Raw genomic sequence first — 222795 nt, forward strand, 5'->3', positions numbered from 1 at the left:
GCACCCCGGCCGCGGGGCCGGTCACCCCCACGGAGCAGGGCTCCGTCCCGCCGCCGGCCGTCGCCCGGACCGCCGCGTCACAGCCGGCAGAGCCCGCCGCCCGGCCCGCACGCAGCGGGCTGCCGCCGGTGCCGCCGCTGCCGGGCCGGCCGTCCACCCCGCTGTTCCCGCCGCTGGCCGACCAGCCCGGCTACCGGCACTCCCGGCCGATCGCCCCCCTGCCCCCCATCCCTGGGCGCGACGTCCCGCTGTCCGGCGCCACCCGGCTGGCCCCGCCCGGGCCACGGGCGCGGCGAGCCGCCCGGCGCGCGGCGCGCAGCCCCGGCCGCCGGCGGCTGATCCGGGCCGCGCTCGGCCTGCTGGTGGTGGTGGGCGTCGTCGTCGCCTACCACCTCGGCCTCTACTTCTACGTGGACCAGAGCATCCAGCGGGCCGAGGCCCTCGCCTCGCAGGGTCCGGAGGTGCTGGCGCCGCGGTTGCAGGAGGGCGCGGCCACCTATCTCGTCGTCGGCACCGGGTTGCCCGGCGCCGAGGGCCCCGCCGGGGTCGCCACGCTGCTGGCCCACGTCTCCCCGGACGAGCAGCGCGCCGTCCTGGTGAGCATCCCGCCGACGGCGCTGGTCGACACCCCCGCCTGCGTGGGCTCCGACGGCGAGCTGCGCGAGCCCGCGACGGAGGCCTTCGCCACCTCGCTCCTCGACGGCGGGCCCGCCTGCATGGTCCGGGCCGTGCAGCAGGTCTCCGGGCTGCGGGTCGACCACTACCTGGGCGTGGACCTCACCCGGCTGCCGGACATGGTCGACGCGCTCGGCGGCGTCGCCATGTGCCTTCCGCAGCCGACCCCCGCGGTGGCCGCCTCGGCGCAGCCGCTGCCGGCCGGTGGCAGCCAGGTGTCCGGCGAGCAGGCGTCGGCGTTCCTCACCCCGGGCGACGCCGGCTCCGACGTCACCGGCGCCGCGGTGGCCGAGCGCGCGCAGCTGCTGCTCACCGCGACCCTGCGGACGGCGATGTCCTGGGGCACCCTCGGCAACCCCGTGACCCTCACCCAGTTCCTCATGCGCGCGTCCGGGGGGCTCACCGTGGACGAGGACACCAACCTCGGCGACCTCCGCACGCTGGCCGGCACGCTGGGTGACCTCACCGGCGACGCCGTCCAGCGGACCGGGCTGCCGGTGTCGCAGGTCGGGTACGTGCCGGCCGGCACCGACCAGGCGTACGTGCTGCTCGACTCCGGCGCCACCCGCTCGCTGTTCGACGCCGTCATCGACGAAGGCGGGCTGCCACCGGAGCTGACCGCGCAGGCCCAGGCCGACGCCGCCGCCCCGGCCCCGCCCACCGCGGAGGCCCAGGCCGAGCAGCCGGCGCCCGCGCCTGCCGAGCAGCCGCTGACCGTCCTCCCCGCCGACGTCACCGTCGACGTCCTCAACGGCACCGCCACCAGCGGCCTGGCCGCCACCGTCGCCGACCTCCTGCGCGGGCAGGGCTTCGGGGTGGGCACGGTCGGCAACGAGCAGGGCACCGTGAACCAGACCGTCGTCCGGTACGGGCCCGGAGCCGAGGAACGGGCCCGCACGGTCGCCGCCGCCGTCCCCGGCTCGGCGCTGCAGGCCAGCGACACGATCGGCGACGCCGTCCAGCTGGTGATCGGCCCGGGCTACTCGACCGTCGTCCCCGTGACCGTGCCGCCGCCCGGTGCCGCCGCCGAGCCGGCCTCGGAAGCCGCCGCCGAGCCGGCCCCGGAAGCCGCCGCCGTCGCCCCCCCGACCGAGCCCGCCTCCAGCTCCACGCCCGTCAGCTGCGGCTGACCCGGTCCTGACACCCGGCGGCACAGCGGACGCGGGAGGGGCCGCCGCGGTGCGGCGACCCCTCCCGGTGTGCGGTCGGGCTCAGCCGAAGCGGCCGGAGATGTAGTCCTCGGTCGCCTTCTGGTCGGGGTTGCTGAAGATCTTCTCGGTCGGGTTGAACTCGATCAGCCGGCCCGGCTGGCCGACGCCGTTGAGGTTGAAGAAGCCGGTCTGCTCGCTGACCCGCGCGGCCTGCTGCATGTTGTGCGTGACGATCACGATGGTGAACCGTTCCTTCAACTCGGTCATCAGGTCCTCGATCGCCAGCGTGGAGATCGGGTCCAGGGCCGAGCACGGCTCGTCCATCAGCAACACGTCCGGCTCGACGGCGATGGCCCGGGCGATGCACAGCCGCTGTTGCTGACCGCCGGACAGGCTCGACCCCGGACGGTCGAGGCGGTCCTTCACCTCGTTCCAGAGGTTGGCGCCCTTGAGGGAGCGCTCGACGAGGTCGTCGAGGTCGGCCTTCTTCATCTTCCGGCTGTTGAGCCGCACCCCCGCGGCGACGTTGTCGTAGATCGACATCGTCGGGAACGGGTTGGGCCGCTGGAACACCATGCCGATCTGCCGGCGGACGTCGACGGGGTCGGCGTCCGCGCCGTAGAGGTCCTGGCCGTCCATGACGACCTTCCCCTCGACGCGGGCGCCCGGGATGACCTCGTGCATCCGGTTCAGCGAGCGCAGGAACGTCGACTTCCCGCAGCCCGACGGCCCGATCAGCGCGGTGATGCTGCGCGGCTCGATGGAGACGTTGACGCCCTCGACGGCGAGGAAGTTGCCGTAGTAGATGTTGAGGTCGGAGACGTCGATGCGCTTGGCCACGCTGTGGTCCCTTCGTTGGTCGGTGCTGACCCGGTCAGCGGCCGGTCTTGGGGGCGAAGAAGCGACTGATCAGGCGGGCGACCACGTTGAGGCCCATGACCAGCATGATGAGGAGCAGCGCCGCCGTCCAGGCGCGGTCGATGGCGTACTCCGGGGGGACGCCCGGCTGCGTGAGCTGGTAGTAGGCGTAGACCGGGAGGCTGGCCATCCGGGAGTCGAACGGGTCGAGGTTGGTCCCGTTCGTGATGCCGACGGTGATGAGCAGGGGCGCGGTCTCGCCGACGACGCGGGCGATGGCCAGCGTCACGCCGGTGCCCAGGCCGGCGATGGCCGTCGGGATGACGACCTTGACGATCGTCCGCCACTTCGGGACGCCGAGGGCGTAGGCGGCCTCGCGGAGCTCGTTGGGGACGAGCTTGAGGACCTCCTCGGCCGAGCGGACGACGACCGGGATCATCAGCACCGACAGGGCGACCGCGCCCATGATGCCCAGCCGGATGCCGGGGCCGAAGAACAGCGCGAACAGCGCGTAGGCGAACAGGCCGGCCACGATCGACGGGATGCCGGTCATGACGTCGACCAGGAAGGTGATCGACCGCTTGAGCCGGCCGCGGCCGTACTCGACGAGGTAGATGGCGGTCATCAGCCCGATCGGCACCGAGATCAGCGTCGTGAGGAGGGTGATGATCAGCGTGCCCATGATCGCGTGGTAGGCCCCGCCGCCCTCGCCGACGATGCCGACGAGGGAGGAGCCGAAGAACTCCCCGTCCAGCCGCTCGATGCCGCGGCCGACGACCGTCCACACCAGGGCGACCAGGGGCACCACCGCGATGCCGAAGGCGCTCACGACCAGGCAGGTCACCAGGCGGTCGGTCGCCTTGCGGCGGCCCTCGACGACCCGGGACACGACGTAGGCGGCGACCGTGCCGAGGACGACTGTGTAGATGACGACCAGCGCGATGTTGAACTCACCGAGCAGCTCGAGCAGGACGGCCACAAGGGCCGCGGCGAGGAAGGCGGCGACCGACGCCCACTGCGGGAGCCGGCGCCGGGACCGCCCCGCTGTGGCGTCGTCCGCCGACGCGCCGGTCGAGGTGGGGCTCGTCTGGAGGCTCATCAGTTGGCTCCGGAGAAGTCGGCCCGGCGGTTGACGATCCAGCGGGCGAGCATGTTGACGGCCAGGGTGATCACGAACAGCGCCAGTCCGCTGGCGATCAGGGTGTTCACGTCGATCCCGCTGGACTCCGGGAACTCGAGTGCGATGTTGGCGGCGACCGTCGAGGGGTTCCCGCTGCTGATCAGGTTGAACGTGATGCCACCGGAGACGGAGAGGACCAGTGCCACGGCCATCGTCTCGCCGAGGGCCCGGCCGAGACCGAGCATCGCCCCGCCGATGATCCCCGACTTGCCGTAGGGGAGGACGGCCATCTTGACCATCTCCCAGCGGGTGGCCCCCAGCGCCAGCGCCGCCTCCTTGTGCAGCGTGGGCACCTGGAGGAAGACCTCGCGGGAGATCGCGCTGATGATCGGCAGGATCATGATGGCCAGGACCAGGCCGGCGGTGAGCATCGTGCGGCCGGTGGAGGACGTCGGACCGGCGAACAGCGGGATGAATCCGAAGTTGTCCTCCAGCCACTGGTAGAAGGGCACCAGCTTCGGCGCGAGCCAGGCGATGCCCCAGAAGCCGTAGACGATGCTCGGGATCGCGGCCAGCAGGTCGACGACGTACCCCAGCCCCTGGGCCAGCCGGCGCGGGGCGTAGTGGGTGATGAAGAGGGCGATGGCCACCGCCAGCGGGGTGGCCACGACGAGGGCGATCACCGCGGACAGCAGGGTGCCGAAGACGAGGGGGAGGACGTAGCCGGCCAGGCCCTCGCCGCCGGGGATGTCGTCACTGGGGGCGCTGAGCGCGGGCAGCGCCTCGGCGATCAGGAACGCCGCGACACCGGCGAGGATGACGAGGATCAGGATGCCGGCGCCCTTGGCGCTACCGGCGAAGATGCGGTCGCCCGGCCGGCGGACCGGCTTGGCGGCGCCGGGCTCGGTCGGGGTCCTGGTGGCGGTCACCGATGCTCCGTGGGGTGTGGGCGGGGCTGGGTCCTGCGGTGCGGTCGCCCGTCGCCGGGCGGGGCGACGGCCCGGGCGCCGTCTCGGCGTCCCGGGCCGTCACCCGTGCGGCTGGGGTCAGCCGGCGGTGATGGCGTCGACCGCACCCTGGGCCTGCTCGCGCAGGGCGTCGGAGATGGGGGCGGAACCGGCGGCCTCGGCCGCCGCCTGCTGACCCTCCTCGCTGATCACGTAGCCCATGAAGTCCTTGACCAGGTCGGCCTTCTCCTGGTCGTCGTACTGGATGCAGCCGATGTGGTAGCTGACCAGCACGATCGGGTAGTTGCCCGACTCGGTGGTGTCCCGGGCCAGCTCGATGGCGAAGTCGTACTGCCCGCGGCCCGGGAGGGTCTCGGAGTTCTCGACGACGGCGGCTGCGGCCTCCGCAGTCGGCGTCACGAACTCCTCGCCGACGCCGATGCTGGCGACGCCGAGGTCGCCGGCCTGGGACAGGTCGGCGTAGCCGATGGTGCCGTTGCCGCCACCGACCGCGCTGACGACGCCCGAGGTGCCCTGCGCGGCCTCACCACCGGCGACCGGCCAGTCACCGCTCGGCTCGTGCGGCCACGCCTCACCGGCGGCGGCGGACAGGTACTCGGTGAGGTTCTCGGTGGTGCCGGACTCGTCGGACCGGTTGACCGGGGTGATCGCCTGGTCGGGGAGGGTCACGCCGGGGTTGTCGGCGGCGATGGCCGGGTCGTTCCAGGTGGTGATCTGCTGGTTGAAGATGCCGGCCACCGTCTCGGGCGCGAGGTTCAGCTGGTCGACCCCCTCGAGGTTGTAGACCACCGCGATGGGGGCGATGTAGTTCGGCAGCTCGAAGATCTCGCCGCCGGCGCAGCGCTCCTGCGCCTGGGTGAGTTCCTCCTCGTCCAGCGCCGCGTCGGACCCGGCGAAGTCGGTGCCGCCGGCCAGGAACTGCTCGCGGCCACCGCCGGAGCCCACCGGGTCGTAGTTGACGGTCACGCCGGACTGCACGCCGGAGTACCCGGCGATGAAGCCCTGCATCGCCGCCTGCATGGCGCTGGAGCCGGCGCCCACCAGGGTTCCGCTCAGCTCCGCGGAGCCGCCGCCGGTGCTGCCGCTGTCGCTCGCGTTCCCCTCGTTGGAGGCGCCACACGCGGCGAGCGCGAGGGTGCCGGCGAGCGCCGTCGAGAGAGCGACGGCGCGCGACCTGGTGCTGAGCTTCAACACTGTGCCTTTCGACGTGTGCCCGGGCTTCGACGCCGGGCAGCAGGGAACCAACGGGAACCGACGCTAGGCAGCCGAGGTGGACGCATCCGGGTTGCTCGGTGAACGCGAGGTGAACGCCGATGGAGACTTGGTCGACGGGGTGAGAACCACGTCACGTCGAGCAGGTGAACGGGCGCGCGGCGACTCGCGGCCGTGGCCGTACCGGTACTAGAGGGCGCGGCGCCAGGAGACGTCGACGGCGTGCCGGGTGAAGCCGCTGCGCTCGTAGAGCGTCACCGCGGCGGTGTTGTCCTCGTCGACGTAGAGGAGGACCTGGCCCAGCCCGCGGGCGCGCAGGTGCGCCAGCCCGAGGTCGGTGAGCGCGCGGCCCAGGCCCAGTCCCTGGGCGTCGGGGTCGATGCCGAGGACGTAGACCTCGCCCACCGCCTCCGGCCCCTCGTCGCCGGGCGGGTGCACCTTGGTCCAGTGCGAGCCGAGCAGCGTGCCGCGGTCGTCCCGGTCCCCGCGCCAGGCCAGGAAGAACCCGGCGGGGTCGAACCACGGCTCGGCCTCGCGCAGGCGCAGGTCCTCGCGCGTCCAGCTGCCCTGCTCGGGGTGGCTGGCGAAGGCGCGGGCGTTGACCCGCAGCCACGCGCCCTCGTCGTGGCCGGGCCGGAAGGTGTGCACCCGCACGCCGTCGGGGAGGGCCGGCCGCGGGTCGGGGTCGACGCCGGCGAGGTCGCGACGCATCTGCAGCAGCACCCGGGCCCGGGTGTAGCCGCGACCGGTGGCCAGCTCCGCCGAGCCGGGGAGGTCGCCGTGCGCCCAGACCCGCAGGGGGCGGTCGCCGGCCAGCTCCTCCAGGCGGGTCAGCAGGCAGCGGCCCACCCCCTGGCGGCGGGCACCGGGCGCGACGACGAACTCGGCCTCGGCGTCACCGGTCCCGTCCCCGCCCTCGAACCGCGCGTAGCCGGCCAGCTCGCCGTCCGGCGTCCGGGCCAGCACGTCGCGTCCACCGGCGGGGCCGCCGTGCTGCAGCCGCAGCTCGGCGTCCTCCGACAGGGGACGGACGCCGTCGGCCGCCGTGGCGGCGCGCAGCAGGGCGAGCACGGCGGGCACGTCGGCCGCAGCCAGGCGCGGGACGTCCCGGACGGGGAGGGGAGCGGACAGGGCGGCCTCAGACCAGCTCGGTGTCGGACTCGGTGCGGGCCGCGGCGGCGGTCGCGTCGGCGACCTGCTGGTCCAGCTTGTAGCCCACGTTCCGGACGGTGCCGATCAGCGCCTCGTGCTCGGTGCCGAGCTTGGCCCGCAGCCGCCGCACGTGGACGTCGACCGTGCGGGTGCCGCCGAAGTAGTCGTAGCCCCAGATCTCCTGCAGCAGCTGGGCGCGGGAGAAGACCCGGCCCGGGTGCTGGGCGAGGTACTTGAGGAGCTCGAACTCCTTGTAGGTGAGGTCGAGCGGCCGGCCGCGCAGCTTGGCCGAGTAGCTGTGCTCGTCGATGACCAGCTCGCCGGCCTGGGTGACGCCGCCCTCGGGGCCGTCGGCCGGGGTGGCGGCGGCCAGCCGGCGGGCGGTCGCCCACTTCAGGCGGGCATCGACCTCGGCGGGGCCGGCGGTGTCGAGGAGGACGTCGTCGACGCCCCAGTCGGCCGACAGCGCGACCAGGCCGCCCTCCGACAGCACCGCCACCAGCGCCGAGGCGACGCCGGTCGAGGAGAGCAGCCCGCAGAGCGTGCGGGCCTGGATCAGGTCGTGGCGGGCGTCGACCAGCACGACGTCACCGGAGTCTCCGTCGAGCAGGCTGGACAGCTCGGGGGCGACCACGCGCACCTGGTGGCCCAGCAGCCCGAGGGCGGGCAGCACCTCGGTCGTGGCCTGGCGCGCGGCGGTCATGAGCACGAGTCGCATGTCGTCTCCTCAGGGGAGCCGGGGACGGGGTCGTCCGGGGGCCCACGACGACGCTGTCGAGAGAGAGACAGCAGGATAACCGACGTGTTGCCGATCCGGTCCGTCGTTCCCGAACTGCAACGCGTGACGGTCCGTGGGAGGTCCGTGGGCGGCGGATCGGCGACCGCGTGGGTCGTCCCGGGCTCGGGACACGCCGGAGGCCCCACCGGCCCGCTCGTCGAGCGGATCGGCCGCTGGGCGTCTGCGACGATCAACGGGTGACAGCCGCCACCCTGCGCACCGGGTTCTCGGCCCGGGGGCAGCACCTGCCCGCGGCCGCGGCGGTCGCCGCCGGCGCCGCGCTGCTCGTGCTGCTCGGTGAGTACGCGGGGACGCCGGGCCGGCTGGCCGCCGTCGCCGTCCTGCAGGTCGCGCTGGTGGCGGCCTGGGTGCCGGCGACCGGCATCGAGGGGCGGGCCGGTGCCCCGGCCCTCGGCCTGGCCGCGGCCGCCGGCGCCGACCTGCTGGTGGTGCTGCCGGAGCGGCCCGAGCTCGGCTCCCTGCTGGCCGTGCCGGGGCTGGGTTTCCTCGCGGCGGTGCTGCACCAGATGCTGCGCCGGGCGCCGCGACGGCAGGTCGTCGGCTCGCTGGCGGGGGTCGTCCTCCTGCTGTGCGCGGTGACCGCGCTGGCGGTGCTGGTGCTCCTCGACCCGGACGGGCCGGACGCCGCCGCGGCGACGACGGCGCTGCTGGTGGTCGGCGTCACCCTGGTGGCGGGCCACCTGGTCGACCTCGTGCTCCCGCGGCCGGCGATCGCTGCCGGGGTGCCCAGTGGCGTCGTCGGCCTGGTGGTGTCGGTGCTCGCCGGCGCCGCGGTCGTGCTGGCCCGGCACGGCACGGGTGAGCTGGCCGACGTCCTCCCGGTGCTGCTCTTCGGGCTGGCGCTGGCCGGGGTGGCCGCGCTGGTGGGCCTGGCCGCGGGGTACGTGGTGGCCGAGGGGCCGCGGACGGCGTGGGCCGTGCCGCTGGTGCAGGCGGTCCTGCCGTTCGCCGCCTGCGCGCCGGTCGCCTTCTCCCTGGTCCTGCAGAACGCCCTCTGAGAGGCGGTCGGCCGTGCGCGCGCTGGTGGTGGTGCTGCTCCTGCTCCTCGGCCTGGCGGCGGTCGCCGACCGCGTCGGCGTGGGGATCGCCGAGGACCGGGTGGGGGAGGCGATCGCCGAACGCGGGCAGCTGGCCGGACAGCCCGTGGTCGACATCGCGGGTTTCCCGTTCCTCACGCAGGCGGTGGGCGGGCGGTACGACGACGTGCGGATCGCCCTGACCGCGGCCGACCTCGGCCAGCCGGAGGGCACCCGGGCCGCCGTCCGGCTGCGCGGGGTGGAGGTGCCGTTGTCCGCCGTCCTGTCCGGGTCGGTGCAGGAGGTGCCGGTGGAGCGGATCGACGGGACGGCGACGCTGTCCTACGCGCTGCTGTCCGAGCAGTTGCCCCCGGGCACCACCCTCGCGCGGGAGGGCGACGGGCTGCGGATCGAGAGCACCGTGCAGCTGGCCGGCCTCACCCTGCCGCTCACCGCCACGGGCACCGTGACCCTCGACGGCGACGACGTCGTGGTCGACGTCTCCGAGGCCTCCGGCGCGGGCGTGGAGGTGCCGAGCTGGCTCGTGGCGCAGGCCACCGACCTGCTGGAGCTGCGCTATCCCGTCCCCCAACTGCCCTTCGGCCTCCGGGTCACCGGCGTGAGCCCCGGCGAGGACGGCGTGGACGTCGCGGTCGAGGCGACCGACACCGTGCTGCGCGGCTGACCCCCGGGAACACGTCCCGGACCGGTCGGGTTGGGTCAGGGGATGGACGCGACCGGGGACATCGCGGGCTGGGTGCCGGCCGCCGTCCTGGACGGCCTGGGTGTGCGCCCGCAGGACGCCGACCTGACCGTCGTCCAGTTCTCCACGGCGTTCTGCGGCCCCTGCCGGGCGACCCGGGCGCGGTTGCGGCAGATGGCCACCACCCGGCCGGGGCTGGCCGCGGTCGACGTGGACGCCGAGAGCCACCTCGACGCCGTCCGGGCACTGGACGTCCGGGTCACCCCGACGCTGCTGTTCCTGGCCCCCGACGGACGCCTGCTCCGCCGGCTGGACCGCGCTCCCCGGCCCGGCGAGCTCGCCGCGCTGGTGGCGGCGCAGCTGCCCGCCGGCCGAGGCGCCGGGGAGGGCAGTGGCGTGTGATCGGTTACCCTCACGCCGTGGGCATCCTGCTGACCTCGCGCCGCACAGTCGACCTGTGCCGCGTCGGCAGCTGCCTGTGTCCGGCCCCCTGAGGGCGAGCCTGCCTCGTCCAGACGCGCTCCGACCGCCGTCCGGGAGCACTGCCGCACGAGCCCCGCGCACCCGGTCCCCCGGACCGGAGCCGGCCCGGGGCGCACCCCCGCACGTGAGTCCACCGCGGGTCCGATCCGGCGCCCGCATCCCGTCCGACCCGCACACCCCGACCACCAGGGAGGAACACCCCCCATGAGCCGCAACGACGTGCTCGTCTCCGTCGACTGGGCCCAGGAGCACCTCGGCCAGCCCGGTCTCGTCTTCGTCGAGGTCGACGAGGACACCAGCGCCTACGACGGCGGCCACCTCGAGGGCGCCGTGAAGCTGGACTGGAAGAAGGACCTCCAGGACCCGCTGCGCCGCGACTTCGTCGACAGGGCCGCGTTCGAGGCGCTGCTGTCCTCCCGCGGCATCGGCAACGACGACACCGTGGTCCTCTACGGCGGCAACAACAACTGGTTCGCCGCCTACGCGTACTGGTACTTCAAGCTCTACGGCCACGAGTCGGTCAAGCTCATGGACGGCGGCCGCAAGAAGTGGGAGCTCGACGGCCGCCCGCTGTCGAAGGACCCGGTCGAGCGCCCCGCCACCCAGTACGTGGCCAAGGACCCCGACCTGTCGATCCGCGCCTTCCGCGACGAGGTCGTCGCCTCGATCGGCTCGAAGAACCTCATCGACGTCCGCTCGCCCGACGAGTTCTCCGGCAAGATCCTCGCCCCCGCCCACCTCCCGCAGGAGATGGCGCAGAAGGGCGGCCACGTGCCCACGGCGATGAACATCCCGTGGAGCAAGGCGGCCAACGAGGACGGCACGTTCAAGTCCGACGAGGAGCTGGCCAAGCTCTACGACGAGCAGGGCTTCGACGAGAGCAAGGCCACCATCGCCTACTGCCGCATCGGCGAGCGCTCCAGCCACACCTGGTTCGTGCTGCGTGAGCTGCTCGGCAAGTCCGACGTGAAGAACTACGACGGCAGCTGGGTCGAGTACGGCTCGCTGGTCGGCGTCCCGATCGAGAAGTGAGCTGACATGTGCGGAGCCCCGAAGCAGGGCGGTGGCCTGGCCGGCATCGACCTGAGCACCCAGACGGTCATCCAGGGCTCGGTCTGGCACGACGGCGCGCCCGTCGCAGGCGCCTACGTGCGGCTGCTCGACGCGACCGACGAGTTCACCGCCGAGGTCGTGACCAGCCCCGAAGGCGAGTTCCGGTTCTTCGCCGCGCCCGGTGAGTGGAAGCTCCGCTCGCTCGCGCCGGTCGGCAGGGGCGAGCGCGTGCTCACCGCCGAGGTCGGCCTGAACGAGACCACCGTCGCCATCGCCTGAGGAAGGACCCCGTCCGCCCACCTTCGCAGGCTCAGGGCGGGGCCACACGGCAGCGCCCCTCTCGCTCGTGCGAGAGGGGCGCTCTCGCGTGCTCAGGCCAGCCCGGGTGGCAGGCGGTTGGGTCCGGCCTCCGGTGGGCGGGGCCGGTCCTCCGGGTAGACGCGGACGGCGACCAGCGCGACGTCGTCCGCGCCGTCCGCGGGGAGCACCCGGGCCAGGAGCGTGTCGCACAGCTCCTCCAGCGGCACCCGGCCGAGGTCCCGCAACGCCTCCCGCAGGGTGGCCAGCCCCTCGTCGAGGTCGGCGTCGCGGCGCTCCACGAGCCCGTCGGTGACCAGCAGCAGGGTGGCGCCGTCGTCGAGCTCGGCGGTGTGGTCGGTGCGGGGTGCGTCGGGGTCGACCCCGAGCATGAGGTCGGGCCGCGTCTCCAGCAGCGTGGTGGTGCCGTCCGGGGCGAGCAGCACCGGCGGCAGGTGCCCGGCGTTGCTCCACCGCAGCACGCGGGGGCCGGCGACGGGCACGTCCGGACGGCGCTCGATCCGGGCGAGCACCACGGTGGCCAGGTTGCTGACCGCCAGCCCGCGGGCGGCGTGCTCGGCCCGGGTGAGCGTGGCCGAGGGCGGCTCGTCGTTGTCGTAGGCCAGTGCCCGCAGCAGCCCGCGCAGCTGTCCCATCGCCGCGGCGGCGGTGCTGTCGTGGCCGACGACGTCCCCGATGACGAGCATCGTCGCGCCGTCGGGCTGGAGGAACGCGTCGTACCAGTCGCCGCCGACCTGGGCCTCGTGGGCGGCCGGCCGGTAGCGCACGGCGATGTGCAGGTGGTCCGGCTCCGGCGGCGGGGTCAGGAGCGCCTGCTGCAGGCGGTCGGACAGGGCCCGCTGGGCGGCGGCCGCCTCGGCCAGGCGCTGCAGCTCGGCGGCCTGCCGCTGCGCGGCCAGCCGGTCGGTGAGGTCGCGGAAGGAGACGACGACGCCGGTCACGGCGCCGTCCTCCACCGTGGGGACGGCGATGAGCTCCACGGGGACGGGCGTGCCGTCGGCGCGCCAGAACACCTCGTCGTCGCTGGCCATCGTCCGTCCGGTGCGGAGCGCCCGCCACACCGGGCACTCCGCCTTGGGGTACGGCGACCCGTCGGGCCGGACGGCGTGCAGCAGCTCGTGCTGGTCGAGGCCGAGCTGCTCGTCCGCGGGGTGGCCGGTCATCCGCGCCGCGGCCGGGTTGACGAACTCCACCCGCCCGTCGGCGTCGAGGCCGTAGATGCCGTCGGCGACGTTGGCCAGCACCCGCTCGTAGCGGGCGACGGTGCGCGAGAGCCGGCTCTCGACCGCCTGCAGGCGCACCTCCCCGGTGTCGGGGCCGACCCGCCGATGCTCCTCGATGACGCTGCCCTCCGGTGTCCTGCCTCGTCCGACCGGCGTCCCAGCCTGCCGCATCGGTCCGGGCGGCCGCGCGGGCACCCGCTGCCCCGGGGCCGACGGGCGGGTCAGCGCACGGGCTGGTCCCCGGCCGCTCGGTGGCGGGCGTGCCAGCCGGCCGCCAGCGCGACGGCGACGGCGAGCGCGCTGCCCCCGCCCCAGGTGGCGCCGACGAAGGCCGCCGACCCAGGGCTCGGCGCGGTCAGGGCCGCGGCGCCCCCGGTGGCGACGCCGACCACGACCAGCAGTGCCCAGACCCAGCGCGCTGCGGGCCGGGCGGCCGCGGGGCGCGCGGGGGTCCGTCGCCACCACCGGGCCAGCCACGCGAGCAGCACCAGCCCGCCGACCAGTCCGCCGAGGTACTGCAGCCACCGGTAGCCCGGCAGCAGCCCCCACTGATCGGCCAGCACGGGCAGGAGGGTGGGACCCCAGCGGCGCGCGTGGGTGAACTCGTCCCAGAGGACGTGCGTGGCCGCACCGACGGCCAGCGCCAGCAGCGTCCAGACCACCGCCGGGACCGTCGCGGTCCGCGGCCGCAGACCCAGCCGGAGGCCGGTCAGCCGCGCCCGCACGGCGCTGGGGGCGCAGGCGACGGCGGGCGGCGCGAGCAGCCCGTGCCACACGGTCCAGGCCAGCGCCCCCAGCGCGACGTCGACGGTGACGACGGCGAGCGCGGTGTGGGTCGGCACCGGCACCGGCACGGGCAGGTAGAAGGGCAGGTCCGGCGACATGCTGCCGATGACCAGCGCCGAGGCCGGCAGGGGGGTGCGCAGGAACGGCAGCACCGCCGCTGCGTGGCTGGGGGTGAAGGGCACGTCAGAGGCCGACCAGGCCGGCCAGCTCGGCCATCGCCGCGTCGAAGTAGCGGTCGGCGTCCTCGACCGACCCGACGAGGTGCCCGAACAGCTCGAAGCTGATCGTCCCGTAGAGCGAACTCCAGGCCAGCAGCGCCCGCAGCCGGACGGCGTCGTCCAGGGCGGGGTGTCCCCCGCCGAGCACCGCCGCGGTCTCGTCGCTGATCAGGGACCGGTCGCGCGGGACGCCGGTGACCGCGGGCAGGGCGCCGCTGCGGGCGGCGTCCCCCAGGACGCGTCCGAGGACGACGCCGACGCGGGCGGCGGCCGGCACCGTGTCCCGTGGAGCCGCGTAGCCGGGCACCGGTGAGCCGTAGAGCAGGGCGTACTCGTGCGGGTGGGCGCGGGCCCAGCCGCGGACGGCGCGGCAGACCGCCACCCACCGCTCGCGCGGTGCGGCGGTGGGGTCGTCGGCGGCCTCGGCGGCGGCACCGAGTGCGTCGTAGCCGTCGATGATCAGCCGGGTCAGCAGGTCGTCGCGGCTGGGGAAGTAGCGGTAGAGCGCTGAGGAGGCCATGCCCAGCTCCCGGGCCACCGCCCGCAGGGACAGCGCCGCGGCCCCCACCTCGGCCAGCTGCCGGCGCGCGGCGGCGGTGATCTCCGCGGTCAGCTCGGCGCGGACGCGCTCCCGGGCGGTGGGTGGCATGCGCGCATCCTCCCGTGACGAGAGCAGTGACCGCAACTGTGAGCACTGCTCTTGACCGGGATGGGGATGGAGTGCGAGCGTTGTCCCGGACCGAGAGCGCCGCTCTCGCCCAGGAGGAGGAGGGAACCACGTGGCACTGCACGTGATCGTGGGCAAGGGCCCGGTGGGGACGACGACCGCGGAGCTGCTGGCCGCGCAGGGTCAGCGGGTGCGGGTGCTCTCCCGCAGCGGCGGCACCTCGACCGACGCGGTGGAGCACCGAGCCGTCGACGCGAGCGACGCCGACGCCCTCGCCGAGGCCGCCCGGGGCGCCGCTGCCCTCTACAACGCCGTCAACCCCGCCTACCACCGGTGGGCCACCGACTGGCCGCCGGTCGCCGCCGCCCTGCTGTCGGCTGCGGAGCGCACCGGCGCGGTGCTGGTGACGATGTCCAACCTCTACGTCTACGGCCGGCCCGAGAACCCGATGAGCCCGGACAGCCCGCTGGCCGCCACCGACGTCAAGGGCCGCGTGCGGATCGCGATGTGGCAGGAGGCGCTGGCCGCGCACGAGGCCGGCCGCATCCGGATGACCGAGGCGCGGGCCGCCGACTACGTCGGTCCCCAGGTGCCGGCCGCGCGCTCGCACCTGGTCCGCCAGTTGCCCACGCTGCGCCGCGGCCGGCGTGCCTGGGTGATCGGCGACCCCGACGCGCCGCGCAGCTGGGCGTACCTGCCCGACGTCGCCGCCACCCTGGCCACCCTGGGCACCGACGAGCGGGCGCTGGGGCGGGCGTGGCACGTGCCGAGCGCACCGCCGCGCTCACAGCGGCAGGCCCTCGGCGACCTGGCCGCGGCGATGTCCTCGCCCGCGTCCCCGGTACCTCCGGCGCGGGTGAGCGGCATCCCGTGGCCGGTGCTGCGCGGGATCGGGCTGGTCTCGCCGATGATGCGCGAGATCGTCGACATCCGGCACCAGTTCGACCAGGAGTACGTGATCGACGCGACGGCGACGACGGCCACGTTCGGGCTGACCGCGACGCCGTGGCCCGAGGTGGTGGCCGCGACGGCCGTGGCGGTCCCGGCGACCGCCTGAGCCGGGCGCCGGGCGGCGTCCTACGGTGGAGCCCATGGTCTCTGCCTGGGTCCTCGTCGCCCTGGCGTCGCTCGCCGCGCTCAGCTGCGGGTACGGCGCCGTCCGGCTCGCCCGGCGCCCCACGGGAGCGCGTCGATGAACGAGCTCGCGAGCTCGTCCGTGACCACGGCAGCGCCGCGGACGCGGCCGAGCGCCGGCGAGGAGGACTCGTGAACGGCGACACCGAGCTGCCGGTGCCCGACACCGTCGACGTCCGTTCCGGCCCGGAGGTCTCCGAGGGGCTGCTCGGGGTGCTGCCGCTGCTCGGCGAGTGGCACGGCGAGGGGCAGGCCGCCGGTGCCGGCGGCGACCACCGGTTCGGCCAGTGGATCCGCTTCAGCCACGACGGCCGCGGCTTCCTGGCCTACGAGTCCCGCACCTGGCGGCTCACCGACGACGGGCAGATCGTGGGCCCGGACGTGCGGGAGTCCGGCTTCTGGCGGCCCCGCGGCGGGGACGACGTCGAGCTGCTCGTGGCCAGCCCCGACGGGCTGGTGGAGATCTACGTCGGCCGGGCGCGGACGACGACCAGCTGGGAGCTGACCAGCGACGTCGTCGCCCGGACGCCGGACGCGCCGGACGTCGCCCGCGCCGTCCGGCTCTACGGCATCGTCGAGGGTGCGCTCATGTACGCCGTTGACCGGGCCGGGAGCGACGCGCCGCTGCGCCCCACCATGTCCGCCCGCCTGGAACGGATCCGATGAGCGACGCCAGCACTCCCCGCCAGGTCGCCGACCGGTACGTCGACGCGGTCTGCGACCTGGACCCTCTCGTCGCCACCTCGCTGGGCGCCCGCCCCGGCGACGACCGGCTGCCCGACCCGAGCCCCCCGGGACTCGAGGCCGAGGCGCAGCTGGCCCGCGACACCCTCACCGAGCTCGACCGCGTCCTGGCCGCCGACCCCGCGCTGGCCGACGACCCGATCGAGCGGAACTGCGCCCGGCTGCTGCGTGAGCGGCTCGGTGCCGAGCTCGCCGTCCACGAGGCCGGCGAGGGCCTGCGCGCCCTGTCGAACCTGTTCAGCCCGGTGCACTCGATCCGGCAGGTCTTCCTGCTCATGCCCTCGGCCGCCGAGGACGACTGGGCGGTCATCGCCCGCCGGATGGCGCGGGTGCCCGAGGCCTACCGGGGCTTCCGGGCGTCGCTGGAGGAGGGTGCCCGCCGCGGGCTGTTCGTCGCGCCCCGCCAGGTGTCCACCGTCGTCGGGCAGCTGGACGAGTGGCTGACCGGCCCCTTCTTCGCCGGCTTCGCCGCAGGCGGCCCCGACGCCCTGCGCGCGGAGCTGGAGACGTCGGCGCGCGCCGCCGACGAGGCGGTCGCGGAGATCCGGGACTTCCTCCGCGACACCTATGCACCCCAGGCCGAGGGGACGCCGGACGCCGTCGGTCGCGACCGCTACGCCCTGCACGCCCGCCGCTGGACCGGCTCAGACCTCGGCGCCGGCGACGGCCTGGAGGAGGCCTACGCCTGGGGCTGGGCCGAGCACGGGCGCATCCTCGCCGAGCAGCGCGCCGCGGCTCAGGCGGTCGTCCCGGGCGGCACCCCGATGGAGGCGATGCGCTGGCTGGAGGTCCACGGCCCGGCCGTGGACGGCGTCGAGGCCATCCGCGAGCGGCTCCAGGCGATGATGGACGAGGCCATCGAGGCGATGGACGGCGAGCACTTCGAGCTCGCGGAGCCGGTGCGCCGCGTCGAGGCGATGATCGCGCCCCCCGGCACTGCCGCCGCTCCGTACTACACGCGCCCCGCGCAGGACTTCTCCCGCCCCGGCCGCACCTGGCTGCCGACGCTGGGCCGCGAGCGGTTCCCGCTGTGGGACCTCACCTCGATCTGGTACCACGAGGGCGTCCCCGGCCACCACCTCCAGCTGGCCCAGTGGGCGTACGTGTCCGGGCAGCTGTCGACGTACCAGACCTCGCTGGGCTCCGTGGGCGCCAACGTGGAGGGCTGGGCGCTCTACGCCGAGCGGCTCATGGACGAGCTCGGCTACTTCACCGACCCCGGCACCCGGCTCGGCTACCTCGACGCCCAGCAGCTGCGCGCCATGCGGGTCGTCGTCGACATCGGCATGCACCTGCGGCTGCCGGTCCCCGACGACGCCGAGGGGGTGCTGGCCGGGCACCGGGGGCGGCCGTGGACGCCGGAACTCGGCCGCGCCTTCTTCGGCGAGCACAGCGGGAGCAGCACCGCCTTCCTCGACAGCGAGCTGATCCGCTACCTGGGCATCCCGGGGCAGGCGATCAGTTACAAGCTGGGGGAGCGGGCGTGGCTGGAGGGCCGCGCCGCCGCCCTCCGCGCGCGGGGGGCGGACTTCGACCTCAAGACCTGGCACATGGCCGCGCTGTCACAGGGGTCGCTGGGGCTCGACGACCTCGCCGCGGAGCTCGCCGTTCTGTAGCCCGCGCACGTCCCGAGGGGCAGAAATGGCCATGTCTGCCCCTCGGTGGTCAGTCGGGGGCGTCGACGGGCAGCGGGTTGACCGTGTCGGCGTCCCAGGTGACGCGCTGGTTCGGGGACACCTCGGCCACCTCGAGGCCCTCGGCGGCGACCACGTCGGCGATGCAGGCCTGGCTGCCGCCGACGTAGGTGGCGACCAGGTCGATGTCGGTGGCGACGAACCACGCCCGGTCGGCCGGCCACCACAGGTTCGCGCTCTGCTCGGCCGGCTCGGGCGCCAGGTTCGCGGCGGCGAGCCCGATCGGCCCCCGCAGCAGCCAGTGCTCGCGCCCGGGCAGGTCGAGCGTCGGCCGGTCGGCGACGGCGTAGCCGAAGCCGGACCAGACGCCGAACCAGCAGTCCTCCGGCGTCGTGGTGTGCCGGGCCAGGACGTCGGCCAGCCGGGTGGCGACGGCCACGGGCAGGTGCCCCATGGCGGGTGCGCCGTCCCACAGCGGGGACTGGTCGGCCTCGGTGAGGAACTCCATCGCGCCGGTGATCGAGCCCCACTCCATGGCCGGGTGGGCGACGGTGCGGTTGGCCGCGGCGACCTCGGTCCAGGAGACGTCGACGTCGTGCAGGCCGGCGTAGCGCGCCGCGGGGTGGAAGACGCGGGCGTAGGCGGCGAAGACCGGCGGCACCAGCCCCCCGACGACGTGCTCGGAGGAGGGACCGACGGCCTCGGCGACCCAGGTGCCGGCGGAGACGTCGCTCTCGGAGCCGGCCCTCCCATCCGCCCAGCCGGCGAACTGCACCTGACTCCCCCCGGAGAACGGACAACCCCCGGGCTGCTCCGCGGCGCTGGACCCCGCCGGAGCGGGGGAGCTGCACGCGGGCCGACTGGACAACGGTCGGCGGCCCGGGGGTCGGGTGACTGTCCGGTTCTCGCTCGCCGCCGTACGACGGACGGGCGATCTGCCGTCGCTCAGACTGTCGTCTGAACGGGCGGCCCATCTGGACGGCGGCTAGCGGACAGCCACCTCACGAGTCCGATAAGCATGCAAGTTACGGACCACCTCCTCTCTCGTGTACCTCGACGGTACGTCGCGCCGGAGGGGGCGGCAACGTCGTTTCTCAGCTCTCAGCGGAACCGCCTGCCGTGCGCCCCGGCCCCGGTCCACGGTGCTCGGCGTCGTCGTCGACGGTCCGGACCTGGTAGACGTCGGGGATGCCGTCGGCGTCGTGGTCGACCCGCTCCTCCTCGTACATGCGCCGGTAGCGGCGGTTCCTGAGCCGGAGGACGACGGCGGCCAGGGCCGCCGCCACGATCGTGCCGGTGAGGATGCCCACCTTGGCGTGGTCGTAGGTCGAGGACCCCAGCCCGAAGGCCAGTTCGGTGATGAGCAGCGACACGGTGAACCCGATGCCGCCGAGCAGCGCCAGGCCGACGACGTCCGGCCAGCCCAGGTTCTCGTCCAGCTCGGCGCGGGTGAACCGGGACACCAGCCAGGTCGCCGCGGTGATGCCGATCGCCTTGCCGGCCACGAGACCGACGGCGATGCCGACGGCCACGCTGTCGGTGACGGAGGCGGTCAGGCCGGAGAGCCCGCCGACGGCCACCCCCGCGGAGAAGAAGGCGAACACCGGGACGGCCACCCCGGCCGACAGCGGGCGCAGCCGGTGCTCGAGGTGCTCGGCCAGCCCCGGGCCGGCGTCCGGCCCGCCGGCGGCCGCGCTGCGCACGACGGGGACGGTGAAGGCCAGCAGCACGCCCGCGACGGTGGCGTGGACGCCGGACTCGTGCACCAGCACCCACGTCCCGGCGGCCAGGGGCAGCAGCAGCCACCACGAACGGATCCGCTTCTGCACGAGCAGCCCGAACAGGGCCAGCGGGACCAGCGCCAACAGGAGCGGGACCACCGAGAAGTCGTCGGTGTAGAAGATCGCGATGACCACGATCGCCAGCAGGTCGTCGACCACGGCGAGGGTGAGCAGGAACGTCCGCAGCGCGCTGGGCAGGTGGGTGCTGATCACCGCCAGGACGGCGAGGGCGAAGGCGATGTCGGTGGCAGAGGGGATGGCCCAGCCGCGCAGGGCGCCGTCGTCCCGGCCGAGGTTGAACAGCACGAAGAACAGCGCCGGCACGGCCATGCCGCCCACGGCGGCGGCCACCGGCAGCGCGGCCCGGCGCGGGTCGCGCAGGTCACCGGCGACGAACTCCCGCTTGAGTTCCAGCCCGGCCACGAAGAAGAAGATGGCCAGCAGCCCGTCGGCGGCCCACGTGCCCAGGGTGAGGTCCAGGTGCAGGGACGCCGGGCCGACCCGGGTGTCGCGCAGCGCCTCGTAGCTGTCCGCCCAGGGGGAGTTGGCCCAGACCAGGGCGACCGCGGCGGCGGCGAGCAGCAGCGCGCCGCCGACGGTCTCCCGGCGGAGCACCGCGGCGACGCGGCTGGCCTCGGTCCAGGAGCCGCGGCCGAACAGGCGGGTGGGTGTGGTCACGGGTGGCTCCAGGGGGAGGGGTCGGGTGAGACGCCGCCGACCAGACTTCCCGGCACACCAGGGCTGGACACTACCGGTCCCGGCGGCGCGGGCTCGGCGCGACCGCTGCTCCGTACAGTGGGGAGCGTGAGTCCCCGCCCGGCCGTCCCCACCCGCAGGCGCCGGTGAGGCTCGCTGAACTGGCCGGGCGCCGGGTCGGCGTCTGGGGCCACGGGCGCGAGGGTCGCGCCGCCGTCCGTGCCGCGCTGGCGTCCGGCGCGGCGGGCGTCGTCGTCGTCGACGCCGCCCCCCCGGACCCCGCGCAGCTGCCGCCCGGGGTCGAGGGCGGCGCGGACGTCGCCGCCCTGACCGGCTGCGACGTCGTCGTCCGCTCGCCGGGCATCAGCCCCTACCGCGAGGAGGCGCGGGCCCTGGCCGCGCGCACCACCGTCACCTCCGGCACCGGGCTGGCGCTCGCCGAGTTCGGCGCCCGGGGCGTGCCGACCCTCTGCGTCACCGGCACCAAGGGCAAGAGCACCACCAGCGCGCTCGCCGCGGCGGTGCTGGCCGCGGCCGGCCGGCCCGCCGTGCACGCGGGCAACATCGGCACCCCGCTGCTCGACGTCCTGCTGGACGGCGCCGTCGGCGACGGGACGTCGCTGGTCGTGGAGGTCTCCAGCTACCAGGCCGCGGCCGTCGACGACTTCGCCGGCTGGGGCGCGATCACCTCGCTGGCGCCCGAGCACCTCGACTGGCACGGCGGCGTCGAGGCCTACTACCGCGACAAGCTGCACGTCTTCGCCGGGTGCGCCCCGGGGTCGGTCGTCGTCGGTCCCCAGGCCCGCACGATCGCCGAGCGGTACCTCGAGCCGTCGCTGCTGGTCGACCCGGGCGACGTCGTCCCCGCGGCCGAGGCGGCCGGGTTCCGGCCCGAGCACCTGCCGGGCGTGCACAACGTCGCCAATGTGCACGTCGCGCTCGCCGCCTGCGTCCGGATGGGCGTGGACCTCACCGCGACGGGGGACGCCGTGCGCGCCGCGGTGGGCGGGTTCCGGGCTCTGCCGCACCGGCTGGCCCCGGTCGCCACCCGGGACGGCGTCACGTTCGTCGACGACACGCTGAGCACCACCCCGGTCTCGGTGCTGGCTGCGCTGGAGGCGTTCGCCGCGCGGCCGGTCACCCTCATCGCCGGCGGCCAGGACCGCGGCCTGGACTACACCGAGCTGGCCCGCGCCGTCGTCGCGCGGGAGGGCGCGGTGCGGGTGGTGACCGTGCCCGACACCGGCGCGCGGCTGGCCGCCGACGTCCGGGCGGCGGCCGCCGACCGCCGGGTCGAGCCCCCGGTGATCGAGACGACGGGCCTGCCCGAGGCCGTCGTCGAGGCGGTGCGGGCGACGCCGTCCGGCGGCGTGGTGCTGCTGTCGCCGGGCGCCCCCAGCTACAACCGCTACCGGAACTACGAGGAGTTGGCGCGGACCTATGAGCAGATCCTCCGGGACGCCGGTGCGCGAGCCGTCTGACGACAGCCGCGGGAGCATCGCAGCGAGGAACGAGCGAGGAGCGGACCGCGACGCGGAGTCGGACCGGGGAGCATCGTCTGACCCGTTCGTCGTCGCCGAGCGCTCGCTGGACCTCACCACCGGCGAGGCGGCGTTCACCTACCGGCTCGGCGACGACGAGTTCACCGAGCGGCTGGTGCTGGACACCGAGCACGTCGCCGGCGTCGACCTCGCCCGGCTGGACGCCGCGCTGGACCTGGTCCACCTGGTCATGGGCACCAGCTACTACAAGCTGCGCGCGCCCGGCCGGGTGACGGTGACCCGGCCGCTGACCGCCGCGCAGCTCGCGGTCGCCGAGGCCGCCTACACGCACGGTCTCGGCGAGTTCGCCGCCGTCAACCGGCTGCCGGTGCCACACGCGGTGCAGTTCGACGTCGAGCTGCGTCCCGCCGACCCGCCGCCCGCGGACGCCGCCGCCGGTGGCGCGCTGCTGCCGGTGGGCGGCGGCAAGGACTCCGCGCTGGCGCTCGTGGTCGTCACCCCGGCGACGGCGCTGGCGATCAACCCGACCGGCGCCCAGCGCGACGTCACCGCCGCCGCGGGGGTGCCGCTGATCGGCGTCCGCCGGCGGCTGGACCCGCTGCTGGCCGAGCGCACGAGGGCCGGTGGCCTGAACGGGCACGTGCCGGTGACCGCGATCAACTCGGCGATCTCCACGCTGGTCGCCGTCCTGGGCGGCTTCGGGCCGGTGGTCTTCGCCAACGAGCGCTCCGCCGACGAGGAGACCCTCGAGGTCGACGGAGCGCGGGTGAACCACCAGTACTCGAAGTCCTACGAGTTCGAGCGGCTGTTCGCCGCGGCCGCCGCCGAGCTCGACGTGGGGTACTTCAGCCTCACCCGGCAGCTGTCGGAGCTCGCGACGGTCGCCGCGGTGGCCGCCCTGCCCGGGCTGCGCGAGGAGATCCTCAGCTGCAACCGCTCCTACACCCAGGAGCACCTGGGTGGGCGGGCCACCCAGCGGTGGTGCCTGCACTGCGACAAGTGCCTGTTCACCTTCCTGTGCTTCGCGGTCTTCCTCACCCCCGAGGAGGCGGTCGCCATGTTCGGGGGCAACCCGCTGGAGGACACCTCCCTCGCCGACGGCTTCCGCGTGCTGTGGGCCACCGAGAAGCCCTTCGACTGCGTGGGCGAGCGGGCCGAGAGCGCGGCGGCGATGGCGCACCTGGCGCGGAGCACGGCCTGGGGCGGCTTCCCCGTGGTGCGGGCGCTGGGGGAGGAGGCGGCCTCGTTCGCGGCGGTGACCGGCGCGACGGTCGCCGGCTTCCTCGAGCCGCACGGGCCGCACGCCGTCCCCCCGGCGTACCTGGAGTCGCTGCAGCGGGTGCTGGCGGAGGCCCGCCCGCCGGTCCGGTGAGGGACCGCCTGGTCGCCATCGAGCAGGCGGTGCTGCGGCCGGGTGCCCGCGACGTCACCGCCCTGGGCGCCGCGGTCCGCGGCCAGCTGGGGCGGCTGGCCGCCGACCTCGCCACGGCCGGGGCGGCCGGCAGCCGGGTCGGTCTGGTCACCGGCGTGCACATCGCCTGGGCGCCGGCGCCCGCGGCGGAGACCGACGGGCCGGTCGGCACCGCCGTCCTGGCCGCGGCGCTGGCCCGGATCGGCGCGGACCCGGTGGTGGTCACCGACGACCCCTGCGCCGACGTGACCCGCGCCTGCCTGGACGTCCTGGGTGCCGGGCGGCTCGCGGTCGTCCCGCTCGGTGCCGACGACGCCGTCGCCGCCCGGGTCGGGGCGCTGGACCTGTCGCACCTGGTCGCCGTCGAGCGGCTGGGCCCCAACGCCGAGGGGCGGGTCATGACCATGCGGGCGGTGGACATCACGGCGTCCACCGCGCCGCTGCACGCGGCCTTCGCGCTGCCCGGCCTGGTCACCGGCGCGGTCGGGGACGGCGGCAACGAGATCGGCATGGGCAACGTGCCGGCCGCCGTGGTCGCGGCCGAGGTGGCGCACGGCGAGCGGATCGCCTGCCGGGTGCCGGTGGGTGCGCTGGTGGCCGCCGGGACGTCGAACTGGGGGTGCTCGGCGCTGGTGGCCGCGCTCGCCGTCCTGGTGCCCGGGCACGGCGCGGCGCTGCGGGCGCTGCTGGACCCCGCCGTCGACGCCGCCGTGCTCGACGCGGCCACCGCGGCCGGGGCGGTCGACGGCGTCACCGGGGCGCCGGGGGCGTCGGTGGACGGCGTGCCGGTGCCCGCCTACGCCGACCTGCTGGCCGAACTCCGGGATCTCGCCCGGGCCTAGGCTCACAGGCGTGGCCGACTCGTCCCGCACGGAGCTCGCCGCCCCCCTGGCCGAACGCCTGCGGGCGCGCGGCCTCCGGCTGACCACCCAGCGCCAGCGGGTGCTGACCGCGGTGGCCTCGCTCGAGCACGCCACGCCGGAGGCGATCAGCGCCCGGCTGCGCGAGGAGGCCGGCCCGGACGGCGCCGCCCCCGACACCTCGACGGTGTACCGCGCCCTCGAGCTGCTCGAGCGGCTCGGACTGGTCTGGCACACCCATCTCGGCAAAGGCGCGCCGGTGTACCACGCCGCCGAGCACCCGCACCTGCACGTCGTCTGCCAGGGCTGCGGCGCGATCGTCTCCGCCGACCCCGCGCTGCTCGACAGCGCCGCGGAACGTCTGGCCGCCGACCTGGGTTTCCAGCTGGACGTGGGGCACGTCGCGCTGTCCGGGACGTGCCGCGCCTGCCGTGAACGCGCTGGAACGGAGCACTCATGACCACCTCACCCCTCCTCTCGCGCCCGGGCGCCGTCGCCGTGGAGGACGGATCCGTCCCGGCGCACTACGGCGACCCCCTGCGGGAGCAGCGCGCGCTGGCCGAGGGCGCCGGCCTGGTCGACCGCAGCGACCGGGACGTGCTGGCCGTCCCCGGCGCCGACCGGCTCACCTGGTTGCACAGCCTGACCACCCAGCACCTCGAGCGGCTGGCCGACGGCACCGGCGCGGAGGCGCTGCTGCTCTCGCCGAACGGGCACGTCGAGCACCACCTCGTCCTCGCCGACCTCGCCGGCACCACCTGGGTCGACGTCGAGCCGCGGTCCGGGGAGCAGCTGCACACCTTCCTCGACCGGATGCGCTTCATGCTGCGCGTGGAGCCGGCCCTGGTCACCGCCGAGTGGGCGCTGCTGTCGCTGGTCGGGCCCCGCGGGGCCGACGTGCTGGCCGCCGCCGGCCTGCCGGTGCCGACGGAGCCGTACGCGGTGCTCGCCGTGGACGGCGGCGGCTGGGCGCGCCGCATGCCTCCGATCGGGGACGGCGCCGACGTCGTCGACCTGCTGGTCGCGCGCTCGGAGCTGGCCGCCCGGGCCGAGGCGCTGCTCGCGGCGGGGGCGACGCCGGCCGGGCGGGACGCCCACGAGGCGCTGCGGGTGGAGGCCCGCCGCCCGCGCTCCGGTGTCGACACCGACCACCGCACCATCCCCAACGAGACCGGCTGGCTGAGCAGCGCCGTCCACCTGGACAAGGGCTGCTACCGCGGTCAGGAGACCGTGGCCCGGGTGCACAACCTCGGCCGCCCGCCGCGGCGGCTGGTGCTCCTGCACCTCGACGGGCTCAGCGAGGAGCTGCCCGCCCCCGGGACGCCGGTGCTGAGCGGGACCCGCGAGGTGGGCCGCGCCGGCACCGTCGTCCGGCACCACGAGCTCGGCGTCATCGCCCTGGCGCTGGTCAAGCAGTCGGTGACGGCGGACGCCGAGCTGACCGTGGGTGGCGCGCGGGCGGCGATCGACCCGGACGACGCGCAGGCGGAGCTCGACGACGCGCGCGCCGCGGCCCGCGACCGGGTGCGGGCGGTCCGGTCTGCCACCATCCAACGGTGAGCTCCGGCACCCTGATCACGGTCGCCCCGACGGGGGCGGAGTCGGCGAAGGCCGACGTCCCGGCACTGCCGGTGACCGTCGAGGAGGTCGCGGCCACCGCGCGGGACTGCCAGGCCCTGGGCGCCGCGGTCGTCCACCTGCACGTCCGCGACGCCGAGACGCGGCCGACGCTGGACCTCGGGCGGGTCCGCGAGGTGGTCGCCGCGGTCCGGGAGTCGACCGACCTCGTCGTGCAGCTGTCCACCGGCGGGGCGGTGACCGACCCGTTCGACGCGCGCCTGGCCGTCCTCGACGCCGAGCCGGACGCCGCGTCGCTGTCGCTGGGCACGGTCAACTTCGGCCGCGACGTCTTCAGCAACCCGTGGGACCTCATCGTGGAGCTGCACACGCGGATGCAGCAGCGGGGGATCGTGCCCGAGTACGAGGTGTTCGACCTCGGGCACCTGGCCACCCTGGCCCGGCTCCTGGACCGGTACGGCCCACCGCACGGCGGACACGTGCACGTCGACCTCGTCATGGGTGTCCCCGGCGGGATGCCCGGGACGACGCAGGCGCTGGCCGCCTGCCTGCCGCACCTGCCGCCGGGGGCGACGTTCGCCGCGACCGGCGTGGGGCGGACCTCGCTGCCGGTGATGCTGGCCGCGCTGTCGGCCGGCGGTCACCTGCGGGTCGGCATGGAGGACACCCTGACCTACGCGCCGGGAGAGCCGGTGCGCGACAACGCGCAGCTGGTGGCCCGCGCCGCCGGCCTCGCCCGGATCGCCCAGCGCCCGCCCATGACCATCGAGGACGCCCGAGCCCTGCTCGGCATCACCACCACCGTGGAGGCCGCCCCGTGACCCCCGAACCGACGCCCGCCGGCGGCGCCGCCGTCGACGCGCTGCTCGACCCCGGCTTCCTCGAGGCCGCCGTGCAGCGGCCGATGGCCGACGTACGCGCGTTGCGTCGCAAGGCCGAGCAGGAGGAGGTCAACCTCTCCTACACCCGCCGCCTGCTGCAGGGCCGGCTGGACATCGTGCGCCGCGAGCTGCAGCGCCGCGCCGAGCACGACGGCCGGTCGCTGGTCGACCTGCTGCCGGAGATCCTCGCGGAGAAGGGCCGCGGCCCCGCGCACGGCCTGGGCCGGCACCAGACCGTGCAGCCGGCCGCGCCCGAGGAGTACGAGTCCTGGGTGAACGGGCTGACCCGCGGCATCGACCTGTCCACGGTCCCCGAGCTGAGCGACGCCGACCTGGAGACGGCCGCCCGCGCGCTGGCCGCGGCCGAGACGTCGTTGTCGGAGCGCCGGCGCGGCGTGCAGCAGGTGATGGACGGGCTGGCCGCGGAGCTGGGCCGCCGCTACCAGAACGGCGAGGCCGACGTCGCCGCGCTCCTCGCCGACGAGGCCCGCCACTGAACGAGGACCGCTCGTCCCCCCACGCTCGGCGCGGGGCCCGGGAGCGTGACCGTTCCAGCACGTCGCCATGGCCGGAGAACCCGGTGCTCGTGGAGGTGTGGCGCTCGGGGTTCCTCGAGTCGGTGCACCGCGGGGCGGTCGTCGTCGTCGGCCCGGACGGCGACGTGCTGGCGTCTGCCGGCGACGTCGAGCGGCCGGTCCTCCCCCGGTCGGCGAACAAGCCGGTGCAGGCCACCGCGCTGCTGGCCGCCGGCTGGGCGCCCCGCTCCGGGGAGGAACTCGCCATCGGGGCCGGCTCGCACTCCGGGGAGGACGGGCACCGGGAGCTCGCGGCGGCGGTGCTGGCTGCGGCCGGCCTGGGGCCCGACGACCTCGGCTGCCCGCCCGCGCTGCCCCAGCACGAACCCACCCGCGCGGGCTGGCTCGCGACCGGGCGGGAACCGGAGCGGCTGGCCATGAACTGCTCCGGCAAGCACGCCGCGATGCTCGCGGCCTGCGTGGCGGCCGGCTGGCCGACCCAGGGCTACCTGGACCGCGGGCACCCGCTGCAGCGGGCGATCGAGGCGCGGCTCGGCGAGGCCGCCGGGACGCCGGTCAGCGCCGTCGTCGTCGACGGCTGTGGCGCACCGCAGCACGCGCTGCCGCTGACCGGGCTGGCTCGAGCGGTGTCCTCGCTGGTGGAGGCGCCGCCGGGCAGCCGGGAGCGGGCGGTGGCCGACGCGATGCGGACCCACCCGTGGTTCGTCGCCGGCACCGGACGCGAGGACACCGACCTGATGCGCGCCGTGGACGGGCTCCTGGTCAAGGGCGGTGCCGACGGCGTGCACGTGGCCGCGGTGCCCGGCCGGGGCGCGGTCGCGCTGAAGCTGGACGACGGCGGCGAGCGGGGTCGCACCCCGGCCCTGTGCGCGGGCCTGCGCCGGCTCGGCGTCCCGGCGGAGCGCCTGGGCCCGTGGTCGCTGCTCCCCGTGTCCGGCGGGGACGGCGTGGTCGGCGAGGTGTGCTCGGCCGTGACGTTCGGGAGTTGAGCCGGACCGTCGGACTGTGAGACGTGTCACGCCCTGGTGCTTGCTGTACCGCTTGCAAGAGCTAGCACCTGTGGCTAGCGTTGCTGGTGTGCAGAAGCCCGGTGAGTTCGTCCGCGAGCAGGTGACCACCGTCCGCGAGAAGGTGGACCAGCTCGCGGGCAGCGTCGCGGAGACGGTGGCCGCCGAGCGGTCCAAGGTCTCGGCGACCAGCTCGCAGGTGGGCGACTTCATCCGGGAGCAGCGCAGCGCCGCGCGGGTGTCCCTGCGGGAACTCGCCCGCAGCGCGGGGGTGAGCAACCCCTACCTCTCCCAGGTGGAGCGGGGCCTGCGCAAGCCGTCGGCGGAGATCCTCGCCGCCATCGCCAAGGGCCTGAAGATCTCGGCCGAGACGCTGTACGAGCAGGCCGGGATCCTCGACCGCCGCGCCGGCAACCCCGACACCGTGGCCGCGATCCGCAACGACGAGTCGCTGTCCGAGCGGCACAAGGCCGTCCTGCTCGAGCTCTACGAGACCTACGTCCGTGAGCACGCCGCGACCCCGCCCGCTGCACCGACCACAGCTCCCCACACCACCCCCAGCCCCTCGAAGGAGTCCGCATGAGCACCACCGAGACCCTCAAGAAGGTCGGCGAGACCGTCGTCGTCCAGAACAAGACCGTCCTGCTGGCCGCCGTCGGCGCCGGTGACCTGGCCGTCGAGCGCGCCCGCGCCGTCGTCGGGACGCTGCGCTCGCGCGCCGAGGCCCTGCCGGGCGAGGCCCAGGTCCAGGCCGACCTGGCCGCCAAGGAGGCCCGCACCCGCGCCGAGGAGGCCGCCGGCCGCGCCCGTGACGCCGTGCAGTCCGCCCGCACGTCGGCCCAGCACGTGGCCGCCGCCGTCCGCCCCGAGTCGGTCAAGAGCACCGTGACCGACCTGGTCAGCACCGCCCGCACCCAGGCGGTCGCCACCCTCGAGTCCCTCGCGGTCCGCGGTGGCGAGGTCGTCGAGGAGCTGCGTCGCCAGCCGACCTTCCGCAAGGTCGTCTTCCGTGCCGAGCGCGCCGTGGACGTGGTCGAGGACCGTCTCGAGGACGTCCTCGAGGAGACCGCCGAGACCGTCGCCGAGGCCTCCAACGAGGTCACCTCGGTGGCCCAGAAGGCCGCGGCGAAGACCGCCAAGGTCGTCGACGCCGCCGAGGAGAAGACGGCCCAGGCCGCCGACACCGCCAAGGCCACCATCGCCGAGGCCGACGTCACCGAGCCGGCCAAGCCCGTCAAGAAGAGCTCGGCCGCGCGCAAGAGCACCCCGGCGAAGGCCTCGGTCCGCGTCAGCCGCGCTCGCACTGCGAAGCGGACCGACCCGACCGTGGTGCCGGCCAAGAGCGACAGCTGAGAGAGGGTCCCCTGCTCCCCGCAGGGGACCGATGACAGGACAGGGCCCCGGAGCGCACCGCGCTCCGGGGCCCTGTGCCGTGCCGGGGCGGAACCGTGACGCCGTGCCCCCGACGGGTGGTGGCGTGACCGGGGCGCCGCGCGCACCCCGGGTTGCGGCGCTCCTGCGGGTACCCTCCGAGCATGCTGTCCTTCGACGGGGTCATCTACCTGGGCCTGTACTACGGCGCCCTGGTGTTGACCGCGTACGCCCTCGTCGACGCGCTGATCCGGCCGGCGGCCGGCTACGTCGCGGCGGGCAAGCTGACGAAGCCCGCCTGGGCGGCGATCACCGGGCTCGCGGTGCTCGTCGTCTTCTGGCAGGGCCCGATGAGCTTCCTGGGCTTGCCGGCGATCATCGCCGCGATCGTCTACCTGGTCGACGTCCGGCCCGCCGTCCGCGGCCTGCGCCGCGGCGGCAGCAGCTGGTGACGACGGGTCAGTAGCCGCGGTCCGCGGGGATGACGATCCACAGCACCAGGTAGGCGATGAACTGCGGCCCGGGCAGGATGCAGGAGAGCACGAACGCCAGGCGCAGCCCGGAGGTCGACAGGCCGTAGCGCCGGGCGATGCCTGAGCAGACCCCTGCGATCACCTTGTTCCGGGTGTCGCGACGCAGCGGGGGGCGGACGGGCGAGGTCATGCGCCCGACCCTACGGTCCAGACGTGCTGCTGCGGGCCGTTCTCGGTGACATCACCCAGGCCGACGTCGACGTCGTCGTGAACGCGGCCAACCCCGGCCTGCTCGGCGGTGGCGGCGTCGACGGCGCGATCCACGCGGCCGGTGGTCCGCAGATCCTGGCGGAGTGCCGGGCGCTGAAGGCGCGGCTGCCCGACGGCAGGCTGCCCCGCGGCCGAGCCGTGGCGACGACGGCCGGCCGGCTCCCCGCCCGCTGGGTCGTGCACACCGCCGGGCCGATCTGGTCGGCGACGCAGGACCGGTCGGCCGTCCTGCGCTCCTGCTACACCGAGAGCCTGCGGGTCGCCGACGGCCTGGGCGCGCACTCGGTGGCCTTCCCCGCCATCTCGGCGGGCGTGTACGGCTGGCCGCTGGAGGACGCCGCCGTCCAGGCGGTCGCGGGGGTGCGCGCCACGGCGGTCGAGCACGTCCAGGAAGTGCGGTTCGTGCTGTTCGGCGACGCCGCGCTGGCGGCGTTCGAGGCCGCGCTCAGCGACTGAACACCCCTTCCGGGGGCTCGGGGGAGGCGACGGCGTCGGCGTCGTGGACCGGCTGGGCCCGCCCGGCGAACCGGTCGAGGTCGGCGCCCTCGACCACCCGGCTGGGCATGGGGTCCGAGGCGCAGCGGCGTACCAGCGCGGGGGCCGGCAGCTCGGCGTCCGAGGCCACCGCCACCAGGTTGCCGAAACGGCGGCCGCGCAGCGTGCCCGGCTCGGCCAGCAGGCACACGTGCGCGAAGACGGCGCGCAGCGTCGCGACCTGGACGCGGGCGAAGCGCAGCGGCGGGCCGTCGGCGACGTTGACCGCGTACACCCCACCGGGGCGCAGCACCCGCCGCGCCTGCTGGGCGTACTCCACGCTGGTCAGGTGGGCAGGGGTCCGGGCCCCGGCGAAGACGTCACTGACGACCACGTCGGCGCTCCCCGCCGGCAGGGCCTCCAGCCCGGCGCGGGCGTCCGCGGCGCGGACCCGGATCCGCGCGCCGCGGGGGAGCGGGAGGTGGGCGCGCACCAGGTCGGTGAGCGGCTGGTCCAGCTCCACCACCCGCTGCCGGGAGCCGGGGCGGGTCACCGCGACGTACCGGGGCAGGGTGAGCGCCCCGCCCCCCAGGTGGACGACGTCGATCGGCGCGCCCTCGTCGGCGGCCAGGTCCAGGACGTGGCCGATCCGGCGCACGTACTCGAACTCCAGGTGTCCGGGGTCGGCGAGGTCGACGTGCGACTGCGGCGTCCCGTCGACCATGAGCACCCACGAGCCGTCGCGGTCGGCGTCCCCGAGCAGCTCGGCGGTGCCGCCGTCCACCGGCGTGGGGCCTGGGGGGACGACCTCGGGAACGGGACGCCGGCTCATCGGCCGCGCAGCAGGGACTCGGCCGCCGGGTCCCCGGTGACGGCGACCTCGGCCGGGCGGCCCCACAGCCGGCGCAGCAGCGCACCGGCGGGTGCCTCGAGCCGGGCGTCGGCGGGGGCGCCGGTGGCGCCGGTGGCTGCGTCGCCGTCGCGGACCTCGACCGCGCCGTCGGTGAGGCGCACAAGCCACGCGCGTCCGGTGTCGGTGCTGCGCACGGCGACGCTCGCCGTGGCGGTGCGCAGCGGCTCGGTGTGCGCCCAGCGGGGGACGACGACCCGCAGCACCTCGTCGACGCCGTCCTCGGCCAGCTCGGCCTCGACGGCGGTGACCGGGACGCCGGCGGCGACCTCGAGGTCCATCCGGTGGACGGCGAGCTCGTGTGCCTGCCGGCGTGCCCACGACGCGGCGGCCTTGGGTGCTGCCGGGCTCATGTGCCAGCACGGGGAGTCCCCGGGCGTGCCGCGCAGCGCGTGCACCAGGTCGGTCAGCCCGGCGGCGTACCAGTCGAGCAGGCCGTCGTCCGGTGGCCGGGGCGGCGGCGGGGGCGGCTCGGTGGTGCCCGCCTGCACGATGGCCGTCGCCCAGCGGTGCACGGCGCCGAGGTGCCCGACGAGGTCGCGGACCGTCCAGGCGGGTACCCACGGCACGGGTGTGTCCAGGTGCGCCGCCGTCAGCCCGGCCTCGACCTCCTGGACGAGGACGCCGAACCGCTCGCCCTCCTCGACGACGGCCTCGATGCAGCGCAGCCGCAGGGGCTCACCGACCAGGGACGTCACGCCGTCCATGGTGCCGGACCGCCCGCCTCAGGCCGGCGTGCCCTCCGCCAGGGTGGCGGCGACCAGGGCGTTCGCGTGCCCGTGCCCCATCCCGTGCTCGGACTTCAGCCACCCGACGAGCTCCATGTGTTTCGTCAGCGGCGAGGCCCTGATCAGCTCCTGCCACTCCGCGATCGGCCGCCCGTACTTCGCCTCGATCGACGGGAAGTAGCTGGCCGGGCCCGTGACTGCGTCTGCCATGCCCGCATCCTGGCGCATCCCGGGGACGGTTCCGGGCGGGCTCAGGCCGGGGCGACGGCCGACCAGCGCACGGTGACCTCACCGTGCCGCCACCGCCGCGACGAGCCGACGAACGGCCAGCCCTGGTCGGCCAGCGCCTGCACGGCCGCGGTCCAGCGCTGGCGCGGGCCGAAGGTGGACAGCCCGGCGGCGGTGGCCCAGGCGCCGTCGAGGGCGCGCAGGAACTCGTGGACCGGCTGCCCCGGGACGTTGTGGTGGATCAGCGCCTTGGGCAGCCGCTCGGCGAGGTCGGAGGGCCGGTCCAGGTCCGCCACCCGGGCCGACAGCGTGAGGGTGAGCGGCCCGTCGGCGTCCAGGGCGACCCAGGCGGCGCGGCGTCCCCACTCGTCGCAGGTCCCCTCCACCAGCAGCCCGCCCGGCCCGAGCGCGGCGCACGTGGTCTCCCAGGCTCGGGCGGCGGACTCCTCGTCGTACTGGCGCAGCACGTTGAACGCCCGGACCAGCACCGGCTGCAGCCCGGCCAGCTCGAAGCCGCCGAGGCGGAAGTCCACCCGCGGCGGGTCGCGGTCGGCGGCGACGGCGGCGACCCGCGCCGGGTCGATCTCCAGGCCGACGACCTCCAGACCGTGCACCTCCGGTCCCAGCCGGTCGGCCATCTCCAGCGTGGTGACGGCGGACGAGCCGTAGCCGAGGTCGACGACGAGCGGGCGGGCGGCGTCGCGCAGCCGAGGGAGCTGGGTGGCCAGCAGCCAGCGGTCGACGCGGCGCAGCCGGTTGGCGTTCGTGGTGCCCCGCGTCGGCAGGCCGAGAGCCCGGGCGCGGCCGGCGGCGAGGCGCGGGTTGGCCTTCCTGGGGGTGAGGACGGCCCGGCGCTTGTGGTCACCGCCTCCCGCCTCGCTCACCGGTCCAGAGCGTAGACCCGGTTAGCGTGGAGCCGTGCAGGTCCGACGGAACGCCCGCCTCGCGGAGCTGACGACGCTGGCGGTGGGCGGCCCCGCCGAGCGGCTCGTCGAGGTCACCGATGCCGGCGAGCTGGTCGCCGCCGTCCGCGAGGCCGACACGGCCGGCCGGCCCCTGCTGCTGCTCGGCGGTGGCTCGAACCTGATCGCCCCCGACGAGGGCTGGCCCGGCGACGTCGTCGCCATCCGCAGCCGCGGGGTCCAGCGCGACGGGTCGCAGCTGCTCGTCCAGGCGGGGGAGCCGTGGGACGACCTGGTCGCGTACACCGTCGAGCAGCAACTGGCGGGCGTGGAGGCGTTGTCGGGCATCCCCGGCTCGACCGGTGCCACGCCCGTGCAGAACGTCGGTGCGTACGGCCAGGAGGTCGCGCAGGTCATCACCGCGGTGCGCGCGTACGACCGGGCCGACGGCGTCGAGAGGGTGCTGACGCCCGCGGAGTGCGGGTTCGCCTACCGCGACAGCCGGCTCAAGCGCGAGCCCGGCCGGTTCGTCGTCCTCGAGGTCTCCTTCCAGCTGGCGCCCGGGGAGCTGTCCCGGCCGGTCGGCTACGCCGAGCTGGCCCGCCGGCTGGGTGTCGAGCTGGGGACGCCGGCCCCGCTGGCCGACGTGCGTGCCGCGGTGCTGGAGCTCCGCCGCGGCAAGGGGATGGTCTGGGACCCGGCCGACCCCGACAGCCGCAGCGCCGGTTCGTTCTTCACCAACCCGATCGTGCCTGTGGCGCAGTCCGTCGAGGGCTGCCCGAGCTGGCCGGCCGGCGACGGGCACGTGAAGCTCAGCGCCGCCTGGCTGGTGCAGCACGCCGGCTTCGGCCGCGGCACCCGCCAGGGCCGGGTCGGGACGTCGTCCCGCCACAGCCTGGCCCTGACGACGTCGGACGGTGCCACCGCCGCCGAGCTGCTGGCCTTCGCCGACACGGTGGTCGCCGCCGTCGCGGAGCGCTTCGGCGTGACCCTCGAGCGGGAGCCGACGACGCCCTCGCCCGACCCGGTGCTGCTCACCCGCCGTTGACCATCGGGGAGGTCACGGGGCAGGTCGTGAGGTCGCAGGCAGATCGGGAGGTCGGCGGGAGGCGCTCCGGTCAGATCTCCTCGCGGAAGACCTTGTGCTGGGCCGCCTGGGCGCGGGGGCGGACGACCAGCAGGTCGACGTTGACGTGGTGCGGCCGGGTCAGGGCCCAGGCGATGCAGTCGGCGACGTCCTCGGCGACCAACGGCTCGCGCACCCCCCGGTAGACCGCCTCGGCCTTGTCCCGGTCGCCGACCCGGTTGAGCGTGAACTCCTCGGTCCTGACCATCCCCGGTGCGATCTCGACCACCCGCACCGGCTGGTCGTACAGCTCCAGCCGCAGCGTCTCGGCCAGCGTGTGCACCGCGTGCTTGGCCGCCGTGTAGGACGCCCCGCCCTCGTAGGAGATCAGCCCCGCGGTGGAGCCCGTGAACAGCAGGTCGCCGGCCCCGGAGGCGATCAGCGCGGGCAGCAGCGCCTTGGTCAGGCGGACGGTGCCGAGCACGTTGACCTCGTAGGTGCGCTGCCACGAGTCCAGGTCGGCCTCGGCGACGGGGGCGGCGTCGAAGGCCCCGCCGGCGTTGTTGACCAGCACGTCCACGCGAGCGAGGGAGCCGGCGAACTCCTCGACCGACGCCGGGTCGGTGAGGTCCAGGGGCAGCGCCCGCGCGCCGATCTCCCCGGCCAGTGCGGTCAGCCGGTCCATCCGCCGCGCGCCGAGGACGACGTCGAAGCCCTCGGCGGCCAACCGGCGTGCGGTGGCCGCCCCGATGCCGCTGGAGGCGCCGGTGACGACGGCGGTGCGGCCCCGGCCGGGCAGGTCGGCGGGAGTGGAGGGAGACTGGGCGGAGGGGCCGGGCATGAACCCCATCCTGGCGCTGTTGCAGGATGGAGAGTCGAGCGGGTGCCTCCGGCGCCCCCACGTGCAGAGTCGAGCGGGTGCCGTCCGGCGCCCCCAGCCGAGGCGGGAGGTCGGACGTGGCCGCTCGCCGCCGTTCCCGGTCGGCCGTGCCCCGGCGGGTGGCGACCCTGTCGGTGCACACCAGTCCGCTGGACCAGCCCGGTGCCGGTGACGCCGGCGGCATGAACGTCTACGTCGTCGAGGTCTCCCGCCGGCTGGCTGCCCGCGGCATCGAGGTCGACGTCTTCACCCGCGCCACCTCCAGCGACCTGCCACCGGTGGTCGAGATGAGCCCCGGCGTGACCGTGCGGCACGTCAGCGCCGGCCCGTTCGAGGGCCTGGGCAAGGAGGAGCTGCCGAGCCAGCTGTGCGCCTTCACCGCTGCCGTGCTGCGCGAGGAGGCGCAGCACGAGCCCGGTCACTACGACGTCGTCCACTCCCACTACTGGCTGTCGGGCCAGGTGGGCTGGCTGGCCCGCGACCGGTGGAGCGTCCCGCTCATCCACACCGCGCACACCCTCGCCAAGGTGAAGAACGCCGCCCTCGCCGCCGGCGACCGGCCGGAGCCGCGGGGCCGCGTGATCGGTGAGGAGCAGGTGGTGGCCGAGGCCGACCGGCTGATCGCCAACACCGAGGACGAGGCCCGCCAGCTCGTCGACCACTACGCCGCCGACCCGCGCCGCACCCTCGTCGTCCCGCCCGGAGTCGACCTCGACCGGTTCACGCCCGGCGACCGGACGGCGGCCCGCCGGGCGCTCGGCATCGCCGACGACGCCGTGGTGCTGCTGTTCGTCGGCCGGATCCAACCGCTCAAGGCGCCCGACCTGCTGCTCGAGGCCGCCGCGCGGATGCTCGCCGAGGACCCGGCGCTGCGCGACCGGCTCCAGGTGCACGTGATCGGCGCGCCCAGCGGGTCGGGCCTGGAGGCCCCGCAGCAGCTGGAACAGCTCGCCGTCGAGCTGGGCATCGCCGACCTCGTGCGCTTCCTCCCGCCTCAGCACGCCGAGCAGCTGGCCCGGCACTACCGCGCCGCCGACGTCGCCGTCGTGCCGAGCCACAACGAGTCCTTCGGGCTGGTCGCGCTCGAGGCGCAGGCGTGCGGCACCCCGGTCGTCGCCGCCGCCGTCGGGGGCCTGCGGACGGCGGTCCGCGACGGGGTCTCCGGTGTGCTCGTCGGGGGCCGCGACCCGGCCGACTACGCCGCCGCGATCCGCGCCGTCCTCACCCGCCGGGAGCTGCTGTCCGCCGGTGCCCGCCGTCACGCGGCCGCCTTCTCCTGGGAGCGCACCGTCGACTCGCTGGTGGCGGCCTACACCGCCGCGGCCGAGGAGATGGCGGCCGCCGCGCGGCAGGCCGTCGCCGCCCCGGTGCTGCGCGCGGCCCGCGGCCTGGGGGCGGTGCGGGCGCTCGGCGCCCAGGTGGCCCGATGAGCACCGGGGAGCTCGACGCGGTGATCGAGCAGACGCTGCGGGACGCGGAGCTGGCGCACGAGCACCCCGCACCCGGCCGCTGGCTGGTCGACCTGCCGGGGACCAAGAAGCTCAAGACCGTCTGCGGGCTGATCGTCGGCGAGCACGCCCTGCGGGTGGAGGCCTTCGTCTGCCGCCAGCCCGACGAGAACCGCGAGCAGCTGTGGACCTACCTGCTGCAGCACAACGCCCGCATGTACGGGGTCGCCTACTCCATCGACAGCGTCGGTGACGTCTACCTCACCGGCCGGCTGCCGCACGCGGCGGTCACCCCCGAGGAGCTCGACCGCATCCTGGGCGCGGTGCTGAGCTACGCCGACGACCACTTCAACACCATGCTGGAGATCGGCTTCGGCACGTCGATCCGGCGCGAGTGGGAGTGGCGGGTCAAGCGCGGTGAGTCGCTGCGCAACCTCGAGGCGTTCGCCGACTTCGCCGACCCGACCCGGAGGTCGCGCCCCGCGGACGCCGGGGCGTGACGACCACCGACCGGGTGCCGGCCGCGACCGCGGAGCGGCCCGGCTACGCCCGCCGGTGGTGGGTGCTGGCCACCATGACGGTCTGCCTGCTCGTGGTGATCATGGGCAACACGACGCTCAACGTCGCGATCCCGACGCTGCAGCGGGAGCTCGGCGCCACCCAGGGCCAGCTGCAGTGGGCGATCGACGCCTACATCCTGGTCTTCGCCGGCCTGCTGTTCTCGTGGGGCGTGCTCGGCGACCGGATCGGCCGCCGGAAGGTCCTGGTGCTGGGGCTGTCGATCTACACCGCCGCCTCGCTGCTGGGCGCGTTCAGCGACAGCCCGGTGGAGCTGATCGTGTGGCGGGCGGTCATGGGCATCGGCGGGGCGGCGGTGCAGCCGGCCACCCTCGCGGTCATCACCAACGTCTTCCCGCCCGGCGAGCGGGGCCGGGCCATCGGCATCTGGGCCGGGGTGGCCGGCCTCGCGGTCGCCGGCGGCCCGCTCGCCAGCGGCGCGGTGCTGGAGCACTTCTGGTGGGGCGCGATCTTCCTGATCGCCGTCCCGGTCGCCGTCCTCGGCATCGTCGCCACGGTGCTCGTCGTCCCGGAGTCCCGGGACCCAGCACCGGGGCGGCTGGACGTGCCCGGTGTGCTGCTGTCGATCGCGGCGCTGGTGGGCCTGGTCTACGGGATCATCCACGGCGGTTCGGGGGCGGGCTGGACGTCGCCCAGCGTCCTCGTGCCGCTGCTCGGCGGCCTGGTGCTGCTCGTCGTCTTCGTGCTGCTGCAGCGGCGGTCCAGCCACCCTGCCCTGGACGTCTCGCTCTTCCGCAACCCGGCCTTCTCCGCGGCCGCGGCGGCGCTCGGGCTGAACTTCTTCGCCCTCATGGGCGCGACGTTCTACCTCGTCTACTACCTGCAGGGCGTGCGCGGCGACGGGCCGCTGGCCAGTGGTGCCGCGCTGATCCCCATGGCCCTGGGCATGGGGATCACGGCGCCGGTGGCCTCGCGGATCGCCGAGCGGCTCGGCGCGAAGCTCGTCGTGGCCACCGGCTTCGTGCTCATCACGACCGCCGTCCTCGGGTTCCAGCTGCTCGACGGCGGTTCGCCGCTGTGGCTGCTGCTCACGATCCTGTCGGTGCAGGGCCTGGGCATGGGTGCGGTCATGGCGCCGACCACCGAGTCGATCATGTCCGTCGTCCCCCGGCACAAGGCGGGCGCGGGCGCGGCGGTGAACAACTCGGTGCGCCAGGTCGGCGGTGCCCTGGGGGTGGCCATCCTCGGCTCGCTGCTGGCGGCCTCGTACGCGGCCCATCTGGGGGATGCCGTCGACGGTCTGCCGCCGGACGCCCGGGCGGAGGCGAGCACCTCGATCGTGGCCACCCTGGAGGCGGTGGCGGCCGCCCGCGCCGGTGGCGACGCCGACGTCGCGGCGGCCGCGGGGAGCGTCGTGGGCCCTGCCCAGGACGCCTTCGTCTCGGCCATGCACCTCACCGCGGTGGGCACCGCGGGGGCCACGCTGGTCGCCGCCGTCGTCGTCCTCGCCTGGCTGCCCGGCCGCCGCCGTCCCGCCGGTCAGGACGCGGTACCGACCCACCAGTAGGTCGTCGACGTGCGCGGCCGGTCGTCGCGGAACCGGCGCATCGCCTCGGCCACCTCCGGCTCGCGGTCGACCGGCAGGCACAGCCGGCGGCGGGTGAAGGCCAGGACGACGTCCGCCGGGGCGTCCTGCCACGGGTCCGGCCGCGGCTCGGTCGCGGACTCGGCGGCGATCCCCAGCTCGGCGAGCACCGCGCCGAATTGCGCCGCCGACGGTCCGGCGGGGCGGTCCTGACCGTGGAAGTGCCGCCACAGCGCGCCCATCGACGTCCACGGGTGGACGTCCCCGAGTTCGACCACGACCCGGCGTCGGGCGTGCGCGGTCAGCGCGGCCACGAACGCCTCGACGTCGGGGACGTTGTAGGCGACGTCCGCGGCGACGACGACGTCGGCGGGCGGGACCTCCTCGGCGACGTCGGGCCAGCGGCCGCACCAGGTCCGCACCGGGGTGCTCCCGGCCGCCGCGCGGTAGCGCTCCAGCATCTCTTCGGAGGAGTCGACCGCCAGCAACTCGGGCGCCCCGACGGGGATGCTCGCCGCGCCGCCTCCGCAACCGACGTCGAGCACGCTGGACGGCGCCACCTCCCGCGCGGCGTCGACGGTGCGGCCGGGACGGCGGTCGCTGCCGAACAGCCCGGGCGGGAAGCCGTACGGCGACTCGGGGGCGGCGGCGAGGACAGCCGGGTCGATGGCCCACGCGGCCAGCTCGTCACGCCAGCGCTGCACAGCGGTCATGCCGTGATCCTGCCCGGACCGGTCCCGGTGCCCGCCGGCAGCCGTTAGCGTGACGCCGGTGCAGGAGGGACCCACGCAGGAGCGCTTCGTCCGGGCGCTCGTGGGCGTGGTGGCCGCCTCCGCGTTGGCCTATCCGATCCTGCTGTGCGCCGTGGAGCTCGCGCTGGCCCAGCTGCTCGTCGTCGACGTCCCCGCGGTGGTGCTGTGGCTGACCGTGGCGGTGGCCTGCAGCGTCGCCGTCGTCGCGGCGCTGCGCTGGGGGGTGGCCAGACCGGTCCGCAGCCCGTGGTTGCTCACCGGCCTGGTGCCGCCCGCGGTCTTCGAGCTGTGGGTCGTGTGGCCGCTGCTCACCGGTTGAAGGACCCCGTCCTCCTCATCCCTCGCACGCTCGGGACGAGCCTCTGGACGGGGCCGACGACGAGCCGCACCGGATCGGGCAGGATGGCCGCGTGACGAGGACACCCCCCGGGACGCTGCTGCTGCTCCGCCACGGCGAGAGCGAGTGGAACAAGGCCAACCTGTTCACCGGCTGGGTGGACGTGCCGCTGTCGGACAAGGGCCGCATCGAGGCCGCCCGCGGCGGGGAGCTGCTCGCCCAGCACGGGCTGCTGCCGGAGGTCGCGCACACCTCCGTGCTCAAGCGGGCCATCAGCACCGCCGAGCTGGCGCTGGCCGCCGCCGACCGGCAGTGGATCCCGGTCAAGCGCTCGTGGCGGCTCAACGAGCGGCACTACGGCGCGCTGCAGGGCAAGGACAAGGCCGCCACGCTCGCGGAGTACGGCGAGGAGCAGTTCACCGTGTGGCGCCGCTCGTACAGCACTCCGCCGCCGCCCATCGAGCCCGGCAGTGAGTACGCCCAGGACGACGACCCGCGCTACGCGATGCTGCCGCCGGAGGTGCGCCCGGCCACCGAGTGCCTGGCCGACGTCGTCGTGCGGATGCTGCCCTACTGGTACGACGCGATCGTGCCGGACCTGCGTGCCGGCCTCACCGTGCTCGTCGCCGCGCACGGCAACAGTCTCCGGGCGCTGGTGAAGCACCTGGACGGGATGGGGGAGGACGAGGTCGTCGGCCTCAACATCCCGACCGGCGTCCCCCTGCGCTACGACCTCGACGACGAGCTGCGCCCGGTCAAGCCCGGTGGTGAGTACCTGGATCCCGAGGCCGCCGCCGCCGCGATCGAGGCGGTCAAGAACCAGGGGAAGCGCTGACGAGCCGGCCCCGGAGGGGGCGGCGAGGAAGCGCTGGACGGGACCCTTCCCACGGTGGGGAAGGGTCCCGTCGACGTCCGGGACTGCAGGAGCCGGGTACGGCACCCGGCTGGGTGGACCGGTCGCGGGGGCCCGGAGGGGCCTCCCGACCGGGACACGGGCAGCGGCTCCGCGCCGCGGGGGACGGCACCTGGCCGCGGTGTCGTCCGGAGGACGACGGTGTCACCGCGGTGTCGTCCGGAGGACGACAGGTCGCTCAGCCGGCGGCGTTGATCCGGTGCTCGCCGGTCACCAGGTAGACCACCCGGCGGGCGACGCTCACCGCGTGGTCGGCGAACCGCTCGTAGTAGCGGCCGAGCAGGGTGATGTCGATGGCGGTCTCGACGCCGTGCGGCCAGTCCTCGGAGAGCACCTCGCGGAACAGCTGGCGGTGCAGTCGGTCCATCGCGTCGTCGTCCTCCTCCAGCTCGAGGGCGGCCTCGACGTCCTGCTTGGCGATGACCGTGCCGGCCTTGGTGACCAGGCTCTCGGCGACGTGGCCGGCCTCGAGGAACACCGGCCGCACCTCCTGGGGCACCGCCGAGTCGGGGAAGCGCATCCGCGCCACCTTGGCGACGTGTTCGGCGAGGTCGCCCATGCGCTCGAAGTCGCTGGCGATGCGCATGGCCGTGATGACCGTGCGCAGCTCGGTCGCCACCGGGGCCTGGCGGGCCAGCAGCGTGAAACAGCGCTGCTCGATGCTCTCGCGGGTGGCGTCGAGCTGGTCGTCGGCGGCGATCACCAGGTCGGCGAGGGTGACGTCGGCGTCGAGCAGTGCGGTGGTCGCCTTGGACAGCTGGGACCCCACCGAGTTCGCCATGTCCACCAGGCAGCCGCGGATGTCGTCGAGCTCCTCGCGGTAGTTGTCGCGCACCGTCTTCCTCCTCGTCGGCCGAGTGGCCGTGTCTGCAGCACCGGGCTCCGGATCCTCGACGTCCCGGTGCGTCTGTCCTGAGCGTAGGTCCGGAACCGTGCCGGTTCCCGGCCCCGCGGGTGAACGAGCGGGCACGGGAACGTGAACAGTGCCGGTACGGCCTGGTGCCGCCACTCCGACGGGGGATGCCGGGGGGTCGCAGCCGCCTAGCATCGGCGGGGAGAGCGGGCTCGCGAGGTGCGGCCGCGTGCGGCGGCGAGGAGGAAGCGTGAGTCCCACGGTCGCCCTCGTGGTCGGCCTCGTCGTCGGCGGTGCCCTCGTCGCCACCGTCCTGCTGCGCTACAACCGGCCGGACTTCGACCGCTCGCCCCCGCCGGCGGCGCCGCCGCTGTCGGAGGCCATCCTGGCCCGCCGGCTGATCGACCTCATGGACCCCGCGGTCGTGTTCCTGGACGCCGACGACGTGGTGGTCCTGGCCAACCCGCCGGCGCGGGCCCTGGGTGTCGTGCGGGGCACGCGACTGCTGGTCCCCGAGCTGCTGGAGCTGGCCAAGGACGTCCGGAGCGGCAGGCGCCGCCGGCTCGACGTGGACCTCCCGGGGGAGCTGGTCGGCGGGGGGCCGCGGCAGGTCGGCGTGCACGGCATCCGGCTGGAGACCGGTGCACTCCCGGGGCCGGTCGCCCTCGTGCTGATGGACGTCACGGAGGCGCGCCGGGTGGAGGTGGTCCGGCGCGACTTCGTGGCCAACGTCGGCCACGAGCTGAAGACGCCGGTCGGTGCGCTGCGCCTGCTGGCCGAGGCCGTGGAGGACGCCGCCGACGACCCCGAGACGGTGCGCCGGTTCTCCGCGCGCATGACCCACGAGGCCGAGCGGCTCTCGCGGCTGGTCCGCGAGCTGATCGACCTGTCCCGCCTGCAGGGCGGTGAGCCGCTGCCCGAGCTGGTCCCGGTTGAGGTGGACCGCGTCGTCGCCGAGGCGGTGGACCGCACCGGCCTCGCCGCGTCGGCCAAGCAGATCACCATCGCCTCCGGCGGGCAGCACGGTCTGGTGGTCCGCGGCGTCGAGTCGCAGCTGGCGACCGCGGTGACCAACCTGCTGGCCAACGCCGTCGCCTACAGCCCGGAGGGGACCCGAATCGCGGTCGGCGCCCGCGGTCGCTCCGGCTTCGCGGAGATCACCGTGACCGACAGCGGCATCGGCATCCCGCGGGAAGACCGGTCGCGGGTCTTCGAGCGGTTCTACCGCGTGGACCAGTCGCGGGCCTCGACCACCGGCGGCACCGGCCTCGGCCTGGCCATCGTCAAGCACGTGGCCAGCAACCACGGCGGCTCGGTGAGCGTGTGGAGCGAGGAGGGCCTGGGCTCCACGTTCACGCTGCGGGTCCCGCTGGCCGCGCAGGTGGACGTCGAGGCGTCGTCCGCCGCCGCTGGTGCCCGTGCGCTGCCTCCGCGGGGCGGCTCTCCCGCGCTCGATCCTGCCGGCGCATCCGCCGGTTCCGAACCCACCGGCGACGCGGTCGCCGGCCCCGAGCCCGGCGGCGACGTGGTCGCCGGTGACGCCCCGAAGGGACGGACATGACCCGAGTGCTGGTGGTGGAGGACGAGGAGTCCTTCTCCGACGCGCTGTCCTACATGCTGCGGCGGGAGGGCTACGACGCGGTCGTGGCGCCCAGCGGGCCCGAGGCGCTGGCCGAGTTCGACCGCGGGGGCGCGGACATCGTGCTGCTCGACCTCATGCTCCCCGGCCTGCCCGGCACCGAGGTGTGCCGCTCGCTGCGCGCCCGCAGCAACGTGCCGATCATCATGCTGACCGCCAAGGACTCCGAGGTGGACAAGGTCGTGGGGCTGGAGCTCGGCGCCGACGACTACGTCACCAAGCCGTACTCCGCCCGCGAGCTGGTCGCCCGGATCCGGGCCGTGCTGCGCCGCCACGGCGACGCCGAGGCCCCGGCCGACGGTGCGCTGGAAGCCGGGCCGGTGCGCATGGACGTCGAGCGGCACGTCGTCTCCGTGGACGGCGAGCCGGTCGCGCTGCCGCTGAAGGAGTTCGACCTGCTCGAGCTGCTGCTGCGCAACGCGGGCCGGGTGCTCACCCGCGTGCAGCTCATCGACCGGGTGTGGGGCTCGGACTACGTGGGTGACACCAAGACCCTCGACGTCCACGTGAAGCGGCTGCGGGCCAAGATCGAGCCCGACCCCGCCAACCCGAAGTACCTGGTCACCGTCCGAGGGCTCGGCTACAAGTTCGAGGCCTGAGGGCGGGGCCGGGCGGGGTCACTGACCCCGGCCGGTCTCCTCCTGCAGCTCGTCGATCTTGCGGGATGCGTCGGCCTTGGTGATGTCCTCCGGGACCTCTTCACCGGCCTCGCGGGCGAGCGTCCCGAGGTAGCTCTTCTGCGCTCCGGTGGCCGGCTCGTCGCCGGTGACCCAGTCCGACGGGTCCTTCTCGGTGGTGCGTTCGGTGTGCACGTTCGATTCGCTCATGTGTTCGAGCGTAGGGCCGCGCGCGTCGACCCGCAGGTCGAGCGGCGCGGCCCCGGCCGGTCAGGCGGTCGCCAGCTCGGGCGCCGGGACGGGGGCGGCCGGCGCAGCGGCCCGCTGCTCGCGGAGGGCGTCCCAGCGGCGGCCGGTGCGGTAGACGTGCACCGCCCCGCACGCGGGGCACTCGACGTGCAGTGCGATGTGGGTGAGGTGGTTGACCACCGAGCGGATGCGCTGGTCCGCGACCAGCTCGTCGGTGTTCGTGACGGGGCAGGTGATGAGCAACATGGGATGAGCGTGCTCCCGGCCACACCCGCGCACGAGTGGCAGGACTGACCGCAATCGCAAGTTCTCTGCCATCATGTGGGCATGACAGCCAGTGGGCGTCCCCTCGTCGTCAGCACCGTCGTCGCCGACGGTCTGGTGGGCAGCTTCGGCCTCGGCGTGGCCGCGGAGGTGTTCGGCTACGACCGCACCGCCATGGGTCTGCCCCGCTTCGACTTCGGCCTGGTCACCGAGCAGCCGGGCGTCGTCCGTACCGACACCGGCATCCCGATCACCGTCGAGCACGGCCTCGAGCGGCTCGCGCAGTCGGACATCGTGACGATCACCGCCTGGGAGCTGTTCAGCCGCGTGCCCACGCCGCAACTGCTCGACGCGTTCCGCACCGCACACGCCAACGGCGCGCTGATCGTCAGCCAGTGCACGGGCGCCTTCGTGCTGGCCGAGGCCGGTCTGCTGGACGGTCAGCGGGCCACGACGCACTGGAAGTACGCCGGCGAGCTCGCCGCGCGGTACCCGGCGGTGCGGGTCGACCCGATGGTGCTCTACGTCGACAACGGCTCGATCATCACCGGGGCCGGCACCGCCGCCGGGGTGGACACCCTGCTGCACGTCGTCCGCCGGGAGTGGGGTGCCGCCGCGGCCAACGCGCTGGCCCGCGAGATGGTCGTCCCGCCGCACCGCGACGGCGGGCAGGCGCAGTTCATCGACGCCCCGGTGCCCGACTGCGAGGACGACCTGCTCGGCGCCGTCCTCGAGTGGGCCGCGGCGCACCTGGCCGACGACATCAGCGTCGACCTGCTGGCCCGGCGGGCGCTGATGAGCCCGCGCAGCTTCGCCCGCCGGTTCAAGGCCACCACCGGGACGACGCCGCACGCCTGGCTGCTCGGCCAGCGGCTGGCCGCCGCCGAGGAGTTGCTGGAGAACAGCGACGCCCCGGTCGAGGAGATCGCCCGGCTGGTCGGCTTCGGCACCGCCGCGGGGCTGCGCGAGCAGTTCACCCGCCGCCGCGGGGTCTCGCCGCGGGCCTACCGGCAGACGTTCCGGGCCGCGACCCTCGTGGGGGACGACCGCGCCGCCTGACGAGGCAGCCTGGGCGCCGAGGACGTGGCGCGCCCTCAGGTGCCGGGGATGGGGCGGGCGATGCCGACCAGCGAGTCCAGGCGGGCGGCGTTCGCCGGCGCCAGCGGGTTGCGGACCACCTCGGTCAGCGCGAACCCCGCCCGGGCCAGCAGCAGCGCGTGCGTGCGCGGCGTGAAGTGCCAGATGTGCTCGGTCGGCTTGAGCGTCCACCACCGGGTGCCCAGCAACCGCGCCGGCAGCGACGAGTAGTACGGCGTGGAGAACAGGACGACGCCGTCGTCGGCGACCAGCGAGCGCGCCGTCCGCCAGAAGGCCAGCGGGTCGGGCACGTGCTCGACGGTGTCCCAGGCGCACACCACGTCGAAGCCCGGCGTCAGCGGGGCGTCCTCCACCTGACCGCAGAAGACGTCGAGCCCCAGCGTGTCGCGGGCGTGCCCGGCGCCGGTGCGGGACAGCTCCACGCCCGACGTCTTCCAGCCCGCCGCCCGCGCCGCGGCCAGGAACAGGCCGTAGCCCGCGCCCACCTCCAGGAGCCGCCCGCCGGCCGGTGCGCCGCCGTGCTCCCGCTCGATCAGCCGCAGCCGCCCCGCGGTCCAGGTGCGCTGCAGCAGCATGGCGGGGGAGAACCGGCCGCCACCGGCCTCGGCGGCGTCGCCGTCGGAGGGCGCACTGCCGGAGGCGGTGCTGCCCGAGAGGGCGCTGCTGGAGAGGGCGTTGCCGTAGACGCCGCCCTCGAAGTAGCCGACGTCGTCGTAGAGCCGCTGCAGCGCCTCGGGACGCAGCCGTGGGCTGATGAACACCAGCGCGCACTGCGGGCAGCGGACCACGCCGAACGGGGCGACGTCGTGCACCAGCGTGCCCGGGAGGCCGCACAGGCAGCAGACGACGTCCTCGGTGTCCTCCGCGGTCCACACTGCCGGCGCACTCACGTGGTCAGCCTACGGAGCCCTCGGCCGGGCCCGGGGACGCGGGAGCGGTCGCGCCGACGGGCGGGTCGGCCGCGCCGGAGGCCGGCGGGTAGCGCAGCGCGAGGAGCGTGGTGATCCGCCGCCGGACCACCGGGGACACCAGGCTCCCGTCGGCGTCGGGCTCCAGCAGATCGCCGGGGACGACGACGTAGCGGTCCGGCGCGGCGTCGGCCTGGGCGAGGAAGGCCCGGCGCACCGCCACCGGGTCCGCGCCGGCGGGGGCGGCCGTGACCGGGGCGTCCACGACCACGGTGAGGTCGGGCAGCAGGCCGCGGGTGACCCACAGCGACGTGCGGAAGATCCGGTCGCCGTCGAGCCCCTGCCCGGCGCCGTGGAAGGCGATCGAGGTGTCCACGTAGTGGGTGTTCACGACGACCTCGTTGCGCTCCAGCGCCGGGCGGATCACCGTCGCGACGTGCTGGGCGCGGTCCGCGGCCGCCAGCAGCGCCGCCGTGTGCGCCCCGACCGGCCGGCCGTCGTCGTCGGTGGCCGGCTCGGCCGGAGGGAAGCCGGTGCCGCTGCCCGGGGCCGGCGGGAACAGCACCCCACGGACCTGCCGGCCGAGGGCGGTGTCGCTCGGCTCGGAGGTCACCAGGACGGGGCAGCCGCACTCGCGCAGCACCCCGGCGAGGTCCTCGGCGTAGCGGTGGGTGAGGGCGCGGTCGGCGCCCTCGACGACGACGAACAGCCCGACGCTGCTGGCCGACGCCGAGAGGAGGTCCGACCGGCCCCACAGCAGCCGGAGCACGTCGCGGACGCGGGTGCGCGAGCGGCCGGGAGCGACCTGGCGGGTGGCGTAGGCGCTCACCCCGAGGGCGAGGAACCCGCCGATCATCAGCGTGAGCCCGGGGCCGGTGACGGTCAGGACCAGGTCGCCGAACTGGATGTCGTGGCTGCCCAGCAGGCCGGCCAGGCCGGGGCCGACGGCGACGGCCAGCAGCAGGACGATCCGCACCGAGGAGATGACGAAGGCGAAGACCCGGCCGCGCAGCCGGTCCTCCACCTCGAAGCCGATCAGCGTGTAGCCGATGATCCAGCTGACGCCGGCGAACAGCCCGACGAGGAACGCCGCCCCGGTGGCCAGGACGAAGTCCCGCAGCAGCGACATCGCCAGCAGGGCCAGCCCGGCCAGGCCGATCGCGTGCGAGAAGACGCTGCGCCGCGGCACTGTCGGCAGGATGCGCGGCCCGACGAGCATCCCGATCGCCAGGCCGGTGAAGACCACGCCGAACACGACGCCGTAGCCGGCCGTGCCGGCCTCCAGGGTCGCGACGTAGAGTTGGGCGACGCCGATGGTGAGCCCGCCGGCGCCGAACGCGCCGATCACGCCCACGTACAGCGCCCGCATCAGCGGTTGCCCGCGGAGGAACGCCACCCCCTCGACCACGAGGGAGAAGACGTTGCGCTGCCCGCCGTCCCGGTCGACCGCCGTCGGTGGGATGAGCCGCCGGGAGAGCAGCACGGTCATGGCGCTGAGCCCGAACGTGGCGGCGTTGAACACCAGGGCGACGACGATGGCCGTCCGCGCCTCGCTGCCCGAACCGTCGGAGAACACCCGGGTGGCGGTGGACAGCAGCGCGAACACCAGCGCGGCGACCGGGACGGCGCCGTAGACGGAGAACAGCGACACCTGGTTGGCCACGGCCAGCCGCTCACGCGGGACGATCGCCACCCACATGGCCTGCTTGGCCGGGTTGGTGAACAGCCCGACCGCCTCGACCAGGAACTGGGCGATGTAGAGCCAGGTCAGCTGGTAGCTGACCGCGATCGACAGGTACAGCGACATGGCCAGCAGCTCGCCGATGACGACCGTCGTCCGGCGGTCCAGCCGGTCCGCGAGGGCCCCGGCCAGCGGGCCCAGCACGAGGTCGGGCAGCAGGCGGGTGAGGATCACGCCAGAGATCGCCGCACCCTGGACGGCCAGCGACTCCTCCCGGGTGAGCTGCTGGGCCATCGCGGTCGTCGCCAGCAGCCCGAGCCAGTCGCCGAGGCTGGAGATGGTGATGGCCGCCCACAGGCGGCGGAAGACCGGGATGCGGACCAGCGCGAGGAAGGCGTTGTCCGGGCGGGCGTCGTCCACTCGCGCGTCCCGCGCGCGGTCCCCGGCTGCGGGAGGGCCCGCCGCCGCGCGCTCCTCGATCACTGTCCCCGCCGTCCGCTCGTCCGTCCGTTCCGGAGAAGGGTAGTGGCGGGAGGCCACAGGTCAGGCCTGCCGCACCCCGGACGGGTGGTCCGGCTCGGGGCGGCGCCGGTGCAGGACGACCGGTCGCGGGCCGCGGTGCGCCGGCGGGCTCGCCGGGTGCGGGGCGAGCAGCCCCTGGTCCAGCCGGGCCTCGGTGAGCCGGCGCAGCTCCTCGTAGGCGGGCCCGCCCAACAGTGCGGTGAGCTCCGCGGCGTAGGTCAGCACCAGGGGTTCGGGGGAGACGTGCGCGGCGGGGGAACCGGTGCACCACCAGTGCAGGTCGTGCCCGCCAGGGCCCCATCCACGCCGGTCGAACTCGCCGATGCTGGACACCAGCACCGTCGTCCCGTCCGGCCGCTCCACCTGCTCCTGCTCGCGGCGCACCGGCAGCTGCCAGCAGACGTCCGGCTTGGTGAGCAGCGGGTGCAGGTCCTCCCGCAGCGCCATGCGGTGCAGCGCGCAGCCGGTGCCGCCCGGGAAGCCCGGCCGGTTGAGGAAGACGCAGGCGCCGTCCACCCGCCGGGTGCGCAGCGAGCGGACCCCGCCTTCGGCGTCGTCGTCGGCGGAGTCCTCCTCGGTCCAGGCGCCGCGGCCGACCGGGGCCAGCTGCCAGTCCTCGTCGGTGAGGTCGGCGACGGCGGCGGTCACCCGCGCCAGGTCGTCCTCGTCGGTGAAGAAGGCGCCGTGGCTGCAGCACCCGTCGTCGGGCCGGCCCTCGACCACGCCGGCGCAGCCGCGGCCGAACACGCACGTCCAGGCGGAGGACAGCCAGGTCAGGTCTGCACGGACGACGTGGCCGGGGTCGGCTGGATCGGGGAACTCGACCCACTCCCGGGCGAAGTCCAGCGGTACCTCGGGGGGGACGTCCTGCACCTGGTCGAGCGTAGGCGTCCGCCGTCGTGCGAGCGTGTTCGCGTGGTGACCCCCGACCCGGCCGTCGACGAGTACGTCGACCAGGTGACCGGGCCCCGCCGGCCTGCCGTCCTGTTGCTGCGCGACCTCTGCCGCACCCACCTCGAGGGCTTCACCGAGGGCATGCGGTACGGGATGCCGGCGTACTGGCGCGAGGGCGTCGACACCGGCGGGATCGCCTTCGCGGCGCAGCAGCAGTACCTCTCCCTCTACGTCCTGCGCACCGACGTCGTGGCCGCGCACCGCGACCGCCTCGCCGGGCTGAGCGTCGGCAAGGGGTGCATCCGGTACCGGCGGCCGGAGGATCTCGACGCCGAGGTGGTGCGCTCGATGCTGGAGATGACGGCCACCTCGGAGGGGCCCGGCTGCTGACCGGATCGGCCCGACGTGGCCGCGACCGGCAGACTGACCCCATGCGGCTCGGGGTGCTGGACGTCGGATCGAACACCGTGCACCTCCTCGTGGTCGACGCGCACAGGGGCGCGCACCCCACGCCCATGCACGACGACCGGGCGGTGCTGCGCCTGGCCGAGCACGTCGGCCCGGACGACGTCCTCTCCACGGAGGGCGAGAAGGCGCTGGTCGAGGCCGTCCGCCGGGCCTGCGACCAGGCCGCGGAGCAGGGCTGCGAGGAGCTGCTGGCGCTGGTCACCTCCGCGATCCGTGAGGCGCGCAACGGGCTGGAGGTGCTCGAGCGGGTCCGGCAGCGGACCGGCGTCGAGCTGCAGGTGACCAGCGGCGAGGAGGAGGCCCGGCTGACCTTCCTCGCCGTCCGCCGGTGGTTCGGCTGGAGCGCGGGGCGGCTGCTGGTGCTCGACATCGGGGGCGGCTCGCTGGAGCTGGCCAGCGGCGTCGACGAGGACCCCGACGTCGCGCTCTCCCTGCCCCTCGGGGCCGGCCGGATGACCCGCCACCACCTCCCCGACGCCCTGCGGGGCGGCCGGCCCGACCTCGCCGCCCTGGAGCGGCTGGACGCGTACGCAACCGACCTGCTCGCGCCGGCCGCGAAGGAGCTGCTGGCCGGTGGCCCGCCGGACCTCGTCGCGGCGACCAGCAAGACCTTCCGCACCCTGGCCCGGCTGACCGGCGCCGCGCCCTACTCCGCCGGTCTGCAGGTGCCCCGCCAGCTCACCCAGGACGGCCTGGGCCAGCTCATCGGCTTCGTGTCGCGCATCGAGTCCTCCGCGCTGGCCGAGCTGCGCGGCGTGTCGCCCGACCGCGCCCACCAGGTCCCCGCGGGTGCCGTCGTGGCGCGCGCCGCGATGCGGGAGCTGGACGTACCGTCCGTCCGGATCTGCCCGTGGGCCCTGCGGGAGGGCGTCATCCTGCGGCGACTGGACTGGTTGGGGGAAGAGCAGTGACCACCTCCCCTGGGGAGCGGGGCGCACCCCGCCGGGACCCGGAGACGGGGGGCCGGCCGCTCGCCGACATCCTCCGGGAGGCCGGGGTGGAGTCCCCGGCGCGCGGCCGCCGGCGCCGGGACGACGAGCACGACACCGGCGTGCGCCAGCGGGGGAGTGGCGGGGAGCCCGGGGCCGACACCGGTCGGGTGGGCGAGCGTGCCCCCTTCGGGCGTCGCGCCGTCGACCGGACCGGCGACCTCCCCCGGCCGAGCCCCACGCCCACGTCCGACCGCCGGCGGGCCCGGCCGGAGCCGTCCACCGCCGCCATCCCGGGCCTGCGGCCCTCGCAGAAGCCGGGCGTTCCGGGGGCGACCACGTCCGCCACCGGCTCGCTCCGGGCCCAGCGGCCGGCCGACGCGGGCCCCTCCACGGGGCCGATCCCCGTCGTCCGGTCCGACGACGACGCCCCACTGGTCGACGAGCCGCTCGGCCCGCGGGAGGGGGCTCTGGCGTGGTTGCGCTTCGCCGGCGAGCTCGTCGTCGCGCTCGCCGCCGGCGTCGGCATCTACTTCCTCTTCACCGTGCTGTGGGAGCTGCTGCCGTACCTGGCCGTGGTGCTCGCCCCGCTCGCCGTCGCCGCGCTCGTCGCCGGGGTCGGGGCGTGGCGGCAGCGGCAGGACAAGGAGCCGGCCGGCTTCCGGCTGGTCGGCGTCCTCGTGTTCGCGGCGACGGTGCTGACCATCGCGCCGGCAGCCGGCCTGCTCGCCGGCACCTGAGGGCGGCCTCCTCACCGGGACAGGGAGTCCTCGTCAGCCCTCGTCGTCCTCCTCGGGGCCGGCCGCGAACTGCTCGACCATCGCAGCGGTGAACGCGTCGAGGTCGTCGGGCTTGCGGCTGGTCACCAGGTTCCCGTCGACGACGACCTCCTCGTCGACCCACTTCGCGCCGGCGTTGCGCAGGTCGGTCTGCAGCGACGGCCACGAGGTCATCCGGCGACCGCGGACGACGTCGGCCTCGGCCAGCACCCAGGGGGCGTGGCAGATCGCCGCGACCGGCTTGCCGGCCTCGAAGAAGGCCTTCACGAAGGCGACGGCGTCGGCGTCGGCGCGGATGAAGTCGCCGTTGACGACCCCGCCGGGCAGCACCAGCGCCGCGTAGTCGTCGGGATCGGCGGAGCTCACGTCGAGGTCGACCTGCTTGGTGCCGGCCTTGTCGATGTGGTCGTAGGCGGTGATCTGTCCGGTCTCCAGGGACACCAGTTCCGGTTCGGCGCCGGCCTCCTCCAGCGCCTGCCACGGCCGCTCGAGCTCGACCTGCTCCACGCCGTCGGTCGCGAGGACCGCCACCCTCATCCCGTCCAGTTCTCCTGACATGCGGCCGCCGCTACCCCGGCCCCGACGACGGCACACGCCCCCGCACTACGTTCGGCACGTGCGCACGCAGACCCCGTTCCCGGTGCGCCGGCTGCTAGCCCGCCGCCCCGGAGTGCCGGCCGGGGCCGCCCGCCGGGGCGACGACCCGCTGACGACGGCGGCCGGCCTGGTGGCGGCGGGCTTTCCCGTCGCGCTCGAACACCGGCCCGCCGCGGGCTCCGCCGATCCCGCCGGGGAGTTCCGCGGGCTCGTCTCGCGGGTCGCCGGCGCCGGCCTGGCGCCGCGCTGCGAGCTCACCGTCCCCGTGACCGCGCTCGGTACCGCGGAGGCAGCCGCGGTCGCGCGGGCCGCCGCCGACGCCGGACTCGGCGTGGCCCTGGACGGGGACTCCGCGCGGGTCGACGCCCTCGCTGCCGCCCTGCCCGCGCCGGTCGTCGTGGTGCGAGCGGACCGACCCGGCGCCGAGGAGCGGTGCCGCGTCCACGCCGGCGGCCGGGTGCGGCTGGGCGGCGGCCGGGGCGCCGCGGCGGACCTGGCCTTCGTGCGCTGCCTGAACGTCCTGATGGCGGGGTCCGGGCACCCCGCGGTCGCCACCACCGACGCGCGGCTGGTCGCCATCGCCGGCGAGCGGGCCGCCTGGAACGAGCGAACACCGGACAGCTGGGAGTACGTCATGCCGTGGAGAGTCCGCACCGAGCAGCAGCGCCGGCTGGTCGCCGGCGGGTACCGGGTGCGGGTCGCCGTCCCCTCGGGGGAGGGCGCCGCGACCGCGGCGCTGCGCCGCCTGGCGGGTCCGCGATGAGCGCGACCCGGCGTGAGGGGCTGGCGATCATCGGAGGCGGCAAGATCGGGGAGGCCCTGCTGTCGGGCCTGGTCCGCCGCAGCGGGTCCGACGGCATCGTGGTCTGCGAGCGCAGCCCCGAGCGGGCCGCCGAGCTGACCGAGCGCTACGGCGTGCCGGCTCTCGGGCTCACCGAGGCGGCGGCCCGGTCCCGGGTGCTCCTGCTGGCGGTCAAGCCGCAGGACATCGGCACCCTGCTCGGCCTGCTGGGCGGTGCGGTCGACCCCGGGCACCTCGTCGTCTCCGTCGCCGCGGGCGTCCCGACGTCCACCATCGAGGCGGCGCTGCCGGAGGGTGTCCCCGTCGTCCGGGTCATGCCCAACACCCCGGCACTGGTGGACGAGGGCATGTGTGTGCTCTCGGCCGGCGCGCACGCCGACGAGGCCCACCTGGACGAGGCGGAGGCGCTGCTGGCCGCCGTCGGGCGGGTGCGCCGCGTGCCGGAGAGCCAGCAGGACGCCGTGACGGCGCTGTCGGGCAGCGGTCCGGCCTACTTCTTCTATCTGGTCGAGGCGATGATCGACGCCGGCATCCTGCTCGGCCTGCCCCGGACCCTGGCCGCGGACCTCATCGTGCAGACCGCGCTGGGCTCGGCGGTGATGCTGCGCGACTCCGGGGAGCACCCGGTGCAGCTGCGTGAGGCGGTCACCAGTCCCGGGGGGACGACGATCGCGGCGATCCGCGAGCTGGAGCGGCACGGCGTCCGTGCGGCGCTCATCGCGGCGATCGAGGCGGCGCACGACCGGTCAGTGGAGCTCGGCCGGATGCAGGACCGGTGACCTTAGCGCCTCAGGACGGCGACATGTCGACGTTCCGTGACTGGACGGCGACGTGTCGTCCACGACGCGCCCAGACGCATGTCGACGTACTGACATAGGTGTAGTTCTGCCCAGGACGGACCGGTCCGCATGTTCGTTTCTTCCATCGCTTCTGTCACGCCTGTCCCCCTACGCTCTGTATCAGCACGTGCGTGTCCCGTAGTCGGTGGGGAAGCCGGCGCCCGACGCGTGCTAGGTCCGGAGATGAAGTCATGACCATGCCCCAGCGCACCGCCACTGCCACCGCCTACGCCCGTCCCGGCGTCCCGGCCCCGCGTCAGGTCGGCCGTCCGATGGCTGCGACGATGGCCCGCCCGATCGCCCCGGCCCACCCGGCCGCCATGCCCGTCGGCCGCCCGGCCGTCCCCGCGCCCCGCGCCTCGGTCACCTTCCTGACCGTCGCCGAGGTCGCCAGCATGATGCGGGTCTCCAAGATGACCGTGTACCGCCTCGTGCACGCCGGCGAGCTCGCCGCCGTCCGTGTCGGCCGCTCGTTCCGCGTGCCGGAGCGCGCCGTGCAGGACTACCTGCGCGACGCCTACACCGACATCGCCTGAGCGGGGACCCCGTCCTCCCCCCTTCGCAGGCTCAGGGTGGGACCCGGGACGGGTCGCCCTGTCCTGCAGGGAGGCCGACCCACCCCGCAGGAGTGGGGCTCCACGCCGGCTCCGTTCCCGCGGCAGCGTCGCCGCGGGGGCGCCGGGTAGGCTCGGACGCCGAGCGACGCCGGACCGATGTGGATCCGGGCCGTCGCACTCGAGCTGATCACCTCGCACGGCGCCCGACGGGACCCCGGTCCCTCCTGGACGCCGCGCGGCGACGACACCAGGAGCACAGGGCATGGGTTCGGTCATCAAGAAGCGCCGCAAGCGGATGGCGAAGAAGAAGCACCGCAAGCTGCTGAAGAAGACCCGCGTCCAGCGACGCAACAAGAAGTGAGCTGACGCTCGTGCCGCCCGCGGTCGTCCTGGTCACCGGTGTGAGTCGGTGGCTCGGCGGTGCGCTGGCGGCCGAGCTCGCTCGCGACCGCTTCATCGAGCGGGTGATCGGGGTGGACACCGTCCCCCCGTCGCCGGAGGTGCTCCGGCGCCTCGGCCGCACCGAGTTCGTGCGCGCCGACATCCGCAACCCGCTGATCGGCAAGGTCATCGCGACCGCCTCGGTGGACACGGTCGTGCACATGAACATCAGCTCCACGCCGGCCGGTTCCGGCGGGCGTGGGCCCATGAAGGAGCTCAACGTCATCGGGACGATGCAGCTCCTGGCCGCCTGCCAGCGGGCGCCGTCGGTCCGCCGGTTCGTGCTGAAGTCGACCAGCGCCGTCTACGGCGCCTCCTCCCGTGACCCCGCCGTCTTCACCGAGGCCATGCAGGCCCGGCGGGTCCCCTCGGGCGGCTTCGCCAAGGACAGCCTCGACATCGAGGGCTACGTCCGGTCCTTCGCCCGCCGCCGTCCCGACGTCGGCGTGGCCGCCCTGCGGTTCACCAACTTCATCGGGCCGCGCATCGACTCCCTGCTCACACACTTCCTGCGGATGCCCCTGGTGCCCACGGCCCTCGGCTACGACGCCCGGGTCCAGTTGCTGCACGAGGACGACGCCCTGGCGGTGCTCGCGCAGGCGACCACCGGTGACTTCTCCGGCACGGTCAACGTCGGCGGGGAGGGCACCCTCCTGCTGTCGCAGGTCATCCGCCGGCTGGGCCGGCTGCAGGTCCCGCTGCCCTCGCCCACGCTGGGCTCGGTGGGGCGCCTCACCCGCCGGTTCGGGTTCGTCGACTACTCCCCGGAGCAGATGCGCTTCCTCAACTTCGGCCGGGTGGTCGACACGACGGTCCTGCGCGACGAGTTCGGCTACACCCCCCTCTACACGACCGCCGAGGCGCTGGCCGACTACGCGAGCACCGTGCCCCCGGTCGTCCCCCCGGATCTCGTCGGCAGCGTGACGTCGCGGGCCCAGGCCGTGGTGGACCGGGTGGGGGCCACGGTCGCCTCGGTCGGGCAGCGGCTGCGCCCGGTGCCGGCGGCCCCCGACCTGCGGGCGGTGCGCGATGCCTGAGGCCCGGGTCATCCCCCTGCGGCCCGAGGACGACGAACCGCGCGTGCCGCGGCCGCCGTCCCCGAGCTGGGAGGAGCAGGTCACCGGTGGCCTGGAGTTCCTCCGGCGCCGGCTGACCGGCGACTACGAGACGGACGAGTTCGGCTTCGACCCCGACCTCACCGACCACGTGCTGCTCCCGCTGCTGCGCCCGCTCTTCTCACGCTGGTTCCGGGTGGAGACCCACGGCGTGGAGAACGTGCCCGGCTCCGGCGGCGGGCTCGTGGTGGCGAACCACTCGGGGACGCTGCCGGTCGACGCGCTGATGACGACGGTCGCCCTGCACGACGACCACCCGGAGCAGCGCCGGCTGCGGCTGCTCGGCGCCGACCTCGTGTTCGAGATGCCGTTCGTCGGCACCGTGTCCCGCAAGATGGGCACCACCCTGGCCTGCAACGAGGACGCCGAGCGGCTGCTCACCGGCGGCGAGCTCGTCGGGGTGTTCCCCGAGGGCTTCAAGGGGATCGGCAAGCCGTTCCGCGAGCGGTACACCCTGCAACGGTTCGGTCGGGGTGGTTTCGTCACGGCGGCACTGCGCACCGGGGCGCCGATCATCCCGTGCGCCATCGTGGGCGCCGAGGAGACCTACCCGATGCTCGGCAACGCCAAGACCATCGCCCGGCTCCTCGGCCTGCCGTACTTCCCGATCACGCCGACCTTCCCGGTGCTCGGCCCGCTGGGGCTGGTGCCGCTCCCGTCGAAGTGGCTGATCGCGTTCGGCGAGCCGATCGAGACGGCGTCCTTCGGTCCGGCGGCCGCCGAGGACCCGATGCTGGTGTTCAACCTGACCGACCAGGTGCGCGAGACCATCCAGCAGTCGATCTACCAGCTGCTGCTGCAGCGCAAGTCCGTCTTCGGCTGAGGGAGGACCCTCGTCCCCCCACGCCTCGCCAGTTCGGCGCGGGCCCCTGACGAGGGCCGTTGCAGCGCGTCACCAGGGCCAGCGGTTGCGGCGGCGGAGGGCCACCGCGCCTCCCACGAGGCCACCGGAGACGGCGGCGGCGGCCACCGTCGGGACGCCGATCTTGGCGGCCTTGCGCCCGGTCCGGAAGTCGCGGATGGCCCAGCCCCGGGAGCGGGCGACGGCGCGCAGCTCGGTGTCGGGGTTCACCGCGACCGCCGTCCCCACGAGGGTCAGCATCGGCAGGTCGTTGGAGCTGTCGCTGTAGGCGGTGCAGCGGGACAGGTCCAGCCCCTCCCGCTCGGCCAGTGCCCGCACCGCCTCGGCCTTGGCCTCGCCGTGCATGAGCTCCCCGACCAGCCGGCCGGTGTACCGGCCGTCGACGACCTCGGCCACGGTGCCCAGGGCGCCGGTGAGGCCCAGCCGGTGGGCGATGATGCGGGCCAGCTCGACCGGGGTGGCGGTGACCAGCCAGACGCGCTGGCCGGCGTCGAGGTGCTTCTGGGCCAGCACCCGCGTGCCGGCCCAGATCCGGTCGGCCATGAGCTCGTCGTAGATCTCCTCGCTGACCGCCACGATCTCGTCGACCGGGCGGTCGGCGACGAACGCCAGCGCGTTCTCCCGGATGGTGTGCATGTCGTCGGCGCTCTCGTTGCCGGCGACCCGGAACTTGGCCTGCTGCCACACGAACAGCGCGAGGTCCCGCGCCCGGAAGTACTTGCGGGCGGCCAGTCCGCGGGCGAACCAGAACAGGGACGCGCCCATCATCATCGTGTTGTCGACGTCGAAGAACGCGGCGGTGGTGAGGTCGGGGACGACGGCCGGGGCCGGCGCGACCTCGGCGGCCGCGGCCGACGCGGCACCGGCGACGTGCGCGCGGGTCTCCTCGTCGGGCAGCTCGCCCGCCCTCCGCGCGCGGCGGCCACGGAAGGGGAGTCCCGGCACGACGACCTCCCTGTCGACCCGGCGCGGCCGGCGCGGGACCGGGCTGCGGGGTGGTGGACCTGCTCCGGAACCCTAACCAGGCCGTCGGTGGGCCGCCGTCGCGGGTTCAGCAGACGAGGAACGGGATGCAGCTCGACAGCGGGGTGTCGACCAGTGGCGGCGGAGGCGTCCGCAACGGTCGCGGCACGGCCGGGGTCGGTACCGCGGGGGCCGGTGGGGCGCCACCGGCGCGGCCGGGTGCGGGGACGGCCGAGGGGGGCTCCGCGGGCCGCGGCGGCGCGCCGCCGGGCGGCGTGGCCGGGCCCGGGACGCCGGTGCCGGCCGGTTTCTCGGGTACGGCTGGCACCGGGGCGGGTATCGCGGGGGTCGGGGACGCCGGGGTGCCGGGGGCCGCGCTCGGTGGCGGGCTCGGGGGTGCCGGGGCTGGGGCCGGCGCCGGGGCCGCGGGCGGCGGGGCGCCGACGTCGGTCGGGCAGGGGGCCGGCACGGGGCCGAGGACGTCGGCGCCGGCGGTCGCGGGCCCGCCCGGGCACGCGAGGGCGACCCGGAGGCCGGCGGCGCGGGCGGTCACCGCGGCCAGCAGGTCCGTGGACTCCTGCGCGGCTCCGGTGGTGCCGGCCGGCAGCTCCGGCCGCAGCGCCGCCAGCCCGGCGTCCTGGTCCGCGGCCCAGCCGGCCAGCTCGTCCAGCGGGGCGGCGTCCGTGGCGGTGACCGCCGAGGTGGCCAGCAGGGCGGCGCCCTCCGCCGTCTGCACGTCCATCGTGTCCAGCAGCGTGACGACGACGTCGGCCGGCTCGGCGCCGTCGAGCGCGTCGATCTCGGCCAGCCGGGTGGTGGCGAACTCCAGCAGGGTGAGGCCGCGGTCGTCCCCGGCCAGGGCGAGCCGGCCCTGCTCGGTGCCGCGCTTGACACCGTAGAGGACGTCGCCCGGGCCGGCGCCGGTGGCGAGGGCGACCAGGGCGCCCAGGGTCGTCACGGTGAGGGCGGCACCGGCCAGGCCGGCCGTGAGCCGGGCGCGCCAGGGCCCGGCGGGCCGGTCGGCGCGGGCCGCCAGCAGCCGGCGCAGCCGGGTCGGCGGCGGTTGAGGGGAGCGCACGGCCGCCATGGCCACCAGCCGGTCGCGGGTGGCGGCCCGGAACGCGGGGTCGGGCGTGTCGTCGAGGTCTCCGGCCAGCGCGTGCAGGCAGGCGACGACGACGTCCTCCCGGTCCCGGACGGCGGCACGCCGGGAGGCCGCGGGCGCGGCGTCGTCGTGCGTTCTCACCTGGGACCTCCGGACGAACGAGGACGCCGCCGGACACGGCGCATCCACTCCGGCAACGACATCGGCGGGCGCGCCGGTACGGGGTACCGGTACGACGAGGGCGTGGCGTTCATCGCAGGCCCTCGGGCAGCAGGCGGGCCAGGCGGCGCACCGCGCGGTGCTGCAGGGCCTTGATCGCGCCGTCCTTCTTGCCCATGACCGCCGCGGTCTCCGACACCGACAGCCCCTGGAGGAACCGCAGCGAGATGCACTCCTGTTGCTCGCCGCCGAGCTGCCGGACGCACGACAGCAGCTGCTCGTTGGTCAGCTGTTGGACGACGGCGTCCTCGGGGCCGTCGGTGGCGCGGTCGGCGTCGCGCATGTCGGCGGTGGTGACCTCGAGCCGGTAGCGGCTGCTCTTCACGTGGTCGAGCACGAGGTTCCGGGCGATGGTGACCAGCCAGGCGCCGACGTCGCGGCCCTGGTAGGTCAGCGAGTCGATCCGCCGGAGGGCCCGCACGAAGGTCTCGCTGGTGAGGTCCTCGGCCGCGGCCCGGTCGCCGACCCGGTGGTACAGGTAGCGGAAGACCATCGCCACGTAGTGGTCGTAGAGCTGCCCGAAGGCCTCGGCGTCCCCCTGCTGGGCCCGGCGGACCAGCTCCCAGACGTCGAGTGGCGGGGCGACCTGTCCGGGCTCGCCGGGGGGCGCCGTCATCTCCTCGAGCGGTGGTGCCGCACGCGGGTGCGGGGTGGGGCGGGGCCGCGGGCCAGCCGGGGTGGCGGCGGGTGGCCGCTGGTCCACCGGGTGCGGTCGGGGCATGCGGGCGCTCGTCCTCCTCGTCGGCCCGCTGAGCCCTCCGGCTCCGGGGAGACGCGCCCAGCCGGTCGCGGCGGCGCGCGGTGCTGCGGTGCAGCGCCCATGGTGACAACATCGCTGCAGCCCGTCCACGCCACCCCGGTCACGCGCCGTGTCGTGGCCCTTCCTGCGGGTGGCCATGACCGCTCCACCGGAGGAGATGTGCATGACCGACGTCGGGACGTCGCTGTCCTCGCTCGTGCGGGCGGCGGCCCGCGCGCGTCCGGGGGCACCGGCGGTGGTCGCGGGCGAGGAGCGGCTGACGTGGGGCGAGCTGGACGCGGAGGTCGACCGGGCGGCCGCCGGGTACGCCGCCCGGGGGCTGGCAGCGGGGGAGCGGGTGGCCGTGCAGCTGCCCAACGGCGTGGACTGGCTGCGGGCCGCGCTGGGCGCGCTGCGGGCCGGGCTGGTGGTGGTCCCGGTGAACACCGCCTACACCGACGCGGAGCTGGAGTACGTGCTCACCGACTCCGCCGCGGCGCTGCTGGTCGCCACCGCCGGACGGACGCCGCTGGCCGGGGTCCCCGTCGTGGCGGGCCCGCCGGCCGGGGACGGGCCGGGGCCGGCTGGAGCCGAGGGGGACGGGCGGGATCCGGACACGGCGCCGGCCTTCCTGGCCTACACCAGCGGCACGACCGGCCGCCCGCGTGGCGCGATGCTGTCGGCGGCCGCGCTGCGGGCCAACCAGGAGCAGTGCCTGGCGATGCAGCCGACGCCGGTGCGCCCTGACGACCGGGTGCTCCTGGTGCTGCCGCTGTTCCACGTCTACGGCCTCAACGCCGGGTTCGGGCTGGTCGCGGCGACCGGCGCCTGCGCGGTGCTGATGGAGGCGTTCGACCCGGTGGGGGCGCTGGCGCTGATGGCCCGCGAGCAGGTCACCGCGGTCCCGGGCGCGCCGCCGATGTACCAGGCGTGGCTGGCCGCGGCCGACTCCGCGGGTTCCGACGCCGACCTGCGCCGCGCCTTCGCCGCCGTCCGGATGGCCTCCTGCGGCGCCGCCCCGCTGCCCGCGGGTGTCTGGACGGCGATGCGGGAGCGGGCCGCGGTGACCGTCTGGGAGGGGTACGGGCTGACCGAGGCCTGCCCGGTGGTGGCCAGCACCCTGGCGACCGGGCGGGCCAAGCCGGCCTGCATCGGCGGACCGATCCCGGGCGTGGAGCTGCAGCTGCGCGACACCGCCCTGCACGAGCCGGACGCGGACGGTCCCGGCCGTGGGGACCTCACCGAGGACGGCCCCGGGGAGATCTGGGTGCGTGGGCCCAACCTGTTCTCCGGGTACTGGCCCGACGGGGCCGACGGGCCCGACGCCGACGGCTGGCTGGCCACGGGGGATCTCGCCTACGCCGACGAGGACGGCGACCTGCACCTGGTCGACCGGCGCAGCGACCTCATCCTGGTCAGCGGGTTCAACGTCTACCCCGCGGAGGTGGAACGGGTGCTCGATGCCCACCCGGCGGTCGCCGAGAGCGCCGTCATCGGGGTCCCGGACCCGCGCACCGGTGCTGCCGTGCGGGCGGTGGTGGCGCTGCGGCCCGGGCAGCGGCTCACCTTCGAGGAGCTGCGCGACCACGCCGCGGCGTCCCTGGCGCGCTACAAGGTGCCCACGTCGGTCCAGGTCCTGGCGACGCTGCCGCACTCGCTCACCGGCAAGGTGAGCCGGGCCCGGCTGCGTGAACTCGGTCTCACCGAGCCGCGGCCGGCGGGAACGGAGGCCGGCGATGAGTGAGCCGGCCCGTCTGCAGCTGATCACCCGCCAGGGCTGTCACCTGTGCGCGAACGCGGCCACCACGCTGGAGCAGATCGCCGCGGAGGCGGGGCTGACCACCACGGCGGTCGACGTGGACGCCGACCCGGACCTGCAGGCCGAGTACGGCGACCGGGTGCCGGTGGTGCTGCTGGACGGTCGCGAGCACTCGTACTTCACCGTCGACGTGCCCCGGCTGCGCCGCGACCTCGGGTTGGCCTGACGACAGCCGCGGGAGCATCGCAGCGAGCTCTGCGAGCGAGGAGCGGACCGGGGCGCGGAGTCGGGCAGGTGGGCACGGCCTGACGACAGCCGCGGGCCTGTCGGGGTCACCCGGGCGGGTCGATCCGGGAGCCGCCGGGTATGGTCTCGACCACAGCAGGCCCCGTATGCGCTGGGCAGTGGCCGTTCCGGGCCCCCAGCGACTTTGTTCCTGCGTTCACAAGCGGTTACCGTGGCTGTCGCCGGGCGGCAACCCGCCCGCGTCCCCGATGTCGATCGACCGCATCCGGCACCCGCCGGACGGACGGGCGCGACTGCTGTGGAGTAGAGGCCCGTGTCCCACCAGCGGCCCCGGATCCCGGAGGCCACCGTCGCTCGCCTCGCCGTCTACCTGAGGGTCCTCACCGGCCTGGCGGACGGCGGTCGCAGCAACGTCTCCTCGGGAGAGCTGGCCTCCGCGGCCGGCGTCAACCCCGCCGGCCTGCGCAAGGACCTCTCCCACCTGGGTCCCTGCGGCGTCCGCGGTGTGGGCTACGAGGTGGCCACCCTGCGCGACCGCATCGCCGGGGTGCTCGGTGTCGAACGATCCCGGGCCTGCGTCCTCGTCGGGATCGGCAACCTCGGCGCGGCACTGGCCGACTACGCCGGCTTCGGCAGCCGCGGGTTCCGGTTCATCGGCCTGTTCGACGCCGACCCGGCCCGGGTGGGCGTGGCGGTCGGCGGGCAGGCGGTCCGTCCCATGGAGCAGCTCGACGAGGTGGTCGCCGCGACGGCGGCCACCATCGGGGTCATCGCGACACCGGCCGAGGTCGCCCAGTCGGTCTGCGACCGGCTGACCGCAGCCGGGGTGAGGAGCATCTTGAACTTCGCACCGGTGGCACTGTCCGCGCCCGCAGGGGTCGACGTCCGTCAGGTCGACCTGTCCGTCGAGCTGCAGGTCCTCGCCTTCCTCGGCCAGCAACGGGCGGCCGCACCCGTGGAGGTGCTGGCATGAGTCTGCTGGCGGTCGGCGTCAGCCACCAGAATGCACCCGTCGCCCTGCTCGAGCAGTTCGCGATGGGCACCGACGACACCGTCAAGGCGCTGCACGAGCTGGTCGGGACCGACCACGTCAGCGAGGCGATCGTGCTCGCCACCTGCAACCGGGTCGAGGTCTTCGCCGAGGTCGAGCGCTTCCACGGCGGTGTCACCGAGGTGAGCCGGGTGCTCGCCCGGCAGGCGGGGGCCACGGTCGAGGAGCTCTCGCCGTACGTGACCGTGCACTACGAGGAGCAGGCCGTCACCCACCTGTTCACGGTGGCCGCCGGGCTGGACTCGATGGTCGTGGGCGAGACCCAGGTGCTCGGTCAGCTGCGCAACGCCTACGCCCTCGCCCGCGAGGAGGGCACGGTCGGCCGCGCGCTGCACCCGGTGGCCCAGCGGGCGCTGCGGGTCGGCAAGCGGGTGCACTCCGAGACCGGCATCGACCGGGCCGGGGCCTCGCTGGTGTCGGTCTCCCTCGACCGCGCCGAGGACCGCATCGGCCCGCTGGCCGGCCGCCCGGTGCTGGTCGTCGGTGCCGGCTCGATGGGCGCGCTGGCCGCGACCACGCTGGCCCGCCGCGGTGCGTCGGTCACCGTCAGCAGCCGCACCCCCGAGCACGCCCAGCGGCTGGCCACCGCCGTCGAGGGGCGCGCAGCGGAGCTGTCCGCGCTGCCCGAGGAGCTCGCCGCCGCCGACGTGCTGGTCACCTGCACCGGCGCACGCGGCCTGGTGGTCGTCACCGACGTCGTCGCCGCGGCGATGGCCGGCCGGCAGCACCGGCCGCTGGTCGTCATCGACCTCGCCCTGCCGCGCGACGTCGACCCCGGCGTCGCGGCGCTGCCCGGCGTGCACGTCGTCGACCTCGCCCTCCTGCAGGGCGAGCGGACGGCCGGCGGCGGGCACGCCGCGAGCCCGGTCGCGGCCGACGACGTCGCCGCGGCGCACGCCCTCATCGAGGCCGAGACCGCGCTGCTGCGCGCCGAGCGGCAGGCCGCGGCGGTCGCCCCCACCGTCTCCGCCCTCCGCAGCCAGGCCGCCGAGGTCGTCGACGCCGAGCTGCTGCGGCTGTCCAGCCGGCTGCCGGGCCTCGACGCCCGCGCCCGCCACGAGGTGGCCCGCACGGTGCGCCGCGTCGTGGACAAGCTGCTGCACGAGCCGACGGTCCGGGTCAAGGAGCTGGCCAGCGCCCCCGGGGGCGTGGACTACGCCGACGCACTGCGCGCCCTGTTCGGCCTCGGCATCGACGCCGAGGTGGGCCCGGAGCGGACCAACCTGGCCGAGGCGGTCACCGTCGACCCCGACGAGCTCGGGTCCGGGGGCATGTCGTGACCGACCTCGCGAGGTCCGCAGAGGCCGCGGCGACGGCGGGGATGACCCCGCTGCGGCTGGGCACCCGGGCCAGCCGGCTGGCGACCACCCAGTCCCAGACCGTCGCCGACGCGATCACCGCGGCCAGCGGCGTCCCCGTCGAGCTGGTGCACATCAGCACCGAGGGGGACCGCTCCTCGGCGGCGATCTCGCAGCTCGGCGGCACGGGCGTCTTCGTCGCCGCGATCCGCCAGGCGCTGCTCGAGGGCGCGGTCGACATCGCCGTCCACAGCTTCAAGGACCTCCCCACGACGCCCGAGCCGGGTCTGGTGGTGGCCGCCGTCCCGACGCGGGAGGACCCCCGCGACGCGCTGGTCGCCCGCGACGGCCACACGCTCGGCGAGCTGCCGTCCGGCTCGCGGGTCGGCACCGGCGCGCCCCGCCGCGTCGCCCAGCTGCGGGCGTTGGGGCTCGGCCTGGAGATCGTGCCGATCCGGGGCAACGTCGACACCCGGATCGGGAGGGTCCTGGGCGGCGACGGAGCGCAGGGTGATCTGGACGCCGTCGTGCTGGCCCGCGCCGGGCTGACCCGGCTGGGCCGGCTGGCGGCGATCACCGAGACCCTCGACCCGCTGCAGGTGCTCCCCGCTCCGGCGCAGGGCGCGCTGGCCGTGGAGTGCCGGGCCGACGACGTCCGCACCAGAGAGCTGCTCGCCGCCCTCGACGACGCCGCCACCCGGGCCTGCGTGGTCGCCGAGCGCACGACCCTGGCCGCGCTCGAGGCCGGCTGCAGCGCGCCGGTCGCGGCCTACGCGGAACTGGCCGAGGGCGAGGACGGCCCCGAGCTGTTCCTCCGCGCCTCGGTGACCGCGCTCGACGGCAGCGACGGCGTCCGCGACTCGATCTCCGGGCCGCCGGCCGACGCCGAGCGGCTCGGCCGCGAGCTCGCCGCCGAGCTCATCGACCGCGGCGCCGCCGAGCTCATGGCGGCCTCGAGGTGAGCGAGCTCGCGAGGTCTGGCGGCCTCGGGGTGAGCGAGCTCGCGAGGCCACCCCGACGACCCAGCACCCCCACCCCGGCCGGGCAGCCCACCCCGGCCTCACCGACCCCCGCACACCAGCCCTCACGGGCCAGGAACAGGAGCACGCGATGACGCGCTTCCGCAAGCAGAACGGGACGGCCGGCAAGGTCGTCTTCGTCGGCGCCGGACCGGGCGATCCCGGGATGCTCACCGCCCGGGCGACCGCGGCGCTGCGCGAGGCCGACACGGTCCTCGTCGACACCGACGTCCCGCCGGCCATCCACGACGCCGTCCGCGAGGCGCGCCCCGAGCTGGAGCTGACCCCCGCGGTCGGCGAGCCGGCCGAGGTGGCCAAGGCCGCCGTGGCCGCGGCCAAGGCGGGCGGCACCGTCGTCCGCCTGGTCGCCGGCGACCCCTTCACCAGCGACGCCGTGGTCAAGGAGGTGCTGGCCGTGGGCCGCACCTCCGTCGGCTTCGACGTCGTGCCCGGCGTCGCCCCCGTGACCGCGGTGCCGGCATTCGCCGGTGTCGCCCTCGGCGGCACCGCCCTGACCGCCGACCTCCGCGGCGGCGAGGCGGACCTCGCGGCGCTCGCCGCCGCCGCCAAGGGCCTGGACGCGCCGCTGGTGCTGTCGGGCAACGCCGAGGAGCTGCCCGACGCCGCCGCGCGGCTGGTCGAGGGCGGCCTGTCCGGCTCGACCCCCGTCGTGGTCACCACCGGTGGCTCGGGCACCGGCCAGAAGAGCGTTGTCGGCAAGCTCTCCGCCGTCGCGGAGAAGACCGCCGGCCTGGACGCCGTCACCGGCCCGGTCGTGGCCACGGTCGGCTCGGCCGTCGACAAGCGGGGCAAGCTCTCGTGGTGGGAGAGCCGGCCGCTGTTCGGCTGGCGGGTGCTGGTGCCGCGCACCAAGGACCAGGCCGGCGACATGAGCGACCGGCTGCGGGCCTACGGCGCCGTCCCGGTCGAGGTCCCGACGATCGCCGTCGAGCCGCCCCGCAGCCCCGCGCAGATGGACCGCGCCATCAAGGGCCTGGTCACCGGCCGCTACGGCTGGATCGTGTTCACCTCCGTGAACGCGGTGAAGGCGGTGCGGGAGAAGTTCGCCGAGCTCGGCCTCGACGCCCGCGCGTTCGCCGGCGTCAAGGTGGCCTGCGTCGGTGAGCAGACCGCCGAGGCCGTCCGTGACTTCGGCATCGTGCCCGAGCTGCTGCCCACCGGGCCGCAGTCCAGCGAGGGCCTGCTGGCCGACTTCCCCGAGTACGACGACGTCCTCGACCCGATCGACCGGGTGCTGCTGCCCCGCGCCGACATCGCCACCGAGACCCTCGCAGCCGGCCTCAAGGAGCGCGGCTGGGAGATCGACGACGTCACCGCCTATCGGACCGTCCGGGCCGCCCCGCCGGCCGCCGCGGTGCGCGAGGCGATCAAGGGCGGCGGCTTCGACGCGGTGTGCTTCACCTCGTCGAGCACGGTGCGCAACCTGGTCGGCATCGCCGGGAAGCCGCACGCCAAGACCGTCGTCGCGGTGATCGGTCCGCACACGGCCGAGACGGCGCAGGAGTTCGGTCTGCGGGTCGACGTCCAGCCGGAGACCGCCGCCGTCGCGCCGCTGGTCGACGCGCTGGCCGAGTACGCCGAGTCCCTCCGCGAGGCGGAGGACGGGGGCGAGAAGTGAGTGCCGGGTTCGCGCGCGGGCGTCGGCTGCGGTCGACGCCCGCCCTGCGGCGGCTGACCGCGCAGACGCGGCTGTCCCCGGCGGACCTCGTGCTGCCGGTCTTCGTCAAGCAGGACATCGCCGAGCCGGTGCCGATCAGCTCGATGCCCGGCGTCGTCCAGCACACCCTGGACTCGCTGCGCAAGGCCGCCCACGAGGCGGCCGAGGCCGGCATCTCCGGGCTGATGCTGTTCGGCATCCCGTCGGAGAAGGACCCGGTGGGCTCGCAGGCCGACGCCGCCGACGGGATCGTCAACGTCGCGCTGCAGCAGCTGCGGGCCGACCTCGGCGACGAGCTGGTGCTCATGGCCGACCTCTGCCTGTGCGAGTACACCGACCACGGGCACTGCGGCATCGTGACGCCGGCCAGGGGTGGGGTCCGGGGGCAGGGCGGGGGACTCGTCGTCGACAACGACCCGACCCTGGACCGCTACGCGGCGGTGGCGATCGCCCAGGCCCAGGCCGGCGCCCACCTGGTCGCCCCCAGCGGGATGATGGACGGGCAGGTCGCGGCGATCCGCGCCGGGCTGGACAGCGCCGCGTTCACCGAGGTGCCGATCCTGGCCTACGCCGCGAAGTACGCCTCGGGCTTCTACGGGCCCTTCCGCGAGGCCGCCGAGGGCGCGCCGCAGTTCGGCGACCGCTCGACCTACCAGATGGACCCGCCGAACGTGGACGAGGCGCTGCGCGAGGTGGCGCAGGACCTCGCCGAGGGTGCCGACGCGGTCATGGTCAAGCCCGCGCTGCCCTACCTGGACATCGTCGCGCGGGTGGCCGACTCCGTCGACGTCCCGGTCAGCGCGTACCAGGTCAGCGGCGAGTACGCGATGGTCGAGGCGGCCGCCGCCAACGGCTGGGTGGACCGGCAGCGGGCTGTCCTGGAGACGCTCACCGCCATCCGCCGGGCCGGTGCCGGCACCGTGCTGACCTACTGGGCGGTGGAAGCGGCCCGCTGGCTGCGCTGATGGGCCCGGCGGGGGGCGGCTACGCCGAGCCCGGGGCCTCCTGGCGGCCGTTCTGGCTGGTCGCCGGGGCTCTCGGGCTCCTCGTCGTCGGGGACCAGCTCCTGCCGGCCCTGGCCGTGCCCTCGCCGGTCTGGGCGCTGGTGCTGCTCGCCGTCCTGGGGGTGGTGGGGGCCGGGGTGCTCTCGGCCCGCCGCGCCTGGGGCGTCCGGGTCGACGCCGAGGGCGCCGACCCCGCGCTCACCGTCGGTCGCGAGCGCGTCCTGCTGGCCGACGTCGACGCCGCCCACCTGCGCGCGGTCGGCGCCGGGACGGCGGGGGTGGACGCCGGCGCCCCGGTGCTGGGCGGCGGCTGGTCGGTGCCGCGCGGGCGGGCCGGGCTGCCGCTGCGGCTCGCCGACGGGCGCACCGTGCTCGTGCCCACCCGCGACCCGGGCGCGCTCACCACCGCACTGCTCACCGCCGTCCGGGACACCCCGGAGGGGCACACAGGGACGAAGGGGACACTGGGCTCGTGACCTCGCTGGACTCCACGCCGTACCACTACGAGGCCCCCACGTCGGCCGGCCTGTTCGCCCGCGGTCAGCGGGTCACCCCCGGCGGGGTGAACAGCCCGGTGCGCGCCTTCCGCGCCGTCGGCGGCACCCCGCGGTTCATGACGCAGGGCGCCGGGGCGTACCTCACCGACGCCGACGGGCGGCGGTACGTCGACCTGGTCGCCTCCTGGGGCCCGCTGCTGCTCGGCCACGCCCACCCGGCGGTCGTGGAGGCGGTCATCGCCGCCGCGCGCCGCGGCCTGACCTTCGGCGCCCCCACCGAGGGCGAGCTGGAGCTGGCCGAGGAGATCATCGCCCGGGTCGCGCCGGTGGAGCAGGTCCGGCTGGTCAACTCCGGCACCGAGGCGGTGCTCTCGGCGGTCCGGCTGGCCCGAGGCGTCACCGGCCGCCCGCTGGTGGTCAAGTTCGCCGGCTGCTACCACGGGCACGTCGACGCGCTGCTGGCCTCGGCCGGCTCGGGCGTGGCCACCCTCGGCCTGCCCGACACCCCCGGCGTCACCACCGGCGCGGCTGCCGACACCGTCGTCGTGCCCTACAACGACGTCGCCGCGGTCGAGGCCGTGTTCGCCGAGCGGGGCGACCGGATCGCCGCCGTCATCACCGAGGCGGCGGTGGGCAACATGGGCGTCGTCCCGCCGCTGGACGGGTTCAACGCCGAGCTGCGCCGGATCACCGCCGCGCACGGCGCGCTGCTGATCGTCGACGAGGTCATGACCGGCTTCCGGGTCTCCCGGTCGGGCTGGTACGGCCTGGACCCGGTCGACGCCGACCTGTTCACCTTCGGGAAGGTCATGGGCGGCGGGCTGCCCGCCGCCGCGTTCGGTGGCCGCGCCGACCTCATGCAGCACCTGGCCCCGGCCGGCCCGGTCTACCAGGCGGGCACGCTGTCGGGGAACCCGGTGGCCGTCGCCGCCGGCCTGGCCACGCTGCGCCACTGCACCCGCGAGGTCTACGCCCGCTGCGACGAGGTGGCCGGGATCCTGCGCGGAGCGGCCAGCGCGGCCCTGTTCTCCGCCGGCGTCCCGCACCGGGTGCAGCAGGCCGGCTCGATGTTCTCGGTGTTCTTCGTCCCCGACGGGCGGCAGGTCCGCGACTACGACGACGCCCGCTCCCAGGACGCCGCCCGCTACACCGCCTTCTTCCACACCATGCTGGCCCGCGGCGTGTACCTGCCGCCGTCGGCGTTCGAGGCGTGGTTCGTCAACGCGGCCCTGGACGACGAGGCCGTCGAGCGGGTGCTGGAGGCGCTGCCCGCCGCCGCCCGCGCCGCCGCCGCGGTGGAGCCCGGCACGGCGCCGGCCGCCGAGGACCCGGCCGGGGTCAGCACCTGATGGCCTCGTCCCAGGGGCAGACCACCGTCGTCCACCTGCTGCGCCACGGGGAGGTCTTCAACCCCGAGAAGCTCCTCTACGGCCGGCTGCCCGGCTACCGGCTGTCCGAGACCGGCGAGGCCATGGCCCAGGCGGCCGCGGAGTGGTTCGCCGCCCGGCAGCCGATCACCCACCTCGTCTCCAGCCCGCTCGAGCGCGCCCAGCAGACCGCCGCGCCGATCGCCGCGGCCCTCGACCTGCCGGTGACGATCGACGAGCGGCTCATCGAGGCGGGCAACGCCTTCGAGGGGCTGCGGGTCGGCGTCGGGGACGGCGCCCTGCGCCGGCCCCAGCACTGGTGGAAGCTGCGCAACCCGTTCCGGCCCTCGTGGGGCGAGCCCTACGTGGAGATCGCCGCCCGCATGGTCGCCGCGGTGGAGGCCGCGCGCGACGCCGCCCGCGGGTCGGCCGCGGTCTGCGTCAGCCACCAGCTGCCCGTCTGGACGCTGCGCCTGCACCTGGAGGGACGCCGCTACGTGCACGACCCGCGGCGCCGGCAGTGCGGCCTGGCCAGCGTCACCTCGCTGACCTACGACGGGGACCGCTTCGTGGGGCTCTCCTACGCCGAGCCCGCCGGCGCCACCGACCCCGACGCGGTGCCCGGGGCATGAGGTACTCCCTCCGTGGACGCCCCGCCGGCGCTCCGCGTCCCCGCGGGCGGCTGCTCGGCGTGCTGCTGGGCGCGGTGGTGCTCGCGGGCTGCTCCACCGGCTCCTCCGCGGTCGACGTGAACAACGGCGGACAGTTCCGGTTCGTCGCCGGCACCCCGGCAGGGGAGGTCATCCCGGAGGCCGAGCGCGCCGCCGCACCCGACTTCTCCGGCACCCTCCTCGGCGGTGGCGACTTCACCTCCACCGAGCTGGCCGGGGACGTCGCGGTGCTCAACTTCTGGGGCTCGTGGTGCCCACCCTGCCGGGTGGAGACGCCGCAGTTCCAGGAGGTCTACGCCGACGTCCGCGACCGGGGCGTCGCGTTCCTCGGGCTGAACGTCAAGGAGACCAGCGAGCAGTTCGCGCAGGCGTTCGTCGACAGCGAGGGCATCGAGTTCCCGTCGCTCTACGACCCGCGCGGCGAGGTGGCGCTGGCGTTCCGGGACTACCCGGCCAACGCCATCCCGTCGACCATCGTGCTCGACCGCGACGGCCGGGTGGCCGCCGTCTACACCGGTGAGGTCGCCCAGGAGGACCTGCGGGCCGTGCTCGACCTGCTGCTGGGGGAGGAGGGCTGATGGGGGAGACCCTCGGCGGTCTGGTCACCGACGGCCCGCTGCTCGTCGCCGCCGCCGTCGCCGCCCTGGTCGGGCTGGTCAGCTTCGCCTCGCCCTGCGTCCTGCCGCTGGTGCCCGGGTACCTGTCCTACGTCACCGGCCTGGCCGGGGTGGGAGCACCCAGCCCCTCGCGATCACGGCGCCGCGACCGGCCTGCGGGCTCCGCCGGTGGTCAGGGCGCCATGGTCGCGGAGGACGTGGCGGTCGACGTGGCGGTCGACGACCGCGCTCCCCGCGGCCGGATGGTGCTGGGCGCGCTGCTGTTCGTGCTCGGCTTCACCGCAGTCTTCGTCGCGTTCGGTGCGGCGTTCGGCGGCCTGGGCCGGCTGCTGCTGCAGCACGCCGACGTGCTCACCCGCGTCTTCGGCGTCGTCACCATCGTCATGGGGCTGGCCTTCCTCGGCTGGCTGCCGTTCCTCCAGCGCACCGCCCGCCTGTCGGCCCGCCCGGTCGCCGGGCTGGCCGGTGCGCCGCTGCTGGGCATCGTCTTCGGCCTCGGCTGGACGCCGTGCCTCGGGCCGACGCTCGCCGCGGTGAACTCCCTCGCCTACGTCGAGGCGACCGCCGGCCGCGGCGCGTTCCTCGGCATCGCGTACTGCCTCGGCCTCGGGGTCCCGTTCGTGCTGGTCGCCCTCGGCGCCCGCTGGGCCCTCGGGGCGACGTCCTTCCTGCGCCGGCACGCGCGCACCGTCACCCGGGTCGGGGGCGCGCTGCTGGTGGTGGTCGGCGTCCTGCTGGTCACCGGGGCGTGGACGGAGATGATGGGCTGGCTGCGGTCGTGGCTGGCGACCACCGGCTTCGGGGAGTCGGCCCTGTGAGTGCCACGACGACGACGGGGGAGCGAGCAGCGCCGCCGGCTGGGGGCACCTCCCGCGTGCGGGGGCCGGCGAGCGAGGAACGGAACGAGCCCGGAGGCCGACCATGAGCACCGTGGCCCCGCCGCGGCCCGATGCGGCGCCGCAGCCGCCCGCCCGCCCCTCGCTCGGCCGGCGCGTGCTCGACCTGTGGCTGCGCTGGTGGCGCCGGCTCACCGCCATGCGGACGGCGATCATCCTGCTGCTCCTGCTGGCGCTGGCCGCGATCCCCGGGTCGTTGCTGCCGCAGCGCTCGCTCAGCCAGAACAACGTCACCCAGTACTTCGCCGACCACCCCGCCCTCGCGCCGTGGCTGGACCGGCTCTACCTGTTCGACGTCTTCAGCTCGCCGTGGTTCGCCGCGGTCTACCTGTTGCTGTTCGTCTCGCTGATCGGCTGCGTCGTCCCGCGGCTGGTCGAGCACGTCCGCGCGCTGCGCGCCGCCCCGCCCCCGGCCCCGCGCCGGCTGCTGCGGCTGCCCGACTCCGCGGAGCTGACCACCCCCCTGGCCGGGCCGGCCGCGCTCGACGTCGTCGAGGAGGAGCTGCGCGTCCAGCGGTTCCGCGTGGTCCGCCGGGAGCCCGGAGCCGGCCCCGCCGACTCCGCCGGGTCCAGCGGCATGGAGCTGTCGGCGGAGAAGGGCTTCTGGAAGGAGACCGGGAACATCCTGTTCCACCTCTCCCTGGTCGCCCTGCTGCTCGGCCTGGCCGGCGGCAAGCTCTGGGGCTACGAGGGCAGCATCCTGGTCACCGAGGGCCAGGGGTTCTGCAACTCCTTCCAGCAGTACGACACCTACTCCTCCGGCCCACTGGTCGAGGGCGCCGACCTCACCCCGCTGTGCGTGGACCTCGAGGACTTCCGCGCCGAGTACGAGGAGGACCTCACGGCCTCCTCCTACACCGCCGACATCACGTACGGCGCGCCCGGCGAGGACGGCCGGTCCACGACGATCGGCGTCAACGACCCGCTGCGCGTCGACGGCGACCGGGTCTACGTGACCGGCCACGGCTACAGCCCGCGGTTCACCGTCGCCCTCCCCGACGGCCGGGTCTTCGAGGGCGTCTCGGCGCCGTTCCTGCCCGCGGACCAGGCGACGATGGCCAGCCAGGGCGCGCTCAAGCTGCCCGACCTGGGCGCCGGCACCGACGACCAGCTCGCTCTCGAGGGGTTCTTCGCCCCGACCGGCGTGCTGCAGGGCGGCATCCTGACCTCGATCGACCCCCGGCCGCTGAGCCCCCAGGTGGCGATCATCGCCTACCGGGGCTACCTGGGGCTGGACTCGGGGCTGCCGCAGTCGGTGTACTCGCTGGACCAGAGCCAGGTCGAGCGCGGCCGGCTCGCCGAGGCCGGCCGCGCCAACCTCGCCGTCGGCGAGTCCCTCACCCTCGACGACGGCACCGCCATCACCTTCGACGGCTACGCCCAGTTCGCCGCGCTGCAGTTCTCCCACGACCCCGGGCAGGTGTGGGTGCTGGTGTCGGCCATCAGCCTGCTGCTCGGCCTGCTCGCCCTGCTGCTGCTCCGCCGGGAGCGCTTCTTCGCCCGCGTCGGCCCCGACCCGGGCAGCGGCGGTACCGTGCTCACGGTCGGCTCGCTGACCCGCGGCGGTGGCGAGAGCGCCGCCCGCTTCGCCGAGCTCACCGACCGGCTGCGCACCGCGCTCGACGCCCGTTCCACCCAGCCCCCCGCCCCGTCGTCCGTCGGGGCCGCACCGGAACCGGAGGCTCCCCCGCGTGACCGTTGACCAGTCGCTGGCCGACCTGTCGGACACCCTGTTCTCCATCGCCGTCGCGCTCTACTCGGTGGCCGTCGTCGCCTTCTCCGCGCAGCTGGCCTTCGGCCGCCGCCCCGCCGCCCGCCAGCTGGTCGGCGCCGGCGCCGGCGGGGGGACCGGGGACGGCGTGGCCCCGGTCGAGACGCCGTCCACCGCGCGCTGGGGCCTGATCGGGCTCGGCGTCACCGTCCTCGGCGCACTGGTGCACACCGGGGTCCTGCTCACCCGCGGGCTCGCCGCCGGGCGGCTGCCCTGGGGCAACATGTACGAGTTCGCCACCGCCGTCGTCCTCGTGGGCGTGGTCGCGTTCCTCGTGCTCGCCGTCCGGACCCCCGCGGTGCGCGACATCGGCGCCTTCGTGCTGGCTCCGGTCGTGCTGAGCCTCGTCGCGATCGGGCTGTTCCTGTACGCGGAGGCCGGTCCGCTGGTCGCCGCGCTGCGGTCGAGTTGGCTCGCCGTCCACGTCAGCACCGCGATCATCGGGTTCGGCATCTTCTTCGTCAGCGGGATCGCCAGCGTCCTGTACCTCCTGCGCGTCCGGCACGACGCCCGTGGGGACGACGCCGGCAGCTCGGTGCTCTCGCGGCTGCCCGGCGCGGCGACGCTGGACCGGATCGCGCACCGCACCGCCGTCTTCGGCTTCCCGATCTGGACCTTCGCGGTCATCGCCGGGGCCATCTGGGCCGAGAGCGCCTGGGGCCGCTTCTGGGGCTGGGACCCGAAGGAGACCTGGGCGTTCATCGCCTGGGTCGTGTACGCCGGCTACCTGCACGCCCGGACGACGGCCGGCTGGCGGGGCCGCCCTTCGGCGTGGGTCAACGTGATCGGGCTGGTCGTGATGGTGTTCAACCTGCTCTACGTGAACATGGTCTCCACCGGCCTGCACAGCTACGCCGGGGTCAGCTGAGGCCGGTCAGGTCCCTCCTCGGGAGGACACGTTCGCCGCTCCGGTGCCCGGCAGCGTGACGCGGCCCACCGGCGCGTGCTTCCATGCGCGCATGACGCTGAACTCGGCGGTCCGCCGTGGGTAGGCACTCCGCCGCCGACGACGCCGTGGTGCACCCCGTCGTCGCGGCGGCACTGGCGCGGCGGCCCGCGGGCCTGCCGGCCGCCCGGCACGGGGACCTGCGCGCCGACTCGACGGAGAGCGAACTGGGCTGGCCCGGCGAGTCGACGACGCACGAGGGCCTGGGCTGGCCCGGTGGCATGTCGGCCGAGCCGGCCCGTCAGGCCGGCGGGGCGGCGGAGCAGCCGGCCCGCCCGCGCGGCTGGCGGCGGTTCTTCCGAGCCGCCTGAGGTCCGAGCCGCCTGAGGAAGGCCCTCTGCCCCCCGCCGGCTCGCGGCGGGACCCTGCAGCGGGCCGCCCGTCCTCCTCGCCCCTCGCAGGCTCGGGACGGGACCGGCGCCGCCGCGCTGCTAGGCCGGGGAGCCGTCGTCCCGGCGGGTGCGGCGCTCGAGCTCGCGCAGGAACTCCGGGTCGTCGTCGGGAGCCAGCGGCGGGCCGCTGCGGGTCGGCCGCGGACGCGGCCGCATCGCGGGGCGCCCACCCCCACCTGGGCCGCTCTGCGCACTCGAGCGCATGACGAGGACCGTCACGGCGACCACCAGGACCAGCACCACCAGGAACGCCATGACGATCTCCCCCTCCACCGAGTCCAGCCCGACTGCCACCCACAGTACGTCCGCGGCGATACTCGACCGCGGCAGTGGAGCGCCGCACGAGGGGAGAGCGCCATCGACGCCGTCGACCGGCAGCTGATCGACCTGCTCAGCGCCAACGGGCGGGCCAGCTACGCCGAGCTCGCCCGCCAGGTGGGCCTGTCCGCACCGGCCGTGCACGAGCGCGTCGGCAAGCTGGAGGCCGCGGGGGTGGTCCTCGGGTACCGGGCGGTCGTCGACCCCGGGGCCGTGGGTCTGGACGTCACGGCGCTGATCAGCGTCATCGAGAGCGACTCGGTCGACGACACCGGCATCGAGGAGGCGCTGCGCGCCATGCCCGAGGTCGAGGACTGCTGGCGGGTCGCCGGTGCCGAGGGCTACGTGCTGAAGATCCGCGTGACGGACATCCCGGCACTGGAGGCCACCATCAGTGCGTTGAACAGGATCCGGGGCGTCGCACGCACCCGGACGACCGTCGTCCTGAGTACCAAGTGGGAGGGCCGCCATGGCCGAGAACGCTGAACCGACGGTGCCGGGGGCGCCGACGGGTGGGCCGGCGGCGCCGCCGAGGATCGTGCCCTGGCTGGTCGTCTACACCGTCGGCCGGTTGGCCATCGCCGCGGCCCTGGTGCTGCTGCTGTGGTGGGTCGGCCTGGACCTCTGGTCCGGCGCGCTCTTCGGCCTGCTGCTGTCGATGCCGGTGTCCTACCTGCTGCTGCGCCCGTCGCGGGAGCGGCTGACCGAGGGGCTGGCCGCGCGCAGCCTGGCCCGCAAGCAGGCCAAGCGGGACGTCGACGCCCGGCTCGCCGGCGACGAGAGCTGACCGAGCCCCGCGACGACGGTCCCGATCACCCACTGCGCCGTGCCGTCGGCGGCGACCAGGTCGTCCCGGACAGGGCCGAACCGGCCGCCGAGCAGGCCCGCGGGCACGGCGGCAGGGTGGGGACAGGGGGCCTCAGCCGCTGAGCGCGAGACCGGCGCCCAGCAGGACGCCGGTGACCAGGGTGAGCCGGCCGGTGCCGCCGAGGGCGCCGATGAGCGCCGGCCCGCGCCCACCGGAGAGCACCGTGCGCACCGGCGGCACGGCCAGCGGGACGGCGAGCAGCCCGAGCAGCGCCCACGGCCGGACGACCCCGATCGCCGCCACGACGGCGAAGGCCACCGCCGGCAGCGCCGCGAACGCGATGCGGGTGCCGCGCTCGCCCATCAGCACGGCCAGCGTCCGCTTGCCGACGGCGGCGTCGCCCTCGATGTCGCGCAGGTTGTTGACGACCAGCAGCGCCACGATCAGCAGACCGACCGGCACCGACGCCGCGACGGCCAGCGCCTCCACCGAGCGGGTCTGCGCGAACGTCGTCCCGACGACGGCGACCGGACCGAAGAAGACGAAGACGAACACCTCCCCGAGCGCCCGGTAGCCGTAGGGGATCGGCCCGCCGGTGTAGGTCCAGGCCGCGACGATGCAGACCGCGCCGACCACGACCAGCCACCAGCTCGACAGCGCCGCCAGCGCCAGCCCGGCCACCCCGGCGACGGCGAAGGACAGCGCCGCCGCGAGGAGGACCTGCCGCGGGGTGGCCGCTCCCGAGCCGACCAGCCGCATCGGCCCCACCCGCACGGTGTCGGTGCCGCGGGTCCCGTCGGAGTAGTCGTTGGCGTAGTTGACCGCCACCTGCAGGGCCAGCGCCACGACCAGTGCCAGGAGCGCCGGGCCGAGCCGGAAGCCGTCCAGGGCCGCGGCGACACCGGAGCCGACCAACACGGGGGACACGGCGGCGGGCAGGGTGCGCGGGCGGGCACCGGCCAGCCACTGGACGGGGGTGGCCATCGGGTCAGTGCCTCTCGTCGGCCGCCGGCGCGGCGGTGATCCGGGCGGCGAGGCCGCGGCGGTCGGGCTTGCCGGTGTGCAGGGTCGGGACCGCGGCGATGCGGTGCAGTTCCCGCGGCGCGGCGGGCCCGCCGAGCCGCTCGCGCACCCACGGCCGCAACACGTCCAGGTCCGGCTCGGCCCCGGGCACCGGGACGACGGCGGCGACCACGCGCTGGCCCCACTCCTCGTCGTGCCGGCCGAACACCACCGCGTCGGCGACGGCGGGGTGCTCGCGCAGCACGGCCTCCACCGCCTGGGGTGCCACGTTCACCCCTCCGGTGATCACGACGTCGTCCAGCCGGCCGTGCACGGTGAGCCGCCCGTCGGGGCCGAGCGAGCCGGCGTCCCGGGTGCGGAACCAGCCGTCGGCGAAGGCCGCCGCGGTCCCCTCGGGGTCCAGCCGGTAGCCGAGCGCGAGCACGGGCCCGGCGAGCTCGACCCCTCCCTCGGTCACCCGTACCCGCACGCCGTCCAGCGGTCGTCCGTCGTACACGCAGCCGCCCGCCGTCTCGGTCATGCCGTAGCTCGTGGCGACGGTGACCCCCTCGTCCCGGGCCCGCGCCAGCAGCGCCGGGTCGGTGGCCGCGCCGCCCACCAGCACCGCGTCCAGGGCGCGCAGCCCGCCGGCCTCGGCCTCGAGGAACCGGCGCAGCTGGGTGGGCACCATCGCCGCGTACCGCCGGCCGGGGGGCATGCGGGCGACCGCGGCCGCCAGCCCCTCGCCGCGGGCCGGCACCGTCGGCTCGGTGCGCGCGACGACCGACCGGCACAGCACCTGCAGCCCGGCGACCGACGACACCGGGAGGACCAGCAGCCACGCCCCGGGACCGCCCAGCCGCCGCATCGTCGCCTCGGCCGAGGCCACGACGGCCGAGGCCGGCAGCAGCACGCCGCGGCCGCCCCCGGTCGAGCCGGAGGTGACGACGACGAGGTCCGCGCCCGGCTCCAGGGGCTCCTGCGGGCGCAGCAGCGTGCGCGCGGCGTCCACCGCGGCCGGCGGCCCGGCGGGCAGCACCGCCAGCGGAGCGGTGCCCTCGAGCGCGGCGCGCAGGTGCGGCAGCAGCGCCCGGGGGTCGGCGGGCGCGGACACGAGGGTCAGGTGCCGGGCCACGAGGCACCAGCGTAAGGACCCTCCTGTCCCCCGTGGAGGATCCCCTCGCCCCCCGCCCCTCGCCGGCTCGCGGCGGGACCCTGGAAGGGGCCGTCAGGGCTGGCAGCGGGGCCCTGCAGGAGGGCCGGATTACGCTGCTCGTGTGGAGGTCGCGGCGGAGATCGACGCCGTGCGGGTCTGGTCGGTGCCGATGCGCACCCGCTTCCGCGGCGTCGACGTCCGCGACGGCGTCCTGGTGCGCGGCCCGGCCGGGTGGGGCGAGTTCTCGCCCTTCTGGGACTACGACGTCGCCGAGAGCCGGCGCTGGTGGGCCGCGGCCGTCGAGTCCGCGGTCGAGGGCTGGCCGGCGCCGCTGCGGGACACCGTGCCGGTCAACGTGACGGTGCCGGCGGTCGACGCCGAGCGGGCGCACGCGATCGTCGCGGCATCGGGCTGCCGCACCGCGAAGGTCAAGGTGGCCGAGCCCGGGCAGACGGCGGCCGACGATCTCGCGCGGGTGGAGGCGGTCCGCGACGCCCTGGGTCCGGACGGCGCGGTTCGCGTCGACGCCAACGCGGCCTGGGACGTCGACACCGCGGTGCGCCGCATCCGCGACCTGGACCGCGTCTGCCTGGAGTACGTCGAGCAGCCCTGCGCCACCCTTGCGGAGCTCGCCGCGCTGCGGCGGCGCACCGACGTCCGCGTGGCCGCCGACGAGGTCGTGCGCCGCGCCGCCGACCCGCTGCGGGTGGACCTGCGCGAGGCCTGCGACGTGGTCGTCCTCAAGGTGCAGCCGCTCGGCGGGGTCCGGGCGGCGCTGCGGGTGGCCGAGGCGCAGGACCTGCCGTGCGTGGTGTCCTCGGCCCTGGAGTCCTCGGTGGGCATCGCCGCCGGGGTCGCGCTGGCGGCGGCACTGCCCGAGCTCCCGTTCGCCTGCGGCCTGGCCACCGTCGCGCTGTTCACCGACGACGTCACCAGCACACCGCTGCTCCCGGTGGACGGCGCGCTGCCGGTCACGCGCCCCGAACCCGACCGGGTCGACGCCGTCGCCGCCGACCCGCTCACCCAGGCCCGCTGGGGCGCCCGGCTGGCCGCCGTGGTGACCGCGTGAACCCCTCCACCGCCTGCGCGCGGGTGCTCGTCGACGAGCTGGTCCGTGGCGGCGTCACCGACGCGGTGCTCTCACCCGGCTCCCGCTCGGCGCCGGTCGCGCTGGCGCTGTTCGAGGCCGAGCGGGCCGGCCGGCTGACCCTGCACGTGCGCATCGACGAGCGCACGGCGTCCTTCCTCGCCCTCGGCCTGGCCAGGGCGTCGGGGCGGCCGGTGCCGGTGCTCACGACATCCGGCACGGCGACGGCGCACCTGCACGCCGCGGTCCTCGAGGCCGACGCCGCCGGTGTGCCGCTGCTGGCGCTCACCGCCGACCGGCCACCGGAGCTGCGCGACACCGGCGCCAACCAGACGATCGCCCAGCCGGGGCTGTACGGCGGCGCGGTGCGCGCGGCGGTCGACGCCGGCGTGCCCGAGGCGGGACGGGAGGCGGCGCAGAACCGGTACTGGCGCTCGCTGGTGGCCAAGGCCCTGCTGGTGGCCCGCGGGACGCTGTCCGGCGACCCGGGCCCGGTGCACCTCAACCTGCCGTTCCGCGAGCCGCTGCTGCCCGACGACGCCGCCCCCGCCGTGCTCCCCGAGCCGTGGGCCGGCCGCCCGGACGGCGCGCCGTGGACGGCGGGGGCCGCTGCGTGCCCAGCCCCGGTCCGCGACGCCGGACCGGCCCGGACGCTCGTCGTGGTCGGCGACGCGCCCGCCGCGCTGGGCCGAGCCGCCGCCGCGCTCGCCGACACGCGGGGGTGGCCGGTGCTCGCCGAGCCGTCCAGCGGTGCCTGGGCGGCGTCGCTGCGCGGTGGTGCGCTGCTGCTCGGCGTCCCGGACTGGCTGGCCGCGCACCGCCCCGAGCGGGTGCTGGTGGTCGGGCGCCCCACGCTCTCGCGGCCGGTGTCGGCGCTGCTGGCCGATCCCGCCGTCCGGGTCGAGACGGTCGCCGCCGCCCCCCGCTGGGCCGACGCCGGCCGGTCGACCGCGGCCGTCGGGGTGCTGCCGGCCGGTGGGGCCCCGGCCGACCCCGCGTGGCGGGCGGACTGGGCGGCCGCCGCCGCGCGGCTGGGGACGGCGGTCGACGGGCTGCTGGACGCCGTCGAGGGGCTGACCGCCGCCCGGCTGGCCCGCGACCTGGTCGCCGGGCTGCCCGACGGGGCGCTGCTGGTCCTGGGGTCGTCGACGCCCGTGCGCGACGTCGACCGGCTCGCCGTCCCGCGGGCGGGGCTGACCGTGCTCGCCAACCGGGGGGTCGCCGGCATCGACGGCACGGTGTCCACCGCCGTCGGCGCCGCGCTGGTGCACCAGCGGGCCGGTGCGGGCCCGGCTGTCGCGCTCCTCGGCGACCTCACGTTCCTGCACGACCTGCAGGGCCTGCTCGGGGGTGACGGGGAGCCGCGACCGGACCTCACCCTCGTCGTGCCCGACAACGACGGCGGCGGCATCTTCGCCCAGCTGGAGCCCGGGCAGCCGCGGTACGAGGCCGGCTACCGGCGGGTGTTCGGCACCCCGCACGGTCGCGACCTGGTCGCCGTCGCCGAGGCGCTGGGCTGGCCCGCCGTCCGGGTCGAGCGCCCCGCTGACCTCGCCGCCGCGGTCGCCGCCGGTGGGCCGCGGGTGGTCGTCGTCCGCACCGGGCAGCGGGTCGAGGCCGACCTGGCCCGGGACCTGCGCGGCGTCGCGACCGAGGTCCTGACCGGCGCGCGCGGGGGCCGAGGAGGCGCCGGTTGAGTGGTTGATCGTCCGGGCAGGGGTGCGGCACGGCGGGCGGGGTGGCCGGCAGCCCCGTACGCCCAGGCCCGGCAGTCGAGAACCACGGCTGCCGGGCCGCCTGGGTGGCCGAGGGGATGCCGACGGAGCAGGCTGGAAGTCCCCTTCCGCCTCCAGGAGGAGCCTGCGATGGTGAGCCCCGAGCCCCAGACCGGCCGCGAGTTCTGGCGTGACATCAAGCCGATCGAGAACGTCTTCCGCAGAGACGCCGCTCCCGAGATCTTCCTGCCCGACACGCTCGACGACGACGAGCGGTACTTCATCCCGCTGTCGGACACCGTCGGCTCCCGCCCGCTGTGGATCTCGCTGACCCAGAACCGGTGGGCCGATGTCCTGTGGGCGAGGCAGGCCGGGCTGGTGAACCGGCACTACCACCCGCACCAGGTGTTCGGTTACACGCTGTCGGGGAAGTGGAGCTACCTGGAGCACGACTGGGTCGCCACCAAGGGCACCTTCGTCTACGAGACGCCGGGAGAGGCCCACACCCTGGTCGCGCACGAGTCCGACGAACCGATGCGGGTGCACTTCAACGTGACCGGCCCGCTCATCTGGCTCGACGAGGACGGCCAGCCCAACGGCACCTTCGACGCCTACGACTACCTCGAGCTCGCCCGCGAGCACTACGAGCGTGTCGGCCTGGGCGCCGAGGCGGTGGAGCGGCTGCTGCGCTAGCTCTCCAGGGCCGCCTGGAACGCGGCGAACTTGGCCTGCGTCTCGGCGAGCTCCGCGGCCGGGTCGGAGCCGGCGACGATCCCGCAGCCGGCGAACAGCCGGGCGGTCGCCGGGTCGTCGTCGGACAACTGGGCGCAGCGCAGCGCCAGGCCGAACTCGCCGTCACCGCGGGCGTCGAGCCAGCCCACCGGCCCGGCGTAGCGGCCGCGGTCCATCCCCTCCAGCTCCCCGATGAGGGTGGCGGCCTCCGCCGTCGGGGTCCCGCAGACCGCAGCGGTGGGGTGCACCGCGCCGACCAGCTCCAGCAGCCCGACCCGGCCGTGGGCTCCGCCCCGGGCCTGGACGCCGGTGACGTCGGTGGCCAGGTGCCGGACGTTGGCCAGCGTCAGCAGCGCCGGCTCCTCCGGCACGGTGAGGCCGCTGCAGTAGGGCTCGAGGGCCCGCACCAGCGAGTCGACGGCGAGCGCGTGCTCGCCGCGGTCCTTCGCCGAGCCGAGCAGGGCCGCGGCCAGCCGGTCGTCGTCCGCGCCGGCTCCGCGTGGCGCGGTGCCGGCCAGCACGCGGGAGGAGAGGGTGCGTCCGGTGCGGCGCAGCAGCAGCTCCGGCGTCGCACCGAGCAGGCCGTCGACGGCGAAGGTCCAGCAGTCGGGGAAGCGCGCGGCCAGCCGGACCAGGAGGGACCGGGGGTCGAGCGGGGCGTCCGCGGTGACCAGCAGGTCGCGGGCGAGCACCACCTTCTCCAGGTCGCCCGCGGTGATGCGCGCGACGGCCGCCGCGACCGTCGCGCACCACGACGCCGGGTCCAGCGCGCCGTCGGCGTAGCGCAGCCGGCCCAGCGGGGCGGGCAGCGCCGCCGGCGCCGAGGTCAGCACGTCGACGGGGTCGCCGCCGCCGGCGGTGGTCAGCCACGCGACGCCGTCCCGCCGGCCGACGACCACCTCGGGGACGACGAACACCGACGTCCCGGCGGCCGGGTCGAAGGCGATGCTGGCGAAGGCCACGGGCCCGGAGCCCGGCACACCGATCGGGTCGTCGACGTCGAGGCCGGCGTTGAACTCCTCCCACCAGGCGGCCGCCTCCGCGAGGGCGGTGGGACCGGAGACCTCCAACCGCGCGGCCTCGCCCCAGCCGACCAGCCCCTCGCCGCGGCGGACCCACGACAGGGCAGCGGCCGCGGGTAGCAGGTCGAGCAGGGCGGGGACGTCGTCCAGCGGCGTCGTCGAGACGACAGGGGTGACCGCGTCCCGGGAGGTCACGGCAGCCGCGGTCACGGACCAAGACTAGGCAGCCCGGTAGCGTCGGTGCCGTGGGAGACCGGCGAGAGGACGCACACACCGCCGGGTTGCGCGCCGGCCTCGACAAGCAGCCGGCCGACGTCGCCGCCATGTTCGACCGGGTCGCTCGACGCTACGACGTCACGAACACCGTCCTGTCCGGGGGCCTGGACGCCTCCTGGCGACGGGCCACGCGGGAGGCCCTCGGTGCCCGCCCCGGCCAGACCGTGCTCGACGTCGCCGCGGGGACGGCCGTCTCCACGGTGGAGCTGGCCGGCGGGGGCGTGCACGCCATCGCCTGCGACTTCTCCCAGGGCATGCTGCGGGCGGGGGCGTCCCGGCCGGTGCCCAAGGTGGCCGGTGACGCGATGGCCCTGCCGCTGGCCGACGAGAGCGTCGACGGCGTGGTCATCTCCTTCGGCCTGCGCAACGTCGCCGACCCCGACGCCGCGCTGCGCGAGTTCTCCCGGGTCACCCGCCCCGGTGGCAGGCTGGTGGTCTGCGAGTTCTCCAGCCCCACCTGGTCGCCGTTCCGCACCGTCTACACCGAGTACCTGATGCGCGCGCTGCCGCGGATCGCCCGCGCCGTCAGCAGCAACCCCGACGCGTACGTGTACCTCGCCGAGTCCATCCGGGCCTGGCCCGACCAGCCGGCGCTGGCCGCGCGGCTGCAGGCGGCCGGCTGGGCCGACGTCGCCTGGCGGGACCTCACCGGCGGCATCGTCGCGCTGCACCGCGGCCGCAAGCCCCACGCCTGAGGAAGGCTCTGCCGCCTCCAGAGGATTCAGCCCGCTCCTCGAGCGGATCCAGCCCCGCCCCGCCGCGAGCCTGCGAGTGGGGGGTGCAGCGGGGTCCTCTCCGTGCGCCTCGCGGGAGGCGGCTTGTCAGCAAGGTCACACCTCGGCCTAGAGTGGTGACCGACGGACTTTGTGAAGCAATTCACAAAGTCACGAGCTCCAGGGGAGGGTCGAGGTGGGCGACGGCGACCGGCAGGCCGACGTGGTGGTCGTCGGCGCGGGTCCCGCGGGCTCCTCGGCGGCCTGGCACCTGGCCCGCGCCGGCCGGGACGTCGTTGTGCTCGAGAAGGCCCGGTTCCCCCGGGAGAAGGTCTGCGGCGACGGCCTGACCCCGCGCGGGGTGCAGGCGCTGGCCGACATGGGCGTGGACACCGCCGGGTGGGTCCGGCACCGGGGGCTGCGCGTCACCGGCGGCGGCCGGGTCGTCGAGGTCGACTGGCCGACGCTGGACCGCTGGCCCTCCCACAGCCTCGTGCGCAACCGCCGTGACCTCGACGCCCAGCTGGCCGCGCACGCCGAGGCGGCCGGTGCGCGGGTGGTCCAGGAGGTGACCGTCACCGGCCCGCTGCTCGACGAGGCCGGCCGCGTCGCCGGCGTGCGCGCCGAGCAGGGCCTGGGCAGGGAGCCGGTGGCCTGGCGGGCGCCGCTCGTCGTCTCTGCTGAGGGGCTGTCCGGGCGGCTGGGCAAGGCCCTGGGGCTCGTCCGCCGCGAGGACCGGCCGCTCGGCGTCGCCGTCCGCCGGTACGTCCGCTCCCCGCGGACCGACGACGCCTATCTCGACATCTCCTTCGACCTCTCGGCGTCCGGGCCCAGCGCGGACTCCATGCCCGGCTACGGCTGGGCCTTCGGCATGGGCGACGGCACGAGCAACGTCGGGTACGGGCTGCTCGACCGCCGCCGCGGCACGGGGGCCGAGCCGCGCGCCGTGCTGCGCGAGTGGCTGGCGACGCTCCCGCCGGAGTGGCAGTTCGGGGAGGAGCACGCGGTGACCCCGCTGCGCGGCGCCGGCCTCCCCATGGCGCTGCACCGGCGGCCGGCCTACACCCGCGGGCTGCTGCTGACCGGGGACGCCGCCGGCACGATCAACCCGTTCAACGGCGAGGGCATCAGCTACGCGCTGGAGACCGGCGCCATGGCCGCCGAGGCCGCGACCGAGGGCCTGGCCCGGCCGGAGGGCCCGGCCCGTGAGGGGGCGCTGCGCCGGTACCCGGCCCGGCTGCGCGAGGAGTACGGCCGCCACCACCGGCTGGGCCTGGCCTTCCTCGCGCTGCTCGACCGCCCCGAGCTGGTGCGCTTCGCCACCGCGCACGGCCTCGGGCGGCCGGCGATGGTCAACGCGGCGCTGCGGCTGATGGGCAACCTCTCCGACGGCCGGGACGGCGACCGCTTCGACCGCGTCGTCGCCGTCCTCACCCGACTCGCCCCGGCGGTCTGACCGATGACCGCCATCACGCCCCGCCGTCATGCCGACACGTCGTGTCCACGATCACCCCTTGCCATGACCGTGATCTCGATCACCGTAGGGTGCCGCTGATGCTCTCGACCTACGTCCCGATCGTCGGGCTGTTCGCGCTGGCCGCGGCGTTCGCGCTGTTCTCGGTCACGGTCGCGCCGTTCGTCGGGCCACGCCGCCACAACCAGGCCAAGCTCGCCGCCTACGAGTGCGGCATCGAGCCGGTGGACCAGCCGCTCACCGGCGGCCGGTTCCCGGTCAAGTACTACCTCGTCGCGATGTTGTTCATCGTCTTCGACATCGAGATCGTCTTCCTCTACCCCTGGGCCGTGGCCAACGACGCGCTCGGCGTCTTCGGGCTGGTCGAGATGGTCGTGTTCATCGGCACCGTCTTCATCGCGTACGCCTACGTCTGGCGCCGCGGCGGGCTCGACTGGGACTGACAGGAGCAAGCCATGGGACTCGAGGAGAAGCTGCCGAGCGGCGTCCTGCTGACCACGGTGGAGAAGCTGGTCAACTGGACCCGCAAGTCATCGCTGTGGCCGGCGACGTTCGGCCTGGCCTGCTGCGCGATCGAGATGATGGCCACCGGCGCCGGCCGCTACGACCTGGCCCGCTTCGGTATGGAGGTCTTCCGCGCCTCACCCCGGCAGGCGGACCTCATGATCGTGGCCGGGCGGGTCAGCCAGAAGATGGCGCCGGTCCTGCGGCAGATCTACGACCAGATGCCGGAGCCGCGCTGGGTGCTGGCGATGGGCGTGTGCGCCAGCTCCGGCGGGATGTTCAACAACTACGCGATCGTGCAGGGCGTCGACCACATCGTGCCCGTGGACATGTACCTGCCCGGGTGCCCGCCGCGGCCGGAGATGCTCACCGACGCCATCCTCAAGCTGCACTACAAGATCATGAACGAGCCGCTCGGCCCGAAGCGGGCGCGGCAGCTGGCCGAGGCCCGCGCCGACGGCACGGCACCGGACCCGCTGGTCGAGATGCCGTCGACGGTGCGCGTGGACAAGGCCGCCCGCGAGGCCTACGAGCGGGCCGCCGCCGAACGGCGCACCGGGCAGTTCGCCATCGAGCAGCGGGGCGGCAACGCCGTCCTGCTGCCGGAGCCCTCGGTCCGGAGCCCCCGATGAGGGCCGCGAACACGACCGGCGAGCGAGCATCGCCGCGGGCTGGGGGCACCTCCCGCTCGCGGGGGACAGCGACCGAGGAGCGGAACGAACTCGGAGTGGAGCCATGAGCGACGACGGCGGCGTGCCGGCCCGGCCGGGCAGCGGCGAGGCCGGCTACGGCGAGAGCGCGGCACCCAGCGGCGGCTTCCGCAAGGGCGCGTTCGGCGTCTCCGGCAGCGGCGACACCTCCGGCTTCGGCGGGCTGGTGCGCATCGAGCCCGGCGGCGCGGTGGCGCTGCACTCGACCGACCGTCCCTACGGCGGCTACTTCGACGAGGTCACCGACGCGCTCATCGAGGCGGTCGGCCAGGCGACCTACGACGCCGCCGTGCAGCGGGTGCTGGTCGACCGCGGCGAGATCACCTACTTCGTGACCCGCGAGCACCTGCTCACGTTGGTGCAGGCCCTCCGGGACGACGAGGCGCTGCGCTTCGAGCTGTGCAGCAGCGTCTCCGGGGTCGACTACCTCGACAGCGGCGGCCCCGCGGCGACCTCCGACCGTCCCCGGCTGCACGTCGTCTACCACCTGACGTCGATGACCTACCGGCGGCGCATCCGGCTGGAGGTCGCGGTGACCGCCGAGGACCCGCACGTCCCGTCGGTCGTCCCCCTCTACCCGACGGCGGACTGGCACGAGCGGGAGACGTGGGACATGTTCGGCGTGGTCTTCGACGGCCACCCGGCGCTGACCCGGATCCTCATGCCCGACGACTGGGACGGCCATCCCCAGCGCAAGGACTACCCGCTCGGCGGCGTCCCGGTCGAGTACCACGACGCCACCATCCCGCCCCCCGACACCCGCAGGGCCTACCGATGAGGGGCCGACGATGAGCACCACGTACGACCCCTATGCCGGCTCGCGGGAGACCACCGAGGGCCGCGTCTACACCGTCACCGGCGGCGACTGGGACCAGACCCTCGGCACCGAGGCGTACGGCGAGGAGCGCCTCGTCGTCAACATGGGCCCGCAGCACCCCTCCACGCACGGCGTGCTGCGGCTGGTGCTCGATCTCGAGGGCGAGACGGTCACCAAGGCGCGGGTGGTCATCGGCTACCTGCACACCGGGATCGAGAAGAACACCGAGTACCGCAACTGGGTCCAGGGCACGACCTTCGTGACGCGGATGGACTACCTGTCCCCGCTGTTCAACGAGGCCGGCTACTCCATGTCCGTCGAGAAGCTGCTCGGCATCGAGGTCCCGCAGCGCGCACAGACCATCCGCGTGCTGGTGATGGAGCTCAACCGGATCGCCTCGCACCTGGTCGCGCTGGCCACCTTCGGCATGGAGATGGGCGCGCTCACCGGCATGACCAACGGCTTCCGGGAGCGGGAGCTGGTCCTCGACCTGCTCGAGGAGATCACCGGCCTGCGGATGAACCACGCCTACATCCGCCCCGGCGGCCTGGCGCAGGACCTCCCCGAGGGCGTGGTCGAGCACATCCGCGAGTTCCTGGAGTTCATGCCGGCGCGGGTGGCCGACTTCCACAAGCTGCTCACCGGCCAGCCGATCTGGCAGGCCCGCCTCAAGGACGCCGGCTACCTCGACGTCACCGGCTGCGTGGCGCTCGGCGTCACCGGCCCGGTCCTGCGCGCCGCCGGGCTGCCGTGGGACCTCCGCAAGGTGGAGCCCTACCTGGGCTACGAGACGTACGACTTCGAGGTGCCGACCACCGACACCTGCGACGCGTGGGGCCGCTACCTGGTCCGCATGGCCGAGATCACCGAGTCGATGAAGATCGTCGAGCAGGCGCTCGACCGCCTGGAGCCCGGGCCGGTCATGGTGCAGGACAAGAAGATCGCCTGGCCCGCGCAGCTGTCCCTCGGGCCCGACGGCATGGGCAACTCCCTCGAGCACGTCAAGCACATCATGGGCCAGTCGATGGAGGCCCTGATCCACCACTTCAAACTGGTCACCGAGGGGTTCCGGGTGCCGGCCGGTCAGGTCTACGTGCCGCTCGAGTCCCCCCGCGGCGAGCTCGGTTACCACGTGGTCAGCGACGGCGGCACCCGGCCGTGGCGGGTCCACGTGCGTGACCCCAGCTTCGTGAACCTGCAGGCCACGGCGGCGATGAGCGAGGGCGGCATGATCGCCGACGTCATCGCCGCGATCGCCTCGCTCGACCCGGTGATGGGAGGTGTCGACCGATGAGCGCACTCCCAGGGAGTGCCGAGGGGACGGCGGTCACCGGGCTCGACTCGAGCCCGGTCGACGCGAGCCCCGAGACGCTGGCGGAGCTGCCGCCGTTGACCGAGCAGACCCGGCTCGAAGCGCGGGAGATCATCGCCCGCTACCCGCAGCCGCGGTCGGCTCTGCTGCCGATGCTGCACCTGGTGCAGAGCTACCAGGGCTACGTCTCACCCGAGGGCGTGGCGCTGTGCGCGGAGGAGCTCGGCCTCACCAAGGCCGAGGTCGGCGCGGTCGCGACCTTCTACACGATGTACAAGCGGCGTCCCACCGGCCGGCACCTCGTCAGCGTCTGCACCAACACGCTGTGCAGCGTGCTCGGCGGGCAGCGGATCTTCGACGCGCTCGCCGCGGACCTCGGCGTCCACCACGACGAGACCGCTCCCGACGGCTCGATCACCCTCGAGCACGCCGAGTGCCTGGCCGCCTGCGACTACGCGCCGGTGGTGACCGTCGACTACGAGTTCTACGACCAGCAGGACGTCGACAGCGCCCGGACGCTCGTCGCGGCCCTGCGGCGCGGGGAGAAGCCGCATCCCACCCGCGGCGCCCCGCTCACCGACTTCCGCGGCGTCTCGCGCCAGCTGGCCGGGTTCGACCAGTACGGCGACGAGGCCACCCGGCGCGCCGCCATCGACGCCGAGGGCGCGATCGAGCCGACGCTGGCCGGCCTGCGGCTGGCCGCCGAGCGCGGCGAGGCCGCCCCGCCGATGCCCGGGCCCGGGCCCGGGCAGCCGTCCGCCGACACCGGCGAGCCGCGCGAGACCGTGCGGCCCTCCGGCCGCACCGGGGAGACGCCGGGGGAGGAGGCCGCCGACGCCCGCGTCGCCGCCGCCGACACCCCGGCCGAGCGGGCCGGCGCCGAGCAGACCCATCCCGACAAGGGAGCCGAGTACGGGCAGCCGCGGGGCCGGCAGCGGGCCGGCACCGAGAACCCGCCGGCCACCGAGCCCGCCACCGGCACCACGCCTCCCACCTCGCCCAGCCCGAATCCACCGCGAGCCCAGAACCAGGAGGCCTGACCGTGCCTCTCGCCCCCGTGCTGACGTCCCGCTGGGCCGAGCCGCAGTCCTGGCGGCTGTCCACCTACGAGCGGCTCGACGGCTACACCGCCCTGCGCACCGCACTGGGCATGAGCCCGGACGAGCTGGTCTCGCTGGTCAAGGACTCCGGCCTGCGCGGCCGCGGCGGCGCCGGCTTCCCGACCGGCATGAAGTGGAGCTTCATCCCGCAGCCCAAGCCGGGGGAGACGCGGACCGGGCCGGCCGCGATGCCCAAGTACCTCGTGGTCAACGCCGACGAGGGGGAGCCTGGCACCTGCAAGGACCTCCCGCTGATGATGGCCGACCCGCACTCGCTCATCGAGGGCGTGGTGATCGCGGCGTACGCGATCCGCTCGGAGCTGGCGGTCATCTACGTCCGTGGGGAGGCGGTGCACGCCCACCGCCGGCTGGTCGACGCCGTCCGGGAGGCCTACGCCGCCGGCTACCTGGGCACCGACATCCTGGGCTCGGGCTACGACCTCGAGCTGGTCGTGCACGCCGGTGCGGGCGCCTACATCTGCGGCGAGGAGACCGCGCTGCTGGACTCCCTGGAGGGCTACCGGGGCCAGCCGCGGCTCAAGCCCCCGTTCCCCGCAGTCGCCGGCCTCTACGGCGCCCCCACGGTGATCAACAACGTGGAGACCCTGGCCAGCGTGCCGTTCGTCGTCCGGGGTGGTTCGGACTGGTTCAAGGAGTTCGGCCCGGAGAAGTCCCCGGGTCCGAAGATCTACTCCCTGTCGGGTCGCGTCGTCCGCCCCGGCCAGTACGAGGCGCCCATGGGGACGACGATGCGCGAGCTGCTGGAGATGGCCGGCGGCGTCCGCCCCGGGCACCAGCTGAAGTTCTGGACGCCGGGCGGCTCCTCGACGCCGTACTTCACCCCCGAGCACCTCGACGTCCCGCTGGACTTCGACTCGGTGGCGGCCGCGGGCTCCATGCTCGGGACCACGGCGCTCATGGTCTTCGACGAGACCGACTCGATCGTCGAGGCCACCCTGCGGTTCACCGAGTTCTACGCCCACGAGAGCTGCGGCAAGTGCACCCCGTGCCGGGAGGGCACCTACTGGCTGGTCCAGATCCTCGACCGGCTCGTCCACGGCCGGGGGACGGCGGCCGACCTCGACCTGCTGACCGACACCTGCGACAACATCCTGGGCCGCTCGTTCTGCGCCCTGGGTGACGGCGCCACGAGCTGCATCTCCAGCTCGCTGAAGTACTTCCGCGACGACTACGTCGCGCTGCTGCCGCCGGAGGAACAGGCCCGCCTGGGCCGCAGCCTCCGGCTCGAGCCCGTAGGAGTGGCCTCGTGACCGAGTTCGCAGGGTCGCGCAGAGACACAGCACGCCACGGCACTGGCCCGACGAGCGCCAGTGAGGAGGACCAGTGACGACCCCTCAGCCGGCCGCGGCCGCCGTCCCGGCGGTACCCGGCCCGCACACGCCCCCCGACGCCGTGCACTGCGTCATCGACGGGTTCGACGTCGCGGTGCCCAAGGGGACGTTGATCATCCGAGCCGCCGAGCAGATCGGCGTCCAGATCCCGCGGTTCTGCGACCACCCGCTGCTGGAGCCCGTCGGTGCCTGCCGGCAGTGCCTCGTGGAGGTGGAGGGCCAGCGCAAGCCGGTGGCCTCCTGCACCATGCCGGTCACCGACGGGATGGTGGTGAAGACCCAGCTCACCAGCCCGGTCGCCGACAAGGCGCAGCAGGGCACGATGGAGCTGCTGCTCATCAACCACCCGCTGGACTGCCCGGTCTGCGACAAGGGTGGCGAGTGCCCCCTGCAGAACCAGGCGATGAGCAACGGCCGCGCCGAGAGCCGGTTCGTCGACGTCAAGCGGACCTACCCCAAGCCCCTGCCCATCAGCAGCGAGGTCCTGCTCGACCGGGAGCGCTGCGTCCTCTGCGCCCGGTGCACCCGGTTCTCCCAGCAGGTCGCCGGCGACCCGTTCATCGAGCTGTTCGAGCGGGGCGCCCTGGAGCAGGTGGCGATCTACGAGGACGAGCCGTTCTCCTCCTACTTCTCCGGCAACACCACCCAGATCTGCCCGGTCGGCGCGCTCACCAGCGCCCAGTACCGGTTCCGCTCCCGCCCGTTCGACCTGCGCAGCGAGCCCAGCGTCTGCGAGCACTGCGCATCCGGCTGCGCCCAGCGCACCGACTACCGCCGCGGGAAGGTGCTGCGCCGACTGGCCGGGGAGGACCCGGCGGTCAACGAGGAGTGGAACTGCGACAAGGGCCGCTGGGCCTTCCGCTACGCCACCGCCAACGAGCGGCTCACCACCCCGCTGGTCCGGCGGGACGGCGTGCTGCAGCCGGCGTCCTGGCCCGAGGCGTGGGCCGCGGCAGCCGAGGGGCTGCGCGCCGCGCGCGAGGCCGGCGGCGTCGGCGTCCTGCCCGGTGGGCGGCTGACGGTCGAGGACGCCTACGCCTACGCCAAGTTCGCCCGCGTCGCGCTCGGCACCAACGACGTCGACGCCCGCGCCCGAGCGCACTCGGCCGAGGAGTTGGCCTTCCTCGCCGCACACGTCGCCGGCACGGGTCCGTTCAACGGGGCGGTCACCTACGCCGACCTCACCGACGCCTCCGCGGTCCTGCTCGCCGGCTTCGAGCCCGAGGAGGAGTCGCCGATCGTCTTCCTGCGGTTGCGCCGGGCCGTGCGCACCCGGCAGCTGCCGGTCTTCGACCTCGCCCCCTTCGTCACCCGCGCCGCCGAGAAGCTGCAGGCCACGGTGCTCACCACGCTGCCCGGCACCGAGGCCCGCTCGCTGGCCGCGCTCGCCGAGGGCACCTGGGGTGGTCCCGCGGTGGAGGCGCTGCGGCGGCCGGGCGCCGTCGTCCTGGCCGGTGAGCGGCTGGCCGAGGTGCCCGGCGCGTTCTCCGCGCTGGCCGCCCTCGCCCGGGCGACCGGCGTCCGCGTGGCCTGGGTGCCGCGGCGGGCCGGGGAGCGCGGCGCGGTGGAGGCCGGCGCGCTGCCGACCCTGCTCCCTGGCGGCCGTCCGGTCTCCGATGCCGGCGCCCGCGCCCAGGTCGCCGCCGCCTGGGGCGTCGCCGAGCTGCCCGCCACCCCGGGCCGGGACACCACCGGCATCCTCGCGGCGGTCACCCACGGAGACCTCGCGGGCCTGCTGGTCGGCGGCGTCGACGTCGCCGACCTGCCCGACCCACGGCTGGCCGCGGCTGCCCTCGCCGACGCGCAGTTCGTGGTCAGTCTGGAGATGTTCCCGAGCGCGGTGACCGAGCACGCCGACGTCGTCCTGCCGGTGGCGGCGGCTCCCGAGAAGGCCGGCGGCTACCTGGACTGGGAGGGGCGGCTGCGTCCCTTCGACGCCACCCTGCACGGCACCGGACAGCTGCCCGACGGCCGGGTGCTGCAGGGCCTGGCCGACGAGCTGGACGTCGACCTGCGGCTGCCCGCTCCCGAGGTGGCTCGCGCCGAGCTGGCCGCCCTGGGCGTCGTCGCCGAGCGGCCGGACGTCGTCGGCCTGGACGTCACGCCGCCGGACGACCCGCCGCTGGCCGAGGACGAGGCGGTGCTCGCCTCGTGGCGGCAGCTGCTCGACGTCGGCACCCTGCAGCGCGACGAGCCGGAGCTCGCCGGCACCGCGCGCCCGCCGGTCGCCCGCCTCGGCAAGGACGCCGCCCGGCGGCTGGGTCTGGCCGACGGCGACCGCGTGACCGTGTGCGGTGCGATGGGGGATGTCAGCCTGCCGGTGCAGGTCACCGAGATGCCCGACCAGGTGGTCTGGCTGCCGATGCGCGCACCGGGCAGCGAGGTCCGGACCCGGCTCGGTACCCCGCCCGGTGGCGTCGTCCGGCTCGTGGCCGGGGGTGCACAGTGACCCTCCCCGGGCTGGACGTGCTGGCCGCGCCCGACCAGCCGACGCTGGAGGACTTCGGCAGCGACGTCTGGTGGATCGTCCTCATCAAGATCGTCGGTGTCTTCGCCGCCCTCGTGCTGCTGACCCTGTTCGCGATCGTCTTCGAGCGCAAGGTCGTCGCGCGGATGCAGCAGCGGATCGGCCCCAACCGGGTGGGCCCCCGTGGCTACCTGCAGAGCCTCGCCGACGGGCTGAAGCTGGCGTTCAAGGAAGACATCATGCCGGCGCTCGCGGACAAGCCGGTCTACTTCCTGGCCCCGGTCATCGCCGCGATCCCGGCGTTCCTCGCGTTCTCGGTCATCCCGCTCGGCCCGACGGTGAGCATCTTCGGCGAGCGGACGCCGCTGCAGCTCACCGACGCCCCCATCGGCGTGCTGGTCGTGCTCGCCTGCTCGGCGATGGGCGTCTACGGCATCGTGCTGGCCGGCTGGGCGTCCGGCTCCACCTACCCGCTGCTGGGCAGCCTGCGCAGCGCCGCGCAGATGGTCAGCTACGAGATCGCGATGGGACTGTCGATCGTCGCGGTCTTCCTCTACGCGGGCTCGATGTCGACGTCGGAGATCGTCGCGGCGCAGGCCGACGGCAACCCGGTCTCCTTCTTCGGCCTGGAGTTCACCGGACCCAGCTGGTACGCGGTCCTGCTGCCGGTCTCCTTCGTCATCTACGCCATCGCGGTGGTCGGCGAGACCAACCGCGCGCCGTTCGACCTCCCCGAGGCCGAGAGCGAGCTGGTCGGCGGGTTCCACACCGAGTACTCGTCGCTGAAGTTCGCGCTGTTCTTCCTCGCCGAGTACATCAACATGGTCACCGTCTCGGCCCTGGCCGCGACCCTGTTCCTCGGCGGCTGGCGGGCCCCGTGGCCGATCTCGATCTGGGACGGCGCCAACACCGGCTGGTGGCCGCTGCTGTGGTTCTTCCTCAAGGTCGTCGTCGCGCTGTTCGTGTTCATCTGGCTACGCGGCACGCTGCCCCGCCTCCGCTACGACCAGTTCATGCGGTTCGGCTGGAAGGTGCTGGTGCCGACGGCGCTGGTCTGGATCCTCGCCGTCGCCACCATGCGCACCGTCGCCCGTGAGGCCGACCTCTCCACCGGCCAGGTGGCCCTGTTCGTCGGCGTCCCGATCGCCCTGCTCGTGCTCGCCGGGCTGCTGGTCGCCAGCCGGGCGGCGAACCGGGAGACCCGGATCGCCGCGACCAAGGCCGCGGCCGGCTCGATCCACCCGACCGACGCCGAGCCGGAGGTCCTGCCGCCGGCTGGGCCGCGCCGCCGGTCGGCCCAGCGCCCCGGGCCGAGCCGCGCCGAGGGCGGCTTCCCGATCCCGCCCATGGACCTGAAGGTGCCGCCGTCGCCGCGCCTTCGCGGCCGGGAGCCCGTCCCCGCCGGTGGCGTGGTCAGCACCGGACGACGCGGCGCCGCCACCAGCCAGGAGGACGACGATGTCTGACCGCAACCCGCCCGCCGAGGGCGAGGAGAAGGGGCTGGCGCAGGCCTCCCGCGGCGAGCTCGCCCGCCGCGATCGCGACGCCGGTCCCGTCAAGCGGTCCAGCTGGCTGCCCGGCCCCGGGCAGGGCTTCGGGGTCACCTTCGCGCAGATCTTCCGCAAGGTGACCACCGAGGAGTACCCCGAGGTCCCGAAGGTGACCAAGCCGCGCTACCACGGCCGGCACGTGCTCAACCGGCACCCGGACGGGCTGGAGAAGTGCGTCGGCTGTGAGCTGTGCGCCTGGGCCTGCCCCGCCGACGCCATCTACGTGGAGGGCGGCGACAACACCGAGGACGCGCGCTACTCACCCGGTGAGCGGTACGGGCGGATCTACCAGATCAACTACCTGCGCTGCATCTTCTGCGGGCTGTGCATCGAGGCCTGCCCGACCCGCTCGCTGACCATGAGCAACGACTTCGAGCTCGCCGACGACAACCGCCGCGACCTCATCTACACCAAGGAGCAGCTGATGGCCCCCCTGCTGCCCGGCATGGAGGCCCCGCCGCACCCCATGCGCCTCGGGGACGACGAGAAGGACTACTACGTGCGGACGCCGGACCCCACCTCGCCGGCCGAGCCCGTCGCGGAGGAGCGGACGTGACCGAGCTCGCGAGGTCACGCAGGGACACAGCAACGCGGGGCACAGACCCGACGAGCGCCAGCGAGGAGGAGCGGTGAACCCGGACGTCGTCATCGGCACCGGCGAGGCCGTCGTCTTCTGGGTGCTCGGGCCGATCGCCCTCGCCGGGGCCCTCGGCATGGTGCTGTCCCGCAACGCCGTCCACTCGGCCCTGTGGCTGGTCAACACGATGCTGGCGTTGGGCGTCTTCTACGTCGTCCAGGAGGCGCCGTTCCTCGGCGCGGTGCAGATCATCGTCTACACCGGCGCGATCATGATCCTCTTCCTGTTCGTCCTCATGCTCGTCGGCCGGGACTCCTCCGACTCGGTGGTCGAGACCCTCCGCGGGCAGCGGGTGGCCGCGATCCTGCTGGGCATCGGCTTCGCCGGGCTGGTCGGCGCGGGCGTCGCCCGGGCCACCCAGGACCTCCCGGTCACCGGGCTGGCGGCGGTGCAGGGCGGGGAGAACAGCAACATCGAGGCGATCGCCGCGCTCATCTTCACCCGCTACCTGCTGGCCTTCGAGGTGACCAGCGCGCTGCTGATCACCGCCGCGGTCGGCGCCATGGTGCTGGCCCACATCGAGCGCGAGCCCGGCACCCGGCCCACCCAGAAGGAGCTCTCCCGCGCCCGGTTCCTCACCGACCGGCCGCAGACCCTGCCCGGCCCCGGCGTGTACGCCCGGGCCAACTCGGTCGCCGCACCGGCCCTGCTCCCCGACGGCCGGGTCGCCGAGGACAGCTTCGCCACCGGGATCGACCCCCAGGAGGTCGACCAGATGCCGCGTCCCACCGGCCGGGCCGAGCTGGGCAGCCCCGACGCGGCGCTCGGCACCCTGGACCCGGCACCCAGCGACATCCCGGGGGGACGGGACAGGTGAGCGAGCGGGCGAGCTCACCGATGAGCACAGCAGCGCCGCGAACGCGGCCGACGAGCGCCAGCGAGGAGGACTCGTGAGCCTGACCCACTACCTGGTGCTCGCGGCGATCCTGTTCACCATCGGCGCGGTCGGCGTCCTCGTGCGGCGCAACGCCATCGTCGTCTTCATGTGCATCGAGCTGATGCTCAACTCGGTGAACCTGACGCTGGTCACCTTCGCCCGGGCCAGCGGCACCCTCGACGGCCAGATCATGGCGTTCTTCGTCATGGTCGTCGCCGCCGCGGAGGTCGTCGTCGGCCTCGCGATCATCATGTCGATCTACCGGACCCGCCGGTCGGCGTCGGTCGACGACGCCAACCTGCTCAAGTACTGAGAACGGGGATCCGGGGATGGACACCGTGCCCGCCGACGGGCTGCTCGCCGCCTCCTGGCTGCTGATCGCGCTGCCGCTGGCCGGCGCCGCCGTGCTGCTGCTCGGCGGCCGGCGCACCGACCGCTGGGGCCACCTGCTCGGCACGGGCACGGTGGTCGCCGCCTTCGTGCTCGGCCTGCTCTGCACGTTCGCCCTCGACGGGCGGCAGGTGGACGTCGACCTGTTCACCTTCGCCGCCACCGGCTCGCTCGACGTGCAGGCCGGGCTGCTGTACGACCCGCTGTCGGCGGTGTTCGTCCTGCTGATCACCGGCGTGGGCGCGCTGATCCACGTCTACTCGATCGGCTACATGGCGCACGACCCGCGGCGCCGCCGGTTCTTCGCCTACCTCAACCTCTTCATCGCGGCGATGCTGCTGCTGGTCCTCGCCGACAACTTCGTGGCCCTCTACGTGGGCTGGGAGGGCGTGGGCCTGGCCTCCTACCTGCTCATCGCCTTCTGGCACGAGCGCCCGTCGGCGGCGACCGCCGCGAAGAAGGCGTTCATCATGAACCGGGTCGGTGACGTCGGGCTGGCGCTGGCCATCTTCGTGATGTTCGCCCAGCTCGGCACGGTCACCTTCGAGGGCGTCTTCGGGTCGGTCGGCGTGCTCGCCGGCGGCACGGTCACCGCGATCGGCCTGCTGCTGCTCCTGGGCGCCTGCGGCAAGTCCGGCCAGTTCCCGCTGCAGGCGTGGCTCCCCGACGCGATGGAGGGCCCGACCCCGGTCTCGGCGCTCATCCACGCCGCGACGATGGTCACCGCCGGCGTGTACCTCATCGCCCGCAGCGCCCCGATCTACGACCAGACACCGACTGCGCGTGCCGTCGTCCTGGCCGTCGGCGCGGTCACGCTGATGATCGGGGCGATCGCCGGCTGCGCCCAGGACGACATCAAGAAGGTGCTGGCCTACTCCACGGTCAGCCAGATCGGCTACATGTTCCTGGCCGTCGGCCTCGGCCCGGCCGGCTACGTGGCGGCGCTGGCGCACCTGCTCACCCACGGTTTCTTCAAGGCCGGGCTGTTCCTCGGCGCCGGCTCGGTCATGCACGCCATGAACGACTCGGTGGACATGCGCCGCTACGGCGGGCTGGCCTCGAAGATGAAGGTCACCTTCGTGACCTTCGGGCTGGGCTACCTGGCGCTGATCGGCTTCCCGTTCCTGTCCGGCTTCTACAGCAAGGACGCGATCATCGAGGCCGCGTTCGACCGGGGCGACGGCTGGGGCTACGTGCTGGGCGCGGTCGCCATCCTCGCCGCCGGGCTGACCGCCTTCTACATGACCCGGCTGATGCTCCTGACCTTCGGCGGTCGCCCGAGGTGGGAGGACGGCGTCCACCCGCACGAGTCGCCGTCGGTCATGACCGTGCCGATGATCGTGCTCGCCGTCGGGTCGGTGCTCGCCGGCTTCCTGCTGGTCGTCGCCTTCCCGCTCGAGGAGTGGCTGGCGCCGGTGTTCGGGGAACCGGAGGGGGCCGAGCACGTGGTCGCTCCGCTGGTGGTCAGCGTGCTGGTGACCCTCGTGATGGTGCTCGGCGCCGGCACGGCCTGGCTGTTCGTCGGCCGCCGCGAGGTGCCGCTGACCGCGCCGGTGCGGGTGTCGCCGGTGGTCCGTGCCGCCCGCCGCGCGCTGTACGCCGACACGGTCAACGAGTCCCTGTTCATGCGGCCGGGGCAGTGGCTGACCCGCGCGCTGGTGTTCGTCGACAACCGCGGGGTGGACGGCGCGGTGAACGGGCTGGCCGCCACGCTGGGTGGCTCGTCGTCGCGGCTGGGCCGTGCCCAGACCGGTTTCGTCCGCTCCTACGCCCTCTCGATGCTCGGCGGCGCCGTCGTCGTCGCCGGGGCGCTGCTGGCGGTGACGGCCGGATGAGCAGGCCGACTTCGGATCGAGAGGCGCTGTCGTGAACGACTTCCCGTTCCTGCTCACCATGATCGCCGTCCCGGCGGTGGGCGCCGCGGTGGTCGCCGCGCTGCCCCGGGGCCGCGACGTCCTGGCCAAGCAGGTCGCCCTCGGCGTGAGCGCGCTGGTGTTCCTGCTCGCCGTGCTGGCGACGATCGCGTTCGACGCCGGTGGCGACCGGTTCCAGCTGACCACCTCGGTGTCCTGGATCCCGGACTTCGGCGTCGACTTCGCCCTCGGCGTCGACGGCATCGCGCTGGTGATGCTGCTGCTCATCGGCGTCCTCGTGCCGGTGGTCGTCGTCGCCTCGTGGCGCGACACCCCGCCCGCCAACCGGTCGATGAGCACCTTCTTCGCCTGGCTGCTGCTGCTCGAGGCGATGATGGTCGGCGTCTTCGCCGCGACCGACGTCTTCCTCTTCTACGTCTTCTTCGAGGCGATGCTCGTCCCGATGTACTTCCTGATCGGCAGCTTCGGCGGACCGCGACGGCAGTACGCGGCGGTCAAGTTCTTCCTCTACAGCCTGGTCGGCGGCCTGGTCATGCTCGCCGCCGTCATCGGCCTGTACGTGGTGAGCAGCAGCGAGCTGGGGGAGGGCACCTTCGCCTTCGACGCGCTGCGCCAGATCGAGATCGACCCGGGCGTGCAGAAGCTGCTCTTCCTCGGGTTCTTCGTCGCCTTCGCGATCAAGGCGCCGCTGGTGCCGTTCCACACCTGGCTGCCCGACTCCGGTGCCGAGGCACCCATCGGCGGCGCGGTGCTGCTCGTCGGCGTCCTGGACAAGGTCGGCACCTTCGGCTTCATCCGCTACTGCCTGCCGCTGTTCCCCGACGCCTCCCGCGACCTCGCGCCGTTCGTGCTGGTGCTCGCCGTCGCCGGCATCCTCTACGCGGCCCTGCTGGCGATGGGACAGTCCGACCTCAAGCGCTGGGTGTCCTACACGTCGATCGCGCACTTCGGTTACATCGCGCTGGGCATCTTCGCCTTCACCACGGAGGCCGGCACCGGAGCGGTGCTGTACATGGTCAACCACGGCATCGCGACCGGACTGCTGTTCCTCATCGTCGGCATGCTGATCGCCCGCGGCGGCTCCCGGCAGATCGCCGACTACGGGGGGATCGCCGCGCAGGCCCCCAAGCTGGCCGGCGCGTTCCTCATCGCCTGCCTGGCCGCGCTCGCGCTGCCCGGCACCAACAGCTTCGTCAGCGAACTGCTCGTCCTGATCGGGTCGTTCCCGTCCGTGCCGGTGTTCACGATCCTGGCGACGGCCGGGATCATCCTGGCCGCGCTGTACTCGCTGCTGGTCTACCAGCGCACGATGCACGGCCCGCCGCGTGGCGTGCTGCTGGAGGCCGGCACCGGGCCCACCCCCGCCGAGCCGGTCGGCGGCAGCGGCACGGCCACCGTGACCGCGCCGGCGCCCGCGGCGGCGCGGCTGCGGGTGCGGGACCTGTCCCGGCGGGAGCTGGCCGTCGCCGGGCCGATGGTCGCGCTGATCATCGCGCTGGGCGTCTACCCGCAGCCGCTCATCGACCTCATCGAGCCGGCCGTCGCCGCCACGATGAGCGACATCGGAGCCGACCCCGCCGGCGTGCAGCCGGCCACCGACACCGAGGGGACCGACTGATGCTCAGCGCGGCGGACGCGATCACGGCCCCGAGCCTGTCCCTGGGCGCCCTGGCGCCGCTGCTGGTCGTCTTCGGCGCCGCCTGCATCGGTGTCCTCGTGGAGGCCTTCGGCCCGCGGGAGCGCCGGCACGCGGTCCAGGTGGCCGTGGCGCTGGTCGGCACGGTCGGCGGCCTGGTCACCACCCTCCTCCTGGTCGGCGAACGGCAGGTCACCGCGGGCGGAGCGCTCGCCGTCGACGGCGCCTCGGTCTTCCTGATGGCCACCATCGCCGGGCTCGGGGCGCTGTCGGTCCTGCTGTTCGCCGAGCGCTCGCTGGACCCGGCGCGTTCGGCGTTCGTCGCCGCCGCCGCGGTGCCCGCCGGCAGCCCGCGCGACCGCGAACTGCTGACCGCCCACCGGGTGCAGACCGAGGTCTACCCCCTGGCGACCTTCGCCATCGGCGGCATGATGCTGTTCGTCGCGGCCAACGACCTGCTCATCATGTTCGTCGCGCTCGAGGTGCTCAGCCTCCCGCTGTACCTGATCAGCGGCCTGGCCCGGCGCCGGCGGTTGCTGTCGCAGGAGGCGGCGGTCAAGTACTTCCTCCTGGGCTCCTTCGCCTCGGCGTTCTTCCTCTACGGACTGGCGCTGGTCTACGGCGCCACCGGCAGCGTCCGGCTCGCCGACATCCGCACCGCGTCCGCCGCCGGCGGCACCGACGTGCTGCTGGTGCTCGGGCTGGGCCTGCTGTTCGTCGGCCTCATGTTCAAGGCCAGCGTCGCGCCGTTCCACGCCTGGACACCGGACGTGTACCAGGGTGCGCCGACGCCGGTCACCGCCTTCATGGCCGCCTGCACCAAGGTCGCCGCCTTCGGGGCCATCCTGCGGCTGCTCTACGTGGCCTTCGGCACCAGCGAGTGGACCTGGCGGCCGCTGGTGTACGGCATCGCCATCGTCTCCATGGTGGTCGGGGCGGTCCTCGGCCTCACCCAGACCGACATCAAGCGGATGCTCGCCTACTCCTCCATCGCGCACGCCGGCTTCCTGCTCACCGGCGTCATCGGCTACGGCGGCGGCGCGGACGGGCAGGGCACCGGGCTCGGCGGCACGATGTTCTACCTGCTGGCCTACGGGCTCACCACCCTCGGCGCCTTCGCCGTCGTCACCCTCCTCCGCGACGGTGACGGCGAGGCCACCCACCTGTCGAAGTGGGCGGGGCTGGCCCGGCGGTCGCCGCTGACCGCGGCCGTCATGGGCCTGTTCCTGCTCGCGCTCGCCGGCATCCCGCTCACCAGCGGCTTCACCGGCAAGTTCGCCGTCTTCCGGCCGGCCATCGACGACGGCGCGTGGCCGCTGGTGGTGGTGGCGCTGCTGGCCAGTGCGGTGGCGGCGTTCTTCTACCTGCGGGTGCTCGTGCTCATGTACTTCAGCGAGCCCGCCGCGGACGGGCCCACGGTCGGCGTGCCGGGTCTGCCCACGACGATCGTGCTCGCGGTGACCGTCACCGCCACCGTCGTGCTGGGCGTCGTCCCCGGGGCGGTGCTCGACCTCGCCGAGCAGGCGGCTAGATTCGTCGGTTGATGACCGGAGCCAGCGCCGCCGTCGACGGGGACACCCCGGCCGAGACCTGGCAGCGGATCTCGACCCCTGCCTCGACGATCGGGCCGTGGCTGCCCGAGGGGGACCTCGGCGTCCGCCTCGCCGACGGCCTGGCACGGGTGGAGGCGACGCTGCTGGAGGCCGTGGACAGTGACCACGACTTCGTCTCCCAGGCCGCCGGGCACCTCGTCGCCGCGGGCGGCAAGCGGTTCCGGCCCCTGCTGGCGCTGCTCGCCGCCGAGCTGGGCGACCCACACGCCCCGGGGGTCACCGAGGCCGCCGTCGTCTGCGAGCTCACCCACCTGGCCACGCTGTACCACGACGACGTCATGGACGAGGCCGCCGTCCGGCGTGGGGCGCCGAGTGCCAACAGCCGGTGGTCCAACAGCATCGCCATCCTCACCGGCGACTTCCTCTTCGCCCGGGCCTCCGACCTGCTCGCCGACCTCGGTCCGGAGGCGGTGCGCATCCAGGCCCGCACCTTCGAGCGGCTGGTCACCGGCCAGATCCTGGAGACCGTCGGCCCCCGTCCCGGCGCCGACCCGGTCGCCCACCACCTGCAGGTGCTGGCGGACAAGACCGGCTCGCTGGTCGCGACCTCGGCGCGGTTCGGTGCCTCCTTCGCCGGGGTGGGGGAGGAACTGGTGGCCGCGCTGACCGCCTTCGCCGAGGAGGTCGGGGTGGCCTTCCAGCTCTCCGACGACCTGCTCGACATCGTCAGCCGGGACGGCGCCTCCGGGAAGTCGCCGGGTACCGACCTGCGCGAGGGCATCGTCACGCTCCCCGCGCTGTTCGCGCTGGCCGGCGAGGACCCCGCCGAGCAGCGGCTGCGGGAGCTGGTCGCCCGTCCGCTCCCCGACGACGGCGAGCACGCCGAGGCGCTGGGTCTGCTGCGGTCGTCGGCGTCCCTGGACCGGGCCACCGGCGTCCTGCGCGAGTACGCCGACCGGGCACGCGCCCGCCTCGCGGCGGTCCCCGAGGGGCCGGTCCGGGAGGCGCTCGCCGCGCTGTGCGAGTACGTCGTCACGCGCACAAGCTGAGCGGGGACGGCATGCTGGGCGGGTGCGCGCCCGCCTGACCTGCCTGATCGCCGCCGTGGCACTGCTGGGTGCCTGCAGTGGCGACGGCGAGGTCTCACCCCCCGGGGCCACGCGGACGCCGTCGTCGGGCATCGTCGCCCCCACGACGACGACCGCGCCGCCGGCCGTGGCCCCCGCCCTCGACGTCGCGGTGCTGGCCGACGACCTCGACCACCCCTGGGACGTCGCCCAGGCGCCCGACGGCACCCTCCTCGTCGACGAGCGCGGTGGCGGCCTCACCGCCGTCCTCCCCGACGGCACGGTGCAGGACGTCGCGGCCGACTTCGGCGACCTCTTCGCGACGGGGGAGACCGGTCTCATGGGCCTGGTGCTCGACCCGGCGTTCCAGCAGAACCGGCGCTTCTACACCTGCCAGGGGCGGCAGGACGGCGGAGGCCGCTCGATCGCCGTGGTCGCCTGGACCGTCGACCCGGCGTGGCGCACGGCCACCCGCGTCGCCGACCCGCTGCTGGGGGGCATCCCGGTCAACGAGCGCTCGGGTCGGCACGGGGGCTGCCGGCTGCGCTTCGACCCCACCGGCGCGATGCTCGTGGGCACCGGGGACAACGCCGTGTCGGAGAACCCGCAGGACCTCGGCACCCTCGCCGGCAAGGTGCTCCGCATCGACGCCGCCACCGGCGCGCCCGCGGCCGGCAACCCGTTCGCTGATCGCTCCGGCGTCGCCGCGTACCTGTGGACCTACGGGCACCGCAACGTGCAGGGGCTGGCGGTGCGCCCCGGGGGCGGCGAGGTCTTCGCCGCCGAGCAGGGCACCGCCGTGGACGACGAGGTGACCCTGCTGGAGTCCGGCGGCAACGGTGGTTACCGGCCGGGGCCCGGCTACGACGAGCGGGTGCCGATGACCGACCCCGCGCTGCCCGACGTCCTGCCGGCCACCTGGGCCTCGGGGGACCCCACCATCGCCACGTGCGGCGTCACCTTCCTCGAGGGCAGCCAGTGGCAGGCCTACGAGGGGCTGCTCCTCATCGGCGTCCTCAAGGACCGCGGGGTGCTGGCGCTGCGCGTGGCCGACGACGGCGCGCTGCTCGAGCAGTTCCGGCTGCCGGAGCTGGAGGGCCGGTACGGGCGCATCCGCACCGTTCAGCAGGGCGTCGACGGCGCCCTGTACGTCACCACGGACAACGGTGACGACGCAGACCAGCTACTGCGGGTCACGCCCCGCCCCTGAGCTACCACGGAACTGCGGGATTTTTCTTTGCGGTCTTGTGACGGAACTCCCCGTCTCGGAAGGGTCGCGGGGGTCCGAAGAGACGGCCGCACCGCCGCGGCCCATGTGGAGGGGGATCTCCCATGCAGCACCGTTCACGCCTGCTTCTCGTCGTACCGGCCGCTACGGCGCTGGTCTTCACCGGCATCTCGCCCGCCCTGGCGGGTGGTGGCGACGGCCACCACGACGACGACGCCTGGGCCAAGGTCGTCGACATCAACGACGAGGCCGAACTCGGGGACGACGGCGACGAGCTCGACGTCACGTTCACGTACGAGTGCGACGACGACGATGACGAGTACGACATCAGCGCCGACGTGACCGCCAAGAACCGCCACGAGGACATCCGCTACGAGGGGGACAAGGCCCTCGACTGCAACGGCGAGGAGAACGAGATCACCGTCACGCTGGAGAAGAAGGACGAGGCCGCCGAGGAGGGTGACTGGGTCAAGGTGACGGTGACCATCAACGACGACGACGACGAGCTCGCCGAAGAGTCCGAGTGGGTCGAGGTCGTCGATGACGACAACGGCGACGACAAGGACAACGGCGACGACGACAAGGACGACGACAAGGGCAAGGGCCACTGACCCCACTGGAGGTCCCCGGCACTGAGGCCGGGAGGCACGGAGGGCGCCCGGGAACGACTCGTTCCCGGGCGCCCTTCGGCGTCGTCAGGCCTGGCTCAGGCGGAGACGGTCCAGGTGTCGCTGCCGGCCAGGATCGCGTCCAGGTCGCCAGGCGACGTCGTCCGGGCGTCCTTGATCTGGTCGGCCATCATCCGGTCGTAGGTCGGCTTCTGCACCGCGCGGAACACGCCCATGGGGGTGTACCGGAGGTCCTGGCTGGCCAGCCGGGACAGCGCGAAGGCATAGGACGGGTCCTGCCGGGTGACGTCGTGGACGACGATGTCGGCCGCGTCCACCTGGTTGGTCTCGGCGATGCGCAGCCCGCCGAACTCGTCCCGGACCACACACGAGGCGCCGTCGGGGCCGAAGACCAGCGGCTTGCCGTGCTCCAGGGGGATCGACCACTGCGTGCCGGTGGTCGGGTCCTTGAGCAGGTCGAAGGCGCCGTCGTTGAAGATGTTGCAGTTCTGGTAGATCTCCACCAGCGAGGTGCCCTGGTGCTCGGCGGCCTGCCGCAGCACCTCGGTGAGGCCCTTGCGGTCGGAGTCCATCGCGCGGCCCACGAAGGTGGCGTCGGCGCCGAGCGCCAGCGACACCGGGTTGAACGGGTGGTCCAGCGAGCCCATCGGGGTGGACTTGGTGATCTTGCCGACCTCGCTGGTGGGCGAGTACTGACCCTTGGTGAGCCCGTAGATCCGGTTGTTGAACAGCAGGATCGTCAGGTTCACGTTGCGGCGCAGCGTGTGGATCAGGTGGTTGCCGCCGATCGACAGCGCGTCGCCGTCCCCGGTGACCACCCAGACCGACAGGTCCGGGCGCGAGGCGGCCAGGCCGGTGGCGATCGCCGGCGCGCGGCCGTGGATCGAGTGCATCCCGTAGGTGTTCATGTAGTACGGGAAACGCGAGGAGCACCCGATGCCGGAGACGATGACCATGTCCTCGCGGGCGATGCCGAGGCTGGGCAGGAAGCTCTGGACCGCGTTGAGGATGACGTAGTCACCGCACCCGGGGCACCAGCGCACCTCCTGGTCGGTCTTCATGTCCTTGGCCTTGAGGACGGTCTGCTTCTCGCCCTGGGTGGCGACCGAGGCCGCGATCGCGTCGGCGATCGGGCCTTCGGCGGGCATGCCGAGGTCGACGGTGGTCATTCCGCTCCTCCGGTGGGGTCGGCGGCGAGCGGGGCGCCGCTGGTGGAGTCGATGACGTCCTGGATCACCGCGGCGAGCTCGGCGGCCCGGAAGGGCAGCCCGCGCACCTGCGTGTGGCTCTGGACGTCGACGAGGTACTTGGCGCGCAGCAGCAGGGCCAGCTGGCCGAGGTTCATCTCGGGGCAGACGACGCGGTCGTAGCGGCGCAGGACGTCGCCGAGGTCGGCCGGCATCGGGTTGAGGTGGCGCAGGTGGATCTGCGCGACCGACCGCCCGGAACGCCGGATCCGCCGGCAGGCGGCGCCGATCGGGCCGTAGGTGGAGCCCCAGCCGATGACGGCGATGCGGGCGTCGCCGTCGGGGTCGTCGACCTCGGTGAGCGGCAGGGTCGCCGCGATGCCGTCGACCTTGGCCTGCCGGAGGCGGGTCATGAGGTCGTGGTTGGCCGGGTCGTAGGAGATGTTGCCGGTCTTGTCGGCCTTCTCCAGACCGCCGATGCGGTGCTGCATGCCGGAGGTGCCGGGGATCGCCCACGGGCGGGCGAGGGTCTCCGGGTCGCGCAGGTAGGGCAGGAACTCGCCGTCCTCGCCGTTGGGCTCGGTCGCGAACTCCACCCGCAGGTCCGGCAGCGACTCGACGTCCGGGATCGCCCACGGCTCGGCGCCGTTGGCCAGGTAGCCGTCGGACAGCAGGATCACCGGCGTGCGGTAGGTCAGCGCGATCCGCACGGCCTCGATCGCGGCGTCGAAGCAGTCGCCGGGGGAGCGGGGTGCGATGACCGGCAGTGGAGCCTCGCCGTTGCGGCCGAACATGGCCTGCAGCAGGTCGGACTGCTCGGTCTTGGTCGGCAGGCCCGTGGACGGGCCACCGCGCTGGACGTCGATGACGAGCAGGGGCAGCTCGGTCATCACCGCCAGCCCGATGGCCTCGGACTTCAGCGAGATGCCCGGGCCGGACGTCGTCGTGACGCCGAGCGCGCCGCCGAAGGACGCGCCGATCGCCGAGGCGACACCGGCGATCTCGTCCTCGGCCTGGAACGTGCGGACGCCGAACGCCTTGTGCCGGGACAGCTCGTGGAGGATGTCCGACGCCGGGGTGATCGGGTAGGCGCCGAGGAAGACCGGCAGCCCCGAGCGCTGACCGGCCGCCACGATGCCGAGGGCCAGCGCCTGGTTGCCGGAGATGTTGCGGTAGCGGCCCGGCGCCATCGGGGCGGGCTTGATCTCGTAGGAGACCGCGAAGGCCTCCGTCGTCTCGCCGTAGTTGTAGCCGGCGCGGAAGGCGGCGATGTTGGCCGCGGCGATCTCGGGCTTGCGGCGGAACTGGCGTTCCAGGAAGCGGACCGTGCCCTCGGTGGGCCGGTGGTACATCCAGCTCAGCAGGCCGAGGGTGAACATGTTCTTCGAGCGCTCGGCCTCCTTCTTGCCGAGGCCGGAGTCGGCGAGCGCCTCGAGGGTCATGCTGGTCAGCGGCACGCTGACGGTCTGCCAGCCGTCGAGGGAGCCGTCCTCGACCGGGTTGGTGGCGTAACCGACCTTGGCCAGGTTGCGCGGGGTGAACTCGTCGGAGTCGACGATGAGCAGCCCGCCGCCGGGCAGGTCGGCGAGGTTGGCCTTGAGCGCGGCCGGGTTCATGGCGACCAGCACGTCGGGGGCGTCGCCCGGCGTCATGATGTCGTGGTCGGCGAAGTGCAGCTGGAAGGAGCTGACGCCCGGGAGGGTCCCCGTTGGCGCGCGGATCTCGGCGGGGAAGTTGGGCAGCGTCGAGAGGTCGTTGCCGAACGACGCCGTCTCGCTCGTGAACCGGTTGCCGGTCAGCTGCATGCCGTCACCGGAGTCCCCGGCCAGGCGGATGACGACCCGGTCGAGCTCGACGACGCTCTTCACGAGGCCGCCGGGAGCCGAGCTGCCCGCCGTGGCGGTGAGGGGCGGGTTGGTCGCAGTCATCAGTGGTGTACCTCCACCGGCCGAGATTACGTGGCTGAGTTCTCGCGGGCCCGTGACGCGAGCCACAGTCGCACCTGCCGGGCGGCCCGGCACCAGTGTGCGCAACCTCTGCGCGCGGGAGGGCATTCCGTGAGCGCGGTCGCACGCCATCGCCAGGCAGGAGGGACGGGTCACGGGGGGAACGACGCCCCCCGGTGACCCGTTGGTGGGGTCGTGCAGCGCTGGAGCAACGGACTGAAGACCGCGGTGCTCCTCGGTCTCATGGGTGGGCTGATCCTGGCCGCCGGCGCGCTGATCGGCGGCCGGAGCGGCTTGCTGATCGCCCTGGTGATCGCCCTCGCGGTGAACGGCTACGCCTACGTCAACAGCGACAAGCTCGCCCTGCGCGCCATGCGGGCCTTCCCGGTGACCGAGACCCAGGCCCCGGCGCTGTACGCGATCGTCCGTGAGCTGGCCACCGAGGCCCGCCAGCCGATGCCCCGCCTGTACGTGAGCCCCACCGACCAGCCCAACGCCTTCGCGACCGGGCGCAACCCGCGCAATGCGGCCGTCTGCGTCACCCAGGGGATCCTGGAGCTGCTCGACCGGCGGCAGTTGCGCGCGGTGCTCGCCCACGAGCTCTCCCACGTCTACAACCGCGACATCCTGATCAGTTCGGTCGCCGGCGCGATGGCGACGGTGATCACCTACCTCGCGCACATGGCGATGTTCGCGTCCCTGTTCGGCGGCCGGTCCGACGACGACCGGGGCGGTGGGAACGCCCTCGGCAGCCTCCTCCTGGTGTTCCTCGGTCCGCTCGCCGCGGGCCTGGTGCAGATGGCGGTCAGCCGGAGCCGGGAGTACCAGGCCGACGCCTCCGGGGCGGCGCTGTCGCGGGACCCGCTGGCCCTCGCTGACGCGCTGCGCCGCATCGAGCGGGGAGCGACCGCCCGCCCGTTGCCGCAGGAGGACCGCCTGGTGACCCAGAGCCACCTCATGATCGCGAACCCGTTCCGGGGGCAGGGGCTGGCCACGCTGTTCGCCACCCACCCGCCCATGCCGCAACGGATCGCCCGGTTGGAGCAGATGGCCCGGGAGCTCGAGTGAGGCGCCCGTCCAGTGGCTCTCCCCCGTGAGCTCACGGGGTGAGCCCCTGGACGGGCGCGGGCTCGGCGGTGGCCGCCGACTGGACTCCGGGTGCCCGACTGCTCGCGGTGACCGGTGCGCTGCCCTGTGGCACGGGACCCCACGACGTGCTCGACCGGGTGCGGCGCGCTGAAGCCGAATGGCACCGTCGTCGTCTCGGAGCTGCCCTACCCGGACTCGCCGCAGGCTCATCGCGAACACCCGGTCTACAAGATGTTGGCAGGAGTGCAGCTGCACGAGGCGCTCGTCGGCTGCGGCATGATCACGCAGGGTGAACTCGCCGACCTGTTGACGGGCGCCCGGTTCGCCGGTGTGCGGGTGGCTCAGCAGTCCGCGCCGACGCGCCTGGTCATGCTGGGCGAGAAGCCGAGCTGACCTCGGCCCGACCTGTCGATCGAGCCTCCCCGCCGATGCGGTGCCTCGCTCCCTGATGCGGCGGCGTACACCGGCGGCTGGACCCGACGGTCAGCGGGCCGGCGGCCACGAGGACCGCGTCCCGCCTCCCCCGGAGCGACTCTGCCGACGGCCGGGCAGTGGCCGACTCGACACGGCCGACGCCCGCACGCGCCCCGGTCGGCGACCCGATGGCCATCGAGCTGGCCGCTTCTGCGGAACCAGTGCGGGCCGAGGCGCGTGACGACGCGCTGGCCTGCGGCCTCGTCTCCGGTCAGCGGTAGTTGTCGAACTGCAGGGCGACGTCGAGGTCCTTGCTCTTCAGCAGCTGCTGCACCGCCTGCAGGTCGTCCCGCTTCTTGCCGCTGACCCGCAGCTGGTCACCCTGGATCTGGGCCTGGACGCCCTTGGGGCCCTCGTCGCGGATGATCTTCGCGATCTGCTTGGCCTTGTCCGACTCGATGCCCTGCTTGATGCGGGCGGAGATCCGGTACGACTTCCCCGAGGACTGCGGCTCGTCGGCATCCAGGGACTTCAGCGAGATGCCCCGCTTGACGAGCTTGTCCTTGAAGACGTCGAGCGCGGCGGTGACGCGCTCCTCGGTGTCGGCGCTGAGGGTCACGCCCTCCTCGCCGGCCCAGGCGATCGAGGCGTTCGTGCCGCGGAAGTCGAACCGCTGGGCGAGCTCCTTGGCCGCCTGGTTGAGCGCGTTGTCGACCTCCTGGCGGTCGACCTTGCTCACCACGTCGAAGGACGAGTCGGCCATCTGGGTACTCCTCTCGGTGCGTCACCCGGTCCGCAGGGGCCCGGGGGGACACCGGACGGACCGGGTGACGGCGTCTTGTACGCTCTCTCCCCGTACCACCACGGCGGGTTGCCCGAGTGGCCAATGGGAGCGGACTGTAAATCCGTCGGCTTAGCCTACGAAGGTTCGAATCCTTCACCCGCCACAGGTACGAGGAGGGCCCCGACCTCAGCTGAGGTCGGGGCCCTCTGCCGTTCCCGGCCCTCAGGGCAGTGTCGGGGCCCGGGCGCTGGCGACCGCGGTGCGCTCGAGCGGCTGCCCGCCCAGGAACAGCCAGCCGAAGGCGATCTCCACGTGTCGCGTGCAGGTCACCGTGACCTCCGCACCGTCGGTCTCGGCGGCCCAGGCGTCCAGCCGGGTGTCGCCGTCGGCGAGCTGGTCGACGATCGCCGCACCCGCGCCCGCGCGGGTCAGTGGCAGCGTCTCGCCGACCCCGATGGCGTACAGGGTGGCCTCGTCGGTCGCGTTCGCCGCGGCCAGGGCCGCGCCGTCGCACACCGCCTGCACCTCCTGCTGCTCGAGGAAGGCATCGGAGGCGGCGACCGCGCCGAAGGCCATCAGTGCGGCGACCAGCCAGCACACCAGCACCAGGGGCAGCGTCGAGCCGCGCTCGGAACTCCGGTCGTCCTGTCGCACGCCGGCAGCGTAGAGAGCCCGCCCCCTCGTCCCCTGCCTGTGGGCCGACCTGTGGACAGCTGTGGACGGCCGCGTCGGTGCGCCGGTGGAGGCGCTGGTGCCCTGTGGATTGCGTCGGTCGTGCCGCATGGGATCCCGGCTGTACCGTCCGCATCACCCGTCCCGGCGATCACGCGAATGGGTGACGGTCAGGTACGTCGGATCACTCTGTGTGACGGCATGACGGTTCGTCACACCGTCGTGATCTTCCGTGCTTGTCCCGATCGGGTGACGGGCAGCAATGTCTCGGGCGCGGTCCGTACCGAACGACGCTCTGCCCCCGCGCCTGGGTGACTGCCGCACGGTCGAGCAGTTCTTCATGCCTGAGGAGGCGTCATGAACACGCAGCGTGGGTCGAAGTGGAGCCGGGGTTCCAAGTGGAGCCGGGGGTCGAAGTGGAGCCGGGGCTCCAAGTGGAGCCGTTGACGCTCCGGTAGCGGTGTGCCAGGGCAGCCGGCCTCGCCCCAGAGCCGGCTGCCCCCTTCGGGTTGGGTCCGTTCCCGGGCGTGTGTCCCGCTGTTAGCCTCGGCGCGCTCTCCTCCCCTCCCAGAATCCGGGTGACGTTGGCCAGTCCCGAGGCGCACGTGCCGTTGCCGCGCTCCGCTGCGCCCCTGCACCCGTGGGTCATCGCGACAGCCGGGGTCCTGCTCGCCCTCATCACGGCCGTCCTCGTGTTCCCGGGGACGAGCACGTCGCTGGAGCCCCTGCCGTTCCTGGTCGTGACCGCCGCGTTCTTCGTCACCGAGACCGTGTCGCTGCACGTGGAGTTCCGGCGCCAGACCTGGTCCTGGTCGGTGAGCGAGCTCGCCCTCACCATCGCGCTGGTCGAGGTGGGCGGGATCTGGGCCGCGGTGGCCCGCGCGCTCGGCCTCGGGCTCAGCCTCGCCGTCCAGCGCTACGCCCCGGCCAAGGCCGTGTTCAACATGGCGGTGGCCATCGTCGAGGTCGCCGTCGCCGTCGTCGTCCTGCAGGCGCTGCCCTTCGACGGGATCGACGACCCGATCAGCTGGCTCTACCTCCTCGTCGCCGTCTTCGCCGCCGACGTCGTCGGCACACCCCTCGTGGTCGGTGCCATCCGGCTAAGCGGGGGCAACCCCAGTCGCCGGCTGTGGCAGGAGCTCCTGCTGCCGATCGCCGTCGTCGGGCCCTTCGCCGTGTCCGTCGCGGTCGTCGCGATGATGCTGACCCGGCAGACCGGCTGGGCGGCGGTGCTCATCGTGCCCGCGGCCGTGGCCGTCATCGTCCTGTTCCGGCGGTTCGCGAGGGTGGCCGGCGAGGGGCACCGACTGCAGCGCGTGTACGAGTTCGCCCGCCGCGTCGAGCAGGTCGGGTCCGACGAGGACGGCACCCTGCGCATCGTCGAGGCGGTCAAGGAGCTGCTCAACGCCGACCGCGTCGCCCTGTGGCTGCCGCCCTACCTCGACGAGGAGCCCCGGCTGGTGGTCGCCACCGAGGACGGGCGCGCCTGGTACGACGGGCCCGGTGACCCGGACGACCTCATCCGGCGGCGGGCGACGGACGGCTCCGTCGACGGGCCGGTCCTGGTGTCGCTCGCCCGCGCGACGGAGGCCGAGGCCGCAGCCCTGGCCCGCCGGGACGCCGAGGACCTGCTGGCCGCCCCCGTGGCCACCGCCGCGGGGGAGCCGGGGTACCTCGAGATCTGCGACCGGCGCAGCGACGCCCTCTCCTTCGCCGACGGTGACCGGTCCGCGCTGGACTCGATGCTCACCCACATCAACGCCGCGATCCGGCAGCAGCAGCTGCTCAGCCAGATCCGCTACGACGCCGACCACGACCGCCTCACCGGCCTGCCCAACCGGCAGCGGCTGGCCGTGGAGATCGACCAGCTGCTGGGCGCCGACCCGGTCGCCGGCCGCGCCGGGCTGATCCTCGCCGCGCTCGACAACTACACCGAGGTCACCGACACCCTCGGGCACGCGGCCAGCGACGAGCTGCTGCTCGTGACCGCCGGCCTGCTGCGCGAGCACGCGCCGCCGCAGGCGCTCGTGGCCCGGATGGAGGGCGAGCAGTTCGCCGTCCTGCTGCCCGGCCTGTCGCTGGCGGCCACCGAGCGCGCCGCGCGGCGGCTGCGGGAGGCCACCTCCACCCGTGCCCGGGTGGCCGGTCTCGACCTGGAGGTGACGCTGTCCATCGGCGTCGCCGCCGCCCCGGTCCACGGCACCGACGCCGGCACGCTCATGCAGCGGGCGGACGTCGCCCTGCTGGCCGGCGCCGGCTCCAGCGGCGTGGCCAGCTATCACCCGGTGCTCGACCAGCAGAGCCTGCGCCGCCTGCAGCTGGGCACCGAGCTGGAGTCGGCGATGGTCGAGGGCCAGATCAGCGTGGTGTTCCAGCCGATCATCGACGCCCGGACCTCCGACATCGTCTCGGTGGAGACGCTGGTCCGCTGGGCGCACCCGCGCTACGGCGCCATCGCGCCCGACGACTTCATCCACCTCGCCGAGCAGATCGGCCGCATCGGCCCGCTCACCGACCACGTCCTGGACCTGGCCCTGGCCCGCTGCCGCAAGTGGCTGGACCAGGACATCGCGCTGTCGGTCGCGGTGAACCTCTCCGCCCGCTGTCTCGGCGAGCCCGACCTGGTCGACCGTGTCCGGCGCGCGCTGCGGCGGCACGGCGTCCCGGGGGAGCTGCTCACCCTGGAGCTCACCGAGGGCAGCGTCGTCGACGACTCCGTCCGCAGCAGCACCGTCCTCGCCGACCTGCACGCCCTGGGGCTGCGACTGTCGATGGACGACTTCGGCACGGGCTACTCGTCGTTGTCCCAGCTGCGGCAGCTGCCGATCGACGAGGTGAAGATCGACAAGTCCTTCGTGCTGGGGATGTCCACCAGCCAGGGAGAGTCCTTCATCGCCCGCTCGATCATCGAGCTGGCGCACAACCTGGGCCTGCGGGTCGTCGCCGAGGGTGTCGAGGACGAGCTGACCCGCAACCTCCTGGCCGAGATGGGCTGCGACAAGCTGCAGGGCTTCCTGGTCAGCCGGCCGCTGCCCGACGACCGGCTGGAGAGCTGGATCCTGGCCCGCACCGGCGTCCGCTCGGCGATCCCCGGGACGCCGCACCGGCGGCTGTTCGTCCGCACCTGACGCCCCCCGGGACCCCCTGCGACGGACCCCGGCAGGCGTCAGGTACAGTTCTCCACGGCTTCGGCCACCGCCCCTTTAGCTCAGTCGGCAGAGCGTCTCCATGGTAAGGAGAAGGTCTACGGTTCGATTCCGTAAAGGGGCTCCGACCAACCGGTCCTGTCGCGAGACCGGGCCGCACGGTCCTCCCGGCGGTGTAGCTCAGCCAGGCAGAGCAAGCGGCTCATAATCGCTGTGTCACCGGTTCAAATCCGGTCACCGCTACTCTCGACGGACCCCGCATCCCGGGGTCCGTCGTCGTGTGGGCGTCGTTCACACGCCGGGCCCGGCAGGCCCGTCCGACAAGGCTAGGAGACACTCCCGTGGCAGCCACCGACATCCGTCCGAAGATCACCCTGGCGTGCCAGGAGTGCAAGAACCGCAACTACATCACCCGCAAGAACCGGCGGAACGACCCGGACCGGCTCGAGCTGAAGAAGTACTGCCCGAAGGACCGCAAGCACACGATTCACCGTGAGACGCGCTGACGCGGTCTCTGCCACCGCAGAGACGCGCTGACGCGGTCCCTGCCACCGCAGAGACACGCTGACCTGACGGTCCACGCAGGAGGGCGGGAGCATGGCGCTTGATCCGACACTGGTCGGGCGCAGCTACCCGCCCTCTGCCGTCTACGAGGTCGGCCGCGAGAAGATCGCCGAGTTCGCCGCCGCCATCGGCGAGTCGAGCCCGGTGCACCGCGACGCCGACGCCGCCCGCGCCGCCGGCCACCCCGACGTCATCGCCCCGCCCACCTTCGCCATCGTGCTGACGCTCTCGGCAGCCGGTGTCGTCGTGGAGGACCCGGACGTCGACCTCGACTACGGCCGTGTCGTGCACGGCGAGCAGCGGTTCACCCACCACCGCGCCATCCGCGCCGGGGACCGTCTCATCGCCACGCCCACCATCGAGGCCGTGCGCAGCGTCGCGGGCAACGACCTGCTCACCACGCGGGTCGACGTCGCCACCGAGGACGGCGAGCCGGTCTGCTCGGCGACGTCCATGCTCGTCGCGAGGGGGGCGGGATGACAGCCACCGTGCGGGCCGCCGACGTCGCGGTCGGGACCGAGCTCCCCGAGCAGACCCACCGCGTCACCCGGGCCGACCTGGTCCGCTACGCCGGCGCCTCCGGGGACTTCAACCCCATCCACTGGAACGACCGGGTGGCCACCGAGGTCGGCCTGCCCGGGGTCATCGCCCACGGGATGCTCACCATGGCCCTGGCCGCCCGCGCCGTCACCGCCTGGATCGGGGACCCGGGCGCGCTCGTCGAGTACCACGTCCGGTTCGGCCGTCCGGTCGTCGTGCCCGACGACGACACCGGCGCGGAGGTCGTCGTCCGCGGCAAGGTGGGCGCGCTGGACGACGACGGCCGGGCCCGCATCGACCTCACCGTCACCAGCGGCGGCGAGAAGGTCCTCTCCCTGGCCCGCGCAACCGTCCGCCTGGCGTGACCGCCCGGCGTCGCGCCGTCCTGGCTGTCGCGGCGCTGCTGCTCGTGCCCGGCTGCGGGACGTCCTTCGCCGACACCGTCGCCGCCGAGGCGCGGGCGTCCGCGGACGCCGGTCGCGGGGTCCCGCCGGGAGACCCGGCCGAGGGCGACTGTGCCGAGCGGGCCGCCCCGGACCCGGACCGGCCCCGGGTCGGCCTCGACTTCCGTCTCGACGACGACCTGCGCACCGTGACGGGCACCGAGACCGTCGTCTTCACCGCGGACCGGGCGACGGTTGAACTGGTCTTCCGGCTCGTGCCCAACGCCCCCGGCGCGGCCGCGGAGGGCAACCGCCTCACCGTGGACGCCGTCCGGGGCGAGGACGTCGCCGGCAGCGGCTACGAGGACGGGCAGGCCGACGGCCCCGGCGGGCTCTACGTCATCCGCCTGGAGCGGGAGCTCGAGGCCGGCGACGAGACCCAGGTGGCGCTGGACTTCACGCTGCTGCTGGGGAGCGGCGGCTTCGAGCGGGTCGGCACGGCCGAGGGCGTGTCCTGGTGGGCCAGTGGTGCGCCGCTGCTCGCCCGGGAGCCGGGTGTCGGCTGGGCGCGGGACCCGTTCGTCGGCATCCTCGGCGAGACGGCCACCAGCCCGGTGGCCGACACCCACATCCGGGTCTCCGCACCGGCGGCGCTCACCGTGCTGATGACCGGCGACCAGGACGAGCCCTCGGCCGTCCGGGACGGCCGGCGCACCTGGACCGCCACCGAACCGGTGGCCCGAGACGTGAGCGTCGCGGTGGGGGAGTTCGCCACCGCCACCACGACCACCCCGGGCGGCGTCCGGGTGACCACCGGCGTGCTGCCCGACGCGGGGATGCCCGCGGACGGGCTGGCCGACTGGACGGTCGAGGCGATCGGCGACCTGGCGGAGCGGTTCGGCGCCTTCCCCTACCGCACGCTGACCGTGCCGCTGCTGCCCGACCGCGGCGGCGGGATCGAGTACCCGAGCTCCATCCTCCTGGCCGGCGCGGACCAGCTGGTCCTGCTGCACGAGGTGGCGCACATGTGGTTCTACGGGATGGTCGGCGACTCCCAGTTCCGCGACCCGTGGCTCGACGAGGCGTTCGCCAGCTACGCCGAGTCGGTGGGCTTCCCGCCCGGCGACGTGGCGCAGCAGCTGGCGCTGCCCGGGGACGTCGGTGCCGCCATGGACCAGTTCTCGGAGTCCGGACAGTACTTCGAGCAGGTCTACGGCAAGGGTGCCGCCGCCCTGCTCACCGCCCGTGACGCCGCCGGCCCCCGGGCCTTCGACGCCGCCGTCCGTTGCTACGTCGACGCCAACGCCTGGACGATCGCCACCCCCGACGACGTCGCCCGGGCGCTGGCCGACCTGCCCGCGGCGCTGGACGTGCTCGTCGACGCCGGCGCCCTGCGGCCCGAGGACCTGCCCGGCTGAGACCCCCTGCGCGATCCCGCCGCGGCCCCGCTCAGCCCGCCTGGCCGAGCAGACGCTGCATGCGGCTGACGCCCTCGACGAGGTCGTCGTCCCCGAGCGCGTAGGACATCCGCAGGTAGCCGGGGGTGCCGAACGCCTCCCCCGGGACGACGGCGACCTCGGCCTCCTCGAGGATGATCTCGGCCAGCTCGACGCTGTTGCTCGCCGTCCGGCCGGCGATCTCGCGCCCGAGCAGCGCCTTCACCGACGGGTAGACGTAGAAGGCGCCCTGTGGCTCGGGGCAGGCGACCCCCGGGATCTCGCGCAGCATCGAGACGATCGTCCGGCGGCGGCGGTCGAAGGCCGCCTTCATCGTCCCCACGGCGGACAGGTCGCCGGTCAGTGCGGCGATGGCGGCCGCCTGCGACACGTTGGCCACGTTGGACGTGGCGTGCGACTGCAGGTTGGTGGCGGCCTTGACGACGTCCGCCGGACCGACGATCCAGCCCACCCGCCAGCCGGTCATGGCGTAGGTCTTGGCCACGCCGTTGACGACGACGCACGTGTCGGCGAGCTCGGGGACCAGCACGGGCATGGACGGCGCGGTCGCCCCGTCGTAGGTGAGGTGCTCGTAGATCTCGTCGGTGAGCACCCAGATCCCGTTGTCCACCGCCCAGCGCCCGATCTCCTCGACCACCTCCGGCGGGTACACCGCCCCGGTCGGGTTGGACGGGGAGCAGAACAGCAGCACCTTGGTGCGCGGCGTCCGCGCCGCCTCCAGCTGCGCCACCGAGACGAGGTAGCCGCTCTCCTCGTCGGCGACGACCGGCACCGGGACGCCGCCGGCCAGCGCGATGGCCTCCGGGTAGGTCGTCCAGTACGGGGCGGGCAGCAGCACCTCGTCGCCCGGGTCGAGCATCGTGGCGAAGGCCTCGTAGACCGCCTGCTTGCCGCCGTTGGTGACCAGGACGTTGGCCGGGGTCACCTGCAGGCCGGAGTCGCGCGCGGTCTTCGCGACGATCGCCTCCTTGAGGGCCGGCAGCCCGCCCGCCGGGGTGTACCGGTGCATCGCCGGCTGCGAGCACGCGGCGACCGCGGCCGCGACGACGTAGTCCGGCGTCGGGAAGTCCGGCTCGCCCGCGCCGAAGCCGATCACCGGCTTGCCGGCGGCCTTGAGCGCCTTTGCCTTGGCGTCGACCGCGAGCGTCGCCGACTCGGCGATCGCGGCGATGCGGCGGGAGATGCGCCGCTGGACGGGCGGCAGCTCGGTGGACGGGGCAGCGGGCTCCGAGGAGGAGACGGCGGTCATGTGCTCATCGTGTCAAAGCGCGGCGTCCGGGGTCGCCCCCGATCCCGGTTGCCGCGGGCGCAGCCGCACGTGCGCGACCGAGGGGGAGGGCGCGTACTCCACGCACGTCCAGCCGCTGAGGGCGTCGCCGAGGTCGTCGAACAGCCGCTCGCCCCCGCCCAGCAGCACGGGGACGACGGCCACGTGCAGCTCGTCGACCAGTCCCGCGCGCAGGTACTGGCGCACCGTGGCCATCCCACCACCGAGGCGCACGGCCCGCCCAGCGGCGGCATCCCGGGCGCGGGCCAGGGCGGCCTCGATGCCGTCGGTGACGAAGTGGAAGGTGGTGCCCCCGGCCATCTCCAGCGACGGGCGCGGGTGGTGGGTCAGCACGAACACGTCGTGGTGGAACGGCGGGTCCTCGCCCCACCACCCGCGCCAGGACGCGTCCGGCCACGGGCCGCGGACCGGGCCGAACATGTTGCGTCCCATGATCGTCGCGCCCACGCCGTCCACCCCCGCCGCCACGAACCGCTCGTCGACAGGGGTGCGGTCCCCGAAGATCCACTCGTGCAGCAGCTCGCCGCCGACGCCGAGGGGGTTCTCGGTGGTCTGGTCCGGGCCGGCGCCGTAGCCGTCCAGCGACACGGACAGGTTGTGCACTCGCAGCTCGGTCATGCTGGGGAGGACCGCCCGCCGGCGCCGGACTCATCGCCCGCGACGCCCCGGTCCGGAGCAGGTTGGCTGCCGGTCCCGGCGGTCCCGTACACTCGCTGTCCTGGGGCAGTTGACCCCGCCACCGGCGTGCCCCGGATCCCCCTACGGGGCTCGGAGCCCGGCTGTGGTGGGTAGGCGGTCCCGGACGGCTCCGTCCCGGGTCCCACCCCGAGTCCGCGAAGGGTGGGAGGAGGGGGTCCCCAAAGGGGTGTAGCTCAATTGGCAGAGCAGCGGTCTCCAAAACCGCAGGCTGCAGGTTCAAGTCCTGTCACCCCTGCCCGTGCCGCCGGCTCCGCGCCGGCGACGTGCACGACCAGTACGACACCCGACCGACGGCCCGAGAGCAGCGGCCACCACCACGAGGCGAGCGAGGCCCAGTGAGCGACGAGAAGCCGGGACGCGAGGACGACCCTCGCGCCGCCTCCGACGCCGAGCTGACCGACGAACAGCTCGACCGCGAGGCTCCGGGGGTCGACGACGCCACCGAGCTCGAAGCCGCCGAGGACGAGCTGGCCGCCGAGGCCCAGGCCGACGAGGACAAGGTCGTCGCCACGCCGGCGCGGCGCCGTGGTGGCCGGATCACCGCCGGCGACGACGACGAGGACGACGAGTCGACTGCGCGGACCCGGCGTGCGGCTCGCGAGCGGGCCTCCACCCGGCCCGCCGGCCGGGCCACCGAGGGGGCCGGCACGCGGTCCCGGGCGGCCGCGGAGCGGGCGCGCGCGGAGGAGATCCGGCAGAAGCGCAGCATCGGCCGGTTCCTGCGCGAGGTCGTCGCCGAGCTGCGCAAGGTCATCTGGCCGGGCCGGCGCGAGCTGATCACCTACACGACCGTCGTCATCGTCTTCGTGGCCTTCATGGTCGCGCTGGTCGCCGGCCTGGACCTCCTCTTCGCCAAGGGCGTGCTCGCCGTCTTCGGCTGAGCCCACCCGCGCCTGCACCACCGACAAGGAAGAGATCCCCGTGACCGACCCCCGCGAGCCCTTCGACACCGACAGCGCCGTCGAGGCCATCGACCTCGACGACGCCCGCTTCGACGTCCGTGGCAGTGCGGACCTGGAGACCGGTGCGGGCGAGACCGGCGCCGCCGAGGGCTCCACCGACACCGCCGACCAGGACGCCCTGACCGGTGTGGCCGACGCGACCCCCGAGGTCGAGGACGGCGACGTCGACAGCCTGGTCAGCGACCCGCTGACCGCCCCTGCGGCCGACTCCGACGTCGCGGAGGCCGACGAGGACGAGGACCCGGTCGAGGCGCTGCGCAAGGCCCTGCGGATCGCCCCCGGCGACTGGTACGTCGTGCACTCCTACGCCGGCTACGAGAACAAGGTGAAGACCAACCTCGAGTCCCGCATCCAGTCGCTGGACATGGAGGACTTCATCTACCAGATCGAGGTGCCCACCGAGGAGGTCACCGAGATCAAGAACGGCAAGCGCACCCAGGTCAACCGCAAGGTGTTCCCCGGGTACCTGCTGGTGCGCATGGAGCTCAACGACGAGTCCTGGGGCGCGGTGCGCAACACCCCGGGCGTGACCGGCTTCGTGGGCGCCACCTCGCGGCCCTCGCCGCTCACCCTGGACGAGGTCGTCAAGATCCTCGCCCCGGCCACCACCCAGCCGGCCGCCAAGGCGACCGAGACGACGACCACGGCCGCCGCCGCGCCGACCGCCGTGGTGGACTTCGAGGTCGGCGAGTCGGTCACGGTCATGGACGGGCCGTTCGCCACGCTCCCCGCCACGATCAACGAGATCAACGCCGAGCAGCAGAAGCTGCAGGTGCTCGTCTCGATCTTCGGCCGGGAGACGCCGGTCGAGCTCTCGTTCAACCAGGTCCAGAAGATCTGAAGGAGGTCCCTGTCGCCCCCCACCGCTCGCACGCTCGCGGTGGGACCCGGCGGCAGGGCCGTTCCATCCCGTCACGAAGAAGGAAGTCATGCCCCCCAGGAAGCGGTTGACCGCGGTCATCAAGCTCCAGATCAACGCCGGTGCGGCCACCCCCGCCCCGCCCGTCGGTCCGGCGCTCGGCCAGCACGGCGTCAACATCATGGAGTTCTGCAAGGCCTACAACGCCGCCACGGAGTCGCAGCGCGGCAACGTGGTCCCGGTCGAGATCTCCGTCTACGAGGACCGCTCGTTCACCTTCGTCACCAAGACCCCTCCGGCGGCGCGCATGCTGCTCAAGGCGGCCGGCGTGGAGAAGGGCTCCGGCGAGCCGCACAAGACCAAGGTCGCCACCGTGACGCGTGACCAGGTCCGCGAGATCGCCCAGACCAAGATGGCCGACCTCAACGCCAACTCCCTCGACGAGGCCGAGAAGATCATCGCCGGCACCGCCCGGTCGATGGGCATCACCGTCCAGTAAGAGGGATGCGCCGCCGGTCCGGCGGCGTTGCACCACCGGGTCCGGCACGGACCCGTACAGCACTCGTGGGAGGGCCTGCGCCAGGCCCGCGCACCACGCGACTCCCGGCCGCGCGCCGGGGGAGAGGACCCACCCATGGCGAAGCACGGCAAGAAGTTCCGCGAGGCGGCCGCGAAGGTCGACCGCGAGACCCTGTACTCCCCGCTGCAGGCGGCGACCCTGGCCAAGGAGACGTCGCCGACGTCCTACGACGCCACCGTCGAGGTCGCCATGCGCCTGGGCGTGGACCCCCGCAAGGCCGACCAGATGGTCCGCGGCACGGTCAACCTGCCCCACGGCACCGGCAAGACCGCCCGCGTCATCGTCTTCGCGACCGGCGACAAGGCCGCCGAGGCCGAGGCCGCCGGCGCTGACGTCGTCGGCTCCGACGACCTGATCGAGCGCATCCAGGGCGGCTTCCTGGACTTCGACGCGGCGATCGCGACCCCTGACCAGATGGCCAAGGTCGGCCGGATCGCCCGCATCCTCGGCCCCCGTGGCCTGATGCCGAACCCGAAGACCGGCACCGTGACCCCCGACGTCACCAAGGCCGTCAACGACATCAAGGGCGGGAAGATCAACTTCCGCGTCGACAAGCAGGCCAACCTGCACCTGGTCATCGGCAAGACGTCCTTCGACGAGACCAAGCTGGTGGAGAACTACGCCGCGGCGCTCGACGAGGTCCTCCGGGCGAAGCCCTCGGCCGCCAAGGGCCGGTACCTCAAGAAGGTCACCGTCTCCACGACCATGGGCCCGGGCATCCCGGTCGACCCGAACCGCACCCGCAACCTCACGGTGGACGAGCCCACCACCTGAGAGGGGACCCCGTCGTCCCCACCCCGCGCAGGCCCGGGGTGGGCCCCTGGACGGGACCGGGCCGCTCCAGCACGTCGCCAGGGGCCTCGCAGCGCACGTCGCTGCGGGGCCCTCGGCGTCCCTGCGTGACGACGGCGACAGCGGCGCCCCCGCGGCATGGCGTATGCTCATCGGCGTTCCCCCCAAGACCGCAGGTCGTCGCACGTCCGCGTGCGATCGAAGGTCCCGCAGATGCCGGGCGGCCCGCGCAGGAGGACGGTTCGATCGTCGGGCGCCCTGCGCCCGCCCCTCGCCCCGTGCGCCCTGCGCCGGGGCGTTCCTCGTCTCCGGGGCCGTTGATCGCCCGTCGTCGCGCACCGGCCGGTGGTCGCCCGACAGACGAGAGGAGGCCCATGCCCACGCAGGCGAAGGCCGTGGTGATCGACGAGATCACCCAGCGGTTCCAGTCGTCCAGCGCGGCGGTGCTCACCGAGTACCGCGGGCTGACCGTGGCCCAGCTGACCCAGCTGCGCCGATCCCTCGGTGAGGGCAGCAGCTACGCCGTCGTCAAGAACACCCTGACGAAGCGGGCCGCGGAGCAGGTCGGTTTCGCCGACCTCGCCCCGCTGCTCAACGGGCCCACCGCGATCGCCTTCATCGAGGGCGACCCGGTGAACGCGGCCAAGGCCATCCGTGACTTCGCGCGCGCCAACCCGCTGCTCGTCGTCAAGGGTGGTGTGGTCGAGGGCCGCACGGTCGGCGCCGCCGAGGTCACCGCCCTCGCCGACGTCGAGCCCCGTGAGGTGCTCCTGGCCAAGCTGGCCGGCGCGATGAAGGGCAACCTCAGCAAGGCCGCGGGCCTGTTCCAGGCCCCGCTGTCGCAGGTCGCCCGTCTGGCCGCCGCGCTGCAGGAGAAGAAGCCCGCCGAGGACGCTCCTGCCGCGGCCGACCAGGCCGCCGACGCGACTGCTGCTGACACCACCGACACGGCCGCCCAGGCCACCGATGACACCGCTGTCGCCGCGGACGCCGCGGCCAGCACCGACTGACCCAGAAGGAGAGATCATGGCCAAGCTGTCCACCACGGAGCTGCTCGACGCGTTCAAGGAGATGACGCTGCTCGAGCTGTCCGACTTCGTGAAGCAGTTCGAGGAGACCTTCGAGGTCACCGCTGCTGCCCCCGTCGCCGTCGCGGCCGCCCCGGCCGCCGGTGGTGGCGACGGCGGTGCCCCCGCCGCCGAGGAGCAGGACGAGTTCGACGTCATCCTCGAGAGCGCCGGCGACAAGAAGATCCAGGTCATCAAGGAGGTGCGCGGCCTGACCTCGCTCGGCCTCAAGGAGGCCAAGGACCTGGTCGACGGCGCGCCGAAGCCGGTCCTGGAGAAGGTCGCCAAGGACGCTGCCGAGAAGGCCAAGGCCGCCCTCGAGGGCGCGGGCGCCACCGTCACCGTCAAGTGACCCGGTGTCCGGCGGAGTCGCCGCCGGGCAGGTCACGCGGCGCGTGACCCCCTCCCCGGCCTGACCCGGGGGAGCACCACCTCGCACGACCCGCAGGGGCCGTCCTCCACCAGGGGGGCGGCCCCTCCGGCGTCCCCGGGGCCGGTGCCGTCGCGCCCGCGCCGCGGGCCGCGGCCCGCGCGATCACCGCCACGGTCCCCGGCGTGGCTGTACCCACCGAGTCGCCGGGCTGGCATCATGGCCGTGTCGTCGAGGCGCGGCCCGCACCCGCCGGGACGGCTGCTCCTTCCCGGGGTGTGTGCCTGGTCGCTACCGGCCCCCCGACGTGGACAGCCTGCCCGGGAAGGGGTAGGGTTCTCTGTTGCGCTGCCCCCTGACTGCTCACCCGCCGAGACGGGTCACGTGGGGTGCCCGGGGGAACCCTCCCCGGGCGCCCGCCGACCCTCCGTTCCGGCCGTTCAGCAGCCCAGACGGACAGCCCCGCCATTACCGACGACGACCCAGGACGACCCAGCACCCACCGCCCGCACGTCGTGAGGTCCTTGGAAGGACGCATCTTGGCAGGCTCTCGCCCCACCAGCATCTCCGCCAGCACCACCGAGTCAGGTTCCACCCAGCACACCCCGCAGAACCCGCAGACCGGCCCCCGCACCGGCGAGGCCGACCAGCAGAAGATCCCCGGCGCGCCGCTGCGCGTGTCGTTCGCGAAGATCTCCGAGCCGCTCGCGGTGCCGGACCTGCTGGCCCTGCAGACCGCCTCCTTCGACTGGCTGGTCGGGAGCCCCGAGTGGCGGGCGACCCTCCCGCCCGAGGAGCAGGCCGACGCCGTCGGCGGCCTGGCCGAGATCCTCGAGGAGATCTCCCCGATCGAGGACTTCAGCGGTTCCATGTCGCTGTCCTTCTCCAACCCGCGCTTCGAGGACGTCAAGGCGTCCCTCGAGGAGTGCAAGGACAAGGACATGACGTACGCGGCGCCGCTGTTCGTCACCGCCGAGTTCATGAACAACACCACCGGCGAGATCAAGAGCCAGACGGTGTTCATGGGCGACTTCCCCATCATGACGAACAAGGGCACGTTCGTCATCAACGGGACCGAGCGCGTCGTCGTCTCCCAGCTGGTCCGCAGCCCGGGCGTCTACTTCGACAAGAGCCTGGACAAGACGTCGGACAAGGACGTCTTCAGCGCCAAGGTGATCCCCAGCCGCGGGGCGTGGCTGGAGTTCGACGTCGACAAGCGCGACACCGTCGGCGTCCGGATCGACCGCAAGCGCCGCCAGCCGGTCACCGTGCTGCTCAAGGCCCTCGGCTGGGCCGAGGACCGCATCCGCGAGCACTTCCAGTGGTCGCCCACCGTCCTGGCCACCCTGGAGAAGGACCACATCGCCGGGCAGGACGAGGCGCTGCTCGACATCTACCGCAAGCTGCGGCCGGGCGAGCCGCCGACGCGTGAGTCCGCGCAGGCGCTGCTGGAGAACCTGTTCTTCAACCCGAAGCGCTACGACCTGGCGAAGGTCGGCCGGTACAAGGTCAACAAGAAGCTCGGCGTCGAGGTCCCGCAGACCACGCTGACGCTGACCGAGGACGACATCGTCGCCACCATCGAGTACGTCGTGCGTCTGCACGCCGGCGAGCCCGACCACGGCGTCGACGACATCGACCACTTCGGCAACCGTCGGCTGCGCACCGTCGGCGAGCTGATCCAGAACCAGATCCGGGTCGGCCTCTCCCGCATGGAGCGCGTGGTCCGCGAGCGGATGACGACGCAGGACGTCGAGGCGATCACGCCGCAGACCCTGATCAACATCCGGCCGGTCGTCGCCTCCATCAAGGAGTTCTTCGGCACCAGCCAGCTGTCCCAGTTCATGGACCAGACCAACCCGCTCGCGGGCCTGACCCACAAGCGCCGCCTGTCGGCACTGGGTCCGGGCGGTCTGTCGCGTGAGCGGGCCGGCATGGAGGTCCGCGACGTGCACCCGAGCCACTACGGCCGGATGTGCCCGATCGAGACGCCGGAAGGCCCGAACATCGGCCTGATCGGCTCGCTGTCCTCGTTCGGCCGGGTCAACGCCTTCGGCTTCATCGAGACGCCGTACCGCAAGGTCGTCAACGGCACGGTCACCAACCAGATCGACTACCTGACCGCCGACGAGGAGGACCGCTTCGTCGTCGCCCAGGCCAACTCGCCGCTGGACGCCAACGGCCGGTTCGCCGAGGACCAGGTCCTGGTCCGCACCAAGGGCGGCGAGACCACCGACCTCGCGCCCGAGAACGTCGACTACATGGACGTCTCGCCGCGGCAGATGACCTCGGTCGCGACGGCGATGATCCCGTTCCTCGAGCACGACGACGCCAACCGCGCGCTCATGGGCGCCAACATGCAGCGTCAGGCCGTCCCGCTGCTGCGCAGCGAGGCGCCGCTGGTCGGCACCGGCATGGAGCTGCGTGCCGCCGTCGACGCCGGCGACGTCGTCGTGGCCGAGAAGGCCGGTGTGGTGGAGGACTCCACCGCCGACTACGTCACGATCATGGCCGACGACGGCACCCGGCAGACCTACCGGCTGCTGAAGTTCCGCCGCTCCAACCAGGGCACCTCGATCAACCAGACCCCCGTCGTCGACGAGGGGCAGCGGGTCGAGGTCGGTCAGGTCATCGCCGACGGCCCGTGCACCGACCAGGGTGAGATGGCGCTGGGCAAGAACCTGCTCGTCGCCTTCATGCCGTGGGAGGGCCACAACTACGAGGACGCGATCATCCTGTCGCAGCGCCTCGTGCAGGACGATGTCCTGTCCTCTATCCACATCGAGGAGTTCGAGGTCGACGCGCGCGACACCAAGCTCGGTGCCGAGGAGATCACCCGGGATATCCCGAACGTCTCCGAGGAGGTCCTCGCCGACCTCGACGAGCGCGGCATCATCCGCATCGGTGCCGAGGTCGTCCCCGGCGACATCCTCGTCGGCAAGGTCACGCCCAAGGGCGAGACCGAGCTGACCCCCGAGGAGCGGCTGCTGCGGGCGATCTTCGGTGAGAAGGCCCGCGAGGTCCGCGACACCAGCCTCAAGGTCAAGCACGGTGAGTCCGGCAAGGTCATCGGCGTCCGCGTGTTCTCGCGCGAGGACGGCGACGAGCTGCCCGCCGGCGTCAACGAGCTGATCCGGGTCTACGTCGCCCAGATGCGCAAGATCTCCGACGGTGACAAGCTCGCCGGCCGCCACGGCAACAAGGGCGTCATCGCGAAGATCCTGCCCCAGGAGGACATGCCGTTCCTCGAGGACGGCACCCCGGTGGACATCGTCCTCAACCCGCTGGGCGTCCCCGGCCGCATGAACGTCGGCCAGGTCCTGGAGACCCACCTCGGGTGGGTCGCCAAGTCCGGCTGGCAGGTGGAGGGCGACCCGGAGTGGGCGGCCAACCTGCCCCAGGGGGCCCGCGCGGCCGAGCCGGGCACCCGGACCGCGACGCCGGTGTTCGACGGTGCGCGCGAGGAGGAGATCGTCGGGCTGCTCGGCTCGACCATCCCGAACCGCGACGGCGAGCGGATGGTGGCTCCGACCGGCAAGGCGCGGCTGTTCGACGGCCGCTCCGGCGAGCCGTTCCCGGAGCCGATCTCGGTGGGCTACGTCTACATCCTGAAGCTGCTGCACCTGGTCGACGACAAGATCCACGCCCGTTCGACCGGCCCGTACTCGATGATCACGCAGCAGCCGCTGGGTGGTAAGGCGCAGTTCGGTGGTCAGCGCTTCGGTGAGATGGAGTGCTGGGCGATGCAGGCCTACGGCGCGGCGTACGCGTTGCAGGAGCTGCTCACCATCAAGTCCGACGACATCCTGGGCCGCGTCAAGGTCTACGAGGCCATCGTCAAGGGCGAGAACATCCCCGAGCCGGGCATCCCGGAGTCGTTCAAGGTGTTGCTCAAGGAGCTGCAGTCGCTCTGCCTCAACGTCGAGGTCCTCTCCGGTGACGGGCAGGCGATCGAGCTGCGCGACACCGACGACGAGGTCTTCCGGGCCGCGGAGGAGCTGGGCATCGACCTGTCCCGCCGCGAGCCGTCGTCCGTCGAAGACGTGTGAGAAAGGACCCCCTCCGGGATCCCCTTCGCAAGCTCAGGGGATCCCGGAGGGGGCCTTCCAGCCAAGACATCGGATAAGAGTCCAGTAACGAGCCCCGGAAAGGGGTCATCACTTTGCTCGACGTCAACTTCTTCGACGAGCTCCGCATCGGTCTGGCCACCGGCGACGACATCCGCCAGTGGAGCCACGGTGAGGTGAAGAAGCCCGAGACCATCAACTACCGGACGCTGCGTCCGGAGAAGGACGGTCTCTTCTGCGAGAAGATCTTCGGTCCCACCCGGGACTGGGAGTGCTACTGCGGTAAGTACAAGCGGGTCCGGTTCAAGGGCATCATCTGCGAGCGCTGCGGCGTCGAGGTGACCCGGGCCAAGGTCCGCCGCGAGCGGATGGGCCACATCGAGCTGGCCGCTCCGGTCACCCACATCTGGTTCTTCAAGGGCGTCCCCTCGCGCCTGGGCTACCTGCTCGACCTCGCGCCCAAGGACCTCGAGAAGATCATCTACTTCGCCGCCTACCTGATCACCTCGGTCGACGACGAGGCGCGCCACCGCGACCTCCCGACCATCGAGGCCGAGATCAGCGCGGAGAAGCACAACCTCGAGGGCCGCCGCGACGCCGACGTCGAGGCCCGCCAGCAGAAGCTGGAGGCCGACCTCGCCGAGCTCGAGGCCGAGGGCGCCAAGTCCGACGTCCGGCGCAAGGTGCGGGAGGGCGGCGAGCGCGAGATGCGCCAGCTGCGCGACCGCGCCCAGCGGGAGATCGACCGCCTCGAGGAGGTGCTCGACACCTTCCGCAAGCTCGAGGTCAAACAGCTCATCGCCGATGAGGGCCTCTACCGCGAGCTGCGCGACCGCTTCGGTGAGTACTTCGAGGGCGGCATGGGTGCCGCGGCGCTGCAGAAGCTGCTCGCCGACTTCGACCTCGACGCCGAGGCCGCCTCGCTGCGCGAGACCATCCGCAGCGGCAAGGGCCAGCGCAAGCTGCGGGCCCTCAAGCGGCTGAAGGTCGTCGCGGCGTTCCAGCAGACCCGCAACTCGCCCATGGGCATGGTGCTGGACTGCGTCCCGGTCATCCCGCCGGACCTGCGCCCGATGGTGCAGCTCGACGGTGGCCGCTTCGCCACCAGTGACATGAACGACCTCTACCGCCGGGTGATCAACCGGAACAACCGCCTCAAGCGGCTGCTCGACCTGGGCGCGCCGGAGATCATCGTCAACAACGAGAAGCGGATGCTCCAGGAGTCCGTGGACGCGCTGTTCGACAACGGCCGTCGCGGCCGGCCGGTCACCGGCCCGGGCAACCGTCCCCTGAAGTCCCTGAGCGACCTGCTCAAGGGCAAGCAGGGCCGGTTCCGCCAGAACCTGCTCGGCAAGCGCGTCGACTACTCCGGCCGTTCGGTCATCGTCGTCGGCCCGCAGCTGAAGCTGCACCAGTGCGGTCTGCCCAAGCAGATGGCGCTGGAGCTGTTCAAGCCCTTCGTCATGAAGCGGCTGGTGGACCTCAACCACGCGCAGAACATCAAGTCCGCCAAGCGCATGGTCGAGCGCGCCCGCCCCGTCGTGTGGGACGTGCTCGAGGAGGTCATCACCGAGCACCCGGTGCTGCTGAACCGCGCGCCGACCCTGCACCGCCTGGGCATCCAGGCCTTCGAGCCGCAGCTGGTCGAGGGCAAGGCCATCCAGATCCACCCGCTGGTGTGCACCGCGTTCAACGCGGACTTCGACGGCGACCAGATGGCGGTGCACCTGCCGCTGTCGGCCGAGGCGCAGGCCGAGGCCCGCATCCTCATGCTGTCCAGCAACAACATCCTGAGCCCGGCCGACGGTCGTCCGATCACCGCGCCGACCCAGGACATGGTGCTGGGCCTCTACCACCTGACGACCCTCACCGGGTCGGTGGAGCTGGCCGAGGGCGAGCTGCCCAAGTCGTACTCGACGACCGCCGAGGCGGTCATGGCCTACGACAAGGGTGCGCTCGGCCTGCAGGAGCGGGTGCTCATCCGCCTCGACGAGGTCTTCGGCGTCGACAACGGCCCCAACGAGCCGTGGGTCGCCCCGGAGGGCTGGGAGCCCGGTCAGTCGGCGCTCGTCTCCACCAGCCTGGGCCGCGTGCTGTTCAACGAGGCCCTGCCCGAGGACTACCGCTTCGTCAACTACCAGGTGCCGAAGAAGGAGCTCGGGGCGATCGTCAACGACCTCGCCGAGCGTTACCCCAAGGTGCAGGTCGCGGCGACGCTGGACGCCCTCAAGTCCGCCGGGTTCCACTGGGCCACCCGCGCGGGGATCACGATCGCCATCGACGACGTGGTCACCCCGCCGGCCAAGCAGGAGATCCTGGACCGGCACGAGGCCGAGGCGCGGCAGATCGAGAAGCAGTACGAGCGCGGTGTCATCACCGACGCCGAGCGTCGCGGCGAGCTGATCGAGATCTGGACCCGCGCGCGGGCCGAGGTCAGCCAGGCGATGGTGGACAACTTCCCGACCACCAACCCGGTCTGGGTCATGGTCAACTCGGGCGCCCGAGGCAACATGATGCAGATCAGCCAGATCGCCGGTATGCGCGGCCTGGTCGCCAACCCGAAGGGCGAGATCATCCCGCGGCCGATCAAGGCCAACTTCCGGGAGGGCCTGTCGGTGCTGGAGTACTTCATCTCCACGCACGGTGCCCGCAAGGGCCTGGCCGACACTGCGCTGCGTACCGCCGACTCCGGGTACCTCACCCGCCGGCTGGTCGACGTCTCCCAGGACGTCATCATCCGCGAGGAGGACTGCGGCACCGAGCGCGGCGTGATCATGCCGATCGGCACCGTGGTGAACGGCCAGCTGACCCGCGACGCGCACGTCGAGACCAGCGTGTACGCCCGTGCGCTGGCCGCCGACGTGGTCGCCGAGGACGGGACCGTCGTCGCCCAGGCGAACTCCGATCTGGGTGACGTGCTGATCCAGACGCTGATCGACGCCGGTGTCGCCGAGGTCAAGGTCCGCTGCGTCCTGACCTGCGAGTCGCTGCTCGGCACCTGCGCCACCTGCTACGGCCGGTCGCTGGCGACCGGAAAGCTGGTGGACGTCGGCGAGGCGGTCGGCATCATCGCCGCCCAGTCGATCGGTGAGCCCGGCACGCAGCTGACGATGCGCACCTTCCACACCGGTGGTGTCGCGGGTGAGGACATCACCCACGGTCTGCCCCGTGTCGTGGAGCTCTTCGAGGCCCGCGTCCCCAAGGGCAAGGCGCCGATCGCCGAGCTGGCCGGCACCGTCCGCATCGAGGACGGCGAGCAGTTCCGGAAGCTCACGATCACCCCGGACGACGGCTCCGACGAGGTCGTCTACGACAAGCTGTCGCGCCGGTCGCGGCTGCGGGTCGAGGACGGCGGCCACGTCGAGGTCGGCGAGCAGCTCACCGAGGGTGCGGTCGACCCGCACGAGGTGCTGCGGATCATGGGCCCGCGCGAGGTGCAGCTGCACCTGGTCCGCGAGGTCCAGGAGGTCTACCGCAGCCAGGGTGTGTCGATCCACGACAAGCACATCGAGGTGATCATCCGGCAGATGCTGAAGCGGGTGACCATCATCGACTCGGGCGCGACGGAGTTCCTGCCCGGGGCGCTGGTCGAGCGGACGCTGTTCGAGACCGAGAACCGTCGGGTCGTCGCCGAGGGTGGCGAGCCGGCCTCGGCCCGCCCGGTGCTCATGGGCATCACCAAGGCCTCGCTCGCGACCGAGTCCTGGCTGTCGGCCGCCTCCTTCCAGGAGACGACCAAGGTGCTCACCGACGCCGCGATCCAGGGGAAGAGCGACAGCCTGCTCGGCCTCAAGGAGAACGTGATCATCGGGAAGCTCATCCCGGCCGGTACCGGCATCAGCCGCTACCGGAACATCACGGTCGAGCCGACCGAGGAGGCCCGCGCCGCGGTGTACACCATGGCCGGGTACGACGACGGGCAGTACTACAGCCCGGATGTCTTCGGTCAGGGCACCGGCGAGGCCGTGCGCCTCGAGGAGTACGACTGGCGGGGCTGATCTCCGGTAGTGCATGACAGGGCCCCGCGGACCGTCAGGTCCGCGGGGCCCTGTCGTGTCACGTGACCGAGCCATGATCAGGCGGGGCGCCAGCCCTCATCAGGCGGCTGAGGGCGTCCGTCGAGGGCACGTGACGGAACCCGGCTGCTCCCTCAGGGCAGGGTGCTCAGCGGTCCGTGATGCGGCGCATCGTCTCCACCGTGCGGAGCCGGCTCTCCCGGCTGTCGTCGAGGGGCTGCAGCATCAGGGTGGTCACCCCGGCCTCGCGGAAGGCGGCGACGCGCTCGGCCACGTACGACTCCGGTCCGATCAGAGAGGTGGCGCGGACCAGCTCCTCGGGCACCGCCGCCGCGGCCTCGTCCTTCTTGCCGTCGAGGTACAGGTCCTGGATGGTCCGGGCCTCGTCCTCGTAGCCGTAGCGCCGGGCGAGGTCGTTGTAGAAGTTCTTGCCGCGGGCGCCCATCCCGCCGATGTAGAGCGCGAGTGACGGCCGCACGAGGTCGAGCATGCCCTCGGCGTCGTCCCCGATCGCCACGGGCACACCGGTCACCACCTGCAGCTCGCCCAGCGCGGCGTCGCGCTTGGCCCTACCCGTGGCCAGGGACTGGCCCCACACCGACGCCGCCTTCTCCGGCACGAAGAAGATCGGCTCCCACGCCTCGGCGATCTCGGCAGCCAGCTCGACGTTCTTGGGGCCGAGGGCGGCGAGCAGCACGGGGATGCGTTCGCGAACCGGCGTGTTGATCAGCTTCAGCGGCTTGCCGAGACCGGTGCCCTGCTCGGGCGGGAGCGGGATGGTGTACTTCGGCCCCTCGTGCGCCAGCCGCTCACGGCGCCACACCTGCCGGCAGATCTCCACGATCTCGCGGGTGCGCTGCAGCGGAGCGTCGTAGGGGACGCCGTGCCAGCCCTCGATGACCTGCGGGCCGGAGGCGCCCAGCCCGAGGGTGAAGCGGCCACCGGAGACGAAGTCCAGCCCGGCCGCCGTCATCGCGGTCAGCGCCGGCGTGCGGCTGTAGATGGGGAAGATGCCGCTCATGAGCTCGAGTCGCTCGGTGACCGCGGCCAGGTAGCCGAGCTGGCTCACCGCGTCGAAGGTGTAGACCTCCGCCACCATCGCCAGGTCGAGGCCGGCGGACTCGAGGTCACGGATCTCCGCGGCGGTCTCGCGGAACCCCCCGCTGTAGCTGGCCTGGATGCCGATGCGCACGTGCACTCCTCAGGTCGGCGGCACCCCGGTGGCGCCGGCACGACCGTATCGGCACGTACGGCCCCCTCCAGGGCCCCGGCCCGGGTCCGGCCCCGAGCCTGCGAGGGGGACGGGGTCCTCCCACGAGGGTCGGGGAGGCGGGGTGTTCCTTCAGAGGGCGCGGACCACCCCGACGACCTCGGTGACCACGCGGACGCCGTCGACGTCCCCTGGGACGCGGCTGGCCACACCCGGGTCCGCGAGGTCGACCTTCACCACGTAGCCGCTGTCACGCCGGGCGAGCCCGACGCCGACCACGCCCGGGACGGTGGCCAGCCGGGCGCTGAGGGCGCTCTTGGCGGCTCGGGCGGAGGCGCGGTCAGTCATGCTACCCATGGTGCCCCCGAACCCCCGAACACGACAGCCCCTGACCGGTCGTACGGCGGCGGCCCACAGGCAGGGTCCCGCATCGAACCGGCGCGTGGCGGGGCAGGGGCCTCCTTCTACGAGGCGACCCATTGCAGTTCGAGCAGTTCCAGGACCGTGCTCAGCGGGTTGGCGAACGTGACACCGCCGCCGTTGCGGCCCCCGGTCTCGCTGCCCGCGAAGAGCAGGCCCAGCGGTGCGCGGTCCGAGCTGCGCCAGATGACCGAGCCGCTGTCCCCGCCGTCGCTGAAGCTGCCGCTGAGCCCCTCGATCTCCACCTGGTCGTCGAAGACGTGCACGCCTCGGTCGTACTGCACGCTCACGCCGTCCACCTCCACGGCGGTGATCCGGCCGATGGTGTGCGCCGTCGTGCGGCCCACCTTCTCGACCTGCTCGTCCGGGTCGACGTCGTCCATCGCGGGCACCTCGCCCTCCAGCGGGCCGCCGGGGAGCCGGCCGGGTTCGACGGGGACCTCGGGGTCCAGCGCGGCGACCGCGGCGTCGACGAGGTTGGCCCGACCGTCCTCGCGGAACCGGACGAAGGCGGCGAGGGTGGCGACCCGGTCGGCGTCGCGGCCGCCGTCCGCCGGCCCGGGCTGGAGGACCGCGTCCCCGACGGCGGCCGAGTCCGTGGCCGCGAGGACGTGGTTGTTCGACAGCAGGCCGAGCCGGCCGTCCACGCGCACGAAGCCGCCCAGCGTGCCAGCGCTGACTGTCGAGTGGGCCACCGACAGCCCAGGGTGCAGCGGCCGGGTGCGGCGCTGGAGCTCGCCCGGGGTGGGGGAGGACAGCGCCCGCACCGCGCCGATCACCCGGACGTCCACCTCCTCCAGCACGGCGTCGTCCAGGCCGTTGAGCAGGAGGTCGGCGTCGTCCTTGGCGGTGACGCGGATGGCCAGGTGGGCCCGGCCGGGGCCGATGGGTGCCAGGCCGAGCGCCGGGCGGGCCCAACCGGCCAGGGCGCTGGCGCTGACCGGACCTGCCTCGGCCAGGCGAGCCGACAGATGGGCCTTGAGCTCGCGGGCGAGGTCGACGTGCACGGGATCCTCCGGTGGCGTTCGGTGGGCGTCCTGCCACCGACGGTAGGGCCGGGGTACGACAGTCGCGCGTCGGTCGCCATCGGCCCAGCCGGGGTGGGTGTCGGAGCGTGCGGAGCACCTCTCCGACGCGGCGTGACCGGTACAGTCGCGCCACCGCCGGGCCGCCGGTCGGGTCCGTCCGCCGCGGGAACACCCCCGGTCGGTGCGGCGTTCACCCTGCCGTACGACCCCGGCGGGTGGGCTGACCCACCGCCTGTCGACATGTGGCGGACCCGGCTTTGACCGCGTCCGAGCACGCGGGTATCGTGGTCAGCCGTGCCCAGGGTGCCCTGGGCCTGCTCCCGTTCGCGGTGCGCCTGCCGGTAGGTGGTGGCGCCGAGTCGCGGGGGGCGACCGATCCGGTTCCAAACGCCGGCCGGTCCTGGGAAGGGCGACACGCCCGACCGCGGGGACCGGTGGTGGACCACGGCCGGCACCGGGTACGACCCCAGCAGGACCGGCACCCAGGCACAGCAGAGCACCGTCCACAAGCACGACCCAGCGCAGGTAGGAGATCCAGGCCACCCATGCCCACGATCAACCAGCTGGTCCGCAAGGGCCGCGAGGACAAGGTCGAGAAGACCAAGACCCCGGCGCTGAAGGGCTCCCCTCAGCGTCGTGGCGTGTGCACCCGCGTGTACACGACGACGCCGAAGAAGCCCAACTCGGCGCTGCGCAAGGTCGCTCGCGTGCGTCTCACGAGTGGCATCGAGGTGACCGCCTACATCCCGGGCGTCGGCCACAACCTGCAGGAGCACTCGATGGTGCTCGTGCGCGGCGGCCGCGTGAAGGACCTCCCCGGCGTGCGTTACAAGATCATCCGCGGCTCGCTCGACACCCAGGGTGTCCGCAACCGCAAGCAGGCTCGCAGCCGGTACGGCGCGAAGAAGGAGAAGAGCTGACATGCCGCGCAAGGGCCCTGCACCGCGCCGCCCCCTGGTCGCCGACCCGGTGTACCAGTCGCCGCTGGTGACCCAGCTGGTGAACAAGGTTCTCGTCGACGGCAAGCGCTCGGTCGCCGAGTCGATCGTCTACGGCGCCCTCGAGGGCTGCCGGACGAAGACCGACACCGACCCGGTCGTCACGCTCAAGCGGGCGCTGGACAACGTCAAGCCCGCCCTCGAGGTCCGCAGCCGCCGCGTCGGTGGTGCGACCTACCAGGTCCCGGTCGAGGTCCGTGCCTCACGGAGCACCACGCTGGGCCTGCGCTGGCTGATCCAGTACAGCCGCGCTCGTCGTGAGAAGACGATGACCGAGCGCCTGATGAACGAGCTCCTCGACGCCAGCAACGGCCTCGGTGCCGCGGTGAAGCGCCGCGAGGACACGCACAAGATGGCCGAGTCGAACAAGGCCTTCGCGCACTACCGCTGGTAAGTGCGACCGCGGCTGGCTCCGCCAGCCCCCGCGGCCGGCGGGTAGTCCGGGCCACCCCCTGGACACCGCACGCGGACTGCGAACCAAAGAGGAGACGAGACAGATGGCCGACAGCCAGGCCCAGCTCGCCAAGACCCGCAACATCGGGATCATGGCGCACATCGACGCCGGCAAGACCACGACGACCGAGCGCATCCTCTTCTACACCGGTATCAACTACAAGATCGGTGAGGTCCACGACGGCGCGGCCACGATGGACTGGATGGAGCAGGAGCAGGAGCGCGGCATCACCATCACGTCCGCCGCGACGAAGTGCTCCTGGAACGGTCACGACATCAACATCATCGACACCCCGGGGCACGTCGACTTCACCGTCGAGGTGGAGCGGTCTCTGCGGGTGCTCGACGGTGCCGTCGCCGTCTACGACGGGGTCGCCGGCGTCGAGCCGCAGACCGAGCAGGTGTGGCGGCAGGCCGAGAAGTACGGCGTCCCGCGCATGTGCTTCGTCAACAAGCTCGACCGCACCGGCGCGGACTTCTTCCGCTGCGTCGACATGATGGTCGAGCGGCTCGCTGCCAACCCGCTGGTCCTGCAGCTGCCGATCGGTGCCGAGGCCGACTTCATCGGCGTCGTCGACCTGGTCCAGATGCGTGCGCTCACCTGGCGTGGCGAGACGCAGATGGGTGAGGACTACGCGGTCGAGGAGATCCCCGCCGAGCTCGCCGACCAGGCCGCCGAGTACCGCGAGAAGCTGCTCGAGGGCATCGCCGACTTCGACGACGAGCTCATGGAGGCCTACCTCGGTGGGGAGGAGATCTCCGTCGAGCGCCTGAAGGCCGCGATCCGCAAGGCGACCATCGCCGCGCAGGTCAACCCGGTCCTCACCGGCACGGCGTTCAAGAACAAGGGCATCCAGCCCCTGCTCGACGCGGTCACCGACTACCTGCCCAGCCCGCTGGACATCGAGGCGATCGTCGGCACCGCGCTGGACGGCGAGACCGAGGTCCTGCGGCACGCCGACGAGAGCGAGCCGTTCTCCGCGCTGGCCTTCAAGATCCAGACCGACCAGCACCTCGGCAAGCTGACCTACATCCGGGTCTACTCCGGCAAGATCAACTCCGGGTCCCCGGTGCTCAACAGCACCAAGGACCGCAAGGAGCGGATCGGCAAGATCTACCAGATGCACGCCAACAAGCGCGAGGAGCGCGAGGGTGTGGGTGCCGGTCAGATCGTCGCCGTCGTCGGCCTGAAGCAGACCACCACGGGTGACACGCTCAGCGACCCGCAGAAGCCGGTCATCCTGGAGTCGATGACGTTCCCGGCGCCGGTCATCTCGGTCGCGATCGAGCCGAAGACCAAGAGCGACCAGGAGAAGCTCGGCACGGCCATCCAGAAGCTGGCCGAGGAGGACCCGACCTTCCAGGTCCGCCTCGACGAGGAGACCGGTCAGACGGTCATCTCCGGCATGGGCGAGCTCCACCTGGAGATCCTCGTCGACCGCATGCGGCGCGAGTTCAAGGTCGAGGCCAACGTCGGCAAGCCGCAGGTGGCCTACCGCGAGACGATCCGCAAGAGGGTCGAGAAGTACGACTACACCCACAAGAAGCAGACCGGTGGGTCCGGTCAGTTCGCGAAGGTGCAGGTCACCCTCGAGCCGCTCGAGGTGAGTGGCGACGGCCCGACCTACGAGTTCGAGAACGCCGTCACCGGTGGTCGCATCCCGCGGGAGTACATCCCGTCGGTGGACCAGGGGATCCAGGACGCCATGCAGTACGGGGTCCTCGCCGGCTACCCGCTGGTCGGCGTCAAGGCGATCCTGGTCGACGGCCAGTACCACGAGGTCGACTCCTCGGAGATGGCCTTCAAGATCGCCGGCTCGATGGTCTTCAAGGAGGCCGCACGCAAGGCCAGCCCGGCCCTGCTCGAGCCGCTCATGGCCGTCGAGGTCGTCACCCCCGAGGACTACATGGGTGACGTCATCGGCGACCTGAACTCCCGGCGCGGCACCATCCAGGCGATGGAGGAGCGCTCCGGCGCCCGTGTCGTCCGGGCCCTGGTCCCGCTCTCGGAGATGTTCGGCTACGTGGGCGACCTGCGCAGCCGCACCCAGGGGCGGGCGAGCTACACCATGGTGTTCGACTCGTACGCCGAGGTCCCGCAGAACGTCGCCAAGGAGATCATCGCCAAGGCGACCGGCGAGTGACCTGCCGGGTGGGGGTACACCCCGCCCGGCCCCCCAGCCAGCCCACCCCAGAGTTCGCGCACGACTGCGACACCACGAGGAGAGGAACCCAGTGGCCAAGGCCAAGTTCGAGCGGACCAAGCCGCACGTCAACATCGGCACCATCGGGCACATCGACCACGGCAAGACCACGCTGACCGCGGCGATCACCAAGGTGCTGCACGACAAGTACCCGGACCTCAACGAGGCGTCCGCCTTCGACTCGATCGACAAGGCGCCCGAGGAGAAGGCCCGTGGCATCACGATCTCGATCGCGCACGTCGAGTACCAGACCGAGAGCCGGCACTACGCGCACGTCGACTGCCCCGGTCACGCCGACTACATCAAGAACATGATCACCGGTGCGGCGCAGATGGACGGCGCCATCCTGGTGGTCGCGGCGACCGACGGTCCGATGCCGCAGACCAAGGAGCACGTCCTCCTGGCCCGTCAGGTCGGCGTCCCCTACATCGTCGTGGCGCTCAACAAGGCCGACATGGTCGACGACGAGGAGATCCTCGAGCTCGTCGAGCTCGAGGTGCGCGAGCTGCTCAGCGAGTACGAGTTCCCGGGCGACGACGTCCCCGTGGTCCGCGTCTCGGCGCTGAAGGCCCTCGAGGGCGACGCCGAGTGGGGCAACAAGCTCATGGAGCTCATGGACGCGGTCGACTCCGCGATCCCCGAGCCGCTGCGTGAGATCGACAAGCCCTTCCTCATGCCCGTCGAGGACGTCTTCACCATCACCGGCCGCGGCACCGTCGTGACCGGTCGTGTGGAGCGTGGCATCGTCAAGGTGTCCGAGGAGATCGAGATCGTCGGCATCCGTCCGAGCTCGACCAAGACGACCGTCACCGGCGTCGAGATGTTCCGCAAGCTGCTCGACCAGGGCCAGGCCGGCGACAACGTCGGGCTGCTGCTGCGCGGCATCAAGCGCGAGGACGTCGAGCGCGGCCAGGTCGTGGTGAAGCCGGGTTCCATCACCCCGCACACCAACTTCGAGGCCTCGGTCTTCATCCTCTCGAAGGACGAGGGCGGCCGTCACACGCCGTTCTTCAACAACTACCGTCCCCAGTTCTACTTCCGGACGACGGACGTGACGGGTGTGGTGACCCTGCCCGCCGGCACCGAGATGGTCATGCCGGGCGACAACACCGACATGACGGTCGAGCTGATCCAGCCGATCGCCATGGAGGAGGGCCTGAAGTTCGCCATCCGTGAGGGTGGCCGGACGGTCGGCGCTGGTCGCGTCACCAAGATCATCAAGTAACACCCCGGACGGGCGGCGGCCGACTGCGGCCGCCGCCCGTTCCTGGGCGGGGAACCGCCCATCCCGCTGGGGCCTGACCGGATCACGGTTCGGACCACCCGGCGTTCCCAGCTAGTACAGACACCGATCGGCAGGAGCAGAAGACAGCGATGGCGGGACAGAAGATCCGCATCCGGCTGAAGGCCTACGACCACGAGGCGATCGACGCCTCGGCGCGGCGCATCGTCGAGACGGTGACCAAGACCGGTGCGCGCGTCGTCGGCCCGGTGCCGCTGCCGACGGAGAAGAACGTGTACTGCGTCATCCGGTCCCCGCACAAGTACAAGGACTCGCGGGAGCACTTCGAGATGCGTACGCACAAGCGGCTCATCGACATCCTCGACCCGACGCCGAAGACGGTCGACGCGCTCATGCGCATCGACCTGCCGGCTTCGGTCGACGTCAACATCCAGTAAGGGCAGTCAGCAGACATGGCGAGCACATTCCGTGGTCTCCTCGGCGAGAAGCTGGGCATGACCCAGGTCTTCGACGAGAACAACCGCATCGTGCCGGTGACCGTCGTCAAGGCGGGTCCGTGTGTGGTGACCCAGGTGCGCACCCCCGAGGTCGACGGCTACTCCGCCGTCCAGCTCGGATTCGGTGAGATCGACCCGCGCAAGGTGAACAGGCCCGAGGGTGGGCACTTCGCCAAGGCGGGCGTCACGCCGCGCCGGCACCTGGTGGAACTGCGCACCGCGGACGCCTCGAGCTACACGGTCGGCCAGGAGCTGACCGCCGAGGTCCTCGACGGCGTCGCGAAGGTCGACGTCATCGGCACCAGCAAGGGCAAGGGCACCGCCGGCGTCATGAAGCGTCACGGCTTCAAGGGCCTCGGCGCGGCGCACGGCACCCAGCGCAAGCACCGGTCGCCCGGTTCCATCGGCGGGGCCTCGACCCCCGGCCGCGTCTTCAAGGGCCTGCGCATGGCCGGCCGCATGGGCGCGGTGAAGACGACGACCCTGTCGCTCAACGTGCACAAGGTGGACGCCGAGCGCGGGCTGCTGCTGATCAAGGGCGCGATCCCGGGCCCGAAGGGCGGGCTCGTGCTCGTCCGGTCGGCCGTCAAGGGCGGCCCCGTGGGGAGTGACAACCAGTGACCCAGTCCACCGAGACCCGGACCGACCGTGAGGTCGACGTCCGGACCCCGGCGGGGGAGACCGCCGGCAGCGTGACGCTGCCCGGTGAGCTCTTCGACGCGTCGGCCAACGTCTCGCTCATGCACCAGGTCGTGGTGGCCCAGCTGGCCGCCGCTCGCCAGGGCACGCACGCGACCAAGACCCGCGGTCAGGTCAGCGGCGGTGGCGCCAAGCCGTACCGGCAGAAGGGCACCGGCCGCGCCCGCCAGGGCTCGACCCGCGCTCCGCAGTTCGAGGGCGGTGGCACCGTCCACGGGCCGCAGCCCCGCGACTACACCCAACGGACCCCCAAGAAGATGAAGGCCGCCGCCCTCCGCGGTGCCCTCTCCGACCGGGCCCGTGAGAACCGCGTGCACGTGGTGAGCACCTTCGTCGACGGGGACGCCCCGAAGACGAAGGCCGCGCTGGCCACCCTCGAGGCGATCACCTCCGCCAAGCGGGTCCTGGTCGTCCTCGACCACGACGACGTCCTCAACTGGGTGAGCCTGCGCAACGTGCCGCAGGTGCACCTGATCGAGGCCGGGCAGCTCAACACCTACGACGTGCTGGTCTCCGACGAGGTGGTCTTCACCGAGACCGCCCTCGCCGAGTTCGTGGCCGGTCCGACGTCCGGCAAGCGCCGTGGGGTGGAGAAGCCCGACCTCACGACGCCCGACGTCCCCGGCGCCATCCCGTCGATCCAGCCGGCCCAGGGCACCACCGACCTGGACCTCGACAGCGACACCACCGAGGAGAAGCCGGCGAGCGAGCTCGCGAGCTCGCCCGAGGGCACAGCAGCGCCGCTCACGCGGCCGACGAGCGCCAGCGAGGAGACCAAGTGAGCGTCCGCGACCCCCGGGACGTCCTGCTGTCCCCGGTCATCTCGGAGAAGAGCTACGGGCTGCTGGACGACAACCAGTACACGTTCATCGTGCTGCCCGAGGCCAACAAGACGCAGATCAAGATCGCGGTCGAGCAGATCTTCAACGTGAAGGTGCTCGGCGTGAACACGATCAACCGCCAGGGCAAGCGCAAGCGGGCCAAGGGTGGGATGGGCAAGCGGAAGGACACCAAGCGCGCCATCGTGTCCCTCGCCCCCGGCGACCGCATCGAGATCTTCGGTGGTCCCGGCGCCTGAGCGCCGGGACCGTTCGGACCAGAGATAGAGGACTGAGTCAGCAATGGCTATCCGCAAGTACAAGCCGACGACGCCGGGCCGCCGCGGCTCCAGCGTCGCCGACTTCGCCGAGGTCACCCGCGACCATCCCGAGAAGTCGCTGGTCCGACCGCTGCACGGTCGCGGCGGGCGCAACGTCCACGGGAAGGTCACGGCGCGACACCAGGGCGGCGGGCACAAGCGTGCCTACCGGGTGATCGACTTCCGCCGGGCCGACAAGGACGGCGTGCCGGCCAAGGTCGCGCACATCGAGTACGACCCCAACCGCACCTCGCGCATCGCGCTGCTGCACTTCGCCGACGGCGAGAAGCGGTACATCATCGCGCCGGCCCGCCTGAAGCAGGGTGACACGGTGGAGTGCGGCCCCGCGGCCGACATCAAGCCGGGCAACAACCTGCCGCTGCGGAACATCCCGGTGGGCACCGTGGTTCATGCCATCGAGCTCCGTCCCGGTGGCGGCGCGAAGATCGCCCGCTCGGCCGGTACCAGCGTCCAGCTGGTCGCCCGTGAGGGCCGTCTCGCGCAGCTGCGCATGCCGTCGGGCGAGATCCGCAACGTCGACGTCCGCTGCCGCGCGACCGTCGGCGAGGTGGGCAACGCCGAGCAGTCGAACATCAACTGGGGCAAGGCCGGCCGCATGCGGTGGAAGGGCAAGCGCCCGACCGTCCGTGGTGTCGCCATGAACCCGGTGGACCACCCGCACGGCGGTGGTGAGGGCAAGACCTCCGGTGGTCGCCACCCGGTGAACCCGAAGGGCAAGCCGGAGGGCCGGACGCGCAAGCGGAAGGCCAGTGACGCCCTGATCGTGCGCCGCCGGCGCACCAACAAGAAGCGCTGAGCGGGTAGAGGAGTCCGACAGACATGCCACGCAGCCTGAAGAAGGGCCCGTTCGTCGACGATCACCTGCTCAAGAAGGTGGACGCGCAGAACGACAAGGGCACCAAGACCGTCATCCGCACCTGGTCGCGTCGCTCGACGATCATCCCCGACATGCTCGGGCACACGATCGCCGTGCACGACGGCCGCAAGCACGTCCCGGTCTTCGTGACCGAGGCGATGGTCGGGCACAAGCTCGGCGAGTTCGCGCCCACGCGCACCTTCCGTGGGCACATCAAGGACGACCGCCGGTCCCGGCGCGGCTGACCAGGTAGAGAGAGATTCCAATGACTTCCCAGGTGGGACAGGAGACGCCGGTCGCCCGGGCCACGGCCCGGTTCGTCCGCGTCACCCCCATGAAGGCACGCCGGGTGGTGGACCTCATCCGCTACCTGCCGACCGACGAGGCCCTGGCGCTGCTGCGGTTCGCCCCGCAGGCCGCCAGTGAGCCGGTGCTCAAGGTGGTGGCCAGCGCCGTCGCGAACGCCGAGCACAACCTGCGGCTGGACCCGGCCGCCCTGGTCGTGAGCGCCGCGTACGTCGACGAGGGCCCGACGCTCAAGCGGATCCGTCCGCGGGCGCAGGGCCGTGCGTTCCGCATCAACAAGCGGACCTCGCACATCACCGTCGAGGTCGCGGAGGTGACCGCCAGCGACGAGCTCGCCGGCAAGTCGCGCACCGCTCGCCGCCGTACCGGCCAGTCCGGCCCGGCCACCCAGCAGCAGAAGAGCAACACGAGGGGAGGGACCCGCTAGTGGGTCAGAAGGTCAACCCGCACGGGTTCCGGCTCGGCATCACCACCGACTACAAGTCCCGGTGGTACGCCGACAAGCTCTACAAGGACTACGTCAAGGAAGACGTCGCCATCCGCAAGCTCATGTCCAAGGGCATGGAGCGGGCCGGCATCTCCAAGGTCGAGATCGAGCGCACCCGTGACCGGGTCCGCGTCGACATCCACACCGCCCGGCCGGGCATCGTCATCGGCCGTCGCGGTGCGGAGGCCGACCGCATCCGCGGCGAGCTCGAGAAGCTCACCGGCAAGCAGGTGCAGCTGAACATCCTCGAGGTGAAGAACCCCGAGTCGGACGCGCAGCTGGTCGCCCAGGGCGTCGCCGAGCAGCTCTCCAGCCGGGTGAGCTTCCGTCGCGCCATGCGCAAGGCCATGCAGTCGGCCCAGCGCAGCCCGCAGGTCAAGGGCATCCGAGTGCAGTGCTCCGGGCGCCTCGGCGGCACCGAGATGAGCCGGTCGGAGTTCTACCGCGAGGGTCGCGTGCCGCTGCACACGCTCCGCGCGAACATCGACTACGGCATCTACGAGGCCCGCACCACCTTCGGCCGCATCGGCGTGAAGGTGTGGATCTACAAGGGCGACGTCAGCGGCTCGCGTGCCGAGCGTGAGGCCCTCGAGGCCCTCGCCGCCCGTCAGCAGCGCCGCGAGCGCGCCCAGCGTCCGCAGCGCCGGTCCGGGTCCTCCGGCACCACCGCCGGTGGCACCGAGGCCGGCCGCGCAGCGGCCGAGTCGACGACCGGGCCGGCCGTGGACACCACCGACGCCGTCGTGGCACAGACCTCCGGCGAGATCGCGCCGGAGCAGACCGTCGCCGAGGCGGCCGGCCCCGAGGCCACCGCTGCCGCGGAGACGACGGCCACCGAGAACACGGAGGGCTGACACGTGCTGATCCCACGGCGCGTCAAGCACCGCAAGCAGCACCACCCGAGCCGTTCGGGTCGTGCCAAGGGCGGCACCGAGATCAACTTCGGTGAGTACGCCATCCAGGCCCTCGAGCCGGCGTACGTGACCAACCGGCAGATCGAGTCCGCTCGTATCGCCATGACCCGGCACATCCGTCGTGGCGGGAAGGTCTGGATCTCCATCTACCCGGACCGCCCCCTCACCAAGAAGCCCGCCGAGACCCGCATGGGTTCCGGTAAGGGCTCGCCCGAGTGGTGGGTCGCCAACGTCAAGCCGGGCCGGATCATGTTCGAGCTGTCCGGTGTCGCCGAGCCCGTGGCCCGCGAGGCCATGCGCCGCGCGATCCACAAGCTGCCGATGAAGTGCCGTTTCATCACTCGTGAAGGAGAGGCGTGATGGCCGCCGGTCTGACCGCTCCCGAGCTGCGCGAGCTCTCTGCTGACGAGCTCGCCTCGCGGCTGCGCGAGTCGAAGGAAGAACTGTTCAACCTGCGGTTCCAGGTGGCCACCGGTCAGCTGGACAACAACAGGCGGCTGCAGACCGTCCGCCGCGACATCGCCCGGATCTACACGATCATGCGCGAGCGCGAGCTGGGTCTCTCGGTCGCCCCGAACGAGGGTGTGGCATGAGCGAGACGCAGACGACTGCGACCGGCCCCGGCCTCCCCGGCCGCGGCTACCGCAAGGTCCGCGAGGGCCTCGTGGTCAGCGACAAGATGGACAAGACGATCGTCGTCGAGGTCGAGGACCGCGTGAAGCACGGCCTCTACGGCAAGGTCATCCGTCGCACCAGCAAGCTGAAGGCCCACGACGAGCAGGAGGTCGCCGGCATCGGCGACCGCGTGCAGATCATGGAGACCCGGCCGACGTCGGCCACCAAGCGGTGGCGGCTGGTCGAGGTCGTCGAGAAGGCCAAGTAGGTCCTGCGGGGCCCGGGCGGGCCTCGTGAGACGTGGCCCTCCGGGGCTGGTCCAGGAGCAGGTACTCTGGACGACTGGCGCGCCCCACGGGTGCGCGCCCATCCCGGTACTCGTGCTCGGACGCACCGGCGGCAGAACGCTGCCGGTGCGTCCGCACGTGGGTATCGGACAGCCGGTTCACCGTTCCGGCCCGGCTGTCACCACTGAGATTTGGGAGTAGGACGTGATCCAGCAGGAGTCGCGACTGCGGGTCGCCGACAACACCGGTGCAAAGGAGATCCTCTGCATCCGGGTGCTCGGCGGATCCGGGCGACGCTACGCGGGCATCGGCGACATCATCGTCGCCACCGTGAAGGACGCGCTGCCGGGTGCCGGCGTCAAGCGGGGCGACGTGGTCAAGGCCGTCGTCGTCCGCACGGTCAAGGAGCGTCGTCGTCCGGACGGCTCCTACATCCGCTTCGACGAGAACGCCGCGGTCATCATCCGCGACAGCGGCGACCCGCGCGGTACGCGCATCTTCGGCCCGGTCGGCCGCGAGCTGCGTGACAAGCGCTTCATGCGGATCATCTCGCTCGCCCCGGAGGTGCTGTGATCATGGCGGACAAGACGCCGTCGATGAAGGTGAAGAAGGGCGACACCGTCGTCGTGCTGTCCGGCAAGGACAAGGGCGCCAAGGGCCGGGTCATCGCTGCCTACCCGAAGCTGCAGAAGGTCCTCGTCGAGGGCGTGGGCCGGGTCAAGAAGCACACCCGGATCAGCTCCAACCAGCGTGGTGCCCAGTCGGGCGGGATCGTCACGCAGGAGGCTCCCATCCACGTGAGCAACGTGATGGTGATCGACTCCGAGGACAAGCCGACCCGGGTCGGTTACCGCAAGGACGAGGAAGGCCGCAGCATCCGGGTCTCGCGGCGCACCGGTAAGGACCTCTGACGGCCATGAGCGCACCCACCCGTGAGCTGCCCCGCATGCTCGCCCACTACCGCGAGCAGATCGCCCCGGCGCTGCAGTCGGAGTTCAACTACGACAACGTCATGCAGATCCCGCGGCTGACGAAGATCGTCGTCAACATGGGCGTCGGCGAGGCGACCCGTGACGCGAAGCTGATGGACGGCGCGGTCCGTGACCTCACCGCCATCACCGGCCAGAAGCCGGCCGTCGTCCGCGCCCGCAAGTCCATCGCGCAGTTCAAGCTCCGCGAGGGCATGCCGATCGGCGCGAAGGTCACCCTGCGCGGTGACCGCATGTGGGAGTTCCTGGACCGGCTGCTGTCGCTGGCCCTGCCCCGCATCCGTGACTTCCGCGGGCTCAACTCGCAGCAGTTCGACGGTCACGGCAACTACACGTTCGGCCTGACCGAGCAGTCGATGTTCCGCGAGATCGACGTCGACAAGATCGACCGTCCCCGCGGTATGGACATCACGCTGGTCACCACCGCCACGAACGACGAGGAGGGTCGCGAGCTCCTCCGCCTGCTGGGCTTCCCGTTCGCCGGCTCGCCCGTCGTGACCACCACCCGCTGAGCCGGGGCGAGGAGACACTCAGATGGCCAAGAAGGCGCTGATCAACAAGGCGGCCCGCAAGCCGAAGTTCGCGGTCCGCGGGTACACCCGCTGCCAGCGGTGCGGTCGCCCGCACTCGGTGTTCCGCAAGTTCGGCCTGTGCCGGATCTGCCTCCGGGAGATGGCCCACGCGGGCGAGCTCCCGGGCGTGCGCAAGTCCAGCTGGTGAAGTAAGAGGACCCCGTCCTCCCCACCCTCCGCAAGCTCAGGGTGGGACCCGGGACGGGGCCATACGGTGGCCCTGCAGCGGGGCCGCTCCAGCACGTCACCAATCGAGCACCACCGATCGCCGAGAGGCCCACGCGTACAGCGTGAGGAACCGCGGCGAGAGAGGCACCACACCCCATGACGATGACCGACCCGATCGCGGACATGCTCACGCGGATCCGGAACGCCAACCAGGCGTACCACGACTCCACGACCATGCCGTCGTCGAAGTTGAAGACGCACATCGCCGAGATCCTCCAGCAGGAGGGCTACATCGCCGGCTGGACCGTCAACGAGGTCGAGAAGGACGGCACCACCCGCAAGGAGCTGGTCGTCGACCTCAAGTACGGCCCCAACCGTGAGCGGAGCATCGCCGGCGTCCGGCGCGTCTCCAAGCCCGGTCTGCGGGTGTACGCCAAGTCCACCGCACTGCCCAAGGTGCTCGGCGGCCTCGGGGTGGCCATCATCTCCACCTCGACCGGGCTGCTCACCGACCGGCAGGCGAACAAGAAGGGCGTGGGTGGGGAAGTCCTCGCCTACGTCTGGTAAGGGAGCGAGCAGATGTCACGGATCGGACGACTCCCGATTCCCGTGCCCGGTGGCGTGGACGTCGCGGTCGACGGTCGGACGGTCAGCGTGAAGGGCCCCAAGGGCTCGCTGACCCACACCGTCGCAGCGCCCATCACCGTCGAGCGCGGCGAGGACGGCACGCTGAGCGTGCAGCGCCCCAACGACGAGCGGGAGAGCCGGGCCCTGCACGGGCTGTCGCGCACCCTGATCGCCAACATGATCACCGGCGTGACCGAGGGGTACACCAAGACCCTCGAGATCGTCGGCGTCGGTTACCGCGTCGCGGCCAAGGGCTCGGACCTCGAGTTCGCCCTCGGGTACAGCCACCCGGTGCCGGTGAAGGCCCCGGAGGGCATCACCTTCACCGTCGAGTCCCCGACCCGCCTGCGGGTGACCGGCATCGACAAGCAGCAGGTGGGCCAGGTCGCGGCCAACATCCGCAAGCTGCGCCGCCCCGACCCGTACAAGGGCAAGGGCGTGCGCTACCAGGGTGAGGTCGTCAAGCGCAAGGTCGGGAAGACGGGTAAGTGATGGCACAGACCGAGAAGGCGGCCGCTCGGGTGCACAAGCCCGTCGGCACCGACATCAGCACCGCACGGCGGGTCTCCCGCCTGCGCCGGCACAACCGGCTGCGCAAGCGGGTCTCGGGCACGCCGGAGCGTCCGCGCCTGGTGGTCCACCGCAGCTCGCGGCACATCCACGTCCAGGTGGTCGACGACACCGTCGGCCGTACCCTGGTCAGCGCCTCGACGCTGGACCCGAGCCTGCGCGCCGCCGAGGGGGACAAGTCCACCCTGGCCCGCCAGGTGGGGGCCCTCGTCGCCGAGCGTGCCAAGGCCGCCGGGATCGCGGCGGTCGTCTTCGACCGCGGCGGCAACCGGTACCACGGCCGCATCGCGGCGCTGGCGGACGGCGCCCGCGAGGGCGGGCTGGACTTCTGATGAGCTACACCGCGAACGAGCAGATCGAGAGGGACGTCTGATGCCAGGACCACAGCGACGCGGCGGCGGCGCCGGCGGCGGTAACGACCGCCGCGACCGTCGTGACGGCGGGCGGGGGCCCGGCGGCGCGCCTGCCGAGAAGAGCAACTTCATCGAGCGCGTGGTGGCCATCAACCGCGTGTCCAAGGTCGTCAAGGGTGGTCGGCGCTTCAGCTTCACCGCCCTGGTGATCGTGGGCGACGGTGACGGCACCGTGGGCGTCGGCTACGGCAAGGCCAAGGAGGTGCCCGCGGCGATCGCCAAGGGCGTCGAGGAGGCCAAGAAGCACTTCTACAAGGTGCCCCGCATCGCCAGCACCATCCCGCACCCGGTGCAGGGTGAGGCGGCGGCCGGTGTGGTGCTGCTCAAGCCGGCCAGCCCCGGTACCGGTGTCATCGCCGGCGGCCCGGTGCGCGCCGTGCTCGAGTGCGCCGGCATCCACGACGTGCTGTCCAAGAGCCTCGGGTCCTCCAACCCGATCAACATCGTGCACGCGACGATGCAGGCGCTGAAGGACCTCGTCCGTCCCGAGGAGATCGCGGCGCGCCGCGGCCTGCCCCTGGAGGACGTCGCCCCGGCGGCCATGCTCCGTGCACGTGCGGGCCAGGGGGTCTGACATGGCGCAGCTCAAGGTCACCCAGGTCAAGTCCGCGATCGGGACCAAGCCGAACCAGCGTCAGACGCTGCGCTCGCTCGGCCTCAAGAGGATCAACGACTCGGTCGTGCAGGAGGACCGTCCCGAGATCCGCGGGATGGTCGCGACGGTGCCGCACCTGGTCGCCGTCGAAGAGATCAGCTGAACCGCGGCTGAGTAGGGACATCTCATGACTCTCAAGGTCCACCACCTGCGTCCGGCCCCGGGCGCCCACACCGCCAAGACCCGCGTGGGTCGCGGTGAGGGCTCCAAGGGCAAGACCGCGGGCCGCGGCACCAAGGGCACCGGCGCGCGGGGCAACACCTCCGCGCGGTTCGAGGGCGGACAGACGCCGCTGCACATGCGGCTGCCCAAGCTCTCGGGCTTCAAGAACCCGAACAAGGTCGTCTTCCAGGTCGTCAACCTCGACCGGATCGCGGCGCTGTTCCCCCAGGGCGGTTCGGTCAACCCCGACACCCTCGCCGACGCCGGCGCCGTGCGCCGCGGCCAGCCGGTGAAGGTGCTGGGCACCGGCGACCTGGGCGGGGTAGAGGTGCACGTGCACGCGCACGCGTTCTCGTCGTCCGCCGCTGAGAAGATCAGCGCGGCCGGGGGCAGCACCACCCGCATCTGAGCGCTGATGACCCCCGGGGCGCGTCTCTCCGCGAGACGCACCCCGGGGGTCGTCTGCTGCCCGGCCCGGACGCGCCCGCGCCGGGTCACCGACGGGGCGGACGGCGCGCGGCGCCCGTGTGGACGGGCCCTCGGCCGGATCCGCCCCTCCCGTTGCTAACCTCATCCGACCGAGTAGGGGAGGGCACGTGCTGCAGGCGTTCGCCGCGGCGTTCCGGACGCCAGACCTCCGGCGCAAGCTGCTGTTCTCCCTGGCGATCATCGCCGTGTACCGGCTGGGCGCCCAGATACCGGGGCCCGGGGTCTCCGTGGCGGCGATCAACAGCTGCCTGGAGGCCGCGCAGGCCTCCGACCAGCGGGACCTCTACTCCCTGGTCAACCTCTTCTCCGGCGGCGCGCTGCTGAGGCTGTCGATCTTCGCGCTCGGGATCATGCCGTACATCACGGCGAGCATCATCGTGCAGCTGCTGGTCGTGGTCATCCCGCGGTTCGAGCAGCTGAAGAAGGAAGGGCAGTCGGGTCAGGCCAAGCTGACCCAGTACACCCGCTACCTGACCATCGCCCTCGCGGTCCTGCAGAGCACCGGTGTCATCGCCCTGGCCCGCAGCGGTCAGCTGTTCCCGAACTGCTCGCAGGACATCATCCCGTCGGACTCCATCTGGACGACGGTGGTCCTGGTCGTCGCGATGACCGCCGGCACCGCCGTCATCATGTGGCTGGGTGAACTGCTGACGGAGAAGGGGATCGGCAACGGCATGTCCGTGCTGATCTTCACCTCCATCGCGGCCCGCATCCCGGCCGAGGGTGGGCAGATCCTGCAGACCCGCGGTGGCTTCGTGTTCGCGCTGGTGTGCCTGCTGGCCGTCGTGATCATCACCTCGGTGGTGTACGTGGAGCAGGCGCAGCGCCGGATCCCCGTCCAGTACGCCAAGCGCATGGTCGGCCGCCGCATGTACGGCGGGACGTCGACCTACCTGCCGCTGAAGGTGAACCAGGCCGGCGTCATCCCGGTCATCTTCGCCTCGTCGCTGCTCTACCTGCCGCAGCTGATCACCCAGCTGCAGGGTGACGAGACCGGCCCGGTCCGGCGGTTCTTCGAGAACTACGTCATCGACCAGAGCAGCCCGGTCCACATCGCCGTGTACTTCGGCCTCATCGTGTTCTTCACGTACTTCTACGTGTCGATCACGTTCAACCCGGAGGAGCGGGCCGAGGACATGAAGCGCTACGGCGGCTTCATCCCCGGCATCCGCCCCGGTCGCCCGACCGCGGAGTACCTGCAGTACGTGCTCTCCCGGATCACCCTCCCCGGGTCGATCTACCTGGGCCTGGTGGCAGTGTTGCCCAACCTGTTCCTCTCCATCACGCAGGAGGGACAGAACCAGAACTTCCCGTTCGGCGGGACCGCGGTGTTGATCATGGTGGGAGTGGGGTTGGAGACGGTGAAGCAGATCGAGACGCAACTCAACCAGCGCAACTACGAAGGGTTCCTGAAGTAGTGCGCGTCGTGCTGCTCGGCCCTCCGGGCGCGGGCAAGGGCACCCAGGCGCAGGTCATCGCCGGCCGGCTCGGTGTGCCGGCCATCTCCACGGGCGACATCTTCCGGGCCAACGTCAGCGGGCAGACCGAGCTCGGCCTCAAGGCCAAGGTCTACATGGACGCCGGCGACCTGGTGCCCGACGAGGTCACCGTGGCCATGGTCAAGGACCGGTTGGCCGAGCCCGACGCCAAGGGCGGGTTCCTGCTCGACGGTTTCCCGCGCACCATCCCGCAGGCCGAGCAGCTGCGCGCCTCCCTGCAGGACCTGGGGCACGGCCTGGACCGGGTGCTCGAGCTGGTCGTCGAGGAGGAGGAGCTGGTGCGCCGGCTCTCCGGCCGGCGGATGCTGGTCGACGGCGAGTGGGTGCAGCGCGAGGACGACAGGCCCGAGACGGTGCGGCACCGCCTGAAGGTCTACCGGGAACAGACCGAGCCGCTGTCGGGGTTCTACGAGGCCGAGGGGCTGCTCACGCGCATCGACGCCATCGGCGCGGTCGACGAGGTCACCGAGCGGGCGCTGCGCGCGCTCGGGTGGCCCGACGGCGGAGGGCAGCCGGACGCGACGACCGGGCAGCCCAGCGCAGGCTGAGGGGCGGCGGCGCACATGACGGCCGCCGGACTCCTCGGCCGGCTGCCGCTGCTGGCGAAGTGGAGTGGACGGATGATCCAGATCAAGACCCCGCACGAGATCGAGCTCATGCGTGCCTCCGGGCTGGTCACGGCGGGTGCCCTGAAGGCCGTCCGGGCGGCCGTGCGGCCGGGCGTCAGCACCAAGGAGCTCGACGCCGTCGCCGAGGACCACATCCGGTCCCAGGGCGCGGTGCCCAACTTCCTGGGCTACCACGGCTTCACCGGCACCATCTGCGCGTCGATCAACGACGAGATCGTCCACGGCATCCCGAACGCCGAGCGCCGGCTGGCCGAGGGGGACAACATCTCCATTGACTGCGGCGCCATCCTCGCCGGCTGGCACAGTGACTCCGCGATCACGGTGACGGTGGGGGAGCCCTCGACGGAGGACGCCGCGCTGCTCGAGGTCACGGAGCGGTCGATGTGGGCTGGCCTGGCGAAGGCCGTCGCCGGGGGCCGGCTGACCGACATCAGTCACGCCGTCGAGGAGTCGATCACCGCCGAGCAACACCCCTACGGCATCGTCGACCACTACGGCGGGCACGGGATCGGGACCGAGATGCACCAGGACCCGCACGTGCTGAACTACGGCCGGGCCGGTCGCGGCCCCAAGCTCGTCCCCGGGTTGGTGCTGGCGATCGAGCCGATGGTGACGGTGGGCGACCCCGCAACCGTCGAGCTCGAGGACGGCTGGACCGTGGTGACCAAGGACGGCTCGCGGGCCGCCCACTTCGAGCACACCGTCGCCATCACGCCCGAGGGCCCGTGGGTCCTCACCGCGGAGGACGGCGGCGTGGCGGGTCTGGCCCCCTTCGGGATCACGCCCCGCACCTGATGGAGGACCCCGTCCTCCGCCGGCTCCGGACGGGGCCGCTCGCCGGGAATGCGCGAGCGGTGGGGGTCAGGGACCCTGCTCCCACCCTGGCGGATCACACCGGCCCGGGTTGGAGCGGCACGCCGAGGCGGGGTAGAGTGTCCGTTGGCGTTCGCGCCGTCTTGTCGTCGTGCTGTGGCCGCATGACGCAGGGCGCCCTCGCGAGGACGTCTGCACCATCTGTTCTGCAAACAAGCCGAGCGTGACCGCCGGGATCCGGCGTGGCCGCGCGAGGACCACCAGCACCACCGAGTACGGGAGGCCGTGTAGGGCATGGCGAAGAAGGACGGGGCCATCGAGGTCGAGGGTCGCGTCGTCGAGCCGCTGCCCAACGCGATGTTCCGGGTCGAGTTGCAGAACGGGCACCGGGTGCTCGCCCACATCAGCGGCAAGATGCGACAGCACTACATCCGCATCCTGCCCGAGGACCGCGTGGTCGTGGAGCTCTCGCCCTACGACCTGACCCGCGGTCGCATCGTCTACCGGTACAAGTAACCGCCGCTCCGCGCCGCCCCGACCCGGGCCCGGCGCGTTCGGCACACGATCGACAGGAATGAGGGGCGGCACCGGTGAAGGTCCAGCCGTCGGTGAAGAAGATCTGCGACAAGTGCAAGGTGATCCGCCGGCACGGCCGGGTCATGGTCATCTGCGACAACGCCCGCCACAAGCAGCGGCAGGGCTGAGGGAGTACCTGGACATGGCACGACTGGCCGGCGTCGACCTCCCCCGCGAGAAGCGGATGGAGATCGCGCTCACCTACATCTACGGCATCGGCAAGGCCCACGCGAAGGAGACCCTGGCCGCGACGGGCGTCAGCCCCGACCTGCGCGCCAAGGACCTCAGCGACGAGGACCTGCTGAAGCTGCGTGACTACATCGACGAGCACTTCCGCGTCGAGGGTGACCTGCGCCGCGAGGTGGCGTCCGACATCCGCCGCAAGGTGGAGATCGGCTGCTACCAGGGGCTGCGTCACCGTCGCGGGCTGCCCGTCCACGGTCAGCGCACCCGCACCAACGCGCGCTCGAGCAAGGGCCCGCGCAAGACCATCGCCGGCAAGAAGAAGGCCGGCAAGAAGTAAGCCGCTGTGTGCGCCGCCGTGGCGACCCGTGAGGGCGGGAACGACGGCGCGCAGCGTGCTCATCTGGCCACTGAACTGAAGGAAACCGGAGAGACATGCCTCCCAGGGCTCGTACTGCGGCTGGTGCCAAGAAGGTCCGCCGCAAGGAGAAGAAGAACGTCGCCCACGGCGCCGCGCACATCAAGAGCACGTTCAACAACACGATCGTGTCGATCACCGACCCGACCGGCAACGTGATCAGCTGGGCCTCCGCCGGCCACGTCGGCTTCAAGGGCTCGCGCAAGTCCACGCCGTTCGCGGCGCAGATGGCTGCCGAGAACGCCGCGCGCAAGGCGCAGGAGCACGGCATGCGCAAGGTCGACGTCTTCGTCAAGGGCCCCGGCTCCGGTCGCGAGACGGCCATCCGGTCCCTGCAGGCCACGGGTCTCGAGGTCGGCCAGATCCAGGACGTGACGCCGCAGCCGCACAACGGCTGCCGCCCCAAGAAGCGCCGCCGGGTCTGACCGGCCACTGACGAGACGAACGAGGAGTACCTGACGTGGCCCGTTACACCGGAGCCGACTGCCGCATGTGCCGGCGCGAGAAGATGAAGCTGTTCCTCAAGGGCAGCAAGTGCGAGTCCCCGAAGTGCCCGATCGAGATCCGGCCGTACCCGCCGGGCGAGCACGGCCGGGGCCGCAGCAAGGACAGCGAGTACCTGCTGCAGCTGCGCGAGAAGCAGAAGGCCCGCCGCATCTACGGCGTGCTGGAGAAGCAGTTCCGCGGCTACTACGAAGAGGCCAACAAGAAGTCGGGCAAGACCGGTGAGGTCCTGCTGCAGATCCTCGAGTCGCGCCTGGACAACGTGGTCTACCGGGCCGGCTTCGCCGAGTCCCGCGACATGGCCCGCCAGCTGGTGCGCCACGGCCACATCCGGGTGAACGGCCGCAAGGTCGACATCCCGTCCTACCGGGTGAGCTCCAACGACATCATCGAGGTCGCCGAGAAGTCGCGGCGGATGCTGCCCTTCGAGGTCGCCCAGGCCCGCGCCGGTGAGCGCCCCGTGCCGCCGTGGCTGGAGGTCATCAGCTCCCAGCTGCGCGTGCTCGTGCACAGCGTCCCGGCCCGCCAGGTGATCGACACCCCGGTCCAGGAGCAGCTGATCGTCGAGCTCTACTCCAAGTAAGAGCTCGCCGCCCGGTGCGGGGGTCACGACCCCCGCACCGGGTACCGGCCCCGACGGGCGGACGGATGTCCACCGGGGCCTGCACCACCCCCCTCACGGCGTCATATGGCGGGCGCCGGAGGACCCAGAGGAGAACACCCCCATGCTCATCGCACAGCGCCCGACGCTGACCGAGGAGACCATCTCCGAGCAGCGCTCGCGGTTCGTCATCGAGCCGCTCGAGCCCGGCTTCGGCTACACCCTCGGCAACTCCCTGCGCCGCACCCTCCTGTCCTCGATCCCCGGCGCTGCTGTCACCAGCATCCGGATCGAGGGCACCCTGCACGAGTTCACCACCGTGCCGGGCGTCAAGGAGGACGTCACCGAGATCATCCTGAACCTCAAGGGCCTGGTCGTCAGCTCCGACTCCGACGAGCCGGTGACCATGTACCTGCGCAAGCAGGGTCCCGGTGAGGTGACCGCCGCCGACATCGCGCCCCCGGCCGGTGTCGAGGTGCACAACCCCGAGCTGCACATCGCCACCCTCAACGGCAAGGGCCGGCTCGAGATCGAGCTCGTCGTCGAGCGTGGCCGCGGCTACGTGCCGGCGCCGCAGAACAAGCAGCCCGGCCAGGAGATCGGCCGGATCCCGGTCGACTCCATCTACTCGCCGGTGCTGAAGGTGACCTACGCCGTCGAGGCGACCCGTGTCGAGCAGCGGACGGACTTCGACCGCCTCGTCGTGGACGTCGAGACCAAGCCGTCGATCGCCCCGCGGGACGCCATCGCCAGCGCCGGCTCGACGCTGGTGGAGCTGTTCGGCCTGCTGCGCGAGCTGAACATCGACGCCGAGGGCATCGAGGTCGGCCCGAGCCCGGCCGAGGCCGCCGACATCGCGAACTTCTCGATGCCGATCGAGGACATGGACCTCACCGTCCGGTCCTACAACTGCCTCAAGCGCGAGGGCGTGCACACCGTCGGTGAGCTCGTCACCCGCTCCGAGGCCGACCTGCTCGACATCCGCAACTTCGGGGCCAAGTCGATCGACGAGGTCAAGATGAAGCTCGCGGCCATGGGCCTGGCGCTCAAGGACAGCCCGCCCGGGTTCATCCCCACCTCGGTGGAGAGCTACGACGAGGGCTACGAGACCGACGCCTACCAGCAGCACGGCGAGTACGCGGAGGTCGAGTACAGCGACGGGTCCTACCAGGAGACCGAGCAGCTCTGAGCTGCGCAGCTGTCCGGGCCGGACGGCGGGGCGACCCGCCGTCCGGCACCGCTGTCCGGGCAGCCACACTGAAGCGACGACAGCACCACGGATGATGCAGCCCGGCACCGACCGCCCGGCCGCCTGAGGAAGGACCGACATGCCCACCCCCACCAAGGGCCCCCGTCTCGGCGGGTCCCCCTCGCACGAGCGGCTGATGCTGGCCAACCTGGCCACGTCGCTGTTCGAGCACGGGCGGATCACCACCACCGAGACCAAGGCCAAGCGGCTCCGCCCGCTGGCCGAGAAGCTGGTCACCTTCGCCAAGCGCGGTGACCTGCACGCCCGTCGTCAGGTCATGACGACCATCCGGGACAAGGACGTCGTCCACACCCTCTTCGCGGAGATCGGGCCTCGCTACCAGAACCGTCCCGGTGGCTACACCCGCATCACCAAGGTCGGGCCGCGCAAGGGTGACAACGCCCCCATGGCGGTCATCGAGCTGGTCGAGGCGCTGACCGTGGGCCAGGAGGCCGTCGGCGAGGCCGAGCGCGCCCGCGGCACCCGGTTCGCCACCGGTGCCGGTGCCGCCGCTGCCTCCGGTGAGGTCACCGCCGACGCCCTCGATGCCGCTGACGTCGAGGCCGCCGAGACCACGGCGACCGACGAGGTCGTCACCACCGGCGACGCCGAGGCCACCACGGACGACGCCGACGCCGAGCCCGTGGCCGCTGACGCCCAGTCCCCGGGCGACGCCGAGGGCACGGACGGCGCGCGGTGACTGACCGGGCGAACCCGGGCGAGGGCGGCAACGCCGGCGCCGCCGGGGTGCCCGCCGGTGGCGGTGACCAGGGCGCGACGTCCGTGGGCGAGACCACCGGCCCCGGCGGGGACACCTCCCCGGCCGTCACCGAGGGTCGCGTCGACCCCGAGGCGCAGGAGATCGTCACCGACGTCTACAACCCGGACGGCGAGCGGCAGGACGACGGCGACGTCACCCCCGAGCCGATCGCGGAGAACGGCGTGGTTGTCGAGGGCGACAACGTGTCGGCCGAGCTGGCCGAGGCCGCTGCCGCCGAGGTGAACGCCGCGGAGCTGGGCGATGCTGCCACCGCCAGCCAGCAGGCGCCCGGCGGCGAAGCCGAGCTCGACCCCCAGTGATCCGCTGAGCACCCCTCCCCGGGGTGCTGGAGCCCGCACCGTGCACGACGTCGACGAGCCCGCCACCGTCCCCGGTGGCGGGCTCGTCCGTCTCCGGCTCCGGATCGCCTACGACGGCACCGCGCTGCACGGCTGGGCCCGGCAACCCGCCCAGCGCACCGTGCAGGGTGACCTGGAGGCGGCCCTGCAGACCGTGCTGCGGTGCCCCGTCGAGCTGACCGTGGCGGGCCGCACCGATGCCGGCGTCCACGCGACTGGTCAAGTCGCACACACCGACGTCCCCCGCGAGGCGTGGGACGCGCAGCGAGACCGGCTGGTGCGCCGGCTGCGCGGGGTCCTCCCGCTCGACATCGCCGTGCCCGCGGTCGGCGAGGCGCCGGACGACTTCGACGCGCGCTTCGGTGCGCTGCGCCGGCACTACGTCTACCGGCTCGCCGACGCCGATTCCGGGCCGCCGCCGCTGCGCCGTGCCGACACCGTGGGCTGGCCGCGACGGCTGGACGTCGACGCCATGCACCTGGCGGCCGGCCTGCTCCTGGGCGAGCACGACTTCGCCGCGTACTGCCGCCGGCGTGAGGGGGCGACGACCATCCGCACCCTGCTGGGACTGTCGGTGGAGCGGAACGGCGACCTGGTCCGCGTCCGGGCGTCGGCGGACGCCTTCTGCCACTCGATGGTCCGCAGCCTGGTCGGCGCCCTGCTGGCGGTGGGGGAGGGGCGGCGGCCACCCGAGTGGCCGGCCGGGCTGCTGCCTCGCACGGAGCGGGCGAGCGAGGTGCTCGTGGCCCCGGCCGGTGGACTCACCCTCGTCGCGGTGGACTACCCGCCGGACGCGGAACTGGCCGCCCGGGCCCAGGTCACCCGCGCCCGCCGCGACTGAGGGCGGCTCCCGGCGCGGGCAGGGCCCTCTCAGGGCAGTGCGGCCACCGCCTCGGCGATCGGCGTCGGTCCGCTGACCAGCTCGACCACGACGCCGTCCTTCGCGTCGTCGAGGAAGGCCAGCAGGACCGCAGCGACGTCGTCCCGCGGCACCTCGCCGTACTCCACCCCGTGCTCGAGGGTGACCCGGCCGGTGCCGGGGTCGTCGGTCAGTCGCCCCGGCCGCAGGACCACCGTGTCGAGGGCCGGTCGCGGCAGGATGGCGTCCTCAGCGGCCAGCTTGGCCTGCAGGTAGGTCGCGAAGACCGGGTCCATGCCCCGCGGTGTGCCCGCGCGGGCCTGCTCCACCCCCATCGAGGAGACCAGCAGGTAGCGGCGCACGCCGGCCCGCTCGGCGGCCTCCGCGAGCAGCACCGCCGCCCCCCGGTCGACGGTGTGCTTGCGGGCCGCGCCGCTGCCCGGTCCGGCGCCCGCGGCGAAGACGACCGCGTCGGCCCCCGTGAGCACACCGGCCACGTCGTCGACGGTGGCCTGCTCGAGGTCGAGCACGACCGGCTCGACCCCGTCGTCCCGCAGGTCGTCCTGGTGACCGGGGTTGCGGATGATCCCGACCACGGTGTCGCCGCGGCCGGACAGCAGGCGGCCGAGACGGCGGGCGATCTGCCCGTGGGCCCCGGCGATGACGATGCGCATGCCCCCGGGCCTACCCCGGGCGCCGCCGGCGCACCCGGGCGGCCTGAGCGGCCTGGACGGCGGCCGCCCGGGCCCGGGCCAGGTCGGCCGGGGTGTCGCAGTCGGTCCAGGGCGGCGGCCGGCCGGGCGTGACCGGAGGGTGCAGCCGGCGCACGGCCAGCGGAGCGAGGACCTTGCGCACGGAGGTCGGGCCGGAGACGTCGGCCACGGCGGAGCGCAGGGCGGCGGTGCGCCACACGCCCAGCAACAGCTGGTCCCGGTCGGTGTCGTCGACGACCAGGACGCCGTCGCCGGTGAGCCGCTCCCGCATCGCCCGGATCAGTCCCGGGGTCAGGAACGGCAGGTCGCCGGCGAGGAGGGCGACCACCTCGGTCGGCACGACGGTCAGGCCGGCGCGCATGGCCGCCACGGGGCCGCCACGGGGCGGTTCCTCACGGACGACGACGACGCCCGGTGGCACCGGTTGCGGCGGCCCCACGACCACGCGCGGGTCGGCGTCGGGGACCGCCGCCAGCACCGCGACGAGCAGCGACCGGCCGCCGACGTCGAGCTGCGGCTTGGGCTGCCCGCCCATCCGCGCCGCCCGGCCGCCGGCGAGGACGACGGCGGCGTACGGCGGCAGCGTGGGCACACCGCGAACCGTAGGGGTCGGGCGTGGGTACCGTCGCCTGCCGTGGGACGAGTCACGAGCCGGACGCCGGTGCTGCGCATCCGCGGCTCGACGCAGAGCACCCGCCCGGACACCGTGGCGGCCGAGGAGCCGCTGGAGATCCGCCTGTCGGGGACGCCGCTGGCGGTCACGATGCGCACGCCCGGGCACGACTTCGACCTGGTGCACGGCTTCCTGCTGACCGAGGGGGTCATCGACGGCGGCGACGACGTCCTCGGGTTGCGCTACTGCGACTCCGTGGACGCCGACGGGCGCAACACCTACAACGTCGTCGACGTCGACCTCGCGCCCGGCGTGGAGCCGCCCGACACCGCGCTGGACCGGAACTTCTACACCTCCAGCTCCTGCGGGGTGTGCGGCAAGGCGAGCATCGACGCGATCCGCACCAGGACCCGGCACGACGTCGCGTCCGACGGCACCCGCCTGGAGCTGGCGACGCTGCTGGCGCTGCCCGACCGGCTGCGCGCGGCCCAGCAGGTGTTCGACAAGACGGGTGGTCTGCACGCCGCCGGCCTGTTCACCGCCGAGGGGGAGCTGGTCGCCCTGCGCGAGGACGTCGGCCGGCACAACGCCGTCGACAAGGTCGTCGGCGACGCGGTGCGGGAGGGGCGGCTGCCGCTGGCGGGACACGTGCTCCTGGTCAGCGGGCGGGCGAGCTTCGAGCTGACCCAGAAGGCCGCGATGGCCGGCATCCCGGTGCTGGCCGCGGTGTCGGCGCCGTCGTCCCTGGCCGTGGAGCTGGCAGCCGACGTCGGGATCACCCTCGTCGGGTTCCTCCGCGGCGAGGGCTGCAACGTCTACTCGAGGCCGGAACGCCTCGTGCTCCCGGAGTGAGTCGAGGAGACGGCGCGTGGCCGGGTGCCCGATCGGGGCGGGGGTCCCGGATCGGGGCACGGGGTGGGCTCAGCGCGGGTCGGGGACGGCACCCGGCCGCCGTGTCGTCCGGTGGGACGACCGGTAGGACGACGAGGTGCTGAGTGGTGTGCTCAGTGGTCGCCGCCGCGCAGCTGCGACACCACGTGCGGCAGCAGCGGGCCGAGCACGGCCAGCCCGTCGCGCACCCCGCCGGTGGAGCCGGGCAGGTTGACGATCAGGCTCCGCCCGGCGGTGCCGGCCAGCCCGCGGGAGAGGACCGCGGTGGGCACCGTCGGCTCGCCGTGGCGGCGCACCGCCTCGGCGATGCCCGGTGCCTCCCGCTCGAGGACGGCGCGGGTCGCCTCGGGGGTGACGTCGGTGGGGGAGAGCCCGGTGCCGCCGGTGGTGAGGACGACGTCGGCGCCGGAGGCCACCGCCTCACGCAGCACCACCTCGAGCTCGGCGACGTCGTCGGGGCGCACGTGCGGGCCCTCCACGACGAACCCCAGCGTCCGCAGGCCCTCGGCCAGCGCCTCCCCGCTGCGGTCGGGGTAGACGCCGGCCGCGGCGCGGTTGGACGCGGTGACGACGACGGCGCGAGCGCCCTCCGGGAGCTCGCTCATCTCCGCCACTCGCCGCTCTTGCCGCCGGACTTGGCCAGCAGCCGGACGTCGGTGATCGTGGCCCGCGGGTCGACCGCCTTCACCATGTCGATCACGGTGAGCCCGGCGACGGCGACGGAGGTGAGCGCCTCCATCTCCACGCCGGTGCGGTCGGCGGTGCGGGCGGTCGCGGTGATCTCCACGGCGTCGTCGGCGACGGTCACGTCGACGGTGACGCCGTGCAGCGCGATGGGGTGACAGAGCGGCACGAGGTCCGGCGTCCGCTTGGCCCCGGCGATGCCGGCGATCCGCGCGACGGCGACGGCGTCGCCCTTGGGCACGCCCTCGCCGCGCAGCAGCGCGACGACCTCGGAGCTGACCAGGACCCGGCCGGCAGCGGTGGCCTCGCGGGCGGTGACCGGCTTGGCGGAGACGTCGACCATGCGGGCGGCGCCGGCCGCGTCGACGTGGGTCAGGCGCGGCGACCCCGGCAGCGGCGTCGCCTCGCCGGCCTCCCGGGTCGGGTTGTCGACCGTCGGGTCGATGCTCGCGGGGTCACCGGTCACTGGAGGGCTCCTTCGATCAGCACGACGTCCACCTGGGCGCCGGCGGGCAGTTCGGTGACGTCCTCGGGGACGACGACCAGGCAGTTGGCGCGGGCCAGGTGGGCGACGAGGTGCGACCCGGGCCCGCCGACCTGGGACACCCGGCCGGCGTCGTAGCGGCCGCGGAGGAACTGGCGGCGGCCGGCCGGCGAGCGCAGCGGCGCGGTGAGGGTCGCCGGCGCGCGCAGCCGGCCGGGGGCCGCGTGGCCCAGCGCCCGGCGCAGCGCCGGGCGCACGAACACCTCGAAGGAGACGAACGAGCTGACCGGGTTGCCGGGCAGCGTCACGACGGGGACGCCGTCGACGGTGCCCGCGCCCTGGGGGCCGCCGGGCTGCATCGCGACCTTGACGAACTCGACGGTGCCCAGCTCGCGGAACGCGTCCTTGACCACCTCGTAGGCGCCGGCGCTCACGCCGCCGCTGGTGACGAGCAGGTCGGCCGTGGCCAGCTCCGCCCGGACGGTGGTGAGGAACTGCTCGACGTCGTCGGGGACGAAGTGCAACCGCCGCGCCGTCCCGCCGGCGTCCTCGACGGCGGCGACGAGCAGCGCGGAGTTGGACTCGTAGATCTGGCCCGGCAGCAACGGTGCGCCGGGCTCGACCAGCTCGCTGCCCGTGGACAGCACGAGCACCCGGGGGCGCCGGCGCACCGGCAGGGTGCGGGCGCCCACCGCGGCGGCCAGGCCGAGCTGGGCGGCACCGAGCGGGGTGCCCGCGGTGAGCGCGACGGCGCCGGCGGCGATGTCCTCGCCGGCGGCGCGCAGGTGGGTGCCGGCCGCGGGTGCGTCCCGGATCTCGACCACCTCGGTGCCGCCGTCGGTCAGCTCCACCGGGACGACGACGTCCGCGCCCTCGGGCAGTGGCGCGCCGGTCATGATCCGCTGCACGGTGCCCACGGCCAGGGGCCGGACGTCGGTGCGCCCGGCGGGGACGTCGTCGGCCACCGGCAGCCGGACGGGGGTCGCGGTCACCTCCGACCACCGCGCGGCGTAGCCGTCCATCGCGGAGTTGTCGAAGCCGGGCAGCGCGACCCGCGCCGTCACGTCGCGGGCGAGCACGCGGTTGTGCGCGGCGCCGAGCTCCACCTCCTCCTCGGGCAGGGCGGGCAGCAGCGCCGCGACGACCGCCTGGTGTTCCTCGACCGTGCGCACGGGGCACATCCTGTCCGATCGCAGCCGGACGCACCCGGGAGGGAGCCGCAGGGCCGGCGGGGGACTCCTACGGCAGCCCGGGGGGTCGGCCAGCCGGACCCCCGCTAGGGTCGAGGGCCAGTCGCGAGTCGGAGGGCACACGTGGGCGAGATCGACCGGATGCTGGCGGCCAACTCGGAGTGGGCCCAGCGGTTCCCCGGCTCCAAGGACGTGCGTCCGGTGCGGCGCGTCGCCGTGGTGGCCTGCATGGACTCCCGGATGCCGCTGTTCCAGATGCTGGGTCTGGAGGTCGGCGACGCGCACGTGATCCGCAACGCCGGCGGCGTGATCACCGAGGACGTCATCCGTTCGCTGACCGTCTCCCAGCATGTACTGGGCACTCGCGAGATCCTCCTCGTGCACCACACCGAGTGCGGTCTGCAGGCCACGGACGACAACTCCTTCGCCGACCTCGTCGAGCGGGCCACCGGACGTCGCCCACCGTGGGCGGTGCGTGCCTTCCGCGACGCCGACGACGACGTCCGCGAGTCGATGCGCCTGATCCAGGAGAGTCCCTACCTGGTCTCGCGCGAGGTGAGGGGCACCGTCTACGACGTCGCGTCCGGCAAGCTGCACGAGGTGAGCTGAGCGGCCTCCGTCCCGGCCCGGCGACGAGGATCTGCCGGCTGGTATCGTGACCGGCTGGCGCTCGGGCCGGCTGGTGTCCGCGCGCGCTGCACCGTCTCCCGTGTTCGGTGAGGCGATCCCACCAGCCGATCCGACGACGACGGAGGACGCGAGCGCATGCGCACGTACACCCCCAAGCCCGGCGAGGTCAGCCGGGCCTGGCACGTCATCGACGCCACTGACGTGGTGCTCGGTCGACTCGCCAGCCAGACCGCGATCCTGCTCCGCGGCAAGCACAAGCCCCAGTACGCCCCGCACGTGGACGTCGGCGACTTCGTCGTCATCGTCAACGCCGGCAAGGTGGCGCTGACCGGCTCCAAGCGCGACACGAAGGTCGCCTACCGGCACTCCGGGTACCCGGGCGGCCTCAAGACGATCCCGGTCGGCGACCAGCTGCGCACGCACCCCGACCGCGTCATCGAGCGCGCGATCAAGGGGATGCTGCCGCACAACAGCCTGGGCCGTCAGATGCTCAAGAAGCTGAAGGTGTACGCCGGGCCGGAGCACCCGCACGCCGCGCAGCAGCCCCAGACCTACGAGATCAAGCAGGTGGCCCAGTGACCAGCGCCCTGACCGTGACCGACGCCGAGGGGCGTCCGGTGCAGACCGTCGGCCGGCGCAAGGAGGCCATCGTCCGCGTCCGGCTGCTGCCGGGCTCCGGCCAGTTCCGCCTCAACGGCCGCACCATCGAGGACTACTTCCCGAACAAGGTGCACCAGCAGCTCATCCGTGAGCCGTTCGTGATCCTCGAGAAGGCCGAGCAGTACGACGTCGTCGGCATCCTCCGCGGTGGCGGCGTCAGCGGTCAGGCCGGCGCGCTGCGCCTGGCGATCGCCCGCGCCCTCATCGAGGTCGAGCCGGACGACCGCCCGGCACTGAAGAAGGCCGGCTTCCTGACTCGCGACGCCCGCGTCACCGAGCGCAAGAAGTACGGCCTCAAGAAGGCCCGCAAGGCGCCTCAGTACTCGAAGCGCTGACCGGTACGCCCGTGGGTCGCCTGTTCGGGACCGACGGCGTCCGGGGTCGGGCCAACGCCGACCTCACGCCGGAGTTGGCTCTCGCGGTGGCACGTGCCGCCGCCGGCGTGCTCGCCGACCGCGACGGGACCTCGCGTCCCGTCGCGGTCGTCGGCCGCGACCCCCGCGCCAGTGGGGAGATGCTCGAGGCCGCCGTCGTGGCGGGCCTCGCCAGTGCCGGTGCGGAGGTGCTGCGGGCCGGGGTGCTGCCCACCCCGGCGATCGCGCACCTGACCGCGTCCACCGGCGCGGACCTCGGCGTGATGATCTCCGCCAGCCACAACCCGATGCCCGACAACGGCATCAAGTTGTTCAGCCGCGGTGGCCACAAACTGCCCGACGCCGTCGAGGCGGCGATCGAGCAGGCCGTCACCGCCGGCGACACGACCGGCCACCGCCCCACCGGGGCCGGGGTCGGCCGCGTCCGCGACCTCGCCGGCGCCGGCGACACCTACATCGAGCACCTGCTCTCGACGGTGCTCCAGCCGCTGTCGGGCCTGACGCTCGTCGTCGACTGCGCGCACGGCGCCGCGGCGACCGTCGCGCCCGAGGTCTACCGCCGGGCCGGCGCCACCGTCCACGTCATCGGCGGCGAGCCGGACGGCTGGAACATCAACGACGGCATCGGCTCCACCCATCTGGGTCCGCTGACCGAGGCGGTCCGCGCCCACGGGGCCGACCTCGGCATCGCCCACGACGGCGACGCCGACCGCTGCCTCGCGGTCACGGCAACCGGTGAGGTCGTCGACGGCGACGCGATCCTCGCCGTCTGCGCCCTCGCCCTCAAGGAGCGCGGCCAGCTGGCCGGCGACACCGTCGTGGCGACCGTCATGAGCAACCTGGGCTTCCACCACACGATGCGTGCGGCCGGGATCGCGGTGCACACCACCGCGGTCGGCGACCGCTACGTGCTGGAGGCGCTGCGCGACCGCGAGCTCAGCCTCGGCGGGGAGCAGAGCGGGCACCTGGTCTTCCTGGACCACGCCACCACCGGCGACGGTCTGCTCACCGGCCTGTCGCTGCTGTCCCGCATGGCCGCCACGGGGTCCCCCCTGGCCGAGCTGGCGTCCGTGGTGCAGCGGCTGCCCCAGACCCTGGTCAACGTCCCGGTCCGGGACCGGCTGGCGGTCGTCGAGAGCGAGGAGGTCGCCGACGCGGTCAACGCCTGCGAGGCCGAGCTCGGCGACGACGGCCGAGTGCTGCTGCGCCCGTCGGGCACCGAGCAGCTGGTCCGCGTGATGGTGGAGGCCCCCACCCAGGAGCAGGCCGACGCCATCGCCGCCCGGCTGGCCGAGATCGTCGCCTCCTGTAGCTGACGGCCGCGGGCCGTGACCGGGCCGCGCTGCGCAGCGAGGCGTCCGCCGGGAGCGGTGACCCCGTGGTCGGGACCACGCGAGTGAGGCGAGCATCTCCTCACCGATACGGGTGCACAGTGGCCGACGGGGACGGGGCGGTCCGGTTCCGCCGGTACCCTCGGCACAATGTGCGGCATCGTGGGATACGTCGGCCCGCAGAACGCCCTGGACGTCGTCCTGGAGGGTCTGCGCCGTCTCGAGTACCGGGGTTACGACTCGGCGGGGGTCGCCGTCCTCGCTGAGGGCGGGATGGCGACGGCGAAGAAGGCCGGGAAGCTGGCCAACCTGGAGAAGGCCCTCGTCGAGGAGCCGCTGCCCGCTGCCACCATCGGCATCGGGCACACCCGGTGGGCCACGCACGGCGGCCCGACCGACCGCAACGCCCATCCCCACCTGTCGGCCGACGGCAAGGTGGCCCTGGTCCACAACGGCATCATCGAGAACTTCGCCGCCCTGCGCGCCGAGTGCGAGACCGCCGGCGTCGAGTTCACCTCCGAGACCGACACCGAGGTCGCCGCCCACCTGCTGGCGTCGGCCTACGCCGAGACCCCCGAGGGCCCCGGCCGCCTGGCCGAGGCGATGCGGGCGGTGAGCAACCGGCTGGAGGGCGCCTTCACCCTGGTCGCCTCGCACGCCGACGAGCCCGACACGCTGGTCGCCTCCCGCCGCAACAGCCCGCTGGTGGTGGGCCTGGGAGAAACAGTCGACGGTACTGCTGAGTACTTCCTGGGCTCCGACGTCGCCGCGTTCATCGCGCACACCCGCGAGGCCCGCGAGCTCGGGCAGGACCAGGTCGTCGAGATCGACCGCACCCGCGGGCTCACCGTCACCGACTTCGCCGGCACCGTCGTCGAGCCGACCGCCTACACGGTGGACTGGGACGCCGCCGCCGCCGAGAAGGGCGGCCACGCCTGGTTCATGCTCAAGGAGATCGCCGAGCAGCCGCAGGCGGTCGCCGACACCCTGCTCGGCCGGCTCGGCGACGACGGCGGTCTGGTCCTCGACGAGGTCCGGCTGTCCGACCAGGACCTGCGCGACATCGACAAGGTCTTCGTCGTCTCCTGTGGTACCTCGTACCACGCGGGGCTGATCGCCAAGTACGCGATCGAGCACTGGACCCGCATCCCGGTCGAGGTCGAGGTCGCCAGCGAGTTCCGCTACCGCGACCCGGTGCTGGACCGCTCGACGCTCGTCGTCGTCATCAGCCAGTCCGGCGAGACGATGGACACCCTCATGGCGCTGCGCCACGCCAAGGACCAGAAGGCTCGCGTGCTGGCCATCTGCAACGTCAACGGCTCGACGATCCCGCGCGAGTCCGACGCCGTCCTCTACACGCACGCCGGGCCGGAGATCGCCGTCGCCTCGACGAAGAGCTTCCTGGCGCAGATCGTCGCCTGCTACCTGGTCGGGCTGTTCCTGGCCCAGGTGCGCGGCGTCAAGTACGACGACGAGGTCGCCGCCATCGTGGAGGACCTGCGCCGGCTGCCGGAGGCGGTCAGCGAGGTGCTGCTCCAGATGGAGCCGGTGCGCGAGCTCGGCCGCTCCCTGGCCGGCGCGGACACGATCCTGTTCCTGGGCCGCCACGTCGCATACCCGGTGGCGCTGGAGGGCGCGCTCAAGCTCAAGGAGCTCGCCTACATCCACGCCGAGGGCTTCGCGGCCGGGGAGCTCAAGCACGGGCCGATCGCGCTGATCGACCAGGGGACGCCGGTGGTCGTCGTCGTCCCCTCGCCGCGGGCCCGCGAGTCGGTGCACGGCAAGGTGGTCTCCAACATCCAGGAGGTCCGCGCCCGCGGTGCGCGCACGATCGTGATCGCCGAGGAGGGCGACGAGGACGTCGTCCCCTACGCCGACCACATCATCCGCGTGCCCCGGACGCCGACGCTCATGGCGCCGATCGTGACGACGGTGCCGTTGCAGGTGCTGGCCTGCGAGATCGCCGACACCCGCGGGTACGACGTCGACCAGCCGCGCAACTTGGCCAAGAGCGTCACCGTCGAATAGGAGGACCCGGCTGCCCCCACGACACGCTCCGCGCGCCGCGGGTCCCTGCAGCCGCGCCGTTCCATCACGTCACCGGGCAGACTGACCGGGTGATCATCGGGGTCGGGATCGACGTCGTGCCCGTGGAGCGGTTCGCCGAGTCGCTGACCCGCACACCCGGGCTGCGCAACCGGCTGTTCACCGCGGCCGAGCAGAGCACGCCGTCCGGCGCGCCGCGGACCGGGGAGTCGTTGGCCGCCCGCTTCGCCGCCAAGGAGGCCCTGGCCAAGGCCCTCGGCGCGCCCGGCGACCTGCGCTGGCACGACGCCGAGGTCACCGTCGGCGAGCACGGCCGGCCGCACCTGGAGGTCCGCGGCAGCGTGGCCGGGCGGGCCGCCCAGCTGGGCGTGAGCTCCTGGCACGTGTCGCTGAGCCACGACGGCGGCATCGCCTCGGCCGTGGTGGTCGCGGAGGGCTTCCACCGCGGGGGCGACTCGTGACCGGGCTCACGTGGCGAGGCGGCCTCGTGATCGGTCTGTACACCGCCGACGAGGTGCGAGCGGCGGAGGCGCCGCTGCTGGCCGCCACCCGCGAGGGCGTGCTGATGCAGCGGGCGGCCACCGGCCTGGCGACGGCCTGCCTGGGGCTGCTGGGCCGCGCGCACGGTGCCCGGGTCACCGCGCTCGTGGGCGCCGGCAACAACGGCGGGGACGCGCTGTTCGCCGGGGCGCAGCTGGCCCGGCGCGGCGCCCGGGTGATCGCCGTCCTGCTGGACGCCGAGCGCGCGCACCCGGCCGGCCTGGCGGCGCTGCGGGCCGCCGGTGGCCGGGTCACCGGTCCGGAGGGGGCCACCGGACTGGACCGGGCGGAGCTGGTCCTCGACGGGATCGTCGGCATCGGCGGCGCCGGCGCGCTGCGGCCCGCGGCCGCGGCACTGGTCGAGCGGGCGGTGGCCGGACCGGGGCTCCTGGTCGCGGTCGACGTCCCCAGCGGGGTGGACGCGAGCACCGGCGCCGTCACCGGGGCCGCCGTCCCGGCCCAGCACACCGTCACCTTCGGCGCGGTCAAGGCCGGGCTGGTGGTGGGGGAGGGGCGCCGCCACGCCGGCGTCGTCCACCTGGTGGACATCGGCCTGGGCGCGCACCTGCCGGCGCCGTCGGTCCGGCAGCTCACCGACGCCGACGCGGCCGCCCGCATCCGGCCGCCGGCCGCGGAGGACGACAAGTACTCCCAGGGCGTGGTCGGCATCGTCGCGGGCTCCGCGGCCTACCCGGGCGCCGGCGTCCTGTGCACCGGGGCGGCGCTGCGGACCCGGCCGGGACTGGTCCGCTACGCCGGGACGGCGGCCGACGGCGTACGGGCCGCCTGGCCCGAGGTGATCGTCACCGCCGGCCGGCCCGCCGAGGCCGGGCGGGTGCAGGCGTGGGTCGTGGGCCCGGGCATGGGCACCGACGACGACGCCCGCGGCGTCCTGGCCGAGGTGCTGGCGACGGACCTGCCGGTGCTGGTCGACGCCGACGCCCTGACGATGGCCGCGCAGCAGCCCGAGCTCGTGCGGGGCCGCGGCGCGCCCACGGTGCTGACCCCGCACGACCGGGAGTTCGCCCGGTTCGGGTACGAGGTGGGTCCGGACCGGATCGGGGCCGCCCGCCGGCTGGCCGTCGACCTGGGCGCCGTCGTCCTGCTCAAGGGCGAGGCCACCGTCGTCGCCGCGCCCGACGGGAGCGCGTTCGTCAACGGCACCGGCACCCCGTGGCTCGCCACGGCCGGCACCGGCGACGTGCTCTCCGGCATCGGCGGGGCGCTGCTGGCCACGGGCCTGCCCGCGGTCGAGGCGGCCGCGGTCGCGGCGCACGTGCACGGACGCGCCGGGCAGGTGGCCGCCGAGGCGGGGCCGCTGGTCGCCGGCGACCTGGTCCGCCGGCTGCCCGCGACGCTGGCCCGCCTGCACCGGTCGCCCCGCGGCGGCCTGGGAGACTCGGGGGCGTGACGAACGGAGCCCGTGCGGAAGTCGTCGTCGACCTCGATGTGATCGCCGCCAACACCGCGGTGCTGCGCGAGCGGGTCGGCCGGCCGCTGATGGCGGTGGTCAAGGCCGACGGCTACGGGCACGGCCTGGTCCCCGCCGCGCGGGCGGCGCTCGCCGGTGGCGCCGACGCGCTCGGCGTGGCGGTCCTGGAGGAGGCCCTGGCGCTGCGTGCCGCCGGCGTCGACGCGCCCGTGCTGGCCTGGCTCAACGGCCCCGGGGAGGACTTCGTGGCCGCGCTCCGAGCCGACGTCGAGGTCTCGGTCAACGCCGTCTGGGGGCTGGCGGAGGTCGTGGCCGCCGCCCGGGCCACGGGCCGCACCGCCCGCCTGCACCTGAAGGTCGACACCGGGCTGTCCCGGGGTGGGGCGACTCCGGAGCAGTGGCCCGACCTCGTGGCCGCCGCCGCGCGTGCGCAGGCCGACGGCGACGTCGAGGTCGTGGGGCTGTGGAGCCACCTGGCCTACGCCGACGCGCCGACGCACCCGACGATCGGGTTGCAGGTGGGCGTGTTCGAGCAGGCCGTGGCCGTGGCCCGGGACGCCGGCCTCACCGACGCCCGGCGGCACCTGGCCAACTCCGCGGCGACCGTGGCGCTGCCGGACACCTGGTTCGACATGGTCCGCCCCGGTGTCGCCCTCTACGGGTTGGACCCGCTGGGCGGCGACCCGGCCGCGCACGGGCTGCGCCCGGCGATGACCGTGCAGGCGCGGGTGATGCTCACCAAGCGGGTGCCCGGCGGTGTCGGCGTCTCCTACGGGCACACCTACTCGCCGCCGGCGGAGACCACCCTGGCCGTGGTGCCGGTGGGCTACGCCGACGGCGTGCCCCGGGCCGGCGGCAACCGGGCGCCGGTGCTGGCCGGTGGCCGGCAGCGGACGATCGCCGGGCGGGTGTGCATGGACCAGTTCGTGCTGGACGTCGGCGACGACCCGGTGGCCCCTGGCGACCCGGTCGTCCTCTGGGGCCCGGGCGTGGACGGCGAGCCGACCGCGCAGCAGTGGGCGGACGCGGTCGAGACCATCCACTACGAGCTGGTCGCCCGGATCGGCGGCCGGTTCGTGCGCCGCCACGTCGGCTCGGCGGGGGCTGTCTGATGGCGGCGAAGCACCCCGTCCGGAAGCACCCGGGGAAGGGCCACCCGGCCAGGCGTTCCCCGGTCGCGGGGCTGGCCACCCACCGCGCGGGCGTCGTGGGCGCGGTGCTCGGGCTGGCCGCGGCCGGCACCGCCGTCGGGGTCGCCGTCAGCCGGGCCGCGACGCGGCGGGTCGTCGCCGAGCGACTGGGCTCCGCCGCTGGCCTGCTCCCGGGGCGCACGGACGCCGAGCTGCGCGAGGACGACCCGCTCGGTGCCGAGTCCCGGCCGGCGGACCGCACCGCGCTGGTGCAGGCCGACGACGGCGTGCTGCTGCACGTCGAGGAGGTCGGTCCCGCCGACGCGCCGCTGACGCTGGTCTTCGTGCACGGCTACACGCTGTCGATGGCGTCGTGGACGTTCCAGCGGCGGTCGCTGGCCGCCGAGCTGGCCACCGCCAACGGTTCGCGGCCGAAGGCGCGGCTGGTCTTCTACGACCAGCGCGGCCACGGCGCCTCCGGGCGGGGTGCGCCCGAGAACTCCACGATGGAGCAGCTGGGTCGCGACCTCGCGCGGGTCCTCCAGACGCGGGTGCCGCGCGGCCCCGTGGTGCTGGTCGGGCACTCGATGGGCGGCATGACCGTCATGGCCCTGGCGGCCCTGCGACCGGAGCTCTTCGGCGACCGGGTCGTCGCCGCGGCGCTGGTGAGCACCTCGTCGGGCAACCTCGCCGACCTCGACTTCGGCCTGCCCGAGCTGCTCACCCGCGTCCGCGCGGCGGTGTTCCCCGTCGCGGCGTTCACGATGCGCCGGCGTCCGGCCCTCGCCGAGCGCACCCGCAAGCTGGCCGCCGACCTGATCTCGCACGTGACGTGGTCGCTGTCGTTCGGCTCACGCGACGTCGACCCGGCCCTGGGGCGCTACGTCGACTCGATGATCGCCGGCACGCCGGTCGAGGTGATCGCGGAGTTCTACCCGGCGCTGGCCGGCCTGGACGAGACGGCGTCCCTGGAGCCGTTGCGGTCCGTCCCGACCCTGGTGCTCACCGGAGACCGGGACAAGCTCATCCCCAGCGAGCACAGCGACCTGATCGTGGAGCGGTTGGCGGACGCTGAGTACGTGGTCGTGCCCGGGGCCGGGCACATGGTGCTGCTGGAGAGGCCGGACGAGGTGACCGGGGCGCTGTCGGCGCTGCTGCGCCGGGTGGTCGCCGAGCAGCCGGCCGTGTCGGGCCGATGAGCCGACCCCGTCCGCCCCGGTTCGACGCCGCCGCCGAGGAGGTGGCCCGGGTGGCCGCCGCCGCGCCGGACTGGGAGTCGCTGGCGGCCGCCGCGCGGCCCTGCGTCGCCTGCCCGGAGCTGGCCGCCACCCGCGAGCACGTCGTGGTCGGCGACATCCCGGTCGGCGGGCGCCCCCGGCTCGCCCTGGTCGGTGAGGCGCCGGGCGCGCAGGAGGACGCGACCGGCCGGCCGTTCGTCGGGCGGTCCGGCGCGCTGCTCGACGAGCTGCTCGCCGAGGCCGGGCTGGACCGCGCGCAGGCCGCCGTGCTCAACGTGGTGAAGTGCCGCCCGCCGGGCAACCGGACGCCGAAGGCGCCGGAGGTGGCCCGCTGCAGCGGCTGGCTGCGCCGCCAGCTGGCGCTGCTGGACCCGCCGGTGGTCGTGGCGCTGGGCCTGTCGTCGGCCAAGTGGTTCCTCGGGCCCCGCACGGTGCTGGGCGAGGTCCGCGGGCGGCCGCACGACGTCGAGGGGCGGGCCGTCTGGGCCACCTACCACCCGTCGGCGGCGATCCGGTTCGGGCCCAACGGGGCGCCACGAGCCGGGCTGCTGGCCGACCTGACCGCCGTCGCGGGGAGCCTGACGTGAGGCGCGAGCACGTGCTGCCCACCCCGGAGGACACCCGCGCCCTGGGCGCGGCGCTGGCCGGCGTGGCGCGCGCCGGTGACCTGGTGGTGCTGGTCGGCCCGCTCGGGGCCGGCAAGACCGCGCTCACCCAGGGCATCGGGGCGGCCCTGGGGGTGCGGGAGCCGGTCACCTCGCCCACCTTCGTGATCGCCCGGGTGCACCGGGGCGGCCGGCTGCCGCTGGTGCACGTGGACGCCTACCGGCTGGGCAGCGTCGCCGACGTCGACGACCTGGACCTCGACGCCTCGACAGAGGAGTCGGTGACGGTGGTCGAGTGGGGCCAGGGGCTGGTCGAGCGGCTGGCCGACGAGCACCTCGAGGTGCGGCTGGACCGCCGCGACGACGACGTCCGGACGGCGCTGCTCGTGCCGCACGGCCCCGGCTGGGAGCAGCGGCTCAGCGGCTGACCGGCGGCTCAGCCGGCCCGGTCGACGATCGGCCGCAGCAGCCCGGCCAGCTCCGCCGGGTGCGACAGGAACGGCGAGTGCCCCGCGTCCATCCGCAGCACCTCGCCGGCCCGCGCGGACATCGCCTCCTGGGCGACGACGGGGATCGCCTGGTCCTGCTCGCAGACGACGTACGTGCTGGGCACCGACCGCCAGGCGACGTTGGTGAGCGGCTGCTCGGCCGACGCCCTCGACTGCAGACCGAGGCGCGCGACCGCGGACTCCGTCAGCTCGGGGGCGACCCCGTTGTAGAAGACCTGCTCGGGCGAGCGGACAGCGATGGCGGGCCCGGTGGCCTCCCACCACGGCGGTCCCTCCCCGCCGACGCTGCCGAGCAGGGAGTCGCCCTCGTCGAGCTGGAACGCGCACAGGTACACCAGGTGCGCGACGCCGCTGTCGGCGCGGACCGCCTCGGTGACCACCGCGCCGCCGTAGGAGTGCCCCACGACGACGACCGGACCCTCGATCCCCGCCAGCGCGGCGCGGACGGCGTCGGCGTCGTCGTAGAGCCCGCCGAGGGCCGCCGGGTCGGTGCCGACGCTGGGCAGGTCCACGGTGCGCACCGCCACGCCGCCGAGCGCGCCCGTCAGCCGCTCCCAGCACCAGGAGCCGTGCCAGGCGCCGTGGACGAGCAGCAGGGTGGCGGGCATGGAGCAGGGTCCTCTCGATCGGGGGCAGGGGAGCGCGGTGCAGTGGACCACGACCGTCCCGGCTCCGGGGCCGGCGATCGGCCCCGAGGTGCCTGCCGGCGCTCACCTACGCTGAGGAGTCGTGCTGGTCCTCGCCCTCGACACCGCCACGCCGACGCTTGTCGCCGGTCTCGCCCGGTGGTCCCCGGACGGCGGACCGGAGGTGCTGGCCGAGCGCACGGTGCCCTCCGGGAACCGGCACGCCGAGCTGCTCACCGTCGCGGTCACCGAGGTGCTGGCCGAGGCCGGCCGCGCGGTGACCGACCTCGACGCCGTGGTGACCGGACTGGGGCCCGGGCCGTTCACCGGGCTGCGGGTCGGCGTGGTCACCGCCGCCGCCCTGGCCGACGCCCGCGGGGTGCCCGCCGTCGGCGTCTGCTCGCTCGACGCGGTCGGGTCCGGGGCCCGCACCGTGGTCACCGACGCGCGGCGCAAGGAGGTCTACTGGGCCGCCTACGGCGCCGACGGCGCGCGCACCGACGGGCCTGGCGTGGTGCGCCCCGAGGAGCTCGCCGTCCAGGGGCCGGTGGTCGGCGACCCGCGGTTCGCCGAGCGGCTGGGCGCGCCGGTCACCCCGGCCGACGTGACGACGGCGGGGCTGCTCCGGGCCGCGGCCGCGCAGCTCGTCGACCCGTCGGCCCTGTCGTCCACCACCCACCCCGCGCTGGTGCCGCTGTACCTGCGCCGCCCCGACGCCGTCCCGCCGACCTCCTTCAAGCCCGCGACGAGCGCATGAGCGCGCGGCTGCGACCCATGCGGCTCGGCGATCTCGAGGCCGTCCTGCAGCTGGAGGAGGAGCTGTTCGCCCCCGACACGTGGACGGCGGCGATGTACCGCGACGAGCTCTCCCGCACCGACACCCGTCACTACCTGGTGGCCGAGGACGGCGACCGCGTCGTCGGCTACGCGGGGCTCATCGCCTACGACGACGAGGCGCACGTGGCCACCATCGGGGTGGCCGGCGACCGGCAGGGCGAGGGCATCGGGGCGCAGCTGCTGGACGCGTTGCTCGCCGAGGCCGACCGGCGCAGCCCGGTGGTGCTGCTCGAGGTGCGGGCCGACAACGAGGTCGCCCAGGGCCTCTACCGGCGCCGCGGGTTCACCGAGGTCGGCCGACGCAGGGGCTACTACCAACCGAGCGGCGCGGACGCCGTGGTGATGAAACGGGAGAAGCTGTGAGTGAGCCGCTCGTACTGGGGTTCGAGACCTCGTGCGACGAGACCGGCGTCGGCCTGGTCCGCGGGCAGACGCTGCTGTCCGACGCCCTGGCCACGTCGATGGCCGAGCACGAGCGCTTCGGCGGGGTCGTGCCGGAGATCGCCTCCCGGGCGCACCTGGAGGCGATGGTGCCCACCGTGCACCGCGCCCTGGCCGAGGCGGGCGTGCATGCCTCCGACGTCGACGCCGTCGCGGTGACCGCCGGGCCGGGGCTCACCGGCGCGCTGCTGGTCGGGCTGGCCGCCGCCAAGGCCTACGCCCTGGCGCTGGGCAAGCCGCTGTACGGCGTCAACCACCTGGCCGCGCACGTCGCCGTCGACGAGCTGCAGCACGGCCGCCTGGCCGAGCCGTCGATGGCGCTGCTGGTCTCCGGCGGGCACAGCTCGCTGCTGCTGGTGCCGGACCTCGCCCGTGAGGTGCAGTCGCTGGGCCGCACCATCGACGACGCGGCCGGCGAGGCCTTCGACAAGGTGGCCCGCGTGCTCGGCCTGCCGTTCCCCGGCGGGCCGCCGATCGACCGGGCCGCGCGCGAGGGTGACCCCGCGGCCATCGACTTCCCGCGCGGGCTCACCGGCCCCCGCGACGCCCCCTACGACTTCTCGTTCTCGGGCCTGAAGACCGCCGTCGCCCGGTGGGTGGAGGCCCGTCAGCGGGCGGGGGAGCCGGTGCCGGTCGCCGACGTCGCAGCGTCGTTCCAGGAGGCGGTCGCCGACGTGCTGACGAGGAAGGCCGTCCGCGCCTGCAAGGACCACGGCGTCGACCACCTGGTGCTCGGCGGTGGGGTCGCGGCCAACTCCCGGCTGCGCGCGCTGGCCGAGGAACGCTGCGCGAGGGCCGGCATCGTGCTGCGGGTGCCCAGCCCCCGGCTGTGCACCGACAACGGCGCGATGGTGGCCGCGCTGGGCTCCCGGCTGGTGGCTGCGGGGGTCGCGCCGTCGGCCCCGGACATCGGCGCGGACAGCTCCCTGCCGATCGACGTCGTCACCCGCTGAGCCCCTGAGGGGCAGAAATGGCCATTCCTGCCCCTCAGGGCACGTCGCACACCAGGGCGGTGGGGCGGCCGCCGACCCGGGTGACGACGACGACCGCCGTCCCGTCGCCCGGTCCGCGCAGCTGCCGGGCCAGCTGCTCCGGCTCGATCGGTGACCCCCGCTTCTTCACGACCACCCGCCCGACCCCGCGGGCCCGCAGCAGCGCCCTGAGCTTCTTGAGGTTGAACGGCAGCACCTCGTCGACCCGGTACGAGGAGACCCACGGGGAGCCGGCGGGGGAGTCCGAGGTCAGGTAGGCGATCGTCGGGTCGACCAGCGTGGCGCCCAGGTTGGCGCCGACCAGCGACACCAGCCCCGACCGGATCACCGCCGGGTCCGGTTCGTGCAGCCAGCCGCGCACCGGGCCCACCGGGGCGGGGCCGGGGTCGGTGTCCGCGGTCAGCTCGAGCACCTCGGCGCCGTGCACGAGCGCGGCGCGGCGCCACGTCGTCGACACCGCCCGTCCCCAGAGCAGCGCCTCGACGATCGAGCCGCCGGCCGACACCCACTCCGCCTCGACGCCGGCCGGCACCCGGTCGTGCTCCAGACCGGGCGCCACCTTCACCACCGCGTGGGGCACGGCGTCGAGCAGGGTGGTCACCGCCGACCACGGCGGCGACCACCGGTCGGGGTCCAGTTGCCGCCGTCCGGCCGCCCGCCGGGCGGGGTCCAGGACGGCGGCGGTGCACCCGGCCACCGCGCCGTCGCCGGCACGGGCCACCAGGTCGACGACGTCGGCGTCGACCACCGTGACCCGGTCGGCGACGCCCAGCGCGGCGGCGTTGGCGGCGGTCAGCTCCCGGGCCAGCGGATCCCGGTCGACGGCGACCACAGGGGCGCCGGCCCGGGCGAGCGCCACGGTGTCGGTGCCGGACGCGCAGCCCAGGTCCGCGGCCGGGTGCGCCGCCCCGTCCAGCAGCCGCTCCGCCCGCCGGGCCGCCAGCGCGGGCCGGCCGGCCTGCTCCAGGGTGTCCGCGGTGAGGAACAGGACGTCGGCGTCAGCGCCGAACACCGGTCGCGCCCGCGCCCGCAGCCGGGCCAGCTCCCACGCCGGGCCGGCGTGCTCCGCACCGACCTCGGCGCGCAGCCGTCCGAGACCGGTCAGCAGGTCCGCGCCACCGGCCAGCAGCTGCGCCGCCCGGGCGGCCGCGGCGGCGCCCTCCGGGGTCCGCAGCCATCTGAGCTGCGCGAGCGCGTCCGGAGCGGGCTCGACGGGCACGACGACAGCGTGCCGCACCGGTGCGTCGCCCGGTCCGGGGACCCGGTTGAGTGGCTGGCACTCCCCTGGGTAGAGTGCCAATCGACACGGGCAGGCGCCTGACCCCCGCGACGGCAGGCCGGGCCCCGTGCCACAGCATCAGCACCAACCCACCAGCCGTCCGACACCGAAGGGGGCGTCACCGACGTGACGACCGCTACCAAGGTCACCATCAAGCCGCTGGAGGACCGCGTCGTGGTCCAGGCCAACGAGGCCGAGACCACGACCGCCTCCGGCCTGGTCATCCCGGACACCGCCAAGGAGAAGCCCCAGGAGGGCACCGTCGTCGCCGTGGGCCCCGGCCGCGTCGACGACAACGGCAACCGCGTCCCGCTCGACGTCAAGGTCGGCGACGTGGTCATCTACTCCAAGTACGGCGGCACCGAGGTCAAGTACGCCGGCGAGGAGTACCTCGTGCTCTCCGCCCGCGACCTGCTCGCCGTCGTGGAGAAGTAAGAGGACCCCGTCCTCCCCACCCCTCGCGGGCTCGGGGGCGGTGCCCTGGACGGGGCCGCACCCGCGCTCTGCAAGGGGCCTCCGACCGCCCCGGGCGACCCGAACTCGGGTCCCGGGGCGGTCGTCTTTCGCCCTGCACTGACTGATCGGAAGGGCCCATGGCCAAGATCATCAAGTTCAACGAGGACGCCCGCCGCGCGCTCGAGCGTGGTGTGGACAAGCTGGCCGACGCGGTCAAGGTGACCCTCGGCCCGCGTGGTCGCAACGTCGTCCTCGACAAGAAGTTCGGCGCGCCCACCATCACCAACGACGGCGTCACCATCGCCCGCGAGGTCGACCTCGAGGACCCGTACGAGAACCTCGGCGCCCAGCTGGCCAAGAACGTCGCCACCAAGACCAACGACGTCGCCGGTGACGGCACCACCACCGCCACGGTGCTGGCGCAGGCCCTGGTCCACGAGGGCATGCGCAACGTCGCCGCGGGCGCCGGCCCGATGGCGCTGGGCACCGGCATGCGCGCCGCCGCCGAGGCCGTCTCGAAGGCCCTCGACGAGGTGGCCATCCCGGTCTCCGACCAGGCCTCCATCGCCGGTGTCGCGACGATCTCCGCGCAGGACGCCGAGGTCGGCCGGCTCATCGGCGAGGCGATGGAGAAGGTCGGCAAGGACGGCGTCATCACCGTCGAGGAGAGCAACACCCTCTCCACCGAGCTCGACGTGACCGAGGGCGTGCAGTTCGACAAGGGCTACCTGTCGCCCTACTTCGTCACCGACCAGGAGGCGATGGAGGCCGTCCTCGACGACGCCCTCGTCCTGCTGGTCAGCGGCAAGATCAGCGCCCTGGCCGACCTGCTGCCGCTGCTGGAGAAGGTGCTGTCCACCGGTGCCCGGCCGCTGCTCATCGTCGCCGAGGACGTCGAGGGCGAGGCGCTGTCCACCCTCGTCGTCAACTCCATCCGGAAGACGATCAAGGTCGTCGCCGTGAAGTCGCCGTACTTCGGCGACCGCCGCAAGGCGTTCATGACCGACCTCGCCGTCGTCACCGGCGGTCAGGTGGTCAGCGAGGACGTCGGCCTCAAGCTCGACCAGGTCGGCCTCGAGGTCCTCGGCACCGCCCGCCGGGTCACCGTCGACAAGGACAACACCACGATCGTGGACGGCGGCGGCACGTCGCAGGCCATCGGTGACCGGGTCGCCCAGATCCGGCGCGAGATCGAGGCGACCGACTCCGACTGGGACCGCGAGAAGCTGCAGGAGCGGCTGGCCAAGCTCGCCGGCGGCATCGGCGTGATCCGCGTCGGCGCGGCCACCGAGGTCGAGATGAAGGAGAAGAAGCACCGCATCGAGGACGCCATCTCCGCCACCCGGGCCGCGGTGGAGGAGGGCGTCGTCCCCGGTGGTGGTTCGGCGCTGGTGCACGCGGCCGCCGCGATCGACTCCCTCGGCCTCTCCGGTGACGAGCTGACCGGCGCCCGCGCCGTCCGCTCGGCCCTCGACGCGCCGCTGGTGCGGATCGCCGAGAACGCCGGGTTCGAGGGGCGGGTCGTCGTCGCCAAGGTGCGTGAGGCCGGCAAGGGCACGGGCTTCAACGCCGCGACCGGCGAGTACGGCGACCTGGCCGCCCAGGGCGTCATCGACCCGGTCAAGGTCACCAAGGCCGCCCTCGGCAACGCCGTCTCGATCGCCGCGATGGTGCTGACCACCGACTCCGCCGTCGTCGAGGCTCCCGAGGAGGCGCACGACCACGCCGGCGCCGGGCACCACACCCACGGTCACTCGCACGGCCACGGGCACAGCCACTGAGCCCGACGCGCCTGTGTTGATCATCGGCATGTGGCGGGGCGCGCCGGCGTGTCCAGCAGCCACATGCCGATGATCAACACCTGAGAGCGCCCGCACACGCCGAGAGGGCCGGTCCAGCAACTGCTGGACCGGCCCTCTCGGCGTCTCTGGTGGCCTCCCCGCAGGGAGGTCCTTCGGTCAGACCCCGGCGGCGACCGCGGCCGGCTCCGCGGCGATGAGCCGGGCGCGCTCCTCCTCGCTCATGCCGCCCCACACGCCGTACGGCTCGCGGACCGACAGGGCGTGCTTCAGGCACGCGTCGATGACGGGGCAGCCGGCGCACACGGCCTTCGCGGCCGCCTGACGCCGGGCCCGGGCGGGGCCGCGCTCACCGTCGGGGTGGAAGAACAGGGCCGTGCTCTCGCCACGGCAGGCTCCGTGCAACTGCCAGTCCCAGACCTCGGCAACGGGGGTGGGGAGTCGGCGGATGTCGGCCATGAAGGTCCTCCTCGGCTCGGTGCGAGCCGGAGGGGGCGGTCCGGCTGCATGGGGCCCGGTGCCCGAGGCCTCCGCGGGTCAAACACACCCGGACCCCGCATTTTCACGGCTCCCGTCTCCCCCCGCTGGGTGAGAGGCGCTGTCGCCATTCCCCGTGCTCGATCAAGGTGGCTGCAGGTCGTGCCGAACTCCGGCGTGGGACACCCCGCGGAGCACCGGTTCGACCGACAGCGACGGCGGGGTCCCCGGGTGGGGTCTCCCGCCCGAGCGACACCCGGCCGGGGGATCCGGGCGGTGGGACCCGGCCGGCACCGTGCGGCCGGGAGAGCGAGGAGCAGGCGTGATCGACGACAGGATGCGCGGCCCGGGCCACGGGACGACGACCGTGTGGGTCTACGACGAGCGTCGGCGGGTCCGCGACGACATCGCGGGCCGGCTGGTGGCGCTGCCGTTCGTGGGGCGGGTGGAGGTCGTGGGCGACGCCGCCGCCCTCATGTCCCGGCTGGCCACCCGGCTGCCCGACGTGCTGCTCGTCGGCACCCAGCGGGCGCTGGACTCCGGCCTGACCGTCGCCACCCAGGCGCTGCGTGCGCACCCCCGGCTGCCCGTCCTCGTGCTGGGCGCGCCGGACGACGCCGAGAGCGTGCGGGCCGCGGTCGCCGTCGGTGCGCGCGGCTACCTGCGCTGGGACGCCACGGCCCTGGAGATGGGCCTGGGGCTGTCCCGGGTCGGCCTGCGGGTCGACGGTCGGGGTGCGGCGCCCGCCATCCCGCACCAGCCGGTGCCGTTGGCCTCGGTCGGCGCGGCCACCGGAGCCCCCGCGTGGAGCGGTGCCACCCCGCTTGCCGGGGCCACCCCCACGACGGTGCGCTCGACCGTGCGCGAGCCCGCCCCGGTCAGCCTGTCGATGCGCGAGATGCAGGTGCTCACCGGCATGAGCCAGGGCAAGAGCAACGCCCAGATCGGCCGGGAGCTCTACCTGTCCGAGGACACCATCAAGACCCACGCCCGCCGGCTGTTCCGCAAGCTGGGCGCGAAGGACCGCGCCGAGGCGGTGGCCACCGGCTTCCGCCGCGGCATGATGCAGTGACGTCGCGGTCGGTCCCGACCGCGCGATGACGAGAGCCCCCGACGTACAGGTCGGGGGCTCTCGTCGTCTTCGGCAGTGCCGCAGACCCGCCTGGGAGGCTCGGCCGGGGACGGCCGCCAGCCGGGTCGACCGATCGCGGGGCCCGGAGGGTCCCCGATCGGGACACGGGCAGCGGCTCAACGGGAGCCGGGAACGGCACCTGGCCGCGGTGCGGTCCGGAGAACCGCAGTGACTCAGTCGTCGCGGGCGTGCTTGCCGCCGCGGCCGGTGCCGCCGGGCTCCTCGCGCTCGGCCATGGCCGCGATCCCGTCGGCGTACCCGCTGGCGTAGTCCCAGCTGACGTAGTCGTCGGGGTCGGGGTCGAACGGCGGCTCGTGGCGGCCGGTCTGCCCCTCCTCGAGGAGCTGGCGCAGGTTGGCCTGCATGAGCGCCCAGTCGACGTGGTGTTCCTCGTCGCAGTCGGGGCAGTCCACGACGATGCCCTTGATGCCGGTCGGTTCCAGGAGGGTGCGGAACACCTCCAGTTCGGCGAGGTCGTCCAGGACGCCGGCCCGCTCCTCCATGGTCAGCGGCGGCGGACCTGGCTGGTCGGCGGGCCCGAAGTCAGGCCCGGAGGCGTCGTCCCACGTACTCACGGCCTCCACGGTAGTGGCCTGACGGGCATCACATCGAGCGCGCGGGCCCGCCGCCTACGATCGGGAGGAGGCTCCCGCGCGCCCACCAGGGCGCCGGCCGATCCGGAGGGGTGGCGGCTTCGATGCAGCCCGACGAGTTCGTTCCCGAGCTGCCGGCGAAGTTCGCGCCGCTCGGGCTGACCTACGACGACGTCCTGCTGATCCCCGGTGCGTCCGACGTCGTCCCGGCCGAGGTGGACACCAGCAGCCGGCTCACGCGCGGGATCCGGCTGGCCGTGCCGCTGGTCTCCAGCGCGATGGACACCGTCACCGAGGCGCGGATGGCGATCGCCATGGCCCGCGCGGGCGGCATCGGCGTCCTGCACCGCAACCTCGCCGCGGAGGAGCAGGCCGGTCAGGTCGACCTCGTGAAGCGCTCCGAGGCCGGCATGGTGACCAACCCGGTCACCTGCTCGCCGGACAACACGCTGGCCGAGGTGGACGCGCTGTCGGCGCGCTACCGCATCTCCGGTGCCCCCGTGGTCGACGCCGACGGCGTGCTGGTGGGGATCGTCACCAACCGCGACATGCGGTTCGAGACCGACCAGTCGGTGCTGGTCCAGGACGTCATGACGCCGATGCCGCTGGTGACCGCCCCGGTGGGCGTCGACCCCGACACCGCGCTGGCCCTGCTGCGCAAGAACAAGATCGAGAAGCTGCCGCTGGTGGACGACGCCGGCCGGCTGCGCGGGCTGATCACCGTCAAGGACTTCGTCAAGCGCGACCAGTACCCCAACGCCACCAAGGACGTCGACGGCCGGCTGATGGTCGGTGCGGCGCTGGGCGTCGGCGAGGACGCCTACAAGCGGGCCGGGCTCCTGGTCGACGCCGGGGTGGACGTGCTCGTCGTCGACACTGCGCACGGTCACCAGCGCGCGGTGCTGGACATGGTCGCCCGCGTCAAGGAGGACTTCGCGAACGTCGGCCACGGCGTGCAGGTGGTGGGCGGCAACGTCGCCACCCGCGCCGGTGCGCAGGCGCTGATCGACGCCGGGGTGGACGCGGTCAAGGTCGGCGTCGGGCCGGGCTCGATCTGCACCACGCGGGTGGTCGCCGGCGTCGGCGTCCCGCAGGTCACCGCCATCTACGAGGCCGCGCTCGCCGCCCGGCCGGCGGGCGTCCCCGTCATCGCCGACGGTGGGCTGCAGTACTCCGGCGACATCGCCAAGGCCCTGGTGGCGGGCGCGTCCACGGTGATGATCGGCGGGCTGTTCGCCGGCGTCGAGGAGGCGCCCGGCGAGCTGGTGTTCGTCAACGGCAAGCAGTACAAGACCTACCGCGGCATGGGGTCGCTGGGCGCGATGCAGAAGCGCGGCAACCAGTCCTACAGCCGCGACCGCTACTTCGCCGACGACGTCCTCTCCGACGACAAGCTCGTCCCCGAGGGCATCGAGGGCCAGGTGCCCTACCGCGGCCCGCTGGCCGGCGTGGCCCACCAGCTCGTCGGCGGCCTGCGCGCCTCGATGGGCTACGCGGGTGCGCAGACCGTCGAGGACCTGCAGGACCGCGGACAGCTGACCCGTATCACCTCCGCCGGGCTGGTCGAGAGCCATCCGCACGACATCCAGATGACAGTCGAAGCACCCAACTACCGGGGTCGGTGACCGGAATGCCCACGCGTGACACCGTCGAGATCGGGCTGAACCGCTTCGCCCGCCGCGGCTACGACCTCGACGAGGTCTCGATCGTGCCGTCCCGGCGCACCCGGGACGTCGACGACGTCTCGACCGCCTGGCAGATCGACGCCTTCCGGTTCGACATCCCGCTGGTGACCAGCCCCTCGGACGCCGTCGTCAGCCCGGCCACGGCGATCGCCGTCGGCCAGGCCGGTGGCCTGGGCGTGCTCAACGCCGAGGGGCTGTGGACCCGGTACGACGACCCCACCCCGGCCTACCGCCGCATCCGCGAGGCCGCCCCCGAGGGCGCGCCGCCGGTGTCGGTGCTGCAGGACGTGTACTGCGAGCCGGTGAAGCCGGACCTGATCACCGCGCGGATCAAGGAGATGCGCGACGCGGGTGTGACCACCGCGGTCCGGGTCTCCCCGCAGCACACCCAGCAGCTGGCGCCCGCGGTGCTGGCGGCCGGCGTGGACCTGCTGGTCATCCAGGGCACGATCGTCTCCGCGGAGCACGTGACGAGCCAGGGCGACGCGCTCAACCTCAAGGAGTTCATCGCCGACCTCGACGTCCCGGTGATCGTCGGTGGCGCGGCGAACTACCAGACCGCGCTGCACCTCATGCGCACCGGCGCGGCCGGTGTGATCGTCGGCGTGGGCGCCGACAGCTTCTCCACCGGTGACACCGTGATGGGCGTGCGGGTGCCCCTGGCCAGCGCGATCGTCGATGCCGCGGCGGCCCGCCGCGACTACCTGGACGAGACCGGCGGCCGGTACGTGCACGTGATCGCCAACGGCCGGATCGAGACCAGCGGCGCCATCGCCCGCGCCCTCGCCTGCGGTGCCGACGCCGTCCAGGTGGGCGAGCCGCTGCGGACCGCGGCCGAGGCGCCCGGCGGCGGCATCTGGTGGGACTCGGTGGCCGCGCACCCGCGGCTGCCGCGCGGCGGGGCGTCGCCGGCGGTGTCCCCGGCGGGGTCGCTGCAGCAGGTGCTGCTCGGCCCGGCGGAGGCCGCCGACGGGCGGACCAACCTGTTCGGGGCGCTGGCGCGCACCATGGCGAAGACCGGCTACCGCGACCTCAAGGAGTTCCAGCGGGTCGACCTGGTCATCGGGGGCCACGAGTCCCCCACGCAGGACCACTGATGGACTTCCCGACCGTCCTGGTCGTCGACTTCGGCGCCCAGTACGCGCAGCTGATCGCCCGCCGGATCCGCGAGGCCGGCGTCTACTCCGAGATCGTGCCCTCCGACGTCCCGGCCGAGGAGATCGTCGCCCGCAAGCCGGCGGCGATCGTGCTGTCCGGTGGGCCGTCGAGCGTCTACGCCGAGGGTGCCCCGCAGGTCGACCCGACGCTGTTCGAGGCCGGCGTCCCGGCGTTCGGCATCTGCTACGGCTTCCAGGCGATGGCGCAGAGCCTCGGCGGGACGGTCGCGCACACCGGCGACCGCGAGTACGGCGGCACCCCGCTGACGGTCACCACGCAGGGCCGGCTGTTCGGCGCGCTGCCGGTCGAGCAGTCGGTGTGGATGAGCCACGGGGACGCCGTCAGCACCGCGCCCCCCGGGTTCACCGTCACCGCCACCTCCACGGGGGCGCCGGTGGCGGCCTTCGAGGACGTCGACCGCAAGCTCGCCGGCGTCCAGTTCCACCCCGAGGTGCGGCACACCGCGCACGGGCAGACGGTGCTCGAGCACTTCCTGTTCGACATCGCCGGGCTGGAGCCGACCTGGACGATGGCCAACGTCGTCGAGGAGCAGGTCGAGCGGATCCGTGCCCAGGTGGGTGACCGCCGGGCACTGTGCGCGCTGTCCGGCGGCGTGGACTCCGCGGTCGCCGCCGCGCTCGTGCAGCGTGCGATCGGGGACCGGCTGACCTGCGTCTACGTCGACCACGGGCTGATGCGCGCGGGCGAGACCGAGCAGATCGAGCGGGACTTCGTCGCCGTGACCGGTGCCGATCTGCGGGTGGTCGACGCCCGTGACCAGTTCCTCGACGCGCTGGCCGGGATGAGCGACCCGGAGCAGAAGCGCAAGGTCATCGGGCGGGAGTTCATCCGCGTCTTCGAGCGGGCCGCGCTCGACGTCGTCGCCGATGCCGAGGCGCACGGGGAGACGGTGGACTTCCTCGTGCAGGGGACGCTGTACCCCGACGTCGTCGAGTCCGGCGGCGGCACCGGGACGGCGAACATCAAGAGCCACCACAACGTCGGCGGGCTGCCCGAGGACCTCACCTTCACCCTCGTCGAGCCGCTGCGGACGCTGTTCAAGGACGAGGTCCGCGAGGTGGGCCTGCAGCTCGGCCTGCCCGAGTCGCTGGTGTGGCGGCAGCCGTTCCCCGGCCCGGGGCTGGGCATCCGCATCGTCGGTGAGGTCACCCGGGAACGGCTCGACGTGCTGCGCAAGGCCGACGCGATCGCCCGCGCCGAGCTCACCGCGGCGGGCCTGGACCGCGAGATCTGGCAGTGCCCCGTGGTGCTGCTGGCCGACGTCCGGTCGGTCGGCGTCCAGGGCGACGGACGCACGTACGGGCACCCCGTCGTGCTGCGGCCGGTCTCCAGCGAGGACGCCATGACCGCCGACTGGACCCGGCTGCCCTACGACGTGCTGGCCCGGATCTCCACCCGGATCACCAACGAGGTGGCCGAGGTCAACCGGGTCGTCCTCGACGTCACCAGCAAGCCGCCGGGCACCATCGAGTGGGAGTGAGCCGGGACCGCCCGGTGTCGTAGGGAACGGGCAGGCTCCGGGGCATGGCCACGATCGCGCTCTTCCACTCCGCCCTCGGCGTCCGCCCCGGGATCACCGACGCCGCCGACCGCCTGCGGGCCGCCGGTCACGACGTGCTCGTCGTCGACCAGTACGGCGGGCGGGCCTTCGACGACTACGCCGAGGCCAGCGCGTACGTCGAGGAGGTCGGCTTCCCGGCGCTCATGCAGGCCGCGCTGGACGGCGTCGGGGAGCTGCCCGACGGCTTCGTCGCGGCCGGCTTCTCCAACGGCGCGGGGATGGCCGAGTACGTGGCCACGCAGCGGCGCTGCGCCGGTGCGCTGCTCTTCTCCGGCGCGTTGCCGCTCGCGGTCATGGGCGTCCCGGGGTGGCCCGCCGGCGTGCCCGTGCAGATCCACCACGGCGAGCGCGACCCGTTCCGCCACCAGGAGTGGCTCGACGCCTTCGTGGCCGAGGTGCGCAGTGGCGGGGGAGAGGTCGAGCTCGTCGAGTACCCGGTCGCCGGCCACCTGTTCACCGACCCGAGCCTCCCCGCGGAGTTCGACGCGACCGCCGCCGAGGCGCTGTGGGAGCGGGCGCTGGCGTTCTGCGACCGCGTCACCAGCTGACGACGGCAGCGGGCCCGGGGAGCCGATCCGCTCCCCGGGCCCGCTGCCCGCTGCACCCCTCCCGTGGCGTCAGCCCCGCCTGCGGCGGGCCTTGCGCACCTCGCTGACCAGCAGGGCCACTCCGGCACCGATGAGCACCAGCCAGAGCAGCCCGCCGTCGTCGAACAGGCTGAACGGGAAGACCGCGCCGAACATCAGGGAGATGGCCAGGACCACGAACACCAGTCCGGGCACCAGCGCGGTGAGGTCGACACCCCGGCGCGCGGGCGGCGGGGGCGGGGCCTCGATCGCCAGCGGGGTCACGTCCCCGAAGGCGTGTTCCTGCCAGGCGGTGGGCGTCGTCGGGAACTCGCTGTAGTCAGGCACGGGACACCTCCACGTCGCCGATACCGGCGTTGATGGTCAGGACGATCTCGGGCTCGTCGTCGCCGGTCCACCCGGCCGAGCCGAGCCCGCGGTGGAAGCCCTCGACGGCGCTCCCGTCGAAGACGTCGACGTTGCCGAGGCCGCTGTCGACGCTGACCCGGACGTCGGCCGAGCGGGGCACGAGGACGTCCACGTCACCCACGCCGGCGTCGATCCGCGTGGTGATCGGCCCGTCGAGGCCGGCGAGGTCGACGTCGGTCAGGTCGAGCACCGCATCGCCCATGCCCAGGTGGTACTCGGCGCGGACGTCCTCGGCGGTCGCCGGGCGGTACGTGCGGTCCCCGATGCCGCCGTCCACGTTGTGCCACGGCTCGTTCGCGACCGCGATGAGCGCCAGGGAGAGCACGGCGCCGAGGGCGATCAGGCCGCCCTTGGCCCGGCGACCGCCGGTGAACGCGGCGGCGACCAGCCCGAGCCCGACGACCAGCAGGGCCGACCCGAGGATCCACCGCGGGCCGATCGACCAGTCGGTGAACCGGCTGATGAGGACCAGCGTGCCGGCCACGATGAGCAGCCCGGCCAGCGTCGTCCCCGGGATGGGCGAACGCGGCTCGGCCGGTGCCTTGACCCGCGCGGCGACGGCGTCGTCCCGCGGACCGGCCGACATGAACAGCCACAGCAGCAGGTAGACGGGGATGCCGGGGCCGGCCAGGGCCAGGGCGACGAAGCCGACCCGCCAGAGCAGCGCGTCGATGCCGGTGTACTCGGCCAGTCCGCCGGAGACGCCGCCGATGACCTTGTCGGTGCGGCTGCGCCGCAGCGGCGGGCGGACCGGCGGGCCCGGCGGCGGGTACTCGGCCGCCGGCGGGTCGAACGGCGGTGGCGCGGGAGGGATGGGGGGAGGAGGTGGTGCCGATGTCATGCCATGAGAGTGCGGCGCACGGTGGCCCCGCGACATCAGGGAAGGCCCCCAATCGACCCTGGTCCGGTACTCCAGGGTGATCACCGGTGTGAGACGGCGTCGCGCGGTGCGACGATCGACAGCGTGACGACGACTGCCCTCGTGCCGCAGCGCCCGCCGCTGGCGCGCCCGCAGTCGGGGCGGCTGCTGGCCGGTGTCGCGGTGGGGACGGCGGTCCACCTGAAGCTGGACCCGCTCGTCGTCCGCATCGTCTTCGTGGTGCTCGCCGTCACCGGTGTCGGCGTCATCGCCTACGCGTTGCTGTGGTTCTTCATGCCCGTCACGGACGTCGACGTGGTGCCCGAGGCCACCGACGCGGACACCGAGCCCAGCCGCCGGCAGGCGCTCGGGCTGACCCTGCTGGGGTTCGGGGCACTCATCCTGGTGACCAACCTGGCCACCTGGGGCAACAGCGACCTCGTCGTCCCGCTGGTCCTGGTCGGCGCCGGGCTGGCGGTCATCTGGCGGCAGCTGGACACCGACCGCACCCTGGCCCGGCCCGGGGTGCCGTGGGTGCTGGCCGGCGGCATCGCCCTCGGCGTGGTCGGCGTGGTGCTGCTGCTGGCCACGACCGGTCAGCTGGCCAACGCCCGCAACGGCTTCGCCGCGACCCTGGTCATCCTCGTCGGCCTCGTCCTGGCCACCGCCCCGCTGTGGCGGCGTCTGCTCGCCTCGCGGGAGGCCGAACGCACCGCGCGGGTCCGCTCGGAGGAGCGGGCCGCCGTCGCCGCCCACCTGCACGACTCCGTGCTGCAGACGCTGGCGCTGATCCAGCGCCACGCCGAGGACCCCAAGGCGGTGGCCCGGCTGGCGCGCAGCCAGGAGCGCGAGCTGCGGACCTGGCTCTACGAGCCGGAGAAGGCGGCCGGGGGCACCTGGGCGGCGCTGGTCTCCGGCATGGTGGCCGAGGTGGAGGCCGACCACGCGCTGACCGTCGAGTCGGTGGTGGTCGGGGACACGCCGGTCGACGACGCGCTCGCCGCCCTGGGCGCGGCCACCAAGGAGGCCCTCGTCAACGCGGCCAAGCACTCCGGCGCGACGTCGGCGGACCTGTACACCGAGGTGACCCCGCAGCGGGTGGAGGTCTTCGTCCGCGACCGGGGCGCCGGGTTCGACCCGGGCGCCGTGCCGGCCGACCGGCGCGGGCTGCGGGACTCCGTCACCGGACGGCTGTCCCGGGTGGGTGGGACGGCGACGGTGCGTTCCGCGCCGGGAGAGGGGACCGAGGTCGAGATGTACCTGCCGAGGGAGGAGGCCGCGTGACCTCGGGTGAGGCCGTGGAGGCGCCGGCGAGGCCGCGCGTCTTCCTCGTCGACGACCACGCCATGGTCCGCTCGGGCGTGCGCACCGAGCTGGGCGACGCCGTGACCGTCGTGGGGGAGGCCGCCGACGTCGCAGGCGCGGTCGACGGCATCCGGTCGACCGTGCCCGACGTCGTGCTGCTCGACGTCCATCTGCCTGGTGGCGGCGGGCACGCGGTGCTCGAGACGCTGCGCGCCGAGCTGCCGACGGTGCGCTGGCTGGCGCTGTCGGTGTCCGACGCCGCCGAGGACGTCATCGCCGTCATCCGGGCCGGCGCCCGCGGGTACGTCACCAAGACCATCTCCGGGCCGGACCTGCTCGACGCGGTCCACCGGGTCGCCGACGGGGACGTGGTGTTCAGCCCGCGGCTGGCCGGCTTCGTGCTCGACGCGTTCGCCGCGACGTCGGCGTCCGCCCCGGCCCCGTCGGAGGACCCGGCGACCGATCCCGGGCTGGACCTGCTCAGCGCCCGCGAGCGGGAGGTCATGCAGCTGCTGGCCCGCGGCTACACCTACCGGGAGATCGGCTCGCGGCTGTTCATCTCGGTGAAGACGGTCGAGTCCCACGCGTCCAACGTGCTGCGCAAGCTCCAGCTGTCCAACCGCAACGAGCTCACCCGCTGGGCGGCGACCAACCGCCTGCTCTGAGGTCGCCCGAGCCCGAGACGGGAGAGGACGGCGGGGCCGCCCTCGCATGACGTGTTCTGCGGCGGGAGATGTCGGCCGGTCCGGCCGACCCGCCGGATGTGGCCCACGTCACGCGAGGGGTGTCACGACGTCTTCGGTGTGGGTCCCGGGAACCGGGGCCCGCGTCGCACCCGACGCCGGTACAGCACTGAGGACGTCACCACATGAATGCACAAGAGCACGTCACCGCGTCCACTCGTGACGCGGAGCGGACACCCCCTCGCCTCCACCGCAGGATCCTCGCGCTGGTCGTCAGCTTCGCAGTGGTCAGCGTCCTGGGCATGGCGGCCGGGGGTGCGGCGGCGGCCGCACCGCCGGCAGCCGCCCTCGAGCAGGCGGTCACCGGGACGGTCAACGGTGTCGCGACCGAGGGGACTCTCGACATCCAGCGGTTCGTCGTGGAGGACGGCGCCCTGCAGGCGGTGGGGACCCTCACCGGCTTCGGCCCGGCTCCGTTGGACGTCACCTGGCCGGTCGACCTCAACCAGACCACCGGCACGTGCGAGATCCTCAACCTCGTGCTCGGGCCATTGGACCTGGATCTGCTGGGCCTCGTGATCCACCTGGACCAGGTCGTCCTGACGATCACCGCCGAGCAGGGGCCGGGCAACCTGCTGGGCAACCTGCTGTGCGCCATCGCCGGGCTGCTCGACGGACCGGGCAACCCGCTGGGTGGGATCGCAGCGCTGCTGAACCGGATCCTCGCCATCCTCGGCTGACCTCCGGCGCGTTGGGCGGTGCCCCCGGCCTCCCGGCCGGGGGCACCGCTGCGTCAGCCCGTGTGCACCACGTGGAAGCCCTCGCCCAGGCGGCCCTCGGGCAGGCCGAGGCGGCGGCCGGTCTCCCGCATCCAGCCGGTCACGAACTCCTCGAGGTCGTCGAGGTGGCCGACCTGGCTGACGTGGCTCGTGAGTGCGGCGAACTTGAGTTCCAGCACGTCGGTGACGTCGACGACGTGGTCGGCGCGCGGGCTGGCGGTCAGCCAGACCTCCTCGACCGTCCACGCCTCCAGCCCCTCCTCGGCGAGCAGCTCGGGGAAGGCGAAGGGGTTGCGGGCGTCGGGGTAGACCGCCCGCAGCGTCGACTCACCGACGGTCATGTGGTCGGGGTGGCTGGCGGCGACCCGCTCCCAGAACCGCTCCGGGGAGCTGGTCAGCACCCGCTGCGGCCGGACCTGCCGGATCACCCGGCTGATGTCGCGCCGCAGGTCCAGGGTCAGCTCCAGCCGCCCGTCGGGGTAGCCGAGGAACCGGACGTCGGACACGCCGACCGCCTTGGCCGCCGCCTCCTGCTCGGCGCGCCGCAGCGGGCCCATCTGGTCGCGGGGGGTGTCGTCGAAACCGCCGGCGTCGCCGTCGGTGACGATGAGGTAGGTGACCTCGGTGCCGGCCGCGGTCCACGTGGCGACGGTCCCGGAGCTGCCGAAGTCGATGTCGTCGGGGTGGGCGAGCACGCACAGGACGCGCTCGACGTGCTGGGAGGGCTGTCGCGGTTCAGGCGGGGGCACTCGTGGGAGCGTAGTGAGGGGCTGGCGGCGGTGCGCCGTCACGCGAGCGTGGCCGACAGGCGGCGGGCCAGCTCGAGGACGTGCGGGTGGGCCAGCACGCTGTTGTGGTCGGCGGGGATCTCCGTGACCAGGAGGTGCGGGGCCGCCCGGCGCCAGGCCGCGAGCGTGTTGCCCACCACGGGGAGGCGTCGGGCCGCCTGGAAGTACGTCACCGCCCCGTCGTAGGGCGTGAGCCGGTGGGCGTTGTACGTGGTCGACGACCGGAGCCACGCGGCTTCCTCGGGGTCGGCGTGCTCGCCGGTCAGGCGCAGGTGCAGCTGCTCGGTCAGCCGTGCGGGGGAGCGCAGGGTGTCCCAGCGGCCCGCCCACCGGCGCGCGGCCGCCTCGCGGGGTGTCAGGCTCGCCGTGGGCGGGAGGGCGTCGACGAGGCCGAGGAAGGCGACGGGGTGCCCCGCGGCCCTGAGCCGGCACGCCACCTCGTAGACCAGCAGCCCGCCGAACGAGTAGCCGACCAGGCTGTGCGGTCCCGTCGGCTGGACAGTCAGCAGCTGACCGGTGGTGTCGTCGGCGAGCTCGGCGATGCTGCGCCGCCGGCCGTCGCCGTCGCTCAGCGCCGGCTGCACGCCGTACACGGGCCGGTCGGTCTCGAGGGCGACGACGAGTGCCTGCAGCTCGTTGAGCTGCCCCCATGCGTCACAGGCGAGGAAGACCGGCCGACCGGTGCCGGGCCGCAGGAGCTGGACCCCGGTGGTCTCGCCCCGGGGGCTCTGCTCGATCGTCCGTGCCAGCCCCTGGAGGGTCGGGTCGGCGTAGAAGGTCAGGATCTGCACATCCACGCCCAGGTCGAGCTTCACCCGGCGCAGGAGGCTCATCACCTGCCGGGACGAGCCGCCCAGGTCCATGAAGTCGTCGTCCGGCCGCGTGTCGGCGGTGCCGAGGACCTCCCGCCAGATCCGCGCCAGGGGCTCCGGCACGGAGACGCCTGCCGCGGCCCGGGGGACGGCGGTGCTGTGCCCGGGCCCGGGGGCGGGCTCATCGGAGCCCGCCGCGCGCTCGACGGCAGCCCGGATGACGGCCAGACACCCCGGGTTGCGCAGCGCCGCCTCGTTGGCGACCACGTCGCCGTTGACCGCGTCACGGGCGGCCCGTTCGGAGGCCTTGCCGTTGTGGGTCACCGGCAGCTCGGGGACCGCCAGCACCAGGGACGGCACGTGCGCGGGGGACGCGTTGCGCCGGAGGGCGCGGCGGATCCTCCGCTCCAGCTCGCCGTCGAGGGCGGCTCCCGGCTGCAGCACCACGAGCAGGACCATCCGGGTCCGGCCCGGGGCGGAGGCGTCCCGCTGCTCGACGGCCATGGCGCTGGTGATCTCGGTGACCTCGTGCAGGGCCGTGTAGACCTCGCTGGGGCCGATCCGCACGCCGTTGACGTTGAGCACCCCGTCGGAGCGGCCGTGCATGCGGGCCGAGCCGTCCGGGCCGAACTCCACGAGGTCGCCGTGGGTCCACACCCCGGCGTGCTGGGAGAAGTACGCGCGGTGGAAGCGGGAGCCGTCCGGGTCCTGGAGGAAGCCGATCGGTCGTGACGGGAACGGCCGGCGGCAGACCAGTTCACCCACCTCGCCGGCGACCTCCCGGCCGTCCGGGTCGACGGCGACGACGTCCAGGCCGAGGCTGCGCGTCTGGCACCGGCCCGGGCTGACGGGCAGCTCGGGGTGGCCGAGGACGAAGCAGCCGAGGATGTCGGTGCCCCCCGAGATCGACTGCAGCGGCTGGGGTCCCACCGCCCGGGCCACCCACTCGAACTGCCAGTCGTGCAGGACGGCACCGGTGGACAGCACGGCGCGCAGGTGGCTCAGGTCGTACTCGTCCGCGGGCCGGTGGCCGGCGTCCTGGCACAGCTGGAGGTAGGTGGGGCTCGTCCCGAACACGGTCACGCGTTCGTCGGCGACGATCCGCCAGAGGGTCTCGGGTCCGTGGACGGGGCCGTCGTAGACGACGACCGATGCGCCGACCGCCAGCGCGGACAGCTGCCAGTTCCACATCATCCAGGCGGTGGTGGTGTGGAAGTACATGCGGTCCGCGGGCCGGAGGTCGCCGTGCAGGCGGTGCTCCTTGAGGTGCTCGAGCAACGCGCCACCCGCCCCGTGGACGATCGCCTTGGGCGGTCCGGTCGTGCCCGACGAGAACATCACGAACAGCGGGTGGTCGAACGGCAGCCGTGGCCAGTCCGGGCGCGGGGCACCCGCCGCGGCCGCGACCAGGTCGGGAAGGCGGGTCGCCGGGGCGTCACCCACGGGCAGCTCGTCGAGGAGCACGAGGCGGCGCACCGTCGGGAGGCCGGCCAGCAACGCCGAGGTGCCCTCTTCGGGTCCTCCGTGCAGGCCGTTCCGGTCGAGCAGCAGCAGCTGGGCCTCCACCTGCTGGAAGCGGCCGAGGAGCGCGGCCGTGCCGACGTCCGGCGTCGACGTCGCGACGACGGCACCCAGGGACGCCGCCGCCAGGACGGCCACCGCCACGGTGGCGTTGTTCGGCGCCACCGCGAGGACCCGGCTGCCGACTCCGATCCCGGCGTCGGCCAGCGCGGCGGCGGTCACGCCGACCGCCTCGCGCAGCTCCCGCCGGCTGAGGCGCTCCGCCGGCCGGTCGGCGTGCAGCGACGTCAGCGCGGGGGCCTCGTCGTCCACCCCCGGCAGCGGGCGCAGCAGGGCCTCGACGTAGTTGAGGCGCACCTCGGGGAAGAAGCGCGCTCCCTCGACGTCATCGCCGACGACCGTCGGCTCGGGGCTGCCCGACCACGGCAGGCCCGACCACTCGAGGAGGGTGCGCCAGAACGCGTCGCCCTCCCGGATCGAGAAGTCGTGGAACGCCAACGGCGAGCCGAGGGGGCGGCCCGCGAGCTCCTCGCAGCGCGCACGGAACTCCGCCCACTGGGAGGTCCGGGGTTCCTCTCCCGCTGGGGTGGACGCGGTGACCGTCGCCGTCATGAGCGAACACCCTTCTCCAGTGACCAGATGCCGTGACCGAGCACGCGAGGCGCGAGGGGGCGACGGCGCCGCGCGACCCGACGCGAGGTGGCGAGGCTCGCGACGAACCCGACCGGTACGGGGACGGCGACGACGTGCCAGCGGCCCACCCTGCGCTCCGATCCCTCCCCGGTGCCGGTGTCGACCAGCCGGGGTGGCGTCGCGATCCCGGACCCGGACGCCTTCAGCACGGCCTCCTTCACCGTCCAGGTCCGCGCTGCGACTCGAGCCCGCTGCGGTTCTCCGAGCACGGCGATGGCGCCCGCCTCCCGGTCGGTGAGCCAGCCCTCGTCCCGGGTGTCCGGCGTCCACGGGCCCACCTGCTCGAGGTCGATCCCGACCTGCGTCCCGCGCCCGAGGACCACCAGCCCGAGGTCGGCGCTGGCCGCGCAGCTGACGTCGAGGCTCCGCGCGCCGGGGACCGTGGCCGGTACGAACGGGCGTCCGGCCGGCGTCAGTGACAGGGGGACGCGGCTCGGCGTGCAGGAGAGCTCCGCCGCGATCACGCACCGTAACGCCGCTCGAAGGGCGATGCGGCGCCGACGCACGGCGGGTGTGCCGCGGTCGGCGCGACTCAGCTCCGCGTCGGTGAGTGCGGTCGCGGCCCGGGCCAGTGTGGACTCGTCGGGCCCGAGGTCGACCAGCCAGACGTCGACGGGCGGGCGCCGGGGCCGTCCGAGCACAGCACTGCGTGCAGTGCCGTCACTGACCGTGAGGTTCGGCATCGTCGCATAGTGGCACGAGGACGCGGGAACACGCTCGCCCTCCGTCGCGGTGTCCACCGATCCGGTGGCCCCACCCCCGCGGACCCGTCGCGACGGGCCACGGCGGGACGCGCCGCAGGGGTTCCGTCCCATCGCGGACCGGAGCACCTGGCTCGTCGCCGGGGGCGTTCGCGGCGGCCCGCACTCCGTACGCGGCCCTGTGGGCCGGCTCGGACGACGTCACCCTGCTCGGCGCCTGGGGGCCGGTCGAGCAGGGCCACGCCGACGTGACGACGACGTTCCGGTGGGTGGATCCGCGTTCAGAGACGGCCGCGGCCCTGGCGGAGCAGCATCATCCCGAGGATCGCGCCGTCACGGCCGAGCGCCTCCTGGAACCGGGCGAGCACCTGCTGCTCGCGGGCCAGCGACAGGCGGGTGCCGCCCGCGGTGCGGCGCAGCTCACCGATCTCCTGCGACACGGACAGCCGGCGCCGGACGAGGTCGATGAGGGCGGCGTCGCAGGCGTCGATCTCCTCGCGGAGCTCGGAGATGCGCACGTCGGTGTCGGTCGCGGCCGTGGTGGGGAGCGTGGCGGTCATGGGGTGTTCCTCCGGGGCGGGCGGCAGGCCGTCGGACCCCTGGAACGAGAAACGCCCCGGGCTCCTCGGGCCCGGGGCGTCTGTTGCGGCGTGTGCTCAGCCAGCGGTGACGGACACCGGATCCCGGTGGCCGTAGTAAAAGCTGAGCGCGGTGAGCACGGCGGGGAGTCTGCCACAGCTGGCACCGAGATCGCCACCGGCTCCCCCCGGTCGGGGGCGCGTGTGACGCCTGTTCCGCACCGCCCGGGAGCGTCACTCGTGCGAACTACAGTGGTGTCGTCATGAGCAGCGTCCAGCAGGCCCTCGTCGGTGCCCAGAAGTCCCTTCCCGGCACGGAGGGCCTCCAGCGCTCCGCTCCCGGCTCCGTGGGCCGCGAGCTGGACCGCATGCTCGCCGGGCTCAACGGCCCTCAGCGGCAGGCGGTCGTCCACGAGGGCGGGCCGCTGCTCATCGTCGCCGGCGCCGGGTCGGGCAAGACCCGCGTGCTCGCGCACCGGATCGCCTACCTGCTCGGCGCCCGTGGCGTGCAGCCCGGCGAGATCCTCGCGATCACCTTCACCAACAAGGCCGCCGGCGAGATGAAGGAGCGCGTCGCGCACCTGGTCGGCCCGCGGGCCCGCGCGATGTGGGTGTCGACGTTCCACTCCATGTGCGTGCGCATCCTGCGCGCCGAGGCCGCCAAGCTCGGCATGAAGTCGTCGTTCACGATCTACGACCAGGGCGACTCGGTCCGGCTGATGACGATGGTCGCCCGCGACCTCGACCTCGACGCCAAGCGCTATCCGGGCCGCAGCCTCGCCACCCAGGTGTCGAACCTGAAGAACGAGCTGATCGACGAGGAGAGCTACGTCCCCGGGACGGCGCCGGAGAAGGTGCTCGCCGAGGCCTACAAGCTCTACCAGCGGCGGCTGCGCGAGGCGCACGCCATGGACTTCGACGACCTGATCATGACGACGGTCCACCTGCTGCAGGCCTTCCCCGACGTGGCCGAGCACTACCGCCGCCGCTTCCGCCACGTGCTGGTCGACGAGTACCAGGACACCAACCACGCCCAGTACGTGCTGGTCCGCGAGCTGGTGGGGCCGGAGGGCGGCGTCGTCCCGCCGGCCGAGCTGTGCGTCGTCGGTGACGCCGACCAGTCGATCTACGCCTTCCGCGGCGCGACGATCCGCAACATCGACGAGTTCGAGCGCGACTACCCGCAGGCGACGACGATCCTGCTGGAGCAGAACTACCGCTCCACGCAGCGCATCCTCAAGGCGGCCAACCAGGTCATCGCCAAGAACACCGGCCGGCGGCCGAAGAACCTCTGGACCGACGCCGGGGACGGTGAGCTCATCGAGGGCTACGTCGCCGAGAACGAGCACGACGAGGCCGCCTGGGTCGCCGAGCAGATCGACGCGCTGGTCGATGAGGGCACGGCCAGGCCCAAGGACATCGCGGTCTTCTACCGCACGAACAACGCCTCCCGGGTCTTCGAGGAGGTGTTCATCCGCGTCGGCATGCCCTACAAGGTCGTCGGCGGGGTGCGCTTCTACGAGCGCAAGGAGGTCCGCGACGCGTTGGCCTACCTCAAGGTGGTGGCCAACCCGGCCGACGTCGTCAGCCTGCGGCGGGTCATCAACGTGCCCAAGCGCGGCATCGGCGAGAAGGCCGAGTCCTGCATCGAGACGTTCGCCGATCGGGAGCGCATCGCCTTCGCCAGCGCGCTGCGCCGGTGCTCGGAGGTCAACGCCCTCGCGCCGCGGTCGCTGAAGGCGATCCAGGAGTTCGTCGCGCTGCTCGAGGAGTTCGAGAACCTGGTCGAGACCGGTTCCGGCCCGGCCGCGCTGCTGGAGAGCATCCTCGACCGCACCGGCTACCTCGCCGAGCTGCAGGCCAGCACCGACCCGCAGGACGAGGGCCGCGTCGACAACCTCCACGAGCTCATCTCGGTGGCCGCGGAGTTCGAGGCGGCCAACCCCGGGGGCTCGGTCACCGACTTCCTCGAGCAGGTGTCCCTGGTGGCCGACGCCGACCAGATCCCCGTCGCCGGGGACGACGCGGGCGTCGTCACGATGATGACCCTGCACACGGCCAAGGGGCTGGAGTTCCCGGTCGTCTTCCTCACCGGCATGGAGGACGGCGTCTTCCCGCACCTGCGGGCGCTCGGCGACCCGCGGGAGCTGGAGGAGGAGCGCCGGCTGGCCTACGTCGGCATCACCCGGGCGCAGCAGCGGCTGTTCATCTCCCGGGCGACGGTGCGCACCAGCTGGGGGCAGCCGGCGTACAACCCGCCGTCCCGGTTCCTCGACGAGCTGCCGGCCGACACCGTGCAGTGGGCGGGCAAGGAGCCGGTCCCCGCGCCGAGCACGGGGTACCGGTCCGCGCAGACGCGGGTGGCGGCCACGGGCCTGTCCACCGGCGGGCTGCGGGGCGGCGCCGGAAACCGTGCGGTCATCTCCGTGGAGGTGGGGGACCGGGTCAGCCACGACGCGTTCGGGCTCGGCACGGTCGTGGAGGTGACCGGCGCCGGCGACAAGGCCCAGGCCACCGTGGACTTCGGCTCGGGTGGGACCAAGCGTCTGGTCCTGCGCTACGCCCCCCTCGTCAAGCTCTGACCTCCGGAGGTCCCCGAGCGAGACGGCGGGACGCGCTCGGCGCAGCAGGGGACGGCCCGTGGCCGCGGTCGTCGGCCGGAGGCCGACAGATCAGACGCTGACGCCGCGCTCCGCGAGGAACTCCTGCGGGTCGATGGGGCGGCCGGTCATGCCGCCGCGGTGGATCTCGTAGTGCAGGTGCGGCCCGGTGGACTGTCCCTCGTTGCCGACCTTGGCGATCTGGTCGCCGGCGTGTACGAGGTCGCCGGCCGACACCGAGTAGTAGCGCATGTGGCCGTAGACGTGGACGTTCCCGTCGGCGTCCTGGATGTAGACCGCGTTGCCGTACCCGGAGGCACGGCCGGCGCGGATGACCACGCCGTCGGTGGCGGTCAGGATCGGGGTGCCCAGCGGCGCCGCGAGGTCGAGGCCGTAGTGCATGGTGCCCCAGCGCTGGCAGAAGCAGGTGGTGAGCCGGCCCTGCGTCGGGAGGACCGTGCGCGGGGCGCGGGCGGCGCGGGAGGCGGCGAGTTCACCCAGGCGGGCCTGGGCCTCGGCCTCGGTGATACCGCGACGTACGCCGGCGTCCTCCATGTCGCCGGTCAGGCCGACGTCGGAGGCGACGCCGAGGCCGTACTCGGCGGCGCTGACCGCCACGCCGGTGGCCTGGTCGCCCATGGTGGTGGGCAGGGCGGCGACGACGGCGCCGACCACGAGGGCGGCGAGCCAGAGGGGACCGCGCCTGCCGGGCGGACGGGGGAGGCTGCGGCGGGTCGCGGGCGCGGCGTCCTCGGGGACCTCGGACGCAGCCGGTGCGGGGACCTCGGTCGCGGTGGTCGCTCGCGGCAGCAGGTCGACGGCGGCTCGCGGGAGGGGGATGACGGGAGTGGCCGGCGCGTGGTCGGTCCCCGGTCGCTCGAGCAGCGCGGGCTGACGGGTCACGGAGCACCTCCTTGGGGCAGCGACCCTCCCGAACGGGTGCCGCGAGGGCAGGTCGCCGGGGGAGCGACGGTGGCTGGGGCGTCCGGCGTGCGACGCCCGCCGGTGGGTACCGGCGCCGTGATCGGACCGTAACGATCCGTCAGGTGACCGGGCGTCAACGACACCCCGTGTCGCCTTGTCTGCAACCAGAGGGACCGGTGTGACGACAGGGACGTGAGCAGGCGACCCCCATCCAGGGACCCGCCCCGAGCCTGCGAGGGGTGGGGAGGAAGGGGGCCCTCTCTCAGGCGACGGCGGCCGGCGCGGCGATCGGGGGCAGCTCGGGGCGGCGCACCCCGGCGAGGGACGCGGCGACCTCGTCGACGACGCCCCGGTGGAACGGCAGCGACATGTGGCCCACCCCGCGGACCAGCACGTTGCGGGCGACCAGGTCCGGGTGGTCGCACCGGCCGGCGTGCGTCGGCAGCACCACCTGGTCCAGGTCGCTGTAGATCGCGGTCATCGGCGTGCGTACGCCCGGCGCGGGCTCGGCCAGCTCCTGCAGGACCGGCGAACCGGGACGGAGCTGGCGCACCAGCGGGGTGGGCACGAGGTGGGCCAGCACCGAACCCTGGTGCGGCGTTCCGAGGGTCACCAGGGACTCCACCCGCCGGTCGCCGTCCTGTCGCTGCACGTGGTAGCGGGCGATCAGCCCGCCGAGGCTGTGACCGACCACGTGTACCCGCTCGTGCCCGGTCTGCTCGCAGACGCGGTCGAGGTGCTCGCCGAGGGCTCGGGCGCCGCGCGCGACGTCGGTCAGCAGTGGGCTGTAGTTCCACGAGCAGACGTGCGCGAAGCCGCGGCGGCGCAGGCTGCGCCGCATCACCGCGAAGATCGACTGGTTGTCGACGAGGCCGTGGACGAGGACGACCGGGATGCGCGCCGCCAGCGGGTCGGCGGCGAAGAGCGCCCGCACGCCTGGGGGCTGCTCGCCGGGGCGACAGCGCGGATCCAGCCGCAGCGGCTCGCTGCGCGTGCCGAGCGGGTACATGAGCATGTGTGCGCCGACGAGGGCCAGTTCGGTGATGCCGCCGGCGAGCGCCGCGCGGCTGACGAGGGACCGCAACGGGACCCGTGGCGTCCACGGGGCGTTGCCGGCGGTGTGCGAGTCTGGACCGGACTCCGGGTCGTCGAGTGGGCGCATCTGCCAGTCCCTCCCCGTTCGTGACCACCGGTCGAGCCCGGGTTCGACGTCGCCGGTGGCGTAGTTGACCCGGTCATGCCCGGTTCACCTGACGGTAAAGCTGCGGTGTGCTGTTCGTCACACAAGCGCAACGTGGCACCGACGGATCGACGCCGGTTCGTGACCGACTGGACGGAGGAGACCGGTGGCCGCCCGCGATGGCTCCACGCGTGACCGCGACACCGGCCGGGGCGTCCGGTCCGCCCGCGACGGGGACGTCGGCCGGGGCAGCGGCGCCGATCGTCGCGCCGCGACCTCCCGGCGCACGGGGCCGCGCCGTCCGTCGGACCGGCCGGGCCCGGCGCGCGGGCCGGCCGACGGCCTCGTCGTCGGGACCGTCCCGGCGACCGCGCGGCTGGCCGGCGCGCTGCTGGTCCTGGCCGGCCTGGCCGGGGTGGTCGCGCTCTTCCCGACCTACCTGGTGGTGGGCGGGCAGGAGGTGGCCCAGGGTGGCGGACCCGGCAGCGTGCTGCTCGGACTGCTCACCCCGCTCACCTCTGCCGCCGTGGGCGCCGGGCTGGCCGCCGGCCGGGTGCCCCGGTTCGGACTGGGCTACGCGGGCGTGGCCGGCGCCCTCGCGGTCGGCCTGCTGCTGATCGAGCTCTACCGGGCGGACGCGTCCACCACCCGTCCGGGCGTGGAGGTGATCGCCGGGCAGCAGGTGCTGACCAGCTCGGTCGAGATCGGCGCCGGCTGGGTGTCCGGCGTCGTCTCCCTCGGGCTCACCGTGCTCGCCGGCGTGCTGGCCGCCGTGTCGTGGGGGCGCACGGTCATGGAGGACGGCGGGGCGCTGGACCCCGCCCGTCCGGGCCTGGCCGGCCTCGCCGTGCTGCTCGGCGTCGGGACCGTGCTCTGCCTCGTGCTGCCGGCGGCCGACGTCCCCGACCGGCTGGTCACGGACCCCGCGACGGGGCTGCAGACCGTGGTCGAGCAGGACGGGCCGCAGGGCCTGCTCGAGCGGCCCGGGCTGGCGTTGCTCGGTGGCCTGCTGCTGGCCGGCGCGGTCGTCCTCTGCTCGGTGCTGGCGCCCTCGCTGCGACCGCGGCTGGCCGCCGTCGGTGGGCTGCTGGCCATCACCGCCGTCGTACTGACCGCCGGGCTGACCGGCCTGCGCGACGCCGCCGTCTCCGATGAGCTCGAGTGGACCCTGCCCGGCGTGGGGCTGCTGGTGGCCGGTCTCGGCTACGGCGTCCTGACCGTCCTGGCGTGGCGGCTGCGCCGCTCCGCCGCGCCGGGCGACCGGCCCTGACCCCGGCGGGTGGCGTCGCCGGCCGACCGGGTGCCAGGCCCTCGCCGCCGTCGCCGTGGGGTTGACCAGCACGGTCGTCCGGATGGCCGTCCGGAGGGGTTCCCGGCTCCCCGTCCGGGGTGCTGTGAGACCGGCCACGCCCTCCGACGTGGGGGCGACGGCGGCATTCCAGGGGGGTTACGGTGCCTGCTCGTGGATCTCTTCGAGTACCAGGCCCGTGACCTGTTGGCCGCTCACGGCGTGCCCGTGCTGCCCGGCGGCGTCGCCGAGACGCCGGAGCAGGCGGAGGCGATCGCACGGGAGATCGCCGCTCCCGTCGTCGTCAAGGCGCAGGTCAAGACCGGTGGTCGCGGCAAGGCCGGCGGCGTCAAGCTCGCCGACGACGCCGAGAGCGCCAAGGCGCGCGCCCAGGACATCCTCGGCCTGGACATCAAGGGCCACATCACCCATCGCGTGATGGTCGCCCAGGCCAGCGACATCGCCGAGGAGTACTACTTCTCCTACCTGCTCGACCGCGCCAACCGCACCTTCCTGGCCATGGCCAGCGTCGAGGGCGGCATGGAGATCGAGCAGCTCGCGGTCGAGCGGCCCGAGGCGCTGGCCCGCATCCCCGTGGACGCCACCACCGGCGTCGACTCCGCGAAGGCCGCCGAGATCGTCGACGCCGCCGGCTTCCCCGCCGAGGTGCGCGACCAGGTCATCGCGATCGCCGTCCAGCTGTGGGACGTGTTCGCCAAGGAGGACGCCACCCTGGTGGAGGTCAACCCGCTGGCCAAGGCGCCCGACGGCACCGTGCTCGCGCTCGACGCGAAGGTGACCCTCGACGAGAACGCCGGCTTCCGCCACGCCGACCACGCTGCGCTGGAGGACGCCGCCTCGGCCGACCCGCTGGAGGCAGCGGCCAAGGAGAAGGACCTCAACTACGTCAAGCTCGAGGGCGAGGTCGGCATCATCGGCAACGGTGCCGGGCTGGTCATGAGCACCCTCGACGTGGTCGCCTACGCCGGCGAGGAGTTCGGTGGCGTCAAGCCCGCCAACTTCCTCGACATCGGCGGTGGCGCCTCGGCCGAGGTCATGGCCAACGGGCTGCACATCATCCTGTCCGACCCCGCCGTGAAGAGCGTGTTCGTCAACGTCTTCGGCGGTATCACCGCCTGCGACGCCGTCGCCAACGGCATCGTCTCGGCGCTCCAGCTCCTCGGCGACGAGGCGACCAAGCCGCTGGTCGTGCGTCTCGACGGCAACAACGTCGAGGAGGGCCGGCGCATCCTCGCCGAGGCCAACCACCCGCTGGTGACCGTCGTGGACACGATGGACGGCGCCGCACGCCGGGCCGCCGAGCTCGCCGCCGCCTGACCGCCCCCGCAACCGACAGGACACCAGAGATGTCGATCTTCCTCAACGAGAACAGCAAGGTCATCGTCCAGGGCATGACCGGCTCCGAGGGGCGCAAGCACACCCAGCGCATGCTGGCCTCGGGGACGGCCATCGTCGGTGGCGTGAACCCGAAGAAGGCCGGCCAGAGCGTCGACTTCGACGGCACCGGCGTGCCGGTGTTCGGCTCCGTCGCCGAGGCGATGAAGGAGACCGGCGCCGACGTCAGCGTCATCTTCGTGCCGCCGGCCGGCGCCAAGAACGCGGTCATCGAGGCCGTCGATGCGCAGATCGGTCTCGCCGTCGTCATCACCGAGGGCATCCCGGTGCACGACTCGACCCACTTCTGGGCGCACGCCCAGGGCGGTTCGACCCGCATCATCGGCCCGAACTGTCCGGGTCTGATCAGCCCCGGACGCTCCAACGCCGGCATCATCCCGGCCACCATCACCAAGCAGGGCAAGATCGGGCTGGTCAGCAAGTCCGGCACGCTGACCTACCAGATGATGTACGAGCTCCGCGACATCGGGTTCTCCACCGCGGTCGGCATCGGTGGCGACCCGGTCATCGGGACCACGCACATCGACTGCCTCCAGGCCTTCCAGGAGGACCCGGAGACCGAGGCGATCGTGATGATCGGTGAGATCGGTGGCGACGCCGAGGAGCGGGCCGCCGACTTCATCAAGGCGAACGTCACCAAGCCGGTCGTCGGGTACGTCGCCGGGTTCACCGCGCCCGAGGGCAAGACCATGGGTCACGCGGGCGCGATCGTGTCCGGCTCGGCCGGCACCGCGCAGGCCAAGCAGGAGGCCCTCGAGGCCGCCGGTGTGCGCGTGGGCAAGACGCCGTCGGAGACCGCCCGCCTCATGCGGGAGATCGTCGGGGGCTGAAGAAGGACCCCCTGCCCCCCGCCGCTCGCGAGCTCGCGACGGGGCCCTCCAGGGGGCCGAGCGGCTCGTGCTGCCCGGCGACCTCCGACGAGGTCGCCGGGCAGTGGCGTCCCCGGGGCTCGGTAGCGTCCCCACGGGCGAGGTCTGAGTGCCACCGTTGCACGTACCGCCCCCACTCACCGACGATGCGCTGAGTGACCAAGCCACTACTGAGGAGCGCTCCGCGATGACCAGTCAGCCGCCTCCGCCCCCGGGCGGGCCCGGACAGCCGGGGTACGGCTCCCAGCCCGGGCAGGAGCCCGGGGCCGGTGGTCAGCAGCCGGGCCACGGCGGGCAACCGGGGTACGGGCAGCAGCCGCCTCCCCCCGGCTACGGGCAGCCGCAGTACGGCCAGCCGCCGTACCCGCAGGAGCCCGGCCACGGCCACCAGCCGGGATACGCGCAGCAGCCTCCCTACGGCCAGCAACTCCCCTACGGGCAGCAGCCCGGCTACGGCCAGCAGCCGCCCTACGGGCAGCCGGGGCAGTACGGGCAGCAACCCGGGTACGGGCAGCCGCCCTACGGGCAGGGCTCCCACGGCGGCCCGGCCCGGCCCGGTACCTCGGTGGGCTTCGACCTCAAGAGGCTGACGATGGCGGACTACGTCATCGCCGGCGGCACGCTGCTGTTCCTCGTCCTGGCGTTCTTCCCCTGGTACCAGGTCGACGACGCCTTCTTCGGGTCCGACTTCAGCTTCAGCGGCTGGCAGTCCGGCCAGGTGACGACGGCGGTCTTCCTCTTCCTGCTGGCCACGGTGTGGACCCTGCTGCCGGCCTTCGTCGACCTGAGGCTCGGGTTCCCCCGGTCGGCCATCACGGTCGGCCTGGCGGCCCTGGGCTTCCTGTTCGCGCTGCTGGGCTGGCTGGACTCGTTCACCGAGGGCTTCTCGTTCTCGATCTGGGCACTGCTGGGTTTCCTCGCGGCAGCCGCGGTCCTCGCGTTCGCCGTCCTCCGGCTGCTGCAGGAACTGCGGAACCGTCCGGCCCTCCCGGGTGGCCTCGCAGGCGCCTCCCGGTCGGCCGACCAGCAGGCGCCGCAGTACGGCACGCAGGGCGGAGCGCCTGGCCAGTCGCCCTACGGGTACCCCGCCCAGCAGCAGCCGTACGGGCAGCAGCCGCCCTACGGCCAGCAGCCGTCGTACGGCCAGCAGCCGTTCTACGGTCAGCAGCAGCCCCAGGGGGGCTCGGCGCCGGACCAGCCGTCCTCCGGTCGGACCCAGGCCCACCGCATGCCCCCGCCGCCACCCCCGCCGGCCACGCGACCCGAGCCCGGCCCGGGCACGGGCGGCTCCGGCGGCGCCACCGCCTCCGGCAGCGAGCCGGGGCCGAACCCGGACAACGGCTGACCGAGACGGACCTCACTGCCCGGCGGGGGCCGGCGACCTGCGGGTCGCCGGCCCCCGCCGCCTTTGTGGACGCGGTTGGGCGCGTGCGACGGCGATCGCCGTCCGGCCTTGCGACAGTGGGGGAGTGGTCTCCCTGCTCGCACGCCTGACCCTGCCCGGGCAGCAGGAGCCGGGCGCCGGGCGGCCGTGGCAGCCCGCCGTGCTCGCCGCCGTGGCCGCCCTGGCGGTCTCGGTCCTCGGCCTGCTCGGGCTCGGGCTCGCCGTCGTCGTCGTGCAGACGCTGGACCCGGCCGGCGGGTTGCCGGTCGGGGGGGCGGCCCGGCTGGCCGGTCAGTTGTGGCTGCTCGCCCAGGGCGGTGGGCTCACCGTCGCCTCCGGGCCGCTCGTGCTGGCCCCGTTGCTGCTCACCCTGGCCATCGCCTGGGGCCTGTCCAGCGCCGGCCGCGGGGTCGTGCGGGCCTGCGACGTCAGCGGGGTGCGGGGCGTGGCCGCCGTCCTGGGCCCCCTCGCCGCCGCCCACACCGTCATGGCCGTCCTGCTCGCCCTCGCGGTCGACGACGCCGGTGCCCGCGTCGACCTGCTCCGCTGCACCCTCGGGGCGGCCGTGCTCGCCGTCGTCGCCGCCGGATGGGGGACCGCGCGGGAGTTCGGCCTCCTGGACCACGTGCTCGACCGGTTGCCGCCACCGGTCCGGCCGCTGCTGCGCGCCGTGCTCGCCGGGTTCCTCGCTGCGGTGGCGTGCGGGCTGGCCGTGGTCGCCGTGGCCCTCGCCGCCGACGCCCGTGGCTACGCCGCCCTCTCCGGTTCCCTCGGCGGTTCGGGCGCCGGCGTGGTCGGTCTCCTGGCCCTCGGGGTCCTGCTGCTGCCCAACGCCGCGGCCGCCGCCATCGGGCTCGCGGCCGGCCCGGGGTTCGCCGTCGGCAGCGGCACGCTGGTGTCGGTGCACGGCGTGACCCTGGGGGCCGTGCCGGCGCTGCCGTTGCTCGCGGCGCTGCCCGACACGCAGGCGGTGCCGCTGGTCGCGCTCGTCGCGCAGGTGGTGCCGGCGCTGGCCGGGCTGGTCGCCGGCGTCACGCTCGGTCGCCGGTTCGACCAGGGCGGCGCCGACGGCGGTTCGGTCGTCGCCGGGCTCTGGGGCGTGCTCGCGGGGGCCCTCCTCGGGGTCGCCTGCGGCCTCCTGGCCTGGATCGGCGGTGGGGCGCTCGGCGACGGTGCACTGGCGGAGGTGGGCGCGCCCGCGGTGTCCACCGGACTGGCCTTCGCGGCGCAGGCGGGGATCGCCGCGGCGGTCGGGGCCGCCGTCAGCCGCTGGCGGGCCCGGGGCTGAGAGCGGACCCCCTCGCCCCCCACCGCTCGCGGCGGGCCATTGCGAGGGGGCCGGGGAGGGGGTGCTGTGGCCCGGTTAGGGTCACAGGCGTGCCCGCACCCGAGCCGTTCCCGCGGGCGCGGGTCGTGGTCCTCCTCTCCGGCACCGGGTCGCTGTGCGCGGCGCTGCTGGCGGCCACCGACGACCCGGGCTACCCCGCGACGGTCGTCGCCGTGGGCAGCGACCGCGACGCCGAGGGGCTCGAGCACGCCCGCCGCCGCGGCATCGCCACCTTCACCTGCCGGCTGCGCGACCACGCCGACCGGACCGCCTGGGACGCCGCGCTGGCCGCCGCCATCGCCGAGCACCGGCCCGACCTGGTCGTCTCGGCCGGGTTCATGAAGATCGTGGGGTCGGCGGTGCTGGCTCGCTTCGGCGGGCGGCTGGTGAACACCCACCCGGCGCTGCTGCCCGCCTTTCCCGGCGCGCACGCCGTGCGGGACGCGCTCGCCGCGGGCGTCGAGGTCACCGGCAGCACGGTGCACCTGGTCGACGCCGGCATCGACACCGGACCGGTGCTCGCCCAGCGCGAGGTGCCCGTCCTCCCGGAGGACGACGAGGCCCGGCTGCACGAACGGATCAAGACCGTGGAGCGGAAGCTCCTGGTGGACACGGTGGCGCGGCTCGTCACCGGCCACGCTGGGAACGACACGGAGGAGCCCCGATGAGCGACCGCACCCCGATCCGCCGGGCCCTGCTGGGCGTGTACGACAAGACCGGCATCGAGGAGCTCGCCCGCGGGCTGGCCGACGCCGGGGTGGAGCTGGTCAGCACCGGTGCCACCGCGCGCCGCATCGCCGACGCCGGGGTGCCGGTCACCCCCGTCGAGCAGGTCACCGGCTTCCCGGAGTGCCTCGACGGGCGGGTGAAGACCCTGCACCCGGGGGTGCACGCCGGCATCCTGGCCGACCGCCGCAAGCCCGAGCACGTCCGGCAGCTCGAGGAGCTCGGGATCACGCCCTTCGACCTCGTGGTGGTCAACCTCTACCCGTTCACCGAGACGGTCGCCTCGGGCGCCACCGCCGACGAGTGCGTCGAGCAGATCGACATCGGCGGCCCGGCGATGGTGCGGGCAGCGGCCAAGAACCACCCGTCGGTCGCCGTCGTCGTCGACCCCGGCCGGTACGGCGACGTCCTCGCGGCGGTGTCCGCCGGCGGCTTCACCCTGGGGGAGCGGCAGCGGCTGGCCGCGGCGGCCTTCCGGCACACCGCGGCCTACGACATCGCGGTGGCCTCCTGGATGGGCAACGTCCTGGCGCCGGACGACGAGTCCGGGTTCCCCGCGTGGGTGGGGGCCAGCTGGGAGCGCGCCGACGTCCTCCGCTACGGCGAGAACCCGCACCAGCGTGCGGCGCTGTACCGCAGCTCCGAGCGGGGCCTGGCGCACGCCGAGCAGTTGCACGGCAAGCAGATGTCCTACAACAACTACGTCGACACCGACGCCGCCTGGCGGGCCGCGCACGACCACACCGACCCCTGCGTGGCGATCATCAAGCACGCCAACCCCTGCGGCATCGCCGTGGGCCCCGACATCGCCGCCGCGCACCGCAAGGCACATGCCTGCGACCCGGTGTCGGCCTTCGGGGGCGTGATCGCCGCCAACCGCGAGGTGGACCTCGCCATGGCCGAGCAGGTCGCCGGCGTCTTCACCGAGGTCGTGGTGGCGCCGTCGTTCACCGACGACGCGGTGGAGGTGCTCACCGCGAAGAAGAACATCCGCCTGCTGCGGCTCCCCGACGCCGGCCGGCCGGCCACCGAGCTGCGGCCGGTCAGCGGCGGGCTGCTGCTGCAGGTCACCGACCGGGTGGACGCGCCCGGCGACGACCCGACCACCTGGACGCTGACCACCGGGCAGCCGCTGGACGCCGCCGGCCTCGACGACCTCGTGTTCGCCTGGCGCAGTGTCCGCGCCGTCCGCAGCAACGCGATCCTGCTCGCGCACGAGAAGGCCACCGTCGGCGTGGGCATGGGCCAGGTCAACCGCGTGGACGCCGCCCGTCTCGCCGTCTCCCGGGCGGGGGACCGCGCCGCCGGTGCGGTCGCCGCCTCCGACGCCTTCTTCCCCTTCGCCGACGGCCTGCAGGTGCTGATCGACGCCGGCGTGCGGGCGGTCGTGCAGCCCGGCGGGTCGGTGCGGGACGAGGAGGTCATCGCCGCGGCGGCGGCCGCGGGCGTGCCGCTGTACCTCACCGGGACCCGCCACTTCGCGCACTGATGGCGGACCCTCCCGCCCCCCGCCCCTCGCCGGCTCGCAGCGGGCCCCTGCGCGAGGGCCGCGTGCCGTCCACCGGGCCGCGCCCGCACGTCCGCCCCCCCGAGGCCGGTGCCGAGGTCGAGGGCCAGGACCTCGCCCGGGTGGACTGGTGGGGCGCCGAGCTCGACGGGGTGACCTTCACCCGCTGCCGCTTCGACGACGCCGGGCTGGAGGAGCTGGTCACCCGCCGGTGCGTGTTCGAGTCCTGCGTGCTGACCGGCGTCCGGATGGGCGGCTCGCGGCACCTGGGCTCGGCGTTCCTCTCCTGCCGGTTCGACCGGGCGCGGCTGTTCGACGTCACCTGGGACGGCTGCAAGCTGACCGGCTCGCAGTTCCCCGGCGCGCAGGTGCGCCCCATGACGTCGACCGAGAGCGACTGGAGCTGGACGAACCTCCGCGGCGCCGACCTCTCGGGGCTGGACCTGTCCGGTCACCGGTTCCGCGAGGCGGACCTCACCGACGCCGACCTGCGCGAGTGCGACCTGACCGGCGCCGACCTCGACCGGGCCCGGCTGCAGGGCGTCAAGCTGCGCGGCACCGACCTGCGCGGCGCGTCGACCGACGGGGTCAACTGGCTGGCGTTCGAGCTGACCGGCGTCCGCCTGGACCTCGTGCAAGCCGTCCAGTTCGCCCGCGCCCACGGCGCCCTCGTGAGCGACTGAGGGACGGTCACCTCCTCGGGCTGGTCACCATCGCCTTGAGCGCGCCCAGCAGTCCCAGCGCCGGGACGGCGACGGCGAACCAGAAACCGGTGTCGAAGGTGGCCCTCTCCCACCCGGCGTCGGCCAACGGCACGAGCACCCCGGCGAACGCGACCAGGCTCACCAGCAGCGCCAGCACGCCGAGGAAGCGGTGCGAGCGAGCCGGCAGCAGCACCAGGATGCCGAGCACGAGCAGCACCGCACCGCCACCGACGACGGCCACCGGCTGCCACATCCCGTCGGCGAACACGCCGGCCACGTCGCGGCCCAGGCCCTCCACGCCGCGCCGGACCAGGTCCAGCCCGGTCAGCTCGCTGGTGCTGAGCCAGCGCAGCAGCAGGCTGACGCCGGCCGCGACGCCGGCCAGCACGAGCAGCAGCCCGGCCAGGGCGTCCGGACGGCGCACCGTCACCGGCTTGGTCGAGTACTGCGGCGCGGTCGACGAGGCGGGAGGCTGTCCGGGCGGCACCGCGGTGGGTGGCGCACCACCCGCGTAGCCGCCGTACCCGGCGTCGGGACGCGCGCCGCCCACCGGCTGGAGGCCCGGTGTCGTCTGCTCCCGCCAGTCGTCGGCGCCGCGCTGCGTGCCGGCCGGGGACTGGTCGCGCTCGGTCATCTGCTCTCCTCGCGGGTCGGCAGGCGGGGAAGCGCCCGCTGCCCGCGAGCCTAGGGCCGCCCTGGCGTCCGGCGGAGGGCTCTCGGGCAGACTGTCGGACGTGCCCGCGACGATCCTGGACGGCAAGGCGACCGCAGCAGCGATCCGGGCGGAGCTGACCGACCGGGTCGCCGCCCTCACCGCCACCGGTCACCGGCCCGGCCTCGGCACCCTGCTCGTCGGCGACGACCCCGGCAGCCGCTGGTACGTCAACGCCAAGCACTCCGACTGCGCGCAGGTGGGCATCGCCAGCATCCAGCGCGAGCTGCCCGCCACCGCCACGCTCTCCGACGTGCTCGAGGTCGTCGACGAGCTCAACGCCGACCCGGCCTGCACCGGCTACATCGTCCAGCTGCCGCTGCCGCGGGGGATCGAGGCCAGCGTCGTCCTCGAGCGGATGGACCCGGCGAAGGACGCCGACGGACTGCACCCGGTGAACCTCGGCCGACTGGTCCTCAACGTGCCCGGCGCGCTGCCGTGCACGCCGGTCGGCATCGTGGAGCTGCTGCGCCGGTACGACGTGCCGATCGCCGGCGCCGAGGTGGTCGTCGTCGGCCGCGGCATCACCGTGGGCCGGCCGCTGGGCCTGCTGCTCACGCGTCGCAGCGAGAACGCCACGGTGACCCTGTGCCACACCGGGACCCGTGACCTCGCCGCGCACCTGCGCACCGCCGACATCGTGGTCGCCGCCGCCGGCGTGCCCGGTCTGGTCGGCCGTGACCTGGTCAAGCCGGGCGCCGCCGTCCTCGACGTGGGGGTGAGCCGGGTCGACGGCAAGATCGCGGGGGACGTCGCCAAGGACGTCGTCGAGGTGGCGGGGTTCGTGGCGCCCAACCCCGGCGGGGTCGGCCCGATGACCCGAGCGATGCTGCTGCAGAACGTCGTCCTGGCCGCCGAGCAGGCCGCCGCCGTGGACGTCCTCACCGCCTGATGTCGCGCCCGCCGCTCTACACCCGCCGGCCGTTCCTGGCCGGCCTCCTCCGGCAGCTGCCGTTGCTGCTGGTGCTGGTCGGGGTGGCGGTGGGGCTGGGCATGGTCGCGTTCGAGTACTGGCGGCGGGGGCTCGTCGTCGTCGGGGTGGCGCTGGTCGGCGGTGGGCTGCTGCGGCTGCTCCTGCCGGTCCGGCGGGTGGGCTTCCTCGCCGTCCGCAGCCGGCCGGCGGACGTCGTCCTGCTGGCCGGGGTGGGGGTCACGCTGGCCGCGTTCGCCCTCGCGATCCCCGGTGAGTGAGGTGCCTCGGCACCCGACCGGGCGCTGAGGGCCACCCAGCGATAGGTTGGCCGCCATGGCAGAGCAGCCCAGGAACGGCAAGGTCACCGTCGTCGGTGCCGGCTTCTACGGCTCGACCACCGCCCTCCGCCTCGCGGAGTACGACATCTTCGAGACCGTCGTGCTCACCGACATCGTCGAGGGCAAGCCCGAGGGCATCGCCCTCGACATGAACCAGTCCCGGCCGATCGAGGGCTTCGAGACGGAGGTCGTCGGTGTCGGCGGCGGGTCGTACGAGGGCACCGAGGGCTCCGACGTCGTCGTGATCACCGCGGGGCTGCCACGCAAGCCCGGCATGAGCCGGATGGACCTCATCGAGACCAACGCCAAGATCGTCCGCCAGGTCGCCGAGAACATCGCGCAGACCTCGCCGGACGCGGTGGTCATCGTGGTCTCCAACCCGCTGGACGAGATGACCGCGCTGGCCCAGCTGGCCACCCAGTTCCCGAAGAACCGTGTCATGGGCCAGGCCGGGATGCTCGACACCGCCCGGTTCACCAACAACGTCGCCGAGGAACTCGGCGTCCCGGTGGCCTCGGTGCGCACCCTCACCCTCGGCTCGCACGGCGACACGATGGTGCCGGTGCCCTCGCGCTGCACCGTCGACGGCAAGCCGCTGGCCGACGTGATGGCCGCGGACCGCATCGAGCACCTGGTCGACCGCACCCGCAACGGGGGCGCCGAGGTCGTGGCGCTGCTGAAGACCGGCTCGGCCTACTACGCGCCCTCGGCCGCCGCGGCCCGCATGGCCCGCGCCGTCATGGAGGACTCCGGCGCCGTGATGCCGGTGTGCGCCTGGGTGGACGGCGAGTACGGCATCTCCGGGGTGTACCTGGGGGTCGAGGCCGAGATCGGGCGCGAGGGTGTCCGCCGGGTCGCGGAGGGCGACCTGACCGAGAGCGAGCTGGCCGGGCTCCGCGAGGCGGCCGAGGCCGTGCGCGCCAAGCAGGCCGACGTAGCCGACCTCTGACCGACCCGATCAGAGGTGCAGAGAGGGAAACGCAGAGTGCGCGAGCGTGCGAGCGCACCCATGGACACAGCAGCGGCCGCGAACGCGGCCGACGAGCGCTAGCGAGGAGAACGCGTGAGCAAGATCAAGGTCGAGGGGAAGATCGTCGAGCTCGACGGCGACGAGATGACCCGGATCATCTGGCAGTTCATCAAGGACCAGCTGATCCTCCCGTACCTCGACGTCGACCTCGAGTACTACGACCTCGGGATCGAGAAGCGCGACGAGACCGACGACCAGATCACGGTCGACGCGGCCAACGCCATCAAGGAGCACGGCGTCGGCGTCAAGTGCGCGACGATCACCCCGGACGAGGCGCGGGTCGAGGAGTTCGGCCTCAAGCGCATGTACCGCTCGCCCAACGGGACGATCCGCAACATCCTCGGCGGCGTCATCTTCCGCGAGCCGATCATCATGTCGAACGTGCCGCGGCTGGTGCCGGGCTGGACCAAGCCGATCGTCGTCGGCCGTCACGCCTTCGGTGACCAGTACCGCGCCACCGACTTCAAGTTCCCCGGCGAGGGGACGCTGACGATCACCTTCACGCCGAAGGACGGCTCGGCGCCGATCGAGCACGAGGTGTTCCAGTCGCCCGGGGGCGGCGTGGCCATGGCCATGTACAACCTCGACGAGTCGATCCGCGACTTCGCCCGGGCCTCGATGAACTACTCGCTGCAGCGCGGCTACCCGCTGTACCTCTCGACGAAGAACACGATCCTCAAGGCCTACGACGGCCGGTTCAAGGACCTGTTCGCCGAGGTGTTCGAGGCCGAGTTCAAGGGGAAGTTCGACGGCGCCGGCCTCACCTACGAGCACCGTCTCATCGACGACATGGTCGCCGCCTCCCTCAAGTGGGAGGGCGGCTACGTCTGGGCCTGCAAGAACTACGACGGTGACGTGCAGTCCGACACCGTGGCCCAGGGCTTCGGCTCGCTCGGCCTCATGACCTCGGTGCTGATGAGCCCCGACGGCCGCACCGTCGAGGCCGAGGCCGCGCACGGCACGGTGACCCGGCACTTCCGCCAGCACCAGCAGGGCAAGGAGACGTCGACCAACCCGATCGCGTCGATCTTCGCCTGGACCCGGGGCCTGGCCCACCGCGGCAAGCTGGACAACACCCCCGAGGTGACCCGCTTCGCCGAGACGCTGGAGAAGGTCTGCATCGACACCGTCGAGGGCGGCCAGATGACCAAGGACCTCGCGCTGCTGATCAGCAAGGACCAGCCCTGGCTGACGACCCAGGACTTCCTGGCGGCCATCGACGCCAACCTGCAGAAGGCCATGGCCTGAGAGCGGACTCCGTCCTCGTCACCCCGCGCTCGGGGTGGACCCCAGCGGCCCTCTCGCCTCGCGGCGAGAGGGCCGCTGCCGCGTTCGGGAGCTGGTCACCGGCCGTCGGCGGAAGCGGGCCGGAGCGGGTCAGGCGCCGAAGAGCTGGGTCCACCAGGGGCCGCCGGGCCCCTCGGCCACGCCCACGCCCAGCTTGGTGAGCTCGCAGTCGAGGATGTTGGCCCGGTGGCCGGAGCTGGTCATCCAGTCCTCCATCACCGCGGCCGCGTCGGGCTGGCCGTAGGCGATGTTCTCCGCGCGTGCGTAGCCGACGCCGGCCTTCTCGGCCCGGTCGAAGGGGGAGAGGCCCTCCGGCGTGTCGTGCGAGAAGTAGTCGCGGTCGCGCATGTCGGCGCTGTGCGCCCGGGCGACGGCGGCCAGCGCGCTGTCGGCGACGAGGGGTGCGCAGCCGGCGGTGGCGCGAGCCTGGTTCACCAGCGTCAGGACCTGTCCCTCGGTGCCCGGGGCGGCCAGCGCGGCGGGGGCGGCCCGCGGCGCGGGAGCCGGGGCGGGGGCGGCCCGCGGCGCGGGAGCCGGGGCGGGAGCCGGGGACGTGGCGGACCCCGGTCGCTCGGGGCTCTCCTCGGCCTTCTGCTCGGCGGGCTCGGCGGGCTCGGCGGGCTCGGCGGGCTCGGCGGGCGCGGTGGGCTCCGACGCCGAGGTGGTCTCGCCGGCAGCCGCTGCGGGCGCGGCGCTCTCCTCCGACGGCTCGGCGGCGGGCGCCGCGGGCGGTGCAGGGGACTCCGCCGGGGCCTCGGCGGCGGGGGCGCCGTCCACGCCCATCTGCACCGTGCCGCCCCCGGACGTCGACGGGGCGGACGACGTCCGGCCCGAGCGTGCCGCGCCCGAGGAGGCCGCGCCCGCGGCCGCGGCGGACTCCAGGGCGGCGCGCTCCGAGGAGCTGGTCACGACGCTCGACACCACCGGGACGGCGAACGCGATGCCCGCGACCGCGAGGACCACCGCCAAGACCGGCAGGACGCGGCGCAGGCCGAACGCGCGGGTGAGGACGGAGACCCAGCGGCCGAGCGCTGCGGCGATCCGCGAGGAAGGCGGGCGACCCGCCGGCATGTGGTGCACGAGGTAACCCTCACGAGTTGCTAGATCACGGATCGTTACTTTGGGCAGAGTAGCCGTAGGCACTCCGTGATCGGCACCGTGCTGTGCGCAACATCACATCACGTTCGGCTTCACCTCTCCACGGCGACCTCCGGTGGGCGCGCCTGGCGGGGGCAGGCAGCATGGACCCGTCCCATCTGCCCCGACCGAGGAGCGCGCCGCCGGTGAGCGACGTCTGGCTCAACATCGTCATGGTCGTCGTCTTCGTGCTCGTCGGCGGTGCCTTCTCCGGTGCGGAGATCGCGCTGGTGAGCCTGCGCGAGTCCCAGGTGCGCGCCATGGCCGACAACGCGGGGCGGCGCGGCAAGGCCGTGGCGCGCCTGCTCAGCGACCCCAACCGCTTCCTCGCGGCCGTCCAGGTCGGCGTCACCCTGGCCGGGTTCTTCTCCGCGGCCTTCGGTGCCAGCACCCTGTCCGCGCCGCTGGCCGACCGGCTCGAGGGCCTCGGCGTGAGCGAGCGGCTGGCGGGCACGCTGGCGCTGGTCCTCGTCACCATCGCCATCAGCTACCTGTCGCTGGTCGTGGGCGAGCTGACCCCGAAGCGGCTGGCCCTCCAGCGCGCCGAGGGCTTCTCGCTCCTCGTCGCCGCCCCGCTCAACGGCATCGCCACGCTGTTCCGGCCGGTCATCTGGCTGCTGTCGGTCTCGACCAACCTGCTGGTCCGCCTGCTCGGCGGTGACCCGAAGGCCAGCGGGGAGGCGATCAGCCAGGAGGAGCTGCGCGACCTCGTCGCCGCGCACGAGTCGCTGAGCACCGACGAGCGCCGGCTGATCGGTGAGGTGTTCCGCGCCGGCGACCGCGAGGTCCGCGAGGTCATGACCCCGCGCACCGAGGTCGACTTCCTCGATGCGTCGATGACCGCCAGCCGCGCCGCCAAGCAGGTGCACGACTCCAGCCACTCGCGCTACCCGGTCGTCGGCCGGGACGAGGACGACGTCGTCGGGTTCGTGCACGTGCGCGACCTGTTCCTGCCCCACCACCCCGCCGGGCGGGCGGCGACCGTCGGCGACCTCGTCCGGGAGGTGAAGCGGTTGCCGGGCACCGCGGGTGTCCTCACCGCGCTGTCGGAGATGCGCCGGGAGAACCACCACCTCGCCATCGTCATCGACGAGTACGGCGGCACCGACGGCATCGTCACGCTCGAGGACCTCATCGAGGAGGTCATCGGGGAGATCTACGACGAGTACGACGAGGACGTCACCGAGGAGGGCGCCGACGTGCCCGGCGGGCCGTCGGAGGTCGACGGCCTGCTCAACCTCGACGACTTCCGCGAGGCCACCGGGGTGCAGCTGCCCGAGGGGCCGTACGAGACGGTCGCCGGGTACGTGCTCGCCGAGCTCGGCCGGCTGCCCGACGTCGGGGACGCCGTGACGGTCGGGGGCCGCACCCTCACCGTGCTCGAACTGGACGGGCGCCGCATCGCGCGGCTGTCGGTCAGCCCGGTCCCCGACCCGGAGCCGGCCGTCGTCGACCCCGAGGCGTAGGAGGACCCCGTCCTCCTCACCGCTCGCAGGCTCGCGGCGAACCTCCGGACGGGGCCGAACCGGGACGGGGTCGCGGCGGCACCCTGCGCAGCGGCCGCCTCAGGCGCGCTTCTGGGTGGTCTCCCAGGCGTCCCGGACGATGCCGGCCAGGTCGGCGTGCTTCGGCGTCCAGCCCAGGTCGGCGCGGATCCGGTCGCTGGAGGCCACCAGCTGCGCGGGGTCCCCGGCCCGGCGTTCCCCGACGACGACCGGCACGGGGTGCCCGGTGACCTCACGGACGGCGTCGACGACCTGCTGCACCGAGAAGCCGGTGCCGTTGCCCAGGTTGTAGATGCGGTGCTCGCCCGGTGCCGGTGCGGTCAGCGCGAGCAGGTGCGCGTCGGCGAGGTCGGCGACGTGGATGTAGTCGCGGATGCAGGTGCCGTCCGGCGTCGGGTAGTCCTCGCCGTAGACGGTCATCGCCTCGCGGGTGCCGGCGACGACCTGCAGGGCGATCGGGATGAGGTGGGTCTCGGTGGTGTGCCGCTCGCCCCGGCCGTAGGCGGCGCCGGCCACGTTGAAGTAGCGCAGGCTGACCGCGGCGAAGTCGTACGCGGCGGCGTACGAGGTCAGCATCGCGTCGACGGCGAGCTTCGTGGCGCCGTAGGTGTTGGTCGGCCGGGTGGGGGCGTCCTCGCGGATGGGCACCTGCTCCGGCTCGCCGTAGGTCGCCGCGGTGGAGGAGAAGACGATGCGGCGGCAGTCGGCCGCCCGCATGGCCTCCAGCAACGCCAGTGACCCCGCGACGTTGGTGTCCCAGTAGATCTCCGGCTGGACCTGCGACTCCCCGACGAGGCTCTTCGCCGCGAAGTGGAGGACCGCCTCGGGGCGGACGTCGGCCAGCACGGGCGCGGAGTCGTGCAGCGAGGCCCGCACGAACGCCGCACCCTCGGGCACCGCGTCGGCGTGACCGGTGGAGAGGTCGTCGAGCACGGTGACCTCGTGGCCGCCCGCGAGGAGGGCGGCCGTGACTACGCTGCCGATGTAGCCGGCCCCACCGGCGACGAGTACGCGCATGCGCCCACCCTAGAGACGGTCCACGGGCGGCGCGGTCAGGAGGCGGAACCAGTGGTCAGCGCACGACCGGCGGTGCAGCAGCTGCCCGCCTACAAGCCGGGGCGCAACCCGGCCGACCTCGCCCGCGAGATCGGCGTCGCGCAGGCGGTCAAGCTGGCCAGCAACGAGGTCGCCTTCCCGCCGCTGCCCGCCGTCGTCGAGGCCCTGGCCGGTGCGGCCGCGGAGACCAACCGCTACCCGGACAACGGTGCCGTCGTCCTCACCCGGGCGCTGGCCGAGCGCTACGGCGTCGACCCCGCGCAGGTGGTCACCGGCTGCGGCGCGGTCATGCTCTGCCAGCAGCTGGCCCAGTCGTTCAACGACCCCGGCACGAGCATCGCGTTCGCCTGGCGCTCGTTCGAGATGTACCCGCTGCTGGCCCAGGTCGCCGGCGCCCGCTCGATCCAGGTGCCGCTGGTGCCCGGCCGCCCCGGCGGGCCGGCCGACACCCACGACCTCGACGCCCTCGCCGCGGCGGTCGACGACACCACCCGCGTCGTCTTCGTGTGCAACCCCAACAACCCGACCGGGACGGCGGTGCGCCGCCGGGAGCTGGAGCGCTTCCTCGACGCCGTCCCCGCCGGGACCCTCGTCGTCCTCGACGAGGCCTACCGCGAGTTCGTCACCGACCCCGACGTCCCCGACGGGCTGGAGCTGATGCGCGGGCGGCCCAACGTGGCCGTGCTGCGCACCTTCTCCAAGGCCTGGGGGCTGGCCGGCCTGCGGGTCGGCTACCTGGTGGCCGAGGACCCCGCGGTGGCCGACGCGGTGCGCCGGACCCACGTGCCCTTCAGCGTCTCCTCCCTCGCCCAGGCGGCGGCCGTCGCCGCGCTGGCCAGCGAGGACGAGGTGCGCCGGCGGTGCGCGGCGGTCACCGCCGAGCGGGAGCGGCTCACCGCGGCTCTGCGCGAGCGCGGCCTCGACGTCTCCGACAGCCAGGCCAACTTCGTCTGGCTGCCGGTGGGGGAGCAGGCCGCCGGCCTGGCCGCCGCGCTGGAGGCGCGGGCGGTCATCACCCGTCCGTTCGCCGGGGAGGGCGTCCGGGTCACCGTGGGCACGTCCGAGGAGGACGACGCCTTCCTCGCCGCGCTCGACCAGGTGCGCTCCGCCACGCCGGTCGCGTGACCCGCCGTCGGTGACGAGGGCGTTCGGGAGGCGCGGCGCGGCGTCCCCACGGCGGCTGGTTTGATGACCGACGTGCCTCTTCCCCGTGTGCTCTCCGGCATCCAGCCGACGGCGGGTTCGTTCCACCTCGGCAACCACCTGGGCGCGCTGCGTCAGTGGGTGGCGTTGCAGGAGACGACGGAGGCCTTCTACTGCGTGGTCGACCTGCACGCGATCACCGTCCCGCAGGATCCTGCGGAGCTGCGGCGCAACAGCCTCGTCTCGGCCGCGCAGCTGCTCGCGCTGGGCGTCGACCCCGAGCGCAGCGCCCTGTTCGTGCAGAGCCACGTGCCCGAGCACCTGCAGTTGTCGTGGGTGCTGGAGTGCCTCACCGGCTTCGGCGAGGCCAGTCGGATGACCCAGTTCAAGGACAAGAGCCAGCGCGAGGGGACGGCGGGGACGACCGTCGGCCTGTTCACCTACCCGGTGCTCATGGCCGCCGACATCCTGGTCTACCAGGCCCAGCAGGTCCCGGTCGGCGACGACCAGCGCCAGCACCTGGAGCTGACGCGCGACCTCGCGATCCGCTTCAACGGCCGCTTCGGCGACACCTTCCCGGTGCCCGAGGGGGTCATCCCGGAGGGTGCGGCGCGGGTGATGGACCTGCAGTCCCCGGACAAGAAGATGAGCAAGAGCCTCCCGCCGGCCGGCTGCATCTTCCTGCTCGACGACCCCAAGGTGACGGCGAAGAAGATCCGCTCGGCGGTCACCGACACCGGCCGGGAGGTCGTCGCGGACCCGGTGGAGAAGCCGGGCATCACCAACCTGCTGACCATCCACAGCACGCTGTCCGGGTCGACCGTCGCGGAGCTGGAGGAGCGGTTCGCCGGGCGCGGCTACGGCGACCTGAAGAAGGAGCTCGCCGAGGTCGTCGTCGACTTCGTGACGCCGGTCCGCGCGCGCACCCAGGAGCTGCTGGACGACCGGGCCGAGCTCGAGCGGGTGCTGGCCGCCGGTGCGGCCCGCGCCCGGGAGGTCGCCGTCGGGACCGTCGCCGCCGTCTACGACCGGGTCGGCTTCCTGCCACCCACCGGAGCGGGCGCATGAACGACGACACCTTCGTGCTGCGCAGCCGCACCGTGCGGCCGGAGACCGCCGTCCTCGGGGTGGTCGTCCCCATCCCGGAGCCGTGGTCACAGCTGTTCGTCGACTGGCGGACCAAGGTCGGCGACCCGCAGGCCAGCCTGGTCCCGCCGCACGTCACGCTGCTGCCGCCGACCGAGGTGGCCGCCGCCGACCGGCCGGCGATCAGCGCCCACCTGGCGTCCGTGGCGGCCAGCCACCCGCCCTTCGACATGCACCTGTCGGGCACCGGAACCTTCTCGCCGGTCTCGGAGGTGGTGTTCGTGGCCGTGGCCCGGGGCATCGGCAACTGCGAGCTGATCGCCAACGACGTCCGGTGCGGGCCGCTGGACCGGTCGCTGTCCTACCCGTACCACCCCCACGTGACCGTCGCGCACGACGTCCCGGCCGACATGCTCGACCTCGCCTACTGCGGCCTGGCCGACCTCTCGGCGCAGTTCCGGGTGGCGCACTTCACCGAGTTCGAGCAGAACGCCGACGGGTCGTGGGTCGTCGCCCGGGAGTACCCCCTCACCGGTCCGGCGCGCTGAAGCGTCCCCAGGGTCGCCCACCGTGCGGCCGGGCCGCAGGCTGGGGCGGATGAGCGCCGCCCCCGCCGAGCGCTCCGGGCCCGTGGGCACCGACCCACCGGGCCCCGGCGGCCGCTGGTCGTGGCTCACCCGACTGACCGACGGGTGGGACTCGCTCGTCACCGCCCTGCGGCGTCGCCTGCCGTGGTTCGACCACCTGGCCCGCGCCGGTGGCCGCTACCGGCGCACGCAGGGCGACCTCATGGCGGCCGGTGTCACGTACTTCGTGTTCCTCGGGCTGTTCCCGGCCCTGCTGGTGGCCGCCTCCGTCGTCGGGATGGTGCTGGCGGGGGACCAGCTGCTGCAGGACCAGCTGTACGCCGCCATCCGCGACGCCTTCCCCGGTCCCACCGGCGAGGAGATCGTCCGGGAGTTGCGCTCGGCGGTGGGGTCGGCCGGCGTCGTGGGCGTCATCGGGCTGGCCGGCTTCCTGTTCGCCGGGCTGCGCGCCATGGACCAGCTGCGCCTCGGGATGGAGCGCATCTGGAAGGGGCGGGCCGACGAGCCGGAGTTCCTCCGCGACAACGTGCAGGACCTGTTCGCGCTGCTGGCCCTCGGCGTCACCGGACTCCTCAGCCTCGGCTTCACCGGCGTGGTCACCCAGGCCACGGGGTGGCTGCTGGGGCTGCTCGGGCTCGCGGACGCCCCGGGCCTGCCGGTGCTCACCGCCGCGCTGGGGCTCGCGCTCGCGATCGGCACCGACGTCGTGGTGTTCCTGTGGCTGCTCAAGGTGGTGCCCTCGACGTCGCACCCGGTGCGGCGGCTGCTGCCCGGTGCCCTGTTCGGCGCGGCCGGGCTGGAGGTGATGAAACTGCTCGGCAGCCTCTACCTCTCGCTGATCTCCGGCAGCGTCACGGCCTCGGCCTTCGGGGGGGCCGTCGGCATCCTCGTGTGGCTCAACCTCGTCTGCCGGTTCGCCTTCTTCACCGCCGCCTGGACGGCGACCCTGCCCCGGGTCCAGGAGTCGGCCCCGGCGGTTCCGGACCGCCTGGAGACGATGGTGCCGCCGGCCGACCGCTGACCGGCGGCTCCCCGCCAGGCACCCGCCGGACCGCGCGGCGACGGCCCACCAGGGCGGCGAGGACGACGGCGACCGCCGCGGCGCCCAGCCCCAGCGCCAGGAGCGGCGACTCACCGGCCGGCTCGCCGGCGGCCGCGGTGCCCGGCGCGGGGACCGCCCGCACGGCCGACGGCGTCGTCGGCGGCGGGGCGGTGGTCGGCGGGGAGACGTCGGCCGCGGAGTCGACCAGCACGCCGACGCCCGGTGAGCCGGCGGGGACGGCGAAGCCCCAGTCGAGCAGCAGCGCGGCCTGGTCGGCGGCGCGCAGCGGCACGTTCTCGGTGTTCATGACGCTGACGACCAGCCGGCGGCCGTCGCGCTCGGCGGCGGTGACGAAGGTGTGCCGGGCGGCGTCGGTGAACCCGGTCTTGCCGCCGAGGTCGCCCGGGTACCGGGTCAGCAGCGGGTTCTCGTTCTGGATCTCGTAGCCCTCGGAGCGTCC

Annotated in this window: 235 protein-coding genes, 4 tRNA genes and 1 pseudogene (2 of these 240 running past the window's edge); 178 read left to right on the forward strand and 62 right to left on the reverse strand. The window is 73.9% G+C overall.

Translation table 11 applies throughout. The annotated features are described in order from the left end of the window. Positions 1–1805 carry the 3' portion of an LCP family protein gene (locus tag CRP39_RS06610; RefSeq protein WP_245853649.1) on the forward strand. Its footprint begins 280 nt before the window's first position, so only the last 1805 of its 2085 coding nucleotides appear in the window; its start codon lies off the left edge, out of view; it ends in the stop codon at positions 1803–1805. Between the two features lie 81 nt (positions 1806–1886). On the opposite strand, the gene pstB is transcribed toward CRP39_RS06610, so the two are convergent. The 6 genes from pstB to CRP39_RS06640 all read right to left on the reverse strand — a co-directional run bounded on the left by pstB (position 1887) and on the right by CRP39_RS06640 (position 7854). Continuing rightward, positions 1887–2666 carry a phosphate ABC transporter ATP-binding protein PstB gene (gene pstB / locus CRP39_RS06615; RefSeq protein WP_097205492.1) on the reverse strand — a complete coding sequence of 260 codons (780 nt, stop codon included), beginning with the start codon at positions 2664–2666 and terminating at the stop codon, positions 1887–1889. A 34-nt stretch (positions 2667–2700) separates the two neighbouring features. Continuing rightward, entirely contained in the window at positions 2701–3783 is a 1083-nt protein-coding gene (gene pstA, locus CRP39_RS06620; protein WP_097205494.1) for a phosphate ABC transporter permease PstA, read from the reverse strand. Then, positions 3783–4733 carry a phosphate ABC transporter permease subunit PstC gene (gene pstC, locus CRP39_RS06625; protein ID WP_097205495.1) on the reverse strand — a complete coding sequence of 317 codons (951 nt, stop codon included), beginning with the start codon at positions 4731–4733 and terminating at the stop codon, positions 3783–3785. Before pstC ends, pstA begins: the two co-directional genes overlap by 1 nt. Positions 4734–4850: 117 nt before the next feature. Further along, the gene (gene pstS, locus CRP39_RS06630) at positions 4851–5963 is read right to left on the reverse strand and encodes a phosphate ABC transporter substrate-binding protein PstS (protein ID WP_097205864.1); all 1113 of its coding nucleotides are present in this window, start codon (positions 5961–5963) and stop codon (positions 4851–4853) included. 210 nt (positions 5964–6173) lie between these two features. Beyond that, on the reverse strand, positions 6174–7115 hold the full coding sequence (gene mshD, locus CRP39_RS06635; protein ID WP_097205497.1) for a mycothiol synthase: 942 nt from the start codon (positions 7113–7115) through the stop codon (positions 6174–6176). A 7-nt stretch (positions 7116–7122) separates the two neighbouring features. Beyond that, on the reverse strand, positions 7123–7854 hold the full coding sequence (locus tag CRP39_RS06640; RefSeq protein WP_097205499.1) for a winged helix-turn-helix transcriptional regulator: 732 nt from the start codon (positions 7852–7854) through the stop codon (positions 7123–7125). A gap of 257 nt (positions 7855–8111) precedes the next feature. Between CRP39_RS06640 and CRP39_RS06645 the strand changes: the two genes are divergently transcribed. From CRP39_RS06645 to CRP39_RS06665, 5 genes are all read left to right on the forward strand, one after another. Next, positions 8112–8933: a hypothetical protein gene (locus CRP39_RS06645; RefSeq protein ID WP_097205501.1), complete on the forward strand. Its 822-nt coding sequence runs from the start codon at positions 8112–8114 to the stop codon at positions 8931–8933. Between the two features lie 13 nt (positions 8934–8946). Then, positions 8947–9636, forward strand: coding sequence for an LmeA family phospholipid-binding protein (locus CRP39_RS06650; RefSeq protein WP_097205503.1), 690 nt, complete (start codon positions 8947–8949; stop codon positions 9634–9636). Between the two features lie 42 nt (positions 9637–9678). After that, positions 9679–10056, forward strand: a complete 378-nt coding sequence (locus CRP39_RS06655; RefSeq protein ID WP_097205505.1) for a thioredoxin family protein — start codon at positions 9679–9681, stop codon at positions 10054–10056. Positions 10057–10341: 285 nt separating this feature from the next. After that, positions 10342–11169 carry a sulfurtransferase gene (locus CRP39_RS06660; protein WP_097205507.1) on the forward strand — a complete coding sequence of 276 codons (828 nt, stop codon included), beginning with the start codon at positions 10342–10344 and terminating at the stop codon, positions 11167–11169. Between the two features lie 6 nt (positions 11170–11175). After that, positions 11176–11469 carry a DUF1416 domain-containing protein gene (locus CRP39_RS06665; RefSeq protein ID WP_097205509.1) on the forward strand — a complete coding sequence of 98 codons (294 nt, stop codon included), beginning with the start codon at positions 11176–11178 and terminating at the stop codon, positions 11467–11469. Between the two features lie 92 nt (positions 11470–11561). On the opposite strand, the gene CRP39_RS06670 is transcribed toward CRP39_RS06665, so the two are convergent. The 3 genes from CRP39_RS06670 to CRP39_RS06680 form a co-directional block, all read right to left on the reverse strand. Further along, a complete protein-coding gene (locus CRP39_RS06670) occupies positions 11562–12809 on the reverse strand; it encodes a PP2C family protein-serine/threonine phosphatase (RefSeq protein WP_245853651.1) in 1248 nt (415 codons plus the stop codon). 143 nt (positions 12810–12952) lie between these two features. Continuing rightward, entirely contained in the window at positions 12953–13699 is a 747-nt protein-coding gene (locus tag CRP39_RS06675; protein ID WP_097205513.1) for a DUF4184 family protein, read from the reverse strand. Between the two features lies 1 nt (position 13700). Next, entirely contained in the window at positions 13701–14384 is a 684-nt protein-coding gene (locus CRP39_RS06680; protein ID WP_097205515.1) for a TetR/AcrR family transcriptional regulator, read from the reverse strand. A gap of 130 nt (positions 14385–14514) precedes the next feature. Between CRP39_RS06680 and CRP39_RS06685 the strand changes: the two genes are divergently transcribed. The 3 genes from CRP39_RS06685 to CRP39_RS06695 all read left to right on the forward strand — a co-directional run bounded on the left by CRP39_RS06685 (position 14515) and on the right by CRP39_RS06695 (position 17896). Beyond that, complete coding sequence (locus CRP39_RS06685) at positions 14515–15459, forward strand: NAD-dependent epimerase/dehydratase family protein (RefSeq protein WP_097205517.1); 945 nt, start codon at positions 14515–14517, stop codon at positions 15457–15459. 209 nt (positions 15460–15668) lie between these two features. Beyond that, a complete protein-coding gene (locus CRP39_RS06690) occupies positions 15669–16202 on the forward strand; it encodes a heme-binding beta-barrel domain-containing protein (protein ID WP_097205518.1) in 534 nt (177 codons plus the stop codon). Beyond that, positions 16199–17896 (forward strand): DUF885 domain-containing protein, encoded by a 1698-nt coding sequence (locus tag CRP39_RS06695; protein WP_097205520.1) that lies wholly within the window; start codon positions 16199–16201, stop codon positions 17894–17896. Before CRP39_RS06690 ends, CRP39_RS06695 begins: the two co-directional genes overlap by 4 nt. A gap of 49 nt (positions 17897–17945) precedes the next feature. Here CRP39_RS06695 and CRP39_RS06700 read toward each other — a convergent pair whose 3' ends face one another. After that, a complete protein-coding gene (locus CRP39_RS06700; RefSeq protein WP_097205521.1) occupies positions 17946–18689 on the reverse strand; it encodes a hypothetical protein in 744 nt (247 codons plus the stop codon). A gap of 319 nt (positions 18690–19008) precedes the next feature. After that, a complete protein-coding gene (gene nhaA / locus CRP39_RS06705; protein ID WP_097205522.1) occupies positions 19009–20373 on the reverse strand; it encodes a Na+/H+ antiporter NhaA in 1365 nt (454 codons plus the stop codon). A gap of 164 nt (positions 20374–20537) precedes the next feature. Between nhaA and murD the strand changes: the two genes are divergently transcribed. The 11 genes from murD to CRP39_RS06755 all read left to right on the forward strand — a co-directional run bounded on the left by murD (position 20538) and on the right by CRP39_RS06755 (position 29989). After that, entirely contained in the window at positions 20538–21872 is a 1335-nt protein-coding gene (gene murD, locus CRP39_RS06710) for a UDP-N-acetylmuramoyl-L-alanine--D-glutamate ligase (RefSeq protein WP_097205523.1), read from the forward strand. Then, a complete protein-coding gene (locus CRP39_RS26720) occupies positions 21832–23265 on the forward strand; it encodes a MurL-like N-terminal domain-containing (RefSeq protein WP_172442324.1) in 1434 nt (477 codons plus the stop codon). Before murD ends, CRP39_RS26720 begins: the two co-directional genes overlap by 41 nt. Further along, a complete protein-coding gene (locus CRP39_RS06715) occupies positions 23262–24146 on the forward strand; it encodes a glutamate cyclase domain-containing protein (protein ID WP_172442325.1) in 885 nt (294 codons plus the stop codon). The genes CRP39_RS26720 and CRP39_RS06715 overlap by 4 nt, the downstream gene beginning before the upstream one ends. A 10-nt stretch (positions 24147–24156) precedes the next feature. After that, positions 24157–24624, forward strand: a complete 468-nt coding sequence (locus tag CRP39_RS06720) for a Fur family transcriptional regulator (RefSeq protein ID WP_097205524.1) — start codon at positions 24157–24159, stop codon at positions 24622–24624. Next, the gene (gene ygfZ / locus CRP39_RS06725) at positions 24621–25724 is read left to right on the forward strand and encodes a CAF17-like 4Fe-4S cluster assembly/insertion protein YgfZ (protein WP_097205525.1); all 1104 of its coding nucleotides are present in this window, start codon (positions 24621–24623) and stop codon (positions 25722–25724) included. Before CRP39_RS06720 ends, ygfZ begins: the two co-directional genes overlap by 4 nt. Beyond that, on the forward strand, positions 25721–26563 hold the full coding sequence (locus tag CRP39_RS06730) for a beta-keto acid cleavage family enzyme (RefSeq protein ID WP_097205526.1): 843 nt from the start codon (positions 25721–25723) through the stop codon (positions 26561–26563). The genes ygfZ and CRP39_RS06730 overlap by 4 nt, the downstream gene beginning before the upstream one ends. After that, positions 26560–27120 (forward strand): RsiG family protein, encoded by a 561-nt coding sequence (locus tag CRP39_RS06735; RefSeq protein ID WP_097205527.1) that lies wholly within the window; start codon positions 26560–26562, stop codon positions 27118–27120. The genes CRP39_RS06730 and CRP39_RS06735 overlap by 4 nt, the downstream gene beginning before the upstream one ends. A gap of 83 nt (positions 27121–27203) precedes the next feature. Continuing rightward, positions 27204–28148: an asparaginase gene (locus CRP39_RS06740; RefSeq protein ID WP_245853652.1), complete on the forward strand. Its 945-nt coding sequence runs from the start codon at positions 27204–27206 to the stop codon at positions 28146–28148. An 88-nt stretch (positions 28149–28236) separates the two neighbouring features. Next, a complete protein-coding gene (locus CRP39_RS06745) occupies positions 28237–28749 on the forward strand; it encodes a helix-turn-helix domain-containing protein (RefSeq protein WP_097205528.1) in 513 nt (170 codons plus the stop codon). After that, on the forward strand, positions 28746–29519 hold the full coding sequence (locus tag CRP39_RS06750) for a hypothetical protein (protein ID WP_097205529.1): 774 nt from the start codon (positions 28746–28748) through the stop codon (positions 29517–29519). The genes CRP39_RS06745 and CRP39_RS06750 overlap by 4 nt, the downstream gene beginning before the upstream one ends. A 182-nt stretch (positions 29520–29701) precedes the next feature. After that, on the forward strand, positions 29702–29989 hold the full coding sequence (locus CRP39_RS06755) for a DUF2516 family protein (RefSeq protein WP_097205530.1): 288 nt from the start codon (positions 29702–29704) through the stop codon (positions 29987–29989). 7 nt (positions 29990–29996) lie between these two features. Here the strand turns inward: CRP39_RS06755 and CRP39_RS06760 are convergent, their stop codons facing one another. Beyond that, positions 29997–30200, reverse strand: a complete 204-nt coding sequence (locus tag CRP39_RS06760; protein WP_097205531.1) for a PspC domain-containing protein — start codon at positions 30198–30200, stop codon at positions 29997–29999. Between the two features lie 23 nt (positions 30201–30223). Here CRP39_RS06760 and CRP39_RS06765 point away from each other — a divergent pair, with 23 nt between their 5' ends. Beyond that, a complete protein-coding gene (locus tag CRP39_RS06765; RefSeq protein ID WP_097205532.1) occupies positions 30224–30736 on the forward strand; it encodes an O-acetyl-ADP-ribose deacetylase in 513 nt (170 codons plus the stop codon). Here CRP39_RS06765 and CRP39_RS06770 read toward each other — a convergent pair. Genes CRP39_RS06770 through CRP39_RS06785 form a run of 4 tightly spaced genes read right to left on the reverse strand, consistent with a single transcriptional unit; the run spans position 30726 to position 33504 of the window. After that, on the reverse strand, positions 30726–31586 hold the full coding sequence (locus tag CRP39_RS06770) for a spermidine synthase (RefSeq protein WP_097205533.1): 861 nt from the start codon (positions 31584–31586) through the stop codon (positions 30726–30728). The two genes, CRP39_RS06765 and CRP39_RS06770, sit on opposite strands and share 11 nt — an antisense overlap. Next, positions 31583–32362 carry a maleylpyruvate isomerase N-terminal domain-containing protein gene (locus CRP39_RS06775; protein WP_172442326.1) on the reverse strand — a complete coding sequence of 260 codons (780 nt, stop codon included), beginning with the start codon at positions 32360–32362 and terminating at the stop codon, positions 31583–31585. Before CRP39_RS06775 ends, CRP39_RS06770 begins: the two co-directional genes overlap by 4 nt. A gap of 27 nt (positions 32363–32389) precedes the next feature. Then, on the reverse strand, positions 32390–32602 hold the full coding sequence (locus tag CRP39_RS06780) for a DUF4287 domain-containing protein (protein WP_097205535.1): 213 nt from the start codon (positions 32600–32602) through the stop codon (positions 32390–32392). 41 nt (positions 32603–32643) lie between these two features. Continuing rightward, on the reverse strand, positions 32644–33504 hold the full coding sequence (locus CRP39_RS06785; RefSeq protein ID WP_097205536.1) for an SAM-dependent methyltransferase: 861 nt from the start codon (positions 33502–33504) through the stop codon (positions 32644–32646). Positions 33505–33538: 34 nt separating this feature from the next. Between CRP39_RS06785 and CRP39_RS06790 the strand changes: the two genes are divergently transcribed. Beyond that, entirely contained in the window at positions 33539–34570 is a 1032-nt protein-coding gene (locus CRP39_RS06790) for a UDP-N-acetylmuramate dehydrogenase (RefSeq protein ID WP_097205537.1), read from the forward strand. Between the two features lie 70 nt (positions 34571–34640). Here the strand turns inward: CRP39_RS06790 and CRP39_RS06795 are convergent, their stop codons facing one another. Continuing rightward, the gene (locus CRP39_RS06795; protein ID WP_097205538.1) at positions 34641–35429 is read right to left on the reverse strand and encodes an SDR family oxidoreductase; all 789 of its coding nucleotides are present in this window, start codon (positions 35427–35429) and stop codon (positions 34641–34643) included. Between the two features lie 116 nt (positions 35430–35545). Here CRP39_RS06795 and mshA point away from each other — a divergent pair, with 116 nt between their 5' ends. Genes mshA through CRP39_RS06810 form a run of 3 tightly spaced genes read left to right on the forward strand, consistent with a single transcriptional unit; the run spans position 35546 to position 39002 of the window. Next, positions 35546–36898, forward strand: a complete 1353-nt coding sequence (gene mshA / locus CRP39_RS06800; RefSeq protein WP_097205539.1) for a D-inositol-3-phosphate glycosyltransferase — start codon at positions 35546–35548, stop codon at positions 36896–36898. After that, on the forward strand, positions 36895–37416 hold the full coding sequence (locus tag CRP39_RS06805) for a type III secretion system chaperone family protein (protein ID WP_097205540.1): 522 nt from the start codon (positions 36895–36897) through the stop codon (positions 37414–37416). Before mshA ends, CRP39_RS06805 begins: the two co-directional genes overlap by 4 nt. Beyond that, on the forward strand, positions 37413–39002 hold the full coding sequence (locus CRP39_RS06810) for an MFS transporter (RefSeq protein ID WP_245853653.1): 1590 nt from the start codon (positions 37413–37415) through the stop codon (positions 39000–39002). Before CRP39_RS06805 ends, CRP39_RS06810 begins: the two co-directional genes overlap by 4 nt. Here the strand turns inward: CRP39_RS06810 and CRP39_RS06815 are convergent. Then, the gene (locus tag CRP39_RS06815) at positions 38975–39733 is read right to left on the reverse strand and encodes a methyltransferase domain-containing protein (RefSeq protein ID WP_097205541.1); all 759 of its coding nucleotides are present in this window, start codon (positions 39731–39733) and stop codon (positions 38975–38977) included. The genes CRP39_RS06810 and CRP39_RS06815 overlap by 28 nt on opposite strands. A gap of 58 nt (positions 39734–39791) precedes the next feature. Between CRP39_RS06815 and CRP39_RS06820 the strand changes: the two genes are divergently transcribed. Together CRP39_RS06820 and CRP39_RS06825 are read left to right on the forward strand one after the other, a co-directional pair. Next, complete coding sequence (locus CRP39_RS06820) at positions 39792–40091, forward strand: hypothetical protein (RefSeq protein WP_143426585.1); 300 nt, start codon at positions 39792–39794, stop codon at positions 40089–40091. A gap of 91 nt (positions 40092–40182) precedes the next feature. Beyond that, positions 40183–40944 carry a phosphoglyceromutase gene (locus tag CRP39_RS06825; RefSeq protein WP_172442327.1) on the forward strand — a complete coding sequence of 254 codons (762 nt, stop codon included), beginning with the start codon at positions 40183–40185 and terminating at the stop codon, positions 40942–40944. A gap of 256 nt (positions 40945–41200) precedes the next feature. Here CRP39_RS06825 and phoU read toward each other — a convergent pair whose 3' ends face one another. After that, positions 41201–41857 carry a phosphate signaling complex protein PhoU gene (gene phoU, locus CRP39_RS06830; protein WP_097205543.1) on the reverse strand — a complete coding sequence of 219 codons (657 nt, stop codon included), beginning with the start codon at positions 41855–41857 and terminating at the stop codon, positions 41201–41203. 268 nt (positions 41858–42125) lie between these two features. Here phoU and CRP39_RS06835 point away from each other — a divergent pair, with 268 nt between their 5' ends. Continuing rightward, positions 42126–43436, forward strand: coding sequence for a sensor histidine kinase (locus tag CRP39_RS06835; protein WP_097205544.1), 1311 nt, complete (start codon positions 42126–42128; stop codon positions 43434–43436). Beyond that, on the forward strand, positions 43433–44113 hold the full coding sequence (locus CRP39_RS06840; RefSeq protein WP_097205545.1) for a response regulator transcription factor: 681 nt from the start codon (positions 43433–43435) through the stop codon (positions 44111–44113). Before CRP39_RS06835 ends, CRP39_RS06840 begins: the two co-directional genes overlap by 4 nt. 18 nt (positions 44114–44131) lie before the next feature. Here the strand turns inward: CRP39_RS06840 and CRP39_RS06845 are convergent, their stop codons facing one another. Beyond that, positions 44132–44341: a DUF3072 domain-containing protein gene (locus CRP39_RS06845; protein ID WP_097205546.1), complete on the reverse strand. Its 210-nt coding sequence runs from the start codon at positions 44339–44341 to the stop codon at positions 44132–44134. A gap of 60 nt (positions 44342–44401) precedes the next feature. After that, positions 44402–44626: a hypothetical protein gene (locus CRP39_RS06850; RefSeq protein WP_097205547.1), complete on the reverse strand. Its 225-nt coding sequence runs from the start codon at positions 44624–44626 to the stop codon at positions 44402–44404. Between the two features lie 81 nt (positions 44627–44707). Between CRP39_RS06850 and CRP39_RS06855 the strand changes: the two genes are divergently transcribed. Further along, the gene (locus CRP39_RS06855) at positions 44708–45703 is read left to right on the forward strand and encodes a helix-turn-helix domain-containing protein (RefSeq protein ID WP_097205869.1); all 996 of its coding nucleotides are present in this window, start codon (positions 44708–44710) and stop codon (positions 45701–45703) included. Positions 45704–45738: 35 nt separating this feature from the next. On the opposite strand, the gene CRP39_RS06860 is transcribed toward CRP39_RS06855, so the two are convergent. The 3 genes from CRP39_RS06860 to CRP39_RS06870 all read right to left on the reverse strand — a co-directional run bounded on the left by CRP39_RS06860 (position 45739) and on the right by CRP39_RS06870 (position 49726). Then, on the reverse strand, positions 45739–46632 hold the full coding sequence (locus tag CRP39_RS06860; RefSeq protein ID WP_097205548.1) for a class I SAM-dependent methyltransferase: 894 nt from the start codon (positions 46630–46632) through the stop codon (positions 45739–45741). Between the two features lie 4 nt (positions 46633–46636). After that, positions 46637–48751 (reverse strand): bifunctional MFS transporter/dTMP kinase, encoded by a 2115-nt coding sequence (locus CRP39_RS06865; RefSeq protein ID WP_097205549.1) that lies wholly within the window; start codon positions 48749–48751, stop codon positions 46637–46639. Positions 48752–48874: 123 nt separating this feature from the next. Next, positions 48875–49726: a DUF3109 family protein gene (locus CRP39_RS06870; protein ID WP_097205550.1), complete on the reverse strand. Its 852-nt coding sequence runs from the start codon at positions 49724–49726 to the stop codon at positions 48875–48877. A gap of 42 nt (positions 49727–49768) precedes the next feature. On the opposite strand from CRP39_RS06870, the gene CRP39_RS06875 reads away from it, so the two are divergent. Genes CRP39_RS06875 through CRP39_RS06885 form a run of 3 tightly spaced genes read left to right on the forward strand, consistent with a single transcriptional unit; the run spans position 49769 to position 51884 of the window. Further along, positions 49769–50137 carry an iron chaperone gene (locus CRP39_RS06875; protein WP_097205551.1) on the forward strand — a complete coding sequence of 123 codons (369 nt, stop codon included), beginning with the start codon at positions 49769–49771 and terminating at the stop codon, positions 50135–50137. A 41-nt stretch (positions 50138–50178) separates the two neighbouring features. Next, entirely contained in the window at positions 50179–51126 is a 948-nt protein-coding gene (locus tag CRP39_RS06880) for a Ppx/GppA phosphatase family protein (RefSeq protein ID WP_097205552.1), read from the forward strand. Beyond that, entirely contained in the window at positions 51123–51884 is a 762-nt protein-coding gene (locus tag CRP39_RS06885; RefSeq protein ID WP_097205553.1) for a hypothetical protein, read from the forward strand. The genes CRP39_RS06880 and CRP39_RS06885 overlap by 4 nt, the downstream gene beginning before the upstream one ends. Before the next feature lie 33 nt (positions 51885–51917). Here the strand turns inward: CRP39_RS06885 and CRP39_RS06890 are convergent, their stop codons facing one another. Further along, positions 51918–52460 (reverse strand): type 1 glutamine amidotransferase domain-containing protein, encoded by a 543-nt coding sequence (locus tag CRP39_RS06890; RefSeq protein ID WP_281253755.1) that lies wholly within the window; start codon positions 52458–52460, stop codon positions 51918–51920. 79 nt (positions 52461–52539) lie between these two features. On the opposite strand from CRP39_RS06890, the gene CRP39_RS06895 reads away from it, so the two are divergent. From CRP39_RS06895 to CRP39_RS06920, 6 genes are all read left to right on the forward strand, one after another. Then, positions 52540–53283 carry a hypothetical protein gene (locus tag CRP39_RS06895; RefSeq protein ID WP_097205555.1) on the forward strand — a complete coding sequence of 248 codons (744 nt, stop codon included), beginning with the start codon at positions 52540–52542 and terminating at the stop codon, positions 53281–53283. Continuing rightward, positions 53280–54101 (forward strand): pyrroline-5-carboxylate reductase, encoded by an 822-nt coding sequence (proC, locus tag CRP39_RS06900; protein ID WP_097205556.1) that lies wholly within the window; start codon positions 53280–53282, stop codon positions 54099–54101. The genes CRP39_RS06895 and proC overlap by 4 nt, the downstream gene beginning before the upstream one ends. 251 nt (positions 54102–54352) lie before the next feature. Then, a complete protein-coding gene (locus CRP39_RS27425) occupies positions 54353–54697 on the forward strand; it encodes a helix-turn-helix domain-containing protein (RefSeq protein WP_245853654.1) in 345 nt (114 codons plus the stop codon). Between the two features lie 283 nt (positions 54698–54980). After that, the gene (locus tag CRP39_RS06910; protein ID WP_012854759.1) at positions 54981–55079 is read left to right on the forward strand and encodes a 30S ribosomal protein bS22; all 99 of its coding nucleotides are present in this window, start codon (positions 54981–54983) and stop codon (positions 55077–55079) included. Positions 55080–55089: 10 nt separating this feature from the next. Continuing rightward, on the forward strand, positions 55090–56196 hold the full coding sequence (locus CRP39_RS06915) for an NAD-dependent epimerase/dehydratase family protein (protein ID WP_097205557.1): 1107 nt from the start codon (positions 55090–55092) through the stop codon (positions 56194–56196). Further along, positions 56189–57097: a lysophospholipid acyltransferase family protein gene (locus tag CRP39_RS06920; protein ID WP_097205558.1), complete on the forward strand. Its 909-nt coding sequence runs from the start codon at positions 56189–56191 to the stop codon at positions 57095–57097. Before CRP39_RS06915 ends, CRP39_RS06920 begins: the two co-directional genes overlap by 8 nt. Positions 57098–57166: 69 nt before the next feature. Here CRP39_RS06920 and CRP39_RS06925 read toward each other — a convergent pair whose 3' ends face one another. The 3 genes from CRP39_RS06925 to CRP39_RS06935 form a co-directional block, all read right to left on the reverse strand. Further along, positions 57167–58081: an HAD family hydrolase gene (locus CRP39_RS06925; protein ID WP_097205559.1), complete on the reverse strand. Its 915-nt coding sequence runs from the start codon at positions 58079–58081 to the stop codon at positions 57167–57169. A gap of 106 nt (positions 58082–58187) precedes the next feature. Then, positions 58188–59345: a DUF5667 domain-containing protein gene (locus tag CRP39_RS06930; protein ID WP_097205560.1), complete on the reverse strand. Its 1158-nt coding sequence runs from the start codon at positions 59343–59345 to the stop codon at positions 58188–58190. Between the two features lie 109 nt (positions 59346–59454). Next, positions 59455–60039 carry an ECF subfamily RNA polymerase sigma factor, BldN family gene (locus tag CRP39_RS06935; protein WP_245853655.1) on the reverse strand — a complete coding sequence of 195 codons (585 nt, stop codon included), beginning with the start codon at positions 60037–60039 and terminating at the stop codon, positions 59455–59457. Between the two features lie 307 nt (positions 60040–60346). Here CRP39_RS06935 and CRP39_RS06940 point away from each other — a divergent pair, with 307 nt between their 5' ends. From CRP39_RS06940 to CRP39_RS07010, 15 genes are all read left to right on the forward strand, one after another. Then, on the forward strand, positions 60347–61906 hold the full coding sequence (locus tag CRP39_RS06940; protein WP_097205564.1) for an AMP-binding protein: 1560 nt from the start codon (positions 60347–60349) through the stop codon (positions 61904–61906). Then, positions 61899–62147 carry a glutaredoxin family protein gene (locus CRP39_RS06945; RefSeq protein WP_097205566.1) on the forward strand — a complete coding sequence of 83 codons (249 nt, stop codon included), beginning with the start codon at positions 61899–61901 and terminating at the stop codon, positions 62145–62147. Before CRP39_RS06940 ends, CRP39_RS06945 begins: the two co-directional genes overlap by 8 nt. A gap of 333 nt (positions 62148–62480) precedes the next feature. Next, positions 62481–63140, forward strand: coding sequence for a redox-sensing transcriptional repressor Rex (locus CRP39_RS06950; RefSeq protein ID WP_097205568.1), 660 nt, complete (start codon positions 62481–62483; stop codon positions 63138–63140). Continuing rightward, entirely contained in the window at positions 63137–64498 is a 1362-nt protein-coding gene (locus CRP39_RS06955; protein WP_097205570.1) for a glutamyl-tRNA reductase, read from the forward strand. Before CRP39_RS06950 ends, CRP39_RS06955 begins: the two co-directional genes overlap by 4 nt. Further along, a complete protein-coding gene (gene hemC / locus CRP39_RS06960) occupies positions 64495–65478 on the forward strand; it encodes a hydroxymethylbilane synthase (RefSeq protein ID WP_245853656.1) in 984 nt (327 codons plus the stop codon). The genes CRP39_RS06955 and hemC overlap by 4 nt, the downstream gene beginning before the upstream one ends. 148 nt (positions 65479–65626) lie before the next feature. Beyond that, positions 65627–67174 (forward strand): bifunctional uroporphyrinogen-III C-methyltransferase/uroporphyrinogen-III synthase, encoded by a 1548-nt coding sequence (locus CRP39_RS06965; protein WP_097205572.1) that lies wholly within the window; start codon positions 65627–65629, stop codon positions 67172–67174. Continuing rightward, positions 67171–68178, forward strand: coding sequence for a porphobilinogen synthase (hemB, locus tag CRP39_RS06970; protein ID WP_097205574.1), 1008 nt, complete (start codon positions 67171–67173; stop codon positions 68176–68178). The genes CRP39_RS06965 and hemB overlap by 4 nt, the downstream gene beginning before the upstream one ends. After that, positions 68178–68693, forward strand: coding sequence for a hypothetical protein (locus CRP39_RS06975; RefSeq protein ID WP_097205576.1), 516 nt, complete (start codon positions 68178–68180; stop codon positions 68691–68693). The genes hemB and CRP39_RS06975 overlap by 1 nt, the downstream gene beginning before the upstream one ends. After that, the gene (gene hemL / locus CRP39_RS06980) at positions 68690–70063 is read left to right on the forward strand and encodes a glutamate-1-semialdehyde 2,1-aminomutase (protein ID WP_097205578.1); all 1374 of its coding nucleotides are present in this window, start codon (positions 68690–68692) and stop codon (positions 70061–70063) included. The genes CRP39_RS06975 and hemL overlap by 4 nt, the downstream gene beginning before the upstream one ends. Beyond that, on the forward strand, positions 70063–70713 hold the full coding sequence (locus tag CRP39_RS06985) for a histidine phosphatase family protein (protein ID WP_097205580.1): 651 nt from the start codon (positions 70063–70065) through the stop codon (positions 70711–70713). The genes hemL and CRP39_RS06985 overlap by 1 nt, the downstream gene beginning before the upstream one ends. Then, positions 70710–71330, forward strand: coding sequence for a TlpA family protein disulfide reductase (locus CRP39_RS06990; protein WP_097205582.1), 621 nt, complete (start codon positions 70710–70712; stop codon positions 71328–71330). The genes CRP39_RS06985 and CRP39_RS06990 overlap by 4 nt, the downstream gene beginning before the upstream one ends. Then, entirely contained in the window at positions 71330–72187 is an 858-nt protein-coding gene (locus CRP39_RS06995; protein WP_097205584.1) for a cytochrome c biogenesis CcdA family protein, read from the forward strand. Before CRP39_RS06990 ends, CRP39_RS06995 begins: the two co-directional genes overlap by 1 nt. A gap of 103 nt (positions 72188–72290) precedes the next feature. Continuing rightward, positions 72291–73967 (forward strand): cytochrome c biogenesis protein ResB, encoded by a 1677-nt coding sequence (gene resB, locus CRP39_RS07000; protein WP_097205586.1) that lies wholly within the window; start codon positions 72291–72293, stop codon positions 73965–73967. Next, a complete protein-coding gene (ccsB, locus tag CRP39_RS07005; RefSeq protein WP_097205588.1) occupies positions 73957–74904 on the forward strand; it encodes a c-type cytochrome biogenesis protein CcsB in 948 nt (315 codons plus the stop codon). Before resB ends, ccsB begins: the two co-directional genes overlap by 11 nt. A gap of 116 nt (positions 74905–75020) precedes the next feature. Beyond that, positions 75021–75293: a hypothetical protein gene (locus CRP39_RS07010; protein ID WP_097205590.1), complete on the forward strand. Its 273-nt coding sequence runs from the start codon at positions 75021–75023 to the stop codon at positions 75291–75293. 120 nt (positions 75294–75413) lie between these two features. Here the strand turns inward: CRP39_RS07010 and CRP39_RS07015 are convergent, their stop codons facing one another. Next, complete coding sequence (locus CRP39_RS07015) at positions 75414–75668, reverse strand: hypothetical protein (protein WP_245853657.1); 255 nt, start codon at positions 75666–75668, stop codon at positions 75414–75416. A 93-nt stretch (positions 75669–75761) separates the two neighbouring features. Here CRP39_RS07015 and CRP39_RS28315 point away from each other — a divergent pair. From CRP39_RS28315 to CRP39_RS07025, 3 genes and pseudogenes are all read left to right on the forward strand, one after another. Beyond that, positions 75762–75812, forward strand: a pseudogene (locus CRP39_RS28315) (hypothetical protein); the annotation flags it as partial. Between the two features lie 18 nt (positions 75813–75830). Next, positions 75831–76178 (forward strand): Lrp/AsnC family transcriptional regulator, encoded by a 348-nt coding sequence (locus CRP39_RS07020; protein WP_245853658.1) that lies wholly within the window; start codon positions 75831–75833, stop codon positions 76176–76178. After that, positions 76162–76479 (forward strand): DUF4229 domain-containing protein, encoded by a 318-nt coding sequence (locus CRP39_RS07025; protein WP_097205593.1) that lies wholly within the window; start codon positions 76162–76164, stop codon positions 76477–76479. The genes CRP39_RS07020 and CRP39_RS07025 overlap by 17 nt, the downstream gene beginning before the upstream one ends. 132 nt (positions 76480–76611) lie before the next feature. Here CRP39_RS07025 and CRP39_RS07030 read toward each other — a convergent pair whose 3' ends face one another. Further along, positions 76612–77484: a 1,4-dihydroxy-2-naphthoate polyprenyltransferase gene (locus CRP39_RS07030; protein ID WP_097205595.1), complete on the reverse strand. Its 873-nt coding sequence runs from the start codon at positions 77482–77484 to the stop codon at positions 76612–76614. 4 nt (positions 77485–77488) lie between these two features. Further along, complete coding sequence (gene menE, locus CRP39_RS07035) at positions 77489–78637, reverse strand: o-succinylbenzoate--CoA ligase (RefSeq protein WP_097205596.1); 1149 nt, start codon at positions 78635–78637, stop codon at positions 77489–77491. 142 nt (positions 78638–78779) lie between these two features. On the opposite strand from menE, the gene CRP39_RS07040 reads away from it, so the two are divergent. The 3 genes from CRP39_RS07040 (at position 78780) to CRP39_RS07050 (ending at position 82153) form a co-directional block, all read left to right on the forward strand. Continuing rightward, a complete protein-coding gene (locus tag CRP39_RS07040; protein ID WP_097205598.1) occupies positions 78780–79727 on the forward strand; it encodes an o-succinylbenzoate synthase in 948 nt (315 codons plus the stop codon). Then, positions 79724–81442: a 2-succinyl-5-enolpyruvyl-6-hydroxy-3-cyclohexene-1-carboxylic-acid synthase gene (gene menD / locus CRP39_RS07045; protein ID WP_097205600.1), complete on the forward strand. Its 1719-nt coding sequence runs from the start codon at positions 79724–79726 to the stop codon at positions 81440–81442. Before CRP39_RS07040 ends, menD begins: the two co-directional genes overlap by 4 nt. A gap of 168 nt (positions 81443–81610) precedes the next feature. Next, a complete protein-coding gene (locus CRP39_RS07050; RefSeq protein WP_097205601.1) occupies positions 81611–82153 on the forward strand; it encodes a 2,4'-dihydroxyacetophenone dioxygenase family protein in 543 nt (180 codons plus the stop codon). On the opposite strand, the gene CRP39_RS07055 is transcribed toward CRP39_RS07050, so the two are convergent. Continuing rightward, a complete protein-coding gene (locus CRP39_RS07055; RefSeq protein ID WP_097205603.1) occupies positions 82150–83424 on the reverse strand; it encodes an isochorismate synthase in 1275 nt (424 codons plus the stop codon). The two genes, CRP39_RS07050 and CRP39_RS07055, sit on opposite strands and share 4 nt — an antisense overlap. A gap of 35 nt (positions 83425–83459) precedes the next feature. Here CRP39_RS07055 and CRP39_RS07060 point away from each other — a divergent pair, with 35 nt between their 5' ends. The 19 genes from CRP39_RS07060 to CRP39_RS07150 all read left to right on the forward strand — a co-directional run bounded on the left by CRP39_RS07060 (position 83460) and on the right by CRP39_RS07150 (position 105362). Then, a complete protein-coding gene (locus tag CRP39_RS07060; protein ID WP_097205606.1) occupies positions 83460–84185 on the forward strand; it encodes a demethylmenaquinone methyltransferase in 726 nt (241 codons plus the stop codon). Between the two features lie 214 nt (positions 84186–84399). Beyond that, positions 84400–85659, forward strand: coding sequence for a geranylgeranyl reductase family protein (locus CRP39_RS07065; RefSeq protein WP_097205608.1), 1260 nt, complete (start codon positions 84400–84402; stop codon positions 85657–85659). Between the two features lie 98 nt (positions 85660–85757). Further along, positions 85758–86120, forward strand: coding sequence for an NADH-quinone oxidoreductase subunit A (locus CRP39_RS07070; RefSeq protein WP_097205873.1), 363 nt, complete (start codon positions 85758–85760; stop codon positions 86118–86120). Between the two features lie 12 nt (positions 86121–86132). Beyond that, positions 86133–86813 carry a NuoB/complex I 20 kDa subunit family protein gene (locus tag CRP39_RS07075; RefSeq protein ID WP_097205611.1) on the forward strand — a complete coding sequence of 227 codons (681 nt, stop codon included), beginning with the start codon at positions 86133–86135 and terminating at the stop codon, positions 86811–86813. 103 nt (positions 86814–86916) lie between these two features. Beyond that, complete coding sequence (locus CRP39_RS07080; protein WP_097205613.1) at positions 86917–87669, forward strand: NADH-quinone oxidoreductase subunit C; 753 nt, start codon at positions 86917–86919, stop codon at positions 87667–87669. A gap of 10 nt (positions 87670–87679) precedes the next feature. Further along, positions 87680–89002: an NADH-quinone oxidoreductase subunit D gene (locus tag CRP39_RS07085; protein WP_097205615.1), complete on the forward strand. Its 1323-nt coding sequence runs from the start codon at positions 87680–87682 to the stop codon at positions 89000–89002. After that, entirely contained in the window at positions 88999–90060 is a 1062-nt protein-coding gene (gene nuoE / locus CRP39_RS07090) for an NADH-quinone oxidoreductase subunit NuoE (RefSeq protein WP_097205618.1), read from the forward strand. Before CRP39_RS07085 ends, nuoE begins: the two co-directional genes overlap by 4 nt. Positions 90061–90062: 2 nt before the next feature. Continuing rightward, complete coding sequence (gene nuoF, locus CRP39_RS07095; protein ID WP_097205619.1) at positions 90063–91391, forward strand: NADH-quinone oxidoreductase subunit NuoF; 1329 nt, start codon at positions 90063–90065, stop codon at positions 91389–91391. Positions 91392–91464: 73 nt separating this feature from the next. After that, positions 91465–93921, forward strand: a complete 2457-nt coding sequence (locus tag CRP39_RS07100; protein ID WP_097205621.1) for an NADH-quinone oxidoreductase subunit G — start codon at positions 91465–91467, stop codon at positions 93919–93921. Next, on the forward strand, positions 93918–95405 hold the full coding sequence (gene nuoH, locus CRP39_RS07105) for an NADH-quinone oxidoreductase subunit NuoH (protein ID WP_245853659.1): 1488 nt from the start codon (positions 93918–93920) through the stop codon (positions 95403–95405). Before CRP39_RS07100 ends, nuoH begins: the two co-directional genes overlap by 4 nt. Further along, positions 95398–96045 (forward strand): NADH-quinone oxidoreductase subunit NuoI, encoded by a 648-nt coding sequence (gene nuoI, locus CRP39_RS07110; protein ID WP_216359638.1) that lies wholly within the window; start codon positions 95398–95400, stop codon positions 96043–96045. Before nuoH ends, nuoI begins: the two co-directional genes overlap by 8 nt. Positions 96046–96118: 73 nt before the next feature. Further along, positions 96119–96943, forward strand: a complete 825-nt coding sequence (locus CRP39_RS07115) for an NADH-quinone oxidoreductase subunit J (protein WP_097205622.1) — start codon at positions 96119–96121, stop codon at positions 96941–96943. 73 nt (positions 96944–97016) lie between these two features. Further along, positions 97017–97316, forward strand: coding sequence for an NADH-quinone oxidoreductase subunit NuoK (gene nuoK / locus CRP39_RS07120; protein ID WP_097205624.1), 300 nt, complete (start codon positions 97017–97019; stop codon positions 97314–97316). A 16-nt stretch (positions 97317–97332) separates the two neighbouring features. Further along, on the forward strand, positions 97333–99228 hold the full coding sequence (nuoL, locus tag CRP39_RS07125; protein ID WP_172442328.1) for an NADH-quinone oxidoreductase subunit L: 1896 nt from the start codon (positions 97333–97335) through the stop codon (positions 99226–99228). Positions 99229–99259: 31 nt separating this feature from the next. Beyond that, entirely contained in the window at positions 99260–100885 is a 1626-nt protein-coding gene (locus CRP39_RS07130) for an NADH-quinone oxidoreductase subunit M (protein WP_097205625.1), read from the forward strand. Beyond that, the gene (gene nuoN, locus CRP39_RS07135; protein WP_097205627.1) at positions 100885–102447 is read left to right on the forward strand and encodes an NADH-quinone oxidoreductase subunit NuoN; all 1563 of its coding nucleotides are present in this window, start codon (positions 100885–100887) and stop codon (positions 102445–102447) included. Before CRP39_RS07130 ends, nuoN begins: the two co-directional genes overlap by 1 nt. Beyond that, positions 102447–103505, forward strand: coding sequence for a polyprenyl synthetase family protein (locus tag CRP39_RS07140; RefSeq protein WP_097205629.1), 1059 nt, complete (start codon positions 102447–102449; stop codon positions 103503–103505). The genes nuoN and CRP39_RS07140 overlap by 1 nt, the downstream gene beginning before the upstream one ends. A gap of 22 nt (positions 103506–103527) precedes the next feature. Further along, positions 103528–104733 carry a PQQ-dependent sugar dehydrogenase gene (locus tag CRP39_RS07145; RefSeq protein WP_245853660.1) on the forward strand — a complete coding sequence of 402 codons (1206 nt, stop codon included), beginning with the start codon at positions 103528–103530 and terminating at the stop codon, positions 104731–104733. A gap of 122 nt (positions 104734–104855) precedes the next feature. Continuing rightward, positions 104856–105362, forward strand: coding sequence for a hypothetical protein (locus tag CRP39_RS07150; protein ID WP_097205630.1), 507 nt, complete (start codon positions 104856–104858; stop codon positions 105360–105362). A gap of 95 nt (positions 105363–105457) precedes the next feature. Here the strand turns inward: CRP39_RS07150 and CRP39_RS07155 are convergent, their stop codons facing one another. Then, positions 105458–106549, reverse strand: coding sequence for a 2-oxoacid:ferredoxin oxidoreductase subunit beta (locus CRP39_RS07155; protein ID WP_097205632.1), 1092 nt, complete (start codon positions 106547–106549; stop codon positions 105458–105460). Next, on the reverse strand, positions 106546–108495 hold the full coding sequence (locus CRP39_RS07160; protein ID WP_097205634.1) for a 2-oxoacid:acceptor oxidoreductase subunit alpha: 1950 nt from the start codon (positions 108493–108495) through the stop codon (positions 106546–106548). The genes CRP39_RS07155 and CRP39_RS07160 overlap by 4 nt, the downstream gene beginning before the upstream one ends. A gap of 213 nt (positions 108496–108708) precedes the next feature. Between CRP39_RS07160 and htpX the strand changes: the two genes are divergently transcribed. Beyond that, positions 108709–109581, forward strand: a complete 873-nt coding sequence (gene htpX, locus CRP39_RS07165) for a zinc metalloprotease HtpX (protein ID WP_097205636.1) — start codon at positions 108709–108711, stop codon at positions 109579–109581. A 126-nt stretch (positions 109582–109707) separates the two neighbouring features. After that, complete coding sequence (locus CRP39_RS07170) at positions 109708–109995, forward strand: hypothetical protein (RefSeq protein WP_097205638.1); 288 nt, start codon at positions 109708–109710, stop codon at positions 109993–109995. Between the two features lie 292 nt (positions 109996–110287). Here the strand turns inward: CRP39_RS07170 and CRP39_RS07175 are convergent, their stop codons facing one another. Then, the gene (locus CRP39_RS07175; RefSeq protein ID WP_097205640.1) at positions 110288–110779 is read right to left on the reverse strand and encodes a YajQ family cyclic di-GMP-binding protein; all 492 of its coding nucleotides are present in this window, start codon (positions 110777–110779) and stop codon (positions 110288–110290) included. A 102-nt stretch (positions 110780–110881) separates the two neighbouring features. On the opposite strand from CRP39_RS07175, the gene CRP39_RS07180 reads away from it, so the two are divergent. Then, positions 110882–110963, forward strand: a tRNA-Tyr gene (locus CRP39_RS07180). 59 nt (positions 110964–111022) lie between these two features. On the opposite strand, the gene CRP39_RS07185 is transcribed toward CRP39_RS07180, so the two are convergent. Beyond that, on the reverse strand, positions 111023–111454 hold the full coding sequence (locus CRP39_RS07185; protein ID WP_245853661.1) for a pilus assembly protein TadG-related protein: 432 nt from the start codon (positions 111452–111454) through the stop codon (positions 111023–111025). Between the two features lie 596 nt (positions 111455–112050). On the opposite strand from CRP39_RS07185, the gene CRP39_RS07190 reads away from it, so the two are divergent. From CRP39_RS07190 to CRP39_RS07220, 7 genes are all read left to right on the forward strand, one after another. Beyond that, complete coding sequence (locus CRP39_RS07190) at positions 112051–114600, forward strand: putative bifunctional diguanylate cyclase/phosphodiesterase (RefSeq protein ID WP_425432553.1); 2550 nt, start codon at positions 112051–112053, stop codon at positions 114598–114600. 69 nt (positions 114601–114669) lie between these two features. Further along, a tRNA-Thr gene (locus tag CRP39_RS07195) sits at positions 114670–114742 on the forward strand. A 45-nt stretch (positions 114743–114787) separates the two neighbouring features. Continuing rightward, positions 114788–114861 (forward strand) — tRNA-Met (locus tag CRP39_RS07200). Positions 114862–114959: 98 nt separating this feature from the next. After that, on the forward strand, positions 114960–115124 hold the full coding sequence (gene rpmG, locus CRP39_RS07205) for a 50S ribosomal protein L33 (protein WP_097205646.1): 165 nt from the start codon (positions 114960–114962) through the stop codon (positions 115122–115124). Between the two features lie 91 nt (positions 115125–115215). Then, complete coding sequence (locus CRP39_RS07210; RefSeq protein WP_097205648.1) at positions 115216–115662, forward strand: FAS1-like dehydratase domain-containing protein; 447 nt, start codon at positions 115216–115218, stop codon at positions 115660–115662. Beyond that, entirely contained in the window at positions 115659–116087 is a 429-nt protein-coding gene (locus CRP39_RS07215; protein ID WP_097205650.1) for a MaoC/PaaZ C-terminal domain-containing protein, read from the forward strand. Before CRP39_RS07210 ends, CRP39_RS07215 begins: the two co-directional genes overlap by 4 nt. After that, positions 116084–117523 (forward strand): M1 family aminopeptidase, encoded by a 1440-nt coding sequence (locus tag CRP39_RS07220; protein WP_097205652.1) that lies wholly within the window; start codon positions 116084–116086, stop codon positions 117521–117523. Before CRP39_RS07215 ends, CRP39_RS07220 begins: the two co-directional genes overlap by 4 nt. A 31-nt stretch (positions 117524–117554) precedes the next feature. Here CRP39_RS07220 and CRP39_RS07225 read toward each other — a convergent pair whose 3' ends face one another. Together CRP39_RS07225 and CRP39_RS07230 are read right to left on the reverse strand one after the other, a co-directional pair. After that, positions 117555–118811 (reverse strand): pyridoxal phosphate-dependent aminotransferase, encoded by a 1257-nt coding sequence (locus CRP39_RS07225; protein ID WP_097205654.1) that lies wholly within the window; start codon positions 118809–118811, stop codon positions 117555–117557. Positions 118812–118823: 12 nt separating this feature from the next. Next, entirely contained in the window at positions 118824–119468 is a 645-nt protein-coding gene (locus CRP39_RS07230; protein ID WP_097205656.1) for a dihydrofolate reductase family protein, read from the reverse strand. Between the two features lie 243 nt (positions 119469–119711). On the opposite strand from CRP39_RS07230, the gene CRP39_RS07235 reads away from it, so the two are divergent. The 9 genes from CRP39_RS07235 to CRP39_RS07275 all read left to right on the forward strand — a co-directional run bounded on the left by CRP39_RS07235 (position 119712) and on the right by CRP39_RS07275 (position 132244). After that, positions 119712–119784, forward strand: a tRNA-Trp gene (locus tag CRP39_RS07235). A 100-nt stretch (positions 119785–119884) separates the two neighbouring features. Continuing rightward, a complete protein-coding gene (secE, locus tag CRP39_RS07240; RefSeq protein ID WP_097205658.1) occupies positions 119885–120430 on the forward strand; it encodes a preprotein translocase subunit SecE in 546 nt (181 codons plus the stop codon). Positions 120431–120470: 40 nt separating this feature from the next. Then, positions 120471–121352, forward strand: a complete 882-nt coding sequence (gene nusG / locus CRP39_RS07245) for a transcription termination/antitermination protein NusG (protein WP_216359639.1) — start codon at positions 120471–120473, stop codon at positions 121350–121352. 88 nt (positions 121353–121440) lie between these two features. Then, the gene (gene rplK / locus CRP39_RS07250) at positions 121441–121869 is read left to right on the forward strand and encodes a 50S ribosomal protein L11 (RefSeq protein WP_097205660.1); all 429 of its coding nucleotides are present in this window, start codon (positions 121441–121443) and stop codon (positions 121867–121869) included. 135 nt (positions 121870–122004) lie between these two features. Next, positions 122005–122724, forward strand: a complete 720-nt coding sequence (gene rplA, locus CRP39_RS07255) for a 50S ribosomal protein L1 (protein ID WP_097205662.1) — start codon at positions 122005–122007, stop codon at positions 122722–122724. A gap of 392 nt (positions 122725–123116) precedes the next feature. After that, positions 123117–123752 carry a 50S ribosomal protein L10 gene (rplJ, locus tag CRP39_RS07260; RefSeq protein WP_097205664.1) on the forward strand — a complete coding sequence of 212 codons (636 nt, stop codon included), beginning with the start codon at positions 123117–123119 and terminating at the stop codon, positions 123750–123752. Positions 123753–123768: 16 nt separating this feature from the next. After that, entirely contained in the window at positions 123769–124161 is a 393-nt protein-coding gene (gene rplL / locus CRP39_RS07265) for a 50S ribosomal protein L7/L12 (RefSeq protein ID WP_097205665.1), read from the forward strand. A gap of 557 nt (positions 124162–124718) precedes the next feature. Then, positions 124719–128228, forward strand: a complete 3510-nt coding sequence (gene rpoB, locus CRP39_RS07270) for a DNA-directed RNA polymerase subunit beta (RefSeq protein ID WP_216359640.1) — start codon at positions 124719–124721, stop codon at positions 128226–128228. Positions 128229–128341: 113 nt separating this feature from the next. Beyond that, positions 128342–132244 carry a DNA-directed RNA polymerase subunit beta' gene (locus CRP39_RS07275; protein ID WP_097205667.1) on the forward strand — a complete coding sequence of 1301 codons (3903 nt, stop codon included), beginning with the start codon at positions 128342–128344 and terminating at the stop codon, positions 132242–132244. A gap of 166 nt (positions 132245–132410) precedes the next feature. On the opposite strand, the gene CRP39_RS07280 is transcribed toward CRP39_RS07275, so the two are convergent. The 3 genes from CRP39_RS07280 to CRP39_RS07290 form a co-directional block, all read right to left on the reverse strand. After that, entirely contained in the window at positions 132411–133454 is a 1044-nt protein-coding gene (locus CRP39_RS07280; RefSeq protein ID WP_097205669.1) for an LLM class F420-dependent oxidoreductase, read from the reverse strand. Positions 133455–133604: 150 nt separating this feature from the next. Next, entirely contained in the window at positions 133605–133820 is a 216-nt protein-coding gene (locus tag CRP39_RS07285) for a hypothetical protein (protein ID WP_097205671.1), read from the reverse strand. A gap of 116 nt (positions 133821–133936) precedes the next feature. Next, positions 133937–134899, reverse strand: coding sequence for a chymotrypsin family serine protease (locus CRP39_RS07290; protein WP_097205673.1), 963 nt, complete (start codon positions 134897–134899; stop codon positions 133937–133939). A 566-nt stretch (positions 134900–135465) separates the two neighbouring features. Between CRP39_RS07290 and rpsL the strand changes: the two genes are divergently transcribed. From rpsL to truA, 37 genes are all read left to right on the forward strand, one after another. After that, positions 135466–135840, forward strand: a complete 375-nt coding sequence (rpsL, locus tag CRP39_RS07295; protein ID WP_012950487.1) for a 30S ribosomal protein S12 — start codon at positions 135466–135468, stop codon at positions 135838–135840. A 1-nt stretch (position 135841) separates the two neighbouring features. Further along, the gene (rpsG, locus tag CRP39_RS07300) at positions 135842–136312 is read left to right on the forward strand and encodes a 30S ribosomal protein S7 (RefSeq protein ID WP_097205675.1); all 471 of its coding nucleotides are present in this window, start codon (positions 135842–135844) and stop codon (positions 136310–136312) included. Between the two features lie 103 nt (positions 136313–136415). Further along, complete coding sequence (fusA, locus tag CRP39_RS07305) at positions 136416–138515, forward strand: elongation factor G (RefSeq protein WP_097205676.1); 2100 nt, start codon at positions 136416–136418, stop codon at positions 138513–138515. 91 nt (positions 138516–138606) lie between these two features. After that, entirely contained in the window at positions 138607–139800 is a 1194-nt protein-coding gene (gene tuf, locus CRP39_RS07310; RefSeq protein WP_097205679.1) for an elongation factor Tu, read from the forward strand. 149 nt (positions 139801–139949) lie between these two features. Next, positions 139950–140255, forward strand: a complete 306-nt coding sequence (gene rpsJ, locus CRP39_RS07315) for a 30S ribosomal protein S10 (RefSeq protein ID WP_012950483.1) — start codon at positions 139950–139952, stop codon at positions 140253–140255. A gap of 15 nt (positions 140256–140270) precedes the next feature. Then, positions 140271–140936 (forward strand): 50S ribosomal protein L3, encoded by a 666-nt coding sequence (gene rplC, locus CRP39_RS07320; RefSeq protein WP_097205681.1) that lies wholly within the window; start codon positions 140271–140273, stop codon positions 140934–140936. Further along, positions 140933–141796: a 50S ribosomal protein L4 gene (rplD, locus tag CRP39_RS07325; RefSeq protein WP_097205683.1), complete on the forward strand. Its 864-nt coding sequence runs from the start codon at positions 140933–140935 to the stop codon at positions 141794–141796. Before rplC ends, rplD begins: the two co-directional genes overlap by 4 nt. Next, a complete protein-coding gene (rplW, locus tag CRP39_RS07330) occupies positions 141793–142092 on the forward strand; it encodes a 50S ribosomal protein L23 (protein WP_097205685.1) in 300 nt (99 codons plus the stop codon). Before rplD ends, rplW begins: the two co-directional genes overlap by 4 nt. 43 nt (positions 142093–142135) lie before the next feature. Further along, entirely contained in the window at positions 142136–142969 is an 834-nt protein-coding gene (gene rplB, locus CRP39_RS07335) for a 50S ribosomal protein L2 (RefSeq protein ID WP_091156717.1), read from the forward strand. Between the two features lie 23 nt (positions 142970–142992). Beyond that, entirely contained in the window at positions 142993–143274 is a 282-nt protein-coding gene (gene rpsS / locus CRP39_RS07340) for a 30S ribosomal protein S19 (protein WP_097205687.1), read from the forward strand. A gap of 20 nt (positions 143275–143294) precedes the next feature. Continuing rightward, positions 143295–143762 carry a 50S ribosomal protein L22 gene (gene rplV, locus CRP39_RS07345; protein WP_097205688.1) on the forward strand — a complete coding sequence of 156 codons (468 nt, stop codon included), beginning with the start codon at positions 143295–143297 and terminating at the stop codon, positions 143760–143762. After that, positions 143762–144676: a 30S ribosomal protein S3 gene (gene rpsC / locus CRP39_RS07350; RefSeq protein WP_097205691.1), complete on the forward strand. Its 915-nt coding sequence runs from the start codon at positions 143762–143764 to the stop codon at positions 144674–144676. The genes rplV and rpsC overlap by 1 nt, the downstream gene beginning before the upstream one ends. A 3-nt stretch (positions 144677–144679) precedes the next feature. After that, positions 144680–145096: a 50S ribosomal protein L16 gene (gene rplP / locus CRP39_RS07355; RefSeq protein ID WP_097205693.1), complete on the forward strand. Its 417-nt coding sequence runs from the start codon at positions 144680–144682 to the stop codon at positions 145094–145096. Then, on the forward strand, positions 145096–145329 hold the full coding sequence (gene rpmC, locus CRP39_RS07360) for a 50S ribosomal protein L29 (protein WP_097194642.1): 234 nt from the start codon (positions 145096–145098) through the stop codon (positions 145327–145329). Before rplP ends, rpmC begins: the two co-directional genes overlap by 1 nt. Beyond that, positions 145326–145619, forward strand: coding sequence for a 30S ribosomal protein S17 (rpsQ, locus tag CRP39_RS07365; RefSeq protein ID WP_097205695.1), 294 nt, complete (start codon positions 145326–145328; stop codon positions 145617–145619). The genes rpmC and rpsQ overlap by 4 nt, the downstream gene beginning before the upstream one ends. A 223-nt stretch (positions 145620–145842) precedes the next feature. Continuing rightward, positions 145843–146211 (forward strand): 50S ribosomal protein L14, encoded by a 369-nt coding sequence (rplN, locus tag CRP39_RS07370; RefSeq protein WP_097205697.1) that lies wholly within the window; start codon positions 145843–145845, stop codon positions 146209–146211. A gap of 2 nt (positions 146212–146213) precedes the next feature. After that, positions 146214–146549: a 50S ribosomal protein L24 gene (gene rplX, locus CRP39_RS07375; RefSeq protein WP_425432554.1), complete on the forward strand. Its 336-nt coding sequence runs from the start codon at positions 146214–146216 to the stop codon at positions 146547–146549. Between the two features lie 5 nt (positions 146550–146554). Continuing rightward, positions 146555–147139, forward strand: coding sequence for a 50S ribosomal protein L5 (gene rplE, locus CRP39_RS07380; RefSeq protein WP_097205699.1), 585 nt, complete (start codon positions 146555–146557; stop codon positions 147137–147139). A 22-nt stretch (positions 147140–147161) separates the two neighbouring features. Further along, complete coding sequence (locus CRP39_RS07385; protein WP_089336472.1) at positions 147162–147347, forward strand: type Z 30S ribosomal protein S14; 186 nt, start codon at positions 147162–147164, stop codon at positions 147345–147347. 182 nt (positions 147348–147529) lie between these two features. After that, positions 147530–147934 (forward strand): 30S ribosomal protein S8, encoded by a 405-nt coding sequence (gene rpsH, locus CRP39_RS07390; RefSeq protein ID WP_425432555.1) that lies wholly within the window; start codon positions 147530–147532, stop codon positions 147932–147934. Between the two features lie 12 nt (positions 147935–147946). After that, positions 147947–148486, forward strand: a complete 540-nt coding sequence (gene rplF, locus CRP39_RS07395; protein ID WP_097205701.1) for a 50S ribosomal protein L6 — start codon at positions 147947–147949, stop codon at positions 148484–148486. Then, positions 148486–148896 (forward strand): 50S ribosomal protein L18, encoded by a 411-nt coding sequence (gene rplR, locus CRP39_RS07400; protein ID WP_097205703.1) that lies wholly within the window; start codon positions 148486–148488, stop codon positions 148894–148896. The genes rplF and rplR overlap by 1 nt, the downstream gene beginning before the upstream one ends. A 40-nt stretch (positions 148897–148936) precedes the next feature. Further along, positions 148937–149551 carry a 30S ribosomal protein S5 gene (rpsE, locus tag CRP39_RS07405; protein WP_072919083.1) on the forward strand — a complete coding sequence of 205 codons (615 nt, stop codon included), beginning with the start codon at positions 148937–148939 and terminating at the stop codon, positions 149549–149551. A gap of 1 nt (position 149552) precedes the next feature. Next, positions 149553–149735, forward strand: coding sequence for a 50S ribosomal protein L30 (gene rpmD / locus CRP39_RS07410; RefSeq protein ID WP_097205705.1), 183 nt, complete (start codon positions 149553–149555; stop codon positions 149733–149735). 24 nt (positions 149736–149759) lie between these two features. Beyond that, on the forward strand, positions 149760–150203 hold the full coding sequence (gene rplO, locus CRP39_RS07415) for a 50S ribosomal protein L15 (protein WP_097205707.1): 444 nt from the start codon (positions 149760–149762) through the stop codon (positions 150201–150203). 187 nt (positions 150204–150390) lie between these two features. Next, on the forward strand, positions 150391–151701 hold the full coding sequence (gene secY, locus CRP39_RS07420) for a preprotein translocase subunit SecY (RefSeq protein ID WP_097205708.1): 1311 nt from the start codon (positions 150391–150393) through the stop codon (positions 151699–151701). A gap of 8 nt (positions 151702–151709) precedes the next feature. Further along, positions 151710–152330, forward strand: a complete 621-nt coding sequence (locus CRP39_RS07425; protein ID WP_311712315.1) for an adenylate kinase — start codon at positions 151710–151712, stop codon at positions 152328–152330. A 15-nt stretch (positions 152331–152345) separates the two neighbouring features. Next, positions 152346–153206 carry a type I methionyl aminopeptidase gene (map, locus tag CRP39_RS07430; protein ID WP_245853663.1) on the forward strand — a complete coding sequence of 287 codons (861 nt, stop codon included), beginning with the start codon at positions 152346–152348 and terminating at the stop codon, positions 153204–153206. A gap of 312 nt (positions 153207–153518) precedes the next feature. Then, positions 153519–153740: a translation initiation factor IF-1 gene (gene infA / locus CRP39_RS07435; protein WP_012950459.1), complete on the forward strand. Its 222-nt coding sequence runs from the start codon at positions 153519–153521 to the stop codon at positions 153738–153740. Positions 153741–153814: 74 nt separating this feature from the next. Further along, positions 153815–153928, forward strand: coding sequence for a 50S ribosomal protein L36 (rpmJ, locus tag CRP39_RS07440; RefSeq protein WP_012950458.1), 114 nt, complete (start codon positions 153815–153817; stop codon positions 153926–153928). 14 nt (positions 153929–153942) lie between these two features. Continuing rightward, a complete protein-coding gene (gene rpsM, locus CRP39_RS07445; protein WP_097205712.1) occupies positions 153943–154323 on the forward strand; it encodes a 30S ribosomal protein S13 in 381 nt (126 codons plus the stop codon). Between the two features lie 95 nt (positions 154324–154418). Further along, the gene (gene rpsK / locus CRP39_RS07450) at positions 154419–154826 is read left to right on the forward strand and encodes a 30S ribosomal protein S11 (protein WP_091380976.1); all 408 of its coding nucleotides are present in this window, start codon (positions 154419–154421) and stop codon (positions 154824–154826) included. Positions 154827–154861: 35 nt separating this feature from the next. Further along, positions 154862–155488 (forward strand): 30S ribosomal protein S4, encoded by a 627-nt coding sequence (gene rpsD, locus CRP39_RS07455; RefSeq protein WP_091156677.1) that lies wholly within the window; start codon positions 154862–154864, stop codon positions 155486–155488. A gap of 142 nt (positions 155489–155630) precedes the next feature. Then, positions 155631–156695: a DNA-directed RNA polymerase subunit alpha gene (locus tag CRP39_RS07460; protein ID WP_097205713.1), complete on the forward strand. Its 1065-nt coding sequence runs from the start codon at positions 155631–155633 to the stop codon at positions 156693–156695. A gap of 139 nt (positions 156696–156834) precedes the next feature. After that, positions 156835–157455: a 50S ribosomal protein L17 gene (gene rplQ, locus CRP39_RS28230; protein WP_097205715.1), complete on the forward strand. Its 621-nt coding sequence runs from the start codon at positions 156835–156837 to the stop codon at positions 157453–157455. Then, positions 157452–157835, forward strand: a complete 384-nt coding sequence (locus CRP39_RS07470) for a hypothetical protein (protein ID WP_097205716.1) — start codon at positions 157452–157454, stop codon at positions 157833–157835. The genes rplQ and CRP39_RS07470 overlap by 4 nt, the downstream gene beginning before the upstream one ends. 40 nt (positions 157836–157875) lie before the next feature. Then, a complete protein-coding gene (gene truA / locus CRP39_RS07475) occupies positions 157876–158715 on the forward strand; it encodes a tRNA pseudouridine(38-40) synthase TruA (protein WP_245853664.1) in 840 nt (279 codons plus the stop codon). A gap of 29 nt (positions 158716–158744) precedes the next feature. Here truA and CRP39_RS07480 read toward each other — a convergent pair whose 3' ends face one another. After that, entirely contained in the window at positions 158745–159407 is a 663-nt protein-coding gene (locus CRP39_RS07480; protein ID WP_097205720.1) for an SDR family oxidoreductase, read from the reverse strand. Between the two features lie 10 nt (positions 159408–159417). Then, a complete protein-coding gene (mobA, locus tag CRP39_RS07485) occupies positions 159418–160038 on the reverse strand; it encodes a molybdenum cofactor guanylyltransferase (RefSeq protein WP_097205722.1) in 621 nt (206 codons plus the stop codon). 42 nt (positions 160039–160080) lie between these two features. Between mobA and fdhD the strand changes: the two genes are divergently transcribed. Next, complete coding sequence (fdhD, locus tag CRP39_RS07490) at positions 160081–160911, forward strand: formate dehydrogenase accessory sulfurtransferase FdhD (protein ID WP_097205723.1); 831 nt, start codon at positions 160081–160083, stop codon at positions 160909–160911. Positions 160912–161063: 152 nt separating this feature from the next. On the opposite strand, the gene CRP39_RS07495 is transcribed toward fdhD, so the two are convergent. From CRP39_RS07495 to moeA, 3 genes are read right to left on the reverse strand one after another with little or no spacing between them, the layout of a single operon-like run. Beyond that, complete coding sequence (locus CRP39_RS07495; protein WP_097205882.1) at positions 161064–161555, reverse strand: MogA/MoaB family molybdenum cofactor biosynthesis protein; 492 nt, start codon at positions 161553–161555, stop codon at positions 161064–161066. Further along, entirely contained in the window at positions 161552–162100 is a 549-nt protein-coding gene (gene moaC / locus CRP39_RS07500) for a cyclic pyranopterin monophosphate synthase MoaC (RefSeq protein ID WP_342744223.1), read from the reverse strand. Before moaC ends, CRP39_RS07495 begins: the two co-directional genes overlap by 4 nt. Then, positions 162097–163290 carry a molybdopterin molybdotransferase MoeA gene (gene moeA / locus CRP39_RS07505; RefSeq protein WP_097205725.1) on the reverse strand — a complete coding sequence of 398 codons (1194 nt, stop codon included), beginning with the start codon at positions 163288–163290 and terminating at the stop codon, positions 162097–162099. Before moeA ends, moaC begins: the two co-directional genes overlap by 4 nt. A gap of 141 nt (positions 163291–163431) precedes the next feature. On the opposite strand from moeA, the gene CRP39_RS07510 reads away from it, so the two are divergent. The 11 genes from CRP39_RS07510 (at position 163432) to tsaE (ending at position 173722) form a co-directional block, all read left to right on the forward strand. Next, on the forward strand, positions 163432–163917 hold the full coding sequence (locus tag CRP39_RS07510) for a beta-class carbonic anhydrase (protein ID WP_172442329.1): 486 nt from the start codon (positions 163432–163434) through the stop codon (positions 163915–163917). Positions 163918–164073: 156 nt separating this feature from the next. Further along, positions 164074–164517, forward strand: a complete 444-nt coding sequence (rplM, locus tag CRP39_RS07515) for a 50S ribosomal protein L13 (protein WP_097205726.1) — start codon at positions 164074–164076, stop codon at positions 164515–164517. Continuing rightward, a complete protein-coding gene (rpsI, locus tag CRP39_RS07520; protein WP_097205728.1) occupies positions 164514–164933 on the forward strand; it encodes a 30S ribosomal protein S9 in 420 nt (139 codons plus the stop codon). The genes rplM and rpsI overlap by 4 nt, the downstream gene beginning before the upstream one ends. An 11-nt stretch (positions 164934–164944) precedes the next feature. Then, positions 164945–166288: a phosphoglucosamine mutase gene (gene glmM / locus CRP39_RS07525; RefSeq protein WP_097205729.1), complete on the forward strand. Its 1344-nt coding sequence runs from the start codon at positions 164945–164947 to the stop codon at positions 166286–166288. 165 nt (positions 166289–166453) lie between these two features. Further along, positions 166454–168331, forward strand: a complete 1878-nt coding sequence (gene glmS / locus CRP39_RS07530) for a glutamine--fructose-6-phosphate transaminase (isomerizing) (RefSeq protein ID WP_097205730.1) — start codon at positions 166454–166456, stop codon at positions 168329–168331. Positions 168332–168420: 89 nt separating this feature from the next. Further along, positions 168421–168810: a holo-ACP synthase gene (locus CRP39_RS07535; protein WP_097205731.1), complete on the forward strand. Its 390-nt coding sequence runs from the start codon at positions 168421–168423 to the stop codon at positions 168808–168810. 26 nt (positions 168811–168836) lie between these two features. After that, positions 168837–170300: an NAD(P)H-hydrate dehydratase gene (locus CRP39_RS07540; protein ID WP_097205884.1), complete on the forward strand. Its 1464-nt coding sequence runs from the start codon at positions 168837–168839 to the stop codon at positions 170298–170300. Beyond that, entirely contained in the window at positions 170297–171433 is a 1137-nt protein-coding gene (gene alr, locus CRP39_RS07545) for an alanine racemase (RefSeq protein ID WP_097205732.1), read from the forward strand. Before CRP39_RS07540 ends, alr begins: the two co-directional genes overlap by 4 nt. Continuing rightward, the gene (locus CRP39_RS07550; RefSeq protein WP_097205733.1) at positions 171433–172650 is read left to right on the forward strand and encodes an alpha/beta fold hydrolase; all 1218 of its coding nucleotides are present in this window, start codon (positions 171433–171435) and stop codon (positions 172648–172650) included. Before alr ends, CRP39_RS07550 begins: the two co-directional genes overlap by 1 nt. Then, positions 172647–173276 (forward strand): uracil-DNA glycosylase, encoded by a 630-nt coding sequence (locus CRP39_RS07555; RefSeq protein WP_097205734.1) that lies wholly within the window; start codon positions 172647–172649, stop codon positions 173274–173276. Before CRP39_RS07550 ends, CRP39_RS07555 begins: the two co-directional genes overlap by 4 nt. Beyond that, on the forward strand, positions 173273–173722 hold the full coding sequence (tsaE, locus tag CRP39_RS07560; RefSeq protein ID WP_097205735.1) for a tRNA (adenosine(37)-N6)-threonylcarbamoyltransferase complex ATPase subunit type 1 TsaE: 450 nt from the start codon (positions 173273–173275) through the stop codon (positions 173720–173722). The genes CRP39_RS07555 and tsaE overlap by 4 nt, the downstream gene beginning before the upstream one ends. A gap of 8 nt (positions 173723–173730) precedes the next feature. Here tsaE and CRP39_RS07565 read toward each other — a convergent pair whose 3' ends face one another. Then, positions 173731–174411, reverse strand: coding sequence for an alpha/beta hydrolase (locus tag CRP39_RS07565; RefSeq protein ID WP_097205736.1), 681 nt, complete (start codon positions 174409–174411; stop codon positions 173731–173733). 121 nt (positions 174412–174532) lie between these two features. Here CRP39_RS07565 and tsaB point away from each other — a divergent pair, with 121 nt between their 5' ends. From tsaB to tsaD, 3 genes are read left to right on the forward strand one after another with little or no spacing between them, the layout of a single operon-like run. Continuing rightward, positions 174533–175186 carry a tRNA (adenosine(37)-N6)-threonylcarbamoyltransferase complex dimerization subunit type 1 TsaB gene (gene tsaB, locus CRP39_RS07570; RefSeq protein ID WP_097205737.1) on the forward strand — a complete coding sequence of 218 codons (654 nt, stop codon included), beginning with the start codon at positions 174533–174535 and terminating at the stop codon, positions 175184–175186. Then, positions 175183–175629, forward strand: coding sequence for a ribosomal protein S18-alanine N-acetyltransferase (rimI, locus tag CRP39_RS07575; protein WP_097205738.1), 447 nt, complete (start codon positions 175183–175185; stop codon positions 175627–175629). The genes tsaB and rimI overlap by 4 nt, the downstream gene beginning before the upstream one ends. Beyond that, positions 175626–176660, forward strand: coding sequence for a tRNA (adenosine(37)-N6)-threonylcarbamoyltransferase complex transferase subunit TsaD (gene tsaD, locus CRP39_RS07580; RefSeq protein WP_097205739.1), 1035 nt, complete (start codon positions 175626–175628; stop codon positions 176658–176660). Before rimI ends, tsaD begins: the two co-directional genes overlap by 4 nt. 34 nt (positions 176661–176694) lie before the next feature. Here tsaD and CRP39_RS07585 read toward each other — a convergent pair whose 3' ends face one another. After that, positions 176695–177918: a class I SAM-dependent methyltransferase gene (locus tag CRP39_RS07585; protein ID WP_097205885.1), complete on the reverse strand. Its 1224-nt coding sequence runs from the start codon at positions 177916–177918 to the stop codon at positions 176695–176697. A gap of 186 nt (positions 177919–178104) precedes the next feature. On the opposite strand from CRP39_RS07585, the gene groES reads away from it, so the two are divergent. Continuing rightward, positions 178105–178413, forward strand: a complete 309-nt coding sequence (groES, locus tag CRP39_RS07590) for a co-chaperone GroES (RefSeq protein WP_097205740.1) — start codon at positions 178105–178107, stop codon at positions 178411–178413. A gap of 158 nt (positions 178414–178571) precedes the next feature. Further along, positions 178572–180215 (forward strand): chaperonin GroEL, encoded by a 1644-nt coding sequence (gene groL / locus CRP39_RS07595; RefSeq protein WP_097205741.1) that lies wholly within the window; start codon positions 178572–178574, stop codon positions 180213–180215. 177 nt (positions 180216–180392) lie between these two features. Here the strand turns inward: groL and CRP39_RS07600 are convergent, their stop codons facing one another. Continuing rightward, on the reverse strand, positions 180393–180692 hold the full coding sequence (locus CRP39_RS07600; RefSeq protein ID WP_097205742.1) for a WhiB family transcriptional regulator: 300 nt from the start codon (positions 180690–180692) through the stop codon (positions 180393–180395). A 340-nt stretch (positions 180693–181032) separates the two neighbouring features. On the opposite strand from CRP39_RS07600, the gene CRP39_RS07605 reads away from it, so the two are divergent. Further along, positions 181033–181782, forward strand: a complete 750-nt coding sequence (locus CRP39_RS07605) for a LuxR family transcriptional regulator (protein ID WP_097205743.1) — start codon at positions 181033–181035, stop codon at positions 181780–181782. A 233-nt stretch (positions 181783–182015) separates the two neighbouring features. Here CRP39_RS07605 and CRP39_RS07610 read toward each other — a convergent pair whose 3' ends face one another. Next, positions 182016–182417 carry a DUF5319 family protein gene (locus CRP39_RS07610; protein WP_097205886.1) on the reverse strand — a complete coding sequence of 134 codons (402 nt, stop codon included), beginning with the start codon at positions 182415–182417 and terminating at the stop codon, positions 182016–182018. Positions 182418–182539: 122 nt separating this feature from the next. Between CRP39_RS07610 and guaB the strand changes: the two genes are divergently transcribed. Genes guaB through CRP39_RS07630 form a run of 4 tightly spaced genes read left to right on the forward strand, consistent with a single transcriptional unit; the run spans position 182540 to position 187408 of the window. Next, positions 182540–184060 carry an IMP dehydrogenase gene (guaB, locus tag CRP39_RS07615; protein ID WP_097205744.1) on the forward strand — a complete coding sequence of 507 codons (1521 nt, stop codon included), beginning with the start codon at positions 182540–182542 and terminating at the stop codon, positions 184058–184060. Between the two features lie 5 nt (positions 184061–184065). Then, positions 184066–185217 carry a GuaB3 family IMP dehydrogenase-related protein gene (locus CRP39_RS07620; protein WP_097205745.1) on the forward strand — a complete coding sequence of 384 codons (1152 nt, stop codon included), beginning with the start codon at positions 184066–184068 and terminating at the stop codon, positions 185215–185217. Continuing rightward, positions 185217–186779 (forward strand): glutamine-hydrolyzing GMP synthase, encoded by a 1563-nt coding sequence (gene guaA, locus CRP39_RS07625; RefSeq protein WP_097205746.1) that lies wholly within the window; start codon positions 185217–185219, stop codon positions 186777–186779. The genes CRP39_RS07620 and guaA overlap by 1 nt, the downstream gene beginning before the upstream one ends. Before the next feature lie 44 nt (positions 186780–186823). Continuing rightward, positions 186824–187408, forward strand: a complete 585-nt coding sequence (locus tag CRP39_RS07630; RefSeq protein ID WP_097205747.1) for a dienelactone hydrolase family protein — start codon at positions 186824–186826, stop codon at positions 187406–187408. Positions 187409–187477: 69 nt separating this feature from the next. Here the strand turns inward: CRP39_RS07630 and CRP39_RS07635 are convergent, their stop codons facing one another. After that, positions 187478–187774, reverse strand: coding sequence for a hypothetical protein (locus CRP39_RS07635; protein ID WP_097205748.1), 297 nt, complete (start codon positions 187772–187774; stop codon positions 187478–187480). Next, the gene (locus tag CRP39_RS07640) at positions 187767–188696 is read right to left on the reverse strand and encodes a PspC domain-containing protein (protein WP_097205749.1); all 930 of its coding nucleotides are present in this window, start codon (positions 188694–188696) and stop codon (positions 187767–187769) included. Before CRP39_RS07640 ends, CRP39_RS07635 begins: the two co-directional genes overlap by 8 nt. A 123-nt stretch (positions 188697–188819) precedes the next feature. On the opposite strand from CRP39_RS07640, the gene CRP39_RS07645 reads away from it, so the two are divergent. From CRP39_RS07645 to CRP39_RS07655, 3 genes are all read left to right on the forward strand, one after another. Then, positions 188820–189998 (forward strand): ATP-binding protein, encoded by a 1179-nt coding sequence (locus tag CRP39_RS07645; RefSeq protein ID WP_097205750.1) that lies wholly within the window; start codon positions 188820–188822, stop codon positions 189996–189998. Further along, positions 189995–190684, forward strand: a complete 690-nt coding sequence (locus CRP39_RS07650; protein ID WP_097205751.1) for a response regulator — start codon at positions 189995–189997, stop codon at positions 190682–190684. The genes CRP39_RS07645 and CRP39_RS07650 overlap by 4 nt, the downstream gene beginning before the upstream one ends. Positions 190685–190887: 203 nt before the next feature. Further along, positions 190888–191442 carry a hypothetical protein gene (locus CRP39_RS07655; protein ID WP_216359641.1) on the forward strand — a complete coding sequence of 185 codons (555 nt, stop codon included), beginning with the start codon at positions 190888–190890 and terminating at the stop codon, positions 191440–191442. A gap of 53 nt (positions 191443–191495) precedes the next feature. On the opposite strand, the gene CRP39_RS07660 is transcribed toward CRP39_RS07655, so the two are convergent. The 4 genes from CRP39_RS07660 to CRP39_RS07675 all read right to left on the reverse strand — a co-directional run bounded on the left by CRP39_RS07660 (position 191496) and on the right by CRP39_RS07675 (position 196556). Continuing rightward, the gene (locus CRP39_RS07660; RefSeq protein WP_097205752.1) at positions 191496–192230 is read right to left on the reverse strand and encodes a PIG-L deacetylase family protein; all 735 of its coding nucleotides are present in this window, start codon (positions 192228–192230) and stop codon (positions 191496–191498) included. A 38-nt stretch (positions 192231–192268) separates the two neighbouring features. After that, positions 192269–195214 carry an acetoacetate--CoA ligase gene (locus CRP39_RS07665; RefSeq protein ID WP_097205753.1) on the reverse strand — a complete coding sequence of 982 codons (2946 nt, stop codon included), beginning with the start codon at positions 195212–195214 and terminating at the stop codon, positions 192269–192271. Continuing rightward, positions 195211–195978: a 4'-phosphopantetheinyl transferase family protein gene (locus CRP39_RS07670; RefSeq protein WP_172442331.1), complete on the reverse strand. Its 768-nt coding sequence runs from the start codon at positions 195976–195978 to the stop codon at positions 195211–195213. The genes CRP39_RS07665 and CRP39_RS07670 overlap by 4 nt, the downstream gene beginning before the upstream one ends. A gap of 299 nt (positions 195979–196277) precedes the next feature. After that, on the reverse strand, positions 196278–196556 hold the full coding sequence (locus CRP39_RS07675; protein ID WP_097205755.1) for a chorismate mutase: 279 nt from the start codon (positions 196554–196556) through the stop codon (positions 196278–196280). Between the two features lie 281 nt (positions 196557–196837). On the opposite strand from CRP39_RS07675, the gene pcrA reads away from it, so the two are divergent. Then, positions 196838–199156 (forward strand): DNA helicase PcrA, encoded by a 2319-nt coding sequence (gene pcrA / locus CRP39_RS07680; protein ID WP_097205756.1) that lies wholly within the window; start codon positions 196838–196840, stop codon positions 199154–199156. 90 nt (positions 199157–199246) lie between these two features. Here pcrA and CRP39_RS07685 read toward each other — a convergent pair whose 3' ends face one another. Together CRP39_RS07685 and CRP39_RS07690 are read right to left on the reverse strand one after the other, a co-directional pair. After that, positions 199247–200077, reverse strand: a complete 831-nt coding sequence (locus CRP39_RS07685; protein ID WP_097205757.1) for a M23 family metallopeptidase — start codon at positions 200075–200077, stop codon at positions 199247–199249. Between the two features lie 283 nt (positions 200078–200360). Continuing rightward, on the reverse strand, positions 200361–201260 hold the full coding sequence (locus tag CRP39_RS07690; RefSeq protein WP_097205758.1) for an esterase/lipase family protein: 900 nt from the start codon (positions 201258–201260) through the stop codon (positions 200361–200363). A 184-nt stretch (positions 201261–201444) separates the two neighbouring features. Between CRP39_RS07690 and CRP39_RS07695 the strand changes: the two genes are divergently transcribed. The 8 genes from CRP39_RS07695 (at position 201445) to CRP39_RS07735 (ending at position 210478) form a co-directional block, all read left to right on the forward strand. Beyond that, a complete protein-coding gene (locus CRP39_RS07695) occupies positions 201445–202548 on the forward strand; it encodes a hypothetical protein (protein ID WP_097205759.1) in 1104 nt (367 codons plus the stop codon). Positions 202549–202740: 192 nt separating this feature from the next. Beyond that, on the forward strand, positions 202741–203904 hold the full coding sequence (gene sucC, locus CRP39_RS07700; RefSeq protein ID WP_097205760.1) for an ADP-forming succinate--CoA ligase subunit beta: 1164 nt from the start codon (positions 202741–202743) through the stop codon (positions 203902–203904). Between the two features lie 29 nt (positions 203905–203933). After that, entirely contained in the window at positions 203934–204812 is an 879-nt protein-coding gene (gene sucD, locus CRP39_RS07705; RefSeq protein WP_097205761.1) for a succinate--CoA ligase subunit alpha, read from the forward strand. A 226-nt stretch (positions 204813–205038) separates the two neighbouring features. Continuing rightward, positions 205039–206196 (forward strand): hypothetical protein, encoded by a 1158-nt coding sequence (locus tag CRP39_RS27165; RefSeq protein WP_183358943.1) that lies wholly within the window; start codon positions 205039–205041, stop codon positions 206194–206196. Positions 206197–206320: 124 nt separating this feature from the next. Further along, entirely contained in the window at positions 206321–207523 is a 1203-nt protein-coding gene (locus CRP39_RS07720) for a cell division protein PerM (protein ID WP_097205762.1), read from the forward strand. A gap of 89 nt (positions 207524–207612) precedes the next feature. After that, positions 207613–208230, forward strand: a complete 618-nt coding sequence (purN, locus tag CRP39_RS07725) for a phosphoribosylglycinamide formyltransferase (protein WP_097205763.1) — start codon at positions 207613–207615, stop codon at positions 208228–208230. Beyond that, entirely contained in the window at positions 208227–209777 is a 1551-nt protein-coding gene (purH, locus tag CRP39_RS07730) for a bifunctional phosphoribosylaminoimidazolecarboxamide formyltransferase/IMP cyclohydrolase (protein WP_097205764.1), read from the forward strand. Before purN ends, purH begins: the two co-directional genes overlap by 4 nt. 62 nt (positions 209778–209839) lie before the next feature. Then, entirely contained in the window at positions 209840–210478 is a 639-nt protein-coding gene (locus CRP39_RS07735; protein WP_245853665.1) for a pentapeptide repeat-containing protein, read from the forward strand. Positions 210479–210485: 7 nt separating this feature from the next. Here CRP39_RS07735 and CRP39_RS07740 read toward each other — a convergent pair whose 3' ends face one another. Continuing rightward, complete coding sequence (locus tag CRP39_RS07740; RefSeq protein WP_097205766.1) at positions 210486–211133, reverse strand: hypothetical protein; 648 nt, start codon at positions 211131–211133, stop codon at positions 210486–210488. Positions 211134–211233: 100 nt separating this feature from the next. Here CRP39_RS07740 and CRP39_RS07745 point away from each other — a divergent pair, with 100 nt between their 5' ends. The 4 genes from CRP39_RS07745 (at position 211234) to CRP39_RS07760 (ending at position 214740) form a co-directional block, all read left to right on the forward strand. Continuing rightward, complete coding sequence (locus CRP39_RS07745) at positions 211234–212103, forward strand: bifunctional methylenetetrahydrofolate dehydrogenase/methenyltetrahydrofolate cyclohydrolase (RefSeq protein WP_097205767.1); 870 nt, start codon at positions 211234–211236, stop codon at positions 212101–212103. Next, positions 212103–212402, forward strand: a complete 300-nt coding sequence (locus CRP39_RS07750) for a DUF3017 domain-containing protein (RefSeq protein ID WP_097205768.1) — start codon at positions 212103–212105, stop codon at positions 212400–212402. Before CRP39_RS07745 ends, CRP39_RS07750 begins: the two co-directional genes overlap by 1 nt. 55 nt (positions 212403–212457) lie before the next feature. Next, on the forward strand, positions 212458–213411 hold the full coding sequence (gene mdh, locus CRP39_RS07755; protein ID WP_097205769.1) for a malate dehydrogenase: 954 nt from the start codon (positions 212458–212460) through the stop codon (positions 213409–213411). 114 nt (positions 213412–213525) lie between these two features. After that, positions 213526–214740, forward strand: a complete 1215-nt coding sequence (locus CRP39_RS07760) for an NADP-dependent isocitrate dehydrogenase (protein WP_097205770.1) — start codon at positions 213526–213528, stop codon at positions 214738–214740. Positions 214741–214869: 129 nt separating this feature from the next. On the opposite strand, the gene CRP39_RS27440 is transcribed toward CRP39_RS07760, so the two are convergent. Then, positions 214870–215850 (reverse strand): CAP domain-containing protein, encoded by a 981-nt coding sequence (locus CRP39_RS27440; protein WP_245853680.1) that lies wholly within the window; start codon positions 215848–215850, stop codon positions 214870–214872. Positions 215851–216062: 212 nt separating this feature from the next. Between CRP39_RS27440 and CRP39_RS07770 the strand changes: the two genes are divergently transcribed. Next, complete coding sequence (locus CRP39_RS07770; RefSeq protein ID WP_097205772.1) at positions 216063–217382, forward strand: hemolysin family protein; 1320 nt, start codon at positions 216063–216065, stop codon at positions 217380–217382. 99 nt (positions 217383–217481) lie between these two features. Here CRP39_RS07770 and galE read toward each other — a convergent pair whose 3' ends face one another. Further along, the gene (gene galE, locus CRP39_RS07775; protein ID WP_097205773.1) at positions 217482–218438 is read right to left on the reverse strand and encodes a UDP-glucose 4-epimerase GalE; all 957 of its coding nucleotides are present in this window, start codon (positions 218436–218438) and stop codon (positions 217482–217484) included. 51 nt (positions 218439–218489) lie between these two features. Between galE and hisC the strand changes: the two genes are divergently transcribed. From hisC to CRP39_RS07795, 4 genes are all read left to right on the forward strand, one after another. Further along, on the forward strand, positions 218490–219602 hold the full coding sequence (gene hisC / locus CRP39_RS07780) for a histidinol-phosphate transaminase (protein ID WP_097205774.1): 1113 nt from the start codon (positions 218490–218492) through the stop codon (positions 219600–219602). Between the two features lie 63 nt (positions 219603–219665). Then, positions 219666–220688 (forward strand): tryptophan--tRNA ligase, encoded by a 1023-nt coding sequence (gene trpS, locus CRP39_RS07785; RefSeq protein WP_097205775.1) that lies wholly within the window; start codon positions 219666–219668, stop codon positions 220686–220688. After that, complete coding sequence (locus tag CRP39_RS07790) at positions 220685–221254, forward strand: 2'-5' RNA ligase family protein (protein ID WP_097205776.1); 570 nt, start codon at positions 220685–220687, stop codon at positions 221252–221254. The genes trpS and CRP39_RS07790 overlap by 4 nt, the downstream gene beginning before the upstream one ends. Positions 221255–221303: 49 nt before the next feature. After that, positions 221304–222314 (forward strand): YihY/virulence factor BrkB family protein, encoded by a 1011-nt coding sequence (locus CRP39_RS07795; protein ID WP_097205777.1) that lies wholly within the window; start codon positions 221304–221306, stop codon positions 222312–222314. On the opposite strand, the gene CRP39_RS07800 is transcribed toward CRP39_RS07795, so the two are convergent. Then, positions 222217–222795: the final stretch of a D-alanyl-D-alanine carboxypeptidase family protein gene (locus tag CRP39_RS07800; RefSeq protein WP_097205778.1), read on the reverse strand. Its footprint extends 750 nt past the window's final position; 579 of the gene's 1329 nt are visible here — the last part of the coding sequence; its start codon lies off the right edge, out of view; the stop codon is at positions 222217–222219. The two genes, CRP39_RS07795 and CRP39_RS07800, sit on opposite strands and share 98 nt — an antisense overlap.

Source organism: Geodermatophilus sabuli, assembly GCF_900215145.1.
GTDB classification, from domain to species: Bacteria; Actinomycetota; Actinomycetes; order Mycobacteriales; family Geodermatophilaceae; genus Geodermatophilus; species Geodermatophilus sabuli.

Bases quoted from the DNA above. Each gene is read 5' to 3' on its own strand.
- pstA (WP_097205494.1), bottom strand. From the start codon at position 3,783: ATGAGCCTCCAGACGAGCCCCACCTCGACCGGCGCGTCGGCGGACGAC.
- CRP39_RS06640 (WP_097205499.1), bottom strand. From the start codon at position 7,854: ATGCGACTCGTGCTCATGACCGCCGCGCGCCAGGCCACGACCGAGGTG.
- CRP39_RS06655 (WP_097205505.1), top strand. From the start codon at position 9,679: ATGGACGCGACCGGGGACATCGCGGGCTGGGTGCCGGCCGCCGTCCTG.
- CRP39_RS06660 (WP_097205507.1), top strand. From the start codon at position 10,342: ATGAGCCGCAACGACGTGCTCGTCTCCGTCGACTGGGCCCAGGAGCAC.
- CRP39_RS06665 (WP_097205509.1), top strand. From the start codon at position 11,176: ATGTGCGGAGCCCCGAAGCAGGGCGGTGGCCTGGCCGGCATCGACCTG.
- CRP39_RS06680 (WP_097205515.1), bottom strand. From the start codon at position 14,384: ATGCCACCCACCGCCCGGGAGCGCGTCCGCGCCGAGCTGACCGCGGAG.
- CRP39_RS06695 (WP_097205520.1), top strand. From the start codon at position 16,199: ATGAGCGACGCCAGCACTCCCCGCCAGGTCGCCGACCGGTACGTCGAC.
- CRP39_RS26720 (WP_172442324.1), top strand. From the start codon at position 21,832: ATGAGCAGATCCTCCGGGACGCCGGTGCGCGAGCCGTCTGACGACAGC.
- ygfZ (WP_097205525.1), top strand. From the start codon at position 24,621: ATGACCACCTCACCCCTCCTCTCGCGCCCGGGCGCCGTCGCCGTGGAG.
- CRP39_RS06750 (WP_097205529.1), top strand. From the start codon at position 28,746: ATGAGCACCACCGAGACCCTCAAGAAGGTCGGCGAGACCGTCGTCGTC.
- CRP39_RS06755 (WP_097205530.1), top strand. From the start codon at position 29,702: ATGCTGTCCTTCGACGGGGTCATCTACCTGGGCCTGTACTACGGCGCC.
- CRP39_RS06760 (WP_097205531.1), bottom strand. From the start codon at position 30,200: ATGACCTCGCCCGTCCGCCCCCCGCTGCGTCGCGACACCCGGAACAAG.
- CRP39_RS06770 (WP_097205533.1), bottom strand. From the start codon at position 31,586: ATGAGCCGGCGTCCCGTTCCCGAGGTCGTCCCCCCAGGCCCCACGCCG.
- CRP39_RS06780 (WP_097205535.1), bottom strand. From the start codon at position 32,602: ATGGCAGACGCAGTCACGGGCCCGGCCAGCTACTTCCCGTCGATCGAG.
- CRP39_RS06795 (WP_097205538.1), bottom strand. From the start codon at position 35,429: ATGCCCGGCCCCTCCGCCCAGTCTCCCTCCACTCCCGCCGACCTGCCC.
- CRP39_RS06805 (WP_097205540.1), top strand. From the start codon at position 36,895: ATGAGCACCGGGGAGCTCGACGCGGTGATCGAGCAGACGCTGCGGGAC.
- CRP39_RS06815 (WP_097205541.1), bottom strand. From the start codon at position 39,733: ATGACCGCTGTGCAGCGCTGGCGTGACGAGCTGGCCGCGTGGGCCATC.
- CRP39_RS06840 (WP_097205545.1), top strand. From the start codon at position 43,433: ATGACCCGAGTGCTGGTGGTGGAGGACGAGGAGTCCTTCTCCGACGCG.
- CRP39_RS06845 (WP_097205546.1), bottom strand. From the start codon at position 44,341: ATGAGCGAATCGAACGTGCACACCGAACGCACCACCGAGAAGGACCCG.
- CRP39_RS06850 (WP_097205547.1), bottom strand. From the start codon at position 44,626: ATGTTGCTCATCACCTGCCCCGTCACGAACACCGACGAGCTGGTCGCG.
- CRP39_RS06855 (WP_097205869.1), top strand. From the start codon at position 44,708: ATGACAGCCAGTGGGCGTCCCCTCGTCGTCAGCACCGTCGTCGCCGAC.
- CRP39_RS06880 (WP_097205552.1), top strand. From the start codon at position 50,179: ATGCGGCTCGGGGTGCTGGACGTCGGATCGAACACCGTGCACCTCCTC.
- CRP39_RS06890 (WP_281253755.1), bottom strand. From the start codon at position 52,460: ATGAGGGTGGCGGTCCTCGCGACCGACGGCGTGGAGCAGGTCGAGCTC.
- proC (WP_097205556.1), top strand. From the start codon at position 53,280: ATGAGCGCGACCCGGCGTGAGGGGCTGGCGATCATCGGAGGCGGCAAG.
- CRP39_RS27425 (WP_245853654.1), top strand. From the start codon at position 54,353: ATGACCATGCCCCAGCGCACCGCCACTGCCACCGCCTACGCCCGTCCC.
- CRP39_RS06910 (WP_012854759.1), top strand. From the start codon at position 54,981: ATGGGTTCGGTCATCAAGAAGCGCCGCAAGCGGATGGCGAAGAAGAAG.
- CRP39_RS06920 (WP_097205558.1), top strand. From the start codon at position 56,189: ATGCCTGAGGCCCGGGTCATCCCCCTGCGGCCCGAGGACGACGAACCG.
- CRP39_RS06935 (WP_245853655.1), bottom strand. From the start codon at position 60,039: ATGACGGCGCCCCCCGGCGAGCCCGGACAGGTCGCCCCGCCACTCGAC.
- CRP39_RS06940 (WP_097205564.1), top strand. From the start codon at position 60,347: ATGACCGACGTCGGGACGTCGCTGTCCTCGCTCGTGCGGGCGGCGGCC.
- CRP39_RS06945 (WP_097205566.1), top strand. From the start codon at position 61,899: ATGAGTGAGCCGGCCCGTCTGCAGCTGATCACCCGCCAGGGCTGTCAC.
- CRP39_RS06955 (WP_097205570.1), top strand. From the start codon at position 63,137: ATGAGTCTGCTGGCGGTCGGCGTCAGCCACCAGAATGCACCCGTCGCC.
- CRP39_RS06965 (WP_097205572.1), top strand. From the start codon at position 65,627: ATGACGCGCTTCCGCAAGCAGAACGGGACGGCCGGCAAGGTCGTCTTC.
- CRP39_RS06975 (WP_097205576.1), top strand. From the start codon at position 68,178: ATGGGCCCGGCGGGGGGCGGCTACGCCGAGCCCGGGGCCTCCTGGCGG.
- CRP39_RS06985 (WP_097205580.1), top strand. From the start codon at position 70,063: ATGGCCTCGTCCCAGGGGCAGACCACCGTCGTCCACCTGCTGCGCCAC.
- CRP39_RS06990 (WP_097205582.1), top strand. From the start codon at position 70,710: ATGAGGTACTCCCTCCGTGGACGCCCCGCCGGCGCTCCGCGTCCCCGC.
- CRP39_RS06995 (WP_097205584.1), top strand. From the start codon at position 71,330: ATGGGGGAGACCCTCGGCGGTCTGGTCACCGACGGCCCGCTGCTCGTC.
- resB (WP_097205586.1), top strand. From the start codon at position 72,291: ATGAGCACCGTGGCCCCGCCGCGGCCCGATGCGGCGCCGCAGCCGCCC.
- CRP39_RS07025 (WP_097205593.1), top strand. From the start codon at position 76,162: ATGGCCGAGAACGCTGAACCGACGGTGCCGGGGGCGCCGACGGGTGGG.
- CRP39_RS07030 (WP_097205595.1), bottom strand. From the start codon at position 77,484: ATGGCCACCCCCGTCCAGTGGCTGGCCGGTGCCCGCCCGCGCACCCTG.
- CRP39_RS07050 (WP_097205601.1), top strand. From the start codon at position 81,611: ATGGTGAGCCCCGAGCCCCAGACCGGCCGCGAGTTCTGGCGTGACATC.
- CRP39_RS07070 (WP_097205873.1), top strand. From the start codon at position 85,758: ATGCTCTCGACCTACGTCCCGATCGTCGGGCTGTTCGCGCTGGCCGCG.
- CRP39_RS07075 (WP_097205611.1), top strand. From the start codon at position 86,133: ATGGGACTCGAGGAGAAGCTGCCGAGCGGCGTCCTGCTGACCACGGTG.
- CRP39_RS07080 (WP_097205613.1), top strand. From the start codon at position 86,917: ATGAGCGACGACGGCGGCGTGCCGGCCCGGCCGGGCAGCGGCGAGGCC.
- CRP39_RS07085 (WP_097205615.1), top strand. From the start codon at position 87,680: ATGAGCACCACGTACGACCCCTATGCCGGCTCGCGGGAGACCACCGAG.
- nuoE (WP_097205618.1), top strand. From the start codon at position 88,999: ATGAGCGCACTCCCAGGGAGTGCCGAGGGGACGGCGGTCACCGGGCTC.
- nuoI (WP_216359638.1), top strand. From the start codon at position 95,398: ATGTCTGACCGCAACCCGCCCGCCGAGGGCGAGGAGAAGGGGCTGGCG.
- nuoL (WP_172442328.1), top strand. From the start codon at position 97,333: ATGGACACCGTGCCCGCCGACGGGCTGCTCGCCGCCTCCTGGCTGCTG.
- nuoN (WP_097205627.1), top strand. From the start codon at position 100,885: ATGCTCAGCGCGGCGGACGCGATCACGGCCCCGAGCCTGTCCCTGGGC.
- CRP39_RS07140 (WP_097205629.1), top strand. From the start codon at position 102,447: ATGACCGGAGCCAGCGCCGCCGTCGACGGGGACACCCCGGCCGAGACC.
- CRP39_RS07150 (WP_097205630.1), top strand. From the start codon at position 104,856: ATGCAGCACCGTTCACGCCTGCTTCTCGTCGTACCGGCCGCTACGGCG.
- CRP39_RS07155 (WP_097205632.1), bottom strand. From the start codon at position 106,549: ATGACCACCGTCGACCTCGGCATGCCCGCCGAAGGCCCGATCGCCGAC.
- CRP39_RS07160 (WP_097205634.1), bottom strand. From the start codon at position 108,495: ATGACTGCGACCAACCCGCCCCTCACCGCCACGGCGGGCAGCTCGGCT.
- CRP39_RS07175 (WP_097205640.1), bottom strand. From the start codon at position 110,779: ATGGCCGACTCGTCCTTCGACGTGGTGAGCAAGGTCGACCGCCAGGAG.
- CRP39_RS07210 (WP_097205648.1), top strand. From the start codon at position 115,216: ATGGCGCTTGATCCGACACTGGTCGGGCGCAGCTACCCGCCCTCTGCC.
- CRP39_RS07215 (WP_097205650.1), top strand. From the start codon at position 115,659: ATGACAGCCACCGTGCGGGCCGCCGACGTCGCGGTCGGGACCGAGCTC.
- CRP39_RS07225 (WP_097205654.1), bottom strand. From the start codon at position 118,811: ATGACCGCCGTCTCCTCCTCGGAGCCCGCTGCCCCGTCCACCGAGCTG.
- CRP39_RS07230 (WP_097205656.1), bottom strand. From the start codon at position 119,468: ATGACCGAGCTGCGAGTGCACAACCTGTCCGTGTCGCTGGACGGCTAC.
- rplK (WP_097205660.1), top strand. From the start codon at position 121,441: ATGCCCCCCAGGAAGCGGTTGACCGCGGTCATCAAGCTCCAGATCAAC.
- rplA (WP_097205662.1), top strand. From the start codon at position 122,005: ATGGCGAAGCACGGCAAGAAGTTCCGCGAGGCGGCCGCGAAGGTCGAC.
- rplJ (WP_097205664.1), top strand. From the start codon at position 123,117: ATGCCCACGCAGGCGAAGGCCGTGGTGATCGACGAGATCACCCAGCGG.
- rplL (WP_097205665.1), top strand. From the start codon at position 123,769: ATGGCCAAGCTGTCCACCACGGAGCTGCTCGACGCGTTCAAGGAGATG.
- CRP39_RS07285 (WP_097205671.1), bottom strand. From the start codon at position 133,820: ATGACTGACCGCGCCTCCGCCCGAGCCGCCAAGAGCGCCCTCAGCGCC.
- rpsL (WP_012950487.1), top strand. From the start codon at position 135,466: ATGCCCACGATCAACCAGCTGGTCCGCAAGGGCCGCGAGGACAAGGTC.
- rpsG (WP_097205675.1), top strand. From the start codon at position 135,842: ATGCCGCGCAAGGGCCCTGCACCGCGCCGCCCCCTGGTCGCCGACCCG.
- fusA (WP_097205676.1), top strand. From the start codon at position 136,416: ATGGCCGACAGCCAGGCCCAGCTCGCCAAGACCCGCAACATCGGGATC.
- rpsJ (WP_012950483.1), top strand. From the start codon at position 139,950: ATGGCGGGACAGAAGATCCGCATCCGGCTGAAGGCCTACGACCACGAG.
- rplC (WP_097205681.1), top strand. From the start codon at position 140,271: ATGGCGAGCACATTCCGTGGTCTCCTCGGCGAGAAGCTGGGCATGACC.
- rplB (WP_091156717.1), top strand. From the start codon at position 142,136: ATGGCTATCCGCAAGTACAAGCCGACGACGCCGGGCCGCCGCGGCTCC.
- rpsS (WP_097205687.1), top strand. From the start codon at position 142,993: ATGCCACGCAGCCTGAAGAAGGGCCCGTTCGTCGACGATCACCTGCTC.
- rplV (WP_097205688.1), top strand. From the start codon at position 143,295: ATGACTTCCCAGGTGGGACAGGAGACGCCGGTCGCCCGGGCCACGGCC.
- rpmC (WP_097194642.1), top strand. From the start codon at position 145,096: ATGGCCGCCGGTCTGACCGCTCCCGAGCTGCGCGAGCTCTCTGCTGAC.
- rpsQ (WP_097205695.1), top strand. From the start codon at position 145,326: ATGAGCGAGACGCAGACGACTGCGACCGGCCCCGGCCTCCCCGGCCGC.
- rplX (WP_425432554.1), top strand. From the start codon at position 146,214: ATGGCGGACAAGACGCCGTCGATGAAGGTGAAGAAGGGCGACACCGTC.
- rplE (WP_097205699.1), top strand. From the start codon at position 146,555: ATGAGCGCACCCACCCGTGAGCTGCCCCGCATGCTCGCCCACTACCGC.
- CRP39_RS07385 (WP_089336472.1), top strand. From the start codon at position 147,162: ATGGCCAAGAAGGCGCTGATCAACAAGGCGGCCCGCAAGCCGAAGTTC.
- rpsH (WP_425432555.1), top strand. From the start codon at position 147,530: ATGACCGACCCGATCGCGGACATGCTCACGCGGATCCGGAACGCCAAC.
- rplF (WP_097205701.1), top strand. From the start codon at position 147,947: ATGTCACGGATCGGACGACTCCCGATTCCCGTGCCCGGTGGCGTGGAC.
- rplR (WP_097205703.1), top strand. From the start codon at position 148,486: ATGGCACAGACCGAGAAGGCGGCCGCTCGGGTGCACAAGCCCGTCGGC.
- rpsE (WP_072919083.1), top strand. From the start codon at position 148,937: ATGCCAGGACCACAGCGACGCGGCGGCGGCGCCGGCGGCGGTAACGAC.
- rpmD (WP_097205705.1), top strand. From the start codon at position 149,553: ATGGCGCAGCTCAAGGTCACCCAGGTCAAGTCCGCGATCGGGACCAAG.
- rplO (WP_097205707.1), top strand. From the start codon at position 149,760: ATGACTCTCAAGGTCCACCACCTGCGTCCGGCCCCGGGCGCCCACACC.
- map (WP_245853663.1), top strand. From the start codon at position 152,346: ATGACGGCCGCCGGACTCCTCGGCCGGCTGCCGCTGCTGGCGAAGTGG.
- infA (WP_012950459.1), top strand. From the start codon at position 153,519: ATGGCGAAGAAGGACGGGGCCATCGAGGTCGAGGGTCGCGTCGTCGAG.
- rpsM (WP_097205712.1), top strand. From the start codon at position 153,943: ATGGCACGACTGGCCGGCGTCGACCTCCCCCGCGAGAAGCGGATGGAG.
- rpsK (WP_091380976.1), top strand. From the start codon at position 154,419: ATGCCTCCCAGGGCTCGTACTGCGGCTGGTGCCAAGAAGGTCCGCCGC.
- CRP39_RS07460 (WP_097205713.1), top strand. From the start codon at position 155,631: ATGCTCATCGCACAGCGCCCGACGCTGACCGAGGAGACCATCTCCGAG.
- rplQ (WP_097205715.1), top strand. From the start codon at position 156,835: ATGCCCACCCCCACCAAGGGCCCCCGTCTCGGCGGGTCCCCCTCGCAC.
- CRP39_RS07480 (WP_097205720.1), bottom strand. From the start codon at position 159,407: ATGCGCATCGTCATCGCCGGGGCCCACGGGCAGATCGCCCGCCGTCTC.
- CRP39_RS07495 (WP_097205882.1), bottom strand. From the start codon at position 161,555: ATGAGCGAGCTCCCGGAGGGCGCTCGCGCCGTCGTCGTCACCGCGTCC.
- rplM (WP_097205726.1), top strand. From the start codon at position 164,074: ATGCGCACGTACACCCCCAAGCCCGGCGAGGTCAGCCGGGCCTGGCAC.
- glmS (WP_097205730.1), top strand. From the start codon at position 166,454: ATGTGCGGCATCGTGGGATACGTCGGCCCGCAGAACGCCCTGGACGTC.
- CRP39_RS07550 (WP_097205733.1), top strand. From the start codon at position 171,433: ATGGCGGCGAAGCACCCCGTCCGGAAGCACCCGGGGAAGGGCCACCCG.
- CRP39_RS07555 (WP_097205734.1), top strand. From the start codon at position 172,647: ATGAGCCGACCCCGTCCGCCCCGGTTCGACGCCGCCGCCGAGGAGGTG.
- CRP39_RS07565 (WP_097205736.1), bottom strand. From the start codon at position 174,411: ATGCCCGCCACCCTGCTGCTCGTCCACGGCGCCTGGCACGGCTCCTGG.
- rimI (WP_097205738.1), top strand. From the start codon at position 175,183: ATGAGCGCGCGGCTGCGACCCATGCGGCTCGGCGATCTCGAGGCCGTC.
- groL (WP_097205741.1), top strand. From the start codon at position 178,572: ATGGCCAAGATCATCAAGTTCAACGAGGACGCCCGCCGCGCGCTCGAG.
- CRP39_RS07600 (WP_097205742.1), bottom strand. From the start codon at position 180,692: ATGGCCGACATCCGCCGACTCCCCACCCCCGTTGCCGAGGTCTGGGAC.
- guaB (WP_097205744.1), top strand. From the start codon at position 182,540: ATGCAGCCCGACGAGTTCGTTCCCGAGCTGCCGGCGAAGTTCGCGCCG.
- CRP39_RS07620 (WP_097205745.1), top strand. From the start codon at position 184,066: ATGCCCACGCGTGACACCGTCGAGATCGGGCTGAACCGCTTCGCCCGC.
- guaA (WP_097205746.1), top strand. From the start codon at position 185,217: ATGGACTTCCCGACCGTCCTGGTCGTCGACTTCGGCGCCCAGTACGCG.
- CRP39_RS07630 (WP_097205747.1), top strand. From the start codon at position 186,824: ATGGCCACGATCGCGCTCTTCCACTCCGCCCTCGGCGTCCGCCCCGGG.
- CRP39_RS07640 (WP_097205749.1), bottom strand. From the start codon at position 188,696: ATGACATCGGCACCACCTCCTCCCCCCATCCCTCCCGCGCCACCGCCG.
- CRP39_RS07655 (WP_216359641.1), top strand. From the start codon at position 190,888: ATGAATGCACAAGAGCACGTCACCGCGTCCACTCGTGACGCGGAGCGG.
- CRP39_RS07665 (WP_097205753.1), bottom strand. From the start codon at position 195,214: ATGACGGCGACGGTCACCGCGTCCACCCCAGCGGGAGAGGAACCCCGG.
- CRP39_RS07670 (WP_172442331.1), bottom strand. From the start codon at position 195,978: ATGCCGAACCTCACGGTCAGTGACGGCACTGCACGCAGTGCTGTGCTC.
- CRP39_RS07675 (WP_097205755.1), bottom strand. From the start codon at position 196,556: ATGACCGCCACGCTCCCCACCACGGCCGCGACCGACACCGACGTGCGC.
- pcrA (WP_097205756.1), top strand. From the start codon at position 196,838: ATGAGCAGCGTCCAGCAGGCCCTCGTCGGTGCCCAGAAGTCCCTTCCC.
- CRP39_RS07690 (WP_097205758.1), bottom strand. From the start codon at position 201,260: ATGCGCCCACTCGACGACCCGGAGTCCGGTCCAGACTCGCACACCGCC.
- sucD (WP_097205761.1), top strand. From the start codon at position 203,934: ATGTCGATCTTCCTCAACGAGAACAGCAAGGTCATCGTCCAGGGCATG.
- CRP39_RS27165 (WP_183358943.1), top strand. From the start codon at position 205,039: ATGACCAGTCAGCCGCCTCCGCCCCCGGGCGGGCCCGGACAGCCGGGG.
- purH (WP_097205764.1), top strand. From the start codon at position 208,227: ATGAGCGACCGCACCCCGATCCGCCGGGCCCTGCTGGGCGTGTACGAC.
- CRP39_RS07740 (WP_097205766.1), bottom strand. From the start codon at position 211,133: ATGACCGAGCGCGACCAGTCCCCGGCCGGCACGCAGCGCGGCGCCGAC.
- CRP39_RS07750 (WP_097205768.1), top strand. From the start codon at position 212,103: ATGTCGCGCCCGCCGCTCTACACCCGCCGGCCGTTCCTGGCCGGCCTC.
- mdh (WP_097205769.1), top strand. From the start codon at position 212,458: ATGGCAGAGCAGCCCAGGAACGGCAAGGTCACCGTCGTCGGTGCCGGC.
- CRP39_RS27440 (WP_245853680.1), bottom strand. From the start codon at position 215,850: ATGCCGGCGGGTCGCCCGCCTTCCTCGCGGATCGCCGCAGCGCTCGGC.
- galE (WP_097205773.1), bottom strand. From the start codon at position 218,438: ATGCGCGTACTCGTCGCCGGTGGGGCCGGCTACATCGGCAGCGTAGTC.
- trpS (WP_097205775.1), top strand. From the start codon at position 219,666: ATGACCGACGTGCCTCTTCCCCGTGTGCTCTCCGGCATCCAGCCGACG.
- CRP39_RS07790 (WP_097205776.1), top strand. From the start codon at position 220,685: ATGAACGACGACACCTTCGTGCTGCGCAGCCGCACCGTGCGGCCGGAG.
- CRP39_RS07795 (WP_097205777.1), top strand. From the start codon at position 221,304: ATGAGCGCCGCCCCCGCCGAGCGCTCCGGGCCCGTGGGCACCGACCCA.